The organism is Microbacterium sp. RURRCA19A (assembly GCF_900156455.1).
Lineage (GTDB): Bacteria > Actinomycetota > Actinomycetes > Actinomycetales > Microbacteriaceae > Microbacterium.
Window position 1 is genome coordinate 1 of record NZ_FTNQ01000001.1, and the last position, 227742, is coordinate 227742.

Below are 227742 nucleotides of genomic sequence, written 5' to 3' on the forward strand. Positions count from 1 at the left end.
CGAGGTCGAGACGGCGTACTACGCTGACCAAGAATCAGCCAATCCGGCACCGGCCGGACAAGGCTCCCGATAGGAACGAAAGTCAGGCCGATTCACGCTGCGCTGCACGCGTCCTCAGTCCTTGCGCCGCCGGCGATAGCGGCCCAGAACCTGACCCGATCCTCACGCCAGGCCACCGTCGGCGCACCCGGCGACGGGATCTGACCTCGATACGCCCGAGCTCGTGCCTGCTTCGCGCCGATACCACTAACCATGCTTCCACCTCTCGATCGAGGTGTTGCAACCACCAGTTGAATCCGCCCAGTACACCTCGTGGCTCTTTGGACACCGGCTGCGCCAAGCCGGGCTTCTCGGATCGATGGGCAGAGTCGCCTCCAGCGTCGACAACGCCCTGATCGAGAGCTTCTGGTCGACCATGCAACGTGAGCTTCTGGACCGCACGAACTGGGACTCAAGGACGCAACTCGCGTCGGCGATGTTCGAATGGATCGAGGGCTTCTACAACCCTCGCCGCCGGCACTCCGCGCTCGACTACCTCAGCCCCGCCGACTACGAAGCCCTTCACGCCACCATCGAAATCGCGGCATGATCAACACACAAGAACCGTCCGGGAAACCGGGTCAAGCTCCTGTGGGTCAACGATGAGTGGCGTATCGACGGCAGTGAACCGAACCGCATCGCGACGAACATGCTGCGCGCGTACGGCATTCACCTCTCCGACAACGACGATGTCTGCGGGAGTGTGCTGTTTGCCGGGACTGATGGAAACGGCGGGATGGCCAGCCTCACCGACCGACACCGCGCGGTCCTCGCGGACGCGCTCGCTCATGCCTTCCGGATGTGACCTAGTCGTGAAAGAACGCCGTCACGAGGGCCATGGCAACGTGCTCGTCCGTGCCCTCCTCGCGGAGCAGTCGGTAGACGAGCGTCACCACGAAGACGCTCAGGATGCGGTGCGCTTCGAGGTCTGGGTCGATAACCGGCGGCGTACCGCGACGGAGCGGAGGACCAGCGGGAGCGTAGGCACCAGCGAGAAATCCGCCCGCATGCGAGTAGTGGGTCTCGTCGCGCCACCATCGGTAGAGGTCGGCGGCTTTCACGTCGGTCGCGTGGACAGCGGAGGCAAACTTCCTCGCTTGGTCCTTCACCGGCCCTTTGTCCGTGACATTGAGAACGAAATCGTTCATCTCGCTGAGGTCCACCTCGACCGCTGCGCCGAGTGTCGCGAGATGCTCAAATGTCTTCGTTTCGTGCTCTCGTTCCTGGTCGAGCATCGCGTCTACGGCTCCGAGACGGTCCTCGTGCGGTAAGTCGTGGAGCCACTGCATCCGCAGAGCCGTTTCGAGCCAGCTTCGAGTGTTTGGCGACGCTGCGTAGGGTCTCCCGGCGAGCGTCAGCGTGGCGATGACGTGCGATTGTTCGAAGAAGTTCCGAAGCCAACCCACGATGAACTGAGTGACGTGGGTGGATGGGACACGCGACAGGTCTACGGCGAGGATTCGCTCTGCTGACGCGATGACCGACTCGGCGTTTACAACGCGAAGTGGACGCTGGCGCTCTACACGTCGCACGCGCTTGGCGCTGCTACCGCTCATGGGCGGGTTCTCAACTACGCATCCGACGAGCGAGGTTCGGCCGCTTCGCCACCGGGTCTCGGACCGGTTTCGGCATCGAGGGAGTGGCCGCGCTCGTTCAGCAGCTTGCTCAGAACGTTCAGACCGTCCGCGGCAAACCGAACGACTTCGGCGAACATCTCGGAATCAGCCTCGACGTAGGTCCAGTCGCCGTGCGGGCCGGTACCGGCAGACCGCGCGCCGTGCCTCATCACAGCGAAGAGCTGAGCGTGCGCGTGAGCCGAGCAGATGGCCCACAGACGGTAGAACTGCTTGTTCGAGCCTGGGATGAACCGGCTCGCCTTGTCCGGGAGCGAGGACGGGTCTATCGGGAGGCTCATCTTCGTCTTGTCGAAGCCCATCTTCGTGCACACCTCAGTGAGGATGCGGTCGAGTCCGCGGTTGACCTTCTCCGCTTCCTCGTCGGGCTGGCCGGACCGACGAACGCGGTCCGCGAACTTCTTGCCCTGGCTCAGTTCGGTCGCCAGCAGGCGCGTCGCGTTCTTCACACGCTCGCGGCCGTCCTTCGGTCCGAGCACCCACACCGCGGCGGCGAGAGACTCCAAGACCGGGCGGAAGAGCGTGTAATCGGAGTACAGGCTCAGCCACATCGCTGGCTCTACCTCACGGCCACCGGTCTTATCCACCCATGCCTGAAGGTGGTCAACGATGGCTGACACGAATCCGTCCACTACGGTCCCTGGCACAACGTCGCTCCCTGAGAGCACCCGGTCGTTCGCGGCGTCGGAACCTGGCGCGACGAACCGGTATGACCGGTATACGAGCGCCGCAAATGCCTTCATTCCCTCGCGGGCACTGAGGATGGTCTGGTCTGCTTCGGACGCTGGTGTGAACACCGGCTCACCGAGCGGCGCCGACGGCTTCGAGACCGTCTTGATGTGCACCTCAATGGCTTCACGGAGCGCGTCAAGGGCTTCATCCTCGGTCTCGCCGAACCTCCGGGCGAGCTTCACTTCACTGCCGTCGAGTGGGCGGACCCACGCTTGCGCGACGAAGGCACCAGCGTCCCGCATCGTCTCAGGGGTAGACGCGACCGCTATGCGGCTATGGGTTCCCGGTTCGAGCGTTTCAGCAGACACGGAACCAGCGTAGGGGTACCGCATATACGGTCGAGGGCGAGCACGGCGCCTCTCACGCCGTCGCAGAGGACGAAGTCAGCCGCGCCGGACGGCCTTTAGCAGCCGCAGCGTCAGCTCACCCATGCGGGCGCCGCGTGGAACGCCCTGTGGGAGACGAACTTCGACCCGTTCGACGGGTGGAAGGACGCGGCGGCCCGCGAGGCGTGGCGCGCGGCGGGCGAGGGCGTCGCGGCGCGACTCGCCGACGAGGTCTCGGCGTTCGCCGACGTCTGGTACGAGCCGTGGCCGCTCTGAGCAGAGCTCGGCGGTTCGTGGCACCGGGCGATTCCGGAGACCGTTCCCGCACCGACCTTCGCTAAAGTCGGCGCGTGCATTCCACCCGCCCGGCTGCGGCCGCGTCGCATCAGGAGCGCCGCGCCCGGGTGCGGGCCGTCCTCGCCGGGTCCGTGCCCAACCTCGTGCAGTGGTTCAACCTGTACGTCTACGCGATCTTCGCGCCGTACTTCCGCACCGAGTTCTTCGACGCCGACTCGCCCGACTCGCTGATCTACGTCTACGCGCTGTTCGCCGTCACGTTCGTCGTCAGGCCGGTGGGCTCCTGGCTGTTCGGCCGGTTCGCAGATACGCGGGGGAGGATGGCCGCCCTCGTCGCGGCGGTCGCGCTCATGTCGGCCGGATCGCTCGCCCTCGCGATCGCGCCGACCGAGCGGGTCGTCGGCGCCTGGGCAGCCGTGATCCTCGTGGTCGTGAGCATCGTGCAGGGGATCGCAGCCGGAGGCGAGTACGCCGCGGCCACCGTGCTGCTCTCGGAGTCGGGGACGCGCGGGCATCGCGGATTCTTCGCTTCCTTCCAGGGCGCGACGATCGTCGGTGGTCTGGTGCTGGCTCAGGGTCTCCTCCTGGTGCTCCTGCTCATCGGCGATCGCACGTCGGTGTCGCAGTGGGGCTGGCGGGTCGCGTTCGCGGCGGGCGGCGCGGCGGGTCTCGTATCGCTGTGGTGGGCGCGCGGTCGCCGCCGCTCGGCATCCACCGCGGTCGCAGCGACCTCGACCCCGCCCTCGACGATGGCGGAGCTGCTCCGCTCGCACTGGCGTCCGCTGGTGTGGGTGATGCTCCTCACGGCCGGAGGGAGCGCGGCGTTCTACACCGCGACGGTCACGGTTCCCTCGCTCTTCCGTGAGACCGCTTTCGGCGCGGGCGGCGCGCCCGCAGAACTCGCGGTCACGGGAGTGGTCTTCGCGGCCTTCGTCGTGCTCATGCTCCTCCAGCCGCTCGGCGGAGCGCTGAGCGACCGCATCGGCCGCAAGCCCCTCCTCATCGCCTTCGGCGCGGCGGGAGTGCTCGGCGCGGGACTGCTCGTGTCGACGGCCGAGCGGGAGACGACGTCCCCGGTGGTGTTCGGCATCCTCGTCCTCTCGTTCGCCGTTCTGACGTGCTACCTGTCCGTCAACGGCATCGCCAAGGCGGAGGTCTTCCCCGCGCACGTCCGTGCCCTCGGAGTCGGCTTCGGCTACGCGGTCGCGAACTCGCTCTTCGGCGGCACCGCGCCGCTGGTGTACCACGCCACCGGCGGAAGCACCGGCTTCATCGTCTACCTGACCGTGCTGCTCGGGGTGACCCTGGCCGCCGCGCTCGCGATGCGCGGAGGGGTCGCGACCGCCCTGGACGCGCCTCGGCCGTAGCCACCCGCGCGCAAGCCCCCGGCCGTCCAGGAACCGGGGGCTCGAGTGCGACGGCGTCAGCCGCCGATGGGCGTCGGGTTCGACGGGTCGGGCGGGACGGGCAGCGAACCGTTGATCCGGTTCTGGGCCTGGCACTGGCTGGTGCAGTTCGTGGCTCCCGCCGACAGCTCGATGGCATCCTCACCGAGCACCCCGCCCATGCGACCGCCGGACTGGACCGTCCACTTCGTGACCGTGGCATCCTGGTACGTCTTCGTCGCGACCTGCGGGCTGTCCTTGCCGAGGAGCATCTGGTGGGCGTCGGGGCCCGAGGCGACGGCATCCACTCCGTTGCCGAAGTTGATCTTCCCGGTGTACTGGTTCACGAAGTAGAACAGGCCCGGGCCGAGGGTGTGCACGAGTTCGACGGGGGCGGCGAACTCGGGCTCCATCTGGAAGATGCCGCCCTGCGCACCGTCCTTCGCCTGGATCTTCAGCTTGCCGCCCGCTGTCGTGAAGATCGCGACCACGGTGTCGTCGCGCACCTCGAGGCTCGACAGTCGGGTGCCGGCCCGCTGCGCGGCGGTGAGGGTCGGAACCTTCGACGAGAACACCACGGTGGGACTCGTCACCATGCGCTGCGTGTCCGGTGCGCCGGTGAGCGTGTAGTCGTACACGCCGAGGGTCGCAGGGTCGATCGTGAAGCGGTTGTTCCTGCCGCTGACGACGATCGGCGTCGAGACCGTCAGGTCCTTCAGCTTCGCGTCCTTGCCCGGAGCGGGGTTGTACGTGGTGCTGTTGACGGTGACGGCGTAGTCGCCGCCCGTCGAGGTCGTCTTCGCCTGCGCGGCGGCGGGGAAGAGGAGACCGGATGCCGCCACCAGGGCGGCCGCGAGGACCGCCGTCGTGCGGGTGAATGTCGTGCTGCTCATGGATGCCTCGTTTCGTCAGGGGGCGAGCTGTGTCCACCCTCCCGGCGCGGCGCGGGACGCGACAATGCGACCTTGGTCGTACGACCATCGTCCGATGGTGCCCCGTCGGGCCTCCCGCGCACAGTGGACGCATCGTCTCTCGCGATCCACGCGAGAATGGCCGGAAGGACGGATGACATGAAGAAGCGGATCCTCATCGGCGCGGGCGCTCTGGCGCTCGCTGCCGCCCCCGCGGCCCTCGGGCTGTGGGGCAACACCTCATTCGCCGAATCGGTTCCCGTCCCCGTTCCGGTGTCGGGCCAGGTCGTGACGGTGTCGCCGTCGCCCTCGGTCGACGACCAGGGCGGCGAGACTCCCCGCGACCAGCGAGTGGAGCCCGGCGACGACCGCGGAGGGGCCTCGAGCGGGGCGGACGACGCGACCGGCAGCACCGACGACCGCGGCGGCGACGTCCCCCGCGACGCGCGGGTCGAGCCCGGCGACGACCGGGCGACGCAGGATGCCACGGTCGACGACTCCGCGGTGCCGTCGACAACGCCCGATGACTCTTCCGGTTCCGGCCGGGGCTCGGACGACACCGGCTCGGGGCGGCGCGGCGGCGACCGTGGGGGAGAGGACGACTGAGTGGCATCCGATCCCTCCACGCCACGATCACCGACCACGGATGCCGTTGAGGCGGTGCCGTGGTCGGTGCGCGTCGCCGGGCGCGCCGCCGAGGGCGTGCCGCGGTCGCTCTCGGCCCGCGCCGTGCTTCTGCGGCTGGGAGCGGTGCTCGTGACGGCGCTGGTCGCCGTCGCGGTTCTGGCCGGTTTCGGCGCGCAGTGGCTCGCTGAGCGCGAAGCGGTCAACGACGCCGCGCAGACGACCAACGTGCTGGCTCAGGCCGTCATCCGCCCCGCTCTCACGGACGCGCTCGCCGCGGGGGACCCCGCCGCGGTCGACGCGTTCGACGGGGTCGTGCGGTCGACGGTTCTGGGGTCGGACGTCGTCCGCGTGAAGATCTGGGATCCGCAGGGACGCGTGCTGTACGCCGACGAACCGCAGCTCATCGGGCGCACCTTCGCGCTCGACGACGCGCAACGCGCCGCTCTCGCTTCGCCGTCGACCCGCGCCACGGTCTCCGACCTGTCGGAGGACGAGAACGAGTTCGAGGACGCACCGCGCCTGCTCGAGGTGTACCGCCCGGTCTGGACGCCGTCGGGCCAACAGCTGCTCTTCGAGGTGTACTACCCCTACGAACCGGTGGCGGCCCGGTCGGCTGAACTGTGGCGCGGCTTCGCGGGGGTCACCACGAGCAGCCTGCTCCTGCTCGTCGTGCTCACCGCGCCGATCGTGTGGGGACTCATCCGCCGCCTGCGCGGCGCGGAGGCCCGCCGCGCAGAGCTCCTGCAGCGGGCGGTCGACGCGTCGGACGCCGAACGCCGTCGCATCGCCGGCACCCTCCACGACGGCCCCGTGCAGGACCTCGTGGCCACGAGCTTCGTCGCCGAGAGCGCCGCCGTCGCCGCCGACCGCGAAGGTCTGACGGATGCCGCGACCCGCGCCCGCGACGTGGCCGGTGCCGTGCGCGGCAACGTCCGCGTGCTGAGGTCGCTCCTCGTCGACATCTACCCCGAGAGCCTCCGCTCGACCGGGCTGACCGCCACGCTGCGCGACCTCGCCGCGACCGCCGCGGCGCGGGGGATCGAGGTCGATCTGCATCTCGATCCGGCCACCGACGACCTCGCCGAGGACGACCAGCGCCTTCTCTACCGCGTCGCGCAGGAAGCGCTGCGCAATGCGGTGACGCACGGGGCACCGTGCCGCGTCCGGATCGCGGTGACGCTGACCGGGGGAGCGACCGTTCTGGAGGTCGCCGACGACGGCCCCGGCTTCGATCCCGCGGTTCTCGACCTTCCCCGCGACGACGGCCACCTCGGCACCCGCGTCATGCACGACCTCGCCGTCGAGGCGGGAGCGGAACTCTCGCTCGCCACCGCCCTCGGGCGCGGCACCCGCTGGCGTCTGCGCCTGCCCGATCGAACGACACCCCGGGAGCACCCGTGATCCGCGTCCTCATCGCCGACGACCACGCCATGGTGCGCGAGGGTTTGGCATCCGTCCTCACGGCCGACGGAGACATCGAGATCGTCGCCACCGCGGCCGACGGAGCGGCCGCCGTCGAGGCCGTCACGTCGCACGAGGTCGACGTCGTCGTGATGGACCTGTCGATGCCCGTACTCGACGGCATCGAGGCGACACGGTCGGTCCGGTCGACGGAACCGAGCGTCCGCGTGCTCGTCCTCACCTCGTTCGGAGACCGGGATCGTGTCCGCCGCGCGCTCGCGGCGGGCGCGACCGGCTACCAGCTGAAGGATGCCGAGCCCGCCGAGCTCCGCGCGGCCGTGCGAGCGGTGCACGAGGGTCACGCGCCCCTGGATCCACGTGTCGCGGGCGTCCTTCTGCCCGAGCCCGCGTCCGCCGGAACCGGCCTGAGCGCGCGGGAGGAGGAGGTGCTGGGTCTTGTGGCGACGGGGCTGGCGAACAAGCAGATCGCCGCAGCGCTCGGCATCTCGGAGCGCACCGTCAAGGCGCACCTCGGCAGCATCTTCCGGCAGCTCGGCGTCGCCGACCGCACCAGCGCCGCGCTGTGGGCGCGGGACAATCTCGCGCGCTGATCAGCCCCCGAGCTGTCCCGGATGGGTGAGCCGCCACCACAGGGTCGGAGGTTCCAGATCGCCCACGATCTTCAGGTCCGAGGACGCGGTGTGCGGGCCCGCGGTCCAGGTGACGGTTCCGACCGTCTCGCCGTCGGCCCATATCTGCGGGGTCACGATCGCGACAGAGGGCGTGATCGGTGTGTCGGACCAGGTCCGGATCGCCACCGTGCGGGTGAGGACGACGCGCGCCTCCGCGCCCCACGCGGTCGTGATGGTGCCGAGGTCCTCACCGGGGGACGCGACCGGGACGTCGTGGAACCCGTCCTGCACGCTCTTCAGGAACGCCGCGACGTCCTGATCCGTCGAGTCGTGCGTCTCGCCGCCGAGCCGCACCCCGGTGATCTGCAGCGGTGCCTCCATCCCCACGTCGAGCAGCGAGCTGAACAGCAGGTTGAACGTGCCCTCACCGAGGTTGCCGGTCTTGAGGCCGCGCACCCCGGCGGTGCCGAGGAGGTCGTTCGTGTTCGTCACGTAGCCCGGTCCGTCCGGCAGCGAGATCGAGGGGAGCGCGACGATCGCGGCCAGCGCGGCGTGGGACTCGGCGATCTTGCCGAGCGCGACGAGATCGCGCGGCGTCGACGTGTTGCGATCGTCGAGGCCCGTGGCATCCACGATCCGGGTCGAAGTGAGGCCGTTCGCCTCCAGCCACGCGTTCGCCGCGTCGACGTAGGCGCCCTCGGAGCCATAGCCCCAGCGCGCGAGGGCGACGGCATAGTTGCTCGCCGAGGGGAGCAGTATCGTGGCGAGCGCGTCGTGGAGGGACAGCGTCGTCCGATCGGGCATCTTCGCGATCGTCGCTCCCCTCACGTAGAACTGGTCGTAGAGGTCGGTGTCCGCCTCCGTGAACGCCACGGTCGGGCCCGGGTCGTTCGGTCCGTCGAGGGGATGCCGGTCCAAGACGACGAGAGCGGTGATGAGCTTCGCAACGCTGGCGATGGGGCGCGGGTCGTCGCCCCCGGAAGCGGCCCAGGCGCCATCGTCGTCCGCGCCGAGGTACTGCTCGCCGCCGACGACGCTCACGCGCATCGCCCCCGTCGAGGGGAGGCGTACGGCGGCGGCCGCGCCTGCGGTGACGGGGGGCGGCTGGGTCGCCAACGTGGGCGCGGGGAGGGGAGCCGAGGATGCCCACCACACGTAACCCCCGGTGCCGAGAGCGGCGACGAGCATCGTGATCAGCACGACGAGGAGCGCGATCCGACCGGCCCGCCCGGATCCGGATGCCGCCGGCGCGTCGTCCAGCAAATCGGCGAATCGACCCAGTTCGTCGACGTGTTCCGGTGCCTGCCCCATCTGTACCCCCCGCGTCGAACCTAACCCGTCGGGCTCGCTTCCCCACAACGTCCGGAATATCAACCCCCCGGATCGACCCAGGGGACGCGCCTACCGTGGCGTCATTCCGGTACTACCGGTCCACCGAGCGGAAGGAGTCGACATGGGACTCGACGACAAGATCAAGAACGCCGCAGAAGACGTCGCCGGCAAGGCGAAGGAAGCCTGGGGCAAGACCACCGACAACGAGCGTCTCGAGGCGGAGGGCAAGGCCGAGCAGACCGAAGCCCACGTCAAGAAGGCCGGAGAGAACGTCAAGGACGCCTTCAAGTAAACCGTCCTGCGGGCGCCCCGACCCTTCCGGTCGGGGCGTTCGTCGTTTCGGCGCTCCGAGATCGGGATAATGGCCGGATGACCGATGTCGCCGTGTCCGTGACCACCGCCGTGTCCGGAACCCCCGTCGTCCTCCGCGCCCACGGCTACGAAGCCGCGATCGCGAGCGTGGGCGCTTCCCTCCGTTCCCTGACCCACGAGGGGCGCGACCTCGTCGTGCCGTTCGCGGCTGACGAAGTGCGCCCCGCCTTCCGCGGTGCGACTCTCGCGCCCTGGCCCAACCGCGTCGTCGACGGCGTGTACCGCTTCGGCGGCGACGAGCATCGTCTCGCCCTCACCGAACCGAACCGCGGGCACGCTCTGCACGGTCTGCTCGGCTGGGCGGACTGGTCGATCGTGCAGGTCGACGAGGCGTCGGTCACGCTGAGCGCGACCGTTCCCGCACAGGTCGGCTACCCCTGGTGGGTCGAGGTGTCGACGACCTACCGGCTGAACGCCGACGGTCTGACGCAAACGGTCCGCGCGACCAATCTTTCGGACACCCCGGCTCCGTGGGGGACCGGCCCGCACCCCTACCTCGTCGCGGGTTCCGGTGACCTGGACTCGTGGACCCTCCACTTGCCGGCCGACACCGTGCTCGAGGTCACACCGGACCGCCTCGCCCCCGTGGCCGTGGCATCCGTCACCGTCGACGCCGAGCGCTTCGATTTCCGCGAGCCCCGCGTTCTCGGCGCCGTCGAGATCGACCACGCCTACACCGACCTGATCCGGGATGCCGACGGCCGGGCGACGGTCACGCTCAGCGACCCGTCCGGGACCGGTGTGGCGATGACGTGGGACGCGGGCTGCCCGTGGGTCCAGATCCACACGGCCGACCTGCCGGCCGGGCCCGGAACCCCCGGCCACCGCGCGGGACTCGCCGTCGAGCCCATGACGTGCGCGCCCGACGCGTTCAACGACGATGCCTACGCCTTCGCGACCGGCCTCATCGCCGTGGCCCCGGGTGAGAGCCACGAGGTCGGCTGGACGATCTCCGCGCGCTGAGATGAAACGACGCCGCCCCGGTCTCGCGACCGGGGCGGCGTCGTTCTGCGCGGATCAGACGACCTGCGCGCCGCACATGCCGCAGTCGCCGCCGGCCGAGACCTCGACGAAGCAGTCCGGGCACATCGCCCGCGTGGGGCGGTCAGTGACCGGGGTGGCCTTCGGCGAGGAGGGGCGTCGCTCGGCCCGTGGGGCCGACGCGCGCGTCTTCTTCAGCTCGATCGGAGCCGGCGGCGCGGGCGCGGGCGCCGGCTTGTGCGCATCGCAATAGAAACGGACGAACCCGCCGTGGTGCTTCGGGTGGCGGTGCTTGACCGCCCACAGCTCGGTGCGCTCGAGCAGCACACCGTCGGCTCCGCACCCGACGCAGCGGGTGGGCTCACCGGGGACGACATCGGCGACGACGACGGGGACGTCGAAGGCGATGGCATCCCGCCAATCCGCGGACGAGACGATCTTCATGGGGGACCCTTCTTCGGCGGTTCGGGCCGCCTCACTCTCCACGGTACGCGCCCTCGGGGGCATGCGGGGACGACCGTCGTGTGCACAGGGGGGTGGACAGCGTCGGAGAGCCCCCCGATAGGTTGGAGGGAATTCCCCCCGCGTCGCCTCGGGCGGCGCCCATCGAAGGAGAAGCATGGAAATCGCCGCCCTCGGGGCGATCGGTCTCGTCGTCGTCATCGCGCTCGTCGTCGTTATCGTCGTCATCCTGATCATCGCCGGGCTCATTCGCGGGTGGTACCGCGTCGCCAAGGCGGACGAAGCCCTGGTCATCGTCGGTAAGCGCCAGAGAGCCGCCGACGGCAACTCCTCGCGCATCACCGTCATCACCGGGGGCGGCGCGATCGTGAACCCCCTCACGCAGCGCGGCGAGATGATCTCGCTGCGCGCCCGCCAGATCAAGATGGAGCCGACGGCGCAGTCGTCGAACGGTGTCACCGTGAACGTGAGCGGCGTCGCCCTGGTGAAGATCGGTTCCGATCCGGAATCGGTGCGTCGGGCGGCCGAACGTTTCGCCTCGCAAGACAAGGCCATCGAGCAGTTCACGACGGAGCAGCTCGAAGGCGCCCTCCGCGGCGTCGTCGCGACGCTGACGGTCGAGGAGCTCATGCGCGACCGGCAGCGTCTCTCGGACCAGATCGCCGAGGGCATCAAGGCTGACCTGTCGTCGCAGGGGCTCATCCTCGACTCGTTCCAGATCCAGGGCGTCACCGACGGCAACGGCTACATCGCCGCCCTCGGCGCCACCGAGGTCGAGCGCGTCAAGCGCGAGGCCGAGGTCGCCCGCATCAACGCGGTGCGCGAGATCCGTGCGCGGCAGATCGCCACCGACGAGGCGAACCTCATCGAGCAGACCGCGCTCGACAAGAACAGCGCCGCGGCGAAGGCCGAGGTCGGACGCGCCAACGCCGAGGCCGAGCAGGCCGAGGCGCTGACGCGGGCCGAGCGTCGGCAGGCCGTCCTGCAGCAGGAGGCGCAGAACACCCAGGCGCGGCTGGAGTCCGAGGTTTCCCGCGTCGCCGACGCCGATCTGTACCAGCGCCAGAAGGATGCCGACGCCGAGGCGTACGCGCAGATCAAGGCCGCCGAGGCGCGGGCGCAGATCGCCGAGCAGGAAGCCGCCGCCGTGCGCGTGCGCGCCGAAGCCGACGCGCAGGCCGTCCGTCTGGCCGGTGAGGCCCGGGCCGAGGCGATCCGCGCGGAGGCGGAAGCGCTCTCGCACAACCAGGAGGCCCTGCTCGCGCAGCGCGCGCTCGAGGCCCTCGTCCCGATGATGGCCGAGTTCGCCAAGGGCTACGACCGCGTCGGCAACGTCACGGTGCTCGGCGGCGAAGGGGCCAGCGGCCACCTCGCCGCGGAGTCTGCGGCGGGCCTCCGCTCGTCGTTCGAGGCGGTGCGCGCGGCGACCGGCATCGACCTGACCGCGATCATCCAGGGGCGCGCCGTGGCCGACGCCTTCGCCGACGCATCGCGGCGCCCGGTCGAGCCGGAGCCTGCTCCGGCGGCCCCGGCGACGGCACCGACCGCATCCGAGCCGGGAGCCTGAGGAGCGCGCGACCGTGCCCGAGGCTCCCGAGGTCGAGGCGCTCACGCTGTTCCTGCGTGAGCGCCTCACCGGACGTGTCGTCGTCGCCGCGGAGCTGGCGGAGTTCCGCGCGCTGAAGACGCGGGCCCGCCCCCTCGAACGGCTCGTCGGGCGGTCGGTGACCGGGGTCTCCCGCTACGGGAAGCACATCGACGTCGATCTGGACGGAGCCCACCTCGCGATCGGATTCGGTCGCGCCGGCTGGGCGACGTGGAGCGAGGGTGACGTGGCATCCGCTCCGCCCGAAGGGGCGGCTCTGATCGCGAGCGTGACCTTCGACGACGGGGCGCTCGGCATCACCGACGCGGGCGGCTGGCTGTCCGTGCAGCTGCACGTCGTCGCCGACCCGCTCGACGTCCCCGCCGTGGCCAAGCTCGGACTGGATGCCGCCGACCCGGCGTTCTCGCGGGAAGACCTCGCCCACGCCCTCGGGACGCGGCGGAAACAGCTGAAGGCGCTGCTGCAGGAGCAGGAGTCGCTCGCGGGCATCGGCAACGCCTACTCGGACGAGATCCTCTTCGTCGCGCGGCTCTCGCCCTCGGCGCACGCCGCGTCCCTCAGTGAAGACGAAGTGACCCGTCTGCACGCGGCGCTGCGCGAGGTGCTCGACGAGGCGGTCGCCGCGCGGCGGAACGTGCCGATCGCGCAGCAGAAGGCGGCGAAGGTCGCGGCGATGCGCGTGCACGGCCGTACCGGCGAGCCCTGCCCGGACGGCGACGGAGTGATCGAGGACATCCCCGGCACGAAGGGCGGTGGTCAGTGGTGTCCGTCGTGTCAGGCATCACCGGCCTGAAGGAAGCGGGGTCCCGAGCCGCAGCCCGAGACCCCACGAGAGTGCGACGTTCAGGCCGTCTGGCCGGCGTGCTTCCCCTCGGCGACCTCTTCGATCAGCTTCGCGTTGAACGCCGGCAGATCGTCGGGGTTGCGGCTCGAGACGAGGCCCTGGTCGACGTGGACCTCCTCGTCGACCCACGTGGCTCCGGCGTTGCGCAGGTCCGTCTGCAGCGTCGGGTAGCTCGTCAGCGTGCGACCCTTCAGCACGTCGGCCTCGGTCAGGATCCATCCACCGTGGCAGATGACGGCGACCGGCTTATGCTGGTCGAAGAACGCACGGGCGAAGTGCACGGCGTCCTTCACGATGCGGATGTCGTCCGCGTTCTGCACGCCGCCGGGGAGGACCAGCGCGTCGAAGTCGTCGGCCGTGGCGGATCCGACGGGCAGGTCGATCTTCTGCTCGTGACCCTTCTCGCCCGTGACCGAGCCTTCGGCGGGGGACACGAGCACCGCCTCGGCACCGGCGGACGTGACCGCGTCCCACGGACTCGTGAGCTCGCTGTCTTCGAAGCCGTCGGTGAGCAGGAAGGCGATGCGCTTTCCGGTGAGGTCCGTCATGGGGACTCCTCTCGATGGGGGCGGGGATGCCACCACGCTAGGAAGGGTCCTGAAGCCGCGGGCGGGGGTTGCGGATGCCGAGCGCCCGGGCTAGCGGAGCGTGGCGGAGACCGCGGCCCGTTCGGGCGCGCGCGGGCGTAGCATGGAGGGATGTCCGGTGAGACCACCCCTGAAACCGAGACGCCGTCGAAGCCGCTGATCGCGTTGCTGACGCCCCCGGCCGACGACGACGCCCCCGCTGCCTCCCGCTGCTGCGGCGGCGGTTCCTGCTCGCTGAACTGACCGCGGCCCCGACGGGACGTCGAGTCCCCGGCGCCGATCAGTGCGCCGGCATCGGAGCCCCGTCGATCTGATCGGCGGGCTTGCGGATCAGGAACGCGCCGACGATGAGCGGCAGCGAGACGATCGCCGCGACCATGAACGCCGTCCGAGCGCCCGCCGCGTCGCCCTCGACCCCGCCGCCGGCTGCGGCCGAGACGCTCGACATCAGTGTGACGAGCAGTGCGATGCCCGCTGCGCCCGCGACCTGCTGAACGGTGCCGACGACCGCGGAACCGTACGAGTAGAAGCGGGGCTCGAGCGAGCCGAGGGATGCCGTGAACAGCGGCGTGAACGACAGGGCGAGCCCGATCGACAGCACGGTCTGCGCCACGACGAGCAGCACGAACGACGTGTCGGTGCCCACGGTCGCGTAGAACCACAGCACGGCGCTCGTGATGACCGCGCCGGGGATCAGCAGGATCTGCGTGCCGCGGCGATCGTAGATACGGCCGATGAGCGGACCCGCGAGGCCCATCGCGAGAGACCCGGGGAGAACCGCGAGGCCCGTCTCGAGCGCGGTGCGTCCGAGGACGTTCTGCAGGTAGAGCGGTACGAGCGTGATCGCCCCGAAGAACGCGAGCGACATCACCCCGAGCTGCACGACCGAGAGCGTGAAGTTGAGCGAGCGGAACACGCGCAGATCGAGCAGCGCGGCATCCGTGCGCTGCAGGCGCACCTGCCGCCATCCGAACAGCGCCAGGGCGACGACGCCGATGGTGAACGAGGCGACGAGCGTCACCGTCGCGGTGGCACCGGCAGCGCCGGCATCCGTCGAACCGCCGTGTCCGCCGCCGATCTGGCTGAGGCCGAACACCACGCCGCCGAAACCGAGCGCCGAAAGGACGACCGAGAGGACGTCGATGGGAGCTTCTCGGGTCTCGCCGAGGTTTCGGATCCAGCGGGCACCGACGAAGAGCGAGATCAGGGCGATGGGGAGGACGATCCCGAAGATCCAGTGCCAGCCGAGCGAGTCGAGGACGACGCCCGACATGGTCGGGCCGATCGCCGGAGCGAGCGCCATCACGATGCTGACACGGCCCATCATGCGCCCGCGGTGCTGCGGCGGGACGATCGTCATGAGGGTCGTCATGAGCAGCGGCATCATCATCGCCGTGCCCGACGCCTGGATGACCCGCGCGGTGACGAGCAGTTCGAACCCGGGGGAGAGGAACGCCACGAGCGTGCCGAGCGAGAACAGCGTCATCGCCGTGATGAAGATCTGGCGCGTGGTGTAGCGCTGGAGCAGGAAGCCGGTGACGGGGATGACCACCGCCATCGTCAGCATGAACGCCGTCGTCAACCACTGGGCCGCGACCGCCGTGATGCTCAGATCGCGGATGAGGTGCGGAATCGCCACGTTCATCGTGGTCTCGTTGAGAATCGCCACGAACGCCGCCACGAGCAGCAGCCAGATGACGCGGTTCTGTTCGGAGGTCACCCCCGACGCGGTCGTCGGGGCAGCGGTGGGGGTTCCGGTGGTGGCGGCCATGGCGAGATCCAATCCAGGGAGGGCGTCGTGGCGTCACGGAAGGCGACGGACGTGGGGAGAAACCGCCGAGCGCGGCCTCGTATTCCCGGTCGGCCGGCGGGGGCGGGTCTCGAGCGGTGTGGGGGGAGTCTATCGAGGACCTATGACATCGGCTCGTGCGTCCGGGTGTCCGTGGGCGGACGTAGGCTGACGCGCATGAGCATGGGCGGCATGGGCGGAGGAATGTTCCGCGGTGTGTACGCGGAGACGCAGCGGCAGCGGAACGCCGAGGCGCCCCGCGTTCCCGATCTCGGACGGCGGGTGGCGTCGCTGTTCCGCCCCTACCGCCGCCGCATCGCCGTGACGGTGATCCTCGTCGTGCTCGGCGCCGCCGTGGCCGTCATCCCTCCGCTGCTCGTGCAGCGCATCTTCGACGACGCGCTGTTCCCCGTCGACGGCTCGCCCGTCGACCTTCGGCTCCTCGCGGTCCTGGTCGCGGCGATGATCGGCCTCTTCCTCCTCTCGGGCGGCCTCGGGGTCGCTCAGACGTGGTTCACCGCGACGGTCGGCAACCGGGTCACGGGCGATCTGCGCGTGCGACTGTTCGACCATCTCCAAGCGATGGAGCTCGGTTTCTTCACGCGGACCAAGACCGGCGTCATCCAGTCGCGTCTGCAGAACGACGTCGGGGGCGTGTCCGGTGTGCTCACCAACACCGTCACCAGCATCCTCGGCAACTCGGTGACGGTGGTGGCCTCGCTCGTGGCGATGATCCTCATCGACTGGCGCCTGACGCTGATCGCCGTGGTCATCATGCCCGTCCTGGTCCTCGTGCAACGCCGCGTCGGACAGGTGCGGGCGCGGATCGCCGCCCAGACGCAGGAGTCGCTCTCCGAGCTGTCCGCGATCACGCAGGAGACCCTGAGCGTGTCCGGCATCCTGCTGTCGAAGTCGTTCAACCGGCAGCGCACCGAGTCGGCCCGGTACGACGCCGAGAACGCCAACCAGGTCCGCCTCCAGGTGCGTCAGGCGATGAGCGGACAGCGGTTCTTCGCGGTCGTCCAGGTGATCATGGCGAGCGTCCCCGCGATCATCTACCTCGTCGCGGGGATCCTTGTGGGCGCCGGCGCGGGCACGCTCACGGCGGGAACGATCGTCGCCTTCACGACCGTGCAGGCGAGATTGCTGATGCCGCTGATGGGGCTCATGCGCGTCGCCCTCGATGTGCAGACCTCATCGGCGCTGTTCGCGCGCATCTTCGAGTACCTCGATCTGAAGCCCGCGATCGCCGACGCGCCGGACGCCATCCCGGTGTCGGCGGCGCCCGGTCCCGTCGGTCGCATCGAGTTCCGCGACGTCGTGTTCCGTTACCCCGACGCGCCGGAGCAGGCGCGCCCCACCCTCGGTGGAGTCTCGTTCGTCGTGGAGCCGGGTCAGCACGTCGCCTTCGTCGGCCCGTCGGGTGCGGGCAAGACGACCATCCTCTACCTCACGCCGCGCATGTACGAGGCGAGCGGGGGAGCGGTGATGTTCTCGGGGGCCGACGTCCGCTCGCTCGAACGCGCGTCGATCATCGACGACATCGGCATCGTCTCGCAGGAGACGTACCTCTTCCACGCCTCGGTCCGCGAGAACCTGCGGTACGCGAAGCCCGAGGCCACGGATGCCGAGATCGAGGCGGCGTGCCGCGCGGCGAACATCCACCACGTCATCGCCGGTTTCGAGGACGGGTACGACACGATCGTGGGCGAGCGCGGCTATCGCCTCTCGGGCGGCGAGAAGCAGCGCATCGCGATCGCCCGCGTGCTGCTGAAAGACCCGCCGGTGCTTCTGCTCGATGAGGCGACGAGCGCCCTGGACACCGTGTCGGAGCGGATCGTCCAGGAGGCGCTGGAGACGGCCGCGCACGGGCGCACCACGCTGTCGATCGCGCACCGCCTGTCGACGGTCATCGGCGCCGACCGGATCCACGTCGTCGACGCCGGACGCATCGTCGAATCGGGCACGCATGCCGAACTGCTCGCCGCCGGAGGGCTCTACGCCGGACTCGCCGCCGAGCAGATGGCCGCGTCGTTCGTGCTCACCGAGGAGGAGCGCGACAGCGTCGATCTCGCGCGTCCCGCCCTGGTCTCTCGCCGCGGCGACCAGCCACCGGAGTAGGTCGGCGGCGCGGCCACCGCTGCCGAGTGTCCAGAACACGCCGTCAGCGCTGCCCCCGATGCGGCGTGTCGTGGACACTCGCGGGGTGCCGGACGTCGGCTACTCCGGCAGCGTCTCGAGGAACGCCTCGAGCGCGATCCGGTACACCGGGTCCGGATGCGTTTCAGCGATTCGCATCAGCGGCGGCAGGTCGAGGGTGCGGATGAGGCGCCCGCGCTCGACGACGGCGGCCTCGGCGCCGGCCGCCCGGAGGACGCCGATGCCCTCGCCGAGCGCCTCCAGGTAGTCGCGCAGCACGTCGACTTCGCTCAGGCGCTGCGTGATGGAACTGCGGTCGCGGCGCTCCCGCCACTCGACCACGACGTCGGGGACGACGTCGAACGCCGTCGCGAGCGTGTACATGCGTTGCGCGACGACCTGGTCCTCGTAGTAGCGGCCCTCGGGGAAGCGCAGTCCGTGGGCGCGCCAGAAGTCGGTGCGGCTCAGCTTGGACCACGCCACGATGTTCCCGGATGCCGCGGGGTGCTGCGCGAGTGTCGTTCCCTCGCGGGCGGGGTCGGTGGCCGCCGTCACCCATGGCTGCACGTCGCCCGCGATGTAGCCCGGGCCGTCGGCATCCGGTCGCAGCCGCACGTAGGCGCCCAGGACGAAGTCGCTGCCCGTCGTCTCCAGCGTCTGCCGGAGCCGCTCGAGCGCGTACGGGCGGAGGATGTCGTCGGCGTCGAGGAACGCGGTGTAGGGCGTGTCGACGAGGTCGAGGCCGCTGTTGCGGGCGGCGCCGAGCCCGCGCGGCTCGTCGTGTTCGACGAGCACGAAGCGGGGGTCGGCCGCGGCCGCGTCGGCGAACAGCCGGCGGGTGCCGTCGGTCGAGCCGTCGTCGACGAGGACGGCTCTCCAGCTGTCGAGGGTCTGCGTCTGCAGCGATCGCAGGGCTTCACCGGCGAACGCGGCCACATCGCGGCCGGGGACGATCACGGTGATCGCGGGGGAACTCACCCGCGTGATCCTACGGCGGTCACCGCCTCGGCGACGGCGGTTGCCACGGCGTCGAGATTCTGCGTCATACGGTGCGGGAAGGTGAACCGGACGGCGGTGCGGGCGTCGTCGGGGTCGACACCCAGGGCGAGCAGGACGTGCGACGCCTCTTCGCTGCCCGCGGCACACGCCGAGCCGCTCGACGACACGATCCCCCGGCGCTCGAGCTCGAGCAGCACGGTCTCCCCGTTCACGCCGGGGAACACGAAGCTGGCCGTGGCGGGGAGACGCCGTTCCGGGTGGCCGGTGAGGCGGGCCCCGGGCACGCCCGCGAGCACTCCGGCGATGAACGCGTCGCGATACCGGGCCGCCGCGGCGGCGTCCGCGGTCCGTTCGGCTTCGGCCAGCGCCAGTGCGGTCGCGACGGCCACAGCGCCGGCGACGTCGGGGGTCCCCGATCTCCGGCCGCGCTCCTGACCGCCCCCGTGCAGCAACGGCTCGAGGGGGAGTCGCCCGCGGACCGCGAGGATGCCGGTGCCCTTCGGCGCGCCGACCTTGTGCCCCGCGATGGTGATCGCGTCCGCGCCGAGCCCCGCGAGGGGCAGCCATCCGGCCGCTTGGACGGCGTCGAGATGCAGCGGAACCCCCCGGGCGTGGGCGACGGCGGCGAGGGCGGCGGCATCCTGGACCGTCCCGACCTCGTTGTTGGCGTATCCGACGCTCACCAGCGCCGTGTCGTCGCGGAGTGCGTCGGCGAGGGCGGCGGGCGAGAGCGTGCCGGTCCCGTCGACGGGCGCATACGTCACCTCCACGCCGTGCAGACGTGCGAGGTAGTCGGCCGAGGCGAGCACCGACTCGTGCTCGATCGCCGTCGTGACGAGGTGCTTCTTCCCGGAGCCGAGCACGAGCCCCTTGATCGCGGTGTTGTTCGACTCGGTGCCGCCCGAGGTGAACACGATGTCACCCGACCGCATCCCGAGGATCGCCGCCACGCGCGCGCGGGCGCCCTCGAGGGCGGATGCGGCGGCCTCGCCGACCTCGTGGTGGCTCGACGGGTTGCCGAACCACCGGGTGAGGTACGGCGCCATCGCCTCGACGACCTCGGGGCGCACTGGGGTCGTCGCGGCGTTGTCGAGGTACAGGTTCACGCTGTGCGGATGCGGATGTCGAGGCCGAGGTCGAGAGCGGGGGCGGAGTGGGTGAGCGCCCCGACGGAGATGACGTCGACGCCGGTCTCGGCGATCGCGCGCACCGTGTCGAGGGTCACCCCGCCGGACGCCTCGACGACGACGCTCCCCGCGATCTTCTCGACGCCGGCACGCAGGTCGTCGAGCGAGAAGTTGTCGAGCATGATCGTGTCGACCCCCGCGGCCAGGACGGCGTCGATCTGATCCAGACGGTCGACCTCGACCTCGACGTGCGTGGTGTGCGGGAGCCTCGCGATCGCGCTTTCGAGCGCCTGGGTGAGCGGCAGGCCGCTGGCGGCGAGCACCGCGAGGTGGTTGTCCTTCGCCATGACGGCATCCGAGAGGGAGAAGCGGTGGTTGTGGCCGCCCCCGTCGCGGACCGCCTGCCGCTCGATCGCGCGGAGCCCCGGCGTCGTCTTGCGGGTGTCGACGATGCGCGCGCCCGTGTGGGCGACGGCGGCGACGTAGCGGCTCGTGAGGGTGGCGATGCCCGACATGCGCTGGACGAAGTTCAGCCCGATCCGTTCCGCGGTCAGCACCGCCCGCGCGGGGCCGGTCACCACGGCGAGCACTTCGCCGGGGACGAACTCGACGCCGTCCGCGACACGGATGTCGACGTCGATCGTCGGATCGGTCAGCGTGAACGCCGCGCGGAACACGGCGGCTCCGCTGAAGACGCCGATCTCCCGGGCGATGAGCTCGGCGCGGGCGGTCGCGTCAGCGGGGATGAGGGTCTCGCTGGTGAGATCGCCCCAGGGGGCGTCTTCCTCCAGCGCGGCCGTGACGACGCGGTCGATGGTGGCACGGGTCAGCATGCGAGGGCCTCCGGAGCGGGAAGGGATGCCACGGCGGGGGACTCGTCGGAGCGGAAGTGGGCGCCGACCGAGTCGGTGCGGGCGAGGGCTGCGGCGACGACGTGCTGCGCCACGAGCAGCAGTCCCGCGTCCTCGATGGATCGGGGCCGAGGGTCGGCGGCCCAGGCGGCGAGGACGCCGGCCGCCCGTCGGAGTCCGGCCTCGTCGCGGACCAGTCCGGCGTGCTCCCACATGAGCTCCTGCAGCGCGGTGCGGGAGAACGCCGGGGCGTTCTTCGCGGCCGCGACGAGCGGGAGCGGGACCGGCGCGGGTGCCGCGATCTGCGGCCACGCGGTGTCGGTGGCCGCGGCTTCTCCAGCACGGGCACCGAAGACGGCGCCCTCGAGGAGCGAGTTGGATGCCAGCCGATTCGCGCCGTGCACGCCGGTGCGGGCGGTCTCACCGACCGCGTACAGTCCGGGCACCGTGGTGCGTCCGTCGAGATCGGTGACGACTCCGCCCATGAGGTAGTGCGCCGCGGGGGTGACCGGGATCGGTTCGCGCGACCAGTCGAGGCCGCGGGCGCGGACGGCGGCGTCGATCGTCGGGAACCGCTGCGCGAGGCGCTCGGCCCCGAGGGCCGTGGCATCCAGACGCACCGGACGACCGCCCTGCCGGGCCATGGCCCGGGCGTTGGCGCGCGCGACCACGTCGCGCGGCGCCAGCTCGCCGTCGGGGTGGGCGTCGAAGGCGAATCGACGTCCGGCATCGTCGATCAGGGTCGCGCCGTCGCCGCGCACCGCCTCGGAGACGAGGAACGGCGCGCCGACGGCGAGGGCCGTGGGGTGGAACTGCACGAACTCGAGGTCGGCGACGGCCGCCCCCGCGCGCACGGCCGCGGCGATGCCGTCGCCGGTCGCCGAGGCGGGGTTGGTGGTGTGGGCGTAGAGCTGGCCCGCGCCGCCCGTCGCCAGGATGACCGCGTCGGCGCGCAGGCGCCGCCGGTGGCCGTCGGTCTCGACGTCGATCCCCACGACGCGGCCGCCCTCGACCACGAGGTCGCGCAGCAGCGTGTGCTCTCGGACGTCCACGGCACTCGCGCGGGCCGCGGAGCCGAGCGCCGCCTGGATCGCCGCACCCGTGGCATCCCCTCCGGCGTGCAGCACCCGCGGGCGGGCGTGCGCCGCTTCGAGACCGCGGGCGAAGTCGCCGTCCGCGGCGCGGTCGAAGGCGACTCCGCGCCGGACGAGCTCGGCGATGCGGTCGGGGCCCTCGGTCACCAGCGTCCGCACGGCGACGGGGTCGTTCAGCCCTCCACCCGCGGTGAGGGTGTCGGCGATGTGCGAGTCGACCGTGTCGTCCGGGGCGGTGACCGCCGCCACCCCGCCCTGCGCCCAGCGCGTGTTGGTGTCGGCCAGGGCCCCCTTGGTCACGACGGTGACGTGGCATCCCTTCTCCGCCGCGTGCAGAGCCGCGGTGAGACCGGCGATGCCGCTGCCGACGACGACGACGTCGGTCATTTCACGGCGCCGTTCGGCTTGGCCGCGAGCATGCGCTCGAGGGCGACGGTGGCGGGCTCGGCGACGTCGGCGGGCACCGTGATGCGGTTGACCACGGAGCCGGCGACGAGCGACTCGAGCACCCAGGCGAGGTATCCGGGGTGGATGCGGTACATCGTCGAGCAGGGGCACACGACCGGGTCGAGGCAGAAGATCTCGTGCTGCGGGTACTGGGCGGCCAGGCGCTGCACGAGGTTGATCTCGGTGCCGATCGCGAAAGTGGTGGGTTCCGTGGCCGCGGCGATCGCCTTGCGGATGATGTCGGTGGACCCGGCCTCGTCGGCGGCATCCACCACGTCCATGGGGCACTCGGGGTGCACGATCACGCGGACGCCGGGGTGCTCGGCGCGGGCCTTGTCGATCTGGTCCACGCTGAACCGGCGGTGCACCGAGCAGAAGCCGTGCCAGAGGATCACGCGGCTGTCCTCGAGCTGCTCCGCGGTGGAGCCGCCGAGCGGACGGCGCGGGTTCCACATCGGCATCTGCTCCAGCGGCACGCCCATCGCCTTCGCGGTGTTGCGGCCGAGGTGCTGGTCAGGGAAGAAGAGCACGCGCCGCCCCCGCGCGAAGGCCCACTCCAGCACGGTGCGGGCGTTGGAGGAGGTGCAGACGATCCCGCCGTGGCGCCCGACGAAGCCCTTGATGGCGGCGCTGGAGTTCATGTACGTGACGGGGATCACGGGCAGGAGGCCCTCGGCATCCGGGGTCTCCAGGTCGCCGAGGACGTCTTCCAGCTGCTCCCAGCACTCCTCGACCTGGTCGATGTCGGCCATGTCGGCCATGGAGCACCCGGCGGCCAGGTTCGGCAGGATCACCGCCTGCTCGGGGCGCGAGAGCAGGTCGGCGGTCTCGGCCATGAAGTGCACGCCGCAGAAGACGATCGCCTCGGCCTCGGGGCGGTCCTTCGCCGCGTTGGCGAGCTGGAACGAGTCGCCGACGTAGTCGGCGTGCCGCACGACCTCTTCGCGCTGGTAGAAGTGGCCGAGCACGACGACCCGGTCGCCGAGCGTCGCCTTGGCCGCACGGATGCGGGCGTCGAGCTCGTCGTCGGACGCATCGCGGTACTCCCGCGGGAGTTCGCCCTGCCGCGGCGCGCCGGTGGGGATGACGTCGCCCATCGACGAGCCGGGGCCGTAGCCGGGCCGCGTGTCGAAGTCCCACGGGCCCACCGCCAGGTCGGTGGTGCAGGTGGCGTCGGTCGACGCGCCCGAGACGATCGCCTGGATGACGTGATCGACGGAGGGGTCGATCTCGGGGCGAGGCTGCAGGGTGAGGGGTGTCGTGCTCATGGACGGTCCGATCAGTGACGGGACGTGAGAGGCCCGCGGTCGGCGAGCTCCACGTCACGGTTGTAGCGGTACAGGCGGGCGGGGCGGTGGCTTCCGGTGCGGAAGCGCTCGGTCGGGATCAGGGTGTCGGAGGTGTCGACCTGCCGTCGGAAGTTCGCCGGGTCGAGCCGTCGCCCGATGATCGTCTCGGTGACCTCTCGCAGATCGGCGAGGGTGAACTCGTCCGGCAGGAGCCCGTGCGCGATGCGGCTGTAGCCGACCTTGTTGCGCAGGCGCCACAGCGTGTAGTCGACGATGTGGTTGTGGTCGAAGGCGAGCGTGGGCAGCGCGGTCGCATCGAACCACTCGACGTTCTCGGGGGCGTCGCCCTCGCGCGCGTGGGCGGCCACTTGCGCGTCGACCTCGTCGGAGCGCAGCAGCGCCCAGTACACGATCGACACGACTCGTGTGGGGGAGCGGTCCACGGCCCCGAAAGCGTAGAGCTGCTCCAGGTAGCTCGGTGTGAGTCCCGTCGTCTCTTCCAGGGTCCGGGATGCCGCGGAGTCCAGGCTCTCGGCCGGGTCGAGCCACCCGCCGGGGAGTGCCCACCGGCCGTCGTAGGGGTCGCGTGTCCGCCGGACGAGGGGGAGCGAGAGCACCGGCTCGTCGTCGGCGTCGCGGCGGACGCTGAAGATCACCGTCGACACCGCGACACGCACATCGGCGTCGCGGGACTCGGGCTCGGGGGTTCGTGTCATCGTGACCATATCTCCGCGGTCGATCTTAGTGTCATCGTGACACGAAGGGCAAAACGGGACTCTCCCAGCGCTGCCGCGTACCCTGGCGCTCGACTCTGGAGGTGCGGATGCCGCTCGTCGACATCGTGTTGATCGTGCTTCTCGCGCTCGCGCTCATCGTGGGCATCGCGCGCGGATTCCTCGCCACGATCGGCTTCTTCGCGGGGCTCGCCCTCGGCGGCATCGCGGCGTTCTGGCTGATCCCGTACGTCGGGCAATGGGTGACCGACCCGATGTGGCGCGGCGCCGCGATCGTCGCCGCGGGAGTGCTCCTGCTCCTGCTGGGCGCGGCGCTCGGCACCGCCGTGGGCAACGCCCTGCGTCGGGGCGTCGACCGCATCAAGCTGCGCGTGCCCGAGCGCATCCTCGGCGGGGTCGTCAACCTCGCCGCGGCCGCCCTGGCGCTGTCGTTCTTCGCCGGCACCCTCACCACCGCCGGTGTCCCCGTCGTCTCTGCCGCGCTGGCCTCGTCGAACGTCGTGCGCACGATCGACCGCCTCACCCCCGATCCGGTGCGCGCCGCCCTCGCCGAACTCCGCGGCACGGTGTTCGCCGACGGCATCCCGCGCCTCGGCGAGCTCATCCAGATCGGTTCCGTGCCGAGCGCCCCCGCCGTGGCCCTCGACGACCCGGCCCTCACGCAGGCCGCGCAGTCGGTCGCGCGCATCACCGGCACCGCCTACGCGTGCGGCATCACCGCGAGCGGATCGGGCTTCGTCGTCGCCGACGACCGCGTCGTCACCAACGCGCACGTCGTCGCCGGTGTCGACGCGCCGCTCGTCGAGCTCCCGGGGCAGGCGGCGAAGGAAGGGCGCGTGGTGTACTTCGACCCCATCGACGACCTCGCCGTCATCGCCGTCGACGGACTGGATGCCACTGCCCTCCCGGTCGTTCCCGCGCTCTCCGTCGGGTCGGCGGCCGTCGTGCAGGGCTACCCCTACGGCGGGCCCTTCACCTCCGGGAACGCCACGGTGCTCTCCGAGGGCACGGTGCCGGTCCCCGACATCTACGGCGACCAGTCCGCTCCCCGCGAGATCTACGCGCTGGGAGCCGTGGTGCGGCCGGGGAACTCCGGCGGGCCGCTGCTCACGCCCGCGGGCGAGGTCGCGGGCGTCGTGTTCGCCCGGTCCGAGACCGACGACGACGTCGGCTACGCCATGACCCCCGCCGAGCTCGCGCCCGTGATCGCACAGCTCGGATCGCTCTCCGCCCCCGTGGCATCCGGGAGTTGCACGACGCGGTGACGCGCCGACGGGCTGTGGAGGCGCGTCGCCTCGGATATGCTGGCGCCCACAAGTCCACACCGGCCCCATGATCGATGCGGGAGAGCTCCGGCGAACGCAGCCGGGCACCGAAGGAGCAAGCCTCCCCGCCAATCTCTCAGGTACGCGTACCGCGTCGATCGGGCCACTCTGGAAAGAGACCCGGGTGCAACCGGCCGGGTCCGCCGACGGTGAAAGCCCGCGTCCCCGCGACGCCCGGGCGAAACTCTCAGGTTCATGACAGAGGGGGAGTTCTCAGGCGTCGACCGGCGCCTGACCGTCCTTGCGAACGGCAGAACTCATGACCGACACCCCCGCTCCACCGCGCTCGTCCCCGCTGCACGATCGACACGAGACCCTCGGGGCCTCGTTCACCGACTTCGGCGGCTGGAACATGCCCGTGCGGTACACCTCGGACCTCGCCGAGCACCGTGCCGTCCGCGAGGCCGCCGGCCTGTTCGACATCTCCCACATGGCCGAGTTCTGGGTGCACGACGGTCACGCTGCGGAGTTCCTCGACTACGCGCTCGCCGGCCGCGTCTCGACGATGAAGATCGGGAAGGCCAAGTACTCGCTCGTGCTCGCGGAATCCGGCGGCATCGTCGACGACGTGATCGTCTACCGCACGGGCGAGCAGTACTACCTCGTCATCGCGAACGCGGGCAACCGCGACGCGGTCGCCGCCGCGTTCGCGCGGGCGCGGGAGACCTGGCCGGCCGCACCGGCATCCGCGGACGGATATCCGACGGTGAAGGACGTCACCGACCACGTCGCCCTCATCGCCCTGCAGGGGCCCCGCGCCCGTGGCATCCTCGAATCCGTTCCCGCGGTCACCATTCTGGGCACGCCGCTGGACGAACTCGGCTACTACGCCTTCACCGAGGGGACCTTCGACGGGGACTCGCTCTTCGTCGCGCGCACCGGGTACACCGGCGAGGACGGGTACGAACTGCTCGTGCCCGTGGATCGTGCCGCCGACCTGTGGGACGCCGTCCTGGCGGCCGGGGCCCCGGCGGGTCTGATCCCGTGCGGCCTCGCCGCCCGCGACACCCTCCGGCTCGAGGCCGGGATGCCCCTCTACGGTCACGAGCTGTCGCTCGACGTGGTTCCGGCGCAGGCGGGGCTCGGCCGTGTCGTCGCCGCGGACAAGCCCGCGTTCGTCGGTGAGGACGGCCTCGCCGCGGCCCCCGCGGACGCCCCGGTGCTCGTCGGCCTCGTCTCGGAGGGCAAACGTGCCGGCCGTGCCGGTTACGCGGTCCTCCACGGCGACGACGTCGTCGGCGAGATCACCAGCGGGGCCCTCAGCCCCACCCTCGGCCACCCGGTGGCCATGGCCTACGTCTCCCCGGCCGCGGCCGAACCCGGCACCACCCTGACCATCGACGTCCGCGGTACACGCATCCCCGCGACCGTCACCGCCCTTCCCTTCTACCGGAGGAACGCATGACCGACCTGACCGCACTCCGCTACACCTCCGAGCACGAATGGATCGCCGTCGACGGCGAGGTCGCGACCGTCGGCATCACCGACTTCGCGGCCGAGAAGCTCGGTGACGTGGTGTTCGTCGAGCTCCCCGCCGCCGATGCCGCCGTCGCCGCCGGCGACGTGTGCGGCGAGATCGAATCGACCAAGTCGGTGGGCGAGCTCTACGCCCCGCTGAACGGCACCGTCGTCGAGGTCAACGACGCCGTCGTCGACGACCCCTCTCTCGTCAACGCCGACCCGTTCGGAGACGGCTGGCTCATCAAGATCCGCCTCGACGGCGACCTGCCCGGCGACCTGCTCGACCGCGCCGCGTACGAGGACCTCACCGCATGAGCCTGACCACAGCCCCCCGGACGGATGCCACGGCCCCCGCCGCGTTCACCGATCGCCACATCGGCATCGGCGCCCACGACCGTGCGCACATGCTCGAGGTCGTCGGGTACGACAGCGTCGAACAGCTCGTGCAGACCGCCGTTCCGGCATCCATCCACGTCCGACCCCGCGAGACGAGCGAGCTTCCGCCCGCCGCCACCGAGGCCGAGGCGCTGGCCGAACTGCGGGAACTCGCCTCGGCGAACCGCTCGGCGCGCCCGATGATCGGCCTGGGCTACTACGACACGTTCACGCCCTCGGTGATCCAGCGGAACGTGCTGGAGAACCCCTCGTGGTACACCGCCTACACGCCGTATCAGCCCGAGATCTCGCAGGGGCGCCTCGAGGCGCTCATCAACTTCCAGACCATGGTCACCGACCTCACGGGGCTCGCCACGGCGAACGCGTCGATGCTCGACGAGTCCACCGCGGTCGTCGAGGGAATGCTCGTCGCCCGCCGTGCGTCCAAGGCGAAGACCGACGTCTTCCTCGTCGACGCCGATGCCCTGCCGCAGACCAAGGCCCTTCTGGCGCACCGTGCCGCCGCCGTGGGCATCGAGCTGGTCGAGACGTCGTACGACGGGGAGATCCCCGAGAGCTTCGGCGCCTTCGTGCAGTACCCCGGCGCCACCGGCCGCGTGTGGGACTTCTCCGACGTCGCGTCCGCCGTCCACCGTCACGGCGGTCTCGTCGTCGCCGCGGCCGATCTGCTGGCCCTCACGCTCCTGCGCTCGCCGGGCACCCTCGGCGCCGACGTGGCTGTGGGCACGACCCAGCGCTTCGGTGTGCCGCTCGGCTTCGGCGGTCCGCATGCGGGCTACATGGCCGTGCGCGCGGGCCTCGAGCGCCAGCTGCCCGGGCGTCTGGTGGGCGTGTCGGTCGATGCCGCCGGCAACCCCGCGTACCGCCTGTCGCTGCAGACGCGCGAGCAGCACATCCGCCGCGAGAAGGCCACCTCCAACATCTGCACCGCGCAGGTGCTCCTGGCCGTGATGGCCGCGATGTACGCGGTCTACCACGGGCCGGATGGCCTGCGCGCGATCGCGACGCGCGTCGCGCGGACCGCCGACTCCCTGGCATCCGCTCTGATCGCGTACGACCTGCACCTCGCGGCGGACGCGTTCTTCGACACGGTGCGCGTGCACGTCCCGGGGCGCGCGCAGGACGTCGTGGACCGTGCCCGCGAGCGGGGCTACCAGCTGCTGTGGGTCGACGACGCCACCGTGGGCGTCTCGGTCGACGAGACCACGACGGATGCCGATGTCGCCGCGATCGTGGCATCCTTCGGGCTTCCCGCCGAGGAACTGCCCGCGGGGGAGGCTCTCCGCGGCGTCCCGGAACGACTGCACCGCGAGGACGCCTATCTGACGCACCCCGTCTTCCACACGCACCGCAGTGAGACGGCGATGATGCGGTACCTCAAGACGCTCGCCGACCGCGACTACGCGCTCGACCGCGGCATGATCCCGCTCGGCTCGTGCACGATGAAGCTGAACGCCGCGACCGAGATGGCGGCGGTGTCGTGGCCGGAGTTCTCGCGCGTCCACCCGTTCGCGCCCGAGGCCGATGTGCACGGGTACCTCTCGATGATCGAGCAGCTGGAACGGTGGCTCGCCGAGGTCACCGGGTACGACGCCGTCTCGCTGCAGCCGAACGCCGGCTCGCAGGGCGAACTCGCGGGTCTCCTCGCGATCCGCGGCTACCACCACGCGAACGGTGACGTCGAGCGGACCGTGTGCCTCATCCCGTCGTCCGCGCACGGGACGAACGCCGCCTCCGCGATCCTCGCCGGCATGCGCGTCGTCGTCGTCGCGTGCGACGAGGCCGGCAACGTGGACCTCGACGATCTGCGGGCGAAGATCGCCCAGCACGCCGCCGAACTGGCGGCCCTGATGATCACCTACCCGTCGACCCACGGCGTGTACGAGCACGACGTGCTCGAGATCACGCAGGCCGTGCACGACGCCGGCGGCCAGGTCTACGTCGACGGGGCGAACCTCAACGCCCTCCTCGGGTTCGCCCGGTTCGGCGACCTCGGCGGCGACGTGTCGCACCTGAACCTCCACAAGACGTTCGCGATCCCGCACGGCGGCGGAGGCCCGGGAGTGGGGCCGGTGGCGGCCAAGGCGCACCTCGCGCCCTTCCTGCCGTCGCACCCGTTCGCGCAGCGGGCGGATCACGCGGGCGGAGTGTTCGACGGCGGGCCCGTGTCGGCCGCCCCGTACGGCTCGGCCGGCATCCTGCCCATCTCCTGGGCGTACGTGCGGATGATGGGCGCGGAGGGGCTGCGACAGGCGACCGCGGCGGCCGTGCTCTCGGCGAACTACATCGCCACGCGCCTGCGCGCGCACTATCCGGTGCTGTACTCGGGCGAGGGCGGTCTCGTCGCGCACGAGTGCATCCTCGATCTGCGTCCGCTGAAGGAACAGACCGGCATCACCGTCGACGACGTCGCCAAGCGCCTCATCGACTACGGGTTCCACGCACCGACGATGTCGTTCCCCGTCGCCGGCACCTTGATGGTCGAGCCGACCGAGAGTGAAGACCTCGCCGAACTCGACCGGTTCGTGGAAGCCATGATCGCGATCAAGAAAGAGGCCCTCGCGGTCGCCGCGGGGGAGTGGCCCGCCGACGACAACCCGCTCGTGAACGCCCCGCACACCGCGGAGGCGGCGGTCGCGAACGAGTGGTCGCACGCCTACCCCCGGGAGACGGCCGTGTACCCGCAGCGCTCGCTGGTGCGCGGGAAGTACTGGCCGCCGGTGCGCCGGATCGATCAGGCCTACGGCGACCGGAACCTCGTGTGCTCCTGCCCGCCTCCGGAGGCGTTCGCGTAGGTCGGACCGGGACCCGGCCCGCCGGCGCGGCGGGGCGGTTCCCGGGACCCGGCCCACCGGTATGGCGGCCGGGCGCGGCGGCGGTCGCGAGGGTTCCGGATCGCGAGGGCGCCGGATCGCGAGACTGCATCCCGCCGACATCTCCACTGCACGCTGCAGTAGAGATGTCAGGCGAGTGCAGTCTCGCGGTCGGGAGGAGCGGATCATCGTGCTGCGTCAGCGCTCGGCACGCAAGAGGCGTCCGAGTCCCGACAGCCGATGGAGGTCGGGCGCGCAGTTCGGCGTGAGGCCGGCGGACAGCAGGATGTCGCGGAGACCCGACGGCTCGGCGACGTCGGCCCACGACCAGTGCGGGACCGTTCTCGCGCCGTGGCGGCGCAATCGACGGTCCCGTTCCTCGCGCGCACGCAGCGCCGCCCCCGGATTGCCGAATCGGCCGTCGTACTTGAGGTGCCCGTCGGCCTCGCCCGCCACTCGGATGTCCGGCCACCACATGTCCGTGCGGTCGCCGTCGTCGTCCGACGACCCGATCCAGCGCTGCAACTCGGGCGCGGGGAAGCCCCACCACTCCGCAGCCGCACGGCTCACCGACTCCAACGCGGACTCCGCTGCGCCGTGGGCGCGTGCGAGCGCCCAGCGCGCCTGGCGGCGACCTCGAGCGGAAGCGCGATCCTCGTTGAGTGGCACCAACGTCGTAGCGGCGGTCGAGCCCCGGCGGATCGTTGCATCCGCCGTGACGAGACCAGCGGCCGGATGACGAACGCGCGCGATGTCGACACAGGTGTCGGTCGGTGAAGTGAGCAGTATGCCGCCCCGTTCCTCGACGAGACGGTCGGAGTGGGCGCTCGTGTGGACACGAACGCCGCTGACGCGACGCGATGTCGCCGTATCGCTCGCGAGCACGTGAACGGCGTCGATCTGCCCCACCACCGGAAGTCCCCACACGAGCGCCGCGGACTCGAGACAGAGCACGGCGTCGGGATCCCGGAGGAGGTGCGCGTGCACTCGAGCGAGATCACGTTCCCAGCGGGGGAGCGGATGCCAGTCGCTCGCCGCCGCGTATACCCCGCGGAGCACGAGCACCATCTCGCCTCGGCGGATGCTTCGCGTCGAGTGGGTCAGTTCGGTCGCCCGCAGAAGCGGGATCGGCGTCGCGCTCGGTATCGATGTCACGACCCCAGGCTGTGGCATCCACGTCTACCTTTCGGTGCTGTCCACAGGCCCGGGCTCGCTCCGTCCGCGTGTGGAGGAAGGGTCCGCCCGCCCGCGCCCGTCGCCGAGACTGCATCCGCGTGACATCTCGACTGCAGGCTGCAGTGGAGATGTCAGGCGCGTGCAGTCTCGTGGTTCCCGGGACCCGACCCACCCGTATGGCGGCCGGGGACGCGGCCCAGGGGAACCCTCAGGGTCGATTGGGTAGGGTGCCCCTGTGCACCTCGGGCAGTACCAGCAGACCTCGATGACATCGCGACGCCGCCTCGGCCGGTTCGGGATCCTCGGCGTGGCCGCCGCGGTCGCACTGGCCGGGTGCTCGGCGCCGGAACCCACCCCCCAGGAGCAGCCTCCCGCCCGGACGACGCTCACGATCGGCGTGGTCGGCACTCCCACGAGCTTCAACTCCGAGACCGCCCACGGTGACACGGCCGCCAACCGCGCGATCGCCGCCCTCATCGACGAGCACCTCGGCACGCTCGACGGCGACCTGCAGGTCATCCCCAACGACGGGCTCGGACGGATCACGCGCATCGAAGGCGATCCGCTCACCGTCAGCTACGAGCTCTTCCCCGACCGCGTCTGGTCGGACGGCACACCGATCACCCTCGACGACCTCATGTTCGGGTGGGCCGTCTCGTCGCACTACTTCGATGATGCGACCTACGACGAGGCCGGTGCGGTGGTCTCCGGTACGCGCTACTTCGAGACGGCGAGTCCGCCCGACCCCAACGCCCGGACGTCACGTCCCACCCTGGACCGCGCCGCCGACACCCTCACCCTCACCTACGACGAGCCGTTCGCCGACTGGAACCGCCAGTGGCTGCTCGACCGGCCGGTGCACGTCGTCGCGGCGAAGGCCGGAGTGACGGTGCGAGACCTCATGACGGCGATCCTGACCACGCCCGAGGGTGATCCGTCCGCGCCCGTCGCACCCAACCCTGTACTGGCCGCCGCCGCCGCCGCGTGGAACACCGGGTTCGACGCCACCGGAGGCGCCCTGGATCCGGCTGCCGCCGTGGCATCCGGCCCGTGGACGATCGGTGAAGCCACGACGACGTCCATCTCGCTCGCGCGCCGCGACGACTACCAGGGCGGCCACTACCCGGCCCTCGAAGGCGTGACGATCCGGTTCTTCCCCGACCAGGCGGCGCAGGTCGCTGCGGTCGCCGCCGGCGAGGTCGACGTCGCCAACATCGGCGACCCGGAGGCGACCGAGCTCAAGACCCTCGCCGACGCCGGCGTGACCGTGACGACCGGTCCGACGGCGCAGACGCTCCAGCTCCGGTTCGCGGACGCCACGCCGGACACGCTGCGCGAGGCGATCAGCCTGTCGCTGGACCGGGATGCCATCGTGAAGGAGGCGCTGGGAGAGGTCCGCCCCGACGCGCGGCCGCTGCAGTCGTTCCTCTCCTCGCCGGCGACGGGGCCGACGTATCGGGAGCTCACGTCGGGAAACGGCGCCCCGGGGACGGGGAGCGACGCCGGAGCGGCACGCGCGGCGCTGGACGACCGGCCGGCCGTGCTCCGTGTCGCCTACGACGCATCCGACCCCGTCTCCGCGACGGTGTTCTCCCAGATGGTCGCGATGGGCGCCGAGGCGGGCATCGCGGTACGCGCAGCGTCCACGACCGAGACTCCGGATGCCACCCTCGCCTGGGTCGGCGAAGACGAGAGTCTCTATCGCTCGGCGCGAGACCGCCTGGCCGAAGGCGTCACGACCGTCGAGGCCGAGAAGACCTTCGACAAGATGACCCGCGACACCGATCCCGTCGATGTGCTCGCCGCCGCGAAGGAGATCGATCGAGCCCTGTTCGACGCCTACGCCGGAGTGCCGCTGCTGGAGCGCACGGGAGCCGTCGCGGTCGGGAAGGGCGTCGGGGGAGTCACCTACACGTCGGAACCGAACGGCATCCCACCGTCGTTCTGGACCTGGACGCCGCCGGCTCCCTGAGCCCGCGAGAAACGCTCACGCCGACGGGCTCGGGGACGGCGACGGCGGCGCGAACACGCCCGGCCACCAGGCGGCGGCGAGGGGGTATCCGACGAACGCGATCACGTCGATGAGAGTGTGGGCCACCACGAGCGGCATGACGCGTCCCCACCGCCGGTAGCACCAGCCGAAGACCAACCCCATGACGACGTTGCCCAGGGCCGAAGGCCAGCCCTGGTAGAGGTGATAGCTGCCGCGGAGGAGCGCGGTCGACACGACGATCCCCGTCCAGGACCACCCGAGGCGTCGCAGGCGATCGAAGAGATAGCCGAGGAAGATCACCTCCTCCGTCAGTCCCGCGCGCAGAGCCGCCAGGACCAGCAGGGCGATCACCCACCACGACGAGTCCAGCGGCGCGGGCACCACGGTGATGCTCTGGCCGAGGAGTCGGCCGACCGCGTAGACCCCGATACCGGGAACCCCGATCAGGGCGACGAGCGCGAGGCCCCGCAGGACGTCCGAACCGAACCGACGGAAGTCCAGGCCGATGCGGCGGAGGGCGTTGTCCGCGGGCTCCCACAGCAGGTAGACGGCGAGGGCGACGAGCGCGAGCGAGAAGAAGATGCCGAGGAACTGGTAGACCGCGTCCCAGAACGGCTCGTCGCTGCGCGACGGGTTCAACTGCGTCTGCTGCTGCGAGATCGGCGCCCGCGTCGCGGCGCGGATGAACGCGACGACGGAGTAGATCGCCGATTGGCCGACGCTCACCAGGAGGACGAGCACGATCTCCCACGGGAGCCTTCGACGGCGGAAGGCGTCTTGTTCGATTCCGGGATCGGATACGCCCAGGGTGCGCGGCATGTTGTCAGATTGCCACATGTAGCGGGCTTCGAATTAAAGGTATGTAACGGTTTCCCCAGGAGTTTTGACCAACGCAGAGCGTTTACCTATCGTTTCCGTATCCACGGCCCCCCGCTGTCCCGGCAGTTCGGGGTGCCGTCAAACCTTGCACAGGAGGCAAAGTGTCTGAAAAGACTCGGCGCACGCGCGCCCTGGCGGCGGGAGCAGGTGTCGCCGTTGCGGCGCTCGCGCTCGCCGGCTGCACCACCACCGCCACGCCCGACGCGGGCGCGAGCAGCGGTGGCACCATCACCATCGCCACGACCAACGCGTTCACCTCGTTCAACGGCGACACCCCCGAGGCGAACCTGGACACCAACGGCATGGTGGGCTACCTCACCGGTGTCAGCGGCGGCCTCGGTCTCGGCGGCTTCCAGCGCCTCGACAAGGACTTCAGCGTCCTCGACAACACCGACTTCGGTACCTACGAGAAGGTCTCCGACGACCCGCTCACGGTGAAGTACACGATCAACGAGGGCCTCACCTGGTCCGACGGCGAGCCCATCAACGCCGACGACATGCTCGTCAACTGGGCCATCAACTCGGGCTACTACGACGACGCCAAGCTCGACCCCGCCTCGGGCGAGGTCACCAACGGCGGCACCCAGTACTTCACGCTCGCCGGCTCCACCGCGGGCCTGGACACCACGGCGTTCCCGACGATCAGCGACGACAACATGTCGATGACCCTCGTCTACTCGAAGCCCTTCGTGGACTACGAGCTCGTCAACCCCATCGGCAAGCCCGCCCACGTGCTCGCCGAGAAGGCCGGCGTCTCCGAGGCCGACTTCATCCAGCTCCTGAAGGACACCCCCAAGGGCAACCCCGACGCCCCCGTCGCCCCCAACGCGACGCTGAAGGCCGCGGCGGACTTCTGGAACACGGGCTACGACGTCACGGCCATGCCGACCGACCAGAGCCTCCTCGTCGCGAGCGGTCCGTTCATCGTGACCGACTTCACCCCCGAGCAGAGCATCACGCTGGGGAAGAACCCCAACTACAAGGGCAGCATGTCGCCCAAGTACGACCAGCTGATCATCCGCTTCATCGGTGACGCCAACGCGCAGGTCACGGCCCTCCAGAACGGCGAGGTCCAGGCCATCCAGCCGCAGGCCTCCGCCGACACGCTGACGGCGCTCGAGAACGCCAACGCGAAGGTCCACTCCGGCAGCCAGCTCGCCTACGACCACGTCGACCTGAGCTTCGGCGGCGTGTTCGCCGACGCGAACGTCCGCGAGGCGTTCCTCAAGACGATCCCGCGTCAGCAGATCCTCGACTCGATCGTCAAGCCGGTCAACCCGGACGCCGAGGTGCTGAACTCGCAGATCTTCCTGCCGACCGACGGTGACCAGTACACCACCGCCGTCGCGGCCAGCGGCTACGACAAGTTCACCGAGCCGGACATCGAGGGCGCGAAGGCACTGCTCGCCGGTGCGACCCCGACGGTCCGCATCCTCTACAACACCAACAACCCCAACCGTGTCGACAGCTTCCGCGCCATCCAGCAGTCGGCGCAGCAGGCCGGATTCAACATCGTGGACGCCGGCTCGCCCGACTGGAGCTCGCTCCTGGGCAGCGGCAGCTACGACGTCTCCATCTTCGGATGGGTCTCGCCCGGTGCCGGTAACGCGGCCCTCCCGCAGATCTTCAAGAGCGGCGGCGGCGGAAACTACAACAACTACAGCAACGCGACCGTCGACACCCTCGTCGACGAGAGCCAGGTCTCGCTCGACCCGGCCGAGCTCGCCGACATCAAGGTGAAGATCGACGCAGAGACGGCGAAGGACTTCTACGGTCTGCCGCTGTTCCAGTCGCCCGGTCTCTTCGCTGACAACGGGTCCATCACGGGCGTCGACTACTTCGGCGGCCAGACGGGCATCGTGTGGAACGCGCAGGAGTGGACGCTGGCGGGTTGATGACCCGCTGATCCCTCGTGAGGCGCCGGAGTCGCTCGGCTCCGGCGCCTCACTTCGTCTGCGCGCGGTGCGCCCCACCCCCGCGCACGCGCGACTATCCTTTCCTGGGCGCCTACAGGCGTCCGTCACCCGATCGAAAGAAGTCCTCCCGCGATGGTCGGATTCATCCTCAGGCGCATCGCCGTCTCGATCCTGGTCCTCCTGGCTGCGTCGTTCATCATGTACGTGCTGGCCGCCAACTCCGGCGACCCCCTGCAGGACCTGCGCGACAGCTCCGCCGCCAACCGCGATCAGCTCATCGCCGCGCGTGTCGCGGCCCTCGACCTGAACGTCCCCGTTCCCCTGCGTTACTTCCTCTGGCTCGGAGGCGCCGCCGGCTGCCTCATCCCGTTCGCCGGTACGTGCAACCTCGGTCTCACGATCTCGAACGCCGCCGTCCTCGACATCCTTCCGACCGCGATCGGGTCGACCCTCCAGCTCGTCACAGCGTCGTTCGTGCTGGCCATCGTCCTGGGCATCGTGGTCGGTGTCGTCTCCGCTCTGCGTCAGTACAGCGGATTCGACTTCGGGATCACCCTGCTGAGCTTCTTCCTCTTCTCGCTCCCGTCGTTCCTCGTCGCCGTGCTCCTGAAGGAGTTCCTGGCACTGGGCTTCAACAACTTCCTGGAGTCCACGACCGCCATCCCGGTCTGGCTCATCGTCGTGCTGGGCGTGGTCATGGCCGTCGTCTGGCAGGCCATGATCGGGGGAGACGCCCGTCGGCGGCTCATCGTCGCGGGTTCCGCGGGCCTCGCGACCGTCGCCCTGCTGGTGTACTTCAACCTGACCGACTGGTTCCGCAACCCGGGCCTCGGCCCGGTCGGCCTCCTACTGCTGATCGCCGGCATCGTCGTGATCACGACCGCGCTGATCGCGGGTCTGCAGAACCGCCGGGCGCTCGTCGTCGCGGCCCTCAACGGTGCGATCGCCTACGTCTGCTACTTCGCCCTGCAGGGCCTGTTCGACATCTCGACCTTCGCGACGATCATCATCCTGGGCGTCGTCGCGGTGGCCGTCGGGCTCGTCTCGGGCTACGTCCTCGGTGCTCCGGACCGCGGCATGGTCGCGCGTATCGGCGCTCTCGTGGCGTTCCTCTCCGGCGCGCTCGTCGTGCTGGACCGCTACATGCAGTCGTGGCCGCAGTACGTCAACAACCCGCGCATCAACGGCCGGCCGATCGCCACCGTGGGCGCGGCCACCCCGGGATTCAGCGGTGACATGTGGATCACCGGCATCGACACGTTCACTCACCTGTTGCTGCCGACGATCTCCCTGCTGCTGATCTCGTTCGCCGGGTACACGCGCTACGCGCGTGCCGGGATGCTCGAGGTGATGAACCAGGACTACATCCGCACGGCACGGGCCAAGGGCCTGCCCGAGCGGACCGTCATCCTGCGCCACGGCCTCCGGAACATGCTGATCCCGATCGTGACCCTCGTCGCGACCGATGTCGGCGCGCTCCTGGGTGGCGCCGTCATCACCGAGCGGGTCTTCGCGATCTCGGGCATGGGGGCGTTGTTCGTCACGTCGATCCAGCGCGTGGACGTGAACCCCGTGATGGGCTACTTCCTCGTCATCGCCATCACGGCGATCGTCTTCAACTTCCTGGCCGATCTCGCCTACGCCACGCTCGACCCCCGCGTGCGAGTGGTCGCATGATCGCCGCCGTCCGAACCCCGGAGGTCTCCCGATGACCCAGATGCTCCCCGAGCCCGCCCACGTCGACGCGCCGCCGCCATCCGACGAGCGCCACACCGTCGGCGTCAGCCAGGGACGCCTCATCCTGCGGCGTTTCCTCTCGAACAAGGTCGCCGTCGTCTCCGGCATCCTGTTCGTGCTCCTCGCGATCTTCTCGATCTCGGCGATCGGCCTCGGGCCCATCCCCGGCTGGTGGAAGCACGACTACACCTCGCTCAACCCGCAGAACGACGGCGGAGCGCCGACGCTCACGCTGTGGCCGTTCTCGTTCGGCGAGCACCCGTTCGGTCAGGATCGCATCGGCATCGACTATTTCGCGATGACGATGCGCGGCATCCAGAACTCGATCCTGGTGATGATCATCATCAGCGTCGTGGGAACCGCCGTCGGCACCGTCATCGGCGCCCTCGCCGGCTACTACCGCGGGTGGATCGACGCGGTCCTGATGCGCATCACGGACGTGTTCATCGTCATCCCGATCATCGTGATCGGCGCCGTCGTCGGTCGTGCGACCGGTGGTCTCGGCGTGATCCCGCTGGCGTTCTTCCTCGCCATGGTGTCGTGGACGACGATCGCCCGCCTCGTGAGAGCGGAGTTCCTGTCGCTGCGCGAGCGCGAGTTCGTCGAGGCCGCCCGTGTGGCCGGGGCCAGCGACGCCCGCATCATCTTCAAGCACATCCTGCCGAACGCCATCGGCGTGGTCATCGTGGCGGCGACGCTGCTGGCCGCCTCCGCCATCCTCCTCGAGACGGCGCTGAGCTACCTGCAGCTCGGCGTGCGCCCGCCGGACGTGTCGCTCGGCCTGATCATCTCCGACAACCAGTCGGCGTTCCAGACGCGGCCGTGGCTGTTCTGGTGGCCGGCCGTGTTCATCGTGCTGCTCGCTGTCTTGGTGAACTTCGTCGGCGACGGCCTGCGTGACGCGTTCGATCCTCGCCAGAAGCGGTTCTCGCTGCGCCGCACGAAGGAGCAGGCCGCCCCGTCGACCACCGCTCCCGCCAGCGTCGAGGGACGCACGCACCCGGAGACGCCCTCGTCATGACGACGGGCATCCTCGCGATGTCAGCCCAGGACGATCGCCAGCACGACGCCGGCCGCCCCCGCGGCCAGCAGCAGCAGGTTGTCGACTCGCGGGCGGACACGCACGGGAACCGTCTCGGCGATGCCGGCCTCGACACGGCCGGCATCGCGCAGGGCGTGCCAGCGGTCGCGCACCAGCGCCGCCGCCCGGCCGGAGTCGGTCGTGGGCAGCTCTCCCGGACGCGTGCCGGGGGCGGTCACGCCCTCGCTCCGGCGGTGCGCCCGCGCGGCGCGCAGCGAGCCGGTGGCACCGGGCGCGGGTGCGGCGGTCACGCCGATGCGTCGGCCCGGCGTGTGCAGCTGGAGCGAGTAGCGCGTGTCGACGTGGATGAGTGCGGCCCACGGCACCTCGTACGCGAGCGCGATGTTGTCGACCCGGACGCCGTCGTCGTCGACGCTGACCGCGGGCGACCACAGGATGCCGTAGACCAGCGCTGCGCAACCGAGCGCGCCGACGATGACCAGGACGGGCGACACGGTCGCCGCGGGAACGGCCAGCAGGCCGATCGCGGCCACGGCGATCAACGCCCACAGGATGCCGCACAGGATGCGGGTGAACGTCGAACGGAACGTCTGGCGTGGCATCCCCCGATTCTTTCATTCCCCGATCACTCACTCCCGCTGTGCGGGACGGAGAGGACAGCCTCATGAGCACGACCGAGAACACGGGCGTTCCTGCGCTCGAGATGACCGACGTCAGCGTCGACTTCGCGGTGGACGATGTCTGGGTCCCCGCGGCGAAGAACCTCACCTACTCCATCGCCCGTGGTCAGGTCGTCGCCGTCGTCGGCGAGTCCGGGTCGGGCAAGAGCGTGAGCTCGATGGCGGTGCTCGATCTTCTGCCGCGGAACAGCCGCGTGCGCGGAAGCATCAAGGTCAACGGCCGCGAGGTCACCACGCTCAGCACGAACCAGATGCGGCAGCTGCGTGGCCCCGAGGTCGCGGCGATCTTCCAGGAGCCGATGACGGCGCTGAACCCGGTGCTGACGGTGGGATCGCAGATCATCGAGGCGCTGCGCGCGCACACGACGATGGCGCCGTCCGAGGCGAAGTCGCGGGCGCTGGAGCTGTTGGACATGGTCGGGCTGCCCGACCCGCAGAAGGCGTTCGCGTCGTACCCCCACCAGCTGTCGGGCGGTCAGCGCCAGCGCGCGATGATCGCGCAGTCGATCAGCCTGGAGCCCGCGCTCCTCATCGCCGACGAGCCGACCACGGCCCTCGACGTCACGGTGCAGGCCGAGATCCTCGACCTGATCCGCGACCTCCGCGACCGCCTCGACTCCGCCGTGCTGCTGATCACGCACGACATGGGTGTCGTGGCGGACCTCGCCGACTGGATCGTCGTGATGAAGGCGGGCGAGGTCGTCGAGCAGGGTCCCGCCGCGCGGGTGCTCGGCGATCCGCAGGACGCCTACACGAAGGAGCTGCTGGCATCCGTCCCCCGTCTGGGCGAGACGCTCGAGGGAGAGGCCACCGTCGACGTCGTCGAGTCGCTGGCCGCGGCCGTGGCGAGCGGACCGGCCCGTACCGAGACGCTCCGTCTGGCCGCCGAGGCGCCGGAGATCGCACATCCCGTGCTCTCGCTCGAGAACGTGTCGATCGAGTACGGCAAGAAGGGCCGGGTCGCCGCTTTCCGTGCCGTCGACGACGTCACGCTCGGCATCGCCGAGGGCGAGATCGTGGGCCTGGTCGGCGAGTCCGGTTCGGGCAAGTCGACCATCGGTCGCGCGGCGATCGGGCTCCAGCCGATCGCCGACGGGCGTCTGATCGTCGACGGCGTCGACATCTCCAGCGGCTCCCGCAAGCTCATCAAGTCGCTCCGCCGCCGCGTCGGCATCGTGTTCCAGGACCCGTCGTCGTCGCTGAACCCGCGCCTGCCCATCGGCGAGTCGATCGGGGAGCCGCTCTTCCTCGCGGGCGAGGCGAAGGGCGCGGCCCTCGACGCCCGCGTCGAGAAGCTCCTCGACGAGGTGCGCCTCCCGCGCAGCTACCGCAACCGCTACCCGCACGAGCTCTCCGGCGGTCAGAAGCAGCGTGTCGGCATCGCGCGCGCGCTCTCGCTCCAGCCGCGTCTGCTCGTCGCCGACGAGCCCACGAGCGCACTGGACGTGTCGGTGCAGGCGCGCGTGCTCGAGCTGCTCAGCGAGTTGCAGCAGGAGCACCGGTTCGCCTGCCTGTTCATCAGCCACGACCTGGCCGTGGTGGATGCCATGGCGGACCGCATCGTCGTCCTCAACCGCGGCAAGATCGCCGAGCAGGGCACGCGGGATCAGATCCTGCGCGCTCCGAAGGAGCCGTACACGCAGCGCCTCATCGCGGCCATCCCGGTGCCCGATGTCGAGGTGCAGGCGGCCCGTCGCGAGCTGCGGCACGAGCTGCTGAAGAACACCCCGGCGTCCTGACCCGGCGTCTCGAGGGGCGGCATTCCTGAGGGGATGCCGCCCCTTTCGCGTCCACTGCCGGGAGTTCGGCGGGCGCCCGGTAGACTGGGGTGGCCCGATTCCGGGCGCCACCCCGAATTTTCCTGGAGACCCTCCATGGCGCACGCCCTTCGTCCTGACCTCCGTAACGTCGCGATCGTCGCGCACGTCGACCACGGCAAGACGACCCTCGTCGACGCCATGCTCCGCCAGACCGGCTCGTTCGGCGACCACGCGCACGTCGAGGAGCGCGCGATGGACTCGAACGATCTCGAGCGCGAGAAGGGCATCACGATCCTCGCCAAGAACACGGCGATCACGTACAACGGCGTCCACGCCGACTCTCCGGTGACGATCAACGTCATCGACACCCCCGGTCACGCCGACTTCGGCGGCGAGGTCGAGCGCGGCCTGTCGATGGTCGACGGCGTCGTGCTGCTCGTCGACGCGTCCGAGGGTCCGCTCCCGCAGACCCGCTTCGTGCTGCGCAAGGCCCTCGAGGCCAAGCTCCCCGTCATCCTGCTCGTCAACAAGACCGACCGTCCCGACGCGCGGATCGCCGAGGTCGAGGAAGAGGCGCACGACCTGCTGCTGGGCCTGGCGTCCGACCTCGTCGACGACGTCCCCGATCTCGACGTCGACGCGCTGCTCGACGTTCCCGTCGTGTACGCCTCGGGCCGCGCGGGAGCAGCGTCCCTCAACCGTCCCGACAACGGCGCGCTGCCCGACAACGATGACCTCGAGCCGCTGTTCGGTGCGATCCTCGAGCACGTTCCGGCGCCGTCGTACGACGACGAGGCTCCGCTGCAGGCCTGGGTCACCAACCTCGACTCGAGCCCGTTCCTCGGTCGCCTCGCCCTGCTGCGCGTGTTCAACGGCACGTTGAAGAAGGGCCAGACGGTCGCCTGGGTCCGTTCCGACGGCACCACCAGCAACGCCCGGATCACCGAACTGCTGAAGACCCGCGCGCTCGAGCGCTACCCGGCCGACGACGCCGGCCCCGGTGACATCGTCGCGATCGCCGGTTTCCCCGACATCACGATCGGTGAGACCATCGCCGACCCCGAGGACGTGCGCCCGCTGCCGGCCATCACGGTCGACGACCCCGCGATCTCGATGACGATCGGCACCAACACCTCGCCCCTCATGGGCAAGGTCAAGGGCCACAAGCTGACCGCCCGCATGGTCAAGGACCGTCTCGACCGCGAGCTCATCGGCAACGTCTCGCTCAAGGTCGTCGACATCGGACGCCCGGATGCCTGGGAAGTGCAGGGCCGTGGCGAGCTGGCCCTCGCGATCCTCGTCGAGAACATGCGGCGCGAGGGCTTCGAGCTCACCGTCGGCAAGCCGCAGGTCGTCACCAAGCGCGGCGAGGACGGAAAGCTCAAGGAGCCGTACGAGCACCTCACCATCGACGCCCCGGAAGAGCACCTCGGCGCGATCACGCAGCTCATGGCCGCGCGCAAGGGCCGCATGGACAACATGACCAACCACGGCACCGGCTGGGTGCGCATGGAGTTCGTCGTCCCGTCCCGCGGTCTCATCGGCTTCCGCAGCGAGTTCCTCACGATCACGCGGGGCACCGGCATCGCCAACGCCATCTCGCACGGATACGACGACTGGGCCGGCTCCATCACGACCCGTCAGAACGGCTCGATCGTCGCCGACCGCATGGGTGTCGTGACCCCGTTCGCGATGATCGCCCTGCAGGAGCGCATGAGCTTCTTCGTCCAGCCCACCGAAGAGGTCTACGAGGGCATGGTCATCGGCGAGAACTCGCGCGCCGACGACATGGACGTGAACATCACCAAGGAGAAGAAGCTGACGAACATGCGTTCGTCGACCTCCGACTCCTTCGAGTCGATGACGCCCCCGCGCATCCTCACGCTGGAGGAGTCGCTGGAGTTCGCCCGCGACGACGAATGCGTCGAGGTCACGCCCGAGAAGGTGCGCATCCGCAAGGTCGTGCTGGACGCGACCGAGCGCGGCCGCGCCGCCTCGCGCGCCAAGCGCCAGGACGCCAACGCCTGATGCTCGAGCTGGCCGGCGCCACGTCCGATGAAGTCCGCGACTTCGTGGCGTCCGGCCGGCGCCTCGCCGTCGTCGCGATCGGCGCGCTCGAGGCGCACGGCGCGCACCTGCCGCTGAGCACCGACACGGTCGTCGCGGAGCGGGTGGCGCGCGAGCTCGCGAATCGGCACGACGGGGCGTTGCTGCCGTCCGTGGCGTACGGCGAGACGTGGGCCACCTCCGGGTGGCCGGGCACGATCTCGCTCTCGCCCGAGACGGTGCGCCTGCTCGCGATCGATCTCGCCCGCGGAGCGGTGGCCTCCGGTCTCGACCGCGTCGTCGTCGTCAACGGCGACTTCGGCAACCGACTGCCGCTCGCCGCCGCCGCGCGCGATCTCGCGGCGGAGGGCATCCGGGTCCTGGTCCTCGATCATCCGGGGCTCGCGGAGGCGGCGGATGCCGTCCGCGAGTCCGCGCCCGCCGTGCCGGGGATGCACCACGGCGAGGAGATCGAGACCTCGATGGTGCTCGCCGCCGCGCCCGACCTCGTGCACCTGGAGCGCGCGGCGCCGCAGTATCCGGACTTTCCCGTCGATTTCGGCACGCGCCCCGTGCGGCTGCACGAGATCGGCGAGAACGCCGTGTTCGGCGATCCCCGACCGGCGACGGCCGCGAAGGGTGAGACGCTGTTCGCCGCCGTCATCGCCGCGGCGTCCGTCCAGGTGGAGCGGTTCCTCGCGGGCTGAGGCTCAGGGCGCGTAGTCCTGCACGCGCCGTCCGTGCGAGCGTTCGGTGAGGGCGGGGAGCCGCTCGGACAGTTCGTCGACGGCCGCGTCGATGTCGATCGTCAGAAGCTGCCGATCGCGCACGACGACGCGACCGTCCACGATCACCGTCGAGACGTCGCCCTGGTGCGCGGCCAGCGCGAGCGAGTGCGCGACGTCGTGCACGGGCTGCAGGTGCGGCGCACGGAAGTCGATGAGCACGATGTCGGCCCGGAGCCCCGGGCGCAGGGCGCCGACGCGATCGGCGAGCCCGAAGACCTCGGCGTTCTGCCGGGTCGCGAGGTCCAGGAGATGGGCGGACGTCGCCCAGGTGGCATCCTTCGACGTGAACTTCTCGATCATGCCGAGGAGGCGCATGTTCTCGAGCACGTCGAGCGTGATGCTGCCGGCGGCGCCGTCCGTGCCGATGCCCACGTTGATGCCGGCGTCGTGGAGGAGACGCAGCGGCGTGGTCCCCTCCTGTGCGTGCAGCAGATACGTCTTGGTGCAGGACGCGACACCGACGCGGTCGGCGTACGGCTGCAGCAGTGCGACGTCCTCGGGCACGATGCCCGCTCCGTGCGCGATGATCGCGCCGGCTTCGAGGATGCCGGTGTCGTGCAGGATGCCGATGGGCGAGCGCCCGCGCCGACCGAGGCTCGACGCCGTCTGCGTGAGGTTCTCGGCGGCGTGGATGTGGATGCGGACGCCGAGGCGCTCGGCATCCTGAGCCGTCCGACGGAGATCGTCGTCGTCGACCGTGTACGGGGCGTGGGGTCCCAGGGCCGTGGTGATGCGTCCGCCGGCCGCGCCGTTCGCGTCGCGGGCGAAGGCGGCGCTGCGCTCACGCCCGGCCGCACCCTCGGACGAGAAGAAGGTCGACGCGAGGAGCGCGCGGATGCCGGCGGCCTCGACCTCCTCGGCGATCGTGTCCATGCCGAAGTAGTGGTCGGCGAACGAGGTGACCCCGGACAGCAGCAACTCGCCGATCGCGATGCGCGCTCCGAGGCGGATGTCGTGGTCGGTGAGGTTGACTTCCATCGGCCACACGTGCTGGTTGAACCACTCGTCGGTCGGAACGTCGGAGGCCGCGCCGCGGAACATGACCATCGGCGTGTGCGTGTGACTGTTCAACAGGCCCGGGATGGCGACGTGGCCCGTCGCGTCGACGACCTCGGCGCGGGCGATCGCGGCCGGGTCGACGTCGTCGTCGGGGAGGATCCACGCGATGACTCCGTCCCTCACCCCGATGCTGTGCCCGGAGAACTCCTGGATGCCACCGCGGGCGGCGGTGTCGTCGCGAGGGAGGTCGGGGTAGCCGACGGACGGGCGGCGGGTCTCGGTCACGACGCGGGCGTGCCGCACGACGAGGTCGACGGGATCGGTCACGTTCACTCCTCAGGGGTCCGGGTGCTGGCTCCGCGCACGAGCTCGGCGGGCAGGCTGGTGCGGCGGCGGGCGGCGACGCGGGTGCGACGCGCGAGTTCGAGCATCTCCACGGCTTCGGCCCCCATCTCGTGCCACGGGTGACGGAGGGAGGTGAGCGGCATGCCCTGCGCGTCGGGGTAGAGCTGCAGCAGGCTCGCGATCTGCACGTCGTCGGGGACGCGCACGCCCCGCGCGCGCAGCACCGTGAGCACGCCGGTCGCGACGTCGTCGTTCGCGCACACGAGCGCCTCGTCGCGTGCGACACGGTCCCACAGGCCTTCGGCCGACGTCACGCCGGCGAGCAGGTCGCTGCCCCGATAGACCACCGAGGTCACGGCGGGACCGGCAGCAGCGCACGCTTCGGACACCGACGCGATGCGCCGGGCGTCGGCGGGGGAGTCGGGGTCGAGTCCGATGACGGTGACGGTGCGTGTCCGGGTGCGAGCAAGATGGTCGGCGAGTACCGCAGCGGACGCCGCTTCGTCGAGGCTCACGGCGCTCGGGGTCTGCGGGTCGAGGAAGCGGCCCACCTGCACGAGGGGGAGGCCGTGGGACATCCGCTGCGCGTGGCCGCTCGCCTCGATCGTCGGCGGGCACACGATCAGGCCGTCGACGCGGCGGTCGAGGAGGTCGGCGACGCGGTCGTCGTGGTCGGCGCCGTCGGGGGCGACGTAGCGCAGCAGCGCGCCGATGCCCTGCGCGTCGAGGTTCTCGGTCACCGACTCGATGAGCGCGGAGAGGAACACCGTGGCGTACCGGGGCAGTACGAGCCCGACGCTCTGCGTGCGGCTGGAGCGCAGGGCGCTCGCGACCGCGTTGTGGCGGTAGCCGAGGCGCGCGGCGGCGGCCCGGATGCGCTTGAGCGTCTCCGGTGACACGGGGCGGGAGCCCGACAGGGCGCGGGACGCCGTCGCGGTGGAGACGCCGGCCTCCGCGGCCACGTCGGACAGAGTGGCGCGGTCGTCTCCCGGGTCCAGATCGCTCACACCGTCATGCTACGCAATCGATTGCGTCACGGTACGCGGGAAACGTGAACGCAACACAGCCGAAATCGCGCGAGAAGACAAGCGTGACTAGGGTGGCTCTCGGTCGCGTTCCCCCGACTCAGTCCGACCGGCTTGCAATCGATTACATTTCGACCCCGCACCCCACCCGAAGGAGTCCCCATGCCTCGCCCCCTCACCCGATCCCTCATGACGATGGGTGGCGTGCTCACCGTCGCCGCCCTCGCCCTCACCGGCTGCGGCGGCAAGACCGCCGACACCGGCTCGGCCAGCGCGTCTGCGAGCGGCCCCACCGTCGCCCTCCTGTACGGCACCACGGGCGACTTCTCGTTCATGGACAGCGCCTACAAGGGCTTCACCGAGGCGGAGGGCGAGTACGACTTCACGCCCCTCGAGCTCTCGAGCCCCAACACCGATGACTACCAGGACCGCGTCGACCTCGCCCTGTCGCAGAACGCGGCCCTCGCGATCGGCATCGGCTTCCAGTGGCAGCAGCCCATGTCGGAGACCGCGCACCCCGACACCGCGTTCGTCCAGGTGGATGCCGACGCCGGCACCGTGATCGACGACGTCACGACGATCTCGTTCGCCGCGGAGCAGTCCTCCTACCTCGTGGGTGTCGCCGCCGCGCTGACGTCGAAGAGCAAGCACGTCGGGTTCGTGGGCGGCGTGGACCAGCCCAGCATCCAGAACTTCTACACCGGCTACGAGGCGGGCGTGCACTCGATCGACCCGTCGATCGTCGTCGACAAGACCTACCTCGCCCCGCTCGGCGACTTCACCGGCTTCTCCGACCCCACCAAGGGCAAGGAGGCGGCCGCGTCGATGTACGCGGGTGGCGCGGACGTCGTGTACACCGCCGCCGGCGGCTCGGGCCAGGGCGTCTACGAGGAGGCCGCCGCCAGCTCCACCTCGGACAAGAAGAACTGGGCGATCGGTGTCGACGCAGACGTATACCAGACGGTCGCGGACTCCATCAAGCCGTACATCCTGACCTCGGCGATCAAGAACGTCGACGTCGCGGTGAAGACCTCGATCGGCGAGTTCCTCGACGGCACGCTCAAGCCCGGTGAGGTCCGCTACGACCTGTCCAACGACGGCGTCGGCTACTCGACCTCGGGTGGCTTCCTCGACGCGTTCGCCGACCAGATGGCATCCATCAAGCAGGACATCATCGACGGCAAGATCACGGTCCCGACGGCACTGTGATGACCGACGGGCAGGAGGTGCTGGTGCGCCTGAGCGGAATCGTGAAGAGGTTCGGCACGTTCGTCGCGAACGACCGGATCGACCTCACGGTCCGCGCGGGCAGCGTGCACGCGGTCGTCGGTGAGAACGGCGCGGGCAAGTCGACGCTCATGAAGATCCTCTCCGGTGAGGAGAGCCCCGACGAGGGGACGATCGAGATCGACGGCCGCGCGACGGTCTTCCGTTCGCCGCGCGACGCGCAGGCGGCCGGTATCGGCATCGTGCACCAGCACTTCCTGCTCGCTCCCGGGCTGCGCGTCTGGGAGAACATCGTGCTCGCCGGCGAGCCCGGGGGGCCGGTCTTCATCGACTCCGCCCGGGCGCGCCGCGAGGTCACCGAACTCGCCGGCCGCACCGGGTTCCCGGTCGCCGTCGACGCCGAGGTCGAGACCCTCGGGGTCGGCATGCGTCAGCGCGTCGAGATCCTGAAGGTGCTCTACCGCGACGCGCGCATCATCATCCTCGACGAGCCGACCGCGGTGCTCGTCCCGGCCGAGGCCGAGGCGCTCTTCGCCGCCATGCGGGCGTTCACCGCAGCCGGTGCCGCGGTGATCTTCATCTCCCACAAGCTCGACGAGGTGCTGTCCTTCGCGGACGACATCACCGTGATCCGCGCGGGTCGGGTCGTCGGAACCGCGGTCCCCGCCGAGACCACCGCCCCGCAGCTCGCCCGTCTCATGGTCAAGGCCGAGATGCCCGTCGTCGCCCCGCGCGACCAGCCCGCGTCCGACCGCGTCGTCCTCGAGACCCGTGGCCTCGGAGTGCGCGGCGACGACCAGGTCGCGCCGCTCGCCGACGTCGATCTGCGCGTCCACGCCGGCGAGATCGTCGGCATCGCCGGCGTCGAGGGGAACGGGCAGTCCGAACTCCTCGCGGCCCTCATCGGACGGGCGGATGCGACGGGCACCGTGCTCCTCGACGGTGACGACGTCACCGCGCTCAGTACCGTCGACCGCCGCGCGCGCGGCATGGGGTACATCTCCGAAGACCGTCACCGTGACGGCATCGTGCTTCCGCTGGCCCTCCGTGAGAACGCCGTGCTCGGCTACCAGCAGCTGCCGCCGGTGCGCCGCGGTCCGTGGTTCCGTCGCGCTGAGGCCGCGCGCGCTGCGGCGGAGATCATCGCCGCGTACGACGTCCGCGGCGGCGACGCGTCCACTCGCGCGTCGGCGCTGTCGGGCGGCAACCAGCAGAAGTTCATCGTCGGGCGCGAGCTCCTCCGCGAGCCGCGTCTGCTCCTCGCCGCCCACCCGACCCGCGGCGTCGACATCGGCGCGCAGGCTGCGATCTGGAGCGAGCTCGTCGCGGCTCGCGACCGTGGACTCGCGACCCTCCTCGTCTCCGCCGACCTCGACGAGATCCTCGCGCTGTCGGACCGGGTCCTGGTGCTGCACCGCGGCCGCATCGTCGCCGAGATCGACGCGCGCGGAGCAGACGTCGGCACGATCGGCGAGTACATGACCGGCGCGCGCGGGGGAGAGGCCGCCGCATGATCCGCCGCATCCTCAAGACCGTCGCGGGCCCCGTCATCGCGATCGTCCTCGCCCTCGTCGTCACGGCGGTGTTCCTCACCGTCGCCGGCTACTCCGCGTCCTCCGCCTTCGAGGTGATGTGGGACTACGGCACGACCCCCGAGTCCCTGGCATCCACGGTCAACAACGCCATGCCGCTGTACTTCGCGGGCATCGCGGCGGCGTTCTCGCTGCGCATGGGACTGTTCAACATCGGCGTCGACGGGCAGTACCGCATCGCGGCGCTCGTCGGGGCGGTGGTCGCCGCCTCGCTGCCGCTGCCGCTGTGGCTCACGCTGCCGATCACCTTGCTGGCGAGCATGGCGGCCGGGGCGCTCTGGGCGCTCGTGCCGGCGCTGCTGAAGGTGTACCGCGGCGTCAACGAAGTGATCACCTCGATCCTCATGAACGCGATCGCCACCACGGTCGTCGCGGTGCTGCTGGCGGACGTCTTCCGCTCCGGCGGCGGGCAGAACACCGGTTCGGCGCCGATCGGACCCGACGGGTCCATGCCCGTGCTGCTGGACCTCGGGGGTCGCGTGCAGATCTCCGGCTTCCTGCCGTTGGCCGTGCTCCTCGGGATCGGGTTCTTCCTGCTCCACGACCGGACGGTCTGGGGCTACACCGTGACCGTGGCGAACCTGTCCCCGGATGCCGCCGAGTCCGCCGGCATCTCGGTCAAGCGCCGCATCGTCACCTCGCTCCTCGCCTCCGGCGCGATCGCCGGACTCGTGGGTCTGCCGCACGTCCTGGGCACCGCGCACCGCCTCGACGGCACGCTCCCGACCGATCTGATGTTCACGGGTCTCGCGGCGGCGCTGCTGGGCCGCTCGCACCCGATCGGTACGGCGATCGGCGCGCTCGTGCTGGCGTTCGTCGAGCGCAGCGCGCAGGTCCTCGGGATCGTGAAACTCCCCACGGAGGTCGGCACGCTCTTCCTCGCCGTCGTCCTGCTCAGCTCGGCGCTCGGCTACTGGGTCGTCGAGAACGGCGAGCGCCGCCTCGCGCTCATCGCCGCGATCCGGCGTGCGCGCGCCGGACGAACGAAGGAGGCGTCGGCGGTATGAGCGCTGTCACCACTGTCTCACCCGCCCCGCGGTCGACCGACGCGCGGCGTGTGCGCGCTCGCGCGGTCCTCTCGTGGATCCTCCTGGGCTTCGGGCTGATCCTCATCGCCTCGTGGGTCTGCGACGCGCCCGGCATCGCCTCGTCCTCGACGTGGGGATCGGCGCTGCGTCTGACGGTTCCCATCGCCGTCGTCGCGATCGGTGCCCTGTACTCCGAGCGCGCCGGCGTCATCAACGTGGGCCTCGAGGGCATGATGATCGGCGGCACGTGGGGTGCCGGCCTGTTCGGATGGTTCGGGGGTCCGTGGCTCGCCCTCGTCGGCGGTGTCCTCGGCGGGCTCGTCCTCGGGCTGCTCATGGCGGTGCTCTGTCTCGAGCTGGGTCTCAACCAGCTCGTCGTCGGTGTCGCCATCAACGTGCTCGCAGCGGCCCTGGCCCGCTTCCTCTCCGACATCGTGTTCAGCGGCATCGACGGCGGCAGCGTCGCGCGATCGCCGCGCATCGACGGCAACGTCCCGCGGGTGAGCCTGCCGTTCCTCTCCGGCGGCTTCGGCACCCCCGATCCGCTCCGCGACCTCGAGGCCGGTGGCATCCCGGTCGTGTCGCAGCTCGCCGGGATCGTCGGGGGCCTCACCCGCGACGTGTCGGTCGCCGCGATCATCGGGCTCGCGCTCATCCCGCTGACCGCCCTCGTGCTGTGGCGGACGCGGTTCGGCCTGCGCATGCGCGCGGCCGGCGAGGAACCCGCGGCGCTGCAGGCTCTGGGCGGTCACGTGCACCGGACGCGGTACCTCGCGGTCCTCGTCGGCAGCGGTATGGCCGGCTTCGCCGGCGGCTACCTCGTGCTGATCTCGCAGGGCTACGTCGAGAACCAGGTCGCCGGTCGCGGCTTCATCGGTCTCGCCACGCTGATCTTCGGCAACTGGATGCCGGGAGGGGTGTTCGCGGGGTCGGCGCTGTTCGGTTTCAGCGACGCCGTCGGTCTCGGTCGACCCGAGACGTTCACGGCGATGCTGTTCGTGCTCGGTGCGGTCTTCCTCGTCCTCGCCGCGCTGCGGGTGCGCCGGGGACTCGGTGTGCGCGCCGCGGTGCCGAGCCTCGTCCTCGGCGTCGTGCTGCTCGTCGCCGCCCTGTTCATCCCCCTGCCGAGCGCTCTCGCGTCCGCCGCTCCGTACCTGGTGACCCTCGCGGTGCTCGTGGTCGCGGGCACGCGCATGCGTCCGCCGCGCGCGCTCGGTCAGTTCTTCCCCCGCCGCAACTCCTCGAGGTGACTTCTGTGATCCACCCCCACCTGTCCCGTGTCCACGTCTGGGACGGTGCCTCCCACCTCGGTGTCGGCACCGTGCGATGGAGCGACGGCGCGCCCGCCGGACGCATCGACGCGGTGGACGTGACCGATCCCGAGGGCACCGCCGAGTACTCCGTGCTGCCCGGGCTCATCGACACGCACGTGCATCTCATCGGCAACGCGTCCGACACCCCCGCGGACTTCCTGGCCTGGCCGCTCATCACCCGCCCCGAGGAGCAGGTGCTGCACGGCCTCGCGCACGCCCGCCGCGCGCTGTCGGTCGGCGTCACGACCGTGCGTGACCTCGCGGCCGACGACGTGCAGTTCTCGCTCGCGCGGGCGCTCGAGTCAGGGATCGTCGAGGGCCCGCGCGTGCTCGCGCACGGCCTCGTGAACATGACCGGCGGACACGGCGACCTCTTCATCCCGCCGGCGGTGGTGGAGCGCAAACCCGTCGCCGACGGTCCCGATGCGTGCCGGGCCCTCGTGCGGCGCTGGGCGCGCTCCGGGGCGGACGGGATCAAGGTGCCGGTGAGCGGTGGCGTGCTGTCGGTCGGCGACAAGGCGTCGTGGCGCAACTACACGGATGCCGAGCTCGCGGCCGTGGTCGACGAGGCGCACGCGCTCGGCCTGCGGGTGGCGGCGCACGCCCACACCGAGGACGGCATCCGTCGGGCCCTCGCGCACGGCGTCGACTCGATCGAGCACGCGACCAAGCTCACCGCCTCGCTCGCCGATGACATCGTCGTGGCCGGGACCACGGTGGCTCCCACCCTCCTCATCAACGACCGGATCGCCGATGGCACGGCCCCCGCCGCGCCCGCGCAGCGCGAGATCGCTCGGGAACTCGTCGCCGGTCGCGATGTCGCGTTCCGTTCCGCCGCCGCCGCCGGGGTGGAGTTCGTCCTGGGAACGGATGCCAACGGCTTCCACGTCGACTTCTCCGATCAGTGGGACGAGATGCGGGCGATGGCCCGCGTTCTCGGGTGGGATGCCGAACGGGTGCTGCAGGCCGCGACCTCCCGCGCCGCGCGGGCGATCGGGCGCGACGCCGACCTTGGCCGCGTCGCCGAGGGCTTCGCCGCCGACCTGGTGGTCGTCCGAGGCCGCCCGTGGGAGGACCCGGACGCGCTCCGCGCCGACGCGGTCGTCGCCGTCGTGCGCCGCGGGCGGGTGGTGGCCGGGTCGCTCCCCGCGTCCTCGACGTCGTGACCCCCGGGTGAGTGTCCAGGACACGCCGTATCGCCGCCCTCGCGAACGGCGTGTCCTGGACACTCGATGGACCGTTGCGGGGCGGCGCGCGGGGGCTGCGCGGTCAGTGCGACTCGACGATGCAGACCGCGCTCATACCGGGGGTGAGGGCCTCGAACACGTGCGGGGCGTCGCCGGGGTAGGAGAGGTAGTCGCCGGGCGAGAGATCGTAGGGCGCGTCGACCGGGCCGATACGCCCCCGCCCGGTGACGAGCACCACGTGCTCGACCGTCCCGCGCGGGTGGGGGTCGGACACGCGGGGGCTCCCCGGATCCGCGCTCAGCACGTAGATGTCGCGACGCGCGTGCGGCGGACTCGCCGACAGCAGCACCGCGAGGTAGTCGGCCGAACTCGCGGGGACGGCAGCCGTGCCTTCTCCCGCACGGATGAGCGTGGGGGAGCGGACGCCCTCGTCCACCAGCACCGCGAACGGCACTTCCAACGCCGACGCCAGGGCCCAGAGGGTCTCGACGCTGGGGTTGCCGCCGCCGTTCTCGAGCTGCGACACCGTGGCCTTGGCGACGCCGGCGCGGCGCGCCAGTTCGGACACGCTGAGGTCGCGCCGCTCGCGCTCGCGGCGCAGGGTCGTCGCGATGCGGTCGCCGAGGTCACTCATGCGTTCATTATGCTCGCCAATCGTTCGACTTGACGAACGAACGCCGATCGTTCGAAGATCTGACCATGCGTTCATTACGTCGAACGATTCAGAAGTCGGTCGTCCGTCAGGGGCTCGCCGTGGCGGTGGCGACCAGCGCCTACGGAATCTCGTTCGGTGCGCTGTCCGTGGCATCCGGTCTCGACGTGTGGCAGACGTGCGTGCTGAGCCTCGTGATGTTCACCGGGGGCTCGCAGTTCGCCTTCGTCGGTGTGATCGCCGCCGGGGGACTCGCGGCCGCCCCCGCGGCGATCGCGTCGGCGGGTCTGTTGGGCGTGCGGAACGCGGCCTACGCGATGCGGATGTCGCCCGTGATCGGGCCGGGCCGCGTGCGCCGTTCCCTCGCGACCCCGTTCACGATCGACGAGTCGGTGGCCGTGTCGCTGGCGCAGTCGACGGCCGCGGCGCGCCGCACCGGATTCTGGGTCACGGGGATCGCGATCTGGATCGGCTGGAACGTCACGACGCTCGCCGGTGCGCTCCTCGGCGACGTGTTGGGCGATCCGCGCGCGTGGGGATTGGATGCCGCGGCGGCCGCCGCCTTCCTCGCCCTTCTGTGGCCGCGCCTGCGCGGGCGTCAGCCCCTCGCCGTCGCGGTCGGCGCGGCGGCCGTCGCCGGGCTGCTCACGCCGTGGGTGATGCCCGGGATCCCCGTCATCGCCGCGGCGGGTGTCGCCGTCGCGCTGGGGTGGTTCGACCCGCGTCCGCGCACGACGCCGGACGACGACGAGAAGGGGATGCCATGACCCTGTGGACCGCCGTGCTCGCGGCATCCGTGCTCTGTCTGGGACTGAAGGCGGCGGGGTATCTCCTGCCGCAGGGATGGCTCGACGCCCCGCGCCCCGCCCGTATCGCCGACCTGCTCACGGTCGCGCTGCTCTCGGCACTGGTCGTCGTGCAGGCTCTGGGAGCCGGGCCCGCGATCGTCGTCGATGCGCGGCTCCCCGCCGTCGGGGTGGCGGCCGTGCTGCTGTGGCGCCGGGCGCCGTTCCTCGTGGTGGTGGCCGCCGCGGCCGTGACCGCCGCATTGCTGCGCGCGCTCGGCTGGGCCACATGAACCCGCGCCTAGACTGACGTCGTGGGTTCAGGAATCGTTCGCGTCATCGGGTGGATCGTCGCGTTCGTCGTCGGTGCCTTCTACGGGACCGCGGCCACCGTCGGACATGCCTTCCGGCTCGGGTTCGTCCCGGTCGGGCTCATCCTCGGGACCGTGGGATGCGCGGGACTCCTCATCGCCCTGCGCACGCTGACGCAGGACCGGGTCAACGCCATCGCGGGCGGACTCGGCATCATCGCCGCGACGTACCTGTTCTCGCAGGTCGGCCCGGGCGGCTCCGCGATCGTGGCCGCCGCCACACCCGACACCGAATGGATCGCGATCGCCTGGACCTTCGTCGGCCCGATCCTGCTCGCCCTGGTGGCCTTCTTCCCCGACCTGTCGAAGATGCGCCCCGAGCCCGCCGACGGATCATAGGACACCGGCGCGCGGCCCGGTCCCCGTCGCCGTCACGCGTAGACTGAGCGGGTGACTTACGTGATCGCCCTCCCGTGTGTCGATGTCAAGGATCGCGCGTGCATCGACGAGTGTCCCGTCGACTGCATCTACGAGGGTGAGCGGTCGCTCTACATCCACCCCGACGAATGCGTCGACTGCGGTGCGTGCGAGCCCGTCTGCCCCGTCGAGGCGATCTACTACGAGGACGACCTCCCCGAAGAGTGGTCGGACTACTACAAGGCCAATGTCGAGTTCTTCGACGACATCGGTTCGCCCGGCGGTGCCGCCAAGGTCGGTGTGATCGCCAAGGATCACCCCGTGATCTCGGCGCTCCCCCCGCAGAGCCACTGACCCGTGGGCGTCGCCGATCTCGCCGACTACCCCTGGGACGCGGTCGCTCCGTACGCCGAGCGCGCCCGCCGTCATCCCGCCGGCATCGTCGACCTCTCGATCGGTTCGCCCGTCGACCCGACTCCGGCCGTCGTTGCTGAGGCGCTCGCGGCGGCGACCGACGCGCACGCCTATCCCCAGACGATGGGGACTCCGGCGTTGCGCGAGGCGATCGTGGACTGGTACACCCGGCGCCGCGGCGTCCCGGGTCTGACTCCCGCTCACGTGCTGCCCACCGTGGGCTCGAAAGAACTCGTCGCCCTGCTGCCGCTGCTCCTCGGCATCGGTCCCGGTGACGCCGTCGTCCACCCCCGGGCGGCGTACCCGACCTACGAGGTCGGCGCCCGTCTCGTGGGCGCGGATGCCGTGGCATCCGACGATCCCGCGGAATGGCCCGAGAACACCCGCCTGGTGTGGATCAATTCGCCGGGGAACCCCGACGGCCGCGTGCTGTCGACGGACGAACTCGCGGATGCCGTGACCCGGGCTCGCGCCCTCGGTGCGGTGCTGGCCTCCGACGAGTGCTACGCCGAGCTCGGCTGGGACGCGCCCTGGGACACCACGGGTGTCCCGAGCGTGCTGGATCCGGCGGTCGTCGGTGACGACCTCTCCGGTGTGCTCTCGGTCTACTCCCTCAGTAAGCAGTCGAACCTCGCGGGATATCGCGCGGCGTTCCTCGCCGGCGACCCCGAGGTCGTGGCCCGTCTGCTGACCGGCCGCAAGCACCTCGGGCTCATGCCGCCCGCTCCGGTGCAGCGCGCCATGACGGTCGCGCTCGGCGACGACGCGCACGTCGCGGAGCAGCGCGAGCGCTACGCCCGCCGCCGCGCGGTGCTGAAGCCCGCGATCGACGCCGCCGGGTTCCGCGTCGACCGCAGCGAGGGCGGTCTGTACCTCTGGGCGACCGAAGGGCGGGACGCGTGGGACAGCGTCGGACGCCTCGCCGATCTCGGCATCCTGGTCGGCCCCGGGCACTTCTACGGCACGCATTTCCCCCAGCACGTCCGCTTCTCGCTGACGGCCACGGACGAGCGCATCGCCGCCGCGGCCGAGCGCCTGGCGCCCTGAGGCGGGAGGACAGGAGGATCCCTCCATCGGGAGGGGGCATCCTTTGGCGATGTCATCTGTACGTCGTCGGCCCCGATAGGCTGTAGGGGCACTTCGAGCGGGCCACCCTCCGCCGGGTGCCGTGTCGGGAATCGCGCAGTCGGATCCCGGCCGCGGACCACGGTCCGGACGACAAGGGCGACCAGAAATCGCAAGGAGGCGCGGTGAGCGACGCGGGTATCGAGCACGACAAGGCCACCCTCTCGGTGGGGGGCACCACCGCCGAATTCCCGGTCCTCCGGGGCACCGACGGGATCCCGAGCATCGACGTCGCGTCACTGACCCGGCAGACCGGTCACACCACGCTCGACTACGGCTTCGTCAACACCGCATCGACCAAGTCGAACATCACCTTCATCGACGGCGACCAGGGCATCCTGCGCTACCGCGGGTACCCGATCGAGCAGCTGGCGCAGCACAGCACCTATCTCGAGGTCGCATGGCTCCTCATCTACGGCGAGCTGCCCTCGGCATCCGAGTTGGCGGAGTTCGACGAGCGCATCCGCCGTCACACGCTCCTGCACGAAGACCTGAAGCGCTTCTTCTCGTCGCTTCCTCCGACCGCGCACCCGATGTCGGTGCTCTCGGCCGCGACCGCGGCGCTCTCGACCTACTACGAGTCCGAGTCCGACCCGCACAACCCCGAGCACGTCGAGCTGAACACGGTGCGCATGCTCGCGAAGCTCCCCGTGATCGCGGCCTACGCGCACAAGAAGAGCATCGGCCAGGCGTTCCTGTACCCCGACAACTCGCTGAGCTTCGTCGACAACTTCCTCAAGCTGAACTTCGGCGTGCTGAGCGAGATCTATCAGGTCAACCCGGTCATGACGAAGGCCCTCGACCTCTTGCTCATGCTGCACGCCGACCACGAGCAGAACGCCTCGACGTCGACCGTTCGTCTGGTGGGCTCCACGGGAGCCAACCAGTTCGCGTCGATCTCGGCCGGCATCCAGGCGCTCTCCGGCCCGCTGCACGGCGGTGCGAACGAGGCCGTGCTGCAGATGCTCGGACGCATCCGCGACTCGGGCGAGAGCGTCGAGCGGTTCGTCGAGCGCGTGAAGAACAAGGAAGACGGCGTGAAGCTCATGGGCTTCGGGCACCGCGTCTACAAGAACTACGACCCGCGCGCGAAGCTCGTGAAGGGTGCCGCGGACGAGGTCCTCGAGGCTCTCGGCGTGAGCGACCCGCTGCTCGACCTCGCCAAGGAGCTCGAGCAGATCGCCCTCGAGGACGACTACTTCAAGGAGCGTCGCCTCTACCCGAACGTCGACTTCTACACCGGCGTCATCTACAAGGCGATGGGTTTCCCGACGCGCATGTTCACGGTGCTCTTCGCCATCGGGCGTCTCCCCGGGTGGCTGGCGCAGTGGCGCGAGGCCATCACCGACCCGCAGACGAAGATCGGCCGCCCGCAGCAGCTGTACACGGGGGCCGCGCAGCGCGACTACCCCGGGATCTGACCGTCCCGCCGCCGCCCCGTCCCTCTCGCGAGGGGCGGGGCGTTTCGCTGCGGCGCCGTCCGTGCGTGCGCGACGGCCACACCGCAAACGAGAAACGCCCTCCCCGGCGAGACACGGCGCCTCGTGGCGTGTCTCGCCGGAAAGAGCGTTTATCGAGGAGTGGTCAGGCGTGCAGCGCGGCGTTGAGCGTGACGCCGACACCGGCTCGCGCCGAGGCCTCGACGGCGCCCGTCAGCGAGTTGCGGCGGAACAGGATGCCGTCGCGGCCCGACAGCTCCCCGGCCTTGACGGTCTCGTCGCCGACGCGCACCTTCGTGCCCGCGGTGACGTACAACCCGGCCTCCACGACGCAGTCGTCGCCGAGCGAGATCCCGATCCCGGCATTGGCGCCAAGGAGCGTCCGCGCGCCGATCGAGACGCGGTGCGTGCCACCGCCGGACAGCGTCCCCATGATGGACGCGCCCCCGCCGATGTCGGTCCCGTCGCCGATCACCACGCCCTGCGACACGCGGCCCTCGATCATCGAGGACCCGAGGGTCCCGGCGTTGAAGTTCACGAAGCCCTCGTGCATGACCGTCGTGCCGGGAGAGAGGTAGGCGCCCAGACGGACGCGGGACGCGTCGGCGATGCGGACACCGGCGGGCGTGACGTAGTCGAGCAGGCGCGGGAACTTGTCGAGACCCTGGATCTGGATGCCATGGCGCAGCAGCGTGGGACGCAGGCGCGTCGCGTCGTCGGGGTGCATCGGGCCGGCGGTGGTCCACGCGACATTGGGCAGGTGCGCGAAGATGCCGTCGAGCGAGATCTCGTTCGGGCGGACGAGCCGGTGCGACAGGGCCTGCAGCCGGAGGTACGCGTCCACGGTCGAGGCCGGCGCGGCATCCGCGTCGATCGTCACCGTGACGACCTCCACGTGCACGGCGCGGCGATCGTCGGGGCCCGCGAGGTCGGCGAGGGCGTGGTCCGCGCCGGCGTCGGTCGTGCCGAGCGCGGGAGCGGGGAACCACGCGTCCAACACCGTCCCGTCCGCTGCGATGGTGGAGAGGCCGGTACCGGTGATCAGTCGTTCGTTCGTCACTCCGACAGGCTAGCGGGGCGCCCTGGGTAGGATCGGACGCATGCCCACGCTCGACCTGACCGCGTCCTCCGTCGAGATCACCCGGGCGATCTGCGACATCCCCAGCGTCTCCGGCGACGAGACCCCGCTCGCGGATGCCATCCAGGCGGCGGTCTCCGGACACCCGCACCTCGAGGTGATCCGCGACGGCGACACGATCGTCGCCCGCACGAATCTCGGACGTGACCGCCGGGTCGTGATCGCCGGCCACATCGACACGGTTCCGATCAACGACAATCTGCCGGTGCAGCACCGCGAGATCGACGGGCAGCCCTTCCTCTGGGGGCGCGGCACGGTCGACATGAAGGCGGGCGTCGCCGTACAGCTCAAGCTGGCCGTCGAGCTGACCTCCCCTCCCGTCGACATCACGTGGATGTGGTACGACCACGAAGAAGTCGACTCGTCGCTCAACGGCCTCGGCCGACTCGCCCGCAACCGTCCCGACCTCTTCGTGGGAGACTTCGCGATCCTCGGCGAGCCGAGCAACGGAGAGGTCGAGGGCGGCTGCAACGGCACGCTCCGGGCGCTGGTCCGGACCGCCGGCGTCCGCGCGCACAGCGCCCGCTCGTGGATCGGCGAGAACGCGATCCACAAGGCCGCCCCGATCCTGACCCGACTCGCGGAGTACCGCGCGCGGGAGATCGAGGTCGAGGGCCTCGTGTACCGAGAAGGTCTGAACGCGGTACGCATCAGCGGCGGTGTGGCCGGCAACGTCATCCCCGACGCGTGCGAGGTGGAGGTCAACTACCGCTTCGCCCCCAGCCGCGACGCGGCCGCCGCCGAGCGGGTGGTGCGCGACGTGTTCACCGGATTCGACATCGAGATCGTCGACGTCGCCGAGGGGGCTCGCCCCGGATTGGATGCCGCCCTCGCCCGGGACTTCGTCGCCGCCGTCGGCGCCACCCCCCAGCCGAAGTACGGCTGGACCGACGTCGCGCGGTTCTCGGCTCTCGGCATCCCGGCCGTCAACTACGGTCCCGGCGACCCGCACCTCGCGCACCACGACGAGGAACGCGTCCCGCTCGGCCAGATCGACTCCGTCGAGCGCGGGCTGCGGTCCTGGCTGACCGGATCGTGAGCACGGAGACCGCGACACCTGCCCGGGCACGCTCCTGGCAGGGCTGGCCCGTGGTGGCGAGGATCGCGGTCGTCTACGTCGCGGCCCGTCTGGTGACGACCTGTTTCTTCCTGCTGACTGCGGCGCTGTCGGGGCCCGGGTCCCGGTACGGGGTCGCGCCCTCCCTCGGCGAGCTGGCGCTCGGCTGGGATGCCCAGTGGTACTGGTTCGCGGCCGTCAACGGATACCCGGCCGAGCTACCCCTGACCGCGCAGGGCGGCGTCGCCGAGAACGCGTGGGCCTTCCTGCCGGTGTTCCCGTACCTGGCCGCGGGCCTCGGGACGATCCTCGGCTCGTGGGCCGCGGGCGCGGTCGTCATCTCGCTGCTCTCGGGCTTCGGGGCGAGCGTCGTCCTCTACGGACTGCTGCGCGAGCGCATCGGCGGATCGGCCGCGATGTGGGCGGTCGCGTTCTTCGCCTGCGGACCGCTCGCCGCCATGTTCCAGGTCGGATACGCCGAGTCGCTCTTCCTCTTCCTGCTCTTCCTCGCTCTGCGTTGCGTGCAGCGGCGTCGCTGGGTGTGGCTGTACGTCCTCGTCCCCGTGATGGGGTTCACGCGTCCCGGCATCCTGGCCTTCGCGCTCTTCCTCGGGCTGTACGGCCTTCACCGATTCTTGCGACGTCGAGCGGAGCCGCTGCCGCTGCGCGACGTCGCGCACCTCGTCGGGGTGGCCGGCGTGGCGGTCGTGGTCGGGTTCGCCTGGCAGTTCATCGCGGGTGCCGTGACGGGCGACCCCGGGGCGTACCTCGCCACCGAGCTCGCCTGGCGACGCAATTGGATCGCCGACAGCACCGGGGGCTTCATCCCCGTCGACGGGTGGATCCAGGCCGCCGGATTCTGGTTCACGCAGTGGGGCCTGGGCCCGGTGGCAGGGTATGCGGCGCTCGTGCTCCTCGTGCTCGGAACCGCTGCGGTGCTGCTGTTCGCCCCGCAGGTGAAGCGTCTGGGTGTCGAGCTGCGCCTCTGGTCGGCGAGCTACCTCATCTATCTGCTGTTGGTGTTCTTCCCGCAGTCGAGTGTCTTCCGGCTTCTCCTGCCGATCTCGCCGCTGTGGGGAGCGCTGGCCGTTCCCCCTTCGCGCACCTGGCGCGTCGCCGTGCTGGCGGCCGCGCTGCTCGGCCAGTGGTGGTGGATCTACAACATGTACGCCCTGGGGAACACGTACTGGCAGATCCCGTGACATCGCGTGACGCCACCGCGAGAGGCGCGGCAACTCGGGGTACTCCGAGGACCGACTAAACTAGTCCGTAGACCAACGACGAAAAGGGGGCCGCGATGGCAGCCATGAAGCCGCGTACCGGTGACGGACCGATGGAGGCCGTGAAGGAGGGCCGGCTCATCATCGTGCGTGTTCCGCTCGAAGGCGGCGGGCGCCTGGTGGTGTCCGTCAACGACGCCGAGGCCAAAGAACTGTACGACGTTCTCGGTGGTGTCGTCGGCGCAGCCTGACGCATCTTCGACGAAGGCCGGTCCCCGCGGGGGCCGGCCTTCGTCGTCGGTGGAGGGGTGAGGCGATCACGCCTCTCAGGTGATCGGGGTGACCGTCGTCAGTTGGAGGAGTCCCTCGCCGGTGGTCGACAGGGCGCCGAAGACGGCGGGGGAGGTCTGCACCTCCTGGATCAGCGAGCGGTACGCGGTCGTGACGGCATCGCGGCGGACGGGGTCGGCCACGGACCCCCCGGCGAGCACGCGCGGGACGAGGACCGTGCCTCCGGCACGCACCAGACGCAGACCGTGCTCGACGTACTCGATGACTCCCTCGGCGTCGGCGTCGATGAGGACGATGTCGTAGGACGCTTCGTTCATCCGCGGGAGGACGTCGGCGGCGCGGCCGGTGATGAACCGGGCGCGAGCCGCGGGAATCCGGGCCTCGGCGAAGGCCGCGCGGGCGGCCCCGAGGTGCTCGGGTTCGCTGTCGATCGTGGTGAGCGTCGCGCGCGGCGAGCCGTGGAGGAGCCAGAGGCCCGAGACGCCGCCGCCCGTGCCGACCTCGACGACGTTGAGGGCTCGGGATGCCGCGGCGAGCACGGCGATCTGCGCGCCGACGGCGGGGCTGATCGGCGCCGCTCCGAGCTCGAGCGCGTGCGCCCGCGCGCGGGCGATGTGCTCCGGCTCGACCGTCGACTCCTGCACGAACCGCTCGTTCGCTTCATAACCGCTCACGTGGACCTCCCCGCTCAGGCTAGACGGGTGGGTGGTGCGGACGGCCGAGGCGCGGCGGGTAATCTGAACTCATGTTCTTCGGGCTCACGATCGAGAAGCTTCTGCTGATCGGTGTGATCGCCGCACTCATCATCGGACCGGAGCGCCTCCCGAAGTATGCGGAGTCGCTCGCTCGCTTGAGCAAGCGTGCGCGCGAGGCGATGCAGGGCGCCAAGACGCGCATGCGCGACGAGATGGGTCCCGAGTTCGACGACGTCGACTGGCGCAAGCTCGACCCGCGGCAGTACGACCCCCGCCGCATCATCCGTGAGGCGCTTCTCGAAGACACTCCGACGGCGACGATGCGCGCCGCCGGCGCCGCCGCGCTCGCGACGCAGGCGGCATCCGACAAGCCGGCCGTCGCCCCGATCTTCGTCCCGGGTGAGACTCCGCCGTTCGACGACGAAGCCACCTGATCCTCAGCCGAGGCGCAGCGGCAGCGAGCGTCCCGACAACCCCCGCGGGCGCACCGCGAGAGCCGCCGCCGCCGCGTCGATGGCGATCGAGGCGGGGTCGTCCGGCCGGGAGATCACGACGGGACGGCCGTCGTCGCCGCCGGTCCTGAGCGCAGGACTCAGCGGGACGGATGCCAGCAGCGGCACGTCGTGACCCTCGTTCGACAGCGCACGGGCGACCGCTTCGCCGCCACCCGAGCCGAACAGGTCGAGCAGCGTCCCGTCGGGCAGGGACATCGCGGCCATGTTCTCGATGACGCCGATGGGCGTCTGACCCGTCTGGCGCGCCACGACACCCGACCGCACGGCCACGTCGGCGGCGGCGGCCTGCGGGGTCGTCACGACCAGGACGTCCGCGTGGGGGAGGAGTTGTCCGACCGAGATCGCGACATCGCCGGTGCCCGGCGGCATGTCGAGCAGGAGCACATCGAGGTCGCCGAAGTACACGTCCGTCAGGAACTGCTGGACGGTCCGGTGGAGCATCGGACCGCGCCACGCGACCGCTCCGGCGGCCTCCTCGCCCGGACGGCGCAGGAACATCCCGATCGAGATCACCTTCACGCCGTAGGCCACCGGCGGGAGGATCAGGTCATCGAGGCGGGTGGGCGCCGGGGGCAGTCCGTCGGCGTCGACGAGGCCCAGCAGGCCCGGGATGGAGAAGCCGTGGACATCGGCATCCACGAGTCCCACCCGCAGACCACGAGCGGCAAGCGCGACGGCGAGGTTCGCGGTGAGCGTCGACTTGCCCACGCCCCCCTTGCCGCTGGTCACGGCGATGACACGGGTGAGCGAATCGGGTCCGAACGGCATCTCGCGCTTCGCCCGGCCGCCCCGGAGACGTTCGGTCAGCGCACGACGCTCGTCGGGCGACATCACCCCGACGGCCACCTCGACCGACGAGACTCCCGCCACGGACGCCGCCGCGGCCCGGACGTCGCGTTCGATCCGGTCGGCGGCGGGGCATCCGACGATCGTCAGGGCGATACCGACCTCGGCGACGCCGTCGCGCACCGCGATGTCGCGCACCATGTCGAGCTCGCCGATCGGGCGACGCAACTCGGGGTCGGTGACGGCGGCCACCGCGGTGCGCACGCGGTCGGCGACCGCCTCGCTCACGACGTCGCCGACTTCGTCTCGGCGGCGTCGTGGTCGTCGAGACGTTCCAGCGCCGCCTTGAGCTCGGCGCGCAGGCTCTCCTTGGTGATGACCTCGTCGGTCAGATCGCGCACGGCCATGCGCAGGGCCACGATCTCGCGGGCCAGGTACTCCGTGTCCGCGAGGTTGCGCTCGGCGCGCTGACGGTCCTGCTCGATCTGCACCCGGTCGCGGTCGTCCTGACGGTTCTGCGCGAGCAGGATCAGCGGGGCCGCGTACGACGCCTGCAGCGAGAGCACGAGGGTCAAGGCGGTGAACCCGATGGCGGCGGAGTCGAAGCGCAGCTCGTCGGGCATGAGGGAGTTCCACCCCATCCACACGACGCAGAACAGCGTCAGCGAGAGGAGGAACGTCGGGGTTCCCATCGCCCGCGCCACCCACTCCGTGAAGCGACCGAAGCGGTCGCGGGAGGGCTGCGGCGCGCGGGGGGCGAGCATGCCGGTGCGCCCGCGCGGGGCGTCGAGGGCGGTCTGTCGTTGTGCACGTGCCATCAGCGCCTCCTCGGGGTGTGGGTCGTGATCTGGGGGATACTCGCGGTCGCGGTCGGTCGGATCGTCGCCTTGGGTTTCGGATCATCGCTGTCGTGCGTGCGCCAGTCGTCGGGCAGCAGATAGTCGAGCACGTCGTCGACGCTGACGCAGCCGACGAGGCGGTGCGCCTGATCGACGACGGGCAGCGAGACCAAGTTGTAGCTCGCCAGCAGGCGCGCGACCTCGGCCGCCGAGGCATCCGCGGGAACGGGCTCGAGGGTGTCGTCGATGATCGCGCCGAGACGCTCGTGCGGGGGATAGCGGAGCATGCGCTGGAAGTGCACGGTCCCCAGCAGCCGGCCCGTGGGCGTCTCGTACGGCGGGAGAGTGATGAACACGGATGCCGCCAGCGCGGGGTGCAGCTCGTGACGACGGATCAGCGCGAGGGCCTCGGCCACCGTGGCATCCGCCGACAGCACGATGGGCTCGGGCGTCATCAGGCCACCGGCGGTATCGGGGCCGTACTGCAGCAGGGCGCGGACGTCGTCGGCCTCTTCGGGCTCCATCAGTTCGAGGAGCTGCTCGGAACGCGACTCGGGGAGCTGGCCGAGGAGGTCGGCCGCGTCGTCGGGCTCCATGGCATCCAGGATGTCGGCGGCGCGTTCGTCGCCGAGCTGCTCGAGGATGTGCACCTGTTCGTCTTCGGGCATCTCTTCGAGGGCGTCGGCGAGACGGTCGTCGCTGAGTTCCTCGGCCACCTCGATGAGGCGCTCCTCGGGGAGGTCGAGGAGCGTGTTGGCGAGGTCGGCGGGCTTCAGCTCGGAGTACGTCGCGACGAGCTGCTCGGCGGACTGGGCTTCTCCGGGGGTCTGGTTCTCGCGCACCGCGCTCCAGGCGGCGAACGTCGTCGCCCCCTTCGCGAACGGGGACGCGCTCGTGCGCGGGCGGCGCAGGAACAGCTGTCCCACGTCCCACTCGCCGAGACGATTGCGTTCGATCGCGACGTCTTCGATCACGGCGTCGCCGGAGCCGTCGACCAGGTGGACGCGGCGGCCGAGCATCTCGGCCATGACCCGCACCTCACCGCCGCGCTGCTGGAAGCGGCGGACGTTGATGAGGCCGGTCGTGATGACTTGCCCTGCCTGGATGGAGGTGACGCGCCCGATGGACACGAACACATGTCGTCGGCCGGGGATCTCGACGACGAGGCCCACGACGCGCGGCGCATCCGACGCGCGGTAGATCACCACGACGTCGCGCACTTTCCCGAGGCGGTCGCCCGCGGGATCGAACACCGTGCAGCCCGCCAAGCGGGCGACGAAAACCCTTTGCGTGCTCACCGTCCCAGCGTAGTCCGCGAACCCTCGGGGGAGCCGACCGTGGCGGCGGGGCCGCGTGACAAGATGGGGAAATGAGCATGTTCGCGGGGCAGATGGGAGCGGGTCGGGACGAGGTCGGCGAGAAGGTCGCGTCGTTCCCGACGTACGAGAAGGCGCAGAAGGCGGTCTCCTCGCTCATCGCGGGCGAGGTCCCCGCGCGCGACATCGCGATCGTCGGATCCGGGCTCCGTTCGATCGAGCGCATCACCGGCCGTCTCGGTTACGCCACGGCGGCGCGTTCGGGAGCCCTGAACGGTCTGATGCTGGGCTTGCTGTTCGCGTTCATCTTCGTGCTCGGCACGCCCACGGCCCAGATCTCGGCGTTCCTCGGCGTGCTGCTGGTCGGTATGGCACTCGGCATGCTCCTGAGCCTCGGCACGTACTCGATCGTGCGTCGCCGTCGCGACTTCGCGTCCGTCATGCAGGTGACCGCCGACCACTACGACGTGTGCGTCGCCGCTCCGAGCCTCGCGAAGGCGCGTGGCATCCTCGGGCCTGCCGGCGCGTCCCGCACCGTCGTGGCGCGTCCGGCCGCACCGGCCGACACGGCTCCGCCCCTGTACGGCGAGCGGGTGCAGAACCCCGGCGCCGCGGGCCCTGCGGTGCCGCCGCGTCCGCCCGTGCCGTCGCGTCCCGTTGACGACGAGCCCCCGCGGTACGGGGAGCGCGTGACACCGCAGAGCGCTCCGCCGACGTCGCCCGCGGAGTCGGAGCCCGGCTCCGACGGGGCGCCCGAGTCGGACCCGTCGCGCGACGACCGGTGACCGCGCGTCCCGTTCGGATCCCCGTCGCACTCCCGGCGGGCGAGTCCGAGGTGTCGGGACTGTGGGCCGACGTCGCGGGCGCACAGACGACGATCGCGTTGGCGCACGGTGCCGGCGCCGGCATGACGCACCCGTTCCTGGCAGGGCTCGCGGCAGCCCTCGTGGAGGACGGTGTCTCCGTGCTCCGGTTCGTCTTCCCGTACGTCGAGGCTGGACGACGCATGCCCGGCCCCGCCGCTCAGGCCGTCGCCACGTGGGCGGCAGTGCAGGGGTGGCTGTCGGATCAGGGGGTCGGGTCGTTCGTCGCGGCGGGTAAGTCGTACGGCGGTCGCATGGCCTCGGTCGCGGCCGCCGAGCGAGAGATCACGCCCCGGGCGCTCGTCTACCTCGGATACCCGTTGCACCCTCCGGGACGACCCGACAAGCCGCGGGCGGATCACCTTCCCACGATCTCCGCTCCGCAGCTGTTCGTGGAGGGGGAGAACGACCCGTTCATCGCGCCACGGGAGCAGTTCGAGGCGGTCGTCGCAACGTGCCGAGATGCCCGTGTCCACTGGATCGAGGGGGCGAATCACTCCTTCGAGGTGAAGGGCGCGCGTCGGCCCGCCGAGGAGATCGGCGCCGGACTGGCACCGGTGGTGGCGGAGTTTGTGGCGGGGCTCGGCGGCAGCTAGCGGGGCGGCGGCTCGGTGGAGGCGTCCTCGACGCCACAGCGAGATATCGCAAGGAGCTCGACTGCCTTTCCTTCGTCGAGTGTGGACTGCTCGGCGGAGAGTGTCATTCGGGGCGAATCGCGCACCAGGTAGACGAATGCCCGTTTGGTCGGCACTCCGAGTTCCTCTCTCGTCCAACCGCCTCCGAGGAGATCGGGCAGCTGCTGAAGGAATGCCTCCACGTCGAAGTCGTCGGGCACCGCAACTTTCCATTGACCCGTGTAGAACGCCCCGCCCCCCTTGGGATTCAGGAGAAGTTTGTCGTCGCACCCATAGGGCTCGAACTCGGGCGTACGTTCGATCCGGCCAGGCTCGGGGAGGAGATCGACTACTTCCTGGAGTGCGTCGAGTGTTTCCTGCCGGACCTCCGAGTAAGTCGGTCGTTGCGTACAGCCGGCCATCAACAGAACGACGCTGAGAGAGACTGCGAGAAAGACTGCTCGGCGCTTCATTCGGTCCCGCCGCCGAGAGCTAGTGTCTGCTTCACCTGATTCAGAACCTTTCCATTGATCGACTCGTCGTCGCTCATCAGCGCGCTGTGGTGATCGATGCTCTGATCGATGATGCGGGGGAGATAGAACGGCTGGCCGGTGACGGCTGTGGCGGTCACGGCGAAAGGATCGAACCCGGGGATTCCCGTGTTGACGACGTGCACTCCGGGGAACGACTCGGGCGCCACGCTGAAACCCACCGGTCCGAAGCCGACACCGGCGTAGTACCGGTTGATGTCGTCGGGTGCTTGCGCCGCGAAGTACGTGGTGTCGGGATGCGGCTCGTAGGGGCCGATGGCACCGACGCTCGCCGCGAGGAACCGTGTGTCGACCACGCCGCCGTGCTTCTCCGCCTCGCTGCCGACGGCACCGCCGTACGAATGCTCGTAGCTCATCGTCCAGAGGTCGGGGCGCACGGCATTCATCCCCTGGACGAATCGTCCGTACGCCCAGCCGCAGTCTTCGGCCATCAAGTTCCACTGCGGACCGGTTTTGAGAATGTCGAGGTCGATCTGCGGCATCGGCCCGGTCATCACGGTGAACGCGAGCACGGATCCACCCCCAGATTTCACCTGCCAGTCGGCGAATCGCGTCAGCGGCTGCTCGGACATGAACGCCTCGGCGTCGGTGTTCGTCCCCGGAACGACGAAGAGCGCCGCCTTCGCCGTGGACGGGTCGCCCGCCATCTCGATCAATGAGCCGTGCGCCGGATCCCAGGCGTACAGCTGCGTGGTGCCGTTCGCGACGGCGTCGAAGTACGCGATCTCGCGGTCGAGGCGAGCGCGTTCCGCCCGGCGATCGAGTACCTCGAGAGCGTTCGCTCGGGAGCGCGGGGCGCGCAGCGCCTCGAGAGCCTGTCGTCGCGTCCGCAACTCGCGCAGATACTCGCTCGCGCGACCACGGTTCGCTTCGATGCGGTCGGTGATCGCCACCCCGTCGAGGTTGCCGACCAGTCCGGGCGCGTGCGTCACGAGAGCGCCGGCCGCACGTCGATCGAGGCGCGACCACCATTCGGCGACCTGAGCGGGGTCGGTGCCGCGGATGATGCCCGCCCATTCGGGATGGTCCGCGAGCAGCCGCGCGGGATCGGGCCCCGAGGCCAGTCGTTCCAGCAGCGCGAGGCCCGCGGCGTCCGAGAGGGAACGCACGGGCTCTGGCCTCTCGGGACCGCTCCACGCCGCCAGCGATGCCCAGGCGACATCCGGTATCGCGCGGAGCGCGTGGGCGCACCGGCGGCTCGCGTCGTCATATGCCTCGTCGAGGCCCGCGGCTTCACGCGAGAGGCCGCTGGCCCACTCGTCGCGGCGGCGTTCGTTCAGCTCCGTCGCCGGCCCGCCGACGCTCTCGTCCCAGAGATCCGTCGGCGGACCGGCATCCCATCGGTCGGAGAGGAGGGCGCCACGGTGCGCGAGGTCGTCGATCTCGTCCGCGAACTGTTCCAGCGCACGACCCGCCGCGGCGAGACCGTCGGCGATCTCCTCCGCGGCCGGATGCGTTGTGGCGAGCGCGGTGTGCAGGAGGTCCGCTTCCGGGGCGCGGTAGCCCTCGGGCAGCAGACTCCAGGCGAACAGCGCCCGCGTGACCAGGAATTCGTACCGTTCCGACGTCGTCCGCAGGCGAGCCGCGTTCTCGCGCAGACGTTGCGGCTCCGCCGGGGGATCGGGAATCGTGATCGCGGCGCTCACAGACGTCGCCGTCCGAAGACGATCGGATCGAACGGATTCGTCGCGTCGGCGGCGTGGGATGCCGCGACATCGGCCGCCGCGACCATCTCTTCATCTGCGGTGAGGTACGCGAGGACGACGACCTGCAGGGCCGAGAGCACGGCTCGGCCGCGCGCGACGATCCGGTGCGCCAGCTCGACGCGCCCGGCGGTCAGCTCGACGAGCGCCGCGTGAGCGGGAAGTGCGCGCACGAGCGAGAGGGCCGCGGAATCCGCGGCCCTCTGCAGCCCGCGGGCGACCTCGTCCAGGTCGTCGAACGAGCGTCGCATCCGCTCGCCGAGACCGATCAGGTGCGGGGGATCCACCGAGTACGACATGCGCGGGATCGTAGGCAAACGCGCCCGGGCGTGTTTTCACCCTGTGGAGAACCGGGTCATCGTCCGGCGGCGTATCCCTGCATCCCGCGCGGGTTCGCCGCGGCCCACAGCAGACCCGAGGCGTCGCGCCCGACGGCGCTCACCCGTCCGAGGGCCCAGTCACCCGCGCGGCGGACGACGTGTCCGCGGCGTTCGAGGTCCGCGACGACCTCCTCGCCGATGCGGTCCTCCACGACGGCGCCGGAGGGAGTCCACGTGCGGGGCCAGAACGAGTCGAGGATCGCCGTGGTGTGCAGCGTCGGGGCGTCGATGGCCTGCTGCGGTTCGTACCCGCCGACGAGCATGCGCAAGAGCACCGGCAGCTGCCAGTGGTCCTGCTGATCGCCGCCCGGCGACCCGATGGCGACGACCTCGCGGTCGCGCGTCAGCAGGGTCGGCGTGAGCGTCGTGCGCGGACGCCGGCCCGGAACCAGGGATGCCGGATGCCCGGGCAGCAACCACGTGGCCTGCAGCCGTGTGCCCAGACAGAACCCGAGCTCGGGGACCGCGGGAGAGGACTGCAGCCATCCGCCGGACGGGGTGGCGGAGACGACGTTGCCCCAGCGGTCGATCACGTCGAGGTGACAGGTGTCTCCGCGTGTCTGCCCTCGGCGGTCGACGGTGGGTTCGCCGGTACCGGCGCTGGTGACCCCGGCATCCGTTCGGAGTGGCGGCAGCTCAGGCGGGCGACCGTCGGGTGACCCCGGACGGAGATCCGCGCTCGCCGTCGCGTCGATCAGCGCGGCGCGCTCCGCGATGTACTCGTCGGCGAGCAGCGCCTTGATCTCGGCCGCGGCTTCCGTGTCGCCGAACCAGGCATCGCGGTCGGCGTAGGCGAGTTTCTCCGCTTCGAGGAGGGTGTGCGCGCCCACACCGGTCGAGGGGTCGAGTCGGGCGTCGGCGAGGGGCTCGAGCATCCGCAGCACCTGGAGCATCGCCGGACCCTGCGTCCACACGCCGGCCTTGAAGACCCGCCAGCCCCGGAAGGATGTCGACACGGCGGGTTCGACGCCCGCGCGCCATTCGGAGACGTCCGCGGCGTCGAGGACGCCGGCGTGGTCGCGCCCGTCGGAGTGGCGGTGCGGCGTGCGAAGGAACTCCGCAGCGCGCGGGAGCACCGTGGCCATCCACTCGCGCCGGGCGGCGTCGATCCGCTCCTGGCGGCTCTCCGCGGACGACCCGGCGCCGACGAGCTCCTCGAGAACGGCGGCGTATGCCGGATTGCGCACGACCGTGTTCGGCGCGGGCGGCGAGCCGGTCGGCATCCACAGGTCGGCCGACGTCGTCCAGTGGTCGCGGAACAGATCGGCCACCCGGCCGACCGTCACGGCGGCACCGGCCACGAGCGGGTGCCCGTCGCGGGCGTACCCCCTGGCGTAGTCCAGGACGTCGGCGAGCTCCCAGGTGCCGTGGTCGCGGAGGAGGAGCAGCCACGCGTCCACGGCGCCGGGCACGGCGGCGGCGAGACCGCCCGCCCCGGGGACGAGGTCGAGGCCGAGTCGGTGGAACGCCTCCACGGACGCGCCCGCGGGCGCCGGCCCCTGTCCCATCAGAACGAACGGTTCGACGGCATCCGCCGGGCGCACCAGGGCGACGAGGTCGCCGCCCGGGCCGTTCAGATGCGGTTCCACGACGTGCAGGACGAACGCGGCCGCGACGGCCGCATCGAACGCGTTCCCGCCGCGCTCCAGCACCGACTGGGCGGTGGCCGTGGCCGTCCAGTGCGTGGATGCCGACATGCCGAAGGATCCGCGCAGCGTCGGCCGCGTCGCGAACGACGCGGGTGGGGTGAACGTCATCGCGCGAGCCGCGCGATCCACTCCTCGACCTCGTCCGCGGTGCGGGGGATTCCCGCGGACAGATTCACCGGACCGTCATGGGTCATCACGATGTCGTCTTCGATGCGCACCCCGATGCCCCGGTACTCCTCGGGCACGGTGAGGTCATCGATCTGGAAGTACAGACCCGGCTCGATCGTGAAGACCATGCCCGGCTCGAGCAGACCGTCGTAGTACATCTCACGGCGCGCCTGCGCGCAGTCGTGCACGTCGATGCCGAGGTGGTGGCTCGTGCCGTGGACCATGTAGCGACGGTGCTGGCCGCCGCGATCGGCATCCAGCGCCTCTTCGGCCGACACGGGGAGCAGCCCCCACTCGGCGACGCGGGCGGCGATCACCTGCATCGCGGCCTCGTGCACGCGGCGGAACGGAACGCCCGGGCGGGCGATGGCGAACGCGGCGTCGGCCGCTTCGCGCACGGCCTCGTACACGCGGCGCTGCACCTCGGTGAACCGACCCGAGACGGGGAGGGTCCGCGTGATGTCGGCCGTGTAGAGGCTGTCGACCTCCGCACCCGCGTCGATGAGGATGAGGTCGCCGGGCACGACGGCGCCGTCGTTGCGGGTCCAGTGCAGGTAGCAGGCGTGGGGACCGGACGCGGCGATCGTGTCGTATCCGACCGCGTTGCCGTCGGCCCGCGCCCGTCGGTGGAAAACGCCCTCGACGACGCGCTCACCTCGCGGGTGCTCGATGATGCGGGGGAGCTCGGCGACGATGTCGTCGAATCCGGATGCCGTCACCTCGACGGCGAGGGCGAGCTGCGCGAGCTCGTACTCGTCCTTGACGAGCCGCAGTTCCGACACGAAGCGCGTGAGCTCGTCGTCGATGCCCACCACACGGTCGTCGTCGCCGGCGACGAAGGAGTCCACGTGCGCCGTGCGGAGTCCGAGGTCGGCGGCGACACCGGCGAGCGCGGGCCGCGGCCCGATCCAGAACTCGCCGATCGTGGCATCCGCGTAGAACTCGGGAGTGGTGCGATCGGCGCGCTCGCGGAAGTACAGGACGGCCTCGTGGTCGCTCCCGTTCGGCTCGAACACGAGAACCGAGTCGGGCTCGGCATCCGACGCCCATCCGGTGAGATGAGCGAACGCGGAGTGGGCGCGGAACGGGTAGTCCGTGTCGTTGCTGCGCTGCTTCAGCGAGCCCGCGGGCACGACCAGACGCTCACCGGGGAACGCCGCCGACACCCGCTCACGGCGGCGCGCGGCCCACGCCGCCTGCTCCCGCGTCGGCGGGACCGTCTCGGGGCGCTCGGCCCAGCCGGTGGAGATGGTGTCGAGGAACCCGCGCGGGAACGGCGCCTTACGGTTCGTCGTGGTCTCGACGGGCTTGTGCTCTGCGGGGGCGATCGTGTCGCGGTCGGCGGGGGAGTCCATCACCCCAGTCTCGCACCGCCAGGGGACGATCGCACCGTCAGCCCGTCGTGCGCTCCAACTGCACCACGATGGGGCGGTGGTCGCTGCCGGAGCCGTCGAGCGTGCGCATCACCACGGATCCGGTGACCGTCCAGTCGGGGGTGGCCATCACGTGATCGATGGGCGCCCCCAACAGGGCGGGGAAATCCGTCGGCCACGTGCCGATCCCGCCGTTGCCGCTCTCCGAGGCCGCATCCCGGCAGCGTCCCAGCGTGCCGCCGCCGACGCCCAGCCCGGTCATGTGGTCGAGTGTCGCGTTGAAGTCGCCCGCGAGGATCACATTGTCGGTCGCACACTGATCGGCGAGCCACTGGAGATCGGACCGCCACTGCGTCATGTACTCCTGGCGCGGCGCGACGGCGTGGGCGGCGACGATGATCGGGCCGTTCCCGGACACCGGCATCGCGACGGCGCTCGGGACCGTCGAGGTGTTGCTCGAGCCGTCCAGCGAGGATTCGATGACGCTGTAGTCGCCGAGCTCCGGCCGGATCAACACCGTCGTGGAGGTGGCATCCCAGCCGGTGATGCCGTACTCGCCGTACTCGGCGTGATGCGCCCACATCGGCTGTCCCATGTCGCGCATCAGCTCGGCGACACGGGTGCCGGTCTCGATCGTCGTCTCGGGGAGCGTGACGACATCGGCCTTCATTCCGACCGCGAACTGCGCGATCGAGTCGGCGGAGGTGGCGGAACCCGCGGTGTTCCAGGTCATGACGCGCAGACTGGTGTCGGTCTTCTCGGGCAGCCCGTCGGTGCCCGTCCCGCGCTGCAGCACCGTCGCGCCGTTCACGCCGGCCGCCACGACGAAGATCAGCGCGAGCGTGAGAGCCAATGCGCGCAGGGGGCGGATGAGCGCGAACAGCAGCGCCAGCGCGGCCGCCGCGACGAATCCGGCGGCGATGGGCACGCGGAACGCGATGACCTGGGCGAGCGGGAAGGTCCGCTCGAGGCCGAACAGAGTCGGCCATGTGAGCGCCACGGCCGCGGCGGCGCAGACGAGCGCGAACACGATTCCGAACAGACGACGCACGCACTCGACCGTAGGCGAGACGCCTGGGAGATCGGCGGATGCGGCCTCTCCGGCGCCTCCACGCGAGCCGCGGTCGCGCGCGTCCGGGCGGTACGCTCGAAGGGTGGAGCGCGATCGACGATTCGAAGGACCGAGTGACCTTCACCTCCACTCGACGCACTCGGACGGCACCGAATCACCCGCCCTGGTCATGGCGGCGGCGCACCGCCACGGGCTCCGGACCGCCGCGCTCACCGATCACGACACCACGTCGGGGTGGGCGGAGGCCGCGGAGGCCGCGTCCTCGCTCGGCATGACCTTCCTGCCCGGCATGGAGCTGTCGGCTCAGCACGAGTGGCGCAGCGTCCACCTCCTCGCGTACCTGATCGATCCGGACGACGACGATCTCCGCGCCATGACGGACCGGATCCGCTCGTCGCGCCTGGACCGCGCGCAGATCATGGCCGAGCGCATCTCGCGCGACTTCGACATCGACTGGGACGACATCGTCGCCCAGACCGAGGACGGCGCGACGGTCGGTCGTCCGCACATCGCCGATGCCCTGATCGCGCGCGGGATCGTCGCCGATCGCACCGAGGCGTTCGCCAGCATCCTCCACCCGCGGAACGAGTACTACGTCTCGCTGTACGCCCCCGATCCCGTCACCGCGGTCGAGTTGGTCGTCGGTGCAGGAGGTGTGCCGATCGTCGCCCACCCCGCCGGCCGCGCGCTCCTGCCGCGTCCCGTCCTCGAGTCGATGCTCGCGGCAGGTCTGGCGGGGTTCGAGCTGCGTCACCGCGAGAACCTTCCGGATGCCACGGCCACCCTCGCGCGACTCGCGGAAGAGCGCGACCTCATCGTCACCGGCTCCAGCGACTACCACGGTCTCGGGAAGCCCAACATCCCCGGCGAGAACACCACCGACGACGTGATGGTCGCACGACTGATCGCGGCCGGAACCGGCTCGGCGCCCGTCTTCCCCTGAACGCGACGGCGCCGTCCCCCGGGAGGGACGGCGCCGTCGGACGATCGATGCTCAGGCGACGGGTGCGGCGTTCGCGCCCGAACCTCCGCTGCGACGACGGCGACGGCGGCGCGGAGCCGCGTTGCCGTCGTGGTGCTCGTTGCCGCCACCGTCGTGCGTTCCCGCACCCTCGGCGCGGGGAGCAGACGTTTCGGCGCCCTGTTCGCCGGCACCGGATCCACCGCGGCGGCGACGCCGGCGACGCGGGGCGCCGTCGCCGGCGGCATCCGATCCCTCCGTCGTCGCTGTCTTGTCGGCCTTCGGGGCCTGGACCGCCTTCGGCGCGGTCACGAGACGGCCCTTGGTGCCCTCGGGGATGTCGAGGTCGGTGTAGAGGTGCGGGCTCGAGGAGTACGTCTCGATGGGTTCGGGCTGACCGAACTCCAGCGCGCGGTTGATGAGCGCCCACTTGTGCAGGTCGTCCCAGTCGACGAAGGTCACGGCGATGCCGGTCTTACCGGCACGGCCGGTGCGGCCCGCGCGGTGCAGGTAGGTCTTCTCGTCGTCGGGGATGGTGTGGTTGATGACGTGGGTGACGTCGTTGACGTCGATGCCACGCGCGGCCACGTCGGTGGCGATGAGCACGTCGCGCTTGCCGGCCTTGAAGGCGGCCATGGAGCGCTCGCGCGCCTCCTGGCTCATGTCGCCGTGCACCGCGGCGGCGTTGAATCCGCGGTCGTTCAGCTCGTCGACGAGCTTCTGCGCCGCGCGCTTGGTGCGCGTGAAGATGACGGCCTTCTCGCGCCCCTCGGACTGGAGGATGCGCGCGATGACCTCGTCCTTGTCGAGCGAGTGCGCCCGGTACACGAGGTGCTTGATGTTGGCCTGCGTGAGCCCCTCGTCGGGGTCGTTGGCGCGCATGTGGATCGGGTTCGACATGAACCGGCGCGCGAGCGCGACGATCGGCCCGGGCATCGTGGCCGAGAACAGCTGCGTGTGGCGGACGGCGGGGACCTTCTGGAAGATCTTCTCGATGTCGGCGAGGAAGCCGAGGTCGAGCATCTTGTCGGCCTCGTCCAGCACGACCTCGACGGCGCCGGAGAGGTCGAGCAGACGCTGGTTGTTCAGGTCGATCAGACGACCGGGCGTTCCGACGACGATCTGCGCGCCCGCCTTCAGCTGGTCGATCTGCCCTTCGTACGCCTTGCCGCCGTAGATCGCCACGACGCTCGTGGCGCGGTTCTGCGTCAGCATGTCCATGTCTTCGTAGACCTGGACCGCGAGCTCGCGCGTGGGGACGACGATGAGCGCCTTCACCCCGGGCTCGGGGTTCAGTCCGAGGCGCTGGACCACGGGGATGCCGAAGCCGAACGTCTTTCCCGTTCCGGTCTTGGCCTGGCCGATGATGTCCTGGCCCGGCAGGCCGAGGGGGATGGTCTGTTCCTGGATCGGGAAGGCATCGACGATGCCCTTGGATGCCAGGGCATCGACGATGTCCTGATCGACGCCGAGCTCGGCGAAAGTCGTCATGAGCGTGCCTGTTCCGGCGGTGAGAGACCGCCTGGGGAGTCGGATCCACGCCCTCCACTCGTCCACAGGCGCGGGGCCCCGATCCATCGCCGGGGCGAGTCCACTCTACCCGGCGCATGTTTCGAGGGTCCGACGCCTAGGCTGTACAGCGTGTTCGAGTGGTTCCGTCGTCGCAGGCCGGTCGGTCGCACGCTGCAGTTGCGCTCGCGCGGAGACCTCGGCGACGCGATGCGCGTGGACTTCGCCGAGCTCGCCCCCGAGATCGATACGTTCCTGGGTCAGGCCGCCTACCTGCAGCTCGGGTTCTTCGAGACGCTGAGCGAGCTGATCGCGTCCACGCCCGAGCTCGCCGAGAAGGAGTCGCTCTCCCGCGCCGCCGGTGCGGCGCTCATCAAGCACCAGGAGATCGTCGCGCTCATCCGCGAGCGCGGCGCCGACCCGACGCAGCTGATGCTCCCGTTCCGCGAATCGTTGGACGCCTTCCGTCGCAACACGCACGGCGTCCGTCCGCAGGAGACGATGTTGTCGGTGCACATCACCGCGGGGATGCTCGACGACTTCTATCTCGCGCTCTCGTCGAGCTACGGCGACACCGGCCGTCGTGTGGCGCGCATCCTTCAGGCCGACGACGATCGCCAGGCCATCGTCGAGATCCTCGGGGCGACGATCGCCAGCGACGAGGAATGGCGCTGGTTGCTGGCGCTGTGGGGTCGGCGTCTCGTCGGTGACACGCTGCTCGTCGCGCGCGCCGCGCTCGCGCACCCACGACTCGACCGCGACGAAGAGGCGAAGGTCGAGCCGGTGTTCACGGAGTTGATGGGCGCACACGCCCGCCGAATGGATGCCATGGGCCTCGCGGCCTGATCACCTCGGCCGCGCTCACGGAACGCGCGGAGCGAACCGGTCGCCCGGCCGCGGGCGGTGCCGTGGTCGCGACGCGCCGAAGCGACGAGGGCCGTGGCGGTCAGATGCCGCTGCGAGCCCGGAGGTCGGCGTCCGCGTGGATACGCACCCGCGACACGATCGGGAGCAGGACGAGGGTGGCGACCGCGGGCGCGACGATCGAGACGATCCACGGAACGGGGGAGTCGAACCCGATCCCCACCCACGTGAGCAGGGTCCACGAGACTCCCGCGGCTGCCGCGCCCGTCACCGGTGCGAGGGCCACCCCGCGCACCTCCCGATGCGGCAGCACGAAGTGCGCGGCGAGGCCGACGACGGCGCCGAAGATCAGCGCGAGGAGGATCTGCACGGGCGGAGGGTCAGGCGACGAATCCGACCCGGCGGGCTTCCTCCGTGCCGAGCTCGACGAACGCGAGGTTCGCGGTCGGGACGATGTAGGAGTTGCCCTTGACGTCGGTGAAGGTGACGTGGCTGGCGGACTGGTCGAGCGCTGCGGCGATCGCCGACTTCACGGCATCCGCGGACTCTCCGGTCTCGAAGTTCAGCTCGCGGCCGGTGTTGGTGATGCCGATGCGGATGTCCACGATGCTCCCTTTCCGCCCGGGAAACTCGGTCCACCCGGCGCGATGATCCGACTCTACGACACGTGCGGAGGGGCGTTCCCCGCCCGCGGCCCGGCTTCGCGGACGGCGAACGGGGCGGGTCGCGGGGTCGGTGTCGGAGGCCGCGGCTAGCGTGGATCACATGCAGGATCCGGATGCCGCCACTCTCGCCCGAAAGGGTCGGGAAGCACCGACGGTCGGCGCGGGTGTCATCCTGCAGGTGCCCGATCACCGGTGGTCCGCACGGCCGCTCGACGAGGCGGAACTCGATCCCGAACAGCGCGTCGTCGTCGACTGGGCGCCCGAGGCCGGCGGCGCGGTCGTCGGCGCTCCGGGCTCGGGGAAGACGTCGACCCTGCTCGCCCGGGTGCGTGCCCTCGTCGCCCACGGCGTCGATCCCGATCACGTCCTCGTGCTGACGCCGACACGTCCTGCGGCGACGGCTTTGCGTGATCGTCTCGCCCTCGCGGTCGGGCGGGCGACGGCGGGGGCGCTCGCGCGCTCCGTGGCCTCCTTCGCGTTCCAGCTCGTCCGAGGCGCCGAGGTCCGGCGCGGGGCCGAACCGCCGCAGCTGCTGACCGGCGGCGACGAAGACCAGATCATCCGCGAGCTCCTCGAGGGCGACGCCCTCGACGAGGCCGAAGGCCGTTCGCGGTGGCCCGAGTGGCTCGGGCCGGCGATCCGCGGAACCCGGGGCTTCCGTGGTGACCTGCGCGCGTTCCTGGCCGAATGCACCGACCTCGGGATTGCGCCGGACGATCTGTCCGACCTGGCGGCGCGGCACGCCATCCCGGTGTGGGCGGCGGTCGGCTCGTTCGCGGCAGAATACCGCGCGGTGCGCGCCCAGATGCGCGGGGCTCATCGTGACGCCGCCGATCTGGCCCGGGAGGCCGTCGCCGTCCTCGACGCTGCGGCGATCGACCGTGAACTCCTCGGCCGCTTCGGCTCGATCCGCTGCATCCTCGTCGACGACGCGCAGGAACTCACCTCCGGCGCCGTCGACCTCCTGCGGGCCTGCCGAGCGCGGGGGATGGGCGTCGTCGCGTTCGGTGATCCCGACGTGGGATCGGGGGCGTTCCGCGGCGCGACGCCCGAGAACTTCGCGCGGCTCGCGGCCGAGCTCGGAACCCTCACGGCCCTGGGCGAGCCCCATCGCGGAACCGCCGAGCAGATCGACCTCGTGCGCAGTGTCGCGGCGCGCATCGGCGCGGCCGGGGTGGTCGCCCACCGTCGCGCGCCGTCCGGCGCCGCCGCGGAGGGGTCGGTTCGCACCTACCTGTTGCGCTCTCCCGCCGAGGAAGCGGACGCGATCGCCCGCCTGCTGCGCGAACGGCACGTCCTCGACGGCGTGCCGTGGAGTTCCTGCGCGGTCATCGCCCACGACTCTCGTCAGGTCGCCGCCCTCGAGGCCGAGCTCGGCGCGCGCGAAGTGCCGGCGCGCGCGAGCGGGCCCGGTCTGGCGCTCGGTGCCCAGCGCACCGTGCGCGACCTCGTCGCGCTGGTCGAACTCGGCGTGCGCGACCCCGAGAGCTGGACCCCGGATGCCGTCCTCGACGCGCTCCTCGGCACCTACGGCGGCCTCGACCCGATCGAGCTCCGGCGTCTCCGTGCTGCGCTGCGTCAGGAGGAGCTCGCCGCCGGGGGGACGCGCTCCGCGGCCGAACTGCTCACGTCGGGTCTTCGGTATCCGCTCGAGTTCGCCACGATCGATACCCGCGAGGCCCGTCGCGCGATCCGAGTGGGCGAGACGCTCGCGGCGTTGCGGGCCCAGGCCGCGCAGCGCGCCACCGCGCACGAGCTGCTGTGGACGGCGTGGGAGCGCAGCGGTCTCTCCCGTCCATGGCGTGAGGCCTCGCGCGGGCACGGACCGCTCGCCGAGCAGGCCGACCGCGACCTCGATGCGATCGTGGCGCTGTTCCAGGCCGCGAAGCGTTTCACTGAACGAGAACCCGACGGTGAGGCGGCCGTCTTCCTGCGGTCGGTCCTCGACAGCGACGTCGCCGAAGACCGGATCGAGCAGCCCGCGGTCATCGACACCGTGCGCGTGCTCACGCCGGCGGCAGCCGCGGGCACCGCCTTCGACACGGTCGTCATCGCCGGTGTCCAAGAGGGGGTGTGGCCGAACACACGGCTGCGCGGGGGGCTTCTCGAGACCTGGCGCCTCGCCGACGCGGTGCACTTCCCCGATCTTCCCGCCCCGGGGATGCTCGACCGCCGTCGGTCGGCGATGCACGACGAGTTGCGTCTGTTCGTTCGCGCGCTGTCGCGCGCGCATACGCGCCTCATCGTGACGGCGGTCGACGACGACGACACCGGGCCGAGCGTGCTCTTCGAGATGCTGCCGACACCGGAGCCCGCGGCATCCGTGCCCGAGCACCCGCTCTCCCTCCGAGGTCTGGTGGCGCGTCACCGCCGGACGCTGACGTCGCCTCGCTCGCCGATCCGGGAACGGAGCCACGCGGCGGCACAGCTCGCGTTGCTGGCGGCCGCCGACGTCGCGGGCGCCGCACCCGAGCAGTGGTACGGGGTGGCCGCCCCGAGCTCCACGGCGCCGCTGCGCGACCTCGAACGTGAAGACGTCCGCGTCTCGCCGTCACGTCTGCATGCCCTCGAACAGTGCGAGCTGGATTGGGTCATCGGCGACCTCGGCGGCGACCGCAGCGGGACGACCGCGGGCGTCGGCACGATCATCCACGCAGCCCTCGAGACCGCGACGGACGGTTCGGAACAGGCCCTGTGGGACGTGGTCGAACAGCGGTGGGGCGAACTCGTCTTCGACGCCGCCTGGCGCGAGCGGGCGGAACGCGTACGGGCTCGCGAGCTCATCCGACGGCTCGCGCTCTATCTGCGTCGGTTCGATGATGCGGGCGGCCGGCTCGTCGGCGCCGAGCGTCACTTCGAGGTCGCGATCCCGATCGCCGATGCGGGGGAGCACGGAGCGGTCCTCAGCGGCGACATCGACCGGGTGGAGATCACGCCCCGTGGCGAGGTCGTGATCGTCGACCTCAAGACGGGGAAGAGCGAACCCCAGACCGACGCGAAAGTCGCCGACAACCCGCAGCTGGCGGCCTACCAGCTCGCGTTCTCGTCCGGCGCCATCGAGCAGGTGGCCGGGATGCCGGCCGGTGGGGCGAAGCTGCTCGTGCTGCGTCCGACCGCCGCGACGAAGGACTACGCCGAGCCGCATCAGCCACCGTTCGACGACGATGCCCGCGCTCACTTCGTCGAGCGCGTGCAGCACGCGGTCGGAGTCATGCGCGGCCACCGCTTCGCCGCCCCCTACGAGGTGCACTGCCGCGACGAGTTCTCGTTCGGTCTGTGTCGGATCCACACGGTGTCGGCGGTGAGCGCTTCGTGACCGCGCTGTTGTCCGCTGCGACGATCGCGGCCGCTCTCGGCCAGTTCCCGCCGACCGCCGAACAGACGGCGGTGATCGAGGCGCCGCTCGCGCCGGCGCTCGTGGTCGCGGGTGCGGGAAGCGGCAAGACCGAGACCATGGCGGGACGCGTGGTCTGGCTCGTGGCCAACGGGCTCGTCCGCCGCGATGAGGTGCTGGGACTCACCTTTACCCGCAAGGCCGCCGGAGAACTCGCCGAGCGCATCCACCGGCGACTCCACCGGCTGTCCGAGTTCGAGGCGCGGGGATTGCTGCCGCGACTGGCCGCCCTGCACGCCGAGGGGCGCCTCGCGATATTCGCCGAGCTGGCCACGGTCGATGGCGCTCGCGGCGACGCGGAGCGGCGGCGGGTGCTCGACGACCTCGCCCGGGAATGCGGTGTCGACGAAGAAGCCACGGGCGACGACGACCAGCTGCTGCACCGCCCGACGGTGTCCACCTACAACAGCTTCGCCGACTCGATCGTGCGCGAGCACGGCCTCCGCATCGGCCGCGATTCCGAGGCGGCCGTGCTGTCGGAATCCGCGGCGTGGCTCCTCATGCGCCGGGTCGTCTTCACCTCGGACGACCCGCGGCTGGAGGAGCGGCAGGAGTCCCCGCGCACGCTGATCGACGCGGCTCTCCGCATCGCCCGGGACAGCGTGGACAACCTCGTCGATCTCGAGCGGCTCGCCGCGTTCCCGTCCGAGTTCGGTCGCATCGTGGAGCGGCCGTCCACCTCCTCCCGCGTCGGCGTGTACAAAGACGTCGCGGATGCGGCATCCCGGGTCTCGGCTCTGGGGCTGCTGGCGGAACTGGCCTCGGCGTACGACCGGGAGAAGGCGCGGCTGGGCGTCATGGACTTCGCCGACCAGGTCGCCGGCGCCCTGCGGATCGTGCGCGAGCACCCCCCGGTCGTCGAGGAACTGCGGTCGCGGTTCCGCGTCATCCTGCTCGATGAGTATCAGGACACGTCGGTCGTGCAGACCGATCTGCTCTCGACCCTGTTCGGCGGGACGGGGGTCATGGCGGTCGGCGATCCCCATCAAGCCATCTACGCGTGGCGCGGCGCGAGCGCCGGAAACCTCGGCGGGTTCCCGGCCGCGTTCGCGCCGAGCGGGGGATGCCGGACTTTCTCGCTGCGCACGAGCTGGCGGAACAGTGCGCGCGTGCTGACGGCGGCGAACGCCGTTCTCGCGCCGCTCGCGAGCCGGTCGCCCGTCGCCGTCGAGGAGCTCCTCTCCCGCCCGGGTGCCCCCGACGGTCTGGTGGAAGCGATCTTCGAGCGTGACCTCGACAGTGAGGCCGACCGTGTCGCCGCATGGTTCGCCGGAGTGCGCGCGGCGCGCGCCGCACAGGATCGCACGACGACCGGTGCCGTGCTGTTCCGCAGCAAGAAGCACATGGTCCGCTTCGGCGACGCCCTCGGACGGCGGGGCATCCCGCACCGCATCCTCGGGCTCGGGGGACTGTTGACCACCCCCGAGGTCGTCGACGTCGTCTCCGCGCTGCGTGTCATCAGCGACCCCGAGGCGGGGTCGGCGCTCATCCGGCTGCTGTCGGGCCCACGCTGGTCGATCGGTCTCGCCGACCTTCGCGCCCTGGCCCAGCTCGCACGCCGACTGGCGACCCACGACGTCTCGCTGCAGCCGCTCGCGCCGGAGGTGGTGGAGCGCCTGCGCTCGACCCCGGGGGCCGACCGCGCCTCCCTCGTCGATGCACTCGACTTCGTCGCGCGACAGACCGACGGTCACGGGTGGCTCGCCGACTTCACCGAAGAGGGGCGCGCACGTCTCCGGGAGGCCGGCGCGGTTTTCGCGGGCCTCCGCCGCACCATCGGCGCGCCCATTCCCGAGCTCATCCGCCTCATCGAGACGGAGTTGCGGCTCGACATCGAGCTGGCGGCGAACGAGTCCCGCGGACCGGCGCGGATCGCCTCGGCACAGCTCCGCGCGTTCGTCGACGAGATCCGCGGCTTCCTCGCCGCGGACGAGTCCGGATCGGTGACGAGCCTGCTCGCCTGGCTCGACCACGCCGAGCAGGCGGATGAGTTCGCGCCGCGCACCGAGCCGCCCGAGGACGACGTCGTCCAGCTGCTCACGATCCACGGATCGAAGGGCTTGGAGTGGGATGCCGTCGCGGTCGTGCGCCTCGTCACCGACGAGCTCCCCTCGCTCGCCCGAGACACCAAGGGCTGGTTGGGGTTCGGCATCCTTCCGTCGGAGTTCCGCGGCGATTCCGCCTGGCTGCCCGCCCTGGGGTGGCGGGGCGCGGAGACCCAGCAGGACCTGAAGGCGGCCATCGAGGCGTTCGTCGAGGCGAACCGGGCGCGGCAGCTCGACGAGGATCGCCGTCTCGCGTACGTCGCGTTCACCCGCGCCCGTGACCACCTTCTCCTGTCCGGATCGAGCTGGTCGGGCACGAAGCGCCCGCGCACACCGAGCGTGTTCCTCGAGGAGGCGACCGACGCGCTCGGCCTGAGTCTTGCCGTCGGCGACCCGGGTGATGACCCCTACGACGGTGAGCGGCGGCTGCTGCACTGGCCCCTCGACCCGCTCGGTGCACGCAGAACCGCGGTGACCGCCGCCGTCGATGACGTGAACGCCGCCCGTGCGCGCCCTCCGTCCGATCCTGACCCCGACCTCGAACTCCTTCTCGCCGAGAGAGCCGACCGTCTGCGTCCGACGCATGCGCCTGCCCCCACGCGCATCCCGGCGTCGAAGTTCAAGGATTTCGTCGCAGACTACGGCGCTGCTGTGGAGGAGCTGCGTCGACCCTTGCCGGAGCGGCCGTACCGCCAGACCCGGCTGGGAACTCTGTTCCACGCGTGGGTCGAGAAACGATCCGGCCTCGTCGGCGCCGGTGCGGGACTCGATGACACCGGCCTCTGGGACGACGATGACGAGGGGGCGTCGGCAGCCGACACGGAGGAGCTGCAGCGGCTGAGGGAGATCTTCGAGAGATCGGAGTGGGCGGGGCTGCAGCCGCTCGAGGTCGAGACGGAGATCGACTTCGTGACGACGCGGCTCGACGGACGTCCGCACGTCGTCATCTGCAAGCTGGATGCCGTCTACCGCCGAGGGGACCGCTACGAGATCGTCGACTGGAAGACCGGTCGACCGCCGGCGACCGAGGCCGAACGCCGCTCGCGCATGCTGCAGCTCGAGCTGTACCGCGAGGCGTACCACGCCAAGCACGGTGTCCCGTTCGACCGGATCGACGTCACGCTCTTCTACGTCGGCGACGAGATGGTGCTGCGCGGCTGAGGGGCTGCGCGCCGAGGCAGAGGTCGCGCGGCGCACCGAAGCGACCGACGGTCGCGCTCAGGCCTCGTTGCGGTCGACGCCCCATCGGCGGAGTGCGGCGCGGCTGGCGCGCGCGGCATCCTCTTCGTCGTCGACGGCGTCGTGCAGGTTGGTGTCATCCGCCTGCTCGCCCGTCGACGGCGCTGCGAGCACGTCGTCGTCGGGAGGGGTCGACGGTCCGGTGGTGGTCCCCGGCGACGCGGCCGGCGTCCACCCCTCCAGGTCGATCGGCGCGGTCGGGCCCGGTTCCTCCGAGGCGTCGCTCACGCCGAACTCCGTCTCGATGCCGCGCGCTTCGCGCGCGCGGGCATCCGCGAGCGCGGCGGCAGCCGCCTCCCGGTCGCGTTCGGCCGAAAGATACAGCGAGAGGGCCTCGGGGTCGTAGGCGTCGGTCTGCATCGACGTGTCCACGGCGGAGGCGGCCGTCGGGGGGACCTTCTCGACCAGGGCGAGCGCCTCGTCGATGTCCGACCGGCTCGACGCGACGATGTGATCGCCGCGCACCCCGTCGGCGAGCGCCTCGAGCAGGGCGACGGCGTCGGCGACGACCTCGGACTCACCGGCGTCGTGCCCGTGCACGAGCCACTTCGCGAACTCCAGTTCGGCGTAGAGGCGGGCCCGCTCGCGCAGGAGCGGATCGGGGGAGCGCTCACCCGAGGCCGCGTATCCGTCGTACACATCGTCGATCGCCGTGGGAGCGGAGGCGAGCCAGCGGAGGTCCACGGCGGGGTCGCCGACACTGAGTCCCGACCAGTCGAGGATGCCGCTGACCCGCGGTACCCCGTCAGCGTCGTCGACGAGGAGGATCGAGGCGCTGGTGGCGCCGCCGAGGACGACGGCGGATTCGAACCGCCACAGATCGGATTCGTGCAGGGCGCGCCGCCACCGCATCATCAGGCCATCGGGCACTCTGCCGGTCGCGTCGGCGCGGTCGAGGAGTCGCTCGACGTCGTCGCGGACCTGCTCGGGCGCACGGACCGGCAGCCCGTCGGTGCGGACGACGGAGACGGGAAGGGCGTGGACGGCCGCGAGCGCGCCGCCGATGGCGGGCGCGTAGCCCGGGCCCTTCGGCAGTTCGCCCGGATCGATGCGGTAGCCATCGACGACGTCCACGACCAGGACGCGGTTCTCACCGGAGCCGTTCTCACCGATGACCTCGGGCGCGGCGAAGGGAAGGAGCGCACGGACTCCCGACGTCAGGGCGTGCAAGGCGCGGGACTCGGCGGCGAGGTCGGCGGCCGTCTCCGCGCTCGACGGCATCCGCGCGACGACGCTGCGTCCGTCGGCGAGCGAGAGGAGCGCCGAATCGAAACGCCCGGCCGAGTTCTCGGTGAGCGAAGCGACGCCCGTCACGCCGATACCGGGCAGGGCCGCCGTCGCGGACGCGGCTAGAGTGAGGGGCGAGCGTGCCATGCCCCCAGGGTAGGTCGGTCGCTCGCCCGATCCCCCCTCGCCACGCCCTTGAGAGAGGTGTTCGATGCCGCTGCACGTTCCCGCGGTTCCCGGTCCTTGGCCCGGTGGAGCACTCGACCGTGCCGGGGCGGAGCGCGATGCCGACGACCTCATCGGCACGATCCGGGCGGCATCCGACACGCGAGTCCTGGCCGTTCTCGGCGATGCGGCCCCCGTCGCCGACGAGCGCCTCCTGCTTCTGGGAGTGGCGGATCTCCCCTCCGTGCTCGAGTGGGCGTTCCTCGGGCGGTCGGCCGACGGCGCCGCGCTGCTGCTGGCGGTCGTCGAGGAGGAACCGGCCGCGGTCGCGGCCGCCGGTGCCCGGTGGGCGCCGCTCCGCTCGGTCGGAGGGGACCTGCCCGCCGACGAAGCGGAGATCCTCGGGACGGCCGTCGCCCTCTCAGGCTGGCTGCGCGATGCGGCCTTCTGCCCGGCCTGCGGCACGCGCACGATCCTGCGCCAGGCCGGATGGTCGCGGCACTGCCCCCACTGTGGCCGCGAGCACTTCCCGCGCACCGACCCGGCGGTCATCGTGCTCGTGTCGTCCGCCGACGATCCCGACCGGGTGCTCCTCGGCGCCAACGCGGCATGGGGCGGCAGCAGGTATTCGTGCTTCGCCGGGTTCGCCGAGGCCGGAGAGTCGCTGGAGACCACCGTGTCGCGCGAGGTGTGGGAGGAATCCGGAGTCCGCCTCGAGGCGATCCGGTATCGCGGTTCGCAGGTGTGGCCGTACCCCCGCTCCCTCATGCTCGGGTTCCGGGCACGCGCCGTCCGCGACGACGAGGCCCGCCCCGACGGGGAGGAGATCGTCGAGGTGCGGTGGTTCGATCGGGCGGAGATCGGCGCCGCGTTGCGCGGTGAGACGGCCGTGCAGCTGCCCGGAGCGGCATCCATCGCCCATCGGCTGATCGACGAGTGGTACCGGGGGATCGAATGAGCGTCGATCCCCTGAGCGGGCTCGACGAGCACCAGCTCGAGGCGGCGCGGGCGCTGCGGGGGCCGGTCTGCGTCCTGGCCGGTGCCGGCACGGGCAAGACGCGGGTCATCACGCGGCGTATCGCGCACGGCGTCGACTCCGGGGCCTACTCCCCGCAGCGAGTGATGGCGGTCACGTTCACGGCCAAGGCGGCGGGTGAGATGCGCGGGCGTCTGCGCGCGCTCGGAGTCACGGGAGTGTCGGCGCGCACGTTCCACGCGGCCGCGTTGGCGCAGGTGAACTTCTTCTGGCCGACGCTCGCCGGCGACCAGGCCCCGACCATCATCGACAACAAGGTCCGGATGCTCGCCCACGCCGCCGACGGCGTCGGACTCGCTCCCGACACCGCGACCCTGCGCGACGTCGCGGGCGAGATCGAGTGGCGGAAGGTCACGATGCGCTCGATCGAGCAGTATGCGGCCGAGCGGCCGAGCGGCGTCGGACGGCTCACCGTCGATCAGGTCGTCGCTCTGCAGCGCGCGTACGAGAAGCTCAAGGACGAGCGTCGGCAGATGGACTTCGAGGACGTCCTGCTGACGTGCGCGGGCATGATCGAGGCCGAGCCACGGGTCGCGGCGGCCGTGCGGGAGCAGTACCGCCACTTCACGGTGGACGAGTACCAGGATGTGTCGCCCCTGCAGAACCGCCTGCTCGAGCTCTGGCTCGGCGATCGGCGCGACCTCTGCGTGGTCGGGGACGCCAGTCAGACGATCTACTCGTTCACCGGCGCCGATGCGCGCTACCTCCTCGAGTTCGACCGCACGCACGAGGATGCGCGGGTCGTACGTCTCGAGCGCAACTACCGCTCCACGGCAGCCGTGCTCGCCGTCGCGAACGACCTCATGCGGGGTCGGCCGGGTGCTCTCGAACTCGTCGCCGCCGCGCCGCAGGATTCTCCCGGGTCGCACGAGGCGCCGGTGCCGACGGTGCGTGCGTTCGACGACGAGGAAGCGGAGGCCGAAGGCGTCGCCGCGGCCATCGCTGCGGCCGTCCGTGGGGGAACCGACCCGCGCGACATCGCGGTGCTGTACCGGTCGCACGCGCAGTCGGCGGTCCTGCTGAGTGCCCTGGCGAAGCAGTCGCTGGCCGCGACGGTGCTCGGCGGTCGGAAGTTCTTCGATCTGCCCGAGGTGCGTCAAGCGCTGATGGCGTTGCGCGCCGCGTCGGTCGCGCCGCTGGACACGGGGTTCCTCGCCACCGTGCGCGATGTGCTGCGCAGCGTCGGCCTCACCGACGAGCCGCCCGCCGCGGGCGGAGCGCTCCGCGATGCGTGGGAGGCGCGTGCGGCGCTTCTGCGACTGGCGGAAGAGGCCCCGGAGGGAACGGATCTGCGCGCGTTCACCGACGATCTTCAGGCACGCGCCAAGGATCAGCACGAGCCGGCCACTCGGACGGTCACGCTCGCGACTCTCCACGCGGCCAAGGGTCTGGAGTGGGATCACGTCCACCTCGTCGGGGTGAGCGAAGGGCTTCTCCCGATCTCGTATGCCCAGACCTTCGAGGCTGTGGACGAGGAGCGGCGGCTCGCGTACGTCGGTGTCACGCGAGCCGCGCGAACGTTGTCGGTGAGCTGGTCGCGCGGGCGAGGGCGATCGGAGCGGTCGCCGTCGCGATTCCTCCGAGAGATCGGCAGCGGCAGTCTGCGCTCGGCCGATGCGTTCGCCAGGCCCGCTGGAGCGAGTCGACGCGCAGGTGCAGGGACCGCGACACGGGGCCGATCGGACCGCTGAGCACGTGTCGCGCCGCCCGGCCCGCCTCGGCGGCGAGCGCGACGTCGACGTCGGGTCTGGGACGCGCGAGCAGCTGCGCGGCGATGAGGGGCCACGCGGGGTCCTCGTCGCGGAGCGTGGCGTCCAGGCAGCTCAGACACGCCGTCGTTCCCGGCGCGATCACGGGGCCGATGGTCGCGGAGGAGCCGTCGAGGACCAGCGGCAGGTGCACGATGTCGTGGCGCAGGAGGTCGACCGCCCGCCGCGGATCCACCCGGTGGGCGGCCAGCAGCAGCACCCGGGAGCCCGCGGGCACACGATGCGTGGCGGGACCCGCCCAGTCGATGCGCGGCGTGCGGGCCGGGAGGGCGGCCAGGATCGCGCGCACCGCCGCGGCGGGCAGATCGTCGGCCACCTGGACGATGAGCGGCGCCGTCCGGCGCCGATGGACCAGCGCCGAGGAGAGATGCGACACGAGATCGTCGGCGTCGCGATCACGCCCGCCGTGCAGACGCACCAGCGCGCGGAGCGCCGAGCGCGTCGTCCCGGCCTCGAGCGCGGTCAGGGCGGCATCCGTCCACCGATCACGGCGCGGGAGCTGCGCCCGTGCGGGGAAGCCGAACTGCACGGTGCCGTCGTGGCGCCAGAGCGGGGGAGCGGAGGGATCGAGTCGGATCATGCCCCGATGATGACGCGGTCCCGGGGTGCCGGAACGGTTGTCCCCAGGGCCACCGTGACGCGGGGGCCCTGGGGAGGAGGGATCAGACCGGGCGCTGGTCGTCGGGCGTCGCGTCGTCGTCGCCCTCGCCGCGACCCGGGGCCTCGTTCTCGTCCTCGCCGGACGCGGCCGCCGTCTCCTCGGCGATGAGCTGCGCGAGCGCATCGTCCATGGCGTCCGACGGCGCGGCCTCACCGCGCGACGCGGCGGTCAGTCGTGCCACGAGACCCGCCGGGTCGTCGATGTCGTCAGCGGTCGGCATGAGGTCGGGGTAGTCCCACAGCGCATCGCGCCCCGCCACGCCCACGGCGTCGGTGACCGCGCGCCACATCGCCGCGGCTTCGCGCATGCGACGCGGTCGCAGCTCGAGACCGACGAGCGAACCCAACGCCTGCTCGGCGGGGCCTCCGACGGCACGGCGACGGCGCACGGCCTCTGCGATCCGGACCGCCGAGGGGAGCCGCGAGGTCGCGTCCTCCGTGACCACGTCGACCCAGCCCTCGATGGTCGCGAGCAGGTTCTCGAGCCGCGTGAGTGCAGCCGTCTGCTCCTCGGACCGCTGGGGGAGGAGCGCGCCGCTCTCCAGGGCGCTGCGCAGCTCCTCAGGCTGTGACGGGTCGAACCGCGACGCCAGTTCCTCCAGAGCGTCGGTGTCGACCCGGATGCCGTGGGCGAACTCCCGCACCTGTGAGATGACGTGCAGGCGCAGCCAGCGGGCGTGGCGGAACAGACGGGCGTGCGCCAGCTCGCGCGTCGCGAGGTACAGCGCCAGCTGGTCGTCGGGGATCTCGAGGTCGCGCCCGAAATCGGCGAAGTTCTGCGGCAGGATCGCCGCGTCTCCGTCGGGCATGACCGGGATGCCGACGTCTCCACCGCCGACGACTTCGGTGGAGAGGCGTCCGACGACGTGACCGAGCTGGGTCGCGAACAGGGAGCCGCCCACGGTGCGCATGAGGCGGCCCGCTCCGGCGATCAGATCCTGCATGTCGTCGGGCGCCTGCTGCCCGAGCGCGTCGGTGAGTGCGTCGGCGATGCTGGTGGCCACCGGCTCGGCCAGTTCCTGCCAGACCGGCAGTGTGGCGGAGACCCACGCGCCGCGGGTCACGGCCTTCGGCGGGCGGGGGAGGTCGCCGATCGTGGTCGCCTCGCCGAGCCAGAGGGCGGCGAGCGAGAACGCGTGATCGAGGTCGGTGCGCTCGCCCGCGGTCACGCCGAGACCGTCCTGGTTCGCGATGTGCAGCGCCTGACGCTCGGCCAGGCTCCAGTCGATGCCGTCCTGTGTCTGGGAGAACGCGCCCTGCAACTGGTTCATGACCGCCTGCATCATGGCCGGGTCGATCTGCATCCCGGACAGACGCGAGAGCTCCGCGGCATCCAGGCCGGAGGTGTCGCCCGACATCAGGCGCCGCAGGAGCTCCTGGAACTCCTCTTCGGGGTTCCGGTCGTCGTCTGCCACTTCAGCCGCCTTTCAGCCGGGTCAAGGGGAACGGCATCTACGCTAGTCGCACGATTCCTCGCTTCCCTCGGCTCGGCCCCTCGCCGCTTACGCCGCGCGCGAACGATCCGGCAAAGGTGGGACCCGTGACCCTGTTCGACGAGAACGTCGCCGTCGTGCCCGCCCCTCGGCGGCGCTGGAGCCGATCGACGGTGTTCGGTGCGTGGTCGCTGGTCGTGGCCACGCTCGTGCTGCTCGTGCTGTCGTTCCTGCCGTCGCCGTACGTGATCCAGCAGCCGGGGCCCGTCCTGAACACGCTGGGGACGTCGCCGGACGCGGACGGCAACGAGGTGCCCTTGATCACGGTGCCCGACGAGAAGGACACGCCCTCGGCGGGGCAGCTCGACCTGCTCACGGTCCAGATCAACGGCAATCGCGAGCGCACCCCGAGCTGGATCGAGCTCGCGCAGGCGTGGTTCGACCCCTCGCGCGCCGTCGTGCCGTTGGACCGCATCTTCCCGTCGGGCCAGTCGACCGAGCAGCGCAACACCGAGAACGCCGCGCTGATGAGCGACTCGCAGCTGGAGGCCTCGGCCGCCGCCCTCCGCCAGCTCGGGTACACGGTGCCGCAGGACGTGGTCGTGGGCACCATCGACGACTCGGGGGCGTCGGCGGGTGTGCTTCAGCTCGGTGATGTCATCACCGCCCTCGACGGTGCACCCGTGGCGAGCGTGGCGGACATCCGATCGGCCGTGCAGGCCGGGGGAGGTGCCCCGGTGGAGCTCGGTATCGAGCGCGACGGGGCGCAGAGCTCGGTGTCGGTCACCCCGCGACGCACCGACGTCGACGGCCAGCAGCAGTGGCTCCTCGGCGTCGGCTTGACCCTCAGCTTCGACCTCCCCGTGGATGTGAAGATCCAGATCAACAACGTCGGCGGACCGAGCGCGGGCATGATGTTCGCCCTCGGCATCATCGACAAGATGACGACGGGCGATCTGACCGGAGGCCAGCACATCGCCGGTACCGGCACCATCGACGCCGACGGGAACGTGGGCGGCATCGGAGGCATCCGCCAGAAGCTCTACGGCGCCCGCGACGCCGGCGCCACCTGGTTCCTGGCCCCGCAGTCGAACTGCAACGAAGTGGTGGGACATGTGCCCGACGGCATCCGGGTGTTCTCCGTGTCGACGCTGCAGGACTCCCTCACGGCTCTCAAGACCATCCGCGACGGGGGCGACCTCGACGCCCTGCCGACGTGCGACGGGACACCCGCCTCGGGATCGTAGTATCCACGGCTCACCCTCAGAGGCGGCCGCCTAGGATGGACGCGTGACCACGACCTCAGCGCCGAACCAGGCCACGCCCCCGAACCGTTCACGACGGATCATCTCGATCTCGCTGGCGGTCATCGCCGCCCTGGTCGTGGCGTTCTTCGTCTTCGCCAACCTCTACTCCGACTGGTTGTGGTTCGCACAGCTCGGTTTCACCGAGGTGCTCACCACCCAGTGGATCGCGCGGACGGTGATGTTCGTCATCGGCTTCCTCGCCATGGCGATCCCGGTGTGGGGCGTCATCCAGCTCGCTTACCGCCTTCGTCCCGTCTACGCGCGTCTGAGCTCGCAGCTCGATCGCTACCAGGAGGTCGTGGAGCCGCTCCGCCGCCTCGCGATGTGGGGCATCCCCATCTTCTTCGGGTTCTTCGCGGGCTTCGCCGCCTCCGCCCAGTGGGAGACGACCTGGCTCTGGTTCAACGGCGTGGCCACCTCGACCACCGACCCGCAGTTCGGTCTGGACACCGGCTTCTACCTGTTCGGGCTGCCCTTCTACACCACGGTCCTCGGCTTCGCGTCGGCCGTCGTGCTCGTGTGCCTCCTGCTCACCGCCGTGGTGTCCTACCTGTACGGCTCGGTCCGCGTGGGCCAGCGTGAGCTGCGCATCTCCAAGGCCGCGCGCATCCAGCTCGCGGTCCTCGCGGGTCTGTACCTGCTCCTGCAGGGCGGCAGCCTGTGGCTGGACCGCTACACGACGCTCGTCAACCAGGAGGACCGCATCACCGGTCCGGGGTACGTGGGCGTGAACGCCGTCATCCCCGGGCAGACGATCCTCGCGATCGCGGCCGTCATCGTCGCGCTCGCGTTCTTCGTGACCGCGGTGATCGGACGCTGGCGGTATCCCCTCATCGCGACCGCGCTGCTCGTGGTCTCGGCGATCGTCGTCGGCGCCGCCATCCCGTGGGCGGTCACGACGTTCCAGGTGCGCCCGAACCAGCTCGCGCTCGAGAGCCAGTACTACCAGCGCAACATCGACAGCACGAAGGCCGCCTACGGCATCGACGGCATCGAGAAGGAGAACTTCGCCGCCGCGACGACGGCCGAGGCCGGCCAGCTGCGCAACGACGCCTCGTCCACGGCCCAGCTGCGCATCATGGACCCGGCGATCATCGGCCCGACGGTCCGCCAGCTGCAGCAGTACCGCGCCTACTACCAGTTCAACAACCCGCTCGACGTCGACCGCTACACGATCAACGGTCAGACGCAGGATGCCGTCGTGTCGCTGCGCGAGTTGAACATCGGGCAGCTCGGCGACGCCGCGTCGTGGCAGAACACCACGCTCGTCTACACGCACGGCTACGGCATGGTCGCAGCGGCGGGCAACGAGCGCACGGACGATGGCGACCCGGTGTTCCTCGAACAGGCCATCCCCGGGACCGGCTTCCTCACCGACCTCAACTACGAACCGCGCGTGTACTTCGGCGAGCAGTCGCCGCCGTACTCGATCGTGGGCGGACCCGAGGGTGGCGAGGACATCGAGCTCGACTACCCGATCGGCGCCGACGGTGGCACGGAGACCCGCACGACGTTCCGTGGAGACGGCGGCCCGAGCGTCGGCAACGTCTTCAACCGCCTGATCTACGCGCTGAAGTTCCAGTCGGAGCAGATCCTCTTCTCGGACTACGTCAACCAGGACTCCCAGATCCTCTACGACCGCAACCCGAAGGAGCGCGTCCAGAAGGTCGCGCCGTACCTGACGCTCGACAGCGACCCGTACCCGACGGTGGTCGACGGTCGTATCAAGTGGGTCATCGACGGCTACACCACGAGCGCGAACTACCCGTACTCGTCGAGCGTGTCGCTGTCCCGCGCCATCGCCGACTCGAACACCCCGTCGCCGACGTACTCGCTCGACAACATCAACTACATCCGCAACTCGGTCAAGGCCACGGTCGACGCGTACGACGGCAAGGTGACGCTGTACGCATGGGACGACCAGGACCCCATCCTGCAGGCGTGGCAGAAGATCTACCCCACGAGCCTCCAGCCGTGGAGCGAGATGTCGGCCGACCTGATGAGTCACGTGCGGTACCCGACCGACCTCCTGAAGGTCCAGCGCTCGATGCTGGGCGTCTACCACGTCGACGACGCCCGGTCCTTCTTTCAGCAGGACAACCGGTGGACGACGCCGAACGACCCGCAGAACGCCAACGAGCTGCAGCCGCCGTACTACCTGACGATGAAGATGCCGAGTCAGGACGCTCCGTCGTACTCGATGTTCACGAGCTTCATCCCGGCATCGCAGGGACAGGCGCGCAACGTCCTGACCGGATATCTCGCGGTCGATTCGGATGCCGGCAACGAGAAGGGCGCGAAACGTTCCGACTACGGTCGATTGCGCATGCTCGTGATCGACGCGGAGACGCCGGTACCCGGCCCCGGTCAGGTGCAGAACACCTTCGACTCGGACACGACGGTGTCGTCGCAGATCAACATCCTGAAGCAGGGCCAGTCGCAGGTGCTCAACGGCAACCTGCTGACGCTCCCCGTCGGTGGCGGTCTGCTCTACGTGCAGCCCGTGTTCGTCCAGTCCTCCGGCGGCACGCAGCTGCCGCAGCTGCGTCGTGTGCTGGTCGCGTTCGGCAACAAGATCGCGTTCGAGAACACCCTGAGCGAAGCGCTCGACTCGCTGTTCGGCGGTGATTCCGGTGCGGCCACGGGCGACGAGTCCGTCACGCCGACCGACCAGACGGGCACGGGCGGGGACGGAACCTCGACGACCCCGACGGCTCCGGCGGGCGACTACGCGGCGGCGTTGGCCGAGGCGCAGGCGGCTCTGCAGGCGAAGCAGGCCGCCCTGACCGCGGGCAACCTCGCCGAGTTCGCCACGCAGGACGCCCGTCTCAACGCGGCGGTGCAGCGTCTCATCGAGCTCGAGGATCAGGCGCAGAGCGGTACCGCGACGCCGACGCCGAGCCCGACGCCCGGCGGCTGATCCCGCGCGCGTGAGAGGCCGGTTCCCTTCGGGGAGCCGGCCTCTCGCGTCCTGCTCCGGGCGGACCCGCGCTGCCCGCACCCGGCGCGAAGGAACGCCGTGTGAGCGGCATCCATCCCGTTCGGTGTCCGGGACACGCGGACGAGGAGGAACGGCATCCCGTGTGTCGGGGACACTCGGGATGCCGGCCTGAACCGCCGTCGGCTCAGGCGCTCAGAAACCACCACCAGATGAGCAGCAGTGTCGTGCCGAAGCCCGCGATCTGGTTCAGCCAGAGGAAGCGGTTCCAGCCCGCCGTGGCGGTGTCCGATGTGGCATCCGTGACGTTGCGGTACGGCCAGCACACGACGAGGTAGGGGATCACGAGCAGCGCCGCGAGCGGGCCGGGCCAAGCGGTGAGCAGCATCACCACTCCGGCGAGCGCGTACGCCGCGAGCGCGAAGCGCACGGTCCATCTCGCTCCGCGGGCGGTCGCGATCGACGAGATGTCGGCGGCGCGGTCGGCCTCGACGTCCTGCACGGCGCCGAAGGCGTGCGAGGCGATGCCCCACAGCGCGAAGGCCACGATCACGGCCACGAGCTGCCACGTCCACGTCGCGCCGGCGAGGACCAGACCGTACACGGCGGGGGAGAAGAAGTGGATGCTGCTGGTCATCGAGTCCGCGAACGGGCGTTCTTTCAGTCGCAGCGGGGGAGCGGAGTAGAACACCACGAAGAACAGGCTCAGCGCCAGGATGAGCCAGGACAGCGGCGACCCGACGATGACGAGGAACACCACGAACGGCAGGCACGACAGCGCCGAGGCCCACAGGGTGATGGGGTGCATGCGTTTGGCGAGCACCGCGCCGTGCGTGCCGCCCTTGCGGGGGTTGCGGAGATCGGATTCGTAGTCGAAGACGTCGTTGACCCCGTACATCGCGAGGTTGTAGGGCACGAGGAAGAACAGGATGCCGACGACGAGAGTGGCATCCACCTGGCGGGTGGTGAGCACGTACGCGGCCGCGAACGGGAACGCGGTGTTGATCCAGCTCACGGGTCGCGACGAGACGAACAGCTCTCGGAGGACGCGTCCCGGCGTCAGTGCGGGCGTGGTCATGCGGTTTCCCTCCGAGCGGGGGCGAGCGTGAAGAGCGCCGGAACGAGGAACGCCGCGCAGACGGGGTACGCGAAATCCTCGAGGGGGGCGAGCCCGATCCGCAGCCCGCTGAGGTGCTCCGGGGGATAGGAGAACAGCCCGACGGCGATCATGAGGTTGTCGAAGACGGCGGTCAGCGCCGCGAGCGCGAGCGCCGTCCAGCCGGACGCGCGCATGCGGCGCGCGAAGTCGGGACGACGCGCACTCAGCAGTGTCACCACAGCGGTGACGACGACGAAGGGGATCAGGATCAGCGGATACGTCACGACGGGGTCTCCTCGACCCCGCTGCGCGCCCGCCGCCCGGCATCCCGTCGTGCCTGCCGGCGTTCGAACACCGTCCAGAGCACCACCGCGAGGTAGCTGAGGAAGAGCAGGAAGAACACCTCTTCGAGCGGGAGGTGCGGGGCGAGATCGATGCCGACGAAGAGGGGGCTGTGGCCCTTCACGAACACGCCGGACAGGATGCCGACGGCATCCCACGCGAGGAAGAACACCGTGCCGAGCCCGACCGCCAGTGCCGTGCGGCCGGGTGCACGTCGCAGTGCGAGACCGAACTTCAGGTCCACGGCGATCATGCCGGCCAGCGAGAACAGGATCGCGCCCAGGTAGAGCCCGGGCATCTCAGACCGCCGCGCGCGCCGGCTCGTTCAGAGGACCCGCGGTGCGGTCATCCGCCATACGCTTCACCACGAGCTCAGCCGAGATCAGGCACATAGGAAGCCCGATGCCCGGCAGCACCGAGGTTCCGGCGTAGTAGAGGTTCGACACCTTCCGCGAGCGGTTCTTCGGCCGGAAGATCGCGCTCTGGCCGAGCGTGTGCGCGAGGCCGAGCGAGTTCCCGTGCCAGGCGTGCAGGTCGGTCGCGAAGTCCTCGGGCGCGATGGTCTTGCGCACGACGATGCGTTCGGCGAAGTCCGGGATGCCGGCCCACTCGCCGATCTGCGCGATGACACGATCCGCGGCGGCCTCGATCCGCGGGTCACCGGCACCGTCGACGCCCCCGCGGCCGCTCACCGGGTCGGCGGGGACCGGGACCAGGACGAACAGGTTCTCGTACCCCTGGGGCGCGACCGTGTCGTCCGAGGCGCTCGGGCGGCAGACGTAGATCGACGCGGGGTCGGGGATGCGCTTGTTCTCGCCGAAGATCGCGTCGAAGTTGGTGTGCCAGTCGTCCGTGAAGAGCAGCGTGTGATGGGTGAGCTGGGGAAGTTCGCCCTCGACGCCGAGGAGCAGCAGCAGCGCGCCGGGGCTCGGCACGCGGTCCTTCCACCACTTCTCGGGGTACTGCCGATCGCCGTCTTCGAGGAGCTGCGTCTCGGTGTGGTGGAGGTCTGCGCCCGAGACCACGGCATCCGCCGGCACGATCCGACCGTCGGCCAGGCGCACACCGCGGGCGATGCCGTCGTCGGTGATGATCGCCTCGACGGGGACGCCGGTCTCGATCTGCACGCCGCGCTCGCGGGCGAGGCGCTCGATCGCCGCGATGATCTCGGTGAAGCCGCCCTTCGGGTACAGAACGCCGTCGCCCAGATCGAGGTGGCTCATCAGGTGGTACAGGCTCGGAACCTCGAACGGCGACCCGCCCAGGAAGACCGAGGGGTAGGCCAGGATCTGCTGCAGCCGCGGGTTCGAGAAGTCACGCGTGACCCGCTTCCACAGGGTCTGCGTGAGGAGGGGGATGAGCGTGGGGAGCCGCTTCACGAGAGCGGGGTCGCGGAGTCCCTGGGTCGACGAGTACGTGTCGTACAGGAACTTGGACGTGGACAGCTCGTAGGCGTCCTTCGCGGAGTCCAGGTACGCCTCGACCTTGTCGCCCGAGCCCGGCTCGTGCTGCTCGAAGAGTGCCCGAACGGCCTCGCGGCCGGATACCACGTCGATCGGATCGCCCTTACCGGGGGGACCGTACACGCGGTACGCCGGGTCGAGTCGCACGAGATCGAGCTGTTCCGCAGCGCTCGTGCCGAGCAGACGGAAGAAATGGTCGAACACCTCGGGCATGAGGTACCAGCTCGGGCCCGTGTCGAACCGGAACCCGTCGCTCTCCCACGAACCGGCGCGACCGCCGAGCTGGTCACGGCCCTCGAACAGGTGCACGTCGTGTCCCCGATCGGCCAGGAGTGCCGCGGTGCCGAGGCCGGCGATTCCTCCTCCGACGACGACGATGCGCTGCGAGGTCATACGTGGGCCCCTTTCGGTGGGCGTCCGAGGAAGGCGCGGACGGCGAGGGTCGCCTTGACGCCGTCGGGGACACGGACGCGCGGTGCGCCCGCGGGTGCGGCGCGCAGGCGCCGCGAGAGTTCCGCGAAGAGATCGTGTGCGGCGGTGACCGCTCGACGGCAGTCCGGGGGGAGGAACGGGACGGTCGTTGCGGCCGCGGCGAGGTCGGCGTCGATGCGATCGAGGACCTCGGCGCGACGCTCGTCACCGGCCGCTCCGTCGAGATAGTCCCGGCCGAGCCGCTCGGCGTCGTCGTCGAGATCGCGCAGGAAGTTCACGTCCTGGAACGCCGCTCCCAGTCGCCGGGCTCCGTCGACGAGATCGGCGGCGGGGCGTGCCGGTGCCGACATCCCGGCGTTGAGGAACACCTGGAGGCACATCAGCCCCACGACCTCCGCCGAGCCGTAGACGTAGGCGTCGTGCGACGCGTCGTCGTGGGCTGCGGTGTCGAGGTCGGTGCGCATCGAGGCGAAGAACGGGGCGATGAGATCGTCGCCGATGCCGCACTCGCGCGCGGTCCGCGCGAAGGCATGGACGACGAGGTTCGCGCTGAAGCCGGAGGCGATGGCATCCCGCACCTCGCTCTCCAACGCATCGAGCGTGGCCCGCTCCTGCGCGGGGGAGAGGCCGGCGTCGTGCGCGGGTCCGTCCACGATCTCGTCGGCGACGCGGACGAGCGCGTAGATGTTCCGCACGTGCGGCCTCGGCCGGGGACCGAGCAGTCGACAGGCCAGGGCGAACGAGGTCGAGTACCTGTTGATCACCGCCGCGGCGGCGTCGTCGGCCGTCCGCGAGTAGAGCTCCAGTCCGGTCGCGGTCGCGCTCACGGGACGCGTCCCTCGACGGCGTCGACGAGGTCGTGCAGCATCGTGCGGCATTCTTCCGGGAGGGTGGATGCCGTGACGATCGCGCGCGCTTCGTCGAGCGTCTCGCGCACCAGATCTTCCAACCTGCCCCGCGCTCCGGACTCGCTGAGCGCGCGCTGGGCGGCCCGGATCGCGACCGGACCCGTGTGCGCCTGTGCGAGGGCGTCGCTCACCGCGGGCCACGACTCGGTCTCACGGGCCAGGACGATGAGGTGCGTCTTCTTTGCCTCGCGAAGATCGCAGCCCTCGTCTTTGCCGGAGACCTCGGAAGAACCGAAGGCGCCGATGAGATCGTCGACGAGCTGGTACGCCAGACCGAGACGCTGACCGAAGCGCGCCAACGCGGCCCGCAGCGGGGCATCGGCTCCCGCGAGCACCGCCCCGGCCTCGAGGGGAGCGGAGAACGAGTACACGGCGGTCTTGTCGTGCGTCGTGCGGAGGATGGTCTCGGCATCCACGTCACGAGCGGATACGGCGTTCTCGACGTCGGCGAGCTCTCCGGCCGCCGACACCAGGACCGCGTCCTCGAGGAGGCGGAGGAGTTCCCCGCGCACACCGGTCGGCAGGTCCGCCAGCGCCACCAGACGTCCGGCCTCGTGGAGCAGAAGATCTCCGGCCAGAATGCCCGCCGCGTCTCCGAGGAGGGCTGCGCCGGCGGCATCCGCGCCGCGCTCGGTCCCGCGGGCGCGGAACTCGCCGCCCACATTCGCGACGCCACGACGCTCGACATCGTGGTCGATGACGTCGTCGTGGATGACGAAGGCGGTGTGCAGGAGCTCGAAGGCCGCAGCCACCTGATACACCGCTGCGCGGTCGGCCTCGTCGCCCCGCAGCGTGTCGAACGCGGCGACGACGAGCAACGGACGGAACCTCTTGCCCCCCTGAGCCGATCGGGCGATTGCGGATGCCAGGGCGCGGGCACCGTCGCCGTGGTCGCGCAGACGGCGGGCGAGGCGGATGAGAACGGTGTCGACCGCGTCGTTGATGGCGGCGCGGGCCGTCGGTGTCGTCGACAGTGCGATCATGAGGCTGCCCGGATGGCCGGTGGTGGGGAGAACAGGTGCAGCTGCTGCGCCTGGAGCACGAGCCAGGGGCTGAAGGCCCAGGGTGTGGCCTCGAGAGCGGCGGCGAGATCGGCGGGGTCGACCCACCGCGACTCGGCGACCTCGGACGGGTTCAGGCGGGGTTCCTCGTCGGTGCGCGCGACGTACACCGGGCAGATCTCGTGCTCGACGATGCCGCTGGCGTCGACGGCGCGGTAGCGGAAGAGCGGGAGAGCGAGCTCGACATCGGAGATCGTGAGCCCGATCTCGAACGCGGCACGACGGTGGACCGCCTGCAGGACGGGCTCGGCGGGGGCGGGGTGGCCGCAGAACGAATTCGTCCAGACACCCGGCCAGGTCTTCTTGTCGAGCGCGCGACGCGTCACGAGCACCTGACCCGCGGCGTTGACGACATGACAGGAGAACGCGAGGTGAAGGGCCGTATCGGTGCCGTGCACACTGGCCTTCGGCGCGGTTCCGATCTCGTTGCCCCAGTCGTCCAGAAGGACGACATACTCGGTCTCGCTCATCGTGCCTCCTGTTTGCTAGTTTAGCTAGCGATGTCAGCCGACTATACCCAGAGCGAAACGGAGGTGTCCACCGTGTCCGCCGTCGACGCCTTTCGTGCTAGCAGGCCCGGTGTGGTCCGTGCGATGGAGTCGGTCCGCGCGCTCAGCGACGCCCTCGACCGCATGAACAGCGGGATGAAGGGCGACATGGACATGAACGCCAGTGACCTCGCGACATTGCGGATGCTGATCATCCGTGAGCAGCGCGGCGAGATGGTCAGCCCGCACGACGTGGCATCCCACCTCCGGATCTCGACGGCGTCCACCACTAAGCTCCTCGACCGACTCGCGGCGTCCGGGCACCTGGAGCGGCGCCCCCACCCGTCCGACGGCCGGGCGCGCGTCGTGGTGCTCACGCCGAAGTCGCGTGCGGAGTTCTTCCGGCACTTCGGCGCGCACCTGGCGGCGATGATGGCCGTGGCCGACACGTACTCCGACGAGCAGTTGACGATGATCGCCGAGTTCGTCGACGGGTTGAGCGAGGCCGTCAGCGGCTCCGATTGAGGGCTCCGCGCGCGACGCGCAGTCCGACGTCGTCGAACACCGCGCGCGGATTCGCTCCCCGACGAGCGGAGGCCCGCACGACGGCACGGGCGTCGCTCCACCCGCCGCCGCGGAACACGCGCGCGTCGCTCGTCTCGGGTGAGAACAGATCCCAGCACCACTCCGACACGTTGCCGAGGATGTCGAACAGTCCGTGCAGGTTCGGCAGGCGCCCGCCGACCTCGACCGGTCCGCGCAATCCGTCGCCCGCCGTCCAGGCGATCTCCGCGATCGGTCCGTACGTCGATCCCGTGGATCCGGCGCGGCAGGCGTACTCCCATTCATCCTCGGTCGGCAGTCGGAAGCCGTCGGCCTCGGTGTCCCATTCGACGACCTCGCCGTCGTACGCGTAGACGGGATCGCGGCCCTCCCACTCGCTCAGCGCATTGCAGAACCGCACGGCGCGCAGCCAGCTGACCTGCACGGCGGGGCGGCGCGGGTTCTGCGCCGTGATCCCGAGGATCTCCGCCATCTGCTCCTCCGTCACCGGGTACACGCCGATGTCGAAGGCCTCGACCGTGATCACGCGTCGGTCCTCGCCGCGCTGGTCGCCGCGCAGCACGCTCCCCGTCGGGACGCGGGTCATCTCGACATCGCTCATCGCCGCTCGCCCGTCTCGCCGCCGCGTCGGTCGTCCACGGAGCGGAGGGAGTGGTCGCGTGAGTGACGGGGCATGGACCCAGTCAATCGGTCTCGACCCGCTCAGACAGCCGGGTTGACGGGAGGGCGCCGGAATCGAAAGGGGGAGGCCGGTCAGGAGTCGGCGCTCGGCGACATCCCGTCGGGCAGGACGAAGCAAGGGGAGAAGGACGCGATGCGGACGCCGGCGCGGTCGGGATCCTCTGACACCAGGTACCCCGCTCCGTTCGGCCCGACGATGTGAGCCCTCGGCTCTCCGTCAGAGGTCTGTTCGACCGTGGCCGCAAACGAATCTTCGCCGTCGTACGCGGCGACGATGTCGGACGTGATTTCTTTGGCGTCCACCCGTTTCGCGGGGGCGAGGCGGACTATCGTCGCACCGGTCCATTGGAGGCGACGACGTCACCGGGTACGTAGGCGGCGAGCTCGGTCTCCATTCTCTGAGCCGTCGACTTGGCACCATCCAAGGTGAGCGATGGGTCCACCTCGGTGTGCCCGCCGGCCGAGGTGCATCCGCTGACAGTCGCCAGGAGGCAGATGCCCAGAACCACGACGTGGACAGATTTACTCGGGAGGCTCATGAGACGCGCGCTCAGTACGGCCGGCTCGGCGAGACATCCTCGGTCAGAACGAAGCACGGTGAGAAAGACAAGATCTGGACGAAGGTCTCGTCCACGGAGAGTGCCACGAGGTACCCCTCGCCGTTGCCGCCGAGCACATGGGCACTCGGTTGACCGTCGGGGGTGAGGTCTGTCTCGGTCGTGTACGAATCGCGACCGTTGTACTCAGATGCAATCTTCTGGGTGACTGCTTCCCCGTCGTACGTGACTCCCGGATTCAGCTTCACCTTCGTCTGGCCTGACCAGAGGTATTCGCCTACCTTGCTGCACGACATGAGGGCACCCGTGGGGTTCTGGTCGATCGAGGCCACCTGCTCAGCCGGAACAAGACCCGCGAGAGTCTTCTCCATGCCCTGCGCTATCGTCTTCGCCTCGTTTATGGTGACTTCCTCATGCATGGTGTGGCCTCCTGTCATGGGGCTGCATCCGGTCAAAAGCAGAAGTACAGCGAGAGAGGCTACTACCCGCGGCTCTGCTTCTGGGTGTCCCGTCGGGTTACGCGGGATCATTTCGGAGAGTCAGTATTCAGCGCTCGGAGACATTCCCTCGGGGAGGATGAAGCAGGGAGAGAATGACAATATCTGCACAAAAGTCTTATCCACGGACAGTGCTACAAGATATCCCTCATTGTTCTGGCCGACGACATGCACCCGAGGCTCGCCATCAGACGTCTCGTCTAAGGCGGCAGACCAATCGCCGTTCTCTTTGTAATTCGATTCGATGGATGATGTCACGGCTCGGCCGTCGTACGCCGCGCCAGGCACCAGCACCACCTTGGTCTGTCCGGTCCACTGGTATGCGCGGTCGCCACCGCAAGGGAAGAGCACTCCCTCGGAATCCTGGTTGATGGACGAGACTTGTTCCGCAGGGACTTGGCCCGCGAGATCGAGTTCCATTCGTTGTGTTCGAGCCTTGGCCTCCTGAACCGTCATGTTCTCCTTCACCTGTGCACCTCCGGTCATTGCGCACCCGGCCATCGCCAATGCTAGGGCTGCAGTCGTCATCAATGCGGCGATTACTCTGATCACCTCTGTACCTCTCGCAAGATGTCGTTCAGGGCCCGCTGGTTATCAACCTGATCGCTGGCAATGAGATTGTGATTGCCGATCGGATCGATTGTGGCCGGAATGGTATCTGAGTGCCCCGGGAGAAAGATGGCGGCTTCGGCGCCTAGTAGGCCGGGGAGATACAAGGAGAAGTCGCCGGATTTCCCGTACACCCGTGTAGTGAACGCCGAGTCTATTTCGGGGATCCTCCCGTCCCAGACGAGTCCCGTCGATTGCGCCATGCTGAGTGCATCAGCGTAACTCCAGTGAAAGTACCTGGTGTCTACGCTCGGTGCCCAGCCCGAGGGCATGCCGGCACCTGCGAGTGAATGTACTTCCGCGTAATCCGCACCGGATACTTCGGAGGCGGCGATCCCGGCGAGCCCCCATGAGTGCCCCATTCCGGCGTGGTCTGCCACCGCTGCATAGGTAGACGACGCGTACAGATCCTCCTGGAAGGCGTTGATCGCTCGACCTTTGTCGAGGGCAGCTACCTCGTCGTTGGCCTCGCCGATCCGGATGAGGTTCATCGCGCCCGTCTGCGCATTCTCGCCGGGAAACGTGCCCTCTTTCCACGCGAAGGTGACGAGGTGCGGGTCCTTGCGCTCGAGCCAACGTCCCACGGCCTGGACTTCGTCGCCGTAGAAACTGTGCACGCTCGTGTACGTGCCAGGCACGTACGTGATCACGTCCGTCGTGTTTCCATCGAGAGTCCCGATCATCTCGATGATGCTCTGCGAATCCGGTTCGTAGAGGTACAGCTGCACGTCACCGCTGACGGCCAGGTGCAGGTAGTCCAACTGCTTCTCGAGGCGGTCGATCGCCGCGAGCCGCTCAGCGCGAAGGGAGGCGACCTCACCGCCCCGGCCGGCGTCCCGCATCCGCTGGATCGCGGCTTCGATCGCCGGGATCCGGTTCTGGGCGTTGACGGCGTTCGCCGCCACGCGGCTCGCCGGAGGGACACCTCCGAGCGACCCCACGATCACGGAGGCGCCCACTATCAGAGCGTCGAGAGCCCCGGGATTCGATGCGGCGAGCTGTGTCCACCAGGAGTTGACCGCCGCGGCATCCGGGGGATTCGTCGCGAGCAGCCGGTGCCAATCCTCATGGGCCGCAAGCAGAGCGCGGGCGTCGTCGGCGGTTCCCGCCGCTGAGCCTTTCGAGGATGGCGAAGCCGATACCGTCTGCCACCGCGTCGTACTCGGCCGCCCACGCGGGGGCGGACGGCGACGCGCCGACGACTCCGATGACGGGCAGGACGACGTCCGGTTGCCCGATGGGTGCCAGGTCGCCACGCGCCTCCTCGATGACGGTGTCTCGGAGGGTGCGCAGCGACAGGCACTCGCTGATCAGTTCCTGGTTGCGGAGGAACTGACCGGGCCCCCACGTGTCGGCGCTGCTCCCGAGACCCATGTCGCCCGACGATGCCCGGAATCCGCGGACGGCGTCGCGAAAACTCACGACCTCGGCCCGCAGTGTCGATTCCTGCGCGCGGGCCAGCGCGAGCTGGTCGGCGAGCTGGGCCATGATTGCGGCGATGCGCCTCGCGATGTCGGCGAAGTCGTCCGCAGCTCGCGGAACGACCGACATCCTTGCAAGCAACTCTCCCGCCTCGGGTGCCTCGTAGCTGGTGGGGAGGGTATTCCAGGTCGTCGAGATCCGCTCGGCGGAGTCCGTGGTGGCATCGGCGTGCGTGCGCAGCGACTCCGCTGCGGAGGAGAGCTCCGACGGGTCGATGTCCACCGTGGGCACGTCGGCGAGGGCCACGAGCGTCATTGCACCAGCGCCTCTCGTCGGCCGACGCCCGGCGTGTGGGGGAGTGCGACCGACGCTTCGGCACCGGACGTCGTGGATGCCATGTCGTCGTCGGCCTGCACGTACGCGAGGGCGACTCGACCGGCCGCGGTTACGACGGCGCCGCCGTGCTGGACCGCTCGCGGGCCGGTCCGTCGCCGTTCGTCTGTTGCGCCGTTCAACGCAGAGGTGAGGCCGGGGTTGGCCGCGACGATGCCCACGATCCGGTCGAGGTCGGAGAGCGCCCCGGTCACCGATTGCTCCAGCGATTCGAGCGCCGTCGCCACCGTGTCGGTGGTCGAGAGGAAGCCCGCCACATCGATCGAATACTGCCCGCCCATGGGCTCCATGCTAAGCAGACGCTCATCCGGAATGCAGGGGCTTGCTCCGATCGGTGGATGAACGGGCCCGCTGAGAGACGTCTGCAGGAGCCGCTCTCGTCGGTGCGGAGGGGCCGCGCCCGGAGAAAGGCGAAGGCCCCGAATCCGTAGATTCGGGGCCTTCATTTGTTGCGGGGACAGGATTTGAACCTGCGACCTCTGGGTTATGAGCCCAGCGAGCTACCGAGCTGCTCCACCCCGCGGCACAAGAGATAAACCTAGCAGGGGATTCGAGGCCTGTCCAATCGGCGTTGATCTCGGCCCCTCCGACGCGCCATGATGCGGGGATGCTGACCCCCACCGATGACCCGCGCGACGACGTGCTCGACGGTCGCCCGGAGAGCGCGTCGCAGCGTGCCGACCGCAACTGGGCGGACATCCTGCAGGAGCTGCGCGTGCTGCAGACGGGCACGCAGATCCTCACCGGATTCCTTCTCGCGCTGGCCTTCCAACCGGCGTTCGTCGAACTCGACGGACCGCAGCGCACGGGCTACCTCGTGCTCGTGGGCCTCTCGGCTCTGACCGCGATCCTCGCCCTCGCACCGGTCGCCCTGCACCGTGCGGTCTTCCACCGTGGTGTGAAGCCGATCGTCGTGCGGTTCGGGCACCGCGCCCTCATCGCCGCGCTCATCGCGGTCGCGACGCTGTTGACCGGTGTGGTCGCGTTCGTCTTCGACGTGGTGATCGGTCCCGAGGCCGCCGTGGTCGCTGTTGTCGTGCTCGCCGTCGTGATCCTCGTACTGTGGGTCGTGGGTCCGGCGCTCCTCCGCCGGGCGGGCGGTGAGATCCGGGCCGGCGGTCAGAACCGCTCCGTCGACGAGAAGGGACGCGGATGACGCACGACAGCGTGGGAGTGGCGGTGGCGCAGTTCGCCCCGGCCGCGTCCAAGCAGACCAATCTGGATGCCATCGGCGACCTCGCCCGCACGGCTGCCGCCCGGGGGGCCCGGGTGATCGTCTTCCCCGAGTACTCCAGCTACTTCGTCGACCCGTTCGACGTCTCGCTCTCCGAGAACGCCGAGGATCTCGGCGGACCGTTCACGAGCGCACTCCAGGTCCTCGCTGCCGAACTCGGCGTCGTGCTCGTCGCGGGGCTTGTGGAGCGGGCCGACGACGGCCGTCGGGTGCGCAACGCCGTCGTGGCCGTCGGGGGAGCCGGCATCCAGGCCGTGTATCGCAAACTGCACCTGTACGACGCGTTCGGCCAGCGGGAGTCGGACTGGGTGGCGCCCGGAGACATCGCACCGCCCGAGACGTTCGAGGTCGACGGCCTGCGGTTCGGTCTCATGACCTGCTACGACCTGAGATTCCCCGAGGTCTCGCGCACCCTCGCCGACGCGGGCGTGGACGTCGCGCTCGTCCCCGCGGAGTGGGTGCGCGGCCCTCTCAAGGAACACCACTGGACGACGCTGCTCACCGCACGGGCGATCGAGAACACCTTCTTCGTCGCCGGAGCGGACCACCCACCGCCCCTCGGAGTAGGCCACTCGGCCGTGATCGATCCGCAGGGTGTCGCCCTCGCGTCGATCGGCACGGCGACCGATGTCGCCGTCGCACACATCGATCCCGGTGCGATCGCCCGGGTGCGTCGTGTGAACCCGGCGCTCGAGCTCCGGCGGTTCCGCGTCACCCCGCGTTGACGCGCGCGGCTTCGCCGTACCGTCCCGCGGAGTATCCCTCCGACACGCCGGCGTCCGGCGCGTGGGGCCTGCGTGTCGCCGTCGAAGTCCGCCGCACGGTCCGGAGGCCGGTCAGCCCCGCGACAGCGCCGAGAGCCGCTGCACGGCGTCGGTCAACACCTCGACGCGCTTGCAGGCGGCGAAGCGCACCAGCGTCGCGTAGTCGGCGCGGCGGCCCGGAGATGCGAAAGCCGTGAGCGGGATGCCGACGACCCCCGCCCGCTCCGGCAGCTCACGGCAGAACGCGTCGGCGTCGGTGGCGCCGAGGGGAGCGGCATCCACGACCGTGAAGTAAGAACCCCCCGGAGTGCTGACGTCGAAGCCGGCGGCACGCAACCCCGTGCCCAGGAGGTCGGCCTTGGCCTTCATCTCGCCCGCCACCGAGGCGAAGAAGGCATCGGGGAGGCGCAGCCCCGCCGCGATCGCCGGCTGGAACGGCGACCCTCCGACGTAGGTCAGGAACTGCTTGACGGCGAGTACCGCGGAGACGAGCTCGGCGGGACCGGTCACCCACCCGGTCTTCCATCCCGTGAGCGAGAAGGTCTTGCCGGCGGAGGAGATCGACAGCGTGCGCTCCGCCGCGCCCGGCAGGGTGGAGAGGGGCACGTGCGGACCATCGAACACGAGGTGCTCGTAGACCTCGTCGGTCACGATGATCGCGTCGTGCCGGTGGGCGAGACGGACCACCTCTTCGAGCACCTCGGGCGAGAAGACCGTGCCGGTCGGGTTGTGCGGGTCGTTCACGAGGATCACGCGCGTGCGGTCCGACACCGCGGATGCCAGCATCTCCAGGTCGGGTTGGAAGTCGGGCCAGCGCAGCGGAACGGGCACGAGCCGTGCTCCGGCTAGAGCCACGCACGCGGCGTAGGAGTCGTAGTAGGGCTCGAAGACGACGATCTCGTCGTCGGGCCCGTCGATGAGCGCCAGGAGCGTGGAGGACAGAGCCTCCGTCGCCCCGACGGTCACGAGCACCTGCCGGGCAGGGTCCAGTTCGGTCCCGTAGAAGCGCCGCTGGTGCTCCGCGATCGCCGCCAACAGGTCGGGGAACCCGCGCCCGGGAGCGTACTGGTTGACGCCGTCCGCGATCGCGCGGCGCGCGGCCTCGAGCACCGCTTCCGGACCGTCCTCGTCGGGGAAGCCCTGGCCGAGGTTGAGGGCGCCGGTCGAGGCGGCCAGCGACGTCATCTCGGCGAAGATCGTGGGGACCGAAGTGCCGTCGGGGGCGATGAGGCCCGCGCCGAGTGCGGTGCGGCGCCAGGCGCCGGGGAGGTCGTGCATGATGCGGAAGCCTTCAGGGAGAGGGGGCGGCGAACACCGCGCCGAAACCCTCTCACCGTAGCCGAGCGGGCAGCGTGGAGGACCCCGCATGACCTCGCATTCCGTTCCTGCGACTCTGATAGACCCGACTCATCCGTGTCATAGGAACCGCACAGGCTCCGGGGTCATGGTTGATCTCGCCTGGAAGAAGGAGCATCACATGAGCGACACCACGGACGATCGTCCCGAGGACAACCGCCCCACCAGCGACGCCGCCGCGCAGGGCGCGGTCCCCGCGTCGCACGAGACCACCCCCGCCGCCGCGACTCCCGTCGCGCCCGGTGAGGAGACCACCCCGGCGGCGCCGCCGGTACCGACCCGTTCTCCGGCCGACGCCGCCGCCGCGTGGCCGCCGCCCGCGCAGGGCCCCGCCGCCGGTCAGCCCGCGCAGGCGTCGGGCGCATCGCAGCCCGGTGGCGCGACGCCGCACTATGGCACCCCGCAGCACCCCGCACCCCCCGCACACGGGTACGCTTCCGCGCCGAGCGGCGCGACCACCCCCACCGGCCAGGCCTTCGGGCCGGCGGCGACGGGGGCGTACGGCACCCACCCGACGCTGACCCTCCCCGAGACCGGGGCGACCAAGCCGCGCAAGAAGGGGTCCGGCAGCAAGATCGCCGCGCTCCTGATCGCCGCCGCACTCGTCGGTGGAGGCGCCGGTCTCGGCGGCACCTACGCGGGCCTCGCCCTGTGGGGCGGGTCCGACGGTGCCACCGCTTCGGGTCCCACCGCCATCACGGTCAACGACCCGGGTAAGGTCAACGCCACTTCCGCCGTCGCGGCCAAGGTCGTCCCCAGCGTCGTCACCATCAGCGCGAGCGCCGGCTCGTCGGGCGGCACCGGTTCCGGTGTCATCCTGAGCGCGGACGGGTACGTGCTCACCAACACGCACGTCGTGACCCTCGACGGCCAGACGGGGGATGCCACGCTCTCCGTCACCAGTGCAGACGGCCGCGTCTACAAGGCCAAGCTCGTCGGCACCGACCCCACCTACGACCTCGCGGTGATCAAACTGGAGAACGCCTCCGGTCTGACCCCGGTCGAATGGGGCGACTCCTCGAAGCTCAACGTCGGTGACGCGACCATCGCGATCGGTGCCCCGCTCGGCCTGCCGAACACGGTGACCACCGGCATCGTCAGTGCTCTGAACCGGTCGATCGAGGTCGCCTCGTCGGCGGCGCCGAGCGACGGATCCGACTCGAGTCAGGGCGGACAGGGCAGCCAGGGCGGCCAGCAGGGCGGCGAGAGCCCGTTCTTCTTCGACTTCGGTCAGGGTCAGCAGGGGTCCCAGACGACCCAGACGATCAAGATCGCGGTCATCCAGACCGACGCCGCGATCAACCCCGGCAACTCCGGCGGCGCGCTGGTCGACGACGAGGGCAAGCTCATCGGCATCAACGTCGCCATCGCGAGCGCCGGCGGGTCGTCGTCGAGCGGACAGTCGGGCAACATCGGCGTCGGCTTCTCGATCCCGTCCGACATCGCCCAGCGCGTCTCCCAGGAGATCATCGAGAACGGCTCGGCCTCGCACGGTCTGCTCGGCGCGAGCGTGCAGGATGCCGCGTCGGTCCAGGGCTCGACGACGACCGGTGCCTACGTCGCGGACGTCACCGCGGGCGGCGCCGCTCAGGCCGGTGGTCTGCAGAAGGGCGATGTCATCACGGAGTTCAACGGCATCCCGGTCACGAGCTCCGTCGACCTCACCGCCCAGGTGCGCGCGCTCGCCGCGGGGTCGCAGGCCAAGGTGACCTACCTCCGCAACGGCAAGCAGTCGACCGCCGAGGTGACCCTGGGCTCGATGCCCACCAGTTGAGCCTCCCGCTCCAGGCGCCACCCCGCGATAGGCTCGCGGGGTGGCGTCTTTCTCGTTCGGTGCGGGAAATGCGCGAAAACTCCGGCGTATCCCGCTCTATCTCGCGGGACGGCTGCTGACGGCGGTGGTCCCGCGCTCGCGGCAGCGCTGGGTGTTCGGCTGTGCCGTCGGCGTGGCCGACGGCGCTCTCGCGCTCTGGCGGGTCGCACATGCGGCGGGCGAGCAGGCGACCTGGCTCGTCGCCGACGAGGAGCAGGGCCGGGAGGCCGAGCGGCTCGGCATCCCCTCCCTCCGGCGCGACTCGCTGCGCGGCCTCTGGGCGACCGCCCGAGCGCGAGTGATCGTGGTGACCCACGGGTTCGGCGACGTCAACCGCTACGCGGTGGCGGGGGCGTTCATCGTGCAGCTGTGGCACGGGATCCCGCTCAAGCGCATCGGCTTGGATTCCCCCGAGACGACCCGCAGCGGGCTGCTGCCGCGGTCCCGCGCCGTCAGGAACCTCCTCGCGCTGCTGTACCGGCGGACGATGCGCCAGATCTCGCTGCTCCCCGCCGCGTCCCATCTCGTCCGCGGGCGGCTCGAGACCGCGTTCGGCCTCGAGGACGCGCGGGTGCCCGTGACCGGCGAGCCTCGGGTCGACGTGCTCTCGCGCGGCACCGCCGACCAGCGCCGCCGCGACGCGCGCGCGGCGCTGGCCGTCGCGCTGGGAGTCGATCCCGGCGATCGGCGCTTCGTGCTCTACGCCCCGACCTGGCGCGACGGCGATCGCGACCCGGCGATCCCCACGCCGTCGGACCAGGACCGCATCGACGCGGTGCTCGAACGTCACGATGCCGTATTGATCGTGCGGCCCCACCCGCTCGGGGAGGGGGAGTACCGGCTCTCCGGCAGCCGCGTGCGGATGCTGGGCAGCGACCTCGTCGCCGACGTCACCCCACTGCTGCCGGCGTTCGACGTGCTGGTCACGGATTACTCGTCGCTCGCGTTCGACGCCGGACTCGTGCCGCTCCCGGTGGTGTTCTTCGCCCCCGACTTGGAGGCGTACACGGCCCGTCGGGGACTCTACGGCCGCTACCGCGACGTCGCCGGCGACGACCCGGCGCGAACCTGGGAAAGCGCGCTCGCGCGGGTCGACGGCATCCTGGACGACCCGGCCGACGCCCGCGACGCCTCGCGTCGATTGAGTGCCGTCGTCCACGCCCACCACGACGGACGCAACGCCGAGCGCGTCCATCGTGCGATCCGCGCCCGGCTGACCCGCCGTCGCCCCGCGGCGCGCCCGAGGAGGACCACCGCATGACCGATGTGCGATTCGCCCAGCAGGACGGGCGCGCCCTGCTCGAACTCACGGGGACGGGTCCGCGGCCGGCGGGCGTGACGCTGGAGGGTGCGCGTGCCCGGGTCACGGGGCGCCTGCACGGGCGCGGGCGCACCTGGCGCGCGGAGATCCCGCTGCGTGCCGCGCGGTGGGGCGGGCCCGAGCTGCCGTTGCCCACGGGCGACTACCGCCTGCACATCGACCCGGGCGAGGCGACGGATGCGGCACCCCCCGCGGCCTCCCTGCCGCTGACGCAGCTTCCCGGCCTCCGGGCGGAGTGGGATGGCCGGCGGCTGCGGGTCGGACCCCCCGTCGACCCCGCGTACGACTCCGGCGAAGGCCAGGCTGCGCTCGAACGGCGGTACGCGACGTCGCGGCACCCGCTGGAGAACGCGGTGTTCTTCGAGAGCTTCTACGGACGCACGGCGGGCTGCAACCCGCTCGCCATCGACCGCGAGCTCGCGCGCGCCGCCCCCGGGGTCATGCGCTACTGGAGTGTCGTCGACCTGTCGGTGCAGGTGCCCGAGGGAGCCGTCGCCGTCGTGGAGGGCAGCCCCGAATGGTGGCGTGCCCGGGCGGCGGCGCGGCTTCTCGTCGTCAACGACTGGCTCCGACGCAAGTTCGTCCGAAAGGCCGGCCAGCGGGTGCTGCAGACCTGGCACGGCACACCGCTCAAACGGCTCGCTCTGCACCGTCCCGGCTTCGACCCGCGTCGAGTCCTGGCCGTCCTCCGCGAGAGCCGGCGCTGGGACGTGCTGCTGGCGCAGAGCCCCTATGCCGCGCGCGTGCTCTCCCGCGCGTACGCGTTCGAGCGGCGCCCCGTCTGGGTCGACGGGTACCCGCGCAACGACGTGCTGCAGGACGACGACGGGGTCGTCACGCGCCGCGCCCTGGGGATCGGGGCGGAGGAGCGCGTCCTGCTCTACGCGCCGACCTGGCGCGACGATCGGGTGGCCATGGTCGACTACCTCGATCCGGCGGCCCTGGCCCGCGCGACGGACGCCGTCGTCCTCGTCCGAGGACACACCCGCACGCTGCACCCCGGCGAGGACGCGCGCGGACCCCGCGTGATCGACGTCACGGGGTACCCGGACACGGCCCGCCTCCTCGCGGCATCCGACGCCCTCATCACCGACTATTCGTCCGTCATGTTCGACTTTGCCATCACCGGCAGGCCGATGTACTTCCTCGTCCCCGATCTCGAGCACTACCGCGGCGAGGTGCGGGGGTTCTACTTCGACCTTCTGGATGCGGCCCCGGGACCGGTCGTCCGTTCGCAGCACGAGCTCGAACGTGCCATCGCCGAGGTCGACCCGACGATCTTCCGCGAACGCTACGAACGGTTCCAGCGGGTGTTCGTCGCCCGTGAGGACGGTCGGGCCGGCGAGCGGGTCGTCGCGCGGCTGCTCGACCAGGGTTTCGTCGACCGGGGATGAGATGGATGCCGCGTGCTCAGGGCAGCGGGGTGTTGCGGCCGTCGAGCCGAGAGGTGTCGACGGTGTCGCGCGCCCCGCGCACGACGCCCCACAGGAACCCGGTTCCCCAGGGGAGGTGCATCGACGGCAGGACGGCCGCCGTCCAGATCCGGTCGCGCCAGCCCTGACCTCCGCCGCGCCCCAGCGCGACCACCGCGACGAGCGTCGCGTACGCGGCGACGGGCGCGTGCACCACATGTGTCGCCGGGGCGCGGACGACGCCGAGGACCTGCAGCACCGCGACCGCGAGCGACAGCGCGGCCGAGACGACGAGCACCGGAGGAGCGAAGAACCGCAGCGAGTTGCGGCGACCGTACCGCCGGACCAGCTCGCCGCGCCAGGCTCCCGTCGCGCGGAACTGCCGCACGAGCCGCGTCCAGCTCTCCCGCGGCCAGTAGACCACCGACAGGGCCGGATCGAACCACACTCGGTAGCCGGCGCGACGGATCCTCAGATTGAGCTCCCAGTCCTCACCGCGACGCAGGGACTCGTCGAACCCGCCCACCTCCTCCAGCACGCGGCGCCGGAACACTCCGAGATACGCCGACTCGGCCGGCCCCTCCTCGGTGCCCCCGTGGTAGGCGCCGCCGCCGAGCCCGACGGGCGAGTTGTAGGCACGCGCGACAGCCCGCTGGAACGGCGAGCGCCCGTCCGCCCGCATCACCCCGCCGACGTTCGCCGCGCGGGTCCGCCGGAGCGTTGCGAGGGCGCGTCGTGCGTACCCGGGCCGGAGCTCGGAGTGCGCGTCCACGCGCACGATCGTCGGAAAGCGGCTCGCGCGGATCGCGAGATTCAGTCCGACCGGGATGTCGGCGGCGGGATTGTCCACCAGCACGACCCGGGGGTCCTCGGCGGCGATGTCCCGGGCGATCTCGCCACTGGCGTCCGTCGACGGCCCGAGCGCCAGCACGAGCTCGACCGGGCCCGGCACGTCCTGGGACAACGTCGATGCCACCGCGCGGCGCAGGTACCGCTCCTCGTTGAGGACGGGCATGACGAAGCTCACGCCGGCGTCGTCGGGGGGAACGGGCGCGTCTCGGCGGCCGGGGGTCGCGAGGTGCATCACTCCATCGTTTCACGCCGACCTGGCCGGTACCCTGGAACGATGCCCCTCGCCCGCGACGCCCGTCTCGCCGTCGGGCTCCTCCGCAAGGCCCTGGCCACCCGCCGTGCCCGCACCGACCTGCGCCGCGCGCTCGCCGAACGCGGGCCCCTGCCCCGGAACCGCTTCCGCATCGCGGTGTACTTCGCCGACGGTCCCGTGAACATGTACCAGATCCGCCAGTGGTACGCGCCGCTGCAGGAGCTCGCGCGCGAGTGGCCGGTCGTCGTGATCGCCCGTGCGATCCGCGGCGCGGACGCGCTCCTCCGCGACGACGCCCTCCCGGTCGCCTACGCCCCGACGGTGCGGGATGTCGAGCAGGTTCTCGACGAGCAGGACATCCGGATCGTCTTCTACGTCAACCAGAACACCCGTAACTTCCAGATGTTCCGGTACGGGCGCCGCTGGCACGTGTTCATCAACCACGGCGAGTCCGACAAGATGTACATGACGACGAACCAGTTCACCGCCTACGACTACGCGTTCGTCGCCGGTGACGCCGCCCGGGCGCGCTTGTCCCGCACCCTCTGGGACTACGACCTCGACCGGCGGACCTTCTCCATCGGCCGCCCGCAGGCCGATCACTACTCGGGCGACCTCCCGTACACACCCGACGACCGCCGGGTCGTGCTGTACGCCCCCACGTGGGAGGGCGACCGACCTGCGGCCCACTACGGCTCGATCGTCACGCACGGCGAAGCGCTCGTCGGCGCACTCCTCGCCACGGGACGTCATCGGGTGATCTACCGCCCCCATCCCCGGTCCGGGGTCGTCGATCCGGCCTACGGCGACGCGAACGCACGCATCGTCGCGGCCCTCGCCGCCGCCAATGCCGCGGACCCGGCCGCGCAGCACGTCCACGACACCGGGCCCGACCTCGGCTGGCAGCTCGCGGCCGCCGACCTCGCCGTGGTCGACATCTCGGCGATGGTGTACGACCGGCTGGCCGCAGGCAAGCCCCTGCTGATCAGCCGGCCCGTCGACCCCGAGGCGCTCGTCGACGACACCGGGTATCTCGCGGATGCCGAGTGGCTGGATGCCGATTCCGCCGGTGACATCGTCGCGCGGACCGATCGGGTGCTCGGCGACCCCGACGCGGTCGCGCGCCTAGACCACTGGGTGCGGTACTACTTCGGCGACACCGCTCCCGGTGCGTCGACCGAACGCTTCCACGCCGCGGTTCGCACGCTCATGGCCCGCTGGGAGAGCTGGGACGCGGGCGTCCCGGCCTGATCCCCGCGGGCGGGACGGCGGGTCTCGTCAAGTGGTGAGCGGAGCCAGGCGGCCGATGGCGGCCAGAGGGATGCCGATCCAGTCGGGACGGTTGCGCGTCTCGTAGATCGCCTCGTAGACGGCCTTGTCGAGCTCGAACGCGGCCAGGAGCGCGTCCGGGGCCGTCCGGTCGGCGCCGATCGTCTCGACGTACCCGGTCAGGAACGCCTCCTGTGCGGCGATGACCCACGCGCGCACCGCCGCGTCGTCGTCGGACACCGCGCCGGACACGTAGTCGAACGAGCGCAGCATCCCGGCGACGTCCCGGACGGCGAGGTCGGGGCTGCGGCGCTCCGCGATCGGGCGGAGCGGCTCTCCCTCGAAGTCGAGCAGCACCCAGCCGTTCGCGGGGGTGTGCAGCACCTGCCCGAGGTGCAGATCGCCGTGCACGCGCTGGAGGGGCGGCCATGTCGCAGCGACGGCGTCCGCGTAAACCTCCCGGATGCGTTGAGCATGAGGGGCGAGCGCGGGAACCTCCGCCAGGGCGGTCGTCAGACGTCGCTCCCAGGCAGCGGCGACACGCGAACGGACCTGGTCGTCGGGGGCCACCGTGGGGAAGATGTCGGCCAATGCCACGTGCATCCGCGCGACGCTCCCGCCCAGCGCTCGGGCCGGCGCGGTGAAATCGTCGCCGGCGGTAGCGGCCAAGAGAGCCACGCGCCACGCGTCCTCGACCCCCTCGAAGAACTCCTGCGCGAACGCGAGCGAGCCGGTGACCTCGTCCCCTGTCGTCGTGGTCCACTCGCCTCGGATCTCGCCGATCGCGGCGGGCACGAACGCGGCGCCGCCGGCGGCCAGCGCGGATTGCAGCTCGACGTCCGGGTTCACGCCGTCGTTGACCTGCCGGAAGAGCTTGCAGATGACCGGGGCCGCGCCGGCCGGGCGGAAGATGATCGAGGTGTTCGACTGCTCCCCGCTCAACACCCGGGCCGGGACGTCGGTGGCGGGACTCGCGGACCGCGCGGCCAGGGGGATGCCGACGATCTTCGACGGCGCGGTGGATCCGGCCCCGCCGACCGTGACCAGCTGGAACAGCAGGTCGGTGAACGCGGGGTCGGTCACGGCATCCGCCCACACCCGTCCGTCGTCCGCGGGCCCGATGAGACTGCCCGGGAGCACCGTCTCCGGGTCGCGCAGGGACACCGGCACCTGGTAGACCGCCGCGGGCGACACGGCGTCGTCGCGGACGAGGAGAACCCGGGTCGCGGGGATCACCGACTCCGCGTCGGCGACGAGGGTCAGACGTGGATCGCGCCCCTTCGTGCCGTACCAGCGCTGACGCGGCATCCACACGGTCAGGAGATCGAGAAGGTCGCCCATGCGGCGAGGCTAACGGGATCCGGCGAGGTTCGCCCGGGTCTTGCGCCCGAGCCCCGTCGATGACAAGACGTCAGGGCTTCTCGGACGGCGGTGCATCGCCCTTCCGGTCCGAGCGACGGGGGAGGGCCCTGCGGGCGACCGACCCCGTTCGCCGGCCCGCGGATCCGACGGCGCCCGCGATCGCGCCGCCGACGCGCTGCACACCGCCGACGGCACGACGCTCCAGTCGGTCGGCGCCGGGCCGCGGTTCGAGGTCGCGGGGGAGGGTCGGGGGAGCAGCACCGAACGCCCGCCGCGACGTGACGAGCACGCGACGGCCGAGGATGTTGTTGCCGGCACCGCCCACCACGGCCCCGACGCCGAACGGGAGGGCCTTGCCGAGCCACGATGCTCCGCCGCGGGCCGCGAATTGGCGGGCGAACGTGGTCTTGAGCCGGTCGACCAGCGGTCCGACGGCCGCGCGGGGCAGCGTCTTCGTGACGAGTTCTCCCCAGTAACCGGAGCGGGTCGTCCCGCGACCCGCCGCCTGCGCCGCGAGCTGGGCGACGAGGTCTGTTCCCTCCTGGCCGAGCATCAGGGTGAGGACGAGGGCGCGCGCGCGGTCGGGGTCTTCGACCGCGACCCCGTGCACCTCCGCGACCGACTGCGCGAACAGAGCCGTGGCCTCCAGGAACCCGACCGTCTCGACGCCGCTCAGTGCGAGCGTGACGCCGGTGCCGATCCCGGGGACGACGGCTGTCGCGCCGACGGCCGCGCCGCCCGTGGTCACGGCGGCGAGATAGCGACGCTCGAGAATCCGCAGGATCTCCTGCGGCGACGCGTCGGGATGCCGCAGCCGGACGCTCCGCAGGTGTGCGAGAACCGCGGGGCGCTGCACGGACAGCACACGATCGAGCATCCGGATCGTGCGTGGATGCTCGTCCGAGCCCGCCGGCGGCAGCCCTCCGTTCCAGGGCGCGTCGTCGGGCAGGGAATGGATGCGATGCACCTTCTCGGCCATGTCTCCATCCTGCCCCGACGCGCCGGTGCCGGCCGGGCCTTGACGTGCGCCGTCGATCAGACGAAGAGGTTTGCGCGTTCCAGATCCTCGGCGAAGTCGACCTCGACGGCGTACAGGTCCGAGATGTCGAGGGGTTCGACGCGCATTCCGTCCTCGGCGATGGCGAGTTCGATTCCGCGTTCGAAGTAATCCTGATCGTCGACCCGCTGGAGGTGGCGCTGGAGGATCTTCCGGTCGCGGGACGAGACGTAGTTGATGCCGACGGCTTCGCCGAGTCCACCGCGGACGCTCTTCGAGAGCTCCATGACGAAGCCTTCGGCGTCGACGGTGTACTTGACCTCTTCGTCGCTGACCTTGGCGGTGTTCACGGTGACGAACGACTGGTCGGACTCGATCAGCGCGGCCGCGCGGCCGAGCACATCGGGGTCGAAGACGACGTCGCCGTTCATCCACAGCACACCGCCGCGCCCGGTCACCGAGAGGGCGCGGAGCAGGCTCTTCGACGTGTTGGTGAGGTCGTAGCGGTCGTTGTAGACGTAGTCGACTCGCGGGAACGCGTCGACGACGGTCTCCGCGCGATAGCCGACGACCGTGGTGATGCGGGCGGTACGGCCGAAGTTCGCCCGGATGTTGTCGTGCTGCTGCTGCATGATGCTGCGGCCGTCGGCGAGCACGGTCAGCGGTTTGGGGAGGCTCCTCCCCAAACGCGAGCCCATGCCCGCAGCGAGAATGACGATGTGAAGGGTCAAGGCAGGCTCCTGGGGGATGAGTTGTCGTTTCCGGTTCACCGGAAAGTCACGCCTTCGTGTCGGATTCATGCTAGCCAGAGGGCCTGGGAAGGTGGACAATACGCGCTCGTCGTTGTCCTTTCGTGATGACCCGCCCGTGTGCGCTCCGCGGGCAACCCCGCGGGTGGGTGTCCGAGGGGGTTGATAGTTTGGAGCGATGACAGCGTCGCTGCCGCAGCCCCCTGAGTCCGCCTCCGCTGGGTCGGAGGACGATGCGGCGAGCGTCGACGCCTCTCCCACGCCCCCGCCTCGCCCGCGCACGCCCCGACGTCCCGCCGCCGCTTCACCGCGTGCGACGGCGGATTCGGATGCCGCGGCCGACGACGACACGCCGGAGGTGAAGAAGTCGACGCCGCGAACGTCGTCGGCACGCAACGCCTCCACCGGAGCTGCGCCCCGCAGCCCGCGCACGCCGGCGGCGAAGAAGCCGGCGACGCCGCGCACGCCGGCGGCGAGGAAACCCGCGACGCCGCGCACACCGGCGGCGAAGAAGCCCGCGACGCCCCGCACGCCGGCGGCGAAGAAGCCGGCCGCTCCCCGGAAGAAGCCGGCGGTGCCGGGCACGGCCGCATCGGTGGTGCCGGATGACGCGAGCCCGATGGTCGATCCGGGACCGCCGCCGCCGCTGCCGACCGACCTCGTCGTGCCGCCGAGGCCCCCTCTGCCCCCCGTGAGTGCGTCGCCCGCCGTCTCCGACCCCACGCCGGCGGACGTCGCCGTCGAGGAGCCGAAGGTCGTCGAGGAACCACCGGCCGTCGAGTCGGCGGTCGGTACCGATACGGCCGTCGAAGAGCCTTCCCCGGGGGACGTCATCCCATCGGATGAGAATGCGGCCCCCATCGAGCCCGTGGCTGAGGAGCCGGCGGTCGACCCGGAGCCCGTGGCCGAGGAGCAGGTGGTCGAGGAGCCGGTGCCCGCGGTTCAGGAGCCGGTGCTGGTTGCCGACGAGCCCGAGGCCGGTGCGGAGCCGGCGGGGGACGAGTCCGGCACGGGCGAGTCCCTCCGCGCTGAGGAGATCACCGCCGACGAAGCATCGACGGACGATCCGATGCCCGCCGACATCGCGCTGGAGCCGTCGCCGGCGCCCGAACAGGGCACCGATCCGCTCGAGGCCGACGTCACCGCGACGGGGTCGGCCGAGACTCCGGACGCGTCCGCGGCCGAGGTCGCCGGCGCCGCAGCGGGCCCCGACGCCTCGGGCGAGCAGGCCGTCGCGAGTGACGTCCCGGCTCTGAGCCTGCGCAACGTCACCAAGACGTTCGGCGAGCTGCGTGCGGTCGACGGTGTCGACCTGACCGTTCCCGCGGGATCGTTCTATGGGCTCGTCGGGCCGAACGGCGCGGGCAAGACGACGACGCTCTCGATCATCGCCGGTCTTCTGCGTTCCAACGGCGGCACGGTCGAGATCAACGGCGTCGACGCGAAGCGCCACCCGCGCGCGGCCAAGAAGCTGATCGGTGTGCTCCCGGACCGGCTGCGCACCTTCGACCGCCTCACCGGCCGCCAGCTCCTGTCGTACTACGGTGCGCTGCGCGGTCTGCCCTCGCCGGTGGTCGAGAGTCGGGCCGCCGATCTGGCGCGCGCCTTCGACCTCGTCGAGGCGCTCGGTCGTCCGGTATCGGACTACTCGGCTGGAATGACGAAGAAGGTCATGCTGGCGGGGGCGATGATCCATTCGCCGCGTCTGCTCGTGCTCGACGAACCCTTCGAGGCCGTCGATCCGGTCTCCAGCGGGGTCATCCTCGACATCCTGCGCGCATACGTCGATCACGGCGGCACCGTGATCTTGTCGAGTCACGGCATGGAACTGGTGGAGCGCGTGTGTTCGCGTGTCGCCGTCATCGTGTCGGGACAGGTGCTCGCCGAGGGCACCGTCGATGAGGTCCGCGGCGAGTCGACGCTCGAGCAGCGTTTCCTCGAGCTCTCCGGCGGGTTGGGCGACGTGGAGGGCCTCGAGTGGTTGCACACGTTCTCCGCCTGAGGCTTGCGATGATGCTCGGCGCCCTTCGGGGCGACCGGGATCAAGTGCTGCGGCGCGCCGTCGGTCTGTTCGTCCTCGTCGTCGGCACGGTCTTCGCCGCTGTCAACGTGGTCGCCCTGGCGGATTCCGACCGTCTGACCACCGCGGTGGTGACGGTGCTCGCCGGGTCAGCGGTCACCCTGGGCTTCGCCATCGCCCCGCCGGTCACGGCATCCGTCGATCCGCTCGATCCGCGCCGCTTCGCCGTCGTCGGACCCGAGCCGCGCCCGCTGGCGGCGGCGCTGCTGCTGGCGGGGTTCTTCAGCGTGCCCGTGATCGTGGTGATCGTCCTGGCCGTCTCCCTCGCCGTGGCCTGGACCGCGCAAGGCGCTCCCGTCGGCGCCGCGATCGTGTCGATCGTCCTCGGCGTGGCCACGTGCGTGCTCTTGGCCCGAGTGAGTCTCGCCCTCGGCGCACTGGTGCGCCGCCCCCGCCAATCCCGCGAACTGCTCGGCGTCTACCTCGTCGCGGTACTCGTCGTGGTCGTGCCCGTGGGGATCTTCCTCGGCTCACTCGAGTGGCGCGGAGCGGTTCCGTCGCAGCTGGTGTCCGCGGCCGAGGTGCTCGGGTGGACGCCGATCGGGGCGGCGTGGAACATCGCACTCGCTCCGACCCCGGGCGCGGCCGCGGCGAGTGTCGTCGTGTCGCTCGCGACCCTGGCCCTCTTGGCGTCCGCGTGGTTCGTCCTCGTCCGCGTGCTGCTGACGACGACGCCTCGCCCGTTCACGGTCCGCGAGCGCGCAGGCCTGGGGTGGTTCGCGCTGCTCCCCGGCACGCCCGGGGGCGCCGTCGCCGCGCGGAGCCTGTCGTACTGGTTCCGGGATCGCCGCTACGTACTCAACGTGGTGGTGGTTCCGATCGCCGCGGTGCTCACGACGCTCCCCCTGATAGTGGCCGGTGTGCCGATCGAGTACGCCGTCCTGCTCCCCGCGCCGATCATCGCCCTCTTCCTCGGGTGGCTTCCGCACAACGATCTGGCATACGACTCCACGGCGCTCTGGATGCACATCGCCAGCGGTGTCCGCGGTCTCCCCGACCGGATGGGGCGCCTCGTCCCGGTCGTCCTGATCGCCCTCCCTCTGCTGGCGATCGCGATCCCGCTCGCCATCGCCGTGCACGGTCGGTGGGCCTTCGCGCCCGCACTCGTGGGGGTCTGCGCGGCTCTGCTCCTCTCGGGGCTGGGGCTGTCGAGCGTCGCCTCGGTCGTCGCTCCGTACGCCGTGTCCCGCCCGGGCGACAGTCCTTTCCAGCAGCCGCAGCGCACCGGCTCGGGCGGTGTCCTGTCGCAGGGGCTCGTCATGGTGGGAGCCGTGGTGGCGGCGAGTCCGTCGATCTGGTTCGCCTGGCAGGCCGTGGCATCCGATACCGCCGATGCTTTCGCCGCGCTGTGGGCGGGGCTCGGTGTCGGGGTGGTCGTCTTCGTGGTCGGGGTCGCGGCCGGAGCGGCGCAGTTCGAGCGGCGGGGAACACGGCTCATGGAGTTCGCCGAAGCCACCTGAGGCGGCGACGGAGCTCCACCTCCGGCGGGGCCGGATCAGCAGAACCGTCCGTGCCCCGCGGTCCGCGGCTACACTGGCAGACCATGAGCACGCCTCTCGACCGACCGGACAGCGGGGGTCTCGCGACCCTGGATCGCGAGCTCGAAGAGCTCATCCGCGAGGAGAACATCGAGCCGGGTGATCACGAGCGGTTCTCGCACTACGTCAAGAAGGACAAGATCCTCGAGTCGGCTCTCACGGGCAAGCCCGTGCGCGCTCTGTGCGGGAAGAAGTGGACCCCGGGCCGCGATCCCGAGAAGTTCCCGGTGTGCCCGCAGTGCAAAGAGATCTACGAATCCCTCAACACGTGACCTCTCTGCGCCTCAGGTGAGGGTGATGGTCGTGGTCCGCGAGGTCGAGCCGTCGCTGCCGTAGATCGTGAGCGTGACCGAGTAGGTTCCCGCGGCGATCGGATAGGTGTTCTCATCGGGGTACCAGTTCAGGTTCTGCGCGTATCCGCCGAGCGCGATCGTGAACAGGCCCGCCAGGGTCGTGGGCACGGCCGGTGACGGGGGCACGATCTCGATGGTGTACTGCACCATCGCGGGTTCCGGGTCTCGCGTCGGCCACCACGTGATGTTCTGGTCGTAATGGGCGGAGGCGTAGATCGCGAGGGGTCCGCGGACGGTGTTCGTGACGGGGTCGTACTTGCCGCCGTCCGTCACGGTCCAGTCATCGCCGATCCGCAGCTTCGAGATCGGTACGGACGTGGCGGACATCGCCACGGCGGGCACGAACGTCGCCGCGATCGCCGGTGCGACCCACGCCGCGCTGGAAAGGACGGCGCGGCGGCTGGTGTCGCCCCCGCGGGATGACGGAGCATCGTCGGGCATGGAACTCTCCGTTCGGTGCGTGTACCGCCCGAACGCTGGGCGCTCAAGAGCCCGGAGGAGCAGGGCGGAGCTTCCACGCTAGGCACCGTCGCGGCGGCTCTCATCGGCCGGCCCGAGAATCTCACCCGAGTCGTCGGGGCTTTCGCCCTCGCGCGTCGGCCGCGAGCTCAGGCTTCCGCGTACTCGGTGGGCAGTGCCGGCTCGGAGCGGCTCAGTGCGAGCGCGCGTACGGGCAGTTCCTCGCGCACGCGGGCGTGGTGCACGCGCGCCGCGTTCACTCCCTCCGGCCCGAGGGCCGCGGTGTCGGGTTCGCCGGCCACGACGAGAGGGACCTGGAGCGCCCGGGCGTCGGGGTGCTCGGCGGCCGTCGCGAGTTCTTCGAAGCCCTCGCTCACGACGATCAGCTCCGACGTGGCCGTTCCGCCGTCGAGCGTGCGGAACGCGGCTTTACGGCCGCCGTGCGAGGCCTTCTGAGCCGAGGCCTTCGCGACCGGGACCCACGACCCGTCCGCCGCGGCGCGCGCCACCAGTTTGAAGACCAGTCCCGCGGTGGGTGTGCCCGATCCCGTCACGACCGATGTGCCGACGCCGTAGCTGTCGACGGGTGCGGCGGCGAGGGCGGCGATGGCGAACTCGTCGAGATCGCTCGTGACGGTGATGCGCGTCCCGGTGGCACCGAGCTCGTCGAGGAGCGTGCGCACCTCCCCGGCGACGATCGGGAGGTCTCCGGAGTCGATGCGCACTCCACCCAGCTCCGTGCCGGCCACGTGCACCGCCGTCCGAACGCCCTGGGCTATGTCGTACGTGTCGATGAGCAGCGTCGTTCCGGCGCCGAGCGCGTCGATCTGCGACCGGAACGCGTCCTCCTCGCTGTCGTGCAGCAGCGTCCAGGCGTGGGCTGCGGTGCCCATGGTCGGGACGCCCCAGCGGCGGCCCGCCTCGAGATTGCTCGTGGCCGAGAACCCGGCGATGTAGGCGGCGCGGGCTGCCGCGACGGCGGACTCCTCGCCGGCTCGACGCGACCCCATCTCGGCGAGCGGGCGGTCGCCCGCGGCGACGCTCATCCGAGCGGCCGCGGTCGCCACCGCGGAGTCGAAGTTCAGCACGCTCAGGGCGAGCGTCTCGAGGATCACGGCCTCGGCGAACGTCCCCTCGATCGTGAGCAGCGGCGAACCGGGGAAGTAGACCTCGCCTTCGCGGTAGCCCGTGATCGAGCCCGTGAAGCGGTACGCCGCGAGGTAGTCGAGGGTGCCGGCATCCACGATCCGGTTGTCGCGCAGGTAACGGAGCTCGTCGTCGCCGAAGCGGAAGTCGCGGATCGCGTCGAGCAGTCGCCCGGTTCCGGCGACGACGCCGAAGCGTCGGCCACCGGAGAGGCGTCGACCGAAGACCTCGAACACGCAGCGGCGGTGCGCGGTGCCGTCACGGAGCCCCGCATCGAGCATGGTGAGTTCGTAGCGGTCGGTGAGGAGGGCCGTACTGCGGGTCATCGCGCCAGCCTATTCCGGCCGCGGCGCCTTTCCTGGGCCCGCGATCGCGCTTGACACGGTCGTCCGCCGTGCCGGACTCCGGACTTTTCGCTCGAGACGGATGCCATTGCCGACGCCGATCCGCTGATCGGCGGGATTCTCCGGAGTCCGGTACGCCGAGCCGTCCCACCCGGCCGCGCAGCGGCCGCCGGGTAGGCTGGATGCCTATGAACGACGCGCCGATCGGCATCTTCGACTCCGGGGTCGGTGGTCTCACCGTCGCCCGCGCGGTCTCGGCGCAGCTGCCGCGGGAGTCGATCCTCTACATCGGCGACACCGCGCGCTCGCCCTACGGGCCGAAGCCGATCGCCGACGTCCGTCGGTACGCGCTCGAGGTGCTGGACACCCTGGTCGAACAGGGCGTGAAGATGCTCGTGATCGCCTGCAACACGGCATCCGCCGCCATGCTCCGCGACGCCCGCGAGCGCTACGACGTTCCCGTGGTCGAGGTCATCGGTCCGGCGGTGCGCACGGCGATGTCGACGACCCGCAACGGTCGGATCGGTGTGATCGGCACCGTCGGCACGATCGGCTCACGCGCCTACCAGGACATGCTCGAGGTCAACGAGCGTCTCACCGTCTTCGCCGAGGCGGCACCGCGGTTCGTCGAGTTCGTCGAGGCGGGGGTCACCGACTCGCCCGAGGTTCTCGCGGTCGCCGAGGAGTACCTCGTGCCGCTCCGCCGCGCCGGCGTCGACACGCTCGTCCTCGGGTGCACGCACTACCCGTTCCTGGAGGGCGCCATCAGCTACGTGATGGGCCCCGAGGTGAGCCTGGTCTCGAGCGACAGCGAGACCGCGAAGGACGTGTACCGCCAGCTCGTGTCCGGTGACCTGCTCGCCGGACCGGATGCCGTCCCCACCCACCGTTACGAGGCGACGGGCGCCTCGGCCGACGAGTTCGTGCGCCTCGCGCACCGCCTGATGGGTCGCGAGATCCGCGACGTGCAGCTGGTGCAGACCGGCGCCATCGACCTGCCGCGCTGAGGCGTGGCATCCATTCCGTCCTGAGGAGGACCCATGACCCGCAAAGACGGCCGGACCGACGACCAGCTGCGCCCCGTGACCATCGAGCGGGGGTGGTCCGCGCACGCCGAGGGCTCGGCGCTCATCACCTTCGGCGGCACGAAGGTGCTGTGCACCGCCTCGTTCACGAACGGCGTGCCGCGCTGGCTCACCGGCAAGGGCAAGGGCTGGGTCACGGCCGAGTACGCGATGCTGCCGCGCGCGACGAACAGCCGCAACGACCGCGAGAGCATCAAGGGCAAGGTCGGTGGCCGCACGCACGAGATCTCGCGACTCATCGGCCGCGCGCTGCGGGCCGTCGTCGACACGAAGGCTCTGGGTGAGAACACGATCGTCATCGACTGCGACGTGCTGCAGGCCGACGGCGGCACCCGCACCGCCGCGATCACGGGCGCGTACGTCGCCCTCGCGGATGCCATCGCCTGGGGTCGCGAGAAGAAGTTCATCGCGCAGCGGTCCGAGGTGCTCGTGGACTCGGTGTCCGCCGTGTCGGTCGGCATCATCGACGGCACCCCCATGCTCGACCTCGCCTACGTCGAGGACGTCCGCGCCGAGACCGACATGAACGTCGTGGTCACCGGCCGCGGTCTGTTCGTCGAGGTGCAGGGCACCGCCGAGGGCGCGCCGTTCGACAAGCGCGAACTCGACCAGCTGCTGGAGCTCGGCGTCAACGGCTGCGCGCAGCTGCGCGACCTGCAGACCGCGGCGCTGGAGGGCTGACGTGGCCCGCGTCGTCCTGGCCACGCACAACCCGCACAAGGTCGAGGAGTTCCAGGCGATCGTCGCCGCCACCCGTCCCGACCTCGAGGTCGTCGCGTACGACGGCCCCGAGCCGGTCGAGGACGGCGTGACCTTCGCCGCCAACGCCCTCATCAAGGCCCGCGCGGCTGCGGCGCACACGGGGCTTCCGGCCCTGGCCGATGACTCCGGCGTCGTGGTGGACGTGCTGGGCGGTTCGCCCGGCGTCTTCTCGGCCTACTGGGCGGGGCACAAGAAGGATGCCGCGGCCAACCTCGAGCTGCTCCTCGACCAGCTGTCCGATGTGGCCGACCCGCACCGCACGGCGCAGTTCGTGTCGGTGATCGCGCTGGTGCGCCCCGACGGCACCGAGGACACGGTCGAGGGACGGTGGCCCGGGCGTCTTGCGACGGCGCCCGCGGGTCCCGGCGGCTTCGGCTACGACCCGATCTTCATCCCGGACGGACAGGATGCCGGCGCGGAGCGAACGGTCGGCGAATGGTCGGCGGAGGAGAAGAACGCCCAGTCGCACCGGGCGCGGGCGTTCGGCCGCCTCGTGCCGCTGCTGCGGACGCTCTGACACCCGCGCCGAGAGCGAAAACCGCTCTCATTCCCGACTAGCCCGAAACGCCTCTGCATCCGCGGATCCGGCTCTAGCCTGGATCCATGCACGATCACGCGCCCGCCGGCGGCATCCGCGATGCCGGACACCGACGGCTGCTCGCGATCGCCCTGAGCCTCACGGCGACCGTGATGATCGTGCAGGTCGTCGGCGCGATCCTCACCGGCTCGCTCGCACTGCTGGCTGACGCCGCGCACATGTTCACCGATGCCGCGGCGCTGGTGGTCGCGCTCATCGCGACGGCGATCGCGGCGCGTCCCGCTGACGACCGCCGCACGTTCGGGTACCAACGTGCCGAGGTGCTCGGGGCGCTCGTGAACGGCATCGTGCTCATCGTCCTGAGCCTGTGGGTCGCGTTCGAAGCCGTGCAGCGGCTGCTCGCTCCCGCCGAGGCCGAGGTCCAGGGTGGCCTGATGCTCGTGGTCGCCGTCGTGGGGCTGCTCGCGAACGCCGTGTCGACGTGGTTGCTGGGCCGCGCGCAGAAGCGCAGCATCAACGTGCGCGGTGCGTACCTCGAGGTGCTCGGCGACCTGATCGGATCCGCGGCGGTGATCGTCGCGGCCATCGTCATCGTCACGACCGGGTTCGTGCAGGCGGATGCCATCGCCTCGCTGTTCATCGCGGTGATGATCGTCCCGCGGGCCATCGGGCTGCTGCGCGAGGTCATGGCGGTGCTGACCGAGTCCGCGCCGACGGGCGTGCACGTGGCCGAGATCCGCGAGCACCTGCGCGGGGCCGACGGCGTCGTCGACGTGCACGACGTCCACGTGTGGCAGCTCACGCGCGGAGCCCCGGTGTTCAGCGCCCACGTCGTCGTGGAGGAGGCTGCCCTGACCGACGGTCGGGCGTCGCGGATTCTGGCATCCCTCCAGACGTGCCTCGCCGACCACTTCGACGTCGAGCACTCCACGTTCCAGCTCGAACCCGCCGGTCACGTCGAGCACGACGCGCAGCACGCCTGACGCTCAGCCCTCCCGGACGACCTCGGCCGGGTCCTTGTCGGGCCGCAGCCCCCGCCAGCGCGCCTGGCGCAGGATGCCACCGGGCGTGAACTCCGCGAACTCCACCTCGCCCACCAGCACGGGGCGCACCCACAGGGCATCGCGCGCGTCCGCCGCGGGGACGCCCACGAACGGGTCGGCATCCGTCCGGAGCGGCTCCAGCTGTTCCGTCAGGCGCGCGAGCGTCTGTTCGCCGAAGCCCGAGCCCACCCGCCCGGCGTACTGCAGGCCGTCCGCCGACGGCACACCGACCAGGAGCGAACCGATCGTGCCCGCGCGGTTGCCCTTCCCGGGCCGGATGCCGCCGATGACGACCTCCTGCGTGCGCGAGTGCTTGACCTTGAGCCAGCGGTCGGAGCGCTGACCCCGCCGGTACGGGGCGTGCGGGTCCTTCACGACGATGCCCTCGAGCCCGAATCGCCCGCTCGCCGCCAGCGCCGCCTCGACATCGTCGAAGACCGGGGGGACCACGACGACGGACGCGGCGTTCGCGGCGAGGTGTTCGAGGACCCTACGGCGCTCGGCGAGCGGCAACGCCGTGACGTCCCGACCGTCCGCTTCGAGCACGTCGAAAAGGTACAGCTGCACCGGGGTCCGGGCGGCCTCCTGCGCGATGTCGCGCGCCTGGGCGAGGTTCATGCGCTTCTGCAGCAGCGGAAAGCTCGGGCGCCCGTGCGCGTCGAGGGCGACGATCTCACCGTCGATCACGGCGGGTGCCGAACCCAGGCCGAGCTCTACGGAGGTGAGCTCGGGATAGGCGGCGGTGAGGTCGTTGCCGTTGCGCGACCGCAGGCGCAGGTGCTTACCGTCCCAGATGCCGATGCCGCGGATGCCATCCCACTTCATCTCCACCCACTCGCGGCCCCAGCGCGCGGCGGAGGCGCGGGCCAGGCCCGAGGTGGAGGCGGTGGCGAGCATGGGGCGCAGGTCGGCGGCAGGGGGAGCGGCGGGAACGACGACTTCCCCTTCGCTCTGCGGGCGGCCGTCGGCATCCGTCTTCATCCGGTGGAGCAGCCACTGCGACTTCTCGCCCGAGCCCTCCGTGCGGATGAGGGCGAGGCGGACTCGGCCGAGCGGACCGTCGGGGTCACCGGTCAGAGTCGCGATGACCTCGTCGTCGCGCCACTTCTCGAGCTCGTAGGTGCCGGTGTCCCAGACGGTCATCGTTCCCGCGCCGTACTGTCCGCGGGGGATCTCACCCGCGAAGTCGAGGTACTGCATCGGGTGGTCTTCGGTCATCACGGCGAGGCTGTTCCTCCCCGTCGTCGCCGGAACGCCCTTGGGGACCGCCCAGCTGACCAGCACGCCGTCGCGTTCGAGACGCAGGTCCCAGTGCAGCCGCGATGCGTGGTGCTCCTGGATCACGAACCTGGGGCGGCCTTCTCCTGCCGCCGCGGGGTGCGGGGCGTCGGGCATCGGCTCGGGTGTCCGCCCGGCCGTGCGCTTGGCGATGTACGCGCGGAGAAGGCCGTCGACGGGGTCGACCGCCGCCAGCGGATCGCCGGAACGCTCGAGCACCTCGGCGAAGAGCAGGTGGCGCAGGCCCGGGTCGTCGAGCTCCTCCCACGTGCGCGGGGCGGCGACGGTCGGCTCGGCACGGCCGCGCAGCGAGTACGGCGCGATGGTCGTCTTCGAGCCGTTGTTCTGGCTCCAGTCGATGAACACCCTGCCGGGGCGCGCGGCCTTGGACATCTGGCTCACGACGAGGTCGGGGTGATCGGCCTCGATCGCCCGGGCCAGCTCCTTCGCGACGGCGCTGACCGCGTCGCTCGTCTGCGTCCCGTCGAGGTGCGCGTAGAGATGGATGCCTTTGCTCCCACTGGTGACCGGCTGCGGGTCGAGGCCGATGTCGAGCAGGATCGCCCGCGCCCATCGGGCGACCTCGGCGCACTCCGCGAGTCCGACGCCGGGCCCCGGGTCCAGGTCCAGGACGATGCGGTCGGGATTCTGTCGGACCCCGTCGCCGTCGAAGCGCCACTGCGGCACGTGCAGCTCGAGGCTCGCCACCTGGGCGAGGTACACCAGCGCCGGGACGTCCTCGACCAGCGGATAGTCCTTCGCGCCCGACGAATGATCGATGGGATGCCGTGGCATCCAGTCCGGAGCTCCGGGCTCCAGCGCCTTCGCGAAGAAGGGCTCACCCGGCTCGGTCGCCGTCCCCACCCCGTCGGGCCAGCGCTTTCGCGTCACCGGACGGCCGCGGACGTGGGGGAGCAGACGGGGGGCGATGCGACTGTAGTAGTCGATGACCTCGCCCTTGGTGGTCCCCGTCTCGGGGTAGAGCACCTTGTCGAGGTTCGACAGGCGCAGCCGGCGGCCGTCGATGCGCACCGTCTGCTCGGTCATCGCCCCAGCGTAGAGCGGTCACGCTGGCGGATGTCGTGGGGCTTGCGCCGCACCCGCGTGCCGCGCTCCGGATCTGAGGGGTGATCCGGCGTCGGGGGGCGCCGCCGACCTGCAACTACCCGAAGTGTTCCGGAGCGCGGGACATGGGCCGGCGGGGGAGGACCCCAGCGCAAGGGTCTCGGCATCCGGGGTGCCGGGGGTGTTCACTGGACGCATGCGATCGATCTGGAAAGGCGCGCTGACCTTCGGCCTCGTCAACGTGCCCGTCAAGGTGTACTCCGCCACCGAGGACCACGACGTGCCGCTCCACCAGGTGCACAACAAGGACGGCGGACGCATCCGCTACCAGCGCATCTGCGAGGTCGACGGCGAGGTCGTCCCGTACCAGGACATCGACCGCGCGTACGACGACGGCGAGCAGACGGTGGTGCTGACCAAGAACGACCTCGCGTCGCTCCCGAGCGAGCGCAGCCGCGAGATCGAGGTGGTCGAGTTCGTCCCGAGCGATCAGGTCGACCTGCTCACGCTCGACAAGGCCTACTACCTCGAGCCGGACTCCGTCTCGCCCAAGGCCTACGTCCTGCTGCGGAAGACCCTCGAACAGACCGACCGCACCGCGATCGTGCGGTTCTCGTTGCGCCAGAAGACGCGGCTTGCGGCCCTGCGCACACGGGGCGACGTTCTCGTGCTCCAGACCCTGCTGTGGGCCGACGAGGTGCGCGCCGCGGAGTTTCCCTCGCTCGACGAGGACGTCCGTATCTCGGCGAAGGAGCTGGAGATGTCGGCCTCGCTCGTCGAGAGCTTCTCCAAGGACTTCGACCCCGACGAGTTCGGCGATGAGTACCAGCGCGAGCTCCGGACGCTCATCGACGCCAAGCTCGAGCAGGGGGATGCCATCGACACCGCCGCCACCTTCGGAGAGCAGGATGCCGGTGACGACGGCGGGGAGGTCATCGACCTGATGGAGGCCCTCCGCGCGAGCGTCGAACGCACGCGCGCGGCTCGCGCCGAGAAGGTCGGGGAACCCGCGCCGAAGAAGAAGGCGGAGTCGAAGAAGAACGCGTCGAAGGCGTCGTAGCCGCCGCGGTCAGTGAGCGCGGTGGTCGCCGTCTTCCAGGGTCTTGGGGTCGAGAACGAGGGAGGCGGGATCGGCGGGGACGCCCGCCGCGGCTTCCCGCTTCGCGGCGGCGCGCTCGCGGAAGTAGTGCACCGCGATGAAGATCGCCGTTCCCGCGACGGCGGCGAGCAGGATGACGTCGATGTACTCGGTCACGATGTCGCGCACGAACGGGATGTAGCCCACGGCGTAGCCGATCATCGTCAGGCCGATACCCCAGATGATGGCCCCGATCAGGTTGTAGAGCGAGTACTTGCGCCACGGCATGTGCCCCACGCCGGCTGCGATGGGGGCGAAGGTGCGTACGACCGGCACGAAGCGGGCGAGGATCACGGTGATGCCCCCGAAGCGCTCGAAGAACGCGTTCGTGCGCTCCACGTTCTTTCGGCTGAAGACGCCGGAGTCTTTGCGCTCGAAGATCGAGGGCCCCGCCTTGTGGCCGATGAAGTAGCCGACTTCGCCGCCGATGAACGCGGCGAAACCGATGGCCAGGGCGACCCACCACGCGTTGATGCCGAACACCCCGTCGGGTGCCGCCGGCGTCGAGTGCGAGAGCAGCCCGGCCATGATCAGAAGCGTGTCGCCGGGAAGGAGGAAGCCGATCAGCAGGCCCGTCTCGGCGAAGATGATGAAGCACACCACCAGGAGCGCCCACGGCTGGGAGTTGGTGATGATGGCGGCCGGGTCCAGCCAGGGGAGCAGGCCTGCGGAGTGGATCACATCGGTCCCGTCGGGTCAGGAGAAACGGTGTCGTGGAAGGGATGTCCGTGCGGAAGGGGGGACTTGAACCCCCACGCCCGAAGGCACAGGAACCTAAATCCTGCGTGTCTGCCGGTTTCACCACTCCCGCGAATTGACTCATTCTAGGGCTGTGCGTCCCGCGCTCCATGTGAAGCCGCCGTCAACTGCGGCGGCTCTGCGCCGACCGCGGGCGCGTGTCGCGGGAATGCCGACGCGCCCGGCGCCCTTGACCCTCGTATGAAGGCCATCGTCTACTCCACGCCCGGCGACTCGTCCGTCCTCTCGCTCGTCGATCGGGAGATCCCCGAACCCGGTCCGGGTGAGGTGAGGGTGCGCATCGCCGTCTCCGGCGTCAATCCGACCGATTGGAAGGCGCGCGCCACGGTCGGACGTCCGCTCGTCGCCGACGAGGTCACCCCGAACCAGGACGGCGCGGGAACAGTGGATGCCGTGGGCGAGGGGGTCGAGAGTCTCGCCGTCGGTGACCGCGTGTGGATCTACCTGGCCGCGCATCAGCGGCCGACCGGGACCGCCGCCGAGTACTCCGTCGTCCCCGCGGCGCGCGCGGTGCCGCTCGCCGACGGGGCGTCGTTCGAACTCGGAGCGAGCCTCGGTGTTCCCGCGATGACGGCGCACCGCGCCCTGACCGTCCACGAGTTCGGGCCCTCGCGGCTGACACCCGGAGCCCTCGACGGCAGGTTCGTCCTCGTGCAGGGCGGCGCCGGAGCCGTGGGCCACGCGGCGATCCAGCTCGCGGTCTGGGCGGGGGCGACCGTGATCGCGACGGTCAGCAGCGCGGAGAAGGAGAAGCTCGCCCGCGCGGCCGGTGCGCACCACGTTCTGCGCTACCCGGACGATGCATTGGCCGATGCGATCCGCGATCTCGCCCCGCACGGCGTGGACCACGTCGTCGAGGTGGCGATCGCCGAGAACGCCGCACTCGATGTCGAGGTCGTGGCCAACCACGGTTCGATCGGGTACTACGCCGACAACGGTGGCGGAACGTTCACCGCGGCGGTCCGCGAGAGCTTCGCGAAGAACGTGCGCTGGCAGGGCCTGCTGCTCTACACCGTCGGCGAGGACTCCCTGCTCGCGGCCGCGGAGGACGTCTCGGCCGCCGTCGCCGACGGGGTGCTGCCCGTGGGCGAATCCGCGGGACTGCCGCTGACATCGTTCGCGCTGGATCAGACGGCCGCGGCGCATGACGCCGTCGAGACAGGCGAGACGGGAAAGGTGCTCATCCGGGTCACAGACGCCGATGACTGACCGTTCTCACTGATTCGGGCTCGGGGAGTCACCTCGGCTGACGAGCGAGGATGAGCGCGCAGGCGCCCAGGGCCGCGCTCGCGAGCGCGAGGGCGACCGTGCTGCCGGCCCGGTGGGCCAGCGCGCCGACGACGGCGCCGGTCACGAGGGCCGCCCAGAGGAGCAGCGGACGCCGCCACGCCGTCCGGGAACCGCCCGTGACCAGCGATGCGAGCGCGAGACCGAGGCTCACCAGTGTTCCGGTGCTGTAGGTGATCGCCACGCGCGCACGGCCATCGGCGAGGAACAGCGTGTTCAGCGCCCCCATCGCGGCGGCGAGGAGACCGGCCCGCCACAGGGTCGCGGACCCGCCGAGGGCGAGCAGCGCGGCCGAGCCCACGACGACCGCCGCTCCGCCGACGATCCAGGGCCGCGGTCGCGACACGCGCGTGGTGGCGACCCCGCCGGCGGTCACACCGGCGACGAAGGCCGCGATGATGCCGACGGACGCGAGCGCGATGAGCGCGCCCGGACCGATCACCTCGACCGCCGCCTGGGTGGAGTTGCCGCTCATGAACGACACGAACAGACCGCCGGTGTCGAGGAAGCCGATCGCGTCGACGAACCCCGCGACGGAGGCCAGCGCCCCGGAGACGGCGAGCGAGCCGAGGTCGACGTCCTTCATCACGGCATCCCCTCTCGTGTCCCGTCCCGTCTCATCGTGGCGGCGCGGCGCACACGGGCCAAATCAGCGCGTGCGCGGCACGTACCGTGGCACCCAGCGGACGAAGCCGACGGCCCCCGCGACGGCGATCACGCCCATCGCCGCGACGGCGACGGGAAGCGAGATCGCCGCGGTCACGAGCGAGATGAGGACCGGGGCGATCGCACCGCCGCCGTCGGTGAGCGTGCGCCACGATCCGAGGAAGGCCGCCGGATAGGTCGGCGGGGCGATGTCGGCACCGAGGGTGAGCAGGATGCCGCTGGACAGGCCGTTGCCGACGCCGAGCACGGCGGCGAACATCGCGAACCACATCGACGCGCTGTCCAGCTCGTGGGTGACGGACAGTGCGAAGAACCCCGCGCCCATGAGGATCATCGCCGGGAGCGCGGCCCAGAGGCGGCCGAATCGGTCCATGACCTGGCCGCTGGCGTAGAACAGCGCGAAGTCGATCGCGCCGGAGACGCCCACCACCACGGCGATCGACGAGGCGTCCAGGCCCAGGGAGACCCCCCACAGGGGCAGCACGACCTGGCGAGCCGAGCGGACGGCCGAGAGCGAGGCGGCGGCCAACCCCAGACGTGCGAGCACCCCCCGGAACCTCCACATCGTGCGGAACACCCCCGTGCGCTCCACCGCGGGGATCGAGCCGGTGACGGGTTCGCCGGTGTCCTCGGCATCCACCGCTCCGGAGGCTCCCGTGGGCGGCGCGGCGATCGCGCGCTCCGGATCCGGGCCGAGGAAGACCAGCAGGATCGTCGCGACCTGGCACACCGCGAAGAACGCGATCGAGGCCGACTCGTCGCCGAAGATCCCGAGGAGGGCGGCGGAGATGAACGGGCCGACGAACATGCCGAGGCGGAACGTGCCGCCCAGGAGTGACAGGGCCCGTGCGCGGAAATGCAGCGGAACGCGCGTCGTCATGAACGAGTGTCGGGCGAGGGCGAAGGATGCCGCGCAGAATCCGATCAGGAACACCGCTGCCGCGAACACGGCGAGCGAGTTCGCGAACACCACGCCGACGAGACCGCCGAGGATGACGATGCCGGCGACGCCCATGGTGAGGCGCTCTCCGAACCGCGCCACCGCCCACCCCGCCGGGATGTTGCCGCACAGCTGCCCGACCACCAGCGCGGCCGCGATCAGCGCCGCGAGCGCGACATCCGCGCCCAGACGGCTGGCGATCACCGGGATCAACGGGATCACGGCCCCCTCGCCGAGGGCGAAGAGGAGCGTGGGGCCGTAGATCATCGGTGCGAAGCGGACCAGCACATCGCGGGGGGAGTCGCTCGTCATCGTCTCCACGATAGGCTGGAGTGTCATGCTCGAACTGGACCTTGCCGCCGACATCCAGGCGCTGCGCTCGACCTTCGCCGATATTCAGGCCGTGGTCGACGTCGACGCACTCACCGCCGACATCGAACGCCTGAACGAAGAGGCGGGCGCTCCCGACCTCTGGGACGACGTCGACAACGCCCAGAAGGTCACCAGCCGCCTCAGCCACCGTCAGGCCGAGCTCAAGCGCATCACCGAGATCGAGCAGCGTCTCGACGACCTCGAGGTGCTCGTCGAGCTCGCCAACGAGATGGAGGACGAGGAGTCCGCCGACGAGGCGCGCAAAGAACTCGCGTCGCTCCGCGACGTGATCGGCCAGCTCGAGGTGCAGACCCTCCTCGACGGCGAGTACGACGCGCGATCCGCGGTCGTCACGATCCGCTCCGGCGCGGGCGGCGACGACGCGACCGACTTCGCCGAGATGCTCCTGCGCATGTACCTGCGCTGGGCCGAGCGTCACAAGTACCCCGTCAAGGTCATGGACACCTCCTACGCCGAGGGCGCGGGGATCAAGTCGGCCACGTTCGAGATCGACGTCCCCTACGCCTACGGCACGCTGTCGGTCGAGGCCGGTACCCACCGCCTCGCGCGCATCAGCCCGTTCGGCGGCGCCGACAAGCGTCAGACCAGCTTCGCCGCCGTCGAGGTCATCCCCGTCATGGAAGAGGCCGTCGAGGTCGAGGTCCCCGAAGGCGACATCCGCGTCGACGTGTTCCGCTCGTCGGGCCCCGGCGGCCAGTCGGTCAACACGACCGACTCCGCCGTGCGCATCACGCACATCCCGACCGGGCTCGTCGTCTCGATGCAGAACGAGAAGTCGCAGATCCAGAACCGCGCCGCCGCCATGCGCGTCCTGCAGACCCGCCTGCTGCTGCTCAAGCGTGAAGAAGAGGCGGCCAAGAAGAAGGAGCTCGCGGGCACGATCACCGCGAGCTGGGGCGATCAGATGCGCTCCTACTTCCTCTACGGCCAGCAGCTGGTGAAAGACCTCCGCACCGGATACGAGGTCGGCAACCCCGCGGTCGTCTTCGACGGCGACCTGGACGGCCTCATCGCGGCCGGCATCCGCTGGCGCAAGCGCAAGGACGACGACGACTGAGTGATGGATGCCACGGGCGTGGCATCCATAGGACTCTCGCGGTTTCGCGACCCGGCGCGTCCTGTCGGACTGGGCGGGCCGCGCGCTTAGGCTCGTCGAGCCATGATCCGGTTCGAGAACGTCACCAAGCGGTATCGCGGCACCACGAGACCGGCGTTGAACGCCGTCGACTTCGAGGTGCAGCGCGGAGAGTTCGTCTTCCTCGTGGGAGCCTCCGGCTCCGGGAAGTCGTCGTGCCTGCAGCTCATCCTGCGGGCCGAGACACCCAGCGAGGGGAGGGTCGTCGTCCTCGGGCGCGACCTGCGCACGCTGTCGAACCGGAAGGTGCCCTATTTCCGGCGTCACATCGGTTCGGTGTTCCAGGACTTCCGGCTGCTGCCCAACAAGACGGTCCACCAGAACGTCGCGTTCACGCTGCAGGTCACAGGGGCTTCCCGCGGCTTCATCCAGCAGGCCGTGCCCGAGGTGCTCGCGCTCGTGGGCCTCGACGGCAAGGAGAAGCGCCTGCCGCACGAGCTGTCCGGCGGTGAGCAGCAGCGCGTCGCGATCGCGCGCGCCCTCGTGAACCGCCCCCAGGTGCTGCTCGCCGACGAGCCGACCGGAAACCTGGATCCCGGCACGTCCATCGACATCATGCAGCTCTTGGCTCGCATCAACGCCGGCGGCACGACCGTGGTCATGGCCACGCACGAGGCCGGCTTCGTCGACCAGATGCAGCGCCGCGTGATCGAGCTCCGCAACGGCGAGATGGTCCGTGACGAGCGGCGCGGCGGCTACGGCGACACGTCCGGACTGCCCCGGCTCGCCCCCGAGGTCGAGAAGGGCGCGGCGGCGGTCGCCGCCCTGACGGCCGTCCTCGAGGTGCAGCGCGAGGTCGCGCACATCACCGGTGCCGTCGAGCCGCTGAACCTCGAGGAAGCCCAGCGCGTCGAGGCGGAACGCGCCGCGACGGCGTCCGAGACGGCGCCCGAGCCCCCGACGCACACGCGATCGGTGCCCGTCACGACTCCCGACGTCGATGCGCTCGGCCTCGCCGACCGCCTCGGCCTCGCCGACAAGAACGATCGCGACGACGAAGTGGGACCCACCTCATGAGATTCGGTCTCATCCTCTCGGAGGCGTTCTCCGGCTTGCGTCGCAACGCCTCGATGGTCATCTCCGTCATCCTGGTCACGTTCGTCTCCCTCACGTTCGTCGGCGCCGCCATGCTCATGCAGATGCAGATCGGCAAGATGCAGTCGTACTGGGCCGATCGCGCTCAGGTCGCCGTCTTCATGTGCTCCACGGTCTCCGACAAGCCGTCATGCGCGGCGGGCGAGGCCGCCAGTCAGGATCAGATCGACCAGGTTCAGGCGACGCTCGAGGGCCCTTCGCTGGCCCCGCTGATCCGCAACTTCACCTTCCAGACCAGCGATCAGGCGTTCGAGAACGCGAAGGGTCTGCTGTCCGCCGACATCGCGGACGTCGTCACGGCCGACCAGTTCAACGCGACCTTCAGCATCAACCTGGTCGATCAGAGCCAGTCGGACGTGATCGCCGAGGCCTTCAGCAACCAGGCCGGCGTCGAGGAGGTCACCGACCAGATGCAGTACCTGGAGCCGCTGTTCCAGACGCTGACCGTCGCGACCTATGTCGCCGTCGGTATCGCCGGTCTGATGCTCATCGCCGCGGTGCTGCTGATCGCCACCACGATCCGTCTGTCGGCCTTCGCCCGCCGGCGGGAACTCGGCATCATGCGACTCGTGGGCGCGTCGAACAGGTTCATCCAGACGCCGTTCGTGCTCGAGGGTGTGCTGGCCGCGCTGATCGGTTCGGCTCTCGCGAGCGTCGCCGTCTGGGGGATCGTCGAGGTCGGAGTCAACCAGTACCTGCGTGATCGGATCTCGTTCATCACCTCGTGGGTGGGGGTGTCGGACATCGCGATCGTGGTGCCGGTGATCATCGTTCTGGGCGTGCTGTTGGCGGCGCTGAGCGCGAGCTTCGCGATCCGCCGCTGGCTGCGCGCCTGATCGCGTAGACTGACAGGCTCTGTGTGCCCGGAATCATGAGGAGGTGGCACCATGCCTCGTGAGCAGGGTGAGAAGCTCATCGCGTCGAACAAGAAGGCGCGTCACGACTACGCCATCGAGAAGACGTACGAAGCCGGCCTGGTTCTGACGGGCACCGAGGTGAAGTCGCTGCGCCAGGGGCGCGCGAACCTCACCGACGGTTACGCCTACATCGACGGCGGTCAGGCCTACCTCGACGCCGTCCACATCCCGGAGTATTCGCAGGGGCACTGGACGAACCACTCGGCCAAGCGCACGCGCAAGCTCCTGCTGCACAAGGACGAGATCGTCAAGCTGTCGCACGCGGTGGCCGCGGGCGGCTACACGCTCGTCCCGCTGCGCCTGTACTTCCTGGACGGTCGCGCGAAGGTCGAGATCGCGGTCGCGAAGGGCAAGCGCGAGTTCGAGAAGCGTCAGACGATCCGCGAGCGCGAAGACAAGCGCGAGGCCGAACGCGCCATGCGGACGAAGAACCGCCTGGGGGAGTGACCCTCACTCGGCGAGGAAGCGCCCCTCGACGGTGGCGCTCACGACGAGCTCCGGCGGTTGCAGGCTGAACGACGGACCGGTGTCGGCCTTGGCGAACATCATCCGGGATGCGGCGGCCTCCGGCCGGGATTCCAGCAGTCCGGCATCCGCGATCTCGACGGCGGTGACGGATGCCAGCCCCAGCGCCTCCGCGTAGGCGGCGGCCCGGTCCACGGCGACCTGGACGGCTGCGGCGGCCACCCTGCGCTCGACCGCGACACGGGTGTCGCGCGCGAGGCGCCAGTCCACCGCCGTGACCTGCACGTCGTCGGACTCTGCGACGTCGCCGAGCCACCACGACAGCGCGCCGGCGTCGGTGAAGGTCGCCGACAGCTCGACGCTGGCGTGGTGCACCAGCGGCAGCTGCACGCCCTCGTTGTTCCACGGACGGTCGGACCACACCGACACGCGGGCGCTCGACCACTCCGACACCTCGCCGGAGCGCAGGTGCGCGACCAGCCCGTCCTGAACGGATGCCGCCCGCTCCTGCGCCCGTTCCACCAGGGGACCCCGCGAGGGTCCGTCCGTGGACACGGTGACGCGCACCGCCGCTTCCTCGGCGCGGACGCGCGTTTCGCTCTCGCCCCGCACGGTGATGGTGACCTGACTCATGCGGCGAGCCTAGGGGAGTGGTGCGGAATGGCCCAGGGTGCGCATCCGTTGTAGACTGTGATGCTCGGGTGTTTCGGCATCCGATTGGCAAGTCAACAGTGTGACGATGGTCGCTCCTTCACGGAGTTCCCGGGGCTGATCGGTTTCGACAGCGCCTGCGAACCCGCGAGAAGCGGGCCGAGGATGTGGGGTTATCTCGTAAACGCTCCCTGCAAAACAATAAGTGCCGATGCTAAGCGCACTGACTTCGCCCTCGCTGCCTAAGCGAGCCCGATAGTCCGTCAGACCGTGTGTGACCCCGCCACGGATCCTGGCGTCATTTAGGGGTCTTGCTGCGTGATGGCGTCTGGACGTCACGCGGGACTCTTCCCAGGCTGGGCTTGTCGACTTAGGTGTCTGTGACAAAGGTCGGAGCCGAGCAGAACGTCTGCACAGACTGCGCCCGGAGAAAACGCGGAGACCCAGCGTTGGACGGGGGTTCGATTCCCCCCAGCTCCACGAACCATCGTCACCGGAGAAACCCTCGCCCGCATCTCGCGGGCGGGGGTTTCTCTATGCCGCGGGGCGCGTGTGCACGTCGCTCTCGCCCGAGGCGTCGTTCAGCTCGAGGTACACGCGGCCCTCGGTGCGCGTGAGGGTCGCGGTGTTGCGGCGCTCGATCGCCGCCGCCATCTTCTCGACGAACCCCGCATCGAACGAGTGCAGCAGAACGTCGTCGCCGCGGTGGATCCGCTTGCCCGCCCAGGGTGCGGCGACCTTCTCGGGGTCGCGGTGGGTGTACACCGCGACCCGCTCGGCCTTCATGCTGCCGGTGTGGAGGCGGGCGGCATCCGGTGCTCCGACCTCGATCCAGGCCACGAGGGCCCCGGTCAGGTCGCGCACCATCACGGCGGGTTCGTCGGTCGCGGAGACGCCCTCGCTGAAGGCGATGCCGTCCTCGTACTCGAGGCAGTACGCGAGCACGCGCGTGAGCATGTAGGGGTCGGTCTCGGAGGGATGCCGAGCGACCCGGAGCTGCAGTTCGTCGTACACGCCGCGATCGACGTCCGAGAGCTGCACCGTGAACGTGTGAATGGTCGCGCCGATAGCCACGACGACCGAGCCTACGCGACCGGCTTGCCGGCCACTGCGCTCGCGACCTACCGTCGGAGCATGTCCGATCCCCGTACCCAGCGCATCGACGTCGGCCCGTTCCAGCTCGCCCCGGACGCCGAGGGTGCGCGGTGGCGCGCCGTCGCCTCCGACGGCTCCTCGGCGCCGGTCGGCGGATGGAGCGACTGGGTCGCGCTGTCGCAGCGGATCCTGCAGCTCGACGGCCTCTGGCGCGAGCGCGAGGCGCGGGGCGACGCGTGGGATCAGGGGCACGCGGCATCCGGATCCGTCGACGCGGCCAATCCCTATCGCTGAGCAGGCGGCCAGTCGATGAGCACGAGACTCTGCTTCGTGTCGGCGACCTTCACCCAGCCATCGCCGAAGAGGTAGGTGATGCCGTAGCCGTCGGCACCGCGCCCGGCGAGCCAGTCGGGGTTCTCGGTGATGTAGACCTCGTCGCCGGTGCCCTCTTCACGCTTCCACCCGGAGTCGACGAGGTCGTTCTCGGCCTTCTCTGCGGCGGTGGCGTCGATCGGCGCCCACCCGAACATCTGAACCGTGCCCGCGGTGGCGGAGCCGTCGCTCCACTTGCACAGGATGCCGTCGGGCACCTCCGTCGCTCCGACCCGGAACGGCTCGCTCTGCGCCTTCCAGCCGATGCTCTCGAAGTCGGCGGCGGTCGACGAGAGGATGATCGTCTCGCACGTCGGGTCGGCGGTCTCGGCATCCGGGGCGACCGTCGGGGACGTGGCCGGGGAGGCGGCGTCGTCGCCGGTCGGTGCCGCCGAAGGACTGGCCGGTGCGGCGGCGGTCGGGGCGCACGCGGTGAGCGCGAGCGCCGACAGGAGCGCGGCCGCGACGAGGACCCGGCGCATCACGGGGCGTCCTCGTCGTGCAGGAGCGCGAGGAAGTCGTCGTGGAGCACGCCGTTGGTCGCGAGCGAGGATTCCGCGTCGAGACGGTCCGTGCCGTCGAACGCCGAGAAGCGTCCACCGGCCTCGCGCACGATGGGCGCGATCGCGGCGATGTCGTACTCCTTCACGCCGAACTCGGCGACGAGCTCGAGGCGCCCCTCGGCCAGCCACATGTAGGGCAGGGCATCGCCGTAGCCGCGGTCGCGCCACACGGCACGCGCCAGGCGCTCGAGCGTCGGCACGAGGTCGACGTCGTCCCACTGCTCGATGCTCTGGAAACTGATGCTCGACTGCGCGATGTCGTCGACGGCCGAGACATGGATGCGACGGGGCTCGCCGTCGCGGCCGTTGGTCCACGCGCCGCGACCGGTCGACGCCCACCACCGGCGTCCGAGGGCGGGCTGGCTCACCACTCCCACCTGCGGGACGCCGTCGACGCTCAGCGCGATCAGGGTCGCCCACACGGGGATGCCGCGCATGTAGTTGTGGGTACCGTCGATCGGGTCGATGACCCACCGGCGTGACGTCTCACCGGACACGCCGTACTCCTCGCCGAGGATGGCGTCGTCGGGGCGCTCGGCATCCAGGATCTCGCGGATCGCGCGTTCGGTGGCGAGATCGGCCTCGGTGACGTGGGTGCGGTCGGGTTTGGTGTCGATCCGCAGGTCGGTCGCGTCGAATCGCGCCATGGCGACCGCGTCGGCCGCGTCGGCGAGACGCAACGCCAGCGCCAGGTCATCGCTCAGGGACGAGTCGGAGGTCGCGGCGGTCGAGAGCGGCTCATCGATGGGGGACACGCGTCCAGGATAGACGGCGTGCCTGGGTCGATTTGGTGAGGCCGCGTCACCCCTGGTAACGTAATCCCTCGGTTCGGAACGCGTTTTCCGGGCCGAACGGAACGCACCTCTAGCTCAATCGGCAGAGCAACTGACTCTTAATCAGTGGGTTCTGGGTTCGAGTCCCAGGGGGTGCACCACCGGGCCCTCACCCTCACGGGTGGGGGCCTTTTCCGTTCCCGCAGGCCACGCGTCTCGCGATTCCGTCGCCGCCGCGCGAGGATGGCGGTATGGCCGACGACGAGATGTGGGACGTCACCGACGTCCAGGGAACCCCCACCGGCACCTTCCACCGGAGGGGCGACGGGCCGTTGCCGGCCGGGTCGTTCCATATCGTGGCGTCCGTGTGCGTGGTGGCATCCACCGGTCGGGTTCTCGTGAGCCGGAGGGCCGAGGGAAAGGATTACCCGCTCGCGTGGGAGTTCCCCGCCGGAAGCGCGCTGCGCGGGGAGTCGAGCCGTCGCGGGGCCGCACGGGAGCTCGACGAAGAAGTGGGGATCTCCGTCCTTCCGGATGAACTCGTGCGGGTGGGGCGGGTGGTCGAGGAGCGTGCCCTGTTCGACCTGTGGACCGTTCGTCTCGACGAAGAACCGTCCGTCGTGGTCGACCCCGAGGAAGTGCTCGACGCGGAATGGGTCGACCTCGACGAGGTGCGCCGTCGCTGGCAGGCCGGAGTGTTCGCCACCCCGTGGAACGCGCGGTTCACGCAGCTGTGGGCGAGCCTCGAGCAGGCCGTTCGGGCCGAACCGTGACCGATCGCACGTTCGACGTCGCGGTCGCCGGAGGGGCGCTGCGCGTGGGGGAGTGGCATCCGGATGCCGACGGCCTCCCGTGGCTGCTCGTGCACGGGGTCACGGCCGCGCATCCCGCGTGGGCCTGGCTCGCGCGCGAGACCCCCGGGGTGCGTCTGATCGCCCCGGATCTCCGCGGGCGGGGGCGCAGCTCCGACGTGGGCGGACCGTTCGGTATGGCCGCGCACGCCGACGACCTGGCGAGGGTCCTGGACGCCGTGGGCGTCGAGCAGGCACTCGTCGTCGGTCACTCCATGGGCGCGTTCGTGTCCGCGGTCTTCGCCGACCGGTACCCCGAGCGCGCGGCGGCGGTGGTGCTCGTCGACGGAGGCCTGCCCCTCGACCTCCCCGACGGGATGCCGCCCCGCGAGGCGGTGCGACACGTTCTCGGGCCCACGGCGGCACGTTTGGAGATGAGGTTCCCGAATGCTGTCGCCTACCGGGACTTCTGGCGGAGTCATCCCGCGTTCGTCGGACGCGAGGACCCCCTGCTCGACGCGTACTTCGCCTACGACCTGGTCGGGGCGGACGACGGGTGGCGGCCCGCCACGACGATCGAGACCGTCGAGGCCGACTCGCTCGATCAGAACACCGGCGCCGACATCGCCCGTGCCCTCGCGGGGATGCCTCGCCCGACGGTGCTGCTCGCCGCCGAACGCGGACTGCGGGGCGAGGTTCCGCCGCTCTATCCCGACCTCGCGCGAGTGCGGCGCGACGTTCCGGGCCTGCGCGACGCACGACGCGCCGCCGGGACCGACCACTACTCGATCGTGATGTCGGTGGAGGGAGCGCGCGCGGTGTCCGCGGCCGCGTGCCAAGCCGCTCGGATCGCCTGACCCCGGGCGACACGCGGGTGCTCCGTCGCCCGTCGAGCGGGTGAACTTCGCCGGGCCGGAGGCCGGATCCGGGCTCGGCGACGCGGCGACCGCCTACCGTCGGCCGAATGCGTCGTCTCTTCGTCTCCGGTGCCGCTCTGGCCGCCATCGCCCTCTCGGCGTTCCTCGTCGCCGGCAACCCGGCCGTCGCCGCCGTCCCCGATCTGACCGGCCGCTCCTATGTCGCCCTGGGCGATTCGTACGCCGCGGCGTGGGGGCTGCCCCTCTCATCGACCCAGCCCGCGCAGGGCTGCGATCAGTCCGATCAGAACTACCCGCACCTCCTCGCGGCACAGTTCGGGTTCGCCCTCACCGACCGCTCGTGCGGCGGCGCCGTCATCGCCAACGTCGTGGACACCCCGCAGACCGTGGCAGGCGGAACCGCTCCGGCGCAGTCCGATTCCCTGGATGCCACCACCGACCTGGTGACCCTCACCATCGGCGGAAACGACCTGGGCTTCTGGAACATCGGTCAGATGTGCGTCGCCCTCTCCGCGGCCGGTCCGGTGGCCGGCAGTGTCGACGGGCAGACGCACGCGACGTGCCGGGAGCAGTTCGTCGTCGACACGCCCGCGGGCCCCGTCAACACGCTCGAGACGCAGATCGACCAGACGGTCGCCCCCGCGCTCCAGTCGGCCATCGCCGCGATCCACGCGCGCGCACCGCAGGCCGAGATCGTGGTGATCGGCTACCCCGCACTCGCGCCCGACTCGGCCCACACGCCGAGCGGGGGCTGCTACTCCGGCCTGTTCCAGGGACTCGGGTTCCGGACGAACGCCTACCCGTACACCGACGTCGACGTCGCGCTGCTGCACGACACCCAGGCGTACCTCGACGACGCCATGGCCGCGGCCACTCAGGCGGCGGGTGCGACCTACGTCTCGCTCCTGGCCGACTCCGTGGCGCACAGCCCGTGCACCCCCGCCGACTCCTACGTCAACGGCATCACCCTCACGCTGTCGCCCGACAGCGTCCCGGTGAGCGGCCTGCCGTTCGGGGGAGTCAAGATCGGCGCCCTGCACCCCAACGCCTCCGGCGCGGCGTTCGCGGCCGGCCACGCGGCCGACGCCGTCCGTGCGCTGTTCGCGGAGCCCGATCCGACGCCGACGCCGACCCCGACGCCCACGCCCACGGCGACCGTCACTCCGACTCCCACGCCGACTCCGGTGCCGACCGGTGAACCGACCGCGACGCCCGCGCCGACGACATCGCCGACGGCGACCCCGGCCGCGGCCGCCACCGCATCGCCCGCCCCGACGTCTCACGCCGGTCTCGCCTCGACGGGAACGCCCTCCGTCGCGGCCGCCATCGGGATCGGCGCCGTGATGCTGCTCGTCGGTGGGCTGGTCACGGTCGCGCTCCGACGCCGCCCCGACCGCCGCTAGTCGCGCGTGACGCAGGTGCCCGGTCGTCCCCTCAGCGGGCGGTCGGGCACCTGGTGTGCTGCCGGACTGCGCCCGCGGAGTCGGACAGGGCGCGCGGTGCCCGGCCGGGTAGGCTGAGCGCGTCGGGCCACCGAGCGGTGAGGATGTGCGGATGTCGAGAGGGCGTTCCGATGCCGAACATCTCGTCGACGTCCTCATCGGTATCTGGAAGAGCGTCGATCAGGAGCGCCGTCCGATGCCGTCCGAGCCCCAGCTGGCCGCACTGACCGGAGCCAGCCGCACGTCCGTTCGCGAAGCTCTGATCCGCCTGGAGGAGCGCGGCTACATCCACCGCTCGCACGGCGCGCGCACCGTCATCCACTCCCACCTCGACCAGCTCGGCACGCGCGTGGATCAGCAACGCGACCATCTCGAGGCCATCGCTCGCGCGGGCTATCGGCCGAGCGTGCGGGTCGTCTCCGCCGCGTTCGGGGTGGTCGAGAGGTCTCCGAACGGCCCCGAGCAGTTCCACGATCTGCCGATCGGCACGCGCGTCCTGCGTACCCGCAAGGTGTGGAGCGCCGACGGACATCCCTACGTGATGGCGGACGACGTGATCCCCGTCACGGACACCCGCGCCTCCGAGGTGCTGGAGACGGATCTCGACCCGTCGATGCCCGTCTTCGACCTCGCCGAAAGCCTGAACGGCGTGGCGGTCGCGTGGGAGACGGTCTGGTTCGGCTCATCGATGCTCGCCGACGACGAACGCGATGCTCTCGGCCTCGAGACGACGGCGCCGGCGCTGGAGCTCACCTACTGCGGGGTCGGGCCGACGCGTGAGGTCGCCTACTGGTGTCGCGAGGTGCAGACGCCGGCGCCGGCGCAGCTGCGGAACGTCCTGGTGCGCCGCGTCACGCGCGGATGATCCCACGCCGTCCGCCCCGGTGACACACGGTCCCGGGGCCGATCTCCTCTCTCGCGGTCGGGCCGCGCGCTGCGGCCGCGTTCGCGCCGAGCATTTCGCGCGCGTTCCGGCTTCGTAAACTTGTCTGATAAGTCCGGAGAAGTTGTCCGACAAGTGGGACACTCGCCTCGGGCCGCATTCCGCGGCTTCGCAGCCGAACGCGACATCGACCCTCGGCGCCTACCCGAAAGGCTCTCCCGTGATTCCAGGTTCCGCGCACCGCCCCTCCCGACCGTTCTTCGCCCTCGCTATCCTCGCCGTGGCCGGCGCCGCACTCTCCGGCTGTGCCTCGGGCGCGGCGCCCGCCGCACCGGCATCCGCGATCCCTCTCGCGGATGAGGCCAGCATCCTCACCGACGTCTGCCCGGCGATGATCGTCATCCAGGCCACGTGGGAGCCCGAGGTCGACCACGGACCGTTCTACGGACTCGTCGGCCCCGACGCGGTCATCGACGCTGACAAGAAGAGCGTCACCGGAACGCTCGTCGACGGAGGCAAGAGCACCGGCGTGCAGATCGAGGTGCGCTCGGGCGGGTCGGCCATCGGCTACCAGCCCGTCGCCTCGCAGATGTACACCGACACCTCGATCACGCTCGGGAGCGTCCCCACCGAGGATCGCGTGGCGGGGGCGGCCAGTCAGCCGACCATCGGCGTCTTCGCGACGCGCCAGCAGAGCCCGCAGATGATCATGTGGGATCCGGAGACGCACCCCGACTGGACGTCGATCGCGGACATCGGAAAGACGGATGCCACGGTCGTCGTGCCGAAGGGCGGGCTGTACGCGCAGGCGCTCGTCGCCAAGGGCGTGCTGAAGCAGTCGCAGCTCTCCGACTCGTACGACGGCAGCCCCGCGCGGTTCGTCAGCGACCCGAGCATCGCCCAGAACGGTTTCGCGACCTCCGAGCCGTACATCTACGAGCACGAGATCTCACAGTGGGACAAGCCGGTGAAGTACCAGCTCGTGAAGGACGCCGGATACGACGTCTATCCGGACGCCCTCTCCATCCGTTCGGCGGATCTCGAGAAGCTCTCGCCCTGCCTCACCAAGCTCGTACCGATCCTCCAGCGCTCCGCCCTGGCCTACCTCGCCGATCCCGCACCGACCAACGCCCTCATCGTGAAGCTCGTGGAGGAGTACGACACCGGTTGGGTCTACTCGGCCGGCGTCGCCGAGGCGGGTGCGGGCATCCTGAAGAACCTTCATCTGATGGCCGGCACGGACCCCTCGGTTCCGATCGGGGATTTCGCTCCCGAGCGCGCGCAGAGCAGTTTCGAGCAGGTGACCGCTCTCCTGGGCGCCTCGGGGGTCACGATCGAACCCGGGCTGAAGGCGGACGACATCTTCGACAGTCAGTTCATCGACACTTCCCTGACCGGCAAGTGAGATCCGGCGGCGGTGAGGGTCTCCGGTCCCTCGCCGCCGTCTCGACCCACCCGTCCCACCACGAGAGAGCAGCCCCGTAGATGTCCACATCCCGCCGTGTCCCGCTCCTCCTCGACATGGACTTCGGTATCGACGATTCGATGGCGACCCTGTACCTCACCGGCTCCGGACGTGCCGAGATCGTCGCCGTCGGGACGGTGCACGGCAACACCTCGGCCGCGCAGGCGGCTCGAAACGCTCGACAACTGCTCAACGTGCTCGGTCTCGGGGCGGTGCCGGTGGCGCGCGGCGAGGCCGCGCCGTGGAATCAGGACGTCCACTACGCCACCGCCGTGCACGGAGACGACGGCATCGGGGGCATGGCGTCCGTCGAGGATCCCCCGGGGGGGATCGTCGGCGAGTCGGCCGCGGAGCAGATCGTGCGCTTCGCGCGGGCCCGCCCCGGAGAGCTCGTCCTGCTGGCGACGGGGCCCCTTTCGAACATCGGCCGAGCCTTCGAGCTCGAGCCGCGGCTGGATGCGCTCCTGCGCGCGATCGTGGTGATGGGCGGTGCGGTCGCCGTCCCCGGAAACATGGCTCCGCACGCCGAGGCGAACATCCGTCATGATCCGGAGGCCGCTGACCACGTCTTCCGCTCAGCGCGGAACCTCCTCCTCGTGCCGCTGGACATCACGATGGCGTGCCGCATCACCGACGCCGAGCTGCACCGGATCGCTCGCGCCCCGTCCACGCCGGGTGTCGACCTGGTGCGGGCGATGCTTCCGCAGTACCTCGACTTCAACGCGCGCGACCTGGGCGTCACCGGCTTCCCGCTGCACGACCCGACAGCCGCGGTGCTGGCGCTCGACCCGTACGCCGCCGATTACCTCGAGGCTCCCGTTCGCGTGGAGCTCGAGGGGAGCCTCACCCGCGGGATGACGTCGGTCGACCGACGCCCGGAGCCCGCGGCATCCGATCGTCCCGTGGTGCGCATCGCGATGCGACCCCGGCGGTCCCTGGTCGACCAGTTCGTCCGGGCGGCCTTCGAATGCCCGGTGCGCGTGCCGGAATGAGCGCCGTCACGCGTGTCGTCGGGGGCTTCAGCCTGGATGCCGTGCGCTTCGCCGACGGAGCCTACGAGGTGGACCGCCCGGGCGGGAACGGCTTCTGGGCGGCCCTGGGCGTCGTGTTGGCGGGAGGTTCCGCCGCCGTCCACGGCGTCGTCGGCGACGACTACCCCGACGAGGCGCTGCAGCGTCTGCGGGACTGCGGTGCCGACATCGGCGGCATCCGGCGGCTCTCCGGCAGCCCGAGTCTCCGGGTGAGCTTCTCGTATCGCCCGGACGAGACACGAGCCCATCCGGCCGATCCCGCGGCGATCGCCGATCTTCCACCGGAAGACCGCGCCAGGTTCCTCGACACCACCGATCGTGAGGATCTGCTGCTCGCGACCCTGCCGACCCCCGCGGATCTGGCCGCCGCGCACGCGGATTCCTGGTACCTGGGGCTGCTGCCCGCTCGTCGACTGCGCGAGATCGTGGCCGTAGCTCGAGGCGACGGGTGCGTGGTGCTCGACTGCCCGGACCGGACCGAGATCGCGCGGGACGGCAGCGCCGCTCTCCGCGATGTCCTTCCCGACGTCGATGTCTTCCTGCCGAGCACGTCGGATGCCGCGGTGTTCCTTCCGGACGTCCCCGAGCGCGACCTGCCGTCGCTGTTCCACGGCTGGGGTGCGCGGGCCGTCGTACTGAAGTGCGGATCCCGCGGCGCGGTGATCTCGACCGGTCGGGGTCGCTGGCACGTCCCCGTGTTCCCTGATCCCGACGCGTTCGATGCGACCGGCGCCGGCGACGTGTTCGGGGGAGCGTGCGCCGCGACCCTCGCGGGTACGGGCGATCTGGTCGCCGCCGTCGTCGCCGGGGCCGCGGCGGCCTCGTTCGCCACCGCTGCCCGCACGCCGCTGGAGCTGTCGCGGATCGCGCACGACGACGTCGAACGACGCCGCCGCTTCATCGCGGCACGAGTGGAGGAGATGTGAGCGCACTCGTGATCGGGATCATCGGGAGCGCCGGCGACACGGTCGAGGGGAGCCGTGTCGACATCATCGACGCGGCCTCGCGTGTGGGTCGCGGGATTGCGGAGGCCGGTGCGGTGCTCGTCAGCGGGGGAACCACGGGGGTCATGGCCGGGGCGTCGCGGGGGGCGCGCGAGGCGGGCGGGCTCACGATCGGGTTCCTGCCCGACGCCGATCGGTCGCGCGCCAGCGAGTTCGTGGACGTCGCCTTTCCGACCGGCATGGGCACCGTCCGCAACCTTCTGACGCCGCGGGTCTGCGACGCCGTGATCATGATCGGCGGGGGAGCGGGAACGCTCAACGAACTCACCATCGCGTACGACTTCGGCACGCCCGTCGTGGCCGTCACGGGGACGGGGGGCTGGGCGGATCGCATCCGTCCGGTGCTCCACGACGATCGGTGGCTCGACGAGCGACGCTCCGTCGCGCTGAGCTTCGCGTCGACGCCGGAGCACGCGGTGGACGAGGCTCTGCGGCGGGCGGCCGAACCGCGCTCCTCCACCACCCTGCCGTTCCATCGGGGTTCCGCGGCGGGCTGACGCCGCGTACGCGTCCGCGCCCGGCCGCCGACTCGAGGTCGGGGCCGGGCGCGTCGATGTGGGAGGGTCGTCAGGCCGCGTCGCCCACCAGGACGGCGGCGCCTTCGTCGGCGGCGGTCGGGTGTGCCCGGTCGACGTGCGCGAGGGTGCTGCGGCCGAACAGGATGCATCCGGCGGCGATGACCACCGAGGCCGCGGCCACGAGGTACGGCACGCCGGCTCCCGCTGCGTGCCACAGGAAGGCCGCGAGGGGCGGAGCGACCGCGCCGCCGAGGAAGCGCACCGCGGAGTAGGCCGACGACGCGACCGAACGCGGCAGGTAGGTGGCCTCCATGACGGCCTCGGTCAACGCGGTGTTGACGACGCCCAGCACGAGACCGCCCGCGACGATGCACGCCACCAGGCCGGCCGGGGAGTCCACGACGAACGCCGCGACGAGAAGGACGACGGCCAGCAGCGGCAGTGCCAATAGCAGCACGGAGGTCAGCCGCATCCGTCGCAGCAGGATCGGGGCCACCCAGACGCTCGTGATCGCGAGCGCCACGCCCCACCCGAAGAACGTCAGCCCGATGCCCATCGCCCCGAACCCGAGCGGGAAGGGCGAGAACGCCAGCAGTGTGAAGAAGCCGATGTTGTAGAACAGCGCGGTCGCGGCGAGGATTGCCAGGGCCGGGCGGCCGAGCGCGCGGAACGGCGCGCTGAACGGGATCGGCGTGCGGGCCGGAGAGGGGCCGCGCAGCAGCACCGCGACCGCGACGAACGCGATCGCCATGAGCACGACCACGCCGAAGAACGGGCCGCGCCAGCTCGCCTCGCCGAGGATGCCGCCGAGGAGCGGGCCGACCGCGATGCCGAGACCCAGGGCGGCCTCGTACAGGATGATCGCGGCCGAGCTACCGCCGGAGGCGGCGCCGACGATCGTCGCGAGCGCCGTGGAGATGAACAGCGCATTGCCCAGGCCCCACCCGGCACGGAAGCCGATGACGGCGTCGACGCTGCCGCTGAGGGCGCAGAGGAGGGCGAACACCACGATGAGCGCGAGCCCGACGAGGAGGGTCGCCTTGGCGCCGATCCGGCTGGAGATCCAGCTCGTGACGAGCATCGCGAGGCCGGTCACGACGAGGTAGCTGGTGAACAGCAGCTCGGTCTCCACGGGCGAGGCCTGCAGCGACTCCGCGATGGCCGGGAGGATTGGATCGACGAGGCCGATGCCCATGAAGGCCACGACGCAGGCGAACGCGACGGCCCACACCTGCGCCGGCTGCTTCCAGATGCTGGGGGTGGTGGCGCCGCTCATCGGGCGAGCTCCGGCTGCATGCCGACGCGGAGGGCGAGGGCGTCGGCGCTGGTACGGACGGCATCCCACTCGGCATCCGTGAGGTCGGCGACGTGTGGGGCGAGGGCGGCGCTCAGCGCCGCGAGCCAGCGGTCGAGTTCGCGCAGGCCCTCCTCGGTGGCCGACACGACGCTCACCCGTGAGTCGTCGGCGTGGATGCCGCGGGCCACGAGCCCCGCGGATTCCATCTGGTGCACGAGCCGGGTCATGCCGGGCTGCGAGACGCGACTCAGTGTCGCGAGGTCGCCCACCCGCTGCGGGCCGTGCTCGCGCAGCAGCTTCAGCGTGCGCCACTGCGCGGCGGGCGCGTCGTTCTGCGTGTCGAGGGCTGCGATGCGCGCGAGGGCGTGCACCGCGAGGATCAGTCTCTGGAGATCATCATCGCGGGTCATTCCCCAAAGTATACCCCTGATATATACCGTGGGTATTGATTCACCGTCCGGCGATGCGCGTCGACAGCTGATGCGCGTGCGCGAGCAGGATGCGGCCGAGTTCCGCGAGACGCTCACCGCCGAAGCGGAACTCCACTCCGGTGAGGCTCAGGGCCCACTGCGGCTCGCCGGTGCGCGTGAACACCGCCGCCCCGATGCCCCAGCTCCCCTCGACGATGAGCCCGGGGTTCAGGGCGTAGCCGCGCGCCTTCGTCTCCGCCACGCGGGTGCGCAGACGCGCGGGGGAATGCGCCGCGCCCCAGCGGTCGGAGAGGTCGGCGTGGCGTGCGAGGTAGGCGTCGACCTCGTCGGGCGGCAGGAACGCGAGGATCGCGAGACCCGCGGATGCCACCCCGAGCGGGAACCGCACGCCCTCCGACAGCACGAACGAGCGGATCGGGAAGCTGCCGTCCTCGCGCACGAGGCATACGGTCTCATCGCCCCGGCGCACGGACAGGAACGCGCTCTCCTCGGTGCGCACCGCGAGCGAGCGCACGATGTCGCGGGCGAGCGCGGTCACGTCGAACCGGGATGCCGCGACCGTGCCCATCAGGTACAGCTCGGGGCCGGGCAGCCAGCGGCCGCTCTCCTCATCGCGGTCGACGAGCCCTTCCTGCCGGAGCGCCGACAGCAGCCGATGCGCGGTGGGGCGGGTGAGATCGGCCTGGCGGGCGAGATCGAGCACCGCGGCCCCCTCGGTTCCGGCGGCCGTCACGAGCCGAAGAAGATGCGCGGCGCGGGCGATCGCCTGGGTGCCGGGGACGGCGGAGCGTGCGGGGGAGGTGGGGGCGGTGTCCACCATGTGGACGCTACGCGGGCTGGCATCCACATGGCAAGACGGACCGCGACCCCGGGCGGAGGGCGGGCGCACGATGAGAACACCGATCCAGCACGAAGGAGTCCGCGTGATCGACAAGACCTGGCCCTCGGCGAGCGACGCCGTGGCCGACATCCCCGACGGGGCATCGCTCGCGGTGGGCGGCTTCGGCCTCTCCGGCAACCCCATCGCCCTCATCGAGGCGCTGCTCGCGCAGGGCACCCGTGACCTCTCCGTCGTGTCCAACAACTGCGGCGTCGACGACTGGGGGCTCGGCATCCTGCTCGGGGCCGGTCGCATCCGAAAGATGACCTCGTCGTACGTCGGCGAGAACAAGGAGTTCGAGCGGCAGTTCCTCTCCGGCGAGCTCGAGCTCGAGCTGACGCCCCAGGGCACGCTCGCCGAGAAGCTGCGCGCGGGCGGCTCGGGCATCGCCGCGTTCTACACGCAGACCGGCGTCGGGACCCAGGTGGCCGAGGGCGGCCTGCCGCAGCGGTACGACGGGGCGGGCGGTGTCGCCGTGGCATCCCCGGTCAAGGACGTCCGCACCTTCGACGTCGGTGGCGAACCGCGCGAGTTCGTCCTCGAGGAGGCGATCCGCACCGACTTCTCGCTCGTCCACGCCTGGAAGGGCGACCGGCACGGCAACCTCGTCTTCCGCAAGGCCGCGCGCGCCTTCAACCCGCTCGCCGCGATGGCCGGTCGCGTGTGCATCGCGCAGGTCGAGCACCTCGTCGAGCCGGGCGAGATCGACCCGGACGACGTGCACCTGCCCGGCGTCTTCGTCCACCGCCTCGTCGAGGTCGGTCCCGACATCGAGAAGCGCATCGAGAAGCGCACCGTCACCGAAGGAGCCCGCTGACATGGCCCTCACCCGCATCGAGATGGCCGCGCGTGCGGCCCGCGAACTCGCCGACGGTTCGTACGTCAACCTCGGCATCGGTCTTCCGACCCTCGTCCCCAATCACGTGCCCGACGGGGTCACGGTCGTGCTGCAGTCCGAGAACGGCATCCTCGGCGTCGGGCCCTACCCGAGGGAGGACGCGGTGGATGCCGACCTCATCAACGCCGGGAAGGAGACGGTCACGACCCTCCCGGGCGCCGCGTTCTTCGACTCCGCGCTGAGCTTCGGCATGATCCGCGGGGGGAAGATCGACGCGGCGATCCTCGGGGCCATGCAGGTCTCGGCATCCGGAGATCTGGCGAACTGGATGATCCCCGGCAAGATGGTCAAGGGTCCGGGCGGCGCGATGGACCTCGTGCACGGAGCGGCGCGCGTCATCGTGCTGATGGAGCACGTCGCCCGCGACGGCTCGCCGAAGATCGTCGACGCGTGCTCGCTCCCGCTGACCGGTCGCGGTGTGGTCGACCGCATCATCACCGACCTCGCCGTCATCGACGTCACCCCCGACGGGCTCGTGCTCGTCGAAACCGCTCCCGGTGTCACGGTCGACGAGGTCGTCGCCGCCACCGAACCCCCGCTCACCGTCCGCATCCCCGAGGAGCAGATCGCATGACCTCCGCCACCGACGTCGTCATCGTTGCCGCTGCCCGCACCCCGCAGGGGCGCCTGAAGGGACAGCTCGCGCCACTGACCGCCGCGCAGCTCGGTGCCGCCGCCATCTCGGGCGCGCTCGAGCGGGGCGGCATCCCCGCCGACGCGGTGGACGCCGTGCTCGTCGGTCAGGTGCTGCAGGCCGGTGCGGGACAGAACGCCGCCCGCCAGGCCGCGATCGCCGCCGGCATCGGGTGGGACGTGCACGCCGCGACCGTCAACAAGGTCTGCCTCTCAGGGCTCACCGCGATCATCGACGCGGCCCGCATGCTCCGGCTCGGCGACGCGACCGTCGTGGTGGCCGCGGGCATGGAGTCGATGACGCGCGCGCCGCACCTGATGATGAACTCGCGCGAGGGCTACGCCTACGGCTCGATCGAGGTCCTCGACCACATGGCGTACGACGGCCTCACCGACGCGTACGACCGCGAGAGCATGGGTGCCTCGACCGAGCGCGCGAACGTCCGGTACGACGTCACCCGGGAGGCTCAGGATGCCGTCGCCGCCCGGTCGCACCAGCGTGCCGCCGCCGCGCAGGAGGCGGGCGTGTTCGAGGCCGAGATCGTGCCGGTCTCGATCCCGCAGCGCCGAGGCGAGCCGGTGGTCGTCGCGTCCGACGAGGGGATCCGACCCGAGACGACCGTCGAGACGCTCGCGAAGCTCCGACCCGCCTTCGCGGAGGGCGGCTCCATCACGGCCGGCAACGCTTCGCAGATCTCCGACGGGGCGTCCGCCGTGGTCGTCACCACGCGCGCGGTCGCCCACGAGCACGGCTGGGACGTCCTCGCGGTCGTCGGTGCGGCAGGGCAGGTCGCCGGTCCCGACAATTCGCTGCACGCCCAGCCGGCCCGCGCGATCGCCCGCGCCCTCGAGAAGCAGGGGATCGTGGCATCCGACCTGGATCACGTCGAGATCAACGAGGCCTTCGGTGCCGTGGTCGCGCGATCGCAGGCCGAGCTCGGACTCTCCGACGACGTCGTGAACCCCCATGGCGGCGGTATCGCGATCGGTCACCCGATCGGCGCCTCCGGCAACCGTCTCGTCGTGCACGCGGTGCACGAGCTCGTGCGCAGGGGGAGCGGCACCGCCGCGGTCGCCCTCTGCGGTGGCGGCGGCCAGGGGGACGCGCTGATCCTCACGCGCTGACCCGGCCCGGGCACACGGATGCCGCGACCTCCGGGTCGCGGCATCCGTCGTGTCGTCAGCGGGCGAGGCGCTTCTTGAGCAGCTTCTGCTGCTTGCGGGCGACGGGCGAGTCGCCGGCGACGTTGCGTCCGCGCCGGGCTCGCCGGGTGTCGACGACCGCGCCGATCGCGAGGGCGAGCGTGATGCCCCAGCTGAGCCACGCCAGAGCCGTGCGCCACGTGAACTCCTCGTGTTCGCGGAGACCGCGCAGGAGCGTGACGCCGCCGGTGATGGCGCTGAGGAGACCCGTTCCGAAGATGTACTGGCGCATGCCCCCAACCTAGCGATGTGCGCCCACCGCGTGCGGTCGCCTTGACAGATGCCCTCGCCCTGCCCGCCCTCTCAGCGATAAACGGCGTCTGCGGCGAGAAACGCGCCGCCGTCCCATGTCTCGCCGCAGACGCCGTTTCTCGCGGGTCGGTGGGGGGCACCGCGCGGTGAGTAGCGCATTCCGGCCGCCTCGGGGAACGCCTTCACCCCACTGTTAGCCTGAGAGCAAGCTACCGAGGAGGACCTGTGCCCCAGGCCGATTTCGTCGTCGTCGCCAATCGTCTGCCGGTGGATCGCACCCCCGACGGGGAGGGATGGCGGCGCTCGCCCGGCGGTCTCGTCACCGCCCTCGAGCCGGTCATGCGCCGCGCCGAGGGAGCGTGGGTCGGATGGGCCGGTCAGCCCGACGTGGCCCTCGAGCCCTTCGACTTCGACGGGACGCACCTGGTGCCGGTCGAGCTGTCGGCGGCCGACGTGCAGCACTACTACGAGGGCTTCTCCAACGACACGATCTGGCCGCTGTACCACGACGTGATCGCCGAGCCCACCTACAAGCGGGCGTGGTGGGACGCCTACGTCCGCGTGAACCGACGCTTCGCCGAGGCGGCGGCCGCGGCCGCCGCCGACGAGGCGATCGTGTGGGTCCAGGACTATCAGCTGCAACTCGTGCCGAAGATGCTGCGCGAGCTCCGGCCCGACCTCACGATCGGCTACTTCCACCACATCCCGTTCCCCGCCTACGGCCTCTACTCGCAGCTTCCGTGGCGCAAGCAGGTGCTCGAGGGCCTCCTCGGCGCGGACGTCATCGGATTCCAGCGCGTGGCGGATGCCGGCAACTTCGCGCGCGCCGTCCGGCGTCAGCTGCGGTACGAGACCAAGGCGAGCGGGATCTCGGTGCCGGACGGCGAGGGCGGCACGCGCGTCGCGCTGGCCAGGGCGTTCCCGATCTCGATCGACGCGGAGTCGTACGTCGAGATGGCGCAGCGCCCCGAGATCCAGCAGCGGGCACGCGAGATCCGCGAAGGTCTCGGCAACCCGCGCAAGATCCTGCTCGGTGTCGATCGCCTGGACTACACCAAGGGCATCCGCCACCGCCTCAAGGCGTGGGGCGAGCTCCTCGAGGACGGTCGGGCCACGGTCGAGGATGCCACTCTGGTCCAGGTCGCGAGCCCGAGTCGCGAGCGCGTCGACGCCTACGTGCAGTTGCGCGACGAGATCGAGATGACGGTCGGACGCATCAACGGCGACCACGACAGCACCACGCACACCGCGATCCGGTACCTCCACCAGTCGTATCCGCGCGAGGAGATGGTCGCGCTGTACCTCGCCGCCGACGTGATGCTCGTCACGGCGCTCCGCGACGGCATGAACCTCGTCGCCAAGGAGTATGTCGCGAGCCGCATCGACAACCGCGGTGTCCTCGTGCTCAGCGAGTTCGCCGGTGCGGCGGACGAGATGGGCAGCGCACTGCTGATCAATCCCCACGACATCGACGGACTCAAGGACACGATCGTGCGGGCGCTGGAGATGCCCTCCGCCGAGCAGGGGCGCCGCATGCGCGCCCTGCGCAAGCGGGTCCGCGACCACGACGTCGAAGACTGGTCGCGCGAATTCCTCGAAGCCCTCTCGGCGTTCCACGACCGCGCATCCAGCGCCTCGGCGGCCGCCGAAGTGGATGCGTCCGTCGACGAGCCTCGGGATGCCTCGTGACCGCCGCCGACGCCGCGCTCGAGGCGGTCTCGACGACCCCCGTCCTCCTCGTCGCACTCGACTTCGACGGAACCCTCGCGCCCCTCGTCGACGACCCGATGACCGCGCGCATGACCCCGCGCGCCCGCGCCGCCGTCGATGCCCTGGCGGCTCTGCCGGACACGGTCGTCGCCCTGGTGTCCGGGCGTTCGCTCGGGCATCTCCGCGAGATCGCCGAGCACGATGACGCGTCGCCCGTGTGGCTCGCCGCGTCGCACGGGGCGCAGTTCTGGACGCCGGGCGCGGGGGAGGAGGCGGCGGCCGACGATGCCGACGACCTCGCGCTGCGCGACCGCCTCCAGGCGACGATCTCCGACGGCGTCGGCCACCTCGACGGCGTGTGGATCGAGCCGAAGGAGTTCGGCGTGGGCGTGCACACGCGGCGGGCGGATGCCGAGGCGACGGAGGAGGCGCGTGGTCTCGCGGATCGCCTCGTCGCCGAGGAGGCCCCGGACTGGCGGCGGCGCACCGGCCACGACATCCTCGAGTTCGCCTTCCGCCACGAGGGCAAGGACTCCGCCGTCGCGCGTCTTCGCGAGCGGACCGGGGCGACCGCGGTGATCTTCGCCGGCGACGACGTCACGGACGAGGACGCCCTCGGCGCCCTCGCGACGGGGGATCTCGGCATCCACGTCGGCACCGGTGCCACCGTCGCGGCCCTCAAGGTCGCCGACATCGACGGGCTCGTCGATGTGTTGGAGGCGGTCGCGCATCAGCGTGTCGCCCACGCGCAATAGACTGCGAGAATGCCCGCTCCGCAGAATCCGAACACCGGTGAGTTCGACATCAAGCCCCGCAGTCGCGTCGTCACCGACGGCATCGAAGCCACCACGTCCCGAGGCATGCTCCGTGCCGTCGGCATGGGCGACGAGGACTGGGACAAGCCCCAGATCGGCATCGCCTCCAGCTGGAACGAGATCACTCCCTGCAACCTGAGCCTCGACCGTCTGGCCCAGGGCGCGAAAGAGGGCGTGCACGCCGGCGGCGGCTACCCGCTGCAGTTCGGCACCATCTCCGTCTCGGACGGCATCTCGATGGGGCACGAGGGAATGCACTTCTCGCTCGTCTCCCGCGAGGTCATCGCCGACTCGGTCGAGACCGTCATGATGGCCGAGCGCCTCGACGGCTCGGTGCTGCTCGCCGGCTGCGACAAGTCGATCCCCGGCATGCTCATGGCATCCGCCCGTCTCGACCTCTCCAGCGTCTTCCTCTACGCCGGCTCCATCGCGCCGGGCTGGGTCAAGCTCAGCGACGGCACCGAGAAAGACGTCACGATCATCGACTCGTTCGAGGCCGTGGGCGCGTGCCTCGCGGGCAAGATGAGCGAGGCCGACCTCAAGCGCATCGAGTGCGCGATCGCCCCGGGCGAGGGCGCGTGCGGTGGCATGTACACCGCCAACACGATGGCCTCCGTCGCCGAAGCGCTCGGTCTCAGCCTCCCCGGCTCGGCCGCCCCGCCGTCGGCCGACCGCCGTCGCGACTACTTCGCCCACCGCTCGGGCGAGGCCGTGGTGAACCTGCTGCGTCAGGGAATCACGACGCGCGACATCCTCACTAAAGAGGCGTTCGAGAACGCCATCGCGCTGGCGATGGCCCTCGGCGGCTCGACCAATGTCGTGCTCCACCTGCTGGCCATCGCCAACGAGGCCGAGGTCGAACTGTCGCTGCACGACTTCAACCGCATCGGTGACAAGGTGCCGCACGTCGCCGACATGAAGCCGTTCGGCAAGTACGTCATGAACGACGTCGACCGTCACGGCGGCATCCCGGTCATCATGAAGGCGATGCTCGACGAGGGCCTCCTGCACGGCGACGCGCTCACCGTCACGGGGAAGACCCTGGCCGAGAACCTCGCCGACCTGAACCCCGACCCGGTGGACGGCAACGTCATCCACCGCTTCGACGACCCGATCCACGCCACCGGCGGCATCACGGTCCTGCACGGATCGCTCGCTCCGGAAGGTGCGGTCGTGAAGACCGCGGGCTTCGACGCCTCGGTGTTCGAGGGACCCGCGCGGGTGTTCGAGCGCGAGCGCGGCGCCATGGATGCCCTCGAGGCCGGAGAGATCAACGCCGGCGACGTCATCGTGATCCGCTACGAAGGCCCCAAGGGCGGCCCGGGTATGCGGGAGATGCTCGCCATCACCGCGGCCATCAAGGGCGCGGGGCTCGGAAAAGATGTACTACTCTTGACGGACGGTCGATTCTCAGGCGGCACAACCGGCCTCTGCATCGGCCACATAGCTCCCGAAGCGGTGGACGCAGGTCCTATCGCCTTCGTGCGCGATGGTGATCTGATACGGGTCGATATCGCCGCTCGCACTCTCGACTTGATCGTCGATGACGCCGAGCTGAGTTCCCGCCGCGAAGGCTGGGAACCGCTTCCCCCGCGCTATACCCGTGGCGTTCTGGCCAAGTACTCCAAGCTCGTGCACTCCGCCGCGGAGGGCGCGGTCACGGGCTGACGGCCGTCCCCCTTTCACCCCCACCTGGTTCCGAGGTACCACCATGTCCGCCGAATCCGCCACGGCCGTTCCCCGGCCCCCCGCTCGCACCGCCCCGGCGCCCGTGCTCACGGGCGCCCAGGCGGTCGTCCGTTCGCTCGACCTGCTCGGCGTGACCGATGTGTTCGGTCTGCCGGGCGGCGCGATCATGCCCGTCTACGACCCGCTCATGGACGACGAGAACGTCCGCCACATCCTCGTGCGCCACGAGCAGGGCGCCGGCCACGCGGCCGAGGGGTATGCCGCAGCCTCCGGTCGCACCGGCGTCGCCATCGCGACGTCCGGCCCCGGTGCGACCAACCTCGTCACCGCGATCGCCGACGCCTACATGGACTCGGTGCCGCTGGTCTGCATCACCGGCCAGGTGTTCTCGACCCTCATGGGGACGGATGCCTTCCAGGAAGCCGACATCGTCGGCATCACGATGCCGATCACGAAGCACTCGTTCCTGGTGAAGTCCGCCGAGGAGATCCCCGGCGCGATCGCCGCGGCGTTCGAGATCGCCTCGACCGGGCGTCCCGGCCCGGTGCTGGTGGACATCACGAAGGACGCGCAGCAGAACTCGGCGCCGTTCATCTGGCCGCCGAAGATCGATCTGCCCGGCTACCGTCCCGTCACGAAGGCCCACGGCAAGCAGATCCAGGCCGCGGCGCAGCTGATCGCGCACGCGAAGAAGCCCGTGCTGTACGTCGGGGGCGGTGTGATCCGCGCGAAGGCGTCGGCCGAGCTCAAGACGTTCGCCGAGGCGACCGGCGCTCCGCTGGTGACGACGCTGATGGCGCGCGGGGCGTTCCCCGACTCGCACGACCAGCACCTCGGGATGCCCGGCATGCACGGCACGGTGCCCGCTGTCCTGGCGCTCCAGGACAGCGACCTCATCGTGTCGCTGGGCGCCCGTTTCGACGACCGCGTGACCGGCAAGGCGGCGCTCTTCGCTCCGAACGCGCAGGTCGTGCACGTCGACATCGATCCCGCTGAGATCTCCAAGATCCGCACCGCGGACGTTCCGATCGTGGGCGACCTCAAGGAGGTGCTCGTCGACCTGGATGCCGCGTTCCGGCAGGCGGCATCCGAGACCGAGGTCGACTACTCGGAGTGGTGGACCTTCCTCAACGGTCTCCGCGAGGAGTTCCCGCTCGGCTACACGCCCACCACCGACGGGCTCCTGTCTCCGCAGCACGTGATCCAGCGGATCGGCGAGCTGACCGGGCCCGAGGCGATCTACGCCGCGGGAGTCGGCCAGCACCAGATGTGGGCGGCGCAGTTCATCAAGTACGAGCGTCCCAACGCGTGGCTCAACTCCGGCGGTGCCGGAACGATGGGGTACTCGGTTCCCGCCGCGATGGGCGCCAAGGTGGCCGAGCCCGAGCGCGTCGTCTGGGCGATCGACGGTGACGGCTGCTTCCAGATGACCAACCAGGAGCTCGCGACCTGCGTCATCAACGACATCCCGATCAAGGTCGCGATCATCAACAACTCGTCCCTCGGCATGGTCCGCCAGTGGCAGACGCTGTTCTTCGACGGGCGTCACTCCAACACCGACCTGAACACGGGGCACGGGACGCGTCGCATCCCGGACTTCGTCAAGCTCGCCGAAGCCTACGGATGCCTCGCCATCCGGGTCGAGAAGGAAGATGAGATCGACGCGGCCATCCAGCTCGCGCTCGACACCAACGACCGACCGGTCGTCATCGACTTCGTCGTGAGCGCGGATGCCATGGTGTGGCCGATGGTCCCGCAGGGCGTCAGCAACAGCTATGTCCAGTATGCCCGCGATCACTCGCCCGCCTTCGCCGAGCAGGAGGACTGAGATGTCTCGTCACGTTCTGAGTCTCCTCGTCGAGGACAAGCCGGGTCTGCTGACCCGCGTCGCGGGGCTGTTCGCCCGTCGCGGCTTCAACATCGAGTCGCTCGCCGTGGGCGTCACCGAGGTGCCGGGCCTGTCCCGCATCACGGTCGTCGTCGACGTCGAGGGCCTGCCGCTCGAGCAGGTGACGAAGCAGCTCAACAAGCTCATCAACGTCATCAAGATCGTCGAGCTCGACCCGGCCAGCTCGGTGCAGCGCGAGCACGTGCTCGTGAAGGTCCGCGCCGACAACGCCAGCCGCTCCCACGTGCTCGAGGTCGTGAACCTGTTCCGCGCGTCGGTGGTCGACTACGCGCCCGACGCCCTCGTCATCGAGATCACCGGCGACTCCGGCAAGGTCAGCGCATTCCTCAAGGCCATCGAGCCGTTCGGAGTGAAGGAGCTCGCGCAGTCGGGCCTGCTCGCCGTCGGCCGCGGTGGCAAGAGCATCACCGAACGCGTCCTGCGCGGCTGAACCTCTCACCCCTTTTCACACACCCCGGTCCCGTCGCGGGACCAGTATCCAAGGAGAAAGCATCCCCATGGCAGAGATCTTCTACGACGACGACGCCGACCTCTCGATCATCCAGGGCAAGAAGGTCGCGATCGTCGGCTACGGCTCGCAGGGTCACGCCCACGCGCAGAACCTCCGCGACTCCGGCGTCGAGGTCGTCATCGCGCTCAAGGACGGCTCGAAGTCGGCCGCGAAGGCGCAGGAGGACGGCTTCGAGGTCAAGAACGTCGCCGACGCGACCGACTGGGCCGACCTGATCATGATCCTGGCGCCCGACCAGCACCAGCGCTCGATCTACGCCGACTCCATCAAGGACAAGCTCACCGAGGGCAAGACGCTCGCCTTCGCGCACGGCTTCAACATCCGCTTCGGCTACATCGACGCCCCCGAGGGTGTCGACGTGATCCTCGTCGCCCCCAAGGCGCCCGGCCACACCGTCCGTCGCGAGTACGTCGCCGGCCGCGGCATCCCCGACATCATCGCCGTCGAGCGCGACGCCTCGGGCTCGGCCTGGGACACCGCCCTCTCGTACGCGAAGGCCATCGGCGGCACCCGCGCCGGCGTCATCAAGACGACCTTCACCGAAGAGACCGAGACCGACCTGTTCGGCGAGCAGGCCGTCCTGTGCGGTGGCATGAGCCACCTCGTCCAGTACGGCTTCGAGACGCTGACCGAGGCCGGCTACCAGCCCGAGATCGCCTACTTCGAGGTGCTGCACGAGCTCAAGCTCATCGTCGACCTCATGTGGGAGGGCGGCATCGCCAAGCAGCGCTGGTCGATCTCCGACACGGCCGAGTACGGCGACTACGTCTCCGGCCCCCGCGTCATCTCGCCGGACGTCAAGGAGAACATGAAGGCCGTTCTCGCCGACATCCAGTCCGGTGCGTTCGCGCAGCGCTTCATCGCCGACCAGGACAACGGCGCCCCCGAGTTCCTCGCCCTCCGCGAGAAGGAGCAGGGGCACCCGATCGAGGCCACGGGCAAGGAGCTCCGCGGCCTGTTCGCCTGGAAGCAGCAGGACTCCGACTACGTCGAGGGTTCCGCCGCGCGCTGATCCCCGCCGCGAACGCCCCGGAACCGTCCTGGTTCCGGGGCGTTCGCCGTTGCGGCGGGGCATCGACGCCCCACGGGCGTGCAGCGCTAGCGTGGAGGCGTGAGCACACCGCGCGACGACGACGCCCTCTCCTGGGGCGGTGACGACGACCCGACGCTCGATGTGGGCGAGAAGCGGGTCTCCGAAGCCGAGCCCTTGCCGTTGCAGCACGAGGCCGAGCCCGAACCGCTCCAGCCGGAACCGCTGTCGACCTCGGCGGCGCCGGCATCCCGGCATCCGGGAACCGCGCCCGAAGCCGACGCCGAGACCACGGATGAGGGGGATGCCGAACACTCGGCGCCGCTCGGCAATGTCGGGCTCGTCGGCATCGGGATGATCGCCGCGACGTTCCTGCTCTTCGCGGTCGGCTGGTTGGTGGCCGGATTCCGTCTGCGCGACCTCGGCCTCCCCATCCCCGACGTCACGGTCCTCGCGCTGACCATCGCCGCGACCCTCGCGCCGCCGGTGTGGTTCGTGACCGTCCTGGCGCTCACGCGCGGCTGGCGCACGTGGCAGCGGTTCCTGCTGCTCATCCTCGGCATCCTGTTGCTCGTTCCGTGGCCCTTCCTCTCGTTGGGAGCTTCCGTATGAGCGCCACCACCCGCGTCCGCCGCCTGCCGACGTGGCTCGTCGTGACCATCGCCGGGCTCTTCGGCCTGCTGTACGCCTTCGTCGTCTGGAGCTCGGTGGCGCTGCTCGTGCAGCAGGCGACCGGCGCCCTCGGCCTGAACGGGCTGGGATGGTTCGTCTACATCCTGCCGATCGTGTTCCCCCTGGTGGCCTTCGGCGTCGCGTTCGCGATCGGCGCGCGCCGCAAGGCAGGGGAATTCTCGCTGGCCCTGCTCGCCGGGCTCACCCTGTCCGCCGCGTTCTGGCTGGCGATCGTCGGGTACGGAGCGACGTCGTACGGGTTGTACGGCGGCTGATCGCCCGTCGGATGGCGGCGGGTCGCCCGACATACGCCTTCGGCGCGGCTGCGGGTCGCGCCCGCCGGAGCGTCACGCGGTCGGACGCCTGCCGTTGCAGCGCTAGGCTGGCAGACGGCCCGCACGGGTCGCGCGCCCGGTTCGCGCCGGCGATGCGCGGCGGTGCGCGCCGCTCCCCAGCACCGTTTCGAAGGACGCATCCGTGACGAAGCCCGTCGTGCTCATCGCCGAAGAACTCTCTCCCGCCACGATCGACGCGCTCGGCCCCGACTTCGACGTGCGCCACGTCGACGGGACCGACCGCCCCGCGCTGCTCTCGGCCCTCGCCGACGCGCACGCGGTGCTCGTGCGCTCGGCCACCCAGATCGACGCGGAGGCCCTCGCCGCCGCGCCGTCGTTGAAGGTGGTCGCTCGCGCCGGCGTCGGACTCGACAACGTCGACATCAAGTCGGCGACCGCGGCCGGTGTGATGGTCGTCAACGCACCCACGTCGAACATCATCTCCGCCGCGGAGCTGACCGTCGGTCACGTCCTCAGCCTCGCACGTCGGATCCCCGCCGCCCACGCCTCTCTCGCTCAGGGACTGTGGAAGCGCAGCTCCTTCACCGGCACCGAGCTCTTCGAGAAGACGATCGGCATCATCGGCCTCGGTCGCATCGGCGCCCTCATCGCGGCGCGGCTGCAGGCGTTCGACATGCGCGTGATCGCCTATGACCCGTACGTCACCGCGACGCGCGCGCAGCAGCTCGGCGTGCAGCTCGTCTCGCTCGACGAGCTCCTCGACCAGAGCGACTTCGTCACGATCCACATGCCGAAGACCCCGGAGACGACCGGGATGATCGGTACCGAGCAGCTGCGTCGCATGAAGAAGTCGGCCTACGTCATCAACGTCGCGCGCGGCGGTCTGATCGACGAGGACGCGCTGTACGACGCGCTCACCTCGGGCGAGATCGCTGGAGCCGGCCTCGACGTCTTCTCGACCGAGCCCCCGGTCGAGGGTGGTCCGGCGCGCAAGCTCCTCGACCTGCCCAACGTGGTCGTCACGCCCCACCTCGGCGCCAGCACCGAAGAGGCCCAGGAGAAGGCCGGCGTTTCCGTCGCGCGTTCGGTCAAGCTCGCCCTCGAGGGAGACCTCGTCCCGGATGCCGTCAACGTCGCCGGTGGCGCGATCGATCCGTTCGTGCGCCCGGGCATCGCCCTGGTGGAGATGTTGGGTCAGTTCTTCAGCGGTCTGGCCGACAGCGCCCTGTCGAGCCTCGACATCGAGGTTCGCGGCGAGCTCGCGGAGTACGACGTGAGCGTGTATCGTCTCGCGGCTCTCAAGGGCATCTTCAGCCGCATCGTCAGCGAGACGGTGTCGTACGTCAACGCGCCGCTCTTCGCCGAGCAGCGCGGCGTCGAGACCCGACTCGTCGTCGAGTCGGAGAGCCCGCTCTACCGCAACATCACGATCCTGCGCGGCACTCTGGCGGACGGCTCGACCCTCGAGGTCGCCGGTACGCTCGCCGGCACGCGCATGGTGCCGAAGGTCGTGGGCATCAACGGCTACGAGATCGAGGTTCCGATCGAGGCGCACCACATCGTGATGCGCTATGCCGACCGTCCCGGCATCGTCGCGATCTACGGTCAGAAGCTCGGTGAGGCGGGCATCAACATCGCCGGCCTCCAGGTCGCCCGACCGGATGCCACGGGCCGTGCACTGTCCGTGCTCACGGTCGACTCCCCGGTGCCCGATGAGATCCTCGCGGCGATGCGCGAAGCCGTGAACGCTGATCTGTTCCGTCAGATCGAGATCGTCGAGAGCTGACGCACGACGGAAGTGCGGGGGAGGGGGTCGCGTAAGCGGCCCCCTCCTCCTGCGTTTCGGGTTCTCGTCCGTTCGGCTGCGTCCACGATCCGTCCTGGGCGGCACACGGGGTGCGGTCTCGGGTGAGATCCGTCCGGCGGAGGATGGAATCGGCGGGACCCGGCGACCGCCGGGCCCGTTCGTCGTCAGCATCGACCCATGCTCTTCTCCCTGGTCGGTCGGCTGGCGTCGGTGGCTGTCGGCTCCGCCCTCCTCATCGTCGGGCTCGCCGAGATCGTGGGCGGCCGGTGGTGGGGATCCCTCGCGGTCGTCGGCGCGGCCGGTGTCCTGCTGGGCGTGGCGCTGGAGGCATCCGGGATCGTTCGCGTCCCGCGCCGGGGCGATCGCCGATCTCAGGTGGTCGCTGCGACGACCGCGGAGATGAGCGCGTCGAGGTCGGTGCCCTCGAGTGCGGGGCCGGGGAGCGCGTTGAGGTCGAGAACGGCGTTGAAGTAGAGCCCGTCGCTCACGAGCAGGACCATCTGCAGGGCGGTCTCGTCACGGGTGTGGGCGCGCAGGCTGTCTTCCCAGAGTTCGCGGACACGGCGCAGGCTCGCCGATGCGGCGTCGCTGCCGTTCTGAGCCAACCGTGACACCGCGAGGATGGTCACATCCAGGGGCGAACCGGTGTTCTGCGACGAGCGCAGGTGCGCGGCCACGACGCCTTCCGGAGAGTTCTCGATTTCGTCGACGTCCTGCTGGGCGAGCGTCTCGAGGCGCTGCACGAGGGCTTCCTCCAGCGCGCTCTTCGAGTTGAAGTGGTAGAGAAGTCCGCCCTTGCTGACACCGGCGGCGCGGGCCGTGGCATCCATCGTCGCCGCCCGTTCGCCGTCGTCGACGAGGATGCGGGTGAAGGCGTCGAGGACGGCCTCGCGGGCGAGTGGGGGTCTGCTCATGGCCTTTAGATCGTAATGGCGGGCGGTGTGTCGATTCTGTTACTATACCGGCTGGACGGTTTAGAAACGGAACTCGGAAGAATGCTCACCTCGTCGTTGCCCACTCAAGAGATCAACGCTCCTCGCGCCGGCTGGCGCGGGTGGTTCGCGCTGGCGGTGCTCATGCTGCCCGTGCTGCTCGTGTCGGTCGACAACACCGTGCTGAGCTTCGCTCTGCCCGAGATCGCGCTGTCGCTGCAGCCGTCGAGCATCGAGCAGCTCTGGATCATCGACGTCTACCCGCTCGTTCTAGCCGGACTCCTCGTCACCATGGGCACGCTGGGTGACCGGTTCGGCCGGCGGCGCATGCTCCTGATCGGCGCTACCGGATTCGCGGTTGTCTCCGCGCTCTCCGCGTTCGCGCCCACCGCGGCGCTGCTGATCGCGGGACGCGCTCTGATGGGTGTGTTCGGTGCGATGCTGATGCCCTCCACCCTGTCGCTGCTGCGCAGCATCTTCCGCGACCGCGACGAGCGACGCCTCGCCATCGCGGTGTGGGCGTCCGGGTTCTCCGCGGGCGCCGCTCTCGGTCCGATCGTGGGCGGGTTCCTGCTCGAACACTTCACCTGGGGGTCGGTCTTCCTCATGGCCGTGCCCGTGCTCGTGCCCTTGCTGGTGCTGGCGCCGTTCTTCGTGCCCGAGAGTCGCGATCCTGCCCCGGGCCGGTTCGACCCGGTGAGCGTCTTCCTCTCGCTCGCGACGATGGTGCCGGTCGTCTACGGCATCAAGAAGCTGGCCGTCGACGGTCCGACCCTGACCACCGGTGCTCTCTTCGTCATCGGCGTCGTGTTCGGCTGGCTGTTCGTGCGGCGGCAGCGTTCCCTGCCCACCCCGATGCTCGACATGTCGCTGTTTCGTCGGGGCACGTTCTCCGGCGCGATCCTGGTCAACCTGCTCAGCGTCGTCGGTCTCGTGGGCTTCCTGTACTTCGTGGCACAGCACCTGCAGCTGGTCGTCGGACTCACGCCGATGGTGGCCGGCTTCGCGCTGCTGCCGGGGCTCGTGCTGATGATCGTGTCGGGCCTCGCCGTAGTCCCGGTGGCGCAGCGGTTCGCGCCGCGGGTCGTCGTCCCCGCGGCACTGGGCTTCTCGGTGGTCGCGTACGTCCTGGTCGCGGTGTCCACCGGCGACCTCGTGCTGCTCATCGTCGCCTTCGGTCTCCTCGGAATCGGCATCGGTGCCGCTGAGACCGTGTCGAACGAGCTCATCCTGTCCAGCGCCCCGCCGGCGAAGGCCGGTGCGGCCAGCGCGGTGTCGGAGACGGCCTACGAAGTGGGGGCCGTGCTCGGTACGGCGGTGCTCGGCGGCATCCTCGCCGCGTTCTACCGCGCACAGCTCGTGCTTCCGGCCGGACTCCCCGAGGCTGCCGCCGACGCGGCCCGCGAGACCCTCGCCGGGGCGGTGGCGGTGTCGCACACGCTGGACGATGCCGCTCTGGCGGAATCGCTGCGTCTCGCGGCCGCGCACGCGTTCGATTCCGGCGTCGTGGTCACGGCGTTGATCGGTGCCGGGCTGATCGTCGTGGCGGCCCTCATCGCTGCCACTACCCTGGGAGGAACCCGCGGCGCGTCGACGAAGTGATGCGCCCTGAGCGCTGAGGAGTGCGATGTCGCGCGTCGTCAAACTGGCCGTCATCCCCGGTGACGGCATCGGTCCCGAGGTCGTCACCGAGGCCGTGAAGGTCCTCGACGCGGTCACCGCCGGGTCCGGTGTGGAATTCGAGAAGACGCCGTTCTCCCTCGGCGCCGGCCGTTACCTCGAGACGGGCGACACGCTCACCGATGCGGACCTCGCCGCGATCGCCGAGCACGACGCGATCCTCCTGGGCGCGGTCGGGGGTGTGCCCGGCGACCCGCGCCTGAAGGACGCGAACATCGAGCGCGGCCTGCTGCTGAAGCTGCGTTTCGAGCTCGACCACTACGTCAACCTGCGCCCCTCGAAGCTGTACCCCGGAGCGACCGGTCCGCTCGCGAACCCGGGCGACATCGACTTCGTCGTGGTCCGCGAGGGTACCGAAGGGCCGTACGTCGGCAACGGCGGCTCCATCCGGCGCGGCACGCCGCACGAAGTCGCGAACGAGACGTCCGTGAACACCGCCTACGGCATCGAGCGGGTTGTGCGCTACGCGTTCGACCTCGCCGAGCGTCGCCGGAAGAAGCTCACGCTCGTGCACAAGACGAACGTCCTGGTGCACGCCGGTGGCATGTGGAAGCGGATCGTCGACGCCGTGGCGTCGGAGCACCCCGAGGTCGACGTAGATTACCTGCACGTCGACGCGGCCACCATCTTCCTGGTCACGAACCCGAGCCGCTTCGATGTGATCGTCACCGACAACCTCTTCGGCGACATCCTGACCGACCTGGCCGGCGCCGTCACCGGTGGCATCGGCCTCGCCGCATCGGGCAACATCAACCCCGACGGCGCGTTCCCCTCGATGTTCGAGCCCGTCCACGGATCGGCGCCCGACATTGCGGGCACCCAGAAGGCCGATCCCACGGCCGCGATCCTCTCCGTCGCCCTTCTGCTCGATCACCTCGGGCTCCCCGACGAAGCCACTCGCGTCACCCGCGCCGTGGAAGACGACATCGCGACCCGGGATGCCACCCCGCGCAGCACCGCGCAGATCGGCGACGCCATCGCCGCCCGCGTCCAGGCGTAACCTGGACCGATCGGCACGCGCCGCCGCCCGCGCCCCCCGACACCGTGTGAAAGAGACCATGACGACCATCGACACCGACCCCGACACCGGACTCGACCCGCTCGAGTTCGCCGTCACCCGCAATCTCGCCGCCAAGAGCCCCGCGCAGCGCGCCGAGATCCTCGCCAGCCCGGGATTCGGGCAGCACTTCACCGACCACATGGTCGACGTCTGCTGGTCGGTCCGCGGGGGATGGCACCGGCCGCGCGTCTCGCCCTACGGTCCGATCTCGCTCGACCCCGCCGCGGCCGTGCTCCACTACGGGCAGGAGATCTTCGAAGGCATCAAGGCCTACCGTCACGCCGACGGCTCGGTGCACACGTTCCGCCCCGATCAGAACGGACGTCGTCTGCAGCGTTCGGCGCGCCGTCTGGCTCTGCCCGAGCTGCCGGTGCCGTACTTCCTGCAGTCGCTGCGCGAGCTGATCGCGGTCGACGGCGACTGGGTGCCCTCCGGTGAGGACCAGAGCCTGTACCTGCGTCCGTTCATGTTCGCGAAGGAGGCGTTCCTCGGTGTCCGCCCGGCGCACAAGGTGGCGTACTACCTGATCGCGAGCCCCGCGGGTGCGTACTTCAAGGGCGGAGTCCAGCCGGTGTCGATCTGGCTAAGTGAGGACTACTCGCGCGCCGGCAAGGGCGGAACGGGCGCGGCGAAGACCGGCGGTAACTACGCCGCGAGTCTCCTGCCCCAGTCCGAGGCGTACGAGAACGAGTGCGATCAGGTCGTCTTCCTCGACCAGGACCGCAACATCGAGGAGCTCGGCGGAATGAACGTCGTGTTCGTCTACAAGGACGGCACCATCGTCACGCCGCAGTCCGACTCCATCCTCGAGGGCATCACGCGCGATTCGCTGCTGCAGCTCGCCCGCGACCGCGGTCACCACGTGGTCGGACGCAACGTTTCGCTCACCGAGTGGCGCGAGGGTGTGGCATCCGGAGACATCGTCGAGGTGTTCGCGTGCGGTACCGCCGCCGTCGTGACCCCCATCGGTGTGCTCAAGGGCAAGGACTTCATCGACGAGCAGCCGACCGGCACGCTCGCGCTGGAGCTGCGTCAGGAACTGACCGACATCCAGTACGGTCGCGCGGAAGACCGGCACGGCTGGCTGTATCGCCTCGACGCCTGAGGGCGTTGCGCATCCGGAGGGGTCCCCGCGAGGGGGCCCCTCCGCCGTTGGGTACCCGTGCCTGTGGGTTCCGCCCCACCGATAAACGGCATCGGCGACGAGAAACGGGCTCTCCCCGCGTGTTTCATCGTGGATGCCGTTTATCGCCAGAGGCTCGAGCAGCGCCGGGGCCGGACGCGGCGCCGGGGCAGAGCAGCAACGGGGCCGGGGCAGAGCAGCAACGGGTCCGGGCAGCGCCCGGGGCGGACGCGGCGCGGGGGCAGGATGCAGCGCCGGGGCCGGACGCGGCGCCAGGGCAGGACGGGGTGTCGGGTGGGCCGCGGTTAGGCTGAGACGGTGAAGATCGCTCGGTTCAGCTACCAGGAAACCCTCCGCTACGGCATCGTCGACGATGCCGAACTGGTCGTCCTCGCGGGTGACCCCCTGTTCGCCGGGTTCGAGACGACGGGGGAGCGGATCCCGCTGTCCGAGGTCACGCTCCTGGCTCCGGTCATTCCGCGCTCGAAGGTCGTCTGCATCGGCAAGAACTACCACGACCACGCGGCCGAGATGGGCGGCGAAGCACCCGCCGAACCGCTCATGTTCCTCAAGCCCAACACCTCGGTGATCGGTCCGGACGACGTCATCGTCCGTCCGACCACGCTCAGCTCGCGGACCGATTACGAGGGCGAGGTCGCGGTCGTCATCGGCCGCATCGCGAAGAACGTCCCGGCCGAGCGGGCATCCGACTACGTCTTCGGGTACACCGTCGCCAACGACGTCACCGCCCGCGATCTGCAGAAGACCGACGGGCAGTGGACTCGCGCGAAGGGCTTCGACACCTTCTGCCCGGTCGGGCCGGTCATCGAGACCGAGCTCGACACGGATGCCGCGATCATCACGACCCGCGTCAACGGCGAGGTGCGGCAGAACGGACCGATGTCGGACATGATCCACTCGGTGCCCGATCTCATCGCCTACGCGTCGTCGGTGTTCACGCTGTTGCCCGGTGACCTGATCCTGACGGGGACCCCCGCCGGGATCGGCCCGTTCGAGGCGGGCGACACCGTCGAGGTCGAGGTGAGCGGGATCGGGGTGCTGCGCAACACCGTGCGCGATGCCTGAGCCGAGGTCGGCCGCGGCGCCCGACATCGCGCTCGTGCAGCGCCGGACCGTACGGGTCCTCGCGTCCGGGCAGGTGCTCACGGGCGTCGCGTTCGGGTCGACGCTGTCGCTGGGCGCTCTGCTCGCCGCCGATCTGTCGGGGCAGGAGGCGTTGTCCGGCTTCGCCACCGCGGCGGTGACACTGGGCGCGGCTCTCACGGCGATCCCGCTTGCCCGCCTCGCGGCGGCGCGCGGTCGTCGATTCGCGTTGAGCGCGGGGAACGTCGCCGCGCTCGTCGGCATCGCCGTCGTGATCGTCGCCGCAGCCCTGCGGCTGTTCCCCCTGCTCCTCGCCGGGATCGCCCTGATCGGCGCGGGGAATGCCGCCACTCTGCAGGCGCGGTTCGCCGCGACCGACCTCGCGAGCACGACCCGTCGGGGCAGAGACCTCGCGACGGTCGTCTGGGCGACCACCGTCGGCGGTGTCGTCGGTCCTCTGCTGCTGGCGCCGGGCGAGGTCCTCGGGGCGGGCATCGGGATGCCACGGCTCACCGGTGCGTACCTGTTCTCTTTCGCGGCCCAGGCGTGCGCGCTCGCGCTGTACGTGCTGGTCCTGCGGCCCGACCCGCTGCTCCTCGCACAGAGACGCGACCGCGAGAGCGCGGGCGCCGCGACCGTGGAGGCCGTGGTCGATCGGCCCGCACTGGCCCGGTACGCGATGTTCGCCGTGGCTGCGTCGCACGTGACGATGGCATCCGTCATGGCGATGACGCCCGTGCATCTGTCGCACATCGTCGCTCCGGATGCCGTGACCCTCGCCGTCGGCGTCACGATCGCGCTGCACGTGTTCGGGATGTACGGGCTGTCGCCCGTCTTCGGGATCCTCGCTGACCGTGTGGGGCGGATCCCCGTCGTCCTTCTCGGGCAAGTGCTGCTCGCTGCGGCGTTGGCGGTGGCGGCGACGCTGCCGTGGTCGCAGGCGGGGGTGCTCGTCGCCCTGGTGCTGCTGGGTCTCGGCTGGAGCGCGGCCACGGTCGCAGGCTCGGCGCTCCTGACCGAGGCGACTCCGCTCGCGGGTCGTCCCCGGCGTCAGGGAAGCAGCGACACCTTGATGACGGCGTGCGCCGCCGCCGGGTCCGTTCTCGCGGGCGTGATCCTGAACGTCGCGGGATACGGCGGGCTCGCGCTCTGGGCGCTCGTGCCCGTCGCGGCCGTGTGCATCGGAGCCGTGGCGGTCAGAGCGCGACGGTGAGCGGCGCGCTGAGCCGGCCGCGCAGGGCCGAGAGCGCGCGGTCGACGTCGCCCTCGTCGTTGAAGACGTGGAAGGCGACCCGGGCGCGGCCCGCGCGTCCCGACGCGATCATTCCGGATGCCGTGAGTCGCGCGAGCGCGCAGCCCTCGGCATCCGGCCACGTGACGATGGCCGAGGGGCGTGGGGGCTCGTCCAGGTCCATTCCCGCACGGAAGCGCGCGGCGAGCCCCGTCGTGTGCGCGTGCACGGCGGCCGGATCGGCCGAGGCGAACAGCGCGAGGGCGGGCGCGGCGCCGACGAACGCCTGCCAGGCCGGCGAGACGTCGAAGCGTCGGGCATCCGACGCCAGCGGTGCCGACACGCCGTAGCAGGACGCCCACGGATCGTCCCCCGAGTACCAGCCGGCGTGCACGGGACGGAGTTCACGCGCGAGGGCCGGGGACAGGGTGAGGAAGCCGACCCCGCGGGGAGCGCACAGCCACTTGTACGCGTGGCACACCGTGGCGTCGAAGAGAGTGGCATCCACGGGCAACCACCCGGCCGCCTGCGTCAGATCGCACAGGGTGCGTGCGCCCGCCCGGGCCGCTGCGGCGGCGATCCCGGCGGCGTCGGCGACCTCGCCGGTGGCGGATTGCACGAGGGAGAACGCCACGAGCCACGTCTCGGCCGTGACCTCGTCGGCGAGACGGCTCAGCGGGACGGACCGCAGGCGTACGCCGCGACCCGCGTGCGCGAAGGGGGCCACGAGCGACGCGAAGTCGCCTTCGGGGCACAGCACCTCCGCCCCGTCGGGCACGGCGGCGGCGATGAGCGAGACGGCGACCGAGGTCTGCGCGGCGATCGCGACACCCGACACGGGCGCGTGGACGAGGTGCGCGTAGGAGCGTCGGGCGTCTTCGACCGCCCGCGTGGCGGCGGCGACGTCGGGTCGCCCGGATGCCGCGGCCTGGAGGTCGGCGGACACGGCGGCGACCGTCGCGCGGGGCGGAAGCCCGAGCGTGCAGGCGGCGAGGTAGTCGCGGCCTCCGGCGAAGTGCGGCGCGAGGGTCATAGGACCAGCGTGCCCGCGCCCTGTCCATAGCACCACTGGATGTTTTGCATGAAACGCATTCGCCATGGTTATGTTCTGGCATGAGCGATGCACCCCACGCCGACGGGCTCGATGCGCACGTCCTCCGCGTCGTGAAGGCGATCGCCGACACCGGTTCGATCACGGCGGCGGCGCGCGCCCTCGGCTACAGCCAGCCCGCGGTCAGTCAGCAGCTGCGGCGGCTGGAGCGTCGCTCGGGCCTGCCGATCGTGGAACGCGTGGGGCGCGGGGTCCGGTTGACGGAGGCCGGGTGGGTGCTCGCCCGGCACGCCGCGACGGTGACGACCGCGCTGGATGCCGCCGCCGGCGACCTCGCGGAACTGCGCGGCATGCGGGCGGGACGCGTGCGGATCGCCGCGTTCCCGTCGGCATCCTCGACGGTCGTGCCCCGGGTGATCGCCGCACTGTCGGCTCGTCGGCCCGGGGTCGCGCTCAGCTTCGTCGAGGCCGAGCCGCCCGAGGCGATCGCGGCGGTCCGCGAGGATCGCGCCGACATCGCCCTCATCTACAGCTTCCCCGGCGACCGTCGCGAGCAGCTCGAGTCCGCGGCGGGCGGTCTGAGCGTCCGTGCGGTCGGCGGCGACGACACGGTGCTCGTCGTCCCCTCCGATCATCCGGTCGCGGGCGACGACCCGGTGGATCTGTCGCGTCTCGCCGGGGAGCGTTGGATCGCGGGGTGCCCGCAGTGCCGGGGTCACCTCCTCGAAGCGTGCGGACGTGCCGGCTTCGTCCCCGACATCGCGTTCGAGACCGACAACTACGTCGCCGTCGAGAACCTCGTCGCCCAGCGGGTCGGCGTCGCCATCCTGCCGGGGATGGCCGTGGCATCCCTCCCGCTCGTCGCGGGGATCGCGGTGCCCCGCCTGCCGGCGTCCGAGGCGCGGACGCTGCACGTCGTCACGGCACGCGGAGCCGACCGGGTCCCGGCCGTCGGTGCGGCCCTGGGAGTCGTCGACGAAGTGCTCGTCGATCATCCGCACCCGGCGCCGGGGCGCCCGGGCCGCGCGGGCGCCGCCGAGTAGGATCGGGGGGTGTCTGCCACACCCGATCCCCGCACCACGACCGCCACCGGCGCCGACGTGCGCGTCCGCTTCTGCCCCTCCCCGACGGGCCTGCCGCACGTCGGTCTGATCCGCACCGTCCTGTTCAACTGGGCCTACGCGCGCCACAACGGTGGGAAGCTCGTGTTCCGCATCGAGGACACGGATGCCGCCCGCGACAGCGAGGAGAGCTACCAGCAGCTCCTCGAGGCGCTGCGCTGGATGAACATCGACTGGGACGAGGGGGTCGAGGTCGGCGGTCCGCACGCCCCGTACCGGCAGTCGCAGCGCCATGAGATCTACCGCGAGGTGCTCGACAAGCTCATCGCCGCCGGCGCGGTGTACGAGAGCTACTCGACCGCCGAAGAGATCGACGCCCGCAACGAGGCCAACGGTCGCGCGAAGCAGCTCGGCTACGACAACTTCGACCGCGATCTCACCGATGAGCAGAAGGCGGCGTTCCGCGCCGAGGGGCGTCAGCCCGCGTGGCGTCTGCGCGTGCCCGACCACGACCTCAGCTACGTCGACCTCATCCGCGGCGAGGTCACCTTCCCCGCGGGTTCATTCCCCGACTTCGTGCTGGTGCGCGCCGGGGGAGTGCCGCTGTACCCCTTCGTGAACCCGGTCGACGACGCCCTGATGGGCATCACCCACGTCATCCGTGGTGAGGACCTCATGCCGTCGACGGCGCGTCAGCTCGCGCTGTACTCCGCTCTGGTGGATGCCGGGGTCACGACGTTCATCCCGCGCTTCGGCCACATGCCCCTCGTGTTGGGCGAGACCGGCAACAAGAAGCTGTCCAAGCGCGACCCGCAGGCAGACCTCTTCCTGCAACGCGAGAAGGGCTTCATCCACGAAGGCCTGCTCAACTACCTGTCTCTGCTCGGCTGGTCGCTCGCGAGCGACCGCGACGTGTTCTCGCTCGACGAGATGATCGCCGCGTTCGACATCGCCGACGTGAACCCCAACCCGGCCCGCTTCGATCAGAAGAAGGCCGAGGCGATCAACGGCGACCACATCCGGATGCTGGATGCCGACGACTTCGCCGCCCGCATCGTGCCCTACCTCGCTGCCGCGGGGTTCATCGGCGAGGAGCCGTCCGCGGAGCACCGCGCGATCATCGCGGCCGCCGCGCCCCTCGTGCAGGAGCGCGTGCAGCTGCTCGGCGAGGTGCCGGGGATGCTCGGCTTCCTCTTCGTCGACGAGGTGTCGTACGCCGAGGACGCGCTCAAGGGCCTGCCGGCGAATGCGGGTGAGGTGCTCGTGGCATCCGTCGGTGCGCTCGAGCTCATCCCCGAGACGGAGTTCACCGCCGCCGCGGTCCAGGAGGCGCTGTCCGCCGCGCTCGTCGACGAACTCGGCCTGAAGCCCCGCGTGGCCTACGGTCCGCCCCGCGTCGCCCTGACGGGCCGTCGCGTGTCGCCCCCGCTGTTCGAGTCGATGGAACTCCTCGGCAAGGCCGCGACGCTTCGTCGCCTCGACGCTCTGGTGCAGCACCTGGGCTGACGCCCACGTCGCACGGTCGCTGAGTGTCCAGGACACGCGGATGCCACGCCGCGGCATCCGCGTGTCCTGGACGCCGAAGCGGGTGTGCGGCGCCGCGCGACGCGCGCGGGCGGGCGCCGGTTTGGCGCACGGCCCCGCGTCACGTAAGCTTGATCCTCGGCACGAACTTCGGTTCAGCGCCTTGGGGTATGGTGTAATTGGCAACACGGCGGTTTCTGGTTCCGTTGTTCTTGGTTCGAGTCCAGGTACCCCAGCAAGACGAAAGCCCCGGTCAGACCGCATTCCCGCGGACAGCCGGGGTTTCTTGCTTCTCCGCCGGCGCACGGGGAGCCCCTGGAGCCTCCTCTCGACCTTTGGTAGGCAGGAAGCATGACTTCCACCGACATCCGGCCACGGACCGATTCGCCGAGCGCGCGCGCCGCGCGGAAGAACCGGCTGCTCACGTGGATCACGCTGGCCATCGCCGCGGTCATCTGCGTGGTGATCGGCGTGGGGGCCTACGCCATGAACAACTCGTGGTGGACCGAGGAGTCGCCGGTCGCCGCCGCGGACCAGCAGCTGCCCGACGGCCAGTCCCGCTTCGATCAGGCGGGTCAGGACTACTTCAACCGGCAGGGGCGGGCGACCGTGGACCTCGCTTCGGGAACCTCCGCGACCGAGCTCGGTCTTCCACTCGCCGGCACCACCGCGATCGACACGCTCGTCCCGCTCGCTCTGGACATCCGCACGAACGGCGAGGACATCACCTTCGGCGGAGTGTCGCACTTCGACATCACGACGGGGCAGGACGGCATCACGGGGGTCTCGGTCGAGCCCGCGTCCAGTGGCGCCTGGTCGGCGATCTCCGCGGATCTTCGCGCGCGCGCGAACGCGTGGGGCTGGTCGGATGCCGATCTCGCGACGTTGGGCGACGAGGTCGGCGCCGCGGCGCGCGAGGAGGGCGTGGCATCGACGGTCAGCCTCCCCGCCGTGGCATCCGGAGGGCTGACCATCACCGCCGACGTGAACATCACCGCCGGGGGATCGCTCCAGCTCGTGTACACGCTGACGCGCTGATCCGCGCTCAGCGCGCCGCCAGCCGCGGCCCCTCGTACGCCCGGACGGGCGGCAGCTCCCCGTCGTACCGCGCGATGCTCACGGCCACCCGCGCGCCGCTCGACGCCTGGGTGAGTTGCGACGTGCCGACGTCCTTCGTCAGGACGTTCACGCAGTCGGCGATCTCCGGGGCGCTGGGGTCGTACCAGGCACCCGTGTGCATCTGCGCGACTCCGGACAGGAGCGCGTCGGTGGTCACGACGCCCGCGAGCAGGCTGCCCTGCGCGCTGTGGACCAACGCGACGTCGCCGTCGGTCAGTCCGCGCGCGGCCGCGTCGGAGGGGTGCAGTCGGACCGGTTCGCGGTCGGCGACCTTCGTCGAGCGGCTGGGCGCGGCCATGTCCAGCTGGCTGTGCAGACGGCGCGAGGGCTGGGTGCACAGCAGCTGCAGGTCATAGGGAGAGCCGGGCGGTTCGGCGGTGTCGATCCAGACCGCGTGTCCGGCGGTGTCGGCGAGTCCGAAGGCGTCGAGGGTGGTGGAGAACAGCTCGATGCGACCGCTGGGCGTGTCCAGGGGATGTGCGACGGGATCCGCACGGTAGTCGGTGAACGCGTCGTCCCGGTAGTGGTGCTGGGGGAGCGGTGTTCCGCCGTTCCGCCAGAACTCCTCGAACGGGGGCGCGTCCGGCGTGTCCGGTCTTTCGCGCCATTCCTCGTAGATCGTCTCCAGCCACTCCCGACTGTCGCGGCCCTCCGCGAAGTCGGCATCCAAGCGCCGGGCCAGCTGATCGTAGATCCAGAACTCCTCGCGGGCCTCGCCCGCGGGTGCGACGGCCCGCGGCATCGTGCGCAGGCGAGTGTCACCCGCCCCGGCCGCGAGGTCGTCGCGTTCGAGGCCGGTCGCGGCGGGGAGCACGATGTCGGCGTGACGGGCCGTCGGGGTCCAGTGGAACTCGTTCACCACGAGCGTGTCCACCGCGGCGACGGCTCGGGTCAGACGCCGGAGATCCTGGTGATGGTGGAACGGGTTCCCGCCCGCCCAGTACACGAGTCGGATGACGGGCAGCCCGAGTGTCCCGCCGTCGTAGGGGATGCTCTCGCCCCCGTGGAGGAGGAGGTCGCTGATGCGGGCGCAGGGGATGAAGTCCGTGACGGGGTTTCGCCCCTGTGGGAACGTCGGCAGCGGCACCGGTACGACGCCGACTCCGTAGTCGCCCATGGAGCCGTAGCCGTGGGTGAAACCGCCGCCGGGAAGACCGATCTGTCCGAGGAACGCGGCGAATGTCACCGCCGCGAAGATCGCCTGCTCTCCGTGTTCGGCGCGCTGCAGCGAATAGGTCACGTTCACCAGCGTCCGCCCGGCCGCCGCGCGGCGCGCGAGGTCGCGGATCGTCGTGGCCGGGACCCCGCTGACGGCTTCCGCCCACTCCGGCGTCTTCGCCACGCCGTCCGGCTCACCGCGGAGGTACGCGCGGACCCGGTCGGCGCCGACCGTGTGCGTGGCGAGGAACGCCTCGTCGGCGAGCCCCTCCGTCACCAGCGTGTGGGTGAGGGCCAGGAGCACCGCGGTGTCGGTTCCGGGCCGGATGCCGACCCACTCGGCATCCCACTCGGCCAGGGTGTCGTCCCGCTGGGACGACACCGAGACGATGTGCGTCGACGCGGCCGCCTCGCCCGCCAGGCGCGTCCCCACGTGACGGTCGTGGCCGCCCGGCACCACCCAGGTGTTGGACCGGCGAAGTCCGCCGAACGCGATCATGAGGTCGGTGTGCTCGGCGATGTGCCTCCACGACGGTGGACGGTTGCGCAGTTCGCGCATCCCTCGCGGCCCGATGAGGTGGGGGAGCAGCACGAGACTGGCGCCGCGGCTGTAGTCGTTGATCGACCGGGTGTACCCGCCGATGGAGGTGAGGAACCGGTGGAGCTGGCTCTGCGCGTGGTGGAATCGCCCCGCGCTGCCCCACCCGTACGAGCCCCCGAAGATGCCGCGGTTGCCGTGGACGGTGCGCACCCGATCGAGTTCGCGCGCGAGCAGGTCGAGGGCTTCGTCCCACCCGACCTCCACGTATTGGTCGTCGGGGGTGCCGCGGAGCGGGTCGGGCCCCGGGCCCCGCTCGAGCCAGCGGCGGCGAATCGCGGGACGGGTGACACGAGACGGGTGGCGCAGACCCTCCGCGACCGCGGCGATGGCGGGGGCGGCATCCGGATCGTCGGAGTAGGGCCGCGTCTCGACGACCTCGCGGCCGTCGTCCGAGATCTCGACCTGGAAGGTGCCCCAGTGCGTGCTGCTCTCCTGCGTTCGCGTCACCCGTCCATCGTGGTCCACGTCACGCCGTCAGGCCGCCGGGTGCGCAACACGGCGTCAAGGTACGGGCACCCCGGCGACCGTCGAGATCGCCGGGGTGTCGCCGGTGCGCGGATGGATCAGGGCGTGGCGTAGGCCGGAATCGCCGAGTCGATCATCCAGTACGAGGACTGCGTCCGCGTGGCGGAGTCGGTGAACTCGGCATCCCGGATCATCAGGTACCGGGTGGGGTCGTCGCCGTCGTTCCAGGTCGTGTCCACCGCGAGCCATTGCTCGTCGACGCGCACCTTGTTCCACGCGTGCGGACCGCCCGCGAGAACGTCGCCGCCGACCACCACGGTTTCCACGCCTGCGGCATTGGCCAGCGCCGTGAACGCCGCGGCATAGCTGGCGCACACGCCGGTGCCGTCGAGGAGGGTGCCGGTGGCGAGCCACGCGGACTCGTACCCCGCCGGGATGCTCCGCGGCTCCATCGCCTGCATCGCGTCGAAGGCCGGGTGATCGTACTCGGCGTTCGAGATGAGCCACTCGTTGAGGGCCGCGACCTTGTCACGCGCGCTCATCCCGTCGTTCGTCACCTCGGCGACGACACCGTCCACCTTGGCCTTCATCTGCTCCTGCAGCGGGCGGACCTGGTCGGTGGGGAGCAGATAGGTCACCCGCATCGCCTTGCCGTCGGCGCGCAGACGTACCGCCTGCGGCGAGAACGCGTAGGGGTTCTGATACCGAGCCTCGTAGAACGCGTCGTAGGGGTCCGGCGCGCCCGGTTGATCGACGTAGGCCGAGATGTCGATCCACTCCGTCTGCGCGATGAGGTGCGCCCCGATGAAACGGGAGAACTCGGTGCTGCCGTACACCGGATATCCGAGGTCCGGTGTCTCCGACACCGGCTTGAGCTGCGAGTCCTCGGGGATCTCGAACGTCTCGAACCGCGGTTGGCCCGTCGGCGGTGCCGCCGCGAGAGCGGCCGCATTGAACTGGGCGATCGACGCTCGCGGGTCGGGGGTCGAGGCTTTCGTGATCGGGATCCAGTCCCCGAGCAGCGTGTTGCGACCGCGCAGGGCGATGACCCACCGATCGCCGAGATCGAGGATGGCATCCTCGTCCAGGAACGCCACCGTGCTCCGGGTGCGTCCGTCGACCGAGGTCACCGGCAGCACCTTCTGCACGTTCTCGATGCCCTCGATGTAGCCGCTGGGCCCCCAGTTCTTGAGGGCCGAGTCGGCATTCATCGCCACCTCCAGCGGCATCCATCCCGCCACCTCTTCGATGTCGTGGGGGTGGTAGGCCGAGAAGCGGGAGCCGTCGGTGGCGATCACTCCGATGTCGGAGCCGAGCGATTGCGCGACGCGTGCCGCTTCCTCGGGATCGAGCTGCTCGCCGGCATCGGTCTGATCCTGCGTCAGCGCGCGGTAGTTGAAGCCCTCGAGACCGAGGTTCTGACGCGAGACGAAGGTCGCTTCCTTGCTCTGGAAACTCTCCGTCTGTCCCGCGGAGCTCCACCGGGTGTCCGTGACCTCGGCGAGCACCGACTGCGAGCCGTCGGCACCGCGGCCGACCTCGTTGGTGACGACGAGGTAGCTCGTCGCCCCCTCGACCGGAGTCCACGACATCGCGAGGCTCCCCGCCTCGTCGCCGGAGCCGAACACGACATCGGGGGTCGCGAGAGGCGTGTCGAAGGTGAAGCGCGTCACGAGCGGTTTCGCGCGCGGGCTGCCGTCCTTCTCGAGGTGCTGAACGAGGAAGTACTCGTCGTGCAGTCCCCATCGGAAGGGCGTGCTGCGGTCGAGTTCCTGGATCACGCGGTCACCGGCGCCGCCGTAGGCCCGCCCGGATTCGTTGCCCGACACCTCGACCCGGCCGCCCGGCTCGCTCTGGAAGGTGAGGAACTGCGCGGGCTTGGTCAGCGCCGCGTCGTAGTAGACCTCGATCGCCCAGTCCGGAGCGCCCGACTCCGGGCGCCGATCGGGGTCGGGAACGGGGTTCTCCGCTTCGTGGGCGGCATTCGCGGATTCGAGGTCGTAGTCGACGTCGATCTCGAACACGTGGTCGCGCGGCAAGCCGAGCCGGGGATCGGTGAAGTCGTACAGCGTCGACCGATCGGCGTAGACGCGCCCGTTCGATCCGGTGACTCCGGGGACGATGATCAGCGCGGTGACGACCGCGGCCACGGCGACGACGGCGATGCCGCCGATGAGCAGCCCGGCCTTCCGTCCACGGCGTCGGCTCGGCGGTCGGTCAATGGGCGCGGCGCCGGCCGGCGCGTCGTCGGAGGCGCCGCCGGCGACAGCCGACGGGGTCGGCGCCGCTTGCGTGCTCGATCCGGCCGTGGAACCGCCGACAGTGGTCGGGTGCACGTGCCCCGTCCACGTCGTGCCGTCCCAATACCTCAGCTGGCGCGGGTCCCAGGGGTCGGCGTACCAGCCCTCCGGCGTGTTGTGCGGCTCATCGGACATGCGTTCGGCCTTCCCCCCAGGTCTGAATCTCCGATGGTTCCCGATGCGGGACGGAGTGGCAAAGGCGTGCGCCGGACGCGCCACATCGTGTATGTGCGGCGCGCCGCGATAGCATCCGATTCCGGCTCCGTCCCGAGAGAAGGTCTGGCGTGACCCGATCGTCATCCGTCGTCATCGTCCTCGTCACCGTCGCACTGCTCACGAGTGGCTGCACGGCCCCCACCGAGCCCACCGTCCCCGCGGCTCCGACGACGGCAGCGAGCGCGAGCCCCGACGGCGGGTCCCAGGCGCTTCCTCCCACGATCGTGTCGCCCGGTCAGCTCGAGGGCACCGACGTCGCCGTGGTCATCGGAACCGCGCTCGTCATCGCGGTCGACGACGGCACCGAGGACCAGTGGCGCGGAAGCACCGCCGACGTGACGATCGCCGAGTTCTCCGCCGGTGGTTCCGATGAGGGAGCCACCTTCCGGCCCGGCTTCATCGCGCGCAAGATCGGGACGACCACGGCGACGTTGACGGCGCCGGACGGCACGGTGCGCGCGTTCACGATCGCGGTCGTCGCGCCCTGAGGCGACCGTCAGTAGCGCGCGAGCACCGACAGCAGCGGATCGCCCACGGGCGTCTCGGCGCGCAGCGCCTTCGTCTCCACGCCGTCGAGGTGCGCTGCGACGTGATCGGCAGCCGCGGCGCCGTCGCCGGCGGCGAGGAGGGCGATGAGTTCGTCGTGCTCGGCGATCGAGGCGCCCTGTTCGATGTCGCGCCCGTAGATGGTGAGGATCAGAGCGGTCCGTGAGACCACCTCCGACATGTAGCGCTGGAGGAGCGCGTTCCCGCTCTCGCGAGCCAGCAGGATGTGGAACTCGCCGCCCAGTCGTGCGGATGCCGCGCTGCGGCGCTCCGTCCACGCCTCCCGCTCTGCGCGGGCGTGAGCCCGGAGCCGCTCGTGGATGCCGTCGTCCCACCGCTCCGCGACGCGCAGCACGGCCTCGCGCTCGAGCGCGCGCCGCACCACGAACGCGTCCCGCGCCTCCTCGATCGTGGGGTGCGCCACCTCGGCCGAGCGCCCGTGCGGCGAGTCGACGAGCCCGTCGTTCACCAGGCGTGTGAGCACGGTGCGCACCAGCGTGCGACTGACGCCGTAGTGCGCGGCGAGGGCCTCTTCGCCCAGCTTCGTTCCGGGCGCGAGTGCGCCCTCGATCACCGCCGCGCGGACGGATGCGTACGCGCGCTCCGCGCGATCTGCGGGTGTCCCGTTGCTGCCGTCTGTGCTCGCGACCATGCCGAAACTGTATACGAAACCCTCACGACTCCCGGGACAAGGCGTTCGTCACCGCCGAAACGTGCGCGACTCCTCGCCGAAATCCCCGCGACCTGTATACGAGATAAAACATTGTCTGTATACAGAAAGGCGCGACCCATGAACCTGACTTTGACGGCCCAACAGCGAGAGCTGCTCGACCGATCCGTGCTCGTCGGCGAGGCGGGCACGGTGGCGGACCTGGTGAGTCTCGCGCTTCGGGAGACGGCGGGCGGGGTGACACGTCGATCGCTGCCGGGATCGGCGAGCGTCGTGCGCGCCTGGCGAGACGACATCGCCTTCACGCCGGGGCCCGAGCGGGTCGTGCGAGCCGAGCACCGGCTCCTGCCCGGGACGGGCAAGGCGTTCGAGGTCCGTGCCGGGCAGGTCCTTCGCGTGGCCCAGGTCGACGGCGATCAGTGCGCCGACCTGAACGTCTTCTCTCTGCACGACTATCGCGAGGCGATGCACGTCGGTCGCACGCGCACGCTGCACGGCATCCATCCGGGCGAGGGGTCGTTCCTGTGGTCGGCGCCTCCGCGCGAGCGAGCCATGATGTTCCTCCTGTCGGATGCCGCGGGCCTGAACGACACCCTCTTCCCGCGGTGCAGTGCCGCGATGTACGAGTCCATGTTCGGCTTCGCCGAGCACACCAACTGCGCCGACATGCAGGCCGAGGCGCAGCGCGAGTACGGGCTGACCCCGGACGACGTGCACGACTCGTTCAACCTGTTCATGGCCACGCGGGTCAACGCGAATGGCTCGATCGAGGTGGTCCACCAGCACACGCCGGCGACCGCCTTCGTGGAGATGCTCGCGGTCATGGACGTCCTCGCGGTGCCGAACGTCTGCGGCAACGACATCTTCCGCACGAGCAACTACTCGCTGCGGCCGCTCGACGTCACCGTGTTCGACGCCGCCGAGTCCGACCTCGACCGCGTGCCGCCGCTGCAGGTGCACCGCGCGCAGCGCACGCCCGCGGACTTCGCTCAGCCGGAGATCCGAGCGGAACGGCGTCTGCAGAGGGACGCCTCCTACGAGCCCCGTTTCGCGCGCACCCCGGTCACGGTCGACCGCCTCCCGATCGAGCTCGGCGAAGCGGACAGCGCCCTGCTCCACGCCCACGCGCGTCGAGACCTGTACGGCGACGACGACGAGGCCGCGCTGCGCGACATCGTCCTCAGCTGGTGGGTGCAGAGCCATGCATGACGTCGAGGACTTCGACGCCCTGACGCCGTACGAGCGGTACAAGCTGATGGCCTCGCTCATCGTGCCGCGGCCCATCGCCTGGGTGACGACGCTCGGCCCGGACGGAGTCCCCAACGCCGCGCCCTTCTCGATGTTCGCCATGGTCGGCGAAGACCCGCCGCTCGTCATGGTGAGCATCGACCGCCTGCCCGGCGGTGTCCGCAAAGACACCGCGGTGAACATCGACGCGACCGGCGAGTTCGTCGTCCACCTCGTCGATCGGCCCCTGGTGGAGGCGATGGATGCCACGAGCGTGCGGCATCCCCCCGAGATCGACGAGCTCGCACACCGCGCGATCGACACGGTGCCCGCGGCCTCCGTCCGTCCGCCCGTGATCGCGGAGGCACCCGTCGCGCTCGAATGCGTGCTGTTCTCGCGCATGGACATCCCGAGCCGCGAGATCTACTTCGGTCGTGTCCAGCGCCTGCGCACGCGCCCCGGTCTCGTCGACCGCTCGCGAATGCGCGTGCGGCTCACCGACTACGCCCCGGTCGCCCGGTTCGGGGCGAGCTTCTACACGACAACGCGCGAACGTTTCACCCTGACCGGCGATCCCACGACCGACATCGATTCCCTCTGAGCTCCACCCGACCACAGGAGAACACCATGACCCGACTCTCACGCCCCCTCTCCGCTGTCGCCGTCGGCGCCGCCGTGGCCGCCGTGCTGACCGGCTGCGCGTCCGGAGGCGCCACTGCTCCCGCGGCGTCGTCCGGTCTCGCCATCGGAGCGACCGACCTGTCCGGCGTCTGCCCGGCGACCGTCGTCATCCAGACCGACTGGAACCCGCAGGCCGAGCAAGGCGGACTGTTCACCCTTCTCGGCCCGGATGCCCGGATCGACGCGGGGAAGAAAAGCGTGTCCGGGCCGCTGATGTCGAAGGGGGAGTGGACCGGGGTGAACGTCGAGATCCGCGCGGGCGGACCCGCGATCGGCTTCTCGGGCGTCCCGGCCCAGATGTACACCGACCCCGACATCCTGCTCGGCTGGGTGAACACCGACGACGCCATCGCGGCATCCGACACCCTCCCGACGACCGCGGTGATGTCGACCTTCGAGAAGGCGCCGTGGGCGATCATGTGGGACCCGAAGACCTACCCCGACGTGCACTCGATCGCCGACCTCGGGAAGACGGATGCCACGGTCCGGTACTTCGACGGTACGACGTACATGGACTACCTCACCGGCTCGGGGCTCCTGCGCACCGACCAGCTCGACGGGTCGTACGACGGCACGCCCGCCGCGTTCATCGCCGCCGACGGAACCGCCGCGCAGCAGGGCTTCGCGACGGTCGAGCCCTGGGTGTACGAGAACGCGATCCCCGAGTGGGGTCGCGCTCTCGACTACCAGCTCGTCGCCGACACGGGGTACCCGATCTACGCGGTGGCGCTGGCCGCGCGCAGCGCCGACATCGACACGCAGGCGGACTGCCTCTCGAAGCTCGTCCCGGTCGTGCAGCAGGCGAGCGTGGACTACTTCGCCGACCCCGCCGCGGCCAACGCACTGATCGTGTCGGCGGTGGAGCAGTACGACAACGGCTGGGTCTACCCGGCCGCAGAGGCCGAGAACTCCACCGCGCAGCAGCGGGCCCTCGGCCTCGCTGCCAATGGGGCGGACGGAACCTTCGGATCCTTCGACGAGACGCGGGTGGCCCGGGTGCAGTCGATCGTGACCCCGATCCTGACCGAGAAGGGCGTGACGGTGCCTGCGGGGCTGACGCCGGAGCAACTGGCGACGAATCGGTTCCTCGATCCCGCCATCGCTCTTCCCTGAGTCACGGCTCCGCGCAGACCGCGGTGCGACTTCGGTCGTACCGCGGTCTGTGTTTTTGCCTGCCCGGATGTGTTGCTTCATGTGGTTGCGTGTTGTACTGTGTGGGAATCTTCGAAGGGGATCCCGTGTACGCAATGGAGCGCCAGCAGCTCATCGAGCGCGAACTGCGCGAGATCGGACGCGTCAGCGTCGTCGACCTCGCCCGCCGTTTCGACGTCACCACAGAGACCGTTCGTCGCGACCTCGACCGTCTTGAGCAGACCGGCGCCCTGCGTCGCGTCCACGGCGGCGCCGTCGGGACGGACCGTGCGAGCACCACCGAGGTGTCGCTGTCCGAACGCCGCCTCCGCCAGGGTGACGCCAAGCGCGCCATCGGTGCAGCGGCGGCCCGTCTGCTCACTCCCGGGTTCCGCGGCTCGATCTTCATCGACGCCGGGACCACCCCCGCGGCCGTGGCCGCAGAACTCCCGCTCGTCCTCGGCGACAGCTCGGGCGAGGTCGAGATCGTCACGCACTCCCTCGAAGCGGCCCACCTGCTCGCGGGCGACGACCGTGTCTCGCTCACCGTGATCGGCGGCAAGGTCCGCGGGGTCACCGCCGCCGCCGTCGGGGCGCACACGGTGCGCTCGATCGGCGAGCTCCGCCCCGACATCGCCTTCGTCGGCACCAACGGGCTGAGCGCCGGATTCGGCCTCAGCACTCCCGATCCCGAGGAAGCGGCCGTGAAGACCGCGATCATCCGGGCCGCGCGACGGGTGGTGGTCGTCGCCGACACCGCCAAGTTCGGGGAGGAGCTGCTCGTGCGCTTCGCGCGCCTCGACGAGATCGACGTCCTCGTCACCGACGGGACGCCGCCCGAACTGCTCGCGGAAGCCTTGGCCGACGCCGATGCGGAGGTGCGCGTCGCATGATCGTCACCGTCACCGCCAATCCGTCGGCCGACCGCGCGGTCGAGCTGCCCGGCCCCCTCGTGCCGGGGGAGGTGCAGCGCGCCGCGTCCTCGCGTGAGGACGCGGGCGGCAAGGGCGTCAACGTCTCCCGCGTCGTGTCCGCCGCCGGGGCGCCCACCCGTGCCGTCGTCCCCGTCAACGCGCACGACCCGTATCGCCTGCTCCTGGACGACGCCGGCGTCGATCTCGACATCGTCGCGGTTGAGGGGCGGGTGCGCGCGAACCTCACGATCACCGACCCGCAGGGCGAGACGACCAAGCTCAACCTGCCCGGTGCGGAGCTCTCGCCGTCGGAGGCGGCGGCGCTCACCGAGGGCGTCGTCGCCGCCGCGGAGAACGCCACCTGGCTCGTCCTCGCCGGATCGTTGCCGCCGGGTGTGCCCACCACGTTCTACGCGGACCTCATCACCGCCGTGCGCGATCGGTGGGGCGACGCGTCTCCGCGCATCGCGGTCGACGCGTCCGGGGCGGCTCTCGCGGCCGTCGTCGAGTCCGCACGGCCCGACGTGATCAAGCCGAACCACGAAGAGCTGGCCGAGCTCGTCGGCGAGGATGCCACGGCCGACGCCGACGTCCTGCTCGAAGCCGCGCGGCGCGCCGCGGCCCTCGTGCCCGGCCGGGTGGCATCCGCTCTCGTCACCCTCGGTGCCGACGGAGCACTGCTGTTCGACGGCGACGGCGCGTGGCGCGGTCGCGCGCCGAAGATCCAGGTCGCGAGCACGGTCGGGGCGGGCGACAGCTCGCTCGCCGGCTACCTGCTCGCCGACCTCGACGGGGCTACGGCCCCCGAACGCCTCGCTCGCAGCATCGCCTACGGCGCAGCTGCGGCGACCCTCCCGGGGACACAGGCCCCGACACCGGCCGATCTGCCCGCGGGGCCGATTGCCGTGACCGTTTTCTCCACCCCCACCGCAACATCCTGACCACGAAAGGTCACCGAACAATGTCCGACATCATCACACCGGAGCTCGTCAGCCTCGACGCGCCCCTGGGGGCCGACAAGCAGTCGGTCATCCGTGCTCTGGCCGAGCGTGTCGTCGCGCAGGGCCGCGCGACCAGCGCGCAGGAACTCTTCGACGATGCGTGGGCCCGCGAGCAGAAGGACGAGACCGGCCTCCCCGGGGGCATCGGCATCCCGCACGCCCGCAGCGCCTCGGTCACCGAGCCGACCCTCGCGTTCGCACGACTGACGCCGGGCGTCGACTTCGGCGCCCCCGACGGTCCCGCCGACGTCGTGTTCCTCATCGCCGCGCCCGCCGGCGCCGACGAGGCGCACCTCGCGGTGCTGTCGCAGCTCGCCCGGAGCCTCATGAAGCCCGAGTTCACCGGTGGTCTCCGCGCCGCGGCGACGCCGTCGGACGCGGTCCGGATCATCACGGATGCCATCGCCCCGGCGCCCGAGGCGCCTGCCGCTGCTGCCGCTCCCGCGGCCACGCGCGCCGAGAACCGTGCCGCGACGGCCACGAAGACCACCAAGATCGTCGCCGTGACCGCCTGCGCCACCGGCATCGCCCACACGTTCATGGCGGCGGACGCCCTCACCGCGGCCGGCGCCGAGACCGACGGTGTCGAGCTCATCGTCGAGCCGCAGGGCTCCAGCGGCTACAAGGCCCTGCCGCAGAGCGTCATCGACGACGCCGACGCCGTGATCTTCGCCGTCGATGTGGACGTGCGCGAGCCCCAGCGCTTCGCGGGCAAGCCGGTCGTGCGCGCCGGCGTCAAGCGCGGCATCGAACAGCCGAAGCAGCTCATCGCCGAGGCGGTCGCCGCGGTCGACAACCCGAATGCCGCGCGCGTCGCCGGTTCGGTGGCCGGCGCCTCGGCCGCCGCACCCGCGGTCCCGCAGTCGGTGGGCCGCCGTATCCAGCGCTGGCTGCTGACCGGTGTGAGCTACATGATCCCGTTCGTCGCCGGCGGCGGCCTCCTGATCGCGCTGGGCTTCCTGCTCGGCGGCTACGAGGTCACCAAGAACGCGGCCAATGTCATCATCCAGAACTCGCTCTGGGATCTGCCCACCGAGGGCATCACGTCGCCCCTGGGGCCGATCGGACAGTACCTCGGGTCGGTCGCCTTCATGATCGGTGCGACCTCGATGGGCTTCATCGTCGCCGTGCTGGCGGGCTTCATCGCCTACGCGATCGCCGACCGTCCGGGCATCGCGCCGGGCTTCGTCGCCGGTGCCGTGGCGGTCCTGATGAACGCCGGCTTCATCGGCGGAATCATCGGCGGTCTGCTCGCGGGTTTCATCGCCTGGTGGCTCGGCCGTTTCGACGCCCCGCGCTGGTTGCGGGGACTCATGCCGGTGGTGATCGTCCCGTTCCTCGGCTCGATCTTCGCCTCGGGCCTGATGATCCTGTTCCTCGGTCGCCCGATCGCCTCGCTCATGGCCGCCCTGACCGAGGGGCTGACGTCGCTCGCCGCGAGCGGCGCCGGCGCCGTTCTGCTCGGTGTGATCCTCGGCCTCATGATGTGCTTCGACCTCGGCGGTCCGGTCAACAAGGTCGCCTACGTCTTCGCCACGACCGGCCTCGCCGCCGCGACGCAGACCAACACGGCGCCGTACCTCATCATGGCGGCGGTCATGGCCGCGGGCATGGTTCCGCCGCTCGCGATGGCGCTGGCCTCCACGGTCCTCGCCCGCGGACGCTTCACCCCGGTCGAGCGTGAGAACGGCGCAGCGGCCTGGCTGCTGGGCGCATCGTTCATCTCCGAGGGCGCGATCCCGTTCGCCGCGGCCGACCCGCTGCGCGTCATCCCGGCCTCGATGGTCGGCGGTGCGATCACCGGTGGACTGAGCATGCTGATCGGCGTGCAGTCCTACGCCCCGCACGGCGGAATCTTCGTGCTCTTCGCGATCAATCCGGTGTGGGGTTTCCCCCTCGCGATCATCGTGGGTACGGTCGTTTCGGCGCTGCTCGTCGTCGCACTCAAGCGTGTCGGCGGCGCCCGCAAGGAAGAAGCCCCCGTCGCCGAGTCCGCTCCCGCGGTCACGGTCGCGGCCTAAGGCCCCATCGGTTCGAAAGGAATCACCATGGCAGAACGTCAGGCCACCATCGCCAGCAGCTCCGGCCTCCACGCCCGTCCCGCGAAGCTCTTCGTGCAGGCCGTGCAGGAGAAGAAGGTGCCCGTCACCATCGCGGCCGAGGGCGGACCCGACCTCAACGCCGGCAGCATCCTCTCGCTGATGGGCCTGGGGGCCGGTCACGGCACGGTCGTGACGCTCAAGGCCGAGGGGGAGGGCGCCGAGCAGGCGCTCGACGAGCTCGTCGCGCTCCTGGAGACCGATCTCGACGCGCAGTAAGCACGTCCTGCTCCGCTCCGCTCCCTCTCATCGATAAACGCGATCCACAACGGGAAACGCGACGACAGACCGTGTCTCGGCGCGGATCGCGTTTATCGCGGGGGACGGAACGCAGAACACCGGATGCCACGGCCCGACGGGTCGTGGCATCCGGTGTTCTCGTCTGTGACCGATGCGCGTGCCGGGCTCCGGAGAAACGGACGGGGAGGGCGCGCACTCTGGCCGCGGCTGGCGTCCCTGCGTCCCCGCCTCCGGAGCCCGGCCCGGTGGGCTGTCAGACCTCGGTGGAATCGCCGGGTGCCAGGTCGACGAAGGAACCGCCGTTCTGCTCGACCGCCCAGGTCAGGCGCGCATCGCCCATCTGCTTGCCCGCGACGGACAGGGTCATGTCGTGCGTGGCGAACGCACGCGCGGGCTTGACCGCGAGGACGTAGTCGATCGCCTCCGAGATCTTCAGCCACGGAGCCCCGACCGGGGCGGCCAGCAGAGCGACGTGCGCTCCGCGCGGCACCGTGTACGAGTCGCCGGGGTAGAAGAACGCATCGTTGACGAGCACGCCGACGTTGTCGACGACGGGGATCGATTCGTGGATCACCGCATGCGTGCCGCCGAAGAACTCCAGGTGGAACGGACCGAGATCGAGCGTGTCCCCGGGGTGGACCGCGATGATGTCGAACCCCGCGGCCGCTTTCCGCACGCCCTCGGGACCGTAGACCGGTACACCCGGGTGAGCCTTCTGGAGCCGGGTCAGGTGCTCGGGCGTCCAGTGGTCGGCGTGTTCGTGGGTGATGACGACCCCGACGAGCCCGGTCAGTTCCTCGAGCGGCGACGTGAAGACGCCGGGGTCGATGACGAGTGTGTGTCCCGCTTCGCTGAGGACGAGTGCGGCGTGTTCGCGTTTGGTGACCTGCATGTGTGGGAGTCAACTCCGCGGTGGGGGACCCTGCAAGCGCTGGACGGCGAGTCATCGGGATGCCACAGGGTGAACGTCCTGCATCAGCCGGGCATTCGCGCTTCCCTCGCGGCGGCCGGCACGGTACGGTGGGCGGGACACGCCCGGGCTGCGAGTCATTCGCGGCCCGATTTGTCGTGCGCGGCATCCGTAGTGCATACTTGAACGGTTGCGACGCGGCCCCATCGTATAGCGGCCTAGTACGCCGCCCTCTCACGGCGGTAACGCGGGTTCGAATCCCGCTGGGGTCACCAACGAGAAGAAGCCTCGACCGAAGGGTCGGGGCTTCTTCTCGTTTCGGGGCCCGAGCAGGACGATAAGCCATCAGAGCGGGTTGGGCCCCACCCGCCCGGAGGCCCCGACCCTCCGCGGAGTCGGGGCCGTGCGCCTACGCTTCGTGCGACCCCCGACGCTTCCGCACGATGCGCCGGACACCCCACACGATCAGCACCGCGACGCCCGCGACGGCGATCCAGGGGAGCAGGAACCCCAGGCCGATCACCACCCCGTTCAGCGTGGCGATGAGTCCGTTCCACCCGGCGACCAGTCCGTCGCCGAAGCCGGCCGGATCGGCGGTCACCGTCGCCGAACGCGTGTTCACCTGGACGCTCAGCGACGACATCGCCACCTGCGACTCGATCGAGGTGAGCACGGCCCGGTCGGAGTCGAGTTGCGCCTGACGCTCCGACAGCGCGGACTCGGCGGCGATGAGGTCGGCCACCGACCCGGCCTGAGCCATGAGCTCGGTCAGGCGGGTAACGGATGCCTCGCCGGCGGCGACGCGGGCACGCAGGTCGACCGTCTGCTCGGTGACGTCGGAGCGGTTGACGCTCGTCGCACTGACCTCGCCGACCGCGGAGAGCCCGTCCATGACCGAGGCCAGGGCGTCGGCCGGCACCCGCACGGTGATCCAGCCGGACGAGACGGCCGGCTGTGCCGCGGTCCCGTCGAGAGGCACCACGCCGTACCCGCCCCCGACCTGCGAGGACTCGACGAACCCGCCGGCCGAGTCGGCGGCATCCGTGATCTGCTCGAGGGCCGCGCGCACGTCGTCGACCTCTACGGTGACAGAGCCGGTGGCGACGATGTCGCGACCCGCATCGGCCGCGGTGCCCGATGACGCCGCCACCCCGCTCGATGAATCACCGGTGACGCCTCCGGGCGCGACCGGCGCACTGAAGTCGCGCGACCCGTCCACGGCACCCAGGCCGGGGTCGGCTGCGCCGCCCACCTCGGACCCGGGGGCGAACTGCTCGGTCACACCGCCGTCGGACCGGCTCGCCTCCGAGATCGACGAGCCCGACGTGCCGGTGGAGGTGGTGAGCGCGGGTCCGACGACGGCAGCGACCACGACCACGGCGGCCGCGGCGCCGACACCTGTCCACACGCCCCGTCGACGGCGGCGGCGCGCGGCGCGCTCGTCGGCGATCCGCGCGAAGACGGTGGCCTCGATGGCATCCACGCGATCGGCGCGCAGGGGGGGAAGGCTGGGGGTGGTCATGAGGTCTCCGTCTCCATCGCGGTGGCGCGCACCCGGGAACGGATGCGGGAGAGGCGGTTGCGCACCGTCCCGTGCGAGACGCCGAGCGTCTCGGCGGCGGCCTGGTAGCCGTAGCCCTCGGCCGCGCACAAGCGGAAGATCTCGCGGTCGAGATCGCCGAGACCGTCGACGGCGGCGAGGATGGCCCCGACCGTTTCGGCCTCGACCACCTGGTTCTCGACGTCGACGAGGGCGGGGATGCGTTCGTCCAGTTCCGCCGTTTCTCCGTGCCGACGCCGCGACCGGAGCCGGTTCTGCGCCTGGAGTCGACAGACGGTGGCGAGCCACGGCAACAGGGACGCGCCCTCGAGCCGCAGCTTCGGGATCTTCCGCCAGGCGACGACGAACGTCTCCTGGACGACGTCCTCCGCGTCGCTCTCGTCGTGGACGAGCCCGAACGCGATCCAGTACACCGGTCGCACGTATGCGCGGTACAGCGAGCGGAAGGCGTCCTCCGACCCGCCGGCGGCGCGCGCGACGAGCGCCCTGTCGTCGATCACGTCGTCGGTCATGGCATCCGTTCCCTCGCGTGGGCACCCGTGCGAGCACTCTCTCACTCAGAGGTGTCCGCCGGCGCGTGATCGTCTCATACCCGGTTCCGGGCGGGATGCCGAGCCGACGAGGCGGTCGGTAGACTTCAGCGTTTCCCCCGAACGAAAGGCCCGTCATGGAGTTGCAGCTGGACCCGGTGTTCCAGACGGTCACCCTCGTGGTGCTCGTCCTGATCCTCGCCGCGGATCTGCTCATCATCCTGGCCCGGCCGCACATCCCCTCGCCCAAGGAGTCGACGCTCTGGGTGGTGTTCTATGTGGTGCTCGCGCTGGCGTTCGCGGGGATCCTCGTGGTCGCCGCCGGGGGAGAGGTCGCGGGGCAGTTCGTCGCCGGTTGGCTCACGGAATACAGCCTGTCGATCGACAACCTCTTCGTCTTCGTCCTGATCATGGGTCAGTTCGCGGTTCCGCGCCGCTATCAGCAGGAGGTGTTGATGGTGGGGATCATCATCGCGCTCGTGCTGCGCGGTGCGTTCATCCTCGTCGGCGCGACGATCATCGAGAACTTCAGCCCGATCTTCTACCTGTTCGGCGCGTTCCTCATCTACACCGCGATCCGTCAGGCGTTCCCGGGCGACGACCACGACGACGACGCCCAGAAAGAGAATCTGATCGTCCGGATGCTGCGTCGCGTCCTCCCCATCAGCGACGCGTACGACGGGAAGAAGGTCGTGACGCGCATCGACGGAAAGCGCGTGTTCACGCCGATGATCATCGTGTTCGCCGCGATCGGTGTGACCGACCTGCTGTTCGCGATCGACTCGATCCCGGCGATCTTCGGCATCACGCAGAGCCCGTTCATCGTGTTCACCGCGAACCTGTTCGCGTTGATGGGCCTGCGGCAGCTGTACTTCCTGCTCGGCGATCTGCTGGAGCGACTGCGGTTCCTGCACTACGGCATCGCGTTCATCCTGGCGTTCATCGGCGTGAAGCTGATCCTGCACGCGCTGCACGTGAACGAGCTGCCGTTCCTCAACGGCGGCGAGCCGGTCGAGTGGGCGCCGGAGATCTCGACGTGGGTGTCGCTCGCCGTGATCGTGCTGTCGATGGTCGTGGCGACCGTCGCCAGCCTGACGATTCCGGCGAAGACCGCCGCGAAGGACTGACAAGCCCGATTGCCGGGCCGCGCCGGTCAGAACGCGCGCAGATTCGCCCCCAGGCCGCCGTCGACGTACTCCTCGCGGAGGATGCCGCGGCGTCGGAGGATCGGTACGAGCTCGTCGAGCAGCCGGTGCACGGTGACCGGGTGCAGGTCGCCCCACCGCAGGACGCCGTCGTTGCCCCAGTCGCCCAGCTCCTCGATGCGGTCGGCGAACTCCTGGGCCGTGCCGACGAACCCGGACCCGTCGTTAAGGCGCCCGAGGCGCGCGTGCGCGGCGAGGATCGCCCGCAGGGGCGCGTCCGGCTCGTGCGCCCCCACCAGGCGACGGATGCTGCCCTCCGAGACGTGCTCGCCGAAGATCGCCCGGTCCAGGGGCGTGTCCAGGTCGAGGCCGGTGAGGTCGGTCTCGAGATCGCTCGACTGCTTGCGGGCGATGGCGAGCAGGGCCGCGTCATCCGGATCCGCGGATGCCGCGACCAGGCGGTCCGCCTCCTCCGGCGAGGACACGAGCACGGGCTGGATCGCGAAGAGGATCTTCACGTCGCTCGCGGCGCGTCCCGCCGCCTCCGCTGCGGCGTGGATGCGCCCGCGGTAGGCGCGGATGCTCTGCTCGTCGAGCGGGGCCAGCGCGAGCTGCACATCGGAGTTGCGTCCGGCGAAGGCCAGACCGCGCCCGGAGCCGCCGGGGGAGACGATCGCGGGCTCGCCGTCCGTGAACGGGACGGCATTGAGCGGGCCGTCGAAGCCGAAGTACTCGCCGCGGTGCTGCGCGGCATCCAGTCGGGTCCCGTCCGCGTAGACGCCGGACTCCTCGTCCTCGACGAGCGCGCCGTCGCCCCAGCTGCGCCAGAGGGAGCGCAGCCCGTCGATCCACTCCTCGGCCCGGTCGTACGCGGCGTCGTGACCGAGCTGCGGGCCGGTGGAGAAGTGCCGCGCGCTGCCGGTGTCGGTGACGACGTTGAGACCCAGCCGGTGCCCGCTCAAGTGTTGCAGCGTCGCGAACTGGCGCGCGGCCGTGTACGGCAGGTACGCCGCCGGGTTGACGGTGGGGACGACCCCGAGATGCTGCGTGGCGGCGAAGAGGTACGGCGCCAGCAGCAGCGGGTCGTGCTTGGGCCCGCCGAACGCGTGCCGCACGCGCAGGTCGATCGTTTCGGCGCTGCCGAGCGAGGGCGCATCCTCGATGATCAGCAGGTCGAATCCGGCCTGCTCGAGCGTCCGCGCGGAGTCCTGGTATAGGCCGGGTTCAGTCCAGCGGTGATTCCAGCGGAGGTACGGGTGGCCCCAGCCGTGCGGACCGAATCCGCGCGCGAGGAACCAGCCGAAGTGCTGCAGCCGGCTCACGCGTTCACGACCTCGCGCACGTCGTCGGCATCCACGAACTCGTCGATGGCGACGGATGCCGTGCCCTCGAGGGCCTGAGCGAGGTCGGCGATGATGTCGTCGATGTCCTCGATGCCGATCGAGAGGCGGATCGTCCCGGGGAAGACCCCGGCGCGTTCGCGTTCGGCCACGGTCCGGGCGGAGTGGCTCGTGCTCTGCGGGTGCAGCACGAGTGTGCGCACGTCGCCGAGGTGGGTCATGTGCGTGATGAGGCGCACCGACTGCACGAGGTGCCGCGCGGCCTCCAGCCCGCCGCGGAGGGTCACGGTGAACACCGACCCGCTCCCGCGCGTGAGGTACCGGCGACCGAGATCGTGGTGCGGGTGCGAGGGGAGACCGACGTAGTCGACGCGCTCGACCTCGGGGTGGGTCTCGAGCCACCGGGCGACCGCGAGCGCGTTGGCGGACTGCCGCTCGACCCGCAGGCTCAGCGTCTCGACGCCCTGACCGATGAGGAAGGCGTTCAGCGGCGACGGCGACGGGCCGAAACGCGGGGCGACGCTCTCACGGAGGTACTGCCCGCGCGCGCGACGGCCGTATTTCTCGGCGTAGCTCGCGCCGCCGAGCCGGTCGGTCTGCACGAGGTGCGGGAACAGGTGTCCCGAGGCGGCGGCGTCGAAGCGCCCGTCGTCGACGATGACGCCGCCGAGGACGGCGCCCTGGCCTGCGAGGAACTTGCTCGCCGAGTGCACGACGATCGCCGCGCCGTGCTCGATCGGACGCAGGAGGTACGGGGTCGTGAACGTGCTGTCGACGACGAGCGGAACGCCGCGCTCGGCACCGATCGCCGCGACCGCGGCGACGTCGAGCACGTCGTTCCGGGCGTTCGACAGGGTCTCGGCGAAGAGGGCCTTGGTCCGCGGCGTGATCGCCGCGCGCCACGCGGCCAGGTCCGAGGTGTCGACGAAGGTCGCCTGGATGCTGAGTCGCGAGAAGTTGTCGAGGAGGAGACCGCGCGTGCCCTCGTAGATGTGCTCGGACACGACGATGTGGTCGCCGGCATCCAGGAGTCCGAGGAGCGCGACCGTGACCGCTGCTTGACCGCTGGAGACGAGGATCGCCTGGTCGCCGCCCTCGAGCGACGCGAGGCGTTCCTCGACCGCCTGCACCGTCGGGTTGCCGGTGCGCGTGTACCCGAAGCCGCTGCCGGTCGCGAAGTGCGCCGCGGACTCGTCGAGGTCGGAGAACGTGAATCCGGCCGTCAGGTAGATCGGCGTGGCCCGCGGCGACGCGGGCGCGGCGGACGCCCCCACGTGCACCTGACGGGTCGAGAACCCGGTGTCATCCTGCGCGCCCATGCGGCACTCTCCTTCCAACGACGTGGCGACAGGCTCGCACGGCGGCCCGCCCGCAGCCCAACCGTGCGGCGCCGTGTTACGCGGAGGGGCCCCGCGGCCCGGTGGTATCGTGGCGAGGTGCGGATCGCCGGCCTCCTCCTTAGCGGCCGCGACGAGACCTTGTTCTAGGCCTTTCTCGTCGCGGAGTTCGTCGCGGGCCTCACATCCCATCCGAGGAGAAACGCAAGTCTCATGAGCACGACATCGATCGACGGCATCCACGTTCCCGATCGCCCCCGGACCCTGGCCGAGAAGGTCTGGGACGACCACCTGGTCGTGAAGGGCGAGAACGGTCAGCCCGACCTCATCTACATCGACCTGCACCTGGTGCACGAGGTGACGAGCCCCCAGGCCTTCGACGGTCTGCGCGCGGAGGGGCGTCCCGTGCGGCGCCTCGATCTCACGATCGCGACCGAGGACCACAACACCCCGACGCTCGACATCGACAAGCCGATCGCCGACCTCACCAGCCGCACGCAGATCGAGACCCTGCGTCGCAACGCCGAGGAGTTCGGCGTCCGCATCCACTCGCTGGGCGACAAGGAGCAGGGGATCGTCCACGTCGTCGGACCCCAGCTGGGCCTGACGATGCCCGGCATCACCGTCGTGTGCGGCGACAGCCACACCTCCACCCACGGTGCGTTCGGTGCGATGGCTTTCGGCATCGGCACGAGCGAGGTCGAGCACGTCCTGGCGACTCAGACGCTGCCGCTCAAGCCGTTCAAGACCATGGCGATCACCGTCGAGGGCGAGCTGAAGCCCGGCGTGACCGCGAAGGACATCATCCTCGCCATCATCGCCAAGATCGGCGCGAACGGCGGCCAGGGCTACGTGCTGGAATTCCGCGGCAGCGCGATCCGCTCCCTCTCGATGGAGGGGCGCATGACCATGTGCAACATGTCGATCGAGGCCGGTGCCCGCGCGGGCATGATCGCGCCCGACGAAACGACCTTCGCGTACGTGAAGGACAAGCCGCACGCCCCGCAGGGGCAGGACTGGGACGACGCCGTCGCGTACTGGCGCACGCTGCCGAGCGACGAGGGCGCGGTCTACGACGCCGAGGTCTTCCTCGACGCGAACGAGCTCGAGCCCTTCGTCACCTGGGGCACCAACCCGGGCCAGGGCGTGTCGCTCTCCGACGTGGTGCCGACGCCGGCCGAGATCGCCGACCCGAACGAGCGCGCCGCCGCCGAGCGCGCGCTGGAGTACATGGACCTCGCAGCGGGCACACCCATGAAGGACATCCCCGTGGATGCCGTCTTCATGGGCTCGTGCACCAACAGCCGCATCGAAGACCTCCGGGCCTTCGCGTCCGTGATCCAGGGGCGCACCAAGGCCGAGAACGTCCGTGTCATGGTCGTGCCGGGTTCGGCGCGCGTGCGCCTCGAGGCCGAGGCCGAGGGACTCGACAAGGTGTTCACGGCGTTCGGTGCCGAATGGCGCTTCGCCGGATGCTCGATGTGCCTGGGCATGAACCCCGACCAGCTCGCCCCGGGTGAGCGGTGCGCGTCGACGTCGAACCGCAACTTCGAGGGACGCCAGGGCAAGGGCGGCCGAACCCACCTCGTGTCGCCGCTGGTGGCCGCGGCCACCGCCGTGCGCGGAACGCTGTCCAGCCCCGCCGACCTCGAGCCGCTTCCCGCGGAGACCGTTTCGACCGGGGCGGAGGCCTGACATGGAGAAGTTCAGCACGCACACCGGAATCGTCGCCCCGCTGAAGCGCTCGGCGGTCGACACCGACCAGATCATCCCCGCCGTGTACCTCAAGCGGGTCACCAAGACGGGCTTCGAGGACGCGCTCTTCGCCAACTGGCGCCAGGACCCCGAGTTCGTCCTGAACCAGGATGCCTACCGCTCGGCATCCATCCTTGTCGCCGGCCCCGACTTCGGAACGGGATCCAGCCGCGAGCACGCCGTGTGGGCGCTGCGCGATTACGGGTTCCAGGTCGTCCTCAGCCCGAAGTTCGCCGACATCTTCCGCGGCAATTCGGGCAAGCAGGGCCTGGTCACGGGAGTGATCACCGAAGACGAGGTGGAGCGCATCTGGGCGGCGGTCGAGGCGCACCCGGGCGTGGAGATGACGGTCGACCTCGAGGCGCGAACCGCCACACTCGGCGACCTCCGAGTCTCGTTCGAGATCGACGATTACACTAGGTGGCGGCTTCTCGAAGGGCTCGACGACATCGGGCTCACTCTGCGCGACGAAGACAAGATCGCGCAGTTCGAGGCGCGCCGCGAGGCATGGCGGCCGCGGACCCTCCCGGTCCGCTAAGCCCGGTCGGCCCGATCGGGCCGGTCCGTCGCCCCTCGTCCACGAAGTGAGGTCCACCCCCCTATGAGCACACTCGTCACCGAATCCGGAGATCACATCCCCGGTCAGCCGGATTGGGAAGCGGCGGAGACCCTCTCGATCCGCGGGGGTCGTCCGCTGCGCGGAACGGTCGAGGTCAAGGGGGCGAAGAACCTCGTCACGAAGGCGATGGTGGCCGCCCTGCTGGGCGACACCACGAGCACGCTGCGCGACGTCCCGATGATCAGCGACGTCAAGGTCGTCCGTTCGCTCCTCGAGGTGCACGGCGTGACCGTGACCGAGGGCGAGGAAGAAGGAACCCTCCACCTCGACCCCTCGGGCGCGGTCGCCGCGCACTTCGAGGAGATCGACGCCCACGCGGGCGCCTCGCGCATCCCGATCCTGTTCTGCGGACCCCTGCTGCACCTTCTGGGCGAGGCTCTCATCCCCGACCTCGGTGGATGCCGCATCGGCGATCGCCCGATCAACTTCCACATGGACGCGCTGCGCGCCTTCGGCGCGGTGGTCGACAAGAGCTATGAGGGCATCCGCATCACCGCCCCGAACGGTCTGCACGGCGCGAACATCACGCTGCCGTACCCGAGCGTGGGTGCGACCGAGCAGGTGCTGCTCACCGCCGTCCGCGCGAAGGGCGTCACGGAACTCCGCAACGCCGCGATCGAGCCCGAGATCATGGATCTCATCGCCGTGCTGCAAAAGATGGGCGCGATCATCTCGTACGAGCCGAACCGCGTGATCTTCATCGAGGGCGTCGACCGTCTGGTGGGCTACGACCACCGCGCGATCTTTGACCGCAACGAGGCGGCGTCGTGGGCGTGCGCCGCTCTGGCCACCGACGGCGAGATCTTCGCCAAGGGTGCCCGCCAGCAGGACATGCTCACGTTCCTCAACGTGTACCGCAAGGCCGGCGGCTGGTTCGACGTGCGCGAGGACGGCATCCTGTTCCGCCGGGGTGGCGACCTCAAGCCGGTCATGGTCGAGACCGACGTGCACCCCGGGTTCATGACCGACTGGCAGCAGCCGCTGATCGTCGCCCTGACGCAGGCTCACGGCACCTCGACCGTGCACGAGACCGTGTACGAGAACCGTCTCGGCTTCACGCAGGCGCTCAACAAGATGGGTGCGGACATCGTCGTGCACCCGAAGGGACTGGACAGCCCCGACCGCCGCGTTCCGCGCCGCGATCTCGAACAGGCCGCCGTGATCAACGGCCCGACACCGCTCCACGGTGCCGATGTCGAAGTGCCGGATCTGCGCGGCGGGTACAGCTACGTGATCGCCGCTCTCGCGGCGGAGGGCGAGTCGACGGTCCGCAACATCGGGATCATCCGCCGCGGATACGAGAAGTTCCTCGAGAAGCTGACCGCTCTCGACGCCGACTTCGACGTCGTGGGCTGAGCCGTGACGGCCTCCCCGGAGAAGAGCCGGCCCAGCGCCTTCTGGCCCCTCGCGGCGATCATCGTGCCCCTCACGGGCCTGTTCGCGCGGATCGAGATCCGCGGCGCCGAGAACCTTCCGAAGGAGGGGGCCTACGTCTTGGCCCCCAATCACAACTCCGAGTTCGATCCGGTGATCGTCGCCGTCGCGGTGTGGCGGCTCGGCCGGGCACCGCGGTTCATGGCGAAGGAGAGCCTGTTCCGTGTGCCCGTGCTCGGTGCGGCGCTGAAGGCGACCGGCATGGTCCCGGTGCCGCGCAGCTCGACCAGCGCCAACCAGTCGATGAAGGCGGCCGAGCAGATCGCCCGTGATGGGCGCGGCGTCATCGTCTACGCCGAGGGGACGCTGACCCGCGACCCCGATCTCTGGCCGATGCGCGGCAAGACGGGTGCGGTGCGACTGGCCCTCGCGGCCGATCTGCCCCTCATCCCCCTGGCGCAGTGGGGCGTGCAGCAGATCCTCCCGCGGTACGGCAAGCTCCGCTTCCCCCGCCGCTCGCACGTGATCGTGGAGTTCGGTCCGGCGATGGACGTCGCCGACTACCGCGCGACCGCGACGCAACCGGCGACGCTGACGCGCGCGACCGATGCGCTCATGGCCCGGATCTCCGAGATGCTCTCGGGGCTGCGGGGCCTGCCGGCACCGCCCGAACGCTGGAACCCGTCGCAGCACGGCCAGAACGAGACGGGTCGCCTTGAGTCGTAAGAGCGAAGCGCTTGCGCCCAAGGTCGCCGTCGTCGGTGCCGGCAGTTGGGGTACGACGTTCGGCAAGATCCTCGCCGACGGTGGCGCCTCCGTCGTCATGTGGGCTCGCCGGCCCGAGCTGGCCGCCGAGATCACGGAGTCCAAGCGCAACAGCCGCTACCTGTCGGGCATCAATCTGCCCCGCACGATGACCGCGACGACCGACCTCGCCGAGGCGCTGAGCGGGGCCGAGCAGATCTACCTCTCGGTGCCCAGCCAGTCGCTCCGCGAGAACCTGGCGGCGATCCGTCCGCTGGTGGAACGCACGGATGTTCCCCTGGTGTCGCTGATGAAGGGCGTCGAGAAGTCGACGGGACTGCGGATGAGCCAGGTCATCGAGCAGATGCTCGAATGCGATCCGGCCCGCATCGCCGTGGCCTCCGGACCCAATCTCGCCCTCGAGATCGCCCGGGAGCAGCCGACCGCGGCGGTGATCAGCTCGCTGAGCCCCGAGACGGCCGAGGCGGTCGCCCGCCGTGCACGCAACCGGTACTTCCGTTCGTTCGTGAACACCGACGTGATCGGCACCGAGTTCGGCGGAGTCCTGAAGAACCTCATCGCCGTCGCGATCGGCATCGTCGACGGCGTCGGCTACGGCGAGAACACCAAGGCGTCGATCATCACGCGCGGCCTGGTCGAGATGACCGACTTCGCCGTCGCGCAGGGTGCTCAGCCCGAGACCCTGCAGGGGCTCGCGGGGCTCGGCGACCTCATCGCGACGTGCCAGTCGCCGCTCAGCCGCAACAACACCGCCGGGCGCCTGCTCGGACAGGGATACGGCTACCAGGACGTCGTCAAGCAGATGCAGCAGACCGCCGAGGGATTGGCATCCGTCGCCCCGGTCCTGCAGCTCGCGAAGCAGGTCGGCGTCGACATGCCCATCGTGCAGCAGGTGAAGATGGTGCTGGACGGCACCATGGATCCGCGCGACATCGCGCCCCATCTCACGACCGACGACGACCAGCCGCAGGGCGAGAGGACGCAGAATGACCAGACCGGCGGTGGTGGTGCTCTTCGGCGGGCGCTCCAGCGAGCATTCGATCAGTTCCGCCACGGCGGGCGGGGTGCTGCGCGCGATCGATCGTGAGCGCTTCCGGGTGATCCCCGTCGGGATCACCCGTGACGGCGCCTTCGTGCTCGAGGACGACGACCCGGACAAGTTCGCTCTGCGCCCCGAGGCGCTGCCCGAGGTCCGCGACAACGGCACCCGGGTGCGGCTGCCGGAGTCGACGCTCTCGCGCGAGTGGACGGTGACGGATGCCTCCGGCGAACGCTCGCTCGGCGAGGTCGACGTCGTGCTGCCCATCCTGCACGGCCGCTTCGGTGAGGACGGGACGGTGCAGGGGCTTCTCGAGCTCCTCGGCATCCCGTACGCCGGTGGCGGCGTCCTGATGTCGGCGATCGGCATGAACAAGAACGTCACCAAGCGCGTGCTGCGCTCGGCGGGGGTACCGGTCGTGCCCTGGGTCGCGGTGACGCGTGCCGACCTCGCGCGCGATCGCGCCCTGTGGGAGCGTCGCATCCGCTCGCTCGACCTGCCCGTGTTCGTGAAGCCGAACGAGGCGGGCTCGAGCGTCGGCGTCACCAAGGTGTCGCGCTGGGAAGACCTGGATGCCGCTCTCGACACGGCGTTCGCGGAGGACCGGCTCGTGCTCGTCGAGCAGGCCATCGTCGGGCGCGAGCTCGAGTGCGGTGTGCTGCCGGGCCGTGACGGGGGTCCCGTGCGGGTCAGCGTCGCGGGCGAGATCGTGGTCACGGGGCGGGAGTTCTACGACTTCGAGGCGAAGTACATGAACGCGCCCGGCGTCGATCTCGTGTGCCCGGCCGACCTGCGCGACGGAGAGCTCGCCGAGATGCAGCGGATCGCCGCCCAGGCCTTCGAAGCCCTCGGCGGCGAAGGCCTCGCCCGGGTGGACTTCTTCTACACCGGTACCGAGTTCTACGTGAACGAAGTCAACACGATGCCGGGGTTCACCCCGATCTCGATGTTCCCGACGTGCTGGATCGCGTCGGGGCTGTCGTACCCAGAGCTCATCAGCGACCTGCTGGACGCCGCGCTCGCCCGGGACTGAGCGCACCGCGCCGGCGACCCCGCTCAGGGCGTGGGAGTCGGCGCGGGTGTCGCATCCGCGGGCGAGGTGCAGACCTGGCCGGTCGCGGGCAGATAGTCGCGGATCAGGGGCGCGAGCGCACGCGCGATGTCGGCGCTGCTCGCGGTGCCGGCGTTGAGGAACACCTGGATCGCCGGCTGATGCCCGAAAGTCGTCAGCGTGTACTTCTGATCGGTCGCCTGCGACTCGTCCACGAGCCAGTCGACGCCGTCGAACGTGCGGCAGGGGAGCGTCGAGGGGCCGGGGGCCTCGAGGCCGCAGGTGATCAGGATGCTGGCCGGGCTGCCGTACGCGCCGGTCGCCTGAGCGTCGGTCCAGCGGCGGTCCTGATCCGAGATCGACTTCGGCAGGCGCGCGGTGATCTGTGCGCACGCCGGGTCGTTCGCCGCCGCGGCCGGCTCCATCGACACGGTCGAGGTGCACGCCGCGAGCCCCGGAAGGAGGGCGAGGACGGCGAGGAGCGCGAGGGGACGACGGGAGCGGGGCACCCCTCCAGGCTAATAGCGTGGGAGGGTGACCGACGCCGAGACCACCGTGGGGGAGCTGTCCGAGGGGCAGGTGCTCCGCGGCATCCTGGACCGCCTGCCCGCCTCGACCGCGCCGGTGGGCCCGGGTGACGACGCGGCGGTGCTCGCCGTTCCGGACGGGCGCGTGGTCGCCACGACGGACACGCTCGTGCACGGTCCGGACTTCCGGCTGGCGTGGTCGTCCGCCGCGGACCTCGGGTACAAGGCGGCGGCGGTCAACCTCGCCGACGTCGCGGCGATGGGCGCGCGCCCCATCGCGCTGCTCGTCGCCCTCGCGATGCCGGATGACACCCCGATCTCGTTCGTACGTGGGCTCGCCGACGGGCTCGCGCAGGCGTGCGCCGAGCTCGCCCCCGGCTGCGCGGTGGAGGGCGGCGACCTCACGGTCTCGGACACGCTGACGATCGCGGTGACGGCGCTGGGAAGCCTGGACGGGCGGGATCCCGTGCGACGGTCCGGCGCGCGGGTCGGGGACGCCGTGCACCTGATCGGCGACCTGGGTGTCGCCGGTCGCGGGCTCGAGGTGCTGTTCACGCGTTTCGTCGACGCCGACGGCGTCCCGATCCCCGTGGGTCCCGAGGGCCGCGCGGCGCTGGATGCAGAGGACGTCGCGGCGCTGGATCGTCAGCTCCGCCCGCGGCCACCGATCGCCGACGCGCTGCGCGCGGCGGATGCCGGAGCGACCGCCATGATGGACGTCTCCGACGGACTGGCCCTGGATGCCGAGCGCCTCGCCGACGCGTCCGGGGTGACGATCGACTTCGACGCGGAGGCGCTGGGCGACGATCTCGCGCGGTCGCTCGGCGGGGGAGAGGACCACGGGTTCCTCGTGACCTTCCCCGCGGGGACGAGCGGCCCGGGGCGGCGCGTCGGTTCGGTCGAGCCCCGCGGCGAGGCCGCCGTGACGGTCGACGGCCGCGCCTGGACGGGGCGCTCCGGCTGGGACCCCTACCGCGACTGGGACGCCGGCCGCGGCTGAACGGCGCGGTGTAGGCGACTCCCGCGAGCGGGGCCGGGGTCAGCGGGGCGGTCGGCCCCACCAGAGAGTCGTGTCGCCGTAGGTGCGGTCGCGATCGGCCTCGAGGCCGGCGGCCGCCCAGTCCGGTGCGGGGGAACGCTTCGCCCGCTCGACGATGACGGCGGCATCCGCGCTGAGACGGGCAGCCAGCCCGGCGAGGACCCGGGCGATCTCCGCGTCCGAGACGTCGTAGGGCGGGTCGAGGAACACCAGGTCCCACTCCGACGTGGAGGTCTCCACGAATGTCGTGGCGTTCGCGCGATGCACCCGCGCCGCGCCGGCCACGCCCGCGGAGCGCAGTCGCTCCGCGTTCTTGCGGATGAGGGTGGCCGCGGGTGCGGAGAGCTCGACGAGGTCGGCCGAGACCGCACCTCGGCTCAGGCTCTCGAGCCCGAGGGCGCCGGAGCCCGCGTACAGGTCGAGGACACGCGCGCCGTCGACGAGGTCGGCGGAGTCGAGGGCGCCGAACAGCGACTCGCGGACGCGGTCGCTCGTGGGCCGCGTGCCCTTCGGCGGGACGTCGAGAACCGTGCCGCCCGCGCGGCCGGAGATGATGCGGGTCACCGTCTCAGCCTACAAACCGCGAGTCCGTTCCGACGTCGGAGGTCGTGCCTAGACTCGGTGCATGCCCGGTCTCTCGCTGTCGTCCCGACTCGACGGCGCCGTGGGCGGCAAGACCGCCGCCGCGTTCGAGCGTGCCTTCGGGATGAAGACCGTCGGCGAGCTCCTCGAGCACTATCCGCGCCGCTACGCCCGCCGCGGCGAGCTCACGCCCATCGCGTCGTTGCCGCTCGGCGAGCCGGTCACGATCGTGGCCGAGGTGGTCAGCGCGACCGAGCGCCGCATGCAGAACCGTCGGGGGTCTCTGCTCGAGGTCATCATCAGCGACGGCGACGGGCGGCTGTCGCTGACGTTCTTCAACCAGTCGTGGCGTCTGAAAGACCTGACCCCCGGTCGCCGCGGCATCTTCTCGGGGAAGGTGGGGGAGTATCGGCGTCAGACGCAGCTGACCCACCCCGACTATTCGCTGTTCGACGATCTCGAAGAGGCCCGCGCCGAAGCCGAGGTGAACGCGAAGCGCCCCATCCCGATCTACCCGGCCACCAGCACGGTCCCGAGTCCGCTCGTGCAGAAGACGATCTCGCTGGTCCTCGACGGTCTCGGTGCCGTCGACGACCCGCTGCCGGAGGCGTTGCGCGAACGCCGCGGCCTCGTCGGCGCGCGGACAGCGCTCGAGCACATCCACCGCCCGTATCACGACGACGAGATCCCGCCGGCGGTCGAGACCCTGCGCATGCAGGAGGCGTTCGTCCTCCAGACCGCTCTGCTGCAGCAGCGCCAGTTCGTGCGCGCGCTGTCGGCCACGAAGCGTCCCGCGACTCCCGGAGGTCTGCTCGAGCGTTTCGACGCCGCGCTGCCGTTCGCCCTCACGCCCGATCAGGAGACGGTGGGCGCGCGGATCGCCGCCGACCTGGTGGGCGACTGGCCGATGAACCGACTGGTGCAGGGAGAGGTCGGTTCGGGGAAGACCCTCGTGGCACTGCGGGCGATGCTGCAGGTCGCCGAGTCCGGGGGCCAGTCGGCTCTCATCGCACCGACCGAGGTCCTCGCCGCCCAGCACGTGCGCTCGATCGCGAAGATGCTGGGACCGCAGCTCGCCCCCGAGCTGATGCCGACGCTGCTCACCGGTCAGCTCCCCGCCGCCGAGCGCCGCCGCGCCGCGCTGCGGGTGGCATCCGGTCAGGCCCGCATCGTGGTCGGTACGCACGCTCTGCTGAGCTCGACGACGACGTTCGCCGACCTCGGCTTCGTGGTGGTCGACGAGCAGCACCGGTTCGGGGTCGACCAGCGCGAAGCGCTCCGCGCGAAGGGGGACTCGCCGCACACGCTGGTGCTGACGGCGACACCCATTCCGCGAACGGTGGCGATGACCGTGTTCGGCGATCTCGACGTCTCGACGATCCGCACCATGCCCGCGGGGCGCGCCGGCATCGAGACTTTCGTCGCACCGCTCGCCGAGAAGCCGGGGTGGTTCGCTCGCGTCTGGGACCGTGTGGCCGAAGAGGTCGCGAAGACCCACCAGGTGTTCGTCGTGTGCGCCGCGATCGACGCCGAGAAACTCACGTCCGACGAGGTCGGAGACGAACCCGCCGAGGGCGCGGCCGATACGCGCACCCGGTGGGGCGTCGTGCAGGTGCGGACCCTCCTCGACACACTGCCGGCTTTCGCCGACATCCGTGTCGAGATCCTCCACGGCAAGATGCACGCCGATGAGAAGGATGCCGTGATGCAGGCGTTCGCGCGCGGCGACATCGATGTCCTGGTCGCCACGACCGTGATCGAGGTGGGCGTCGACGTGCCGAACGCCTCGACGATGGTGATCCTGGAGGCCGACCGCTTCGGCGTGTCGCAGCTGCACCAGTTGCGCGGCCGCGTCGGCCGCGGTGGTCTGCCCGGCCTGTGCCTGCTCGTGACGGAAGCGGCGCCCGGCACGTCCTCTCGTTCGCGCGTTGAGGCCGTGGCCCGCACGCTCGACGGTTTCGAACTCGCCGAAGTCGACCTGGAGCTGCGCGGCGAGGGCGATGTCCTGGGCGGCGCGCAGTCCGGCGTGCGGTCGTCTCTGCGTCTCCTGCGCGTCGTCACGGACGCCGAGCTCATCGTCGAAGCGCGGGCGGTCGCCGAGACGGTCCTCGCCGACGACCCGGCGCTGGTCCGGCACCCGGGTCTGGCGGCTGCCCTGGAACGGCGGGTCGGTGTGGAAGAACGTGCAGCGCTGGCCAAGTCGTGAGCGCGGACACGATGGATAGGCTGGCGGAATGAGTCCGCGGATCGCCGTCGTACCCGGTTCCTTCGACCCCCCGACCCGGGGGCACCTCGACGTGATCCGCCGCGCGGCCGGTCTGTTCGATCAGCTGCACGTGCTCGTCGTGCACAATCCGGGCAAAGAGGCGATGCTCCCGATCGCCCAGCGTCAGGTGCTGCTGGAGCAGTCCATCCAGGAAGAGGGCATCGGCGGCGACGTCGTCGTCGCGGCGTGGAGCATGGGGCTGCTGGTCGACTACGCGACCGACGTGGGCGCGCAGGTGCTGGTCAAAGGCATCCGTTCGCAGGTCGACGTCGCGTACGAGACCCCGATGGCGATCGTGAACAGAGACCTCGCGCACGTCGAGACCGTGTTCCTGCTGCCCGACCCGTCGCACGCCCTCGTGTCGAGTTCGCTCGTGCGACAGGTGGCGGCGCTCGGCGGCGACGTCTCGCCGTATGTGCCCGCGGCGGTCGCCCGCTTCCTCGACACCGGCGCGCGCGGCTTGTAAACCGGCCGATGCGGCCTCCGTCCAGGAGCGCCCGGGTAGCATGGACGACCGTGAGAACCCACCGACCCGGACCCTTCCAGCTCCCCGTGCGCGACATCGTGCGCCATCCCGGCGAGATGCGCGAACACGAGCTCGAGATCCCCGCGCCCGAGAAGTGGGGGGAGGGGCTCGTGGCCGTCCCCGCCGCCGAGCCGCTCGAGATCGACGTGCGCTTGGAGTCCGTCCACGAAGGCATCCTGGTCTCCGGAACGGTCTACTCCACGGCCTCCGGTGTCTGCGGACGGTGTCTCACCGACATCACCGAGCCTGTCGAAGTCGAGTTCCAGGAACTTTTCGCGTATCCTGGGGATGAAGCGAACGACTTCGAAGTTCAAGACGACCACGTGGATCTTGAAAATCTGGTCCGGGATGCCATCGTCCTGTCGCTTCCGTTCCAGCCGGTGTGTCAGCCGGATTGCCTCGGGCTCGACCCGGTCACGGGTGAGAAGCTGACGGAGAGCGCCGGCGACACGGAGCAGACGCCCGTCGATTCCCGGTGGGCAGCGCTCCAGCAGTACACCCCAGACGACGGCGATGCGCTCCGCGCCGCCCCCAAGACAGAGAAGAGCTAGTCATGGCAGGTAACCCCCCGAAGCGGAAGGTCTCCCGCTCCAACACCCGCTCGCGTCGCGCGCAGTGGAAGGCCGAAGCCCCCGCGCTGGTCAAGACCATCGAGAACGGCAAGGTCGTCTACAGCCGCCCCCACCAGGCGAAGGTCGTCACCGACTCGCAGGGCACCGAGCTCTTCCTCGAGTACAAGGGCCGCAAGGTCGCCGACGTCTGATCAACGTCCGGTGACGCGAATCTCTGCGCTCATCGAGAAGCTCGGGGTCGACATCGACCCCGAGCTTCTTTCTCTTGCGCTGACCCATCGCTCGTTCGCCTACGAGAACGGCGCCATCCCGCACAACGAGCGCCTCGAGTTCCTCGGCGACTCGGTGCTCGGACAGGCGGTGACCGTCCGCCTGTACACGCGGCATCCCGATCTCGATGAGGGCAGCCTCGCCAAGCGGCGCGCGAGCGTCGTCTCGACCGTGGCCCTCGCCGAGGTGGCGCGGGGTATCGGGCTGGGCGATCACGTCCGGCTCGGCCGCGGTGAGATCCTCACGGGCGGTCGTGACAAGGATTCGATCCTGGCCGACACGATGGAAGCGGTCATCGGCGCGACCTATCTGTCCGCCGGTCCGGACGCGGCGACCGGTCTCGTGCTGCGCCTGGTCGAGCCGTTGCTCGCCGATCCGGATCGGTACGGCGCCGCGATGGACCCGAAGACGAGTCTGCAGGAGATCGCTGCACGCCAGTCGCTCAGCGCCCCGGTCTACGGCGTCGAGGCCACCGGTCCCGACCATGATCGGCGGTTCACGGCGACCGTGACGGTGGGCGACGTCGTGACCCAGGGGATCGGCTCGAGCAAGAAGCAAGCGGAGATGGCCGCCGCCCTCGCGGCGTGGCGCGAGCTCGACGCCCGTGCCTGAGCTGCCCGAGGTCGAGGTCGTCCGCGCCGGTCTCGAACCCGCGGTGACGGGTGCGCTCATCGCGTCGGTCGACGTCCGCGACGCCCGCGCGCTCACGCGGCACTCCGGCACGCCGGAGCACTTCGAGGCCGAACTGACCGGGCGTCGGATCGTGGGCGCCGTCCGCCGGGGCAAGTTCCTGTGGATGCCGCTGGGTGCGGACGAAGCGATCGTGACCCACCTGGGCATGAGCGGGCAGATGCTGCTGCGCGTGCCCGGTGCGCCCGCGGAGCGGCACGAGCGGATCCGCATCGAGCTCGAGCATCCGGTGCACGGGCCGCTGTCCGTGGTGTTCGCCGACCAGCGGACGTTCGGCTCGCTCGCGCTCGACGACCTCGTCGACACCCCGGACGCCGCCGCCGGCGGCCGCGGTTCGACGCTTCCCCGCGTCCCCACGCAGGTCGCCCACATCGCCCGCGACCCGCTCGACCCGGCGTTCGACGACGCGCGCTTCCGGGCTCGCCTCGCGCGCACGTCGTCGGGGATCAAGCGCGTGCTGCTCGACCAGACGGTCGCGAGCGGCATCGGCAACATCTACGCCGACGAGTCGCTGTGGGCCGCGCGCATCCACCCCGAGTCCGTGGCATCCGATCTCCCGACCCGCTCGGTGAACCGGCTGCTGGCCGAGGTCCGCGCGGTTCTCGAGAAGGCTCTCGCCGAGGGCGGCACGAGCTTCGACGCGCAGTACGTCAACGTCAACGGCCAGGCGGGGTACTTCGCGCACTCGCTCAACGCCTACGGCCGCACCGGGCAGCCGTGCCCGCGGTGCGGACGTCCGATCGTGCGGGTGAGTTTCATGAACCGCTCGAGCCACTTCTGCCCGCGGTGCCAGCGGGTGCGCTGACCCGGTCGGTGCGGTCGGATAGGTCGCCCGAGGCCCCGAGACTGCACGCGCCCGACATCTCCACTGCACGCTGCAGTGAAGATGTCAGGCGGTTGCGGTCTCGGCGGTGTGACCGAGCGCGGATCAGGCGAGCACCTTCTGCCATGCACCCTCGTACGCGAGCGGTGCGAACCCGATCGTCTCGTTGATCGAGAGCATCGGGCGGTTCTCCTCCGCGTTGTAGGTCATCACGCGCGGCGACTCGGGGACGGACTCGCGCCACGCGAGCAGTCCGGCGCACTTCACCAGCATCCCCAGACGGTGTCCCCGGTGGGAGGCCACCACGAGCGTGTCCTCCTGGTGGGTGACGGCCGTGCGGTCCTTGCCGACCACGAGTTCGTTGAACGCTGCGAGCTCGCCCGAGTCGACGTGCTGCGCCACGGTCACGAGGAGGTGCCGGTCGGCGTCGGTGTAGCTGCGCTCCCAGTCGGCCACCCGCGCGGCATCCCACACCTCCTCGTCGTGATCGAGACCGGCCGAGGGGGCGTCGGTGATCATGCGCGACTTCATGTAGGCGAAGGCGTCGACGAACTCGGGCGGCGTGGGCAGCGTCCACTGGATGACGCGGTATCCCGCAGCGGCTGCTTCCGCGTCCGCGAGGAGCGCGCGGAGGCGCGGCTCGGCCCCTGCCAGCTCGAGCCGGCTCTGACGCACGATCTGCTCGAGCGTGTACCCGGATGCGAGATAGAACCGCGCGCTGCGGTCGAGCGGGATGCGGCCGAACCCGGTCGGGGCGTCGAGCTGCGGTCCGTCGACGGCCGGGTGCTCGGCCCAGGACTGCAGGATGGTGCGCCCGTGCTCGCGCGCCGTCCGCTCGATCAGGTCGTGCGCGGCGCGGCCGATGCCGCGCCCCCAGGCGCTGCGGAGCAGCTCGATGAGCCAGAAGCCGGTGCGGGCTCCGTCCTCCTGGGGGAGGTCGAGACCGACGCGTCCCACGACCTCGCCGTCCCACAGTGCGATCCACACGAGACGGATCTGCGCCGCGGTCGGACGGTAGACGGCGAGGAGCTCGTCGGCGGGCATGGCGTGGTCGTCGTGGCCCGCGATCTCCCGGTAGACGAGATTGCGCACGCGGGACATCTCGCGGAAGTCGGCGGCATCCGGGGAGTCGATGGATGCCGGGATATGCAGGGGCCGCAGCTCGAGGCCGGTCGGGAGGGCGTTCATGTCGGAACTTTCGGTGAGAGGGAAGAGGAGAGGGGCGGGGCCGGATGCGCCGGCCCCGCCGGGTCACAACGGCGGGCGCGAGAGAAGCGCCTGTCGCTGCCAGTGGATCTCGCGCTGCGCTCGCTCGAGCGCGGCGCGGTGGGAGATGTTCGCCCGCACCGTGGGGCACGCGAGCTGGTCGGCGCGCGCGGCGGCGCGTGTCAACAGCCACAGGCCGAGGCGAAGGGAGAGACGGTCGAGGAGACCGAGACGGCGCTCGGCCGAGGTCTCGACGGTGGGAAGGGACAACGCGGATGCCGTGTGCTGCGGCGCGCGCGTGAGCGAAGTGTTCATGCGGAGGCTCCGATGAGGAAGAACGAGCTGAGGGCCGCGGCCGACGGAAGGCGACAGCGGCGGGAGGGTCACGAAGACCCGGGCGCACGGCATCCGAGGGTCGGATGGAAGTGCGGCGGAAGCGGAGACGCAGAGTCGTCTCGACGCGGCCCGGCTACGCCTGACGAACAGGCATACCGACGGCGGTGGTCACTCCGCGCAGCGGTGCGGACAGCACGGGGACGGCGGTGAAGCCGGTGGCGAAGAAGCCGGTGGTGTTGCGAATCATGGGAGTGACCTCCTTTCTCAGTCGGTTGCGACCCCCGACGCTAGCGAAGGCGTTCAGCGAATGTCAAGCGAAGATCCAGAAACGACGGCCCCTCGGGCGCGTCAAGCGCGGGCTCGGTCGGCCAGCCACCGCGGGATTCCGCGGGCCTTCGGGTAGCGTGAGGCGGAAGTCCACCGGGTCGGGAAGGCGCATCCGCATGCACCTCAAGAGCGTCACGCTGAAGGGATTCAAGTCCTTCGCGCAGTCGACGACGTTCGCGCTGGAGCCGGGCGTGACCTGCATCGTCGGCCCGAACGGGTCGGGCAAGTCCAACGTCGTCGACGCGCTCGCGTGGGTGATGGGGGAGCAGGGTGCCAAGACGCTCCGCGGCGGCAAGATGGAGGACGTCATCTTCGCCGGTACCTCCACGCGTGGTCCGCTCGGACGCGCCGAGGTGCAGCTGACGATCGACAACGCCGACGGCGCCCTGCCGATCGAGTACAGCGAGGTGACGATCGCCCGCACGCTCTTCCGCAACGGCGCGAGCGAGTACGCGATCAACGGTCAGACGTGCCGCCTGCTGGACGTGCAGGAGCTGCTCAGCGATTCCGGCCTCGGGCGCGAGATGCACGTGATCATCGGGCAAGGGCGCTTGGACACGGTCCTGCAGGCCTCGGCGGAGGAGCGGCGGGGCTTCATCGAAGAGGCCGCCGGGATCCTCAAGCACCGCCGCCGCAAAGAGAAGACCGTCCGCAAGCTCGAGGCGATGGAGACGAATCTCACGCGGCTGAGCGACCTCGCGGGCGAGCTGCGTCGTCAGTTGAAGCCCCTCGGCAAGCAAGCCGAGATCGCGCGCGAGGCGGCGACCATCGCCGCGGTCGTCCGTGACGCGAAGGCACGTCTGTTCGCCGACGAACTCGTCCAGCTCCGTCGCCAGCTGGCCGATGCCGCCGCGGCCGAGAGCGAGCGTCACACCGAGCGGCTCATGCTTCAGGATCAGGCCGACGGCATCCGGACGAAGGTCGAGCGGCTGGAAGAGGAACAGCGCTCCGAGGCGGTGGACCGCGCTCGTCGCGTCGCGTTCTCGCTGGAGCAGGTGCAGGAGCGTCTCCGCGGCCTGTACACGCTCGCCGGCCAGCGTCTGACGCTGCTCGCCGACGACGACGGCGGCACCGCCGCAGCGGTGCCGACGGTGACGCAGTCGATGATCGACGATCTCCGGAGCGAGATCGACGAGATCGCGGGAGGCCTCGGAGACGCCCAGGATGCCGCCGCCGACGCCGCCCGCGGAGTCGCTCGGGCGCGCGCCGACCTCGACGCGCTCGACGCCGACATCGCGGCGCAGAGCGCGCTCGTCTCCGAGCACGACATGAGGATCACGGCGCTCCGGGGCTCCGCCGAGGCCGCGGCATCGGGCCTCGCCGCGGTCCGGGGAGCCGTCGAGCGCCAGCAGCGCGCATTGGATGCCGCGCGCGACCGCCTCGCCGAGGCCGAGGAGGCGCGCGCCGCCCTCGATCCGGACATGACGCCCGAAGAGTCGACTGCCGAGCATGCGGCCGCGTACGAACGCGCCCAGCGTGAAACGAACGACACGGAGTCCGAGGTGGCGGCGCTGCGCGAACGTCTGCACGCCGCCGAGCGCGAACGCGACTCCCTCACCGCCCAGACCACGGCGCTCGGCCGCGCCCTCGACGTCCGCAATGCGGCCGCCGATCTCGTCGCCGGCGGGGTGGACGGCATCCGGGGCCTCGTCGGCGATGCGGTGAAGGTCACCCCGGGGTACGAAGGGGCCATCGCCGCGGCGCTCGGATCGCTCGCCGAAGGGCTCCTCGTGGACGACGGTTCGGCCGCGTTCGCGGCGGCCCGTGCGGCCCGCGAGGGCGACCTCGGCGTGGTCGAGATCGCGATCGCCGATGCCCCGGACGCCGATCGCGAGGCGACCGTGCCGGGCGGCATCCGCGCGGTCGATGTCGTGTCGGCACCGGCCGGGGTGCGCGGCATCCTGTCGGGCGTGGTCATCGTGGACGACCTCGAGGCGGCGGAGTCCGTGCGCTCGGCTCTCGGATCCGCGTCGGCGGACACCGTCGTGGTGACCCGCGACGGGGCCGTGATGACGGCCCGAACCCTCCGCGCCGGGTCCGGCGGCGGACGTTCGCGCCTGGAACTCGCCGCCGAGCGTGATGCCGCAGCGGACCGCCTCGCCGAGATCACCGTCATCGCCGACTCGCTGCGGGAGGCCCTGGCCGAGGCCCAGGGGAAGCTCGCCGATGTCCGCGCGCGCACGAAGGAGGCGTTGACGACCCTGCGCGCCCACGACGCGGCGCTCGCGGCGCACGCGGAGAAGCTCAACCGCGTCACGGTGCGGCACGAGGCGGCCGTCGCCGAGTGCGAACGCCTCGAAGCGGGACTCGCGCAGGCGCAGGCCGCGGTCGCCGACGCCGAGGCGAAGGCCCTCCTCGCCGACGAGGCGCTCGCGCGAGCGCTCGAGGTGCCGCGTCCGCTCTTGGACGCGTCCGCTCGCGAGGGCATGCTCGCCGACCTCGAGTCGGCGCGCGAGGGCGAGATGCGGGCGCGTCTCGACATCGAGACCCTGCGCGAACGAGTCCGGGCGGGCGAGGCGCGCATCGTGCAGCTCGAACAGCAGCGGGAGCGGGAGCGCTCCGCGGCCGCCGCGGCGGCACGACGCGCCGTCATCCGTCGGGGCCAGCGCGAGATCGCGGCGGAAGTCGCTGGAGCACTTCCGGCCCTTCTCGATTCGATCGACCGCTCGGTCAGTCAGGCACGCGTCGAACTCGCCGCCGCGGAATCCGCCCGATCGGCCGTCACCGCCGATCTCGCCCGCGCCCGGGCAGAGGACACCGCGGTGCGCGAGAGACTCGCGAGCCTCACGGAGAGCGTGCACGGCCTCGAGCTGCAGATGCACGAGAAGCGCCTTCATGTCACGAGCCTGCTCGAGCGCGTGCAGTCCGAGTTGTCGCTCGACGAGGACATTCTCGTTTCGGAATATGGCCCCGATCAGCCGATCCCCGTGCTGGACGGCGACGCGACCGAACCCTTCGACCGCGCGGCGCAGAAGCGTCGCCTGCAGGATGCCGAGCGCAAGCTCGCCCAGCTCGGCCGGGTGAACCCGCTCGCACTGGAGGAGTTCGCCGCGCTCGAGCAACGCCACGCCTTCCTCACCGAGCAGCTGGCCGACCTCCAGCAGACGCGCGCGGATCTGCAGACGATCATCGCCGACCTCGACGAGCGGATGCAGACCATCTTCGTCGCCGCCTTCGACGACACCCGCGCCGCGTTCGGCGAGATCTTCCCGATCCTCTTCCCGGGCGGGGCGGGCAGCATCTCGCTGACGGACCCGGACAATCCGCTCACCACCGGCATCGAGGTGGCCGTGCGTCCGGTGGGGAAGAAGATCGAACGGCTCTCGCTCCTGTCGGGAGGCGAGCGGTCGCTCGCGGCCGTGGCGTTCCTCACGGCGATCTTCACGGCGCGACCGAGCCCGTTCTACATCCTGGACGAGGTCGAGGCGGCGCTCGACGACGCCAATCTCGGTCGCCTGCTCGGGGTGTTCGAGAAGCTGCGCGCGAGCAGCCAGCTCATCGTCATCACGCATCAGAAGCGCACGATGGAGATCGCCGACGCGCTCTACGGCGTGTCGATGCGCCAGGACGGCGTGTCAGCGGTCGTCGGTCAGCGCGTCGGCGACCGTGCCCGCGCGGCGGCGGAACCTGCGCCCGTAAGCTGAAGGAATGGCTGAGAACTCCTGGTCGCTCGGCCGCGCGCTGCGCGGACTGTTCGTCAAACCCACCATCGACGAGACCACGTGGGACGACCTCGAGACGGCTCTGTTGACGGCCGACTTCGGTCCTGATGTGACGGAGCGTCTCGTCGACGAACTCCGCGAGAAGGTCGACCGCTACCGCACGACCGACCCGCGTGACCTGCAGCGGATGCTGCGGGAGACCCTCGAAGAGCATTTCGCGAAGTTCGACACCACGCTCCGGCTGACCGAGCGTCCCGCCGTCGTGCTGGTCGTCGGGGTCAACGGCGTCGGCAAGACCACGACGATCGGCAAGTTCGCCAAGTTCCTGCAGCGCTACGGCCGAACCGTGGTCGTGGGCGCCGCCGACACGTTCCGCGCCGCCGCGGTCGATCAGCTCGCCACGTGGGCCGAGCGCGGGGGTGCCACGATCGTGCGTCCGCAGCACGAGGGCCAGGATCCGGCCTCCGTCGCGTTCCAGACCGTCGCGCACGCGAAGGAGACGGGCACCGAGATCGTGCTCATCGACACCGCCGGCCGTCTGCACACGAAGGGCGGCCTGATGGACGAGCTCGGCAAGATCAAGCGCGTCATCGAGAAGCAGGCCCCGATCAGCGAGGTCCTCCTGGTCCTGGATGCCACCACCGGACAGAACGGCCTCATGCAGGCCCAGGCTTTCCTCGACAGCGCCGGTGTCACGGGTCTCGTGCTCACCAAGCTCGACGGCTCCGCGAAGGGCGGCTTCGTCCTTGCGGTGCAGGAACGCACCGGCATCCCGGTCAAGCTCCTCGGTCAGGGCGAGGGCATCGGCGACCTCACGGGCTTCACGCCCCACGTGTTCGCGGCGTCGCTGGTCGACTGAATCCCCTTATCGCACCGCGCCACCGTGGCGGGTCGCCTTCCGCGAGGCGGGTCGGGCTGGTTTCATGGGGGAATGGCGATCGAGCACGACTTCTTCGGACTCCTCGAGTCGGGACCCGACGGGTCGATCTTCTGGTCGGAGAACGTCGAGTTCGGCGACCAGAGCGTCACCGTCGACCTCACCGCTCCCGATCAGGACGACGTGTCGATCGACGCGCTCGACGTCGCCGCGGCGATGATCTCCTCGCTCGAGACGATCGATCTGGCCGCCCGCAACGCGATGGTCAATGAACTCGACGACCGGACGAGCGAGGTGACCGAGTACATCCTCCAGCAGCAGGCGACGCTGGGGGACGAGCTGGACGACCTCCTGTCCGACCCGTCCGGCGACACCCACATCGACGTCATCAAGTCGCTGCAGTTGATGAGCATGACGATCCTCGCCGACGAGCACGGCGGCACGGACCCCTTCGCCGTCCTGGAGTACGCCCTGGATCCGGACTCCACCGACGACGTGCTCCTGGTGAACCTCGCTTCGGACGGTCAGGTGCAGTCGGTCACCAGCGCCGACTGACCTTCCGCGCCCCGCTCACACCGCCTGCGCGAAGCCGGCGTCCGCGGCGGCGATGTCCTTCGCGAGGTGGCCGAGGTGCGGCGGGATCTCGCGACCCTTCGACACCATCGACTGGGCCCACAGGCGCCCGGCGCGGTAGGAGGACCGCACGAGGGGACCGGCCAGGACGCCGAGGAAGCCGATACGCTCGGCCTCTTCCTTGAACTCGACGAACTCCGCGGGCTTGACCCAGCGCTGCACCGGCAGGTGGCGCGGCGTCGGTCGGAGGTACTGCGTGATCGTGATGATGTCGGTTCCGGCCTCGTGCAGATCCCGCAGGGCCTGCACCACCTCTTCGGGCTCCTCGCCCATGCCGAGGATGAGGTTCGACTTCGTGATGAGGCCCGCGTCGCGGGCGGCGGTGAGCACGCCGAGCGACCGCTCGTAGCGGAACGCGGGCCGGATGCGCTTGAAGATGCGCGGAACCGTCTCGACGTTGTGCGCGAAGACCTCCGGCCGCGACGAGAAGACCTCGTCCAGGTGGGCGGGGTTCCCCGAGAAGTCGGTCGCGAGGATTTCGACTCCGGTCCCGGGGTTCTCGGCGTGGATGCGCCGCACCGTCTCGGCGTGCAGCCACGCGCCCTCGTCGGGCAGGTCGTCGCGCGCGACGCCCGTCACCGTCGCGTACCGCAGCTGCATCCGCGTGACGCTCTCCGCGACGCGGCGCGGCTCGTCGGTGTCGTAGTCGGCGGGCTTCCCGGTGTCGATCTGGCAGAAGTCGCAGCGGCGCGTGCACTGCGAGCCGCCGATGAGGAACGTCGCCTCGCGGTCCTCCCAGCACTCGAAGATGTTCGGGCAGCCGGCCTCCTGGCACACGGTGTGCAGTTCCTCGGTCTTCACGAGGTTCTGCAGCGCCGTGTATTCGGGCCCGAGGCGCGCTTTCGTCTTGATCCACTCGGGTTTGCGCTCGATCGGGGTCTGCGCGTTGCGCACCTCGAGGCGCAGCAGCTTCCGTCCGTTCGGGGCGGTGGATGCCGCGCCGCCGGCGCTGCCGGTCCCGCAGGCGCTCACGCGGCGACCGCCGAGTACTCGGCGCGGAAGGCGGCCTCGACGCCCTCGACGATGTCCGCGGGGGAGACCTCGGCGCCGAGGATCTCACTCACCGTGGTGACACCGGCATCCGTGATCCCGCAGGGGACGATGCCGCGGAAGCCCGCGAGGGAATTGTCGCAGTTGACCGCGAACCCGTGCATGGTGACACCTTTCTCGACGCGCACGCCGATCGCTGCGACCTTGTCGACGCCCAGCGGGCGCCGCACCCAGACGCCGCTGCGTCCGTCGACGCGGAAGCCCTCGACGCCGTGCGCGGCGAGGGCGGAGATGAGGAGTCCTTCCAGCCGTCGCACGTGGGCGACGACGTCGAGGGGCTCGGGAAGGCGGACGATCGGGTACCCGACGAGCTGACCGGGACCGTGCCAGGTGATCTTGCCGCCGCGGTCCACGTCGATCACCGGCGTGCCGTCGGTGGGTCGCTCGTGGGCCTCGGTGCGCTTGCCCGCGGTGTACACCGATTCGTGCTCGAGCAGGAGCAGCGTGTCGGGGCGTGCACCGGAGAGCACCTCGGAGTGGACCGCGCGTTGCAGCGCCCAGCCGTCGGCGTAGGGCACGTAGTCGGGGGCGAGCCCCGCGCGAAGGATGTCGAGCATCAGCGCTCCCGTTTGTTGGATTGCGTCCAAGAATACATACACGGTCGCGCCATAGGCTGTCGGCATGGCCACCGAATCCCGCACCGGTCGCCCGCGCGCGTCGTCGCGCGAGGTGCTTTCGGAGGCGGCCTGCGAGCTCTTCCTGGAGCGGGGGTACGACGCGACGTCGGTGTCGGACATCACGCGCCGTGCCGGAGTGAGCCGTTCGAGCTTCTTCAACTACTTCTCCGCCAAGAGCGACGTGCTCTGGTCGGGATTCGACGCGCGTGTCGACGAGGCCATCGCGGACCTGCGCGACGGCGGTGCCGTGTCGGAGGTCCTTCTCGCGATCGGCGACGGCCTGGCACCCGATGCCCTCGCACTGGCGATCGTGAACGCGGATGCCATGGGCATCTCCGCCGAGCTCGATCGCGACCGCGCCATCCGGCAGTTTCGCCTGCAGCGCGAGGCGGCCGCGCGACTGGTGCGCGACGGCACGGCTCCGCTCGCCGCCCAGGTGAGGGCCGGGGCAGCCGCCGCGGCCGTGCTGGCCGCGGTCTGGGCGTGGGCGGACCACACCGCCGGCCGCTCGCTGACCGAGACCCTGGCGGAGGCGCTCTCCGTGGCGTGAGGTGTCGGCATCCGGGTCGGTCTGCTCGACGATCCGGACGCTCCACGCACGGTCGGATCACGGCGATCCTCGGGCCACCCGCTCGGCTGCGGCGGCGGTCCGGAGCGGGGCCGCGTAAACTCAATCCATCATGGCGACTTTCGGCACCCTCTCCGACCGGCTCACAGAGACCTTCCGCAATCTGCGCAAGAAGGGACAGCTGACCCCCGCCGACGTCGACGGGACGGTCCGCGAGATCCGACGTGCCCTCCTCGACGCCGACGTCGCCCTGCCGGTCGTCAAGGAGTTCACCGCCGCGGTGCGCGAGCGGGCCCTCGGCGACGAGGTCAATCGCGCGCTGAACCCGGCCCAGCAGGTCGTGCAGATCGTCAACGACGAGCTCATCGGCATCCTGGGCGGCCAGCAGCGTCGCCTCCAGTTCGCCAAGAACCCGCCGACGGTCATCATGCTCGCGGGGCTTCAGGGTTCGGGAAAGACCACGTTCGCGGGCAAGCTCGCGAAGATGCTCGAGAAGGACGGACACACGCCTCTCCTCGTGGCGTGCGACCTCCAGCGCCCCAACGCCGTCAACCAGCTGCAGGTCGTCGCCGAGCGCGCCGGCGCCGCCATCTACGCGCCCCAGCCCGGCAACGGCGTCGGCGACCCGGTGAAGGTCGCCCGCGACGGTGTCGAATACGCGAAGCAGAAGCAGTACGACACCGTCATCATCGACACCGCCGGACGCCTCGGTGTCGACGCGGAGCTGATGAAGCAGGCCGCCGACATCCGCACGGCCACCCAGCCCGACGAGGTGCTCTTCGTCATCGACGCGATGATCGGTCAGGATGCCGTGAACACGGCGAAGGCCTTCCAGGACGGCGTCGACTTCACCGGCGTCGTGCTGTCCAAGCTCGACGGTGACGCCCGTGGTGGAGCCGCGCTGTCCGTCGCGTCGGTCACGGGACGCCCGATCATCTTCGCGTCGACCGGCGAGGGTCTCGACGACGTCGAGCCCTTCTACCCGGACCGCATGGCATCCCGCATTCTCGACCTCGGTGACATCCTCACCCTGATCGAGCAGGCGCAGCAGGCCTTCGACGAGGCCGAGGCGATGAAGGTCGCCGAGAAGCTCGCGACGGAGACCTTCACGCTCGAGGACTTCCTCGAGCAAATGCAGCAGATGAAGAAGATGGGCTCCATGAAGAAGATGCTCGGGATGCTCCCGGGCATGGGATCCATGAAGCAGCAGCTCGAGGACTTCGACGAGCGCGAGATCGACCGCACCGAGGCGATCATCCGCTCGATGACCGTGGCCGAGCGTCGCAACCCCAAGCTCCTGAACGGCTCGCGGCGCCTGCGCATCGCGCGCGGTTCCGGCATGACCGTCACCGACGTCAACCAGCTCGTGCAGCGCTTCGAGCAGGCCGCCAAGATGATGAAGACGGTCGCGCGCGGCGGTGTGCCCAACATCCCCGGCATGGGACCCATCGGCGGCAAGCCGGGTGCGTCGTCGAAGCGGGGGAAGCAGCAGAAGGCGAAGGGCTCGCGGTCGGGCAACCCGGCCAAGCGTGCCGCTGAGAACGCCGGGATCGCCGCCGCCGCTCCCGCCACCGGGTCGGGCTTCGGCCTCGGGGGGCAGAAGGCCCCGACCGAGGAAGACCTGGCCGAACTGCAGAAGCTGCTCGGTCGGGGCTGAGCCGGGGGCCCGCGCGGTCCACCGGCGTCAGGGGAGGACGCCCGCGTCCTGCAGGGCCGAGACCACCGTCTGCTCGATGGCACGCTGGCCACGCGCGGTGGGGTGCACGTCGTCGTCCTGGAGCCACTCCGGATGACCCACCAGCGGTTGCCCCACGTCGACGAAGATCCCCCCGGCGGAGTCGACCGCGTCACGGAGCGCGTCCGAGGTCGTGGCGGTGTCGTCCGGGACGTCCGGATCGTCGTTCCAGATCGTGCTGAGCCCGACGATGCGCGCGTCGGGCGCGGCGTCGTGGAGCTGGGCGATGGTGTCGTCGGTGTCCGTGCGGATCTCGTCCGCGTCCTGCCAGAAGTCGTTGCTCGAGGACTGCACGATGATCAGCTCGGGCTGCAGCGCGGCGATCGCGGGGGAGAAACCGGCGTAGGCCGTGCCGCATTCGCCCGCGACCACGAACCCCATGCCGCCGCAGGCGAGGTTGGTCAGCGAGACGTCCTCGCGCTGGGCGAGGAGGAAAGGCCACGCGTCGCCGAGCGGCAGTCCCGCGCCCGACATGAGCGAGTCGCCCAGCGTGACCACACGCAGGGGCGCGGGCGATGCGGTCGGCGCGACGATCGGGGCGAGCGTCGGCGTGGGGAAGGTCAGCGCCTGCACGGGATCCGCGGGATCAGGCGTGCAGCCGACGAGCGTGAGGAGCGCACCTCCGGCCAGGGCGGCCAGCAGAGGCATCGCGGCACGGCGCCGTCGGGTCATGGCGAGATCCTACGGGCGGGAACCTATGAGTCCGCCCTCGCGAGTGCCGTCACACCCGCAGCGCAGCGAGGTGCTCGCGCAGCGTCGGCCCGCCGCGGAACTCGCGGATGAGGTGCTGCACCACCTCGCGCAGATCGCCGTCGGCCGCCTCCGCCACCGCGATCTGGCGCGCCGAGCTTCCGCCCGTGGCCAGAATCGTCTCCAGGCCCGCGAACTCGCGGACGCAGTGCAGGTCCACCGCGATCTCGGCGAGTTCCTCCATCGTCGTCCGCAGGTGGTCCCGCACGGGCAACTGCGTGCCGTCGCGATCGACGATCACGCGGGCGTCGAGTCCGTACCGGGCCGCGCGCCACTTGTTCTCACGGGCGTACCACGGCGGGATGCCGGGCAGCTCGCCGCCCTCGTCGAGGATCCGCGAGAAGTGCTCGACGAGCGTCTGCACGAAAGCCGCGACGGCGGCGAGCTCGGGAAGCGTCGACATGCCGTCGCACGCGCGGATCTCGACGGTTCCCCAGCGCGGCGCGGGACGGATGTCCCACCGCACCTCGCTGGCATCCGCCATCACTCCCGTGCGGACCATGTCGTCCAGGTAGCGCTCGAACTCGGCCCAGTCGCTCAGCTGCCAGGGGAGGCCCGCGGTGGGCAGCTGCTGGAACACCAGCGCCCGGTTGCTCGCGTAGCCGGTGCGTTCCCCCGCCCAGAACGGACTGGATGCCGACAGGGCCTGCAGATGCGGCAGGTACACCGTCAGGGCGTTCACGATCGGGATGACCTTGTCCACGTCGTCGACGCCGACGTGGACGTGGATGCCCCAGATCATCATGTTGCGGCCCCACCACTGGGTCCGCTCGATGAGCTTGTGGTACCTCGTCTTGTCCGTGACCTGTTGCTCGTACCACTGGGCGAAGGGGTGGCTGCCGGCGCACAGCAGCTCGATACCCCGGGGCTCGGTCTGCTCGCGCAGTGCGCCGATGGCATCCGCGATGTCATCGACGGCCTCGGCGACGGTGTGCCCGACGCCGCTCGTGACCTCCACCGTGTTCGTCAGCAGCTCGCCGGTGACGGTGAAGCGCTCGAGCGCCGTCGCCTCCTCGACGAGCTCGAGGACCTCGGGGGCACGGGCCACGAGATCGCCGGTTTCGCGGTCGGCGAGCATGAGTTCCCATTCGAGTCCCACGGAGGAACGTGTGGACGGAGCGAACGGGAGCGTCATGCGGTCAGTCTGACACGACGACACGGGCGTCACCGGGTTCGCGACCCGCCGTGTCATCTGGCAGAATAGAGGGTCGGACCAGGTGCTCGACCCTCTATCCAGCGCCGGTCCTCCTCTTTGAGCTTCCGCCGGGTGTGCACCCCACGCTCCAGGCGACCGGTTCGTTCATTTCCCACCACAGGAGAAATCGTGGCTGTCAAGATCCGTCTCAAGCGTCTCGGCAAGATCCGTGCGCCCTACTACCGCATCGTCGTCGCCGACTCGCGCACCAAGCGCGACGGTCGTGTGATCGAGGAGATCGGCAAGTACCACCCGACTGAGGAGCCCTCGTTCATCGAGGTCGACTCCGAGCGCGCGCAGTACTGGCTCGGCGTCGGCGCGCAGCCGACCGAGCAGGTCCGTGCCATCCTCAAGCTCACGGGCGACTGGGGCACCTTCAAGGGCGACAAGGACGCGAAGTCCACCGTCAAGGTCCGCGAGCCCAAGGCCGCCTTCGAGGCCGACACCGCGAAGAAGTCGGTCGTCAAGCCCAAGGCCGAGAAGAAGGCTGAGGCTCCGGCCGCCGCTGAGGCGCCCGAAGCCGCTGCCGACGAGACCTCGGCAGAGTAAGTCCCGTGCTGTCCGCCGCGCTCGAGCACGTCGTCAAGGGGATCGTCGATCACCCCGACGCCGTGACCATCCGTTCCGCCACGTCGCCCCGCGGCGAGGTGCTGGAGGTTCGCGTGCACCCCGATGACCGGGGTCGCGTGATCGGGCGCGGCGGTCGCACCGCCAAGGCGCTGCGCACGCTCATCACGGCCCTCGCCGACGGGCAGCGCGTCCGCGTCGACGTCGCCGACGACTGATGTCGGCCGGCGACGCCGCGGGCGCCCAGCCCGCCAAGACCCAGCTCCGCGTGGGCCGCCTGGTCAAGGCCCACGGACTCAAGGGCGCATTCAAGCTCGAGCTCTACACCGACGACCCCGAGGGGCGTTTCGTCCCCGGGAAGAGCTTCACCTTGCAGGTACCGGAATCCTCGCCGTGGCACGGCCGCGAGCTGACGGTCCGCGAATTCCGCTGGATGAACTCCCACCCGGTCGCCTTCTTCGAAGGCGTCGACGACCGTACGGCCGCAGAGGGCCTGGTCAAGGCGATCCTGTGGATCGACCAGGATGCCGA

General features: G+C 70.6%; 212 protein-coding genes, 5 tRNA genes, 1 other RNA gene, 1 pseudogene and 1 riboswitch (1 of these 220 only partly in view). Of the genes and pseudogenes, 130 read left to right on the forward strand and 89 right to left on the reverse strand.

Annotation, left to right across the window (positions count from 1 at the left end; translation table 11 throughout):
* Positions 1–95 precede the first annotated feature (95 nt).
* A pseudogene (locus tag BW982_RS17590) lies at positions 96–254 on the reverse strand (IS30 family transposase); the annotation flags it as partial.
* A gap of 104 nt (positions 255–358) precedes the next feature.
* On the opposite strand from BW982_RS17590, the gene BW982_RS00005 reads away from it, so the two are divergent.
* Positions 359–589 carry an integrase core domain-containing protein gene (locus BW982_RS00005; RefSeq protein WP_083696457.1) on the forward strand — a complete coding sequence of 77 codons (231 nt, stop codon included), beginning with the start codon at positions 359–361 and terminating at the stop codon, positions 587–589.
* Here the strand turns inward: BW982_RS00005 and BW982_RS17595 are convergent, their stop codons facing one another.
* Genes BW982_RS17595 through BW982_RS17605 form a run of 3 tightly spaced genes read right to left on the reverse strand, consistent with a single transcriptional unit; the run spans position 590 to position 2713 of the window.
* The gene (locus BW982_RS17595; protein WP_139327288.1) at positions 590–829 is read right to left on the reverse strand and encodes a hypothetical protein; all 240 of its coding nucleotides are present in this window, start codon (positions 827–829) and stop codon (positions 590–592) included.
* Between the two features lie 16 nt (positions 830–845).
* Positions 846–1595: a hypothetical protein gene (locus BW982_RS17600; RefSeq protein WP_139327289.1), complete on the reverse strand. Its 750-nt coding sequence runs from the start codon at positions 1593–1595 to the stop codon at positions 846–848.
* 14 nt (positions 1596–1609) lie between these two features.
* Positions 1610–2713 (reverse strand): hypothetical protein, encoded by a 1104-nt coding sequence (locus BW982_RS17605; protein WP_139327290.1) that lies wholly within the window; start codon positions 2711–2713, stop codon positions 1610–1612.
* 368 nt (positions 2714–3081) lie between these two features.
* On the opposite strand from BW982_RS17605, the gene BW982_RS00020 reads away from it, so the two are divergent.
* Positions 3082–4395 carry an MFS transporter gene (locus BW982_RS00020; protein ID WP_076490085.1) on the forward strand — a complete coding sequence of 438 codons (1314 nt, stop codon included), beginning with the start codon at positions 3082–3084 and terminating at the stop codon, positions 4393–4395.
* A 56-nt stretch (positions 4396–4451) separates the two neighbouring features.
* Here BW982_RS00020 and BW982_RS00025 read toward each other — a convergent pair whose 3' ends face one another.
* Positions 4452–5306 carry a hypothetical protein gene (locus BW982_RS00025; RefSeq protein WP_076490086.1) on the reverse strand — a complete coding sequence of 285 codons (855 nt, stop codon included), beginning with the start codon at positions 5304–5306 and terminating at the stop codon, positions 4452–4454.
* A 177-nt stretch (positions 5307–5483) separates the two neighbouring features.
* On the opposite strand from BW982_RS00025, the gene BW982_RS00030 reads away from it, so the two are divergent.
* From BW982_RS00030 to BW982_RS00040, 3 genes are read left to right on the forward strand one after another with little or no spacing between them, the layout of a single operon-like run.
* On the forward strand, positions 5484–5930 hold the full coding sequence (locus BW982_RS00030) for a hypothetical protein (protein WP_076490087.1): 447 nt from the start codon (positions 5484–5486) through the stop codon (positions 5928–5930).
* The gene (locus BW982_RS00035; protein ID WP_083696458.1) at positions 5931–7352 is read left to right on the forward strand and encodes a sensor histidine kinase; all 1422 of its coding nucleotides are present in this window, start codon (positions 5931–5933) and stop codon (positions 7350–7352) included.
* A complete protein-coding gene (locus BW982_RS00040) occupies positions 7349–7963 on the forward strand; it encodes a response regulator transcription factor (RefSeq protein ID WP_076490089.1) in 615 nt (204 codons plus the stop codon). The genes BW982_RS00035 and BW982_RS00040 overlap by 4 nt, the downstream gene beginning before the upstream one ends.
* Here BW982_RS00040 and BW982_RS00045 read toward each other — a convergent pair whose 3' ends face one another.
* Complete coding sequence (locus BW982_RS00045) at positions 7964–9295, reverse strand: serine hydrolase (RefSeq protein WP_076490090.1); 1332 nt, start codon at positions 9293–9295, stop codon at positions 7964–7966.
* A gap of 142 nt (positions 9296–9437) precedes the next feature.
* On the opposite strand from BW982_RS00045, the gene BW982_RS00050 reads away from it, so the two are divergent.
* Together BW982_RS00050 and BW982_RS00055 are read left to right on the forward strand one after the other, a co-directional pair.
* Positions 9438–9608 (forward strand): CsbD family protein, encoded by a 171-nt coding sequence (locus tag BW982_RS00050; RefSeq protein WP_076490091.1) that lies wholly within the window; start codon positions 9438–9440, stop codon positions 9606–9608.
* Between the two features lie 77 nt (positions 9609–9685).
* The gene (locus BW982_RS00055) at positions 9686–10651 is read left to right on the forward strand and encodes an aldose 1-epimerase family protein (RefSeq protein ID WP_076490092.1); all 966 of its coding nucleotides are present in this window, start codon (positions 9686–9688) and stop codon (positions 10649–10651) included.
* A 54-nt stretch (positions 10652–10705) separates the two neighbouring features.
* On the opposite strand, the gene BW982_RS00060 is transcribed toward BW982_RS00055, so the two are convergent.
* Positions 10706–11113: a glucose-6-phosphate dehydrogenase gene (locus BW982_RS00060; RefSeq protein WP_076490093.1), complete on the reverse strand. Its 408-nt coding sequence runs from the start codon at positions 11111–11113 to the stop codon at positions 10706–10708.
* Between the two features lie 175 nt (positions 11114–11288).
* Between BW982_RS00060 and BW982_RS00065 the strand changes: the two genes are divergently transcribed.
* The gene (locus tag BW982_RS00065) at positions 11289–12698 is read left to right on the forward strand and encodes a flotillin family protein (RefSeq protein WP_076490094.1); all 1410 of its coding nucleotides are present in this window, start codon (positions 11289–11291) and stop codon (positions 12696–12698) included.
* A 13-nt stretch (positions 12699–12711) separates the two neighbouring features.
* Entirely contained in the window at positions 12712–13530 is an 819-nt protein-coding gene (locus BW982_RS00070) for a DNA-formamidopyrimidine glycosylase family protein (RefSeq protein WP_076490095.1), read from the forward strand.
* A gap of 50 nt (positions 13531–13580) precedes the next feature.
* Here the strand turns inward: BW982_RS00070 and BW982_RS00075 are convergent, their stop codons facing one another.
* Entirely contained in the window at positions 13581–14129 is a 549-nt protein-coding gene (locus tag BW982_RS00075; protein ID WP_076490096.1) for a type 1 glutamine amidotransferase domain-containing protein, read from the reverse strand.
* A 150-nt stretch (positions 14130–14279) separates the two neighbouring features.
* Between BW982_RS00075 and BW982_RS18570 the strand changes: the two genes are divergently transcribed.
* Positions 14280–14411 carry a hypothetical protein gene (locus tag BW982_RS18570; protein WP_272918309.1) on the forward strand — a complete coding sequence of 44 codons (132 nt, stop codon included), beginning with the start codon at positions 14280–14282 and terminating at the stop codon, positions 14409–14411.
* Positions 14412–14448: 37 nt separating this feature from the next.
* On the opposite strand, the gene BW982_RS00080 is transcribed toward BW982_RS18570, so the two are convergent.
* Positions 14449–15939, reverse strand: coding sequence for an MDR family MFS transporter (locus BW982_RS00080; RefSeq protein ID WP_076490097.1), 1491 nt, complete (start codon positions 15937–15939; stop codon positions 14449–14451).
* A gap of 201 nt (positions 15940–16140) precedes the next feature.
* Here BW982_RS00080 and BW982_RS00085 point away from each other — a divergent pair, with 201 nt between their 5' ends.
* A complete protein-coding gene (locus BW982_RS00085) occupies positions 16141–18078 on the forward strand; it encodes an ABC transporter ATP-binding protein (RefSeq protein WP_076491671.1) in 1938 nt (645 codons plus the stop codon).
* A gap of 99 nt (positions 18079–18177) precedes the next feature.
* Here BW982_RS00085 and BW982_RS00090 read toward each other — a convergent pair whose 3' ends face one another.
* The 6 genes from BW982_RS00090 to BW982_RS00115 are packed head-to-tail and all read right to left on the reverse strand — an operon-like array spanning position 18178 to position 24628.
* Entirely contained in the window at positions 18178–19074 is an 897-nt protein-coding gene (locus BW982_RS00090; RefSeq protein WP_076490098.1) for a glycosyltransferase family 2 protein, read from the reverse strand.
* Entirely contained in the window at positions 19071–20201 is a 1131-nt protein-coding gene (locus tag BW982_RS00095; RefSeq protein ID WP_083696459.1) for a cysteine desulfurase family protein, read from the reverse strand. Before BW982_RS00095 ends, BW982_RS00090 begins: the two co-directional genes overlap by 4 nt.
* Positions 20198–21055: a carboxylating nicotinate-nucleotide diphosphorylase gene (nadC, locus tag BW982_RS00100; protein ID WP_076490099.1), complete on the reverse strand. Its 858-nt coding sequence runs from the start codon at positions 21053–21055 to the stop codon at positions 20198–20200. The genes BW982_RS00095 and nadC overlap by 4 nt, the downstream gene beginning before the upstream one ends.
* Positions 21049–22554 (reverse strand): L-aspartate oxidase, encoded by a 1506-nt coding sequence (gene nadB / locus BW982_RS00105; RefSeq protein ID WP_076490100.1) that lies wholly within the window; start codon positions 22552–22554, stop codon positions 21049–21051. The genes nadC and nadB overlap by 7 nt, the downstream gene beginning before the upstream one ends.
* A complete protein-coding gene (gene nadA, locus BW982_RS00110; RefSeq protein ID WP_076490101.1) occupies positions 22551–23882 on the reverse strand; it encodes a quinolinate synthase NadA in 1332 nt (443 codons plus the stop codon). Before nadA ends, nadB begins: the two co-directional genes overlap by 4 nt.
* An 11-nt stretch (positions 23883–23893) precedes the next feature.
* Positions 23894–24628 carry an NUDIX hydrolase gene (locus BW982_RS00115; protein ID WP_175610996.1) on the reverse strand — a complete coding sequence of 245 codons (735 nt, stop codon included), beginning with the start codon at positions 24626–24628 and terminating at the stop codon, positions 23894–23896.
* A gap of 98 nt (positions 24629–24726) precedes the next feature.
* On the opposite strand from BW982_RS00115, the gene BW982_RS00120 reads away from it, so the two are divergent.
* The 4 genes from BW982_RS00120 (at position 24727) to gcvP (ending at position 30614) form a co-directional block, all read left to right on the forward strand.
* A complete protein-coding gene (locus BW982_RS00120) occupies positions 24727–25902 on the forward strand; it encodes a MarP family serine protease (RefSeq protein WP_076490102.1) in 1176 nt (391 codons plus the stop codon).
* 67 nt (positions 25903–25969) lie between these two features.
* Positions 25970–26064, forward strand: a riboswitch (glycine riboswitch).
* A 157-nt stretch (positions 26065–26221) separates the two neighbouring features.
* Positions 26222–27367, forward strand: a complete 1146-nt coding sequence (gene gcvT / locus BW982_RS00125; protein WP_076490103.1) for a glycine cleavage system aminomethyltransferase GcvT — start codon at positions 26222–26224, stop codon at positions 27365–27367.
* Complete coding sequence (gene gcvH / locus BW982_RS00130; RefSeq protein WP_076490104.1) at positions 27364–27738, forward strand: glycine cleavage system protein GcvH; 375 nt, start codon at positions 27364–27366, stop codon at positions 27736–27738. The genes gcvT and gcvH overlap by 4 nt, the downstream gene beginning before the upstream one ends.
* Positions 27735–30614 (forward strand): aminomethyl-transferring glycine dehydrogenase, encoded by a 2880-nt coding sequence (gcvP, locus tag BW982_RS00135; RefSeq protein ID WP_076490105.1) that lies wholly within the window; start codon positions 27735–27737, stop codon positions 30612–30614. Before gcvH ends, gcvP begins: the two co-directional genes overlap by 4 nt.
* Positions 30615–30830: 216 nt before the next feature.
* Here gcvP and BW982_RS00140 read toward each other — a convergent pair whose 3' ends face one another.
* On the reverse strand, positions 30831–31787 hold the full coding sequence (locus BW982_RS00140) for a hypothetical protein (protein ID WP_076490106.1): 957 nt from the start codon (positions 31785–31787) through the stop codon (positions 30831–30833).
* Positions 31788–32043: 256 nt separating this feature from the next.
* On the opposite strand from BW982_RS00140, the gene BW982_RS00145 reads away from it, so the two are divergent.
* Entirely contained in the window at positions 32044–33780 is a 1737-nt protein-coding gene (locus tag BW982_RS00145) for an ABC transporter substrate-binding protein (protein WP_076490107.1), read from the forward strand.
* 15 nt (positions 33781–33795) lie between these two features.
* On the opposite strand, the gene BW982_RS00150 is transcribed toward BW982_RS00145, so the two are convergent.
* Entirely contained in the window at positions 33796–34620 is an 825-nt protein-coding gene (locus tag BW982_RS00150; protein WP_076490108.1) for a CPBP family intramembrane glutamic endopeptidase, read from the reverse strand.
* 161 nt (positions 34621–34781) lie between these two features.
* Here BW982_RS00150 and BW982_RS00155 point away from each other — a divergent pair, with 161 nt between their 5' ends.
* The 3 genes from BW982_RS00155 to BW982_RS00165 all read left to right on the forward strand — a co-directional run bounded on the left by BW982_RS00155 (position 34782) and on the right by BW982_RS00165 (position 39354).
* Positions 34782–36575, forward strand: a complete 1794-nt coding sequence (locus tag BW982_RS00155) for an ABC transporter family substrate-binding protein (protein ID WP_076490109.1) — start codon at positions 34782–34784, stop codon at positions 36573–36575.
* A gap of 153 nt (positions 36576–36728) precedes the next feature.
* Positions 36729–38273, forward strand: a complete 1545-nt coding sequence (locus BW982_RS00160; protein ID WP_076490110.1) for an ABC transporter permease — start codon at positions 36729–36731, stop codon at positions 38271–38273.
* Between the two features lie 31 nt (positions 38274–38304).
* A complete protein-coding gene (locus BW982_RS00165) occupies positions 38305–39354 on the forward strand; it encodes an ABC transporter permease (protein ID WP_076490111.1) in 1050 nt (349 codons plus the stop codon).
* 20 nt (positions 39355–39374) lie between these two features.
* Here the strand turns inward: BW982_RS00165 and BW982_RS00170 are convergent, their stop codons facing one another.
* A complete protein-coding gene (locus tag BW982_RS00170; RefSeq protein WP_076490112.1) occupies positions 39375–39977 on the reverse strand; it encodes a PH domain-containing protein in 603 nt (200 codons plus the stop codon).
* Positions 39978–40039: 62 nt separating this feature from the next.
* Here BW982_RS00170 and BW982_RS00175 point away from each other — a divergent pair, with 62 nt between their 5' ends.
* From BW982_RS00175 to BW982_RS00185, 3 genes are all read left to right on the forward strand, one after another.
* Positions 40040–41794, forward strand: coding sequence for an ABC transporter ATP-binding protein (locus BW982_RS00175; RefSeq protein ID WP_076490113.1), 1755 nt, complete (start codon positions 40040–40042; stop codon positions 41792–41794).
* Between the two features lie 135 nt (positions 41795–41929).
* The gene (gene typA, locus BW982_RS00180; RefSeq protein ID WP_076490114.1) at positions 41930–43843 is read left to right on the forward strand and encodes a translational GTPase TypA; all 1914 of its coding nucleotides are present in this window, start codon (positions 41930–41932) and stop codon (positions 43841–43843) included.
* A complete protein-coding gene (locus BW982_RS00185; protein ID WP_076490115.1) occupies positions 43843–44568 on the forward strand; it encodes a creatininase family protein in 726 nt (241 codons plus the stop codon). The genes typA and BW982_RS00185 overlap by 1 nt, the downstream gene beginning before the upstream one ends.
* Positions 44569–44571: 3 nt before the next feature.
* On the opposite strand, the gene BW982_RS00190 is transcribed toward BW982_RS00185, so the two are convergent.
* Positions 44572–45975 carry an amidohydrolase gene (locus tag BW982_RS00190; RefSeq protein WP_217693658.1) on the reverse strand — a complete coding sequence of 468 codons (1404 nt, stop codon included), beginning with the start codon at positions 45973–45975 and terminating at the stop codon, positions 44572–44574.
* A 2-nt stretch (positions 45976–45977) separates the two neighbouring features.
* Positions 45978–47000 carry a LacI family DNA-binding transcriptional regulator gene (locus tag BW982_RS00195; protein ID WP_076490116.1) on the reverse strand — a complete coding sequence of 341 codons (1023 nt, stop codon included), beginning with the start codon at positions 46998–47000 and terminating at the stop codon, positions 45978–45980.
* Between the two features lie 180 nt (positions 47001–47180).
* On the opposite strand from BW982_RS00195, the gene BW982_RS00200 reads away from it, so the two are divergent.
* Genes BW982_RS00200 through BW982_RS00220 form a run of 5 tightly spaced genes read left to right on the forward strand, consistent with a single transcriptional unit; the run spans position 47181 to position 53344 of the window.
* Complete coding sequence (locus tag BW982_RS00200; RefSeq protein ID WP_076490117.1) at positions 47181–48227, forward strand: BMP family lipoprotein; 1047 nt, start codon at positions 47181–47183, stop codon at positions 48225–48227.
* Positions 48227–49759 (forward strand): ABC transporter ATP-binding protein, encoded by a 1533-nt coding sequence (locus tag BW982_RS00205; RefSeq protein ID WP_076490118.1) that lies wholly within the window; start codon positions 48227–48229, stop codon positions 49757–49759. The genes BW982_RS00200 and BW982_RS00205 overlap by 1 nt, the downstream gene beginning before the upstream one ends.
* Positions 49756–50844 carry an ABC transporter permease gene (locus tag BW982_RS00210; RefSeq protein WP_076490119.1) on the forward strand — a complete coding sequence of 363 codons (1089 nt, stop codon included), beginning with the start codon at positions 49756–49758 and terminating at the stop codon, positions 50842–50844. Before BW982_RS00205 ends, BW982_RS00210 begins: the two co-directional genes overlap by 4 nt.
* A complete protein-coding gene (locus BW982_RS00215) occupies positions 50841–52115 on the forward strand; it encodes an ABC transporter permease (protein WP_076490120.1) in 1275 nt (424 codons plus the stop codon). Before BW982_RS00210 ends, BW982_RS00215 begins: the two co-directional genes overlap by 4 nt.
* A gap of 5 nt (positions 52116–52120) precedes the next feature.
* Entirely contained in the window at positions 52121–53344 is a 1224-nt protein-coding gene (locus BW982_RS00220) for a metal-dependent hydrolase family protein (RefSeq protein ID WP_175610997.1), read from the forward strand.
* A 103-nt stretch (positions 53345–53447) separates the two neighbouring features.
* Here BW982_RS00220 and BW982_RS00225 read toward each other — a convergent pair whose 3' ends face one another.
* Positions 53448–53999: a helix-turn-helix domain-containing protein gene (locus BW982_RS00225; RefSeq protein WP_076490121.1), complete on the reverse strand. Its 552-nt coding sequence runs from the start codon at positions 53997–53999 to the stop codon at positions 53448–53450.
* A gap of 65 nt (positions 54000–54064) precedes the next feature.
* Here BW982_RS00225 and BW982_RS00230 point away from each other — a divergent pair, with 65 nt between their 5' ends.
* From BW982_RS00230 to BW982_RS00255, 6 genes are all read left to right on the forward strand, one after another.
* Positions 54065–54784, forward strand: a complete 720-nt coding sequence (locus tag BW982_RS00230) for an AzlC family ABC transporter permease (protein ID WP_076491680.1) — start codon at positions 54065–54067, stop codon at positions 54782–54784.
* The gene (locus tag BW982_RS00235; RefSeq protein WP_076490122.1) at positions 54781–55095 is read left to right on the forward strand and encodes an AzlD domain-containing protein; all 315 of its coding nucleotides are present in this window, start codon (positions 54781–54783) and stop codon (positions 55093–55095) included. Before BW982_RS00230 ends, BW982_RS00235 begins: the two co-directional genes overlap by 4 nt.
* Before the next feature lie 21 nt (positions 55096–55116).
* Positions 55117–55512: a histidinol dehydrogenase gene (locus tag BW982_RS00240; RefSeq protein WP_076490123.1), complete on the forward strand. Its 396-nt coding sequence runs from the start codon at positions 55117–55119 to the stop codon at positions 55510–55512.
* Between the two features lie 51 nt (positions 55513–55563).
* Positions 55564–55884, forward strand: coding sequence for a ferredoxin (gene fdxA / locus BW982_RS00245; RefSeq protein WP_022878250.1), 321 nt, complete (start codon positions 55564–55566; stop codon positions 55882–55884).
* 3 nt (positions 55885–55887) lie between these two features.
* A complete protein-coding gene (gene dapC, locus BW982_RS00250) occupies positions 55888–56991 on the forward strand; it encodes a succinyldiaminopimelate transaminase (protein WP_076490124.1) in 1104 nt (367 codons plus the stop codon).
* Between the two features lie 203 nt (positions 56992–57194).
* Positions 57195–58490: a citrate synthase gene (locus tag BW982_RS00255; RefSeq protein ID WP_076490125.1), complete on the forward strand. Its 1296-nt coding sequence runs from the start codon at positions 57195–57197 to the stop codon at positions 58488–58490.
* A gap of 163 nt (positions 58491–58653) precedes the next feature.
* Here the strand turns inward: BW982_RS00255 and dapD are convergent, their stop codons facing one another.
* A complete protein-coding gene (gene dapD, locus BW982_RS00260; protein WP_076490126.1) occupies positions 58654–59568 on the reverse strand; it encodes a 2,3,4,5-tetrahydropyridine-2,6-dicarboxylate N-succinyltransferase in 915 nt (304 codons plus the stop codon).
* Positions 59569–59608: 40 nt separating this feature from the next.
* Between dapD and dapE the strand changes: the two genes are divergently transcribed.
* The 3 genes from dapE (at position 59609) to BW982_RS00275 (ending at position 62174) form a co-directional block, all read left to right on the forward strand.
* Positions 59609–60685, forward strand: a complete 1077-nt coding sequence (dapE, locus tag BW982_RS00265; RefSeq protein ID WP_076490127.1) for a succinyl-diaminopimelate desuccinylase — start codon at positions 59609–59611, stop codon at positions 60683–60685.
* The gene (locus BW982_RS00270) at positions 60682–61905 is read left to right on the forward strand and encodes a hypothetical protein (RefSeq protein WP_083696462.1); all 1224 of its coding nucleotides are present in this window, start codon (positions 60682–60684) and stop codon (positions 61903–61905) included. The genes dapE and BW982_RS00270 overlap by 4 nt, the downstream gene beginning before the upstream one ends.
* A gap of 95 nt (positions 61906–62000) precedes the next feature.
* Entirely contained in the window at positions 62001–62174 is a 174-nt protein-coding gene (locus BW982_RS00275) for a DUF3117 domain-containing protein (protein WP_076490128.1), read from the forward strand.
* Positions 62175–62249: 75 nt separating this feature from the next.
* Here the strand turns inward: BW982_RS00275 and BW982_RS00280 are convergent, their stop codons facing one another.
* Positions 62250–62888: an O-methyltransferase gene (locus BW982_RS00280; RefSeq protein ID WP_076490129.1), complete on the reverse strand. Its 639-nt coding sequence runs from the start codon at positions 62886–62888 to the stop codon at positions 62250–62252.
* 71 nt (positions 62889–62959) lie between these two features.
* Here BW982_RS00280 and BW982_RS00285 point away from each other — a divergent pair, with 71 nt between their 5' ends.
* On the forward strand, positions 62960–63343 hold the full coding sequence (locus tag BW982_RS00285; protein ID WP_076490130.1) for a twin-arginine translocase TatA/TatE family subunit: 384 nt from the start codon (positions 62960–62962) through the stop codon (positions 63341–63343).
* Positions 63344–63346: 3 nt separating this feature from the next.
* Here the strand turns inward: BW982_RS00285 and BW982_RS00290 are convergent, their stop codons facing one another.
* From BW982_RS00290 to BW982_RS00300, 3 genes are read right to left on the reverse strand one after another with little or no spacing between them, the layout of a single operon-like run.
* A complete protein-coding gene (locus BW982_RS00290; RefSeq protein WP_076490131.1) occupies positions 63347–64498 on the reverse strand; it encodes an Mrp/NBP35 family ATP-binding protein in 1152 nt (383 codons plus the stop codon).
* The gene (locus BW982_RS00295) at positions 64495–65028 is read right to left on the reverse strand and encodes a DUF1003 domain-containing protein (RefSeq protein WP_076490132.1); all 534 of its coding nucleotides are present in this window, start codon (positions 65026–65028) and stop codon (positions 64495–64497) included. Before BW982_RS00295 ends, BW982_RS00290 begins: the two co-directional genes overlap by 4 nt.
* Positions 65028–66347, reverse strand: a complete 1320-nt coding sequence (locus BW982_RS00300; protein WP_076490133.1) for a magnesium transporter — start codon at positions 66345–66347, stop codon at positions 65028–65030. Before BW982_RS00300 ends, BW982_RS00295 begins: the two co-directional genes overlap by 1 nt.
* 71 nt (positions 66348–66418) lie before the next feature.
* Between BW982_RS00300 and BW982_RS00305 the strand changes: the two genes are divergently transcribed.
* Complete coding sequence (locus BW982_RS00305; protein WP_076490134.1) at positions 66419–67150, forward strand: YflT domain-containing protein; 732 nt, start codon at positions 66419–66421, stop codon at positions 67148–67150.
* Entirely contained in the window at positions 67147–67824 is a 678-nt protein-coding gene (locus BW982_RS00310) for an alpha/beta hydrolase family protein (protein WP_175610998.1), read from the forward strand. Before BW982_RS00305 ends, BW982_RS00310 begins: the two co-directional genes overlap by 4 nt.
* Here the strand turns inward: BW982_RS00310 and BW982_RS17610 are convergent.
* The 6 genes from BW982_RS17610 to BW982_RS00340 are packed head-to-tail and all read right to left on the reverse strand — an operon-like array spanning position 67821 to position 74717.
* Positions 67821–68315, reverse strand: a complete 495-nt coding sequence (locus BW982_RS17610; protein ID WP_139327292.1) for a hypothetical protein — start codon at positions 68313–68315, stop codon at positions 67821–67823. The two genes, BW982_RS00310 and BW982_RS17610, sit on opposite strands and share 4 nt — an antisense overlap.
* Positions 68312–70039, reverse strand: coding sequence for a hypothetical protein (locus tag BW982_RS00320; RefSeq protein WP_076490136.1), 1728 nt, complete (start codon positions 70037–70039; stop codon positions 68312–68314). Before BW982_RS00320 ends, BW982_RS17610 begins: the two co-directional genes overlap by 4 nt.
* Positions 70036–70395: a hypothetical protein gene (locus tag BW982_RS00325; protein ID WP_076490137.1), complete on the reverse strand. Its 360-nt coding sequence runs from the start codon at positions 70393–70395 to the stop codon at positions 70036–70038. Before BW982_RS00325 ends, BW982_RS00320 begins: the two co-directional genes overlap by 4 nt.
* A 56-nt stretch (positions 70396–70451) precedes the next feature.
* Positions 70452–72233 (reverse strand): gamma-glutamyltransferase family protein, encoded by a 1782-nt coding sequence (locus tag BW982_RS00330; protein ID WP_076491688.1) that lies wholly within the window; start codon positions 72231–72233, stop codon positions 70452–70454.
* Complete coding sequence (locus BW982_RS00335; protein ID WP_076490138.1) at positions 72230–73648, reverse strand: aminopeptidase P family protein; 1419 nt, start codon at positions 73646–73648, stop codon at positions 72230–72232. The genes BW982_RS00330 and BW982_RS00335 overlap by 4 nt, the downstream gene beginning before the upstream one ends.
* A gap of 37 nt (positions 73649–73685) precedes the next feature.
* Positions 73686–74717 carry an endonuclease/exonuclease/phosphatase family protein gene (locus BW982_RS00340; RefSeq protein ID WP_076490139.1) on the reverse strand — a complete coding sequence of 344 codons (1032 nt, stop codon included), beginning with the start codon at positions 74715–74717 and terminating at the stop codon, positions 73686–73688.
* A gap of 103 nt (positions 74718–74820) precedes the next feature.
* On the opposite strand from BW982_RS00340, the gene BW982_RS00345 reads away from it, so the two are divergent.
* Positions 74821–75681, forward strand: coding sequence for a PHP domain-containing protein (locus BW982_RS00345; RefSeq protein ID WP_076490140.1), 861 nt, complete (start codon positions 74821–74823; stop codon positions 75679–75681).
* A gap of 51 nt (positions 75682–75732) precedes the next feature.
* Here BW982_RS00345 and BW982_RS00350 read toward each other — a convergent pair whose 3' ends face one another.
* On the reverse strand, positions 75733–77190 hold the full coding sequence (locus tag BW982_RS00350; RefSeq protein ID WP_076490141.1) for a DEAD/DEAH box helicase: 1458 nt from the start codon (positions 77188–77190) through the stop codon (positions 75733–75735).
* Between the two features lie 150 nt (positions 77191–77340).
* Between BW982_RS00350 and BW982_RS00355 the strand changes: the two genes are divergently transcribed.
* Positions 77341–78054 (forward strand): ferritin-like fold-containing protein, encoded by a 714-nt coding sequence (locus tag BW982_RS00355; protein WP_076490142.1) that lies wholly within the window; start codon positions 77341–77343, stop codon positions 78052–78054.
* Between the two features lie 100 nt (positions 78055–78154).
* On the opposite strand, the gene BW982_RS00360 is transcribed toward BW982_RS00355, so the two are convergent.
* Together BW982_RS00360 and BW982_RS00365 are read right to left on the reverse strand one after the other, a co-directional pair.
* Positions 78155–78442: a hypothetical protein gene (locus tag BW982_RS00360; protein WP_076490143.1), complete on the reverse strand. Its 288-nt coding sequence runs from the start codon at positions 78440–78442 to the stop codon at positions 78155–78157.
* A 10-nt stretch (positions 78443–78452) separates the two neighbouring features.
* A complete protein-coding gene (locus BW982_RS00365) occupies positions 78453–78677 on the reverse strand; it encodes a DUF3107 domain-containing protein (RefSeq protein ID WP_076490144.1) in 225 nt (74 codons plus the stop codon).
* A 160-nt stretch (positions 78678–78837) separates the two neighbouring features.
* Here BW982_RS00365 and BW982_RS00370 point away from each other — a divergent pair, with 160 nt between their 5' ends.
* Positions 78838–82053, forward strand: a complete 3216-nt coding sequence (locus BW982_RS00370) for an ATP-dependent helicase (RefSeq protein WP_083696463.1) — start codon at positions 78838–78840, stop codon at positions 82051–82053.
* On the forward strand, positions 82014–85337 hold the full coding sequence (locus BW982_RS00375; RefSeq protein ID WP_254845501.1) for an ATP-dependent DNA helicase: 3324 nt from the start codon (positions 82014–82016) through the stop codon (positions 85335–85337). Before BW982_RS00370 ends, BW982_RS00375 begins: the two co-directional genes overlap by 40 nt.
* Before the next feature lie 57 nt (positions 85338–85394).
* Here BW982_RS00375 and BW982_RS00380 read toward each other — a convergent pair whose 3' ends face one another.
* Positions 85395–86789, reverse strand: coding sequence for a phosphotransferase (locus tag BW982_RS00380; RefSeq protein WP_076490146.1), 1395 nt, complete (start codon positions 86787–86789; stop codon positions 85395–85397).
* Between the two features lie 64 nt (positions 86790–86853).
* On the opposite strand from BW982_RS00380, the gene nudC reads away from it, so the two are divergent.
* Both nudC and BW982_RS00390 read left to right on the forward strand, forming a co-directional pair.
* Complete coding sequence (nudC, locus tag BW982_RS00385; protein ID WP_076490147.1) at positions 86854–87765, forward strand: NAD(+) diphosphatase; 912 nt, start codon at positions 86854–86856, stop codon at positions 87763–87765.
* Positions 87762–89534: an ATP-dependent helicase gene (locus BW982_RS00390; protein ID WP_076490148.1), complete on the forward strand. Its 1773-nt coding sequence runs from the start codon at positions 87762–87764 to the stop codon at positions 89532–89534. The genes nudC and BW982_RS00390 overlap by 4 nt, the downstream gene beginning before the upstream one ends.
* 740 nt (positions 89535–90274) lie before the next feature.
* On the opposite strand, the gene BW982_RS00395 is transcribed toward BW982_RS00390, so the two are convergent.
* The gene (locus BW982_RS00395; RefSeq protein ID WP_076490149.1) at positions 90275–91687 is read right to left on the reverse strand and encodes a zinc-dependent metalloprotease; all 1413 of its coding nucleotides are present in this window, start codon (positions 91685–91687) and stop codon (positions 90275–90277) included.
* 125 nt (positions 91688–91812) lie between these two features.
* On the opposite strand from BW982_RS00395, the gene BW982_RS00400 reads away from it, so the two are divergent.
* Both BW982_RS00400 and BW982_RS00405 read left to right on the forward strand, forming a co-directional pair.
* Positions 91813–92952, forward strand: a complete 1140-nt coding sequence (locus BW982_RS00400) for a YlbL family protein (RefSeq protein ID WP_076491694.1) — start codon at positions 91813–91815, stop codon at positions 92950–92952.
* Between the two features lie 43 nt (positions 92953–92995).
* Positions 92996–95932, forward strand: a complete 2937-nt coding sequence (locus tag BW982_RS00405; RefSeq protein ID WP_076490150.1) for a UPF0182 family membrane protein — start codon at positions 92996–92998, stop codon at positions 95930–95932.
* 205 nt (positions 95933–96137) lie between these two features.
* Here BW982_RS00405 and BW982_RS00410 read toward each other — a convergent pair whose 3' ends face one another.
* Genes BW982_RS00410 through idi form a run of 7 tightly spaced genes read right to left on the reverse strand, consistent with a single transcriptional unit; the run spans position 96138 to position 101725 of the window.
* A complete protein-coding gene (locus tag BW982_RS00410; RefSeq protein ID WP_175610999.1) occupies positions 96138–97028 on the reverse strand; it encodes a prenyltransferase in 891 nt (296 codons plus the stop codon).
* Positions 97025–97333, reverse strand: coding sequence for a lycopene cyclase domain-containing protein (locus BW982_RS00415; RefSeq protein ID WP_076490151.1), 309 nt, complete (start codon positions 97331–97333; stop codon positions 97025–97027). The genes BW982_RS00410 and BW982_RS00415 overlap by 4 nt, the downstream gene beginning before the upstream one ends.
* On the reverse strand, positions 97330–97689 hold the full coding sequence (locus BW982_RS00420) for a lycopene cyclase domain-containing protein (RefSeq protein WP_076490152.1): 360 nt from the start codon (positions 97687–97689) through the stop codon (positions 97330–97332). The genes BW982_RS00415 and BW982_RS00420 overlap by 4 nt, the downstream gene beginning before the upstream one ends.
* A 1-nt stretch (position 97690) precedes the next feature.
* On the reverse strand, positions 97691–99247 hold the full coding sequence (crtI, locus tag BW982_RS00425; RefSeq protein WP_076490153.1) for a phytoene desaturase family protein: 1557 nt from the start codon (positions 99245–99247) through the stop codon (positions 97691–97693).
* A complete protein-coding gene (locus tag BW982_RS00430; protein ID WP_076490154.1) occupies positions 99244–100113 on the reverse strand; it encodes a phytoene/squalene synthase family protein in 870 nt (289 codons plus the stop codon). The genes crtI and BW982_RS00430 overlap by 4 nt, the downstream gene beginning before the upstream one ends.
* Complete coding sequence (locus BW982_RS00435; protein ID WP_076490155.1) at positions 100110–101177, reverse strand: polyprenyl synthetase family protein; 1068 nt, start codon at positions 101175–101177, stop codon at positions 100110–100112. Before BW982_RS00435 ends, BW982_RS00430 begins: the two co-directional genes overlap by 4 nt.
* On the reverse strand, positions 101174–101725 hold the full coding sequence (gene idi, locus BW982_RS00440) for an isopentenyl-diphosphate Delta-isomerase (protein WP_076490156.1): 552 nt from the start codon (positions 101723–101725) through the stop codon (positions 101174–101176). The genes BW982_RS00435 and idi overlap by 4 nt, the downstream gene beginning before the upstream one ends.
* Positions 101726–101887: 162 nt before the next feature.
* On the opposite strand from idi, the gene BW982_RS00445 reads away from it, so the two are divergent.
* Complete coding sequence (locus tag BW982_RS00445) at positions 101888–102268, forward strand: MarR family winged helix-turn-helix transcriptional regulator (protein ID WP_254845540.1); 381 nt, start codon at positions 101888–101890, stop codon at positions 102266–102268.
* Here the strand turns inward: BW982_RS00445 and BW982_RS00450 are convergent.
* The 7 genes from BW982_RS00450 to BW982_RS00480 all read right to left on the reverse strand — a co-directional run bounded on the left by BW982_RS00450 (position 102252) and on the right by BW982_RS00480 (position 106989).
* The gene (locus tag BW982_RS00450; protein ID WP_076490157.1) at positions 102252–102908 is read right to left on the reverse strand and encodes a formylglycine-generating enzyme family protein; all 657 of its coding nucleotides are present in this window, start codon (positions 102906–102908) and stop codon (positions 102252–102254) included. The two genes, BW982_RS00445 and BW982_RS00450, sit on opposite strands and share 17 nt — an antisense overlap.
* Positions 102909–103538: 630 nt before the next feature.
* Complete coding sequence (locus BW982_RS00460; RefSeq protein WP_076490159.1) at positions 103539–103964, reverse strand: hypothetical protein; 426 nt, start codon at positions 103962–103964, stop codon at positions 103539–103541.
* A gap of 120 nt (positions 103965–104084) precedes the next feature.
* Complete coding sequence (locus BW982_RS17615) at positions 104085–104594, reverse strand: hypothetical protein (protein WP_139327293.1); 510 nt, start codon at positions 104592–104594, stop codon at positions 104085–104087.
* Entirely contained in the window at positions 104591–105610 is a 1020-nt protein-coding gene (locus BW982_RS00465; RefSeq protein ID WP_076490160.1) for a hypothetical protein, read from the reverse strand. Before BW982_RS00465 ends, BW982_RS17615 begins: the two co-directional genes overlap by 4 nt.
* 106 nt (positions 105611–105716) lie before the next feature.
* Entirely contained in the window at positions 105717–106388 is a 672-nt protein-coding gene (locus tag BW982_RS00470; RefSeq protein ID WP_076490161.1) for a hypothetical protein, read from the reverse strand.
* Complete coding sequence (locus tag BW982_RS00475; protein WP_076490162.1) at positions 106385–106747, reverse strand: hypothetical protein; 363 nt, start codon at positions 106745–106747, stop codon at positions 106385–106387. The genes BW982_RS00470 and BW982_RS00475 overlap by 4 nt, the downstream gene beginning before the upstream one ends.
* A gap of 168 nt (positions 106748–106915) precedes the next feature.
* Positions 106916–106989, reverse strand: a tRNA-Met gene (locus tag BW982_RS00480).
* Between the two features lie 84 nt (positions 106990–107073).
* Between BW982_RS00480 and BW982_RS00485 the strand changes: the two genes are divergently transcribed.
* Together BW982_RS00485 and BW982_RS00490 are read left to right on the forward strand one after the other, a co-directional pair.
* Positions 107074–107622 (forward strand): DUF6328 family protein, encoded by a 549-nt coding sequence (locus BW982_RS00485; RefSeq protein WP_076490163.1) that lies wholly within the window; start codon positions 107074–107076, stop codon positions 107620–107622.
* Positions 107619–108425: a carbon-nitrogen hydrolase family protein gene (locus BW982_RS00490; RefSeq protein WP_076490164.1), complete on the forward strand. Its 807-nt coding sequence runs from the start codon at positions 107619–107621 to the stop codon at positions 108423–108425. The genes BW982_RS00485 and BW982_RS00490 overlap by 4 nt, the downstream gene beginning before the upstream one ends.
* A 111-nt stretch (positions 108426–108536) precedes the next feature.
* On the opposite strand, the gene BW982_RS00495 is transcribed toward BW982_RS00490, so the two are convergent.
* Positions 108537–109742 (reverse strand): aminotransferase class I/II-fold pyridoxal phosphate-dependent enzyme, encoded by a 1206-nt coding sequence (locus BW982_RS00495; protein WP_076490165.1) that lies wholly within the window; start codon positions 109740–109742, stop codon positions 108537–108539.
* A 199-nt stretch (positions 109743–109941) separates the two neighbouring features.
* Here BW982_RS00495 and BW982_RS00500 point away from each other — a divergent pair, with 199 nt between their 5' ends.
* The 3 genes from BW982_RS00500 to BW982_RS00510 are packed head-to-tail and all read left to right on the forward strand — an operon-like array spanning position 109942 to position 114348.
* Complete coding sequence (locus tag BW982_RS00500; protein ID WP_076491701.1) at positions 109942–111594, forward strand: S1C family serine protease; 1653 nt, start codon at positions 109942–109944, stop codon at positions 111592–111594.
* 40 nt (positions 111595–111634) lie between these two features.
* The gene (locus BW982_RS00505; RefSeq protein WP_076490166.1) at positions 111635–112894 is read left to right on the forward strand and encodes a CDP-glycerol glycerophosphotransferase family protein; all 1260 of its coding nucleotides are present in this window, start codon (positions 111635–111637) and stop codon (positions 112892–112894) included.
* Positions 112891–114348, forward strand: coding sequence for a CDP-glycerol glycerophosphotransferase family protein (locus BW982_RS00510; protein WP_076490167.1), 1458 nt, complete (start codon positions 112891–112893; stop codon positions 114346–114348). The genes BW982_RS00505 and BW982_RS00510 overlap by 4 nt, the downstream gene beginning before the upstream one ends.
* A gap of 16 nt (positions 114349–114364) precedes the next feature.
* On the opposite strand, the gene BW982_RS00515 is transcribed toward BW982_RS00510, so the two are convergent.
* The gene (locus BW982_RS00515) at positions 114365–115450 is read right to left on the reverse strand and encodes a glycosyltransferase family 2 protein (RefSeq protein ID WP_076490168.1); all 1086 of its coding nucleotides are present in this window, start codon (positions 115448–115450) and stop codon (positions 114365–114367) included.
* Positions 115451–115492: 42 nt separating this feature from the next.
* Between BW982_RS00515 and BW982_RS00520 the strand changes: the two genes are divergently transcribed.
* Positions 115493–116722 (forward strand): CDP-glycerol glycerophosphotransferase family protein, encoded by a 1230-nt coding sequence (locus BW982_RS00520; RefSeq protein ID WP_076490169.1) that lies wholly within the window; start codon positions 115493–115495, stop codon positions 116720–116722.
* A 27-nt stretch (positions 116723–116749) separates the two neighbouring features.
* On the opposite strand, the gene BW982_RS00525 is transcribed toward BW982_RS00520, so the two are convergent.
* The 3 genes from BW982_RS00525 to BW982_RS00535 all read right to left on the reverse strand — a co-directional run bounded on the left by BW982_RS00525 (position 116750) and on the right by BW982_RS00535 (position 119830).
* Entirely contained in the window at positions 116750–118081 is a 1332-nt protein-coding gene (locus BW982_RS00525) for a maltokinase N-terminal cap-like domain-containing protein (RefSeq protein ID WP_076490170.1), read from the reverse strand.
* A gap of 70 nt (positions 118082–118151) precedes the next feature.
* The gene (locus BW982_RS00530; RefSeq protein WP_076490171.1) at positions 118152–119081 is read right to left on the reverse strand and encodes a hypothetical protein; all 930 of its coding nucleotides are present in this window, start codon (positions 119079–119081) and stop codon (positions 118152–118154) included.
* A 56-nt stretch (positions 119082–119137) separates the two neighbouring features.
* The gene (locus BW982_RS00535) at positions 119138–119830 is read right to left on the reverse strand and encodes a phosphocholine cytidylyltransferase family protein (RefSeq protein ID WP_076490172.1); all 693 of its coding nucleotides are present in this window, start codon (positions 119828–119830) and stop codon (positions 119138–119140) included.
* Positions 119831–120026: 196 nt separating this feature from the next.
* Here BW982_RS00535 and BW982_RS18620 point away from each other — a divergent pair, with 196 nt between their 5' ends.
* The 3 genes from BW982_RS18620 to BW982_RS00550 all read left to right on the forward strand — a co-directional run bounded on the left by BW982_RS18620 (position 120027) and on the right by BW982_RS00550 (position 123738).
* Positions 120027–121850 (forward strand): ABC transporter ATP-binding protein, encoded by a 1824-nt coding sequence (locus BW982_RS18620; RefSeq protein WP_368483017.1) that lies wholly within the window; start codon positions 120027–120029, stop codon positions 121848–121850.
* An 11-nt stretch (positions 121851–121861) separates the two neighbouring features.
* Positions 121862–123388, forward strand: coding sequence for a hypothetical protein (locus BW982_RS00545; protein ID WP_175611000.1), 1527 nt, complete (start codon positions 121862–121864; stop codon positions 123386–123388).
* Between the two features lie 83 nt (positions 123389–123471).
* Positions 123472–123738, forward strand: coding sequence for a DUF3039 domain-containing protein (locus tag BW982_RS00550; RefSeq protein WP_076490174.1), 267 nt, complete (start codon positions 123472–123474; stop codon positions 123736–123738).
* A 12-nt stretch (positions 123739–123750) separates the two neighbouring features.
* Here the strand turns inward: BW982_RS00550 and BW982_RS00555 are convergent, their stop codons facing one another.
* Both BW982_RS00555 and BW982_RS00560 read right to left on the reverse strand, forming a co-directional pair.
* Positions 123751–124260 carry a hypothetical protein gene (locus BW982_RS00555; protein WP_076490175.1) on the reverse strand — a complete coding sequence of 170 codons (510 nt, stop codon included), beginning with the start codon at positions 124258–124260 and terminating at the stop codon, positions 123751–123753.
* Between the two features lie 167 nt (positions 124261–124427).
* Positions 124428–125750, reverse strand: a complete 1323-nt coding sequence (locus BW982_RS00560; RefSeq protein ID WP_076490176.1) for a nicotinate phosphoribosyltransferase — start codon at positions 125748–125750, stop codon at positions 124428–124430.
* A 206-nt stretch (positions 125751–125956) separates the two neighbouring features.
* On the opposite strand from BW982_RS00560, the gene murI reads away from it, so the two are divergent.
* From murI to BW982_RS00580, 4 genes are all read left to right on the forward strand, one after another.
* Positions 125957–126775, forward strand: a complete 819-nt coding sequence (gene murI, locus BW982_RS00565) for a glutamate racemase (RefSeq protein WP_076490177.1) — start codon at positions 125957–125959, stop codon at positions 126773–126775.
* Positions 126776–126808: 33 nt separating this feature from the next.
* On the forward strand, positions 126809–127534 hold the full coding sequence (gene rph, locus BW982_RS00570; protein ID WP_076490178.1) for a ribonuclease PH: 726 nt from the start codon (positions 126809–126811) through the stop codon (positions 127532–127534).
* A gap of 1 nt (position 127535) precedes the next feature.
* A complete protein-coding gene (gene rdgB / locus BW982_RS00575) occupies positions 127536–128132 on the forward strand; it encodes an RdgB/HAM1 family non-canonical purine NTP pyrophosphatase (protein ID WP_076490179.1) in 597 nt (198 codons plus the stop codon).
* 86 nt (positions 128133–128218) lie between these two features.
* Positions 128219–129136 carry a cation diffusion facilitator family transporter gene (locus BW982_RS00580; protein WP_076490180.1) on the forward strand — a complete coding sequence of 306 codons (918 nt, stop codon included), beginning with the start codon at positions 128219–128221 and terminating at the stop codon, positions 129134–129136.
* A gap of 3 nt (positions 129137–129139) precedes the next feature.
* Here BW982_RS00580 and BW982_RS00585 read toward each other — a convergent pair whose 3' ends face one another.
* Positions 129140–131521, reverse strand: a complete 2382-nt coding sequence (locus BW982_RS00585; RefSeq protein ID WP_076490181.1) for an ATP-dependent DNA ligase — start codon at positions 131519–131521, stop codon at positions 129140–129142.
* A 214-nt stretch (positions 131522–131735) separates the two neighbouring features.
* On the opposite strand from BW982_RS00585, the gene BW982_RS00590 reads away from it, so the two are divergent.
* Positions 131736–132599, forward strand: a complete 864-nt coding sequence (locus BW982_RS00590; protein WP_076490182.1) for a non-homologous end joining protein Ku — start codon at positions 131736–131738, stop codon at positions 132597–132599.
* Positions 132600–132608: 9 nt separating this feature from the next.
* Here BW982_RS00590 and BW982_RS00595 read toward each other — a convergent pair whose 3' ends face one another.
* On the reverse strand, positions 132609–133355 hold the full coding sequence (locus tag BW982_RS00595; protein WP_083696562.1) for a DedA family protein: 747 nt from the start codon (positions 133353–133355) through the stop codon (positions 132609–132611).
* A 51-nt stretch (positions 133356–133406) separates the two neighbouring features.
* A tRNA-Leu gene (locus BW982_RS00600) sits at positions 133407–133488 on the reverse strand.
* A 128-nt stretch (positions 133489–133616) separates the two neighbouring features.
* Between BW982_RS00600 and BW982_RS00605 the strand changes: the two genes are divergently transcribed.
* Positions 133617–134645 (forward strand): NADPH:quinone reductase, encoded by a 1029-nt coding sequence (locus BW982_RS00605; protein ID WP_076490184.1) that lies wholly within the window; start codon positions 133617–133619, stop codon positions 134643–134645.
* Positions 134646–134673: 28 nt separating this feature from the next.
* Here BW982_RS00605 and BW982_RS00610 read toward each other — a convergent pair whose 3' ends face one another.
* Together BW982_RS00610 and BW982_RS00615 are read right to left on the reverse strand one after the other, a co-directional pair.
* A complete protein-coding gene (locus tag BW982_RS00610; protein WP_076490185.1) occupies positions 134674–135309 on the reverse strand; it encodes a YoaK family protein in 636 nt (211 codons plus the stop codon).
* Positions 135310–135372: 63 nt separating this feature from the next.
* Complete coding sequence (locus BW982_RS00615; RefSeq protein ID WP_254845502.1) at positions 135373–136668, reverse strand: MFS transporter; 1296 nt, start codon at positions 136666–136668, stop codon at positions 135373–135375.
* Here BW982_RS00615 and prfB point away from each other — a divergent pair.
* The 4 genes from prfB (at position 136667) to smpB (ending at position 140316) form a co-directional block, all read left to right on the forward strand.
* Positions 136667–137779 carry a peptide chain release factor 2 gene (gene prfB, locus BW982_RS00620; protein WP_076490187.1) on the forward strand — a complete coding sequence of 371 codons (1113 nt, stop codon included), beginning with the start codon at positions 136667–136669 and terminating at the stop codon, positions 137777–137779. The two genes, BW982_RS00615 and prfB, sit on opposite strands and share 2 nt — an antisense overlap.
* Positions 137780–137881: 102 nt before the next feature.
* Positions 137882–138874 (forward strand): cell division ATP-binding protein FtsE, encoded by a 993-nt coding sequence (ftsE, locus tag BW982_RS00625; protein ID WP_076490188.1) that lies wholly within the window; start codon positions 137882–137884, stop codon positions 138872–138874.
* On the forward strand, positions 138871–139788 hold the full coding sequence (ftsX, locus tag BW982_RS00630) for a permease-like cell division protein FtsX (protein WP_076490189.1): 918 nt from the start codon (positions 138871–138873) through the stop codon (positions 139786–139788). The genes ftsE and ftsX overlap by 4 nt, the downstream gene beginning before the upstream one ends.
* Positions 139789–139839: 51 nt before the next feature.
* The gene (gene smpB / locus BW982_RS00635) at positions 139840–140316 is read left to right on the forward strand and encodes an SsrA-binding protein SmpB (protein ID WP_022878410.1); all 477 of its coding nucleotides are present in this window, start codon (positions 139840–139842) and stop codon (positions 140314–140316) included.
* A gap of 3 nt (positions 140317–140319) precedes the next feature.
* On the opposite strand, the gene BW982_RS00640 is transcribed toward smpB, so the two are convergent.
* On the reverse strand, positions 140320–140967 hold the full coding sequence (locus BW982_RS00640) for an SIMPL domain-containing protein (protein WP_076490190.1): 648 nt from the start codon (positions 140965–140967) through the stop codon (positions 140320–140322).
* A 131-nt stretch (positions 140968–141098) separates the two neighbouring features.
* Here BW982_RS00640 and ssrA point away from each other — a divergent pair.
* Positions 141099–141468: a transfer-messenger RNA gene (gene ssrA / locus BW982_RS00645) on the forward strand.
* A gap of 51 nt (positions 141469–141519) precedes the next feature.
* Here the strand turns inward: ssrA and BW982_RS00650 are convergent.
* Positions 141520–142059 (reverse strand): YaeQ family protein, encoded by a 540-nt coding sequence (locus BW982_RS00650; protein WP_076490191.1) that lies wholly within the window; start codon positions 142057–142059, stop codon positions 141520–141522.
* Positions 142060–142119: 60 nt separating this feature from the next.
* Between BW982_RS00650 and BW982_RS00655 the strand changes: the two genes are divergently transcribed.
* A complete protein-coding gene (locus BW982_RS00655; RefSeq protein WP_076490192.1) occupies positions 142120–142374 on the forward strand; it encodes a hypothetical protein in 255 nt (84 codons plus the stop codon).
* Here the strand turns inward: BW982_RS00655 and BW982_RS00660 are convergent.
* Together BW982_RS00660 and BW982_RS00665 are read right to left on the reverse strand one after the other, a co-directional pair.
* Complete coding sequence (locus BW982_RS00660) at positions 142365–142934, reverse strand: hypothetical protein (protein ID WP_076490193.1); 570 nt, start codon at positions 142932–142934, stop codon at positions 142365–142367. The genes BW982_RS00655 and BW982_RS00660 overlap by 10 nt on opposite strands.
* Positions 142934–143770, reverse strand: coding sequence for an inositol monophosphatase family protein (locus tag BW982_RS00665; RefSeq protein WP_076490194.1), 837 nt, complete (start codon positions 143768–143770; stop codon positions 142934–142936). Before BW982_RS00665 ends, BW982_RS00660 begins: the two co-directional genes overlap by 1 nt.
* Positions 143771–143873: 103 nt before the next feature.
* Here BW982_RS00665 and BW982_RS00670 point away from each other — a divergent pair.
* The 9 genes from BW982_RS00670 (at position 143874) to BW982_RS00710 (ending at position 151779) form a co-directional block, all read left to right on the forward strand.
* Positions 143874–143949 (forward strand) — tRNA-Lys (locus tag BW982_RS00670).
* A 90-nt stretch (positions 143950–144039) separates the two neighbouring features.
* Positions 144040–144561, forward strand: coding sequence for an NUDIX hydrolase (locus BW982_RS18435; RefSeq protein WP_076490195.1), 522 nt, complete (start codon positions 144040–144042; stop codon positions 144559–144561).
* On the forward strand, positions 144558–145436 hold the full coding sequence (locus BW982_RS00680; RefSeq protein ID WP_254845503.1) for an alpha/beta hydrolase: 879 nt from the start codon (positions 144558–144560) through the stop codon (positions 145434–145436). The genes BW982_RS18435 and BW982_RS00680 overlap by 4 nt, the downstream gene beginning before the upstream one ends.
* Before the next feature lie 107 nt (positions 145437–145543).
* Entirely contained in the window at positions 145544–146860 is a 1317-nt protein-coding gene (locus BW982_RS00685; RefSeq protein WP_076490197.1) for an SGNH/GDSL hydrolase family protein, read from the forward strand.
* Between the two features lie 151 nt (positions 146861–147011).
* Positions 147012–147764: a GntR family transcriptional regulator gene (locus BW982_RS00690; RefSeq protein ID WP_076490198.1), complete on the forward strand. Its 753-nt coding sequence runs from the start codon at positions 147012–147014 to the stop codon at positions 147762–147764.
* Positions 147765–148002: 238 nt separating this feature from the next.
* A complete protein-coding gene (locus tag BW982_RS00695) occupies positions 148003–149187 on the forward strand; it encodes a hypothetical protein (RefSeq protein WP_217693659.1) in 1185 nt (394 codons plus the stop codon).
* 80 nt (positions 149188–149267) lie between these two features.
* The gene (locus tag BW982_RS00700) at positions 149268–150239 is read left to right on the forward strand and encodes a nucleoside hydrolase (protein WP_076490199.1); all 972 of its coding nucleotides are present in this window, start codon (positions 149268–149270) and stop codon (positions 150237–150239) included.
* Positions 150236–151204: a carbohydrate kinase family protein gene (locus BW982_RS00705; RefSeq protein WP_076490200.1), complete on the forward strand. Its 969-nt coding sequence runs from the start codon at positions 150236–150238 to the stop codon at positions 151202–151204. Before BW982_RS00700 ends, BW982_RS00705 begins: the two co-directional genes overlap by 4 nt.
* Positions 151201–151779, forward strand: coding sequence for a TIGR00725 family protein (locus BW982_RS00710; RefSeq protein WP_076490201.1), 579 nt, complete (start codon positions 151201–151203; stop codon positions 151777–151779). Before BW982_RS00705 ends, BW982_RS00710 begins: the two co-directional genes overlap by 4 nt.
* Before the next feature lie 70 nt (positions 151780–151849).
* Here BW982_RS00710 and BW982_RS00715 read toward each other — a convergent pair whose 3' ends face one another.
* Genes BW982_RS00715 through BW982_RS00725 form a run of 3 tightly spaced genes read right to left on the reverse strand, consistent with a single transcriptional unit; the run spans position 151850 to position 154348 of the window.
* The gene (locus tag BW982_RS00715; protein WP_076490202.1) at positions 151850–153076 is read right to left on the reverse strand and encodes an MFS transporter; all 1227 of its coding nucleotides are present in this window, start codon (positions 153074–153076) and stop codon (positions 151850–151852) included.
* Positions 153073–153507 carry a MarR family winged helix-turn-helix transcriptional regulator gene (locus tag BW982_RS00720; RefSeq protein WP_076490203.1) on the reverse strand — a complete coding sequence of 145 codons (435 nt, stop codon included), beginning with the start codon at positions 153505–153507 and terminating at the stop codon, positions 153073–153075. Before BW982_RS00720 ends, BW982_RS00715 begins: the two co-directional genes overlap by 4 nt.
* 40 nt (positions 153508–153547) lie before the next feature.
* Positions 153548–154348, reverse strand: a complete 801-nt coding sequence (locus BW982_RS00725; RefSeq protein WP_076490204.1) for an IclR family transcriptional regulator — start codon at positions 154346–154348, stop codon at positions 153548–153550.
* Between the two features lie 103 nt (positions 154349–154451).
* Here BW982_RS00725 and BW982_RS00730 point away from each other — a divergent pair, with 103 nt between their 5' ends.
* From BW982_RS00730 to BW982_RS00740, 3 genes are read left to right on the forward strand one after another with little or no spacing between them, the layout of a single operon-like run.
* Positions 154452–155225 (forward strand): CoA transferase subunit A, encoded by a 774-nt coding sequence (locus tag BW982_RS00730; RefSeq protein ID WP_076490205.1) that lies wholly within the window; start codon positions 154452–154454, stop codon positions 155223–155225.
* A 1-nt stretch (position 155226) separates the two neighbouring features.
* Positions 155227–155880: a 3-oxoacid CoA-transferase subunit B gene (locus tag BW982_RS00735; RefSeq protein ID WP_175611001.1), complete on the forward strand. Its 654-nt coding sequence runs from the start codon at positions 155227–155229 to the stop codon at positions 155878–155880.
* On the forward strand, positions 155877–157064 hold the full coding sequence (locus BW982_RS00740) for an acetyl-CoA C-acetyltransferase (protein WP_076490206.1): 1188 nt from the start codon (positions 155877–155879) through the stop codon (positions 157062–157064). The genes BW982_RS00735 and BW982_RS00740 overlap by 4 nt, the downstream gene beginning before the upstream one ends.
* Positions 157065–157119: 55 nt before the next feature.
* Here the strand turns inward: BW982_RS00740 and BW982_RS00745 are convergent, their stop codons facing one another.
* The gene (locus BW982_RS00745; protein ID WP_076490207.1) at positions 157120–157374 is read right to left on the reverse strand and encodes a hypothetical protein; all 255 of its coding nucleotides are present in this window, start codon (positions 157372–157374) and stop codon (positions 157120–157122) included.
* A 245-nt stretch (positions 157375–157619) separates the two neighbouring features.
* Between BW982_RS00745 and otsA the strand changes: the two genes are divergently transcribed.
* The 9 genes from otsA (at position 157620) to serA (ending at position 167812) form a co-directional block, all read left to right on the forward strand.
* Positions 157620–159083: an alpha,alpha-trehalose-phosphate synthase (UDP-forming) gene (otsA, locus tag BW982_RS18440; RefSeq protein WP_076490208.1), complete on the forward strand. Its 1464-nt coding sequence runs from the start codon at positions 157620–157622 to the stop codon at positions 159081–159083.
* Positions 159080–159859, forward strand: coding sequence for a trehalose-phosphatase (gene otsB, locus BW982_RS18445; RefSeq protein WP_076490209.1), 780 nt, complete (start codon positions 159080–159082; stop codon positions 159857–159859). Before otsA ends, otsB begins: the two co-directional genes overlap by 4 nt.
* A 9-nt stretch (positions 159860–159868) precedes the next feature.
* Positions 159869–161587: a dihydroxy-acid dehydratase gene (gene ilvD, locus BW982_RS00760; protein ID WP_076490210.1), complete on the forward strand. Its 1719-nt coding sequence runs from the start codon at positions 159869–159871 to the stop codon at positions 161585–161587.
* Between the two features lie 43 nt (positions 161588–161630).
* The gene (locus tag BW982_RS00765; RefSeq protein WP_076490211.1) at positions 161631–163436 is read left to right on the forward strand and encodes an acetolactate synthase large subunit; all 1806 of its coding nucleotides are present in this window, start codon (positions 161631–161633) and stop codon (positions 163434–163436) included.
* 1 nt (position 163437) lies between these two features.
* The gene (ilvN, locus tag BW982_RS00770; RefSeq protein WP_076490212.1) at positions 163438–163947 is read left to right on the forward strand and encodes an acetolactate synthase small subunit; all 510 of its coding nucleotides are present in this window, start codon (positions 163438–163440) and stop codon (positions 163945–163947) included.
* 67 nt (positions 163948–164014) lie between these two features.
* A complete protein-coding gene (ilvC, locus tag BW982_RS00775) occupies positions 164015–165040 on the forward strand; it encodes a ketol-acid reductoisomerase (protein WP_076490213.1) in 1026 nt (341 codons plus the stop codon).
* 99 nt (positions 165041–165139) lie between these two features.
* Positions 165140–165670: a hypothetical protein gene (locus BW982_RS00780; RefSeq protein WP_076490214.1), complete on the forward strand. Its 531-nt coding sequence runs from the start codon at positions 165140–165142 to the stop codon at positions 165668–165670.
* Positions 165667–166005 carry a bacitracin resistance protein gene (locus BW982_RS00785; protein WP_076490215.1) on the forward strand — a complete coding sequence of 113 codons (339 nt, stop codon included), beginning with the start codon at positions 165667–165669 and terminating at the stop codon, positions 166003–166005. The genes BW982_RS00780 and BW982_RS00785 overlap by 4 nt, the downstream gene beginning before the upstream one ends.
* Positions 166006–166207: 202 nt before the next feature.
* Entirely contained in the window at positions 166208–167812 is a 1605-nt protein-coding gene (serA, locus tag BW982_RS00790) for a phosphoglycerate dehydrogenase (protein ID WP_076490216.1), read from the forward strand.
* A 392-nt stretch (positions 167813–168204) separates the two neighbouring features.
* Here serA and BW982_RS00795 read toward each other — a convergent pair whose 3' ends face one another.
* Positions 168205–168747: a TetR/AcrR family transcriptional regulator gene (locus BW982_RS00795; RefSeq protein ID WP_076490217.1), complete on the reverse strand. Its 543-nt coding sequence runs from the start codon at positions 168745–168747 to the stop codon at positions 168205–168207.
* Between the two features lie 81 nt (positions 168748–168828).
* Between BW982_RS00795 and BW982_RS00800 the strand changes: the two genes are divergently transcribed.
* From BW982_RS00800 to BW982_RS00820, 5 genes are all read left to right on the forward strand, one after another.
* Positions 168829–170367: an MFS transporter gene (locus BW982_RS00800; protein ID WP_076490218.1), complete on the forward strand. Its 1539-nt coding sequence runs from the start codon at positions 168829–168831 to the stop codon at positions 170365–170367.
* A gap of 25 nt (positions 170368–170392) precedes the next feature.
* Positions 170393–171445: a 3-isopropylmalate dehydrogenase gene (locus BW982_RS00805; protein WP_076490219.1), complete on the forward strand. Its 1053-nt coding sequence runs from the start codon at positions 170393–170395 to the stop codon at positions 171443–171445.
* A 58-nt stretch (positions 171446–171503) separates the two neighbouring features.
* Positions 171504–172610, forward strand: coding sequence for a branched-chain amino acid aminotransferase (locus BW982_RS00810; RefSeq protein ID WP_076490220.1), 1107 nt, complete (start codon positions 171504–171506; stop codon positions 172608–172610).
* 336 nt (positions 172611–172946) lie between these two features.
* Entirely contained in the window at positions 172947–173714 is a 768-nt protein-coding gene (locus BW982_RS00815) for a fumarylacetoacetate hydrolase family protein (protein ID WP_076490221.1), read from the forward strand.
* Positions 173707–174945: an MFS transporter gene (locus BW982_RS00820; RefSeq protein ID WP_076490222.1), complete on the forward strand. Its 1239-nt coding sequence runs from the start codon at positions 173707–173709 to the stop codon at positions 174943–174945. Before BW982_RS00815 ends, BW982_RS00820 begins: the two co-directional genes overlap by 8 nt.
* On the opposite strand, the gene BW982_RS00825 is transcribed toward BW982_RS00820, so the two are convergent.
* Positions 174929–175996 carry an aminotransferase class V-fold PLP-dependent enzyme gene (locus tag BW982_RS00825; RefSeq protein ID WP_076490223.1) on the reverse strand — a complete coding sequence of 356 codons (1068 nt, stop codon included), beginning with the start codon at positions 175994–175996 and terminating at the stop codon, positions 174929–174931. The genes BW982_RS00820 and BW982_RS00825 overlap by 17 nt on opposite strands.
* Positions 175997–176076: 80 nt before the next feature.
* Here BW982_RS00825 and BW982_RS00830 point away from each other — a divergent pair, with 80 nt between their 5' ends.
* From BW982_RS00830 to BW982_RS00845, 4 genes are all read left to right on the forward strand, one after another.
* Positions 176077–177057 carry a LysR family transcriptional regulator gene (locus tag BW982_RS00830; RefSeq protein WP_076490224.1) on the forward strand — a complete coding sequence of 327 codons (981 nt, stop codon included), beginning with the start codon at positions 176077–176079 and terminating at the stop codon, positions 177055–177057.
* A 9-nt stretch (positions 177058–177066) separates the two neighbouring features.
* A complete protein-coding gene (gene gltX, locus BW982_RS00835) occupies positions 177067–178581 on the forward strand; it encodes a glutamate--tRNA ligase (protein ID WP_076490225.1) in 1515 nt (504 codons plus the stop codon).
* A 182-nt stretch (positions 178582–178763) separates the two neighbouring features.
* A tRNA-Gln gene (locus BW982_RS00840) sits at positions 178764–178835 on the forward strand.
* Between the two features lie 115 nt (positions 178836–178950).
* Positions 178951–179637, forward strand: coding sequence for a hypothetical protein (locus BW982_RS00845; protein WP_076490226.1), 687 nt, complete (start codon positions 178951–178953; stop codon positions 179635–179637).
* A gap of 7 nt (positions 179638–179644) precedes the next feature.
* Here BW982_RS00845 and BW982_RS00850 read toward each other — a convergent pair whose 3' ends face one another.
* Positions 179645–181924 carry a molybdopterin-dependent oxidoreductase gene (locus BW982_RS00850; RefSeq protein WP_076490227.1) on the reverse strand — a complete coding sequence of 760 codons (2280 nt, stop codon included), beginning with the start codon at positions 181922–181924 and terminating at the stop codon, positions 179645–179647.
* A 116-nt stretch (positions 181925–182040) separates the two neighbouring features.
* Entirely contained in the window at positions 182041–184377 is a 2337-nt protein-coding gene (locus BW982_RS00855; RefSeq protein WP_076490228.1) for a DUF2510 domain-containing protein, read from the reverse strand.
* Between the two features lie 149 nt (positions 184378–184526).
* Here BW982_RS00855 and BW982_RS00860 point away from each other — a divergent pair, with 149 nt between their 5' ends.
* On the forward strand, positions 184527–184946 hold the full coding sequence (locus tag BW982_RS00860; protein ID WP_076490229.1) for a hypothetical protein: 420 nt from the start codon (positions 184527–184529) through the stop codon (positions 184944–184946).
* An 8-nt stretch (positions 184947–184954) separates the two neighbouring features.
* On the opposite strand, the gene BW982_RS00865 is transcribed toward BW982_RS00860, so the two are convergent.
* Positions 184955–185656 (reverse strand): GntR family transcriptional regulator, encoded by a 702-nt coding sequence (locus tag BW982_RS00865; RefSeq protein ID WP_076490230.1) that lies wholly within the window; start codon positions 185654–185656, stop codon positions 184955–184957.
* Positions 185657–185794: 138 nt separating this feature from the next.
* Here BW982_RS00865 and BW982_RS00870 point away from each other — a divergent pair, with 138 nt between their 5' ends.
* The 7 genes from BW982_RS00870 (at position 185795) to BW982_RS00900 (ending at position 192946) form a co-directional block, all read left to right on the forward strand.
* A complete protein-coding gene (locus BW982_RS00870) occupies positions 185795–186883 on the forward strand; it encodes a DUF1989 domain-containing protein (RefSeq protein WP_076490231.1) in 1089 nt (362 codons plus the stop codon).
* On the forward strand, positions 186876–187502 hold the full coding sequence (locus BW982_RS00875) for a flavin reductase family protein (RefSeq protein WP_076490232.1): 627 nt from the start codon (positions 186876–186878) through the stop codon (positions 187500–187502). The genes BW982_RS00870 and BW982_RS00875 overlap by 8 nt, the downstream gene beginning before the upstream one ends.
* A gap of 26 nt (positions 187503–187528) precedes the next feature.
* Entirely contained in the window at positions 187529–188695 is a 1167-nt protein-coding gene (locus BW982_RS00880) for a substrate-binding domain-containing protein (protein WP_076490233.1), read from the forward strand.
* Positions 188696–188820: 125 nt separating this feature from the next.
* Entirely contained in the window at positions 188821–189606 is a 786-nt protein-coding gene (locus BW982_RS00885) for a DeoR/GlpR family DNA-binding transcription regulator (RefSeq protein WP_175611002.1), read from the forward strand.
* Positions 189603–190568, forward strand: a complete 966-nt coding sequence (pfkB, locus tag BW982_RS00890) for a 1-phosphofructokinase (RefSeq protein ID WP_076490235.1) — start codon at positions 189603–189605, stop codon at positions 190566–190568. Before BW982_RS00885 ends, pfkB begins: the two co-directional genes overlap by 4 nt.
* A gap of 20 nt (positions 190569–190588) precedes the next feature.
* The gene (locus BW982_RS00895; protein ID WP_076490236.1) at positions 190589–192649 is read left to right on the forward strand and encodes a PTS fructose transporter subunit IIABC; all 2061 of its coding nucleotides are present in this window, start codon (positions 190589–190591) and stop codon (positions 192647–192649) included.
* A 27-nt stretch (positions 192650–192676) separates the two neighbouring features.
* Positions 192677–192946: an HPr family phosphocarrier protein gene (locus BW982_RS00900; RefSeq protein WP_076490237.1), complete on the forward strand. Its 270-nt coding sequence runs from the start codon at positions 192677–192679 to the stop codon at positions 192944–192946.
* 274 nt (positions 192947–193220) lie between these two features.
* Here the strand turns inward: BW982_RS00900 and BW982_RS00905 are convergent, their stop codons facing one another.
* Positions 193221–193859 (reverse strand): MBL fold metallo-hydrolase, encoded by a 639-nt coding sequence (locus BW982_RS00905; protein ID WP_076490238.1) that lies wholly within the window; start codon positions 193857–193859, stop codon positions 193221–193223.
* A gap of 217 nt (positions 193860–194076) precedes the next feature.
* Between BW982_RS00905 and BW982_RS00910 the strand changes: the two genes are divergently transcribed.
* A tRNA-Glu gene (locus BW982_RS00910) sits at positions 194077–194152 on the forward strand.
* A 134-nt stretch (positions 194153–194286) separates the two neighbouring features.
* Here BW982_RS00910 and BW982_RS00915 read toward each other — a convergent pair.
* Complete coding sequence (locus BW982_RS00915) at positions 194287–195399, reverse strand: DUF4349 domain-containing protein (RefSeq protein WP_076490239.1); 1113 nt, start codon at positions 195397–195399, stop codon at positions 194287–194289.
* Positions 195396–195950: an RNA polymerase sigma factor gene (locus BW982_RS00920; protein ID WP_076490240.1), complete on the reverse strand. Its 555-nt coding sequence runs from the start codon at positions 195948–195950 to the stop codon at positions 195396–195398. The genes BW982_RS00915 and BW982_RS00920 overlap by 4 nt, the downstream gene beginning before the upstream one ends.
* A gap of 155 nt (positions 195951–196105) precedes the next feature.
* Here BW982_RS00920 and BW982_RS00925 point away from each other — a divergent pair, with 155 nt between their 5' ends.
* Positions 196106–197095, forward strand: coding sequence for a TerC family protein (locus tag BW982_RS00925; protein ID WP_076490241.1), 990 nt, complete (start codon positions 196106–196108; stop codon positions 197093–197095).
* Positions 197096–197121: 26 nt separating this feature from the next.
* On the opposite strand, the gene BW982_RS00930 is transcribed toward BW982_RS00925, so the two are convergent.
* Complete coding sequence (locus tag BW982_RS00930; RefSeq protein ID WP_076490242.1) at positions 197122–198435, reverse strand: LLM class flavin-dependent oxidoreductase; 1314 nt, start codon at positions 198433–198435, stop codon at positions 197122–197124.
* Positions 198432–199772, reverse strand: coding sequence for an O-acetylhomoserine aminocarboxypropyltransferase/cysteine synthase family protein (locus BW982_RS00935; RefSeq protein WP_076490243.1), 1341 nt, complete (start codon positions 199770–199772; stop codon positions 198432–198434). Before BW982_RS00935 ends, BW982_RS00930 begins: the two co-directional genes overlap by 4 nt.
* Before the next feature lie 231 nt (positions 199773–200003).
* Here BW982_RS00935 and leuC point away from each other — a divergent pair, with 231 nt between their 5' ends.
* The 6 genes from leuC (at position 200004) to BW982_RS00965 (ending at position 206375) form a co-directional block, all read left to right on the forward strand.
* Positions 200004–201485 carry a 3-isopropylmalate dehydratase large subunit gene (leuC, locus tag BW982_RS00940; RefSeq protein WP_076490244.1) on the forward strand — a complete coding sequence of 494 codons (1482 nt, stop codon included), beginning with the start codon at positions 200004–200006 and terminating at the stop codon, positions 201483–201485.
* A gap of 1 nt (position 201486) precedes the next feature.
* Complete coding sequence (gene leuD, locus BW982_RS00945; protein ID WP_076490245.1) at positions 201487–202083, forward strand: 3-isopropylmalate dehydratase small subunit; 597 nt, start codon at positions 201487–201489, stop codon at positions 202081–202083.
* Positions 202084–202146: 63 nt separating this feature from the next.
* Positions 202147–203520, forward strand: coding sequence for a UDP-N-acetylglucosamine 1-carboxyvinyltransferase (gene murA / locus BW982_RS00950; protein ID WP_076490246.1), 1374 nt, complete (start codon positions 202147–202149; stop codon positions 203518–203520).
* 3 nt (positions 203521–203523) lie between these two features.
* Entirely contained in the window at positions 203524–204264 is a 741-nt protein-coding gene (locus tag BW982_RS00955; RefSeq protein WP_076490247.1) for a lysophospholipid acyltransferase family protein, read from the forward strand.
* On the forward strand, positions 204254–205390 hold the full coding sequence (locus BW982_RS00960; protein WP_076490248.1) for an NAD(P)H-dependent glycerol-3-phosphate dehydrogenase: 1137 nt from the start codon (positions 204254–204256) through the stop codon (positions 205388–205390). Before BW982_RS00955 ends, BW982_RS00960 begins: the two co-directional genes overlap by 11 nt.
* Positions 205290–206375 carry a D-alanine--D-alanine ligase family protein gene (locus tag BW982_RS00965; RefSeq protein WP_076490249.1) on the forward strand — a complete coding sequence of 362 codons (1086 nt, stop codon included), beginning with the start codon at positions 205290–205292 and terminating at the stop codon, positions 206373–206375. The genes BW982_RS00960 and BW982_RS00965 overlap by 101 nt, the downstream gene beginning before the upstream one ends.
* A gap of 23 nt (positions 206376–206398) precedes the next feature.
* Here BW982_RS00965 and BW982_RS00970 read toward each other — a convergent pair whose 3' ends face one another.
* Positions 206399–206902, reverse strand: a complete 504-nt coding sequence (locus tag BW982_RS00970; RefSeq protein WP_076490250.1) for a DUF3515 family protein — start codon at positions 206900–206902, stop codon at positions 206399–206401.
* 25 nt (positions 206903–206927) lie between these two features.
* Here BW982_RS00970 and thiL point away from each other — a divergent pair, with 25 nt between their 5' ends.
* Positions 206928–207920, forward strand: coding sequence for a thiamine-phosphate kinase (gene thiL / locus BW982_RS00975; protein WP_076490251.1), 993 nt, complete (start codon positions 206928–206930; stop codon positions 207918–207920).
* 39 nt (positions 207921–207959) lie between these two features.
* Here thiL and rsmD read toward each other — a convergent pair whose 3' ends face one another.
* On the reverse strand, positions 207960–208523 hold the full coding sequence (gene rsmD, locus BW982_RS00980) for a 16S rRNA (guanine(966)-N(2))-methyltransferase RsmD (protein ID WP_076490252.1): 564 nt from the start codon (positions 208521–208523) through the stop codon (positions 207960–207962).
* A gap of 61 nt (positions 208524–208584) precedes the next feature.
* Between rsmD and BW982_RS00985 the strand changes: the two genes are divergently transcribed.
* From BW982_RS00985 to mutM, 6 genes are all read left to right on the forward strand, one after another.
* Positions 208585–210747 carry an ATP-dependent DNA helicase RecG gene (locus tag BW982_RS00985; RefSeq protein WP_076490253.1) on the forward strand — a complete coding sequence of 721 codons (2163 nt, stop codon included), beginning with the start codon at positions 208585–208587 and terminating at the stop codon, positions 210745–210747.
* A gap of 28 nt (positions 210748–210775) precedes the next feature.
* Positions 210776–211273 carry a pantetheine-phosphate adenylyltransferase gene (coaD, locus tag BW982_RS00990; protein WP_076490254.1) on the forward strand — a complete coding sequence of 166 codons (498 nt, stop codon included), beginning with the start codon at positions 210776–210778 and terminating at the stop codon, positions 211271–211273.
* Between the two features lie 116 nt (positions 211274–211389).
* On the forward strand, positions 211390–211884 hold the full coding sequence (locus BW982_RS00995; protein WP_083696567.1) for a YceD family protein: 495 nt from the start codon (positions 211390–211392) through the stop codon (positions 211882–211884).
* 2 nt (positions 211885–211886) lie between these two features.
* Positions 211887–212096, forward strand: coding sequence for a 50S ribosomal protein L32 (rpmF, locus tag BW982_RS01000; protein WP_013586329.1), 210 nt, complete (start codon positions 211887–211889; stop codon positions 212094–212096).
* Positions 212097–212115: 19 nt separating this feature from the next.
* Entirely contained in the window at positions 212116–212787 is a 672-nt protein-coding gene (gene rnc, locus BW982_RS01005) for a ribonuclease III (RefSeq protein WP_217693667.1), read from the forward strand.
* The gene (gene mutM / locus BW982_RS01010) at positions 212780–213670 is read left to right on the forward strand and encodes a bifunctional DNA-formamidopyrimidine glycosylase/DNA-(apurinic or apyrimidinic site) lyase (protein ID WP_076490257.1); all 891 of its coding nucleotides are present in this window, start codon (positions 212780–212782) and stop codon (positions 213668–213670) included. Before rnc ends, mutM begins: the two co-directional genes overlap by 8 nt.
* Before the next feature lie 123 nt (positions 213671–213793).
* Here mutM and BW982_RS01015 read toward each other — a convergent pair whose 3' ends face one another.
* Together BW982_RS01015 and BW982_RS01020 are read right to left on the reverse strand one after the other, a co-directional pair.
* Positions 213794–214876 (reverse strand): GNAT family N-acetyltransferase, encoded by a 1083-nt coding sequence (locus BW982_RS01015; protein WP_076490258.1) that lies wholly within the window; start codon positions 214874–214876, stop codon positions 213794–213796.
* A 63-nt stretch (positions 214877–214939) separates the two neighbouring features.
* The gene (locus tag BW982_RS01020) at positions 214940–215209 is read right to left on the reverse strand and encodes a hypothetical protein (protein WP_076490259.1); all 270 of its coding nucleotides are present in this window, start codon (positions 215207–215209) and stop codon (positions 214940–214942) included.
* Positions 215210–215673: 464 nt separating this feature from the next.
* Here BW982_RS01020 and smc point away from each other — a divergent pair, with 464 nt between their 5' ends.
* From smc to BW982_RS01035, 3 genes are all read left to right on the forward strand, one after another.
* The gene (gene smc / locus BW982_RS01025; protein WP_076490260.1) at positions 215674–219201 is read left to right on the forward strand and encodes a chromosome segregation protein SMC; all 3528 of its coding nucleotides are present in this window, start codon (positions 215674–215676) and stop codon (positions 219199–219201) included.
* 4 nt (positions 219202–219205) lie between these two features.
* On the forward strand, positions 219206–220078 hold the full coding sequence (ftsY, locus tag BW982_RS01030; protein ID WP_076490261.1) for a signal recognition particle-docking protein FtsY: 873 nt from the start codon (positions 219206–219208) through the stop codon (positions 220076–220078).
* A 72-nt stretch (positions 220079–220150) separates the two neighbouring features.
* On the forward strand, positions 220151–220651 hold the full coding sequence (locus tag BW982_RS01035; RefSeq protein ID WP_076490262.1) for a DUF2004 domain-containing protein: 501 nt from the start codon (positions 220151–220153) through the stop codon (positions 220649–220651).
* A gap of 15 nt (positions 220652–220666) precedes the next feature.
* Here BW982_RS01035 and lipA read toward each other — a convergent pair whose 3' ends face one another.
* On the reverse strand, positions 220667–221701 hold the full coding sequence (lipA, locus tag BW982_RS01040) for a lipoyl synthase (protein ID WP_175611003.1): 1035 nt from the start codon (positions 221699–221701) through the stop codon (positions 220667–220669).
* Positions 221698–222336 carry a lipoyl(octanoyl) transferase LipB gene (gene lipB, locus BW982_RS01045; protein WP_076490263.1) on the reverse strand — a complete coding sequence of 213 codons (639 nt, stop codon included), beginning with the start codon at positions 222334–222336 and terminating at the stop codon, positions 221698–221700. Before lipB ends, lipA begins: the two co-directional genes overlap by 4 nt.
* Positions 222337–222400: 64 nt before the next feature.
* Here lipB and BW982_RS01050 point away from each other — a divergent pair, with 64 nt between their 5' ends.
* Positions 222401–222946 (forward strand): TetR/AcrR family transcriptional regulator, encoded by a 546-nt coding sequence (locus tag BW982_RS01050; protein ID WP_076490264.1) that lies wholly within the window; start codon positions 222401–222403, stop codon positions 222944–222946.
* A 130-nt stretch (positions 222947–223076) separates the two neighbouring features.
* Positions 223077–224621, forward strand: coding sequence for a signal recognition particle protein (gene ffh, locus BW982_RS01055; protein WP_076490265.1), 1545 nt, complete (start codon positions 223077–223079; stop codon positions 224619–224621).
* Positions 224622–224648: 27 nt separating this feature from the next.
* Here ffh and BW982_RS01060 read toward each other — a convergent pair whose 3' ends face one another.
* Together BW982_RS01060 and BW982_RS01065 are read right to left on the reverse strand one after the other, a co-directional pair.
* Complete coding sequence (locus BW982_RS01060) at positions 224649–225371, reverse strand: SGNH/GDSL hydrolase family protein (protein ID WP_083696470.1); 723 nt, start codon at positions 225369–225371, stop codon at positions 224649–224651.
* Positions 225372–225420: 49 nt separating this feature from the next.
* On the reverse strand, positions 225421–226584 hold the full coding sequence (locus tag BW982_RS01065) for a glutamate--cysteine ligase (RefSeq protein ID WP_076491713.1): 1164 nt from the start codon (positions 226582–226584) through the stop codon (positions 225421–225423).
* A 189-nt stretch (positions 226585–226773) separates the two neighbouring features.
* Between BW982_RS01065 and rpsP the strand changes: the two genes are divergently transcribed.
* The 3 genes in view from rpsP to rimM are tightly spaced (at most 5 nt apart) and all read left to right on the forward strand, a layout consistent with a single transcriptional unit that may run on beyond the window.
* Complete coding sequence (rpsP, locus tag BW982_RS01070) at positions 226774–227193, forward strand: 30S ribosomal protein S16 (RefSeq protein WP_076490266.1); 420 nt, start codon at positions 226774–226776, stop codon at positions 227191–227193.
* A 5-nt stretch (positions 227194–227198) separates the two neighbouring features.
* The gene (locus tag BW982_RS01075) at positions 227199–227429 is read left to right on the forward strand and encodes an RNA-binding protein (protein WP_063257548.1); all 231 of its coding nucleotides are present in this window, start codon (positions 227199–227201) and stop codon (positions 227427–227429) included.
* Positions 227429–227742: the 5' portion of a ribosome maturation factor RimM gene (gene rimM / locus BW982_RS01080; protein ID WP_076490267.1), read on the forward strand. Its footprint extends 334 nt past the window's final position; only the first 314 of its 648 coding nucleotides appear in the window; it begins with the start codon at positions 227429–227431; its stop codon lies off the right edge, out of view. Before BW982_RS01075 ends, rimM begins: the two co-directional genes overlap by 1 nt.

Bases quoted from the DNA above. Each gene is read 5' to 3' on its own strand.
- BW982_RS00005 (WP_083696457.1), top strand. From the start codon at position 359: ATGGGCAGAGTCGCCTCCAGCGTCGACAACGCCCTGATCGAGAGCTTC.
- BW982_RS17595 (WP_139327288.1), bottom strand. From the start codon at position 829: ATGAGCGAGCGCGTCCGCGAGGACCGCGCGGTGTCGGTCGGTGAGGCT.
- BW982_RS17600 (WP_139327289.1), bottom strand. From the start codon at position 1,595: ATGAGCGGTAGCAGCGCCAAGCGCGTGCGACGTGTAGAGCGCCAGCGT.
- BW982_RS00025 (WP_076490086.1), bottom strand. From the start codon at position 5,306: ATGAGCAGCACGACATTCACCCGCACGACGGCGGTCCTCGCGGCCGCC.
- BW982_RS00030 (WP_076490087.1), top strand. From the start codon at position 5,484: ATGAAGAAGCGGATCCTCATCGGCGCGGGCGCTCTGGCGCTCGCTGCC.
- BW982_RS00045 (WP_076490090.1), bottom strand. From the start codon at position 9,295: ATGGGGCAGGCACCGGAACACGTCGACGAACTGGGTCGATTCGCCGAT.
- BW982_RS00050 (WP_076490091.1), top strand. From the start codon at position 9,438: ATGGGACTCGACGACAAGATCAAGAACGCCGCAGAAGACGTCGCCGGC.
- BW982_RS00055 (WP_076490092.1), top strand. From the start codon at position 9,686: ATGACCGATGTCGCCGTGTCCGTGACCACCGCCGTGTCCGGAACCCCC.
- BW982_RS00060 (WP_076490093.1), bottom strand. From the start codon at position 11,113: ATGAAGATCGTCTCGTCCGCGGATTGGCGGGATGCCATCGCCTTCGAC.
- BW982_RS00065 (WP_076490094.1), top strand. From the start codon at position 11,289: ATGGAAATCGCCGCCCTCGGGGCGATCGGTCTCGTCGTCGTCATCGCG.
- BW982_RS00075 (WP_076490096.1), bottom strand. From the start codon at position 14,129: ATGACGGACCTCACCGGAAAGCGCATCGCCTTCCTGCTCACCGACGGC.
- BW982_RS18570 (WP_272918309.1), top strand. From the start codon at position 14,280: ATGTCCGGTGAGACCACCCCTGAAACCGAGACGCCGTCGAAGCCGCTG.
- BW982_RS00080 (WP_076490097.1), bottom strand. From the start codon at position 15,939: ATGGCCGCCACCACCGGAACCCCCACCGCTGCCCCGACGACCGCGTCG.
- BW982_RS00085 (WP_076491671.1), top strand. From the start codon at position 16,141: ATGGGCGGCATGGGCGGAGGAATGTTCCGCGGTGTGTACGCGGAGACG.
- nadC (WP_076490099.1), bottom strand. From the start codon at position 21,055: ATGCTGACCCGTGCCACCATCGACCGCGTCGTCACGGCCGCGCTGGAG.
- nadB (WP_076490100.1), bottom strand. From the start codon at position 22,554: ATGACCGACGTCGTCGTCGTCGGCAGCGGCATCGCCGGTCTCACCGCG.
- nadA (WP_076490101.1), bottom strand. From the start codon at position 23,882: ATGAGCACGACACCCCTCACCCTGCAGCCTCGCCCCGAGATCGACCCC.
- BW982_RS00115 (WP_175610996.1), bottom strand. From the start codon at position 24,628: ATGGTCACGATGACACGAACCCCCGAGCCCGAGTCCCGCGACGCCGAT.
- BW982_RS00120 (WP_076490102.1), top strand. From the start codon at position 24,727: ATGCCGCTCGTCGACATCGTGTTGATCGTGCTTCTCGCGCTCGCGCTC.
- gcvT (WP_076490103.1), top strand. From the start codon at position 26,222: ATGACCGACACCCCCGCTCCACCGCGCTCGTCCCCGCTGCACGATCGA.
- gcvH (WP_076490104.1), top strand. From the start codon at position 27,364: ATGACCGACCTGACCGCACTCCGCTACACCTCCGAGCACGAATGGATC.
- gcvP (WP_076490105.1), top strand. From the start codon at position 27,735: ATGAGCCTGACCACAGCCCCCCGGACGGATGCCACGGCCCCCGCCGCG.
- BW982_RS00150 (WP_076490108.1), bottom strand. From the start codon at position 34,620: ATGCCGCGCACCCTGGGCGTATCCGATCCCGGAATCGAACAAGACGCC.
- BW982_RS00160 (WP_076490110.1), top strand. From the start codon at position 36,729: ATGGTCGGATTCATCCTCAGGCGCATCGCCGTCTCGATCCTGGTCCTC.
- BW982_RS00165 (WP_076490111.1), top strand. From the start codon at position 38,305: ATGACCCAGATGCTCCCCGAGCCCGCCCACGTCGACGCGCCGCCGCCA.
- BW982_RS00170 (WP_076490112.1), bottom strand. From the start codon at position 39,977: ATGCCACGCCAGACGTTCCGTTCGACGTTCACCCGCATCCTGTGCGGC.
- BW982_RS00175 (WP_076490113.1), top strand. From the start codon at position 40,040: ATGAGCACGACCGAGAACACGGGCGTTCCTGCGCTCGAGATGACCGAC.
- typA (WP_076490114.1), top strand. From the start codon at position 41,930: ATGGCGCACGCCCTTCGTCCTGACCTCCGTAACGTCGCGATCGTCGCG.
- BW982_RS00185 (WP_076490115.1), top strand. From the start codon at position 43,843: ATGCTCGAGCTGGCCGGCGCCACGTCCGATGAAGTCCGCGACTTCGTG.
- BW982_RS00200 (WP_076490117.1), top strand. From the start codon at position 47,181: ATGCCTCGCCCCCTCACCCGATCCCTCATGACGATGGGTGGCGTGCTC.
- BW982_RS00205 (WP_076490118.1), top strand. From the start codon at position 48,227: ATGACCGACGGGCAGGAGGTGCTGGTGCGCCTGAGCGGAATCGTGAAG.
- BW982_RS00210 (WP_076490119.1), top strand. From the start codon at position 49,756: ATGATCCGCCGCATCCTCAAGACCGTCGCGGGCCCCGTCATCGCGATC.
- BW982_RS00215 (WP_076490120.1), top strand. From the start codon at position 50,841: ATGAGCGCTGTCACCACTGTCTCACCCGCCCCGCGGTCGACCGACGCG.
- BW982_RS00225 (WP_076490121.1), bottom strand. From the start codon at position 53,999: ATGAGTGACCTCGGCGACCGCATCGCGACGACCCTGCGCCGCGAGCGC.
- BW982_RS00230 (WP_076491680.1), top strand. From the start codon at position 54,065: ATGCGTTCATTACGTCGAACGATTCAGAAGTCGGTCGTCCGTCAGGGG.
- BW982_RS00235 (WP_076490122.1), top strand. From the start codon at position 54,781: ATGACCCTGTGGACCGCCGTGCTCGCGGCATCCGTGCTCTGTCTGGGA.
- dapE (WP_076490127.1), top strand. From the start codon at position 59,609: ATGCCCACGCTCGACCTGACCGCGTCCTCCGTCGAGATCACCCGGGCG.
- BW982_RS00275 (WP_076490128.1), top strand. From the start codon at position 62,001: ATGGCAGCCATGAAGCCGCGTACCGGTGACGGACCGATGGAGGCCGTG.
- BW982_RS00285 (WP_076490130.1), top strand. From the start codon at position 62,960: ATGTTCTTCGGGCTCACGATCGAGAAGCTTCTGCTGATCGGTGTGATC.
- BW982_RS00295 (WP_076490132.1), bottom strand. From the start codon at position 65,028: ATGGCACGTGCACAACGACAGACCGCCCTCGACGCCCCGCGCGGGCGC.
- BW982_RS00305 (WP_076490134.1), top strand. From the start codon at position 66,419: ATGAGCATGTTCGCGGGGCAGATGGGAGCGGGTCGGGACGAGGTCGGC.
- BW982_RS17610 (WP_139327292.1), bottom strand. From the start codon at position 68,315: ATGAAGCGCCGAGCAGTCTTTCTCGCAGTCTCTCTCAGCGTCGTTCTG.
- BW982_RS00325 (WP_076490137.1), bottom strand. From the start codon at position 70,395: ATGTCGTACTCGGTGGATCCCCCGCACCTGATCGGTCTCGGCGAGCGG.
- BW982_RS00330 (WP_076491688.1), bottom strand. From the start codon at position 72,233: ATGACGTTCACCCCACCCGCGTCGTTCGCGACGCGGCCGACGCTGCGC.
- BW982_RS00335 (WP_076490138.1), bottom strand. From the start codon at position 73,648: ATGGACTCCCCCGCCGACCGCGACACGATCGCCCCCGCAGAGCACAAG.
- BW982_RS00350 (WP_076490141.1), bottom strand. From the start codon at position 77,190: ATGACGACTTTCGCCGAGCTCGGCGTCGATCAGGACATCGTCGATGCC.
- BW982_RS00370 (WP_083696463.1), top strand. From the start codon at position 78,838: ATGCAGGATCCGGATGCCGCCACTCTCGCCCGAAAGGGTCGGGAAGCA.
- BW982_RS00380 (WP_076490146.1), bottom strand. From the start codon at position 86,789: ATGGCACGCTCGCCCCTCACTCTAGCCGCGTCCGCGACGGCGGCCCTG.
- nudC (WP_076490147.1), top strand. From the start codon at position 86,854: ATGCCGCTGCACGTTCCCGCGGTTCCCGGTCCTTGGCCCGGTGGAGCA.
- BW982_RS00390 (WP_076490148.1), top strand. From the start codon at position 87,762: ATGAGCGTCGATCCCCTGAGCGGGCTCGACGAGCACCAGCTCGAGGCG.
- BW982_RS00410 (WP_175610999.1), bottom strand. From the start codon at position 97,028: ATGACCACGCCCGCACTGACGCCGGGACGCGTCCTCCGAGAGCTGTTC.
- BW982_RS00420 (WP_076490152.1), bottom strand. From the start codon at position 97,689: ATGCCCGGGCTCTACCTGGGCGCGATCCTGTTCTCGCTGGCCGGCATG.
- crtI (WP_076490153.1), bottom strand. From the start codon at position 99,247: ATGACCTCGCAGCGCATCGTCGTCGTCGGAGGAGGAATCGCCGGCCTC.
- BW982_RS00435 (WP_076490155.1), bottom strand. From the start codon at position 101,177: ATGATCGCACTGTCGACGACACCGACGGCCCGCGCCGCCATCAACGAC.
- idi (WP_076490156.1), bottom strand. From the start codon at position 101,725: ATGAGCGAGACCGAGTATGTCGTCCTTCTGGACGACTGGGGCAACGAG.
- BW982_RS00445 (WP_254845540.1), top strand. From the start codon at position 101,888: ATGAACAGCGGGATGAAGGGCGACATGGACATGAACGCCAGTGACCTC.
- BW982_RS00450 (WP_076490157.1), bottom strand. From the start codon at position 102,908: ATGAGCGATGTCGAGATGACCCGCGTCCCGACGGGGAGCGTGCTGCGC.
- BW982_RS00460 (WP_076490159.1), bottom strand. From the start codon at position 103,964: ATGCATGAGGAAGTCACCATAAACGAGGCGAAGACGATAGCGCAGGGC.
- BW982_RS00470 (WP_076490161.1), bottom strand. From the start codon at position 106,388: ATGACGCTCGTGGCCCTCGCCGACGTGCCCACGGTGGACATCGACCCG.
- BW982_RS00475 (WP_076490162.1), bottom strand. From the start codon at position 106,747: ATGGGCGGGCAGTATTCGATCGATGTGGCGGGCTTCCTCTCGACCACC.
- BW982_RS00485 (WP_076490163.1), top strand. From the start codon at position 107,074: ATGCTGACCCCCACCGATGACCCGCGCGACGACGTGCTCGACGGTCGC.
- BW982_RS00490 (WP_076490164.1), top strand. From the start codon at position 107,619: ATGACGCACGACAGCGTGGGAGTGGCGGTGGCGCAGTTCGCCCCGGCC.
- BW982_RS00495 (WP_076490165.1), bottom strand. From the start codon at position 109,742: ATGCACGACCTCCCCGGCGCCTGGCGCCGCACCGCACTCGGCGCGGGC.
- BW982_RS00500 (WP_076491701.1), top strand. From the start codon at position 109,942: ATGAGCGACACCACGGACGATCGTCCCGAGGACAACCGCCCCACCAGC.
- BW982_RS00510 (WP_076490167.1), top strand. From the start codon at position 112,891: ATGACCGATGTGCGATTCGCCCAGCAGGACGGGCGCGCCCTGCTCGAA.
- BW982_RS00515 (WP_076490168.1), bottom strand. From the start codon at position 115,450: ATGCACCTCGCGACCCCCGGCCGCCGAGACGCGCCCGTTCCCCCCGAC.
- BW982_RS00520 (WP_076490169.1), top strand. From the start codon at position 115,493: ATGCCCCTCGCCCGCGACGCCCGTCTCGCCGTCGGGCTCCTCCGCAAG.
- BW982_RS00525 (WP_076490170.1), bottom strand. From the start codon at position 118,081: ATGGGCGACCTTCTCGATCTCCTGACCGTGTGGATGCCGCGTCAGCGC.
- BW982_RS00530 (WP_076490171.1), bottom strand. From the start codon at position 119,081: ATGGCCGAGAAGGTGCATCGCATCCATTCCCTGCCCGACGACGCGCCC.
- BW982_RS18620 (WP_368483017.1), top strand. From the start codon at position 120,027: ATGACAGCGTCGCTGCCGCAGCCCCCTGAGTCCGCCTCCGCTGGGTCG.
- BW982_RS00545 (WP_175611000.1), top strand. From the start codon at position 121,862: ATGCTCGGCGCCCTTCGGGGCGACCGGGATCAAGTGCTGCGGCGCGCC.
- BW982_RS00550 (WP_076490174.1), top strand. From the start codon at position 123,472: ATGAGCACGCCTCTCGACCGACCGGACAGCGGGGGTCTCGCGACCCTG.
- BW982_RS00555 (WP_076490175.1), bottom strand. From the start codon at position 124,260: ATGCCCGACGATGCTCCGTCATCCCGCGGGGGCGACACCAGCCGCCGC.
- BW982_RS00560 (WP_076490176.1), bottom strand. From the start codon at position 125,750: ATGACCCGCAGTACGGCCCTCCTCACCGACCGCTACGAACTCACCATG.
- murI (WP_076490177.1), top strand. From the start codon at position 125,957: ATGAACGACGCGCCGATCGGCATCTTCGACTCCGGGGTCGGTGGTCTC.
- rph (WP_076490178.1), top strand. From the start codon at position 126,809: ATGACCCGCAAAGACGGCCGGACCGACGACCAGCTGCGCCCCGTGACC.
- BW982_RS00580 (WP_076490180.1), top strand. From the start codon at position 128,219: ATGCACGATCACGCGCCCGCCGGCGGCATCCGCGATGCCGGACACCGA.
- BW982_RS00585 (WP_076490181.1), bottom strand. From the start codon at position 131,521: ATGACCGAGCAGACGGTGCGCATCGACGGCCGCCGGCTGCGCCTGTCG.
- BW982_RS00590 (WP_076490182.1), top strand. From the start codon at position 131,736: ATGCGATCGATCTGGAAAGGCGCGCTGACCTTCGGCCTCGTCAACGTG.
- BW982_RS00605 (WP_076490184.1), top strand. From the start codon at position 133,617: ATGAAGGCCATCGTCTACTCCACGCCCGGCGACTCGTCCGTCCTCTCG.
- BW982_RS00610 (WP_076490185.1), bottom strand. From the start codon at position 135,309: ATGAAGGACGTCGACCTCGGCTCGCTCGCCGTCTCCGGGGCGCTGGCC.
- prfB (WP_076490187.1), top strand. From the start codon at position 136,667: ATGCTCGAACTGGACCTTGCCGCCGACATCCAGGCGCTGCGCTCGACC.
- BW982_RS00615 (WP_254845502.1), bottom strand. From the start codon at position 136,668: ATGACACTCCAGCCTATCGTGGAGACGATGACGAGCGACTCCCCCCGC.
- ftsE (WP_076490188.1), top strand. From the start codon at position 137,882: ATGATCCGGTTCGAGAACGTCACCAAGCGGTATCGCGGCACCACGAGA.
- ftsX (WP_076490189.1), top strand. From the start codon at position 138,871: ATGAGATTCGGTCTCATCCTCTCGGAGGCGTTCTCCGGCTTGCGTCGC.
- smpB (WP_022878410.1), top strand. From the start codon at position 139,840: ATGCCTCGTGAGCAGGGTGAGAAGCTCATCGCGTCGAACAAGAAGGCG.
- BW982_RS00640 (WP_076490190.1), bottom strand. From the start codon at position 140,967: ATGAGTCAGGTCACCATCACCGTGCGGGGCGAGAGCGAAACGCGCGTC.
- BW982_RS00655 (WP_076490192.1), top strand. From the start codon at position 142,120: ATGTCCGATCCCCGTACCCAGCGCATCGACGTCGGCCCGTTCCAGCTC.
- BW982_RS00660 (WP_076490193.1), bottom strand. From the start codon at position 142,934: ATGCGCCGGGTCCTCGTCGCGGCCGCGCTCCTGTCGGCGCTCGCGCTC.
- BW982_RS18435 (WP_076490195.1), top strand. From the start codon at position 144,040: ATGGCCGACGACGAGATGTGGGACGTCACCGACGTCCAGGGAACCCCC.
- BW982_RS00685 (WP_076490197.1), top strand. From the start codon at position 145,544: ATGCGTCGTCTCTTCGTCTCCGGTGCCGCTCTGGCCGCCATCGCCCTC.
- BW982_RS00690 (WP_076490198.1), top strand. From the start codon at position 147,012: ATGTCGAGAGGGCGTTCCGATGCCGAACATCTCGTCGACGTCCTCATC.
- BW982_RS00700 (WP_076490199.1), top strand. From the start codon at position 149,268: ATGTCCACATCCCGCCGTGTCCCGCTCCTCCTCGACATGGACTTCGGT.
- BW982_RS00705 (WP_076490200.1), top strand. From the start codon at position 150,236: ATGAGCGCCGTCACGCGTGTCGTCGGGGGCTTCAGCCTGGATGCCGTG.
- BW982_RS00715 (WP_076490202.1), bottom strand. From the start codon at position 153,076: ATGAGCGGCGCCACCACCCCCAGCATCTGGAAGCAGCCGGCGCAGGTG.
- BW982_RS00720 (WP_076490203.1), bottom strand. From the start codon at position 153,507: ATGACCCGCGATGATGATCTCCAGAGACTGATCCTCGCGGTGCACGCC.
- BW982_RS00725 (WP_076490204.1), bottom strand. From the start codon at position 154,348: ATGGTGGACACCGCCCCCACCTCCCCCGCACGCTCCGCCGTCCCCGGC.
- BW982_RS00735 (WP_175611001.1), top strand. From the start codon at position 155,227: ATGGCCCTCACCCGCATCGAGATGGCCGCGCGTGCGGCCCGCGAACTC.
- BW982_RS00740 (WP_076490206.1), top strand. From the start codon at position 155,877: ATGACCTCCGCCACCGACGTCGTCATCGTTGCCGCTGCCCGCACCCCG.
- BW982_RS00745 (WP_076490207.1), bottom strand. From the start codon at position 157,374: ATGCGCCAGTACATCTTCGGAACGGGTCTCCTCAGCGCCATCACCGGC.
- ilvD (WP_076490210.1), top strand. From the start codon at position 159,869: ATGCCCGCTCCGCAGAATCCGAACACCGGTGAGTTCGACATCAAGCCC.
- BW982_RS00765 (WP_076490211.1), top strand. From the start codon at position 161,631: ATGTCCGCCGAATCCGCCACGGCCGTTCCCCGGCCCCCCGCTCGCACC.
- ilvN (WP_076490212.1), top strand. From the start codon at position 163,438: ATGTCTCGTCACGTTCTGAGTCTCCTCGTCGAGGACAAGCCGGGTCTG.
- ilvC (WP_076490213.1), top strand. From the start codon at position 164,015: ATGGCAGAGATCTTCTACGACGACGACGCCGACCTCTCGATCATCCAG.
- BW982_RS00785 (WP_076490215.1), top strand. From the start codon at position 165,667: ATGAGCGCCACCACCCGCGTCCGCCGCCTGCCGACGTGGCTCGTCGTG.
- BW982_RS00795 (WP_076490217.1), bottom strand. From the start codon at position 168,747: ATGAGCAGACCCCCACTCGCCCGCGAGGCCGTCCTCGACGCCTTCACC.
- BW982_RS00800 (WP_076490218.1), top strand. From the start codon at position 168,829: ATGCTCACCTCGTCGTTGCCCACTCAAGAGATCAACGCTCCTCGCGCC.
- BW982_RS00805 (WP_076490219.1), top strand. From the start codon at position 170,393: ATGTCGCGCGTCGTCAAACTGGCCGTCATCCCCGGTGACGGCATCGGT.
- BW982_RS00810 (WP_076490220.1), top strand. From the start codon at position 171,504: ATGACGACCATCGACACCGACCCCGACACCGGACTCGACCCGCTCGAG.
- BW982_RS00820 (WP_076490222.1), top strand. From the start codon at position 173,707: ATGCCTGAGCCGAGGTCGGCCGCGGCGCCCGACATCGCGCTCGTGCAG.
- BW982_RS00825 (WP_076490223.1), bottom strand. From the start codon at position 175,996: ATGACCCTCGCGCCGCACTTCGCCGGAGGCCGCGACTACCTCGCCGCC.
- BW982_RS00830 (WP_076490224.1), top strand. From the start codon at position 176,077: ATGAGCGATGCACCCCACGCCGACGGGCTCGATGCGCACGTCCTCCGC.
- BW982_RS00845 (WP_076490226.1), top strand. From the start codon at position 178,951: ATGACTTCCACCGACATCCGGCCACGGACCGATTCGCCGAGCGCGCGC.
- BW982_RS00855 (WP_076490228.1), bottom strand. From the start codon at position 184,377: ATGTCCGATGAGCCGCACAACACGCCGGAGGGCTGGTACGCCGACCCC.
- BW982_RS00865 (WP_076490230.1), bottom strand. From the start codon at position 185,656: ATGGTCGCGAGCACAGACGGCAGCAACGGGACACCCGCAGATCGCGCG.
- BW982_RS00870 (WP_076490231.1), top strand. From the start codon at position 185,795: ATGAACCTGACTTTGACGGCCCAACAGCGAGAGCTGCTCGACCGATCC.
- BW982_RS00875 (WP_076490232.1), top strand. From the start codon at position 186,876: ATGCATGACGTCGAGGACTTCGACGCCCTGACGCCGTACGAGCGGTAC.
- BW982_RS00880 (WP_076490233.1), top strand. From the start codon at position 187,529: ATGACCCGACTCTCACGCCCCCTCTCCGCTGTCGCCGTCGGCGCCGCC.
- pfkB (WP_076490235.1), top strand. From the start codon at position 189,603: ATGATCGTCACCGTCACCGCCAATCCGTCGGCCGACCGCGCGGTCGAG.
- BW982_RS00895 (WP_076490236.1), top strand. From the start codon at position 190,589: ATGTCCGACATCATCACACCGGAGCTCGTCAGCCTCGACGCGCCCCTG.
- BW982_RS00900 (WP_076490237.1), top strand. From the start codon at position 192,677: ATGGCAGAACGTCAGGCCACCATCGCCAGCAGCTCCGGCCTCCACGCC.
- BW982_RS00905 (WP_076490238.1), bottom strand. From the start codon at position 193,859: ATGCAGGTCACCAAACGCGAACACGCCGCACTCGTCCTCAGCGAAGCG.
- BW982_RS00915 (WP_076490239.1), bottom strand. From the start codon at position 195,399: ATGACCACCCCCAGCCTTCCCCCCCTGCGCGCCGATCGCGTGGATGCC.
- BW982_RS00920 (WP_076490240.1), bottom strand. From the start codon at position 195,950: ATGACCGACGACGTGATCGACGACAGGGCGCTCGTCGCGCGCGCCGCC.
- BW982_RS00925 (WP_076490241.1), top strand. From the start codon at position 196,106: ATGGAGTTGCAGCTGGACCCGGTGTTCCAGACGGTCACCCTCGTGGTG.
- BW982_RS00935 (WP_076490243.1), bottom strand. From the start codon at position 199,772: ATGGGCGCGCAGGATGACACCGGGTTCTCGACCCGTCAGGTGCACGTG.
- leuC (WP_076490244.1), top strand. From the start codon at position 200,004: ATGAGCACGACATCGATCGACGGCATCCACGTTCCCGATCGCCCCCGG.
- leuD (WP_076490245.1), top strand. From the start codon at position 201,487: ATGGAGAAGTTCAGCACGCACACCGGAATCGTCGCCCCGCTGAAGCGC.
- murA (WP_076490246.1), top strand. From the start codon at position 202,147: ATGAGCACACTCGTCACCGAATCCGGAGATCACATCCCCGGTCAGCCG.
- BW982_RS00965 (WP_076490249.1), top strand. From the start codon at position 205,290: ATGACCAGACCGGCGGTGGTGGTGCTCTTCGGCGGGCGCTCCAGCGAG.
- BW982_RS00985 (WP_076490253.1), top strand. From the start codon at position 208,585: ATGCCCGGTCTCTCGCTGTCGTCCCGACTCGACGGCGCCGTGGGCGGC.
- coaD (WP_076490254.1), top strand. From the start codon at position 210,776: ATGAGTCCGCGGATCGCCGTCGTACCCGGTTCCTTCGACCCCCCGACC.
- BW982_RS00995 (WP_083696567.1), top strand. From the start codon at position 211,390: ATGCGCGAACACGAGCTCGAGATCCCCGCGCCCGAGAAGTGGGGGGAG.
- rpmF (WP_013586329.1), top strand. From the start codon at position 211,887: ATGGCAGGTAACCCCCCGAAGCGGAAGGTCTCCCGCTCCAACACCCGC.
- BW982_RS01015 (WP_076490258.1), bottom strand. From the start codon at position 214,876: ATGAACGCCCTCCCGACCGGCCTCGAGCTGCGGCCCCTGCATATCCCG.
- BW982_RS01020 (WP_076490259.1), bottom strand. From the start codon at position 215,209: ATGAACACTTCGCTCACGCGCGCGCCGCAGCACACGGCATCCGCGTTG.
- smc (WP_076490260.1), top strand. From the start codon at position 215,674: ATGCACCTCAAGAGCGTCACGCTGAAGGGATTCAAGTCCTTCGCGCAG.
- ftsY (WP_076490261.1), top strand. From the start codon at position 219,206: ATGGCTGAGAACTCCTGGTCGCTCGGCCGCGCGCTGCGCGGACTGTTC.
- BW982_RS01035 (WP_076490262.1), top strand. From the start codon at position 220,151: ATGGCGATCGAGCACGACTTCTTCGGACTCCTCGAGTCGGGACCCGAC.
- lipB (WP_076490263.1), bottom strand. From the start codon at position 222,336: ATGCTCGACATCCTTCGCGCGGGGCTCGCCCCCGACTACGTGCCCTAC.
- BW982_RS01050 (WP_076490264.1), top strand. From the start codon at position 222,401: ATGGCCACCGAATCCCGCACCGGTCGCCCGCGCGCGTCGTCGCGCGAG.
- ffh (WP_076490265.1), top strand. From the start codon at position 223,077: ATGGCGACTTTCGGCACCCTCTCCGACCGGCTCACAGAGACCTTCCGC.
- BW982_RS01060 (WP_083696470.1), bottom strand. From the start codon at position 225,371: ATGACCCGACGGCGCCGTGCCGCGATGCCTCTGCTGGCCGCCCTGGCC.
- BW982_RS01065 (WP_076491713.1), bottom strand. From the start codon at position 226,584: ATGACGCTCCCGTTCGCTCCGTCCACACGTTCCTCCGTGGGACTCGAA.